This window comes from Acidovorax sp. LjRoot38, from assembly GCF_964252975.1.
Lineage (GTDB): Bacteria > Pseudomonadota > Gammaproteobacteria > Burkholderiales > Burkholderiaceae_C > Acidovorax > Acidovorax facilis.
This window is the reverse complement of the sequence record NZ_CAXUPT020000008.1, coordinates 1-224,320: the sequence shown is the minus strand read 5'-3', so window position 1 is coordinate 224,320 and position 224,320 is coordinate 1. Positions and strand designations below refer to the sequence as shown.

215 protein-coding genes, 6 tRNA genes, 3 pseudogenes and 1 riboswitch (1 of these 225 cut by a window edge) are annotated in these 224,320 nt (G+C 64.6%); of the genes and pseudogenes, 86 read left to right on the top strand and 138 right to left on the bottom strand.

Annotation, left to right across the window (positions count from 1 at the left end):
* The 3 genes from ACSQ22_RS16715 to ACSQ22_RS16705 all read right to left on the bottom strand — a co-directional run.
* Positions 1–247: the 5' portion of a hypothetical protein gene (locus tag ACSQ22_RS16715; RefSeq protein ID WP_436130966.1), read on the bottom strand. Its footprint begins 692 nt before the window's first position; only the first 247 of its 939 coding nucleotides appear in the window; it begins with the start codon at positions 245–247; its stop codon lies off the left edge, out of view.
* On the bottom strand, positions 244–768 hold the full coding sequence (locus ACSQ22_RS16710; protein WP_436130965.1) for a phage regulatory CII family protein: 525 nt from the start codon (positions 766–768) through the stop codon (positions 244–246). The genes ACSQ22_RS16715 and ACSQ22_RS16710 overlap by 4 nt, the downstream gene beginning before the upstream one ends.
* Positions 769–1,064: 296 nt before the next feature.
* Positions 1,065–1,337 carry a transcriptional regulator gene (locus ACSQ22_RS16705; protein ID WP_436130964.1) on the bottom strand — a complete coding sequence of 91 codons (273 nt, stop codon included), beginning with the start codon at positions 1,335–1,337 and terminating at the stop codon, positions 1,065–1,067.
* A 77-nt stretch (positions 1,338–1,414) separates the two neighbouring features.
* Here ACSQ22_RS16705 and ACSQ22_RS16700 point away from each other — a divergent pair, with 77 nt between their 5' ends.
* The 9 genes from ACSQ22_RS16700 (at position 1,415) to ACSQ22_RS16660 (ending at position 7,688) form a co-directional block, all read left to right on the top strand.
* On the top strand, positions 1,415–2,149 hold the full coding sequence (locus ACSQ22_RS16700) for a S24 family peptidase (protein ID WP_436130963.1): 735 nt from the start codon (positions 1,415–1,417) through the stop codon (positions 2,147–2,149).
* A gap of 18 nt (positions 2,150–2,167) precedes the next feature.
* Complete coding sequence (locus ACSQ22_RS16695; protein ID WP_436130962.1) at positions 2,168–2,344, top strand: hypothetical protein; 177 nt, start codon at positions 2,168–2,170, stop codon at positions 2,342–2,344.
* Between the two features lie 73 nt (positions 2,345–2,417).
* Entirely contained in the window at positions 2,418–2,876 is a 459-nt protein-coding gene (locus tag ACSQ22_RS16690) for a hypothetical protein (RefSeq protein WP_436130961.1), read from the top strand.
* The gene (locus ACSQ22_RS16685) at positions 2,873–3,625 is read left to right on the top strand and encodes a DUF1828 domain-containing protein (RefSeq protein ID WP_436130960.1); all 753 of its coding nucleotides are present in this window, start codon (positions 2,873–2,875) and stop codon (positions 3,623–3,625) included. The genes ACSQ22_RS16690 and ACSQ22_RS16685 overlap by 4 nt, the downstream gene beginning before the upstream one ends.
* 227 nt (positions 3,626–3,852) lie before the next feature.
* On the top strand, positions 3,853–4,149 hold the full coding sequence (locus ACSQ22_RS16680) for a hypothetical protein (protein ID WP_436130959.1): 297 nt from the start codon (positions 3,853–3,855) through the stop codon (positions 4,147–4,149).
* A 107-nt stretch (positions 4,150–4,256) separates the two neighbouring features.
* A complete protein-coding gene (locus ACSQ22_RS16675) occupies positions 4,257–4,541 on the top strand; it encodes a hypothetical protein (protein ID WP_436130958.1) in 285 nt (94 codons plus the stop codon).
* A gap of 1,569 nt (positions 4,542–6,110) precedes the next feature.
* Entirely contained in the window at positions 6,111–6,494 is a 384-nt protein-coding gene (locus ACSQ22_RS16670) for a hypothetical protein (RefSeq protein ID WP_436130957.1), read from the top strand.
* A gap of 17 nt (positions 6,495–6,511) precedes the next feature.
* Positions 6,512–7,009 (top strand): hypothetical protein, encoded by a 498-nt coding sequence (locus ACSQ22_RS16665; protein WP_436130956.1) that lies wholly within the window; start codon positions 6,512–6,514, stop codon positions 7,007–7,009.
* 109 nt (positions 7,010–7,118) lie between these two features.
* Positions 7,119–7,688: an LPD29 domain-containing protein gene (locus tag ACSQ22_RS16660; RefSeq protein ID WP_436130955.1), complete on the top strand. Its 570-nt coding sequence runs from the start codon at positions 7,119–7,121 to the stop codon at positions 7,686–7,688.
* A 362-nt stretch (positions 7,689–8,050) separates the two neighbouring features.
* Here ACSQ22_RS16660 and ACSQ22_RS16655 read toward each other — a convergent pair whose 3' ends face one another.
* Complete coding sequence (locus ACSQ22_RS16655; protein WP_436130954.1) at positions 8,051–8,608, bottom strand: hypothetical protein; 558 nt, start codon at positions 8,606–8,608, stop codon at positions 8,051–8,053.
* Positions 8,609–8,711: 103 nt separating this feature from the next.
* On the opposite strand from ACSQ22_RS16655, the gene ACSQ22_RS16650 reads away from it, so the two are divergent.
* The 6 genes and pseudogenes from ACSQ22_RS16650 to ACSQ22_RS16625 form a co-directional block, all read left to right on the top strand.
* The gene (locus ACSQ22_RS16650) at positions 8,712–8,909 is read left to right on the top strand and encodes an Arc family DNA-binding protein (protein ID WP_436130953.1); all 198 of its coding nucleotides are present in this window, start codon (positions 8,712–8,714) and stop codon (positions 8,907–8,909) included.
* A 120-nt stretch (positions 8,910–9,029) separates the two neighbouring features.
* Entirely contained in the window at positions 9,030–9,746 is a 717-nt protein-coding gene (locus tag ACSQ22_RS16645; RefSeq protein ID WP_436130952.1) for an ORF6N domain-containing protein, read from the top strand.
* Between the two features lie 299 nt (positions 9,747–10,045).
* On the top strand, positions 10,046–11,101 hold the full coding sequence (locus ACSQ22_RS16640) for a hypothetical protein (protein WP_436130951.1): 1,056 nt from the start codon (positions 10,046–10,048) through the stop codon (positions 11,099–11,101).
* Positions 11,098–11,598, top strand: coding sequence for a hypothetical protein (locus ACSQ22_RS16635; protein WP_436130950.1), 501 nt, complete (start codon positions 11,098–11,100; stop codon positions 11,596–11,598). Before ACSQ22_RS16640 ends, ACSQ22_RS16635 begins: the two co-directional genes overlap by 4 nt.
* A complete protein-coding gene (locus tag ACSQ22_RS16630; protein ID WP_436130949.1) occupies positions 11,595–11,798 on the top strand; it encodes an excisionase in 204 nt (67 codons plus the stop codon). The genes ACSQ22_RS16635 and ACSQ22_RS16630 overlap by 4 nt, the downstream gene beginning before the upstream one ends.
* Positions 11,774–12,844: pseudogene (locus tag ACSQ22_RS16625) on the top strand (tyrosine-type recombinase/integrase); the annotation flags it as partial. The gene ACSQ22_RS16630 and the pseudogene ACSQ22_RS16625, both read left to right, overlap by 25 nt.
* 137 nt (positions 12,845–12,981) lie before the next feature.
* Here the strand turns inward: ACSQ22_RS16625 and ACSQ22_RS16620 are convergent.
* From ACSQ22_RS16620 to ACSQ22_RS16610, 3 genes are all read right to left on the bottom strand, one after another.
* Positions 12,982–13,058 (bottom strand) — tRNA-Val (locus ACSQ22_RS16620).
* Positions 13,059–13,172: 114 nt separating this feature from the next.
* A complete protein-coding gene (locus ACSQ22_RS16615) occupies positions 13,173–15,389 on the bottom strand; it encodes a RelA/SpoT family protein (RefSeq protein WP_228894684.1) in 2,217 nt (738 codons plus the stop codon).
* Positions 15,386–16,357 carry an alpha/beta fold hydrolase gene (locus tag ACSQ22_RS16610; RefSeq protein WP_436130948.1) on the bottom strand — a complete coding sequence of 324 codons (972 nt, stop codon included), beginning with the start codon at positions 16,355–16,357 and terminating at the stop codon, positions 15,386–15,388. Before ACSQ22_RS16610 ends, ACSQ22_RS16615 begins: the two co-directional genes overlap by 4 nt.
* A 115-nt stretch (positions 16,358–16,472) precedes the next feature.
* On the opposite strand from ACSQ22_RS16610, the gene ACSQ22_RS16605 reads away from it, so the two are divergent.
* A complete protein-coding gene (locus tag ACSQ22_RS16605; protein WP_121506865.1) occupies positions 16,473–17,255 on the top strand; it encodes a 3-hydroxybutyrate dehydrogenase in 783 nt (260 codons plus the stop codon).
* Between the two features lie 119 nt (positions 17,256–17,374).
* Here the strand turns inward: ACSQ22_RS16605 and ACSQ22_RS16600 are convergent, their stop codons facing one another.
* Positions 17,375–18,088, bottom strand: a complete 714-nt coding sequence (locus ACSQ22_RS16600) for an SIMPL domain-containing protein (protein WP_436130947.1) — start codon at positions 18,086–18,088, stop codon at positions 17,375–17,377.
* Positions 18,089–18,305: 217 nt separating this feature from the next.
* Between ACSQ22_RS16600 and ompR the strand changes: the two genes are divergently transcribed.
* Positions 18,306–19,037 carry an osmolarity response regulator transcription factor OmpR gene (gene ompR / locus ACSQ22_RS16595; protein ID WP_010460834.1) on the top strand — a complete coding sequence of 244 codons (732 nt, stop codon included), beginning with the start codon at positions 18,306–18,308 and terminating at the stop codon, positions 19,035–19,037.
* 19 nt (positions 19,038–19,056) lie between these two features.
* Positions 19,057–20,598, top strand: a complete 1,542-nt coding sequence (locus tag ACSQ22_RS16590; protein WP_228894678.1) for an ATP-binding protein — start codon at positions 19,057–19,059, stop codon at positions 20,596–20,598.
* Positions 20,599–20,701: 103 nt separating this feature from the next.
* Here ACSQ22_RS16590 and gudD read toward each other — a convergent pair whose 3' ends face one another.
* Positions 20,702–22,054, bottom strand: a complete 1,353-nt coding sequence (gene gudD / locus ACSQ22_RS16585; RefSeq protein ID WP_436130946.1) for a glucarate dehydratase — start codon at positions 22,052–22,054, stop codon at positions 20,702–20,704.
* A 50-nt stretch (positions 22,055–22,104) separates the two neighbouring features.
* A complete protein-coding gene (locus tag ACSQ22_RS16580; protein ID WP_436130945.1) occupies positions 22,105–23,079 on the bottom strand; it encodes a Bug family tripartite tricarboxylate transporter substrate binding protein in 975 nt (324 codons plus the stop codon).
* Between the two features lie 363 nt (positions 23,080–23,442).
* Here ACSQ22_RS16580 and ACSQ22_RS16575 point away from each other — a divergent pair, with 363 nt between their 5' ends.
* From ACSQ22_RS16575 to ACSQ22_RS16560, 4 genes are all read left to right on the top strand, one after another.
* On the top strand, positions 23,443–23,997 hold the full coding sequence (locus tag ACSQ22_RS16575) for a hypothetical protein (RefSeq protein WP_147433763.1): 555 nt from the start codon (positions 23,443–23,445) through the stop codon (positions 23,995–23,997).
* A gap of 530 nt (positions 23,998–24,527) precedes the next feature.
* A complete protein-coding gene (locus ACSQ22_RS16570; protein WP_055393637.1) occupies positions 24,528–24,779 on the top strand; it encodes a hypothetical protein in 252 nt (83 codons plus the stop codon).
* 107 nt (positions 24,780–24,886) lie between these two features.
* Complete coding sequence (locus ACSQ22_RS16565) at positions 24,887–25,930, top strand: LacI family DNA-binding transcriptional regulator (RefSeq protein WP_436130944.1); 1,044 nt, start codon at positions 24,887–24,889, stop codon at positions 25,928–25,930.
* 86 nt (positions 25,931–26,016) lie between these two features.
* A complete protein-coding gene (locus ACSQ22_RS16560) occupies positions 26,017–27,171 on the top strand; it encodes a GntR family transcriptional regulator (RefSeq protein ID WP_436130943.1) in 1,155 nt (384 codons plus the stop codon).
* Here ACSQ22_RS16560 and ACSQ22_RS16555 read toward each other — a convergent pair whose 3' ends face one another.
* A complete protein-coding gene (locus ACSQ22_RS16555) occupies positions 27,172–28,533 on the bottom strand; it encodes a class-II fumarase/aspartase family protein (protein ID WP_436130942.1) in 1,362 nt (453 codons plus the stop codon).
* 198 nt (positions 28,534–28,731) lie between these two features.
* Between ACSQ22_RS16555 and ACSQ22_RS16550 the strand changes: the two genes are divergently transcribed.
* Together ACSQ22_RS16550 and ACSQ22_RS16545 are read left to right on the top strand one after the other, a co-directional pair.
* On the top strand, positions 28,732–29,772 hold the full coding sequence (locus tag ACSQ22_RS16550) for a porin (protein ID WP_436130941.1): 1,041 nt from the start codon (positions 28,732–28,734) through the stop codon (positions 29,770–29,772).
* A gap of 14 nt (positions 29,773–29,786) precedes the next feature.
* Complete coding sequence (locus tag ACSQ22_RS16545) at positions 29,787–30,782, top strand: Bug family tripartite tricarboxylate transporter substrate binding protein (protein WP_436130940.1); 996 nt, start codon at positions 29,787–29,789, stop codon at positions 30,780–30,782.
* A 213-nt stretch (positions 30,783–30,995) separates the two neighbouring features.
* On the opposite strand, the gene ispF is transcribed toward ACSQ22_RS16545, so the two are convergent.
* Both ispF and ACSQ22_RS16535 read right to left on the bottom strand, forming a co-directional pair.
* Positions 30,996–31,475, bottom strand: coding sequence for a 2-C-methyl-D-erythritol 2,4-cyclodiphosphate synthase (gene ispF, locus ACSQ22_RS16540; protein ID WP_055393645.1), 480 nt, complete (start codon positions 31,473–31,475; stop codon positions 30,996–30,998).
* A 109-nt stretch (positions 31,476–31,584) separates the two neighbouring features.
* Positions 31,585–32,499: an IspD/TarI family cytidylyltransferase gene (locus ACSQ22_RS16535; RefSeq protein WP_436130939.1), complete on the bottom strand. Its 915-nt coding sequence runs from the start codon at positions 32,497–32,499 to the stop codon at positions 31,585–31,587.
* 96 nt (positions 32,500–32,595) lie between these two features.
* Here ACSQ22_RS16535 and mfd point away from each other — a divergent pair, with 96 nt between their 5' ends.
* The 3 genes from mfd to ACSQ22_RS16520 all read left to right on the top strand — a co-directional run bounded on the left by mfd (position 32,596) and on the right by ACSQ22_RS16520 (position 37,076).
* A complete protein-coding gene (gene mfd / locus ACSQ22_RS16530) occupies positions 32,596–36,060 on the top strand; it encodes a transcription-repair coupling factor (RefSeq protein ID WP_436130938.1) in 3,465 nt (1,154 codons plus the stop codon).
* A gap of 73 nt (positions 36,061–36,133) precedes the next feature.
* On the top strand, positions 36,134–36,793 hold the full coding sequence (locus tag ACSQ22_RS16525; protein ID WP_436130937.1) for a hypothetical protein: 660 nt from the start codon (positions 36,134–36,136) through the stop codon (positions 36,791–36,793).
* A gap of 94 nt (positions 36,794–36,887) precedes the next feature.
* Entirely contained in the window at positions 36,888–37,076 is a 189-nt protein-coding gene (locus ACSQ22_RS16520; RefSeq protein WP_055393653.1) for a DUF3149 domain-containing protein, read from the top strand.
* A gap of 475 nt (positions 37,077–37,551) precedes the next feature.
* Here ACSQ22_RS16520 and ACSQ22_RS16515 read toward each other — a convergent pair whose 3' ends face one another.
* Positions 37,552–37,770, bottom strand: a complete 219-nt coding sequence (locus ACSQ22_RS16515) for a hypothetical protein (RefSeq protein WP_055400951.1) — start codon at positions 37,768–37,770, stop codon at positions 37,552–37,554.
* 253 nt (positions 37,771–38,023) lie between these two features.
* Positions 38,024–39,682 carry a serine hydrolase domain-containing protein gene (locus ACSQ22_RS16510; protein ID WP_436130936.1) on the bottom strand — a complete coding sequence of 553 codons (1,659 nt, stop codon included), beginning with the start codon at positions 39,680–39,682 and terminating at the stop codon, positions 38,024–38,026.
* A gap of 230 nt (positions 39,683–39,912) precedes the next feature.
* Between ACSQ22_RS16510 and serB the strand changes: the two genes are divergently transcribed.
* The 5 genes from serB (at position 39,913) to ACSQ22_RS16485 (ending at position 45,022) form a co-directional block, all read left to right on the top strand.
* On the top strand, positions 39,913–40,626 hold the full coding sequence (gene serB / locus ACSQ22_RS16505) for a phosphoserine phosphatase SerB (RefSeq protein ID WP_228894648.1): 714 nt from the start codon (positions 39,913–39,915) through the stop codon (positions 40,624–40,626).
* Between the two features lie 22 nt (positions 40,627–40,648).
* Positions 40,649–41,230, top strand: coding sequence for a redoxin domain-containing protein (locus ACSQ22_RS16500; protein ID WP_121419665.1), 582 nt, complete (start codon positions 40,649–40,651; stop codon positions 41,228–41,230).
* A gap of 157 nt (positions 41,231–41,387) precedes the next feature.
* On the top strand, positions 41,388–41,852 hold the full coding sequence (locus tag ACSQ22_RS16495; RefSeq protein ID WP_436130935.1) for a (2Fe-2S)-binding protein: 465 nt from the start codon (positions 41,388–41,390) through the stop codon (positions 41,850–41,852).
* Positions 41,849–43,957 (top strand): molybdopterin cofactor-binding domain-containing protein, encoded by a 2,109-nt coding sequence (locus ACSQ22_RS16490; RefSeq protein ID WP_436130934.1) that lies wholly within the window; start codon positions 41,849–41,851, stop codon positions 43,955–43,957. The genes ACSQ22_RS16495 and ACSQ22_RS16490 overlap by 4 nt, the downstream gene beginning before the upstream one ends.
* 30 nt (positions 43,958–43,987) lie before the next feature.
* Positions 43,988–45,022 (top strand): helix-turn-helix transcriptional regulator, encoded by a 1,035-nt coding sequence (locus ACSQ22_RS16485; protein ID WP_436130933.1) that lies wholly within the window; start codon positions 43,988–43,990, stop codon positions 45,020–45,022.
* A gap of 40 nt (positions 45,023–45,062) precedes the next feature.
* On the opposite strand, the gene ACSQ22_RS16480 is transcribed toward ACSQ22_RS16485, so the two are convergent.
* Entirely contained in the window at positions 45,063–45,593 is a 531-nt protein-coding gene (locus tag ACSQ22_RS16480) for an RrF2 family transcriptional regulator (protein WP_436130932.1), read from the bottom strand.
* Positions 45,594–45,685: 92 nt separating this feature from the next.
* On the opposite strand from ACSQ22_RS16480, the gene ytfE reads away from it, so the two are divergent.
* Complete coding sequence (ytfE, locus tag ACSQ22_RS16475) at positions 45,686–46,456, top strand: iron-sulfur cluster repair protein YtfE (protein WP_436130931.1); 771 nt, start codon at positions 45,686–45,688, stop codon at positions 46,454–46,456.
* On the top strand, positions 46,453–46,893 hold the full coding sequence (locus ACSQ22_RS16470; protein WP_436130930.1) for a group III truncated hemoglobin: 441 nt from the start codon (positions 46,453–46,455) through the stop codon (positions 46,891–46,893). The genes ytfE and ACSQ22_RS16470 overlap by 4 nt, the downstream gene beginning before the upstream one ends.
* A 33-nt stretch (positions 46,894–46,926) precedes the next feature.
* Here ACSQ22_RS16470 and ACSQ22_RS16465 read toward each other — a convergent pair whose 3' ends face one another.
* The 5 genes from ACSQ22_RS16465 to ACSQ22_RS16445 all read right to left on the bottom strand — a co-directional run bounded on the left by ACSQ22_RS16465 (position 46,927) and on the right by ACSQ22_RS16445 (position 48,820).
* Positions 46,927–47,100, bottom strand: a complete 174-nt coding sequence (locus ACSQ22_RS16465) for a LiaI-LiaF-like domain-containing protein (protein ID WP_171012331.1) — start codon at positions 47,098–47,100, stop codon at positions 46,927–46,929.
* An 89-nt stretch (positions 47,101–47,189) separates the two neighbouring features.
* Positions 47,190–47,585, bottom strand: a complete 396-nt coding sequence (locus ACSQ22_RS16460; protein WP_436130929.1) for a hypothetical protein — start codon at positions 47,583–47,585, stop codon at positions 47,190–47,192.
* Positions 47,586–47,722: 137 nt separating this feature from the next.
* A complete protein-coding gene (locus tag ACSQ22_RS16455) occupies positions 47,723–47,977 on the bottom strand; it encodes a DUF3820 family protein (RefSeq protein WP_228894638.1) in 255 nt (84 codons plus the stop codon).
* 13 nt (positions 47,978–47,990) lie between these two features.
* Positions 47,991–48,353 (bottom strand): translation initiation factor Sui1, encoded by a 363-nt coding sequence (locus tag ACSQ22_RS16450; RefSeq protein WP_218299445.1) that lies wholly within the window; start codon positions 48,351–48,353, stop codon positions 47,991–47,993.
* A complete protein-coding gene (locus tag ACSQ22_RS16445) occupies positions 48,350–48,820 on the bottom strand; it encodes a DUF2721 domain-containing protein (RefSeq protein WP_121506890.1) in 471 nt (156 codons plus the stop codon). The genes ACSQ22_RS16450 and ACSQ22_RS16445 overlap by 4 nt, the downstream gene beginning before the upstream one ends.
* A 213-nt stretch (positions 48,821–49,033) precedes the next feature.
* Here ACSQ22_RS16445 and ACSQ22_RS16440 point away from each other — a divergent pair, with 213 nt between their 5' ends.
* The gene (locus ACSQ22_RS16440) at positions 49,034–50,314 is read left to right on the top strand and encodes a DEAD/DEAH box helicase (RefSeq protein ID WP_436130928.1); all 1,281 of its coding nucleotides are present in this window, start codon (positions 49,034–49,036) and stop codon (positions 50,312–50,314) included.
* 51 nt (positions 50,315–50,365) lie between these two features.
* On the opposite strand, the gene ACSQ22_RS16435 is transcribed toward ACSQ22_RS16440, so the two are convergent.
* Complete coding sequence (locus ACSQ22_RS16435; protein WP_436130927.1) at positions 50,366–50,710, bottom strand: DUF6172 family protein; 345 nt, start codon at positions 50,708–50,710, stop codon at positions 50,366–50,368.
* Between the two features lie 91 nt (positions 50,711–50,801).
* On the opposite strand from ACSQ22_RS16435, the gene ACSQ22_RS16430 reads away from it, so the two are divergent.
* Positions 50,802–52,088: a sensor domain-containing diguanylate cyclase gene (locus tag ACSQ22_RS16430; RefSeq protein ID WP_228894632.1), complete on the top strand. Its 1,287-nt coding sequence runs from the start codon at positions 50,802–50,804 to the stop codon at positions 52,086–52,088.
* An 18-nt stretch (positions 52,089–52,106) separates the two neighbouring features.
* Here ACSQ22_RS16430 and ACSQ22_RS16425 read toward each other — a convergent pair whose 3' ends face one another.
* Both ACSQ22_RS16425 and ACSQ22_RS16420 read right to left on the bottom strand, forming a co-directional pair.
* Positions 52,107–52,310 (bottom strand): hypothetical protein, encoded by a 204-nt coding sequence (locus ACSQ22_RS16425; protein WP_055402288.1) that lies wholly within the window; start codon positions 52,308–52,310, stop codon positions 52,107–52,109.
* Positions 52,311–52,373: 63 nt separating this feature from the next.
* Positions 52,374–54,026 (bottom strand): methyl-accepting chemotaxis protein, encoded by a 1,653-nt coding sequence (locus ACSQ22_RS16420; protein WP_436130926.1) that lies wholly within the window; start codon positions 54,024–54,026, stop codon positions 52,374–52,376.
* Between the two features lie 296 nt (positions 54,027–54,322).
* Between ACSQ22_RS16420 and pstS the strand changes: the two genes are divergently transcribed.
* The 3 genes from pstS to ACSQ22_RS16405 all read left to right on the top strand — a co-directional run bounded on the left by pstS (position 54,323) and on the right by ACSQ22_RS16405 (position 57,766).
* Positions 54,323–55,393, top strand: a complete 1,071-nt coding sequence (gene pstS / locus ACSQ22_RS16415; RefSeq protein WP_436130925.1) for a phosphate ABC transporter substrate-binding protein PstS — start codon at positions 54,323–54,325, stop codon at positions 55,391–55,393.
* Positions 55,394–55,492: 99 nt separating this feature from the next.
* A complete protein-coding gene (locus ACSQ22_RS16410; protein ID WP_436130924.1) occupies positions 55,493–57,028 on the top strand; it encodes a CYTH and CHAD domain-containing protein in 1,536 nt (511 codons plus the stop codon).
* Between the two features lie 81 nt (positions 57,029–57,109).
* On the top strand, positions 57,110–57,766 hold the full coding sequence (locus ACSQ22_RS16405; RefSeq protein WP_436130923.1) for a 3'-5' exonuclease: 657 nt from the start codon (positions 57,110–57,112) through the stop codon (positions 57,764–57,766).
* 96 nt (positions 57,767–57,862) lie between these two features.
* Here the strand turns inward: ACSQ22_RS16405 and ACSQ22_RS16400 are convergent, their stop codons facing one another.
* Positions 57,863–59,917, bottom strand: a complete 2,055-nt coding sequence (locus tag ACSQ22_RS16400) for an FAD-dependent oxidoreductase (protein WP_436130991.1) — start codon at positions 59,915–59,917, stop codon at positions 57,863–57,865.
* Between the two features lie 97 nt (positions 59,918–60,014).
* Between ACSQ22_RS16400 and ACSQ22_RS16395 the strand changes: the two genes are divergently transcribed.
* Positions 60,015–60,647, top strand: a complete 633-nt coding sequence (locus ACSQ22_RS16395; RefSeq protein ID WP_121419647.1) for a TetR/AcrR family transcriptional regulator — start codon at positions 60,015–60,017, stop codon at positions 60,645–60,647.
* A 14-nt stretch (positions 60,648–60,661) separates the two neighbouring features.
* On the opposite strand, the gene ACSQ22_RS16390 is transcribed toward ACSQ22_RS16395, so the two are convergent.
* Both ACSQ22_RS16390 and ACSQ22_RS16385 read right to left on the bottom strand, forming a co-directional pair.
* Positions 60,662–60,889, bottom strand: a complete 228-nt coding sequence (locus ACSQ22_RS16390) for a SlyX family protein (protein WP_015014770.1) — start codon at positions 60,887–60,889, stop codon at positions 60,662–60,664.
* 7 nt (positions 60,890–60,896) lie between these two features.
* Complete coding sequence (locus tag ACSQ22_RS16385) at positions 60,897–62,087, bottom strand: PLP-dependent aminotransferase family protein (RefSeq protein ID WP_436130922.1); 1,191 nt, start codon at positions 62,085–62,087, stop codon at positions 60,897–60,899.
* Positions 62,088–62,207: 120 nt separating this feature from the next.
* Here ACSQ22_RS16385 and ACSQ22_RS16380 point away from each other — a divergent pair, with 120 nt between their 5' ends.
* Positions 62,208–62,684, top strand: coding sequence for an AraC family transcriptional regulator (locus ACSQ22_RS16380; protein WP_436130921.1), 477 nt, complete (start codon positions 62,208–62,210; stop codon positions 62,682–62,684).
* 86 nt (positions 62,685–62,770) lie between these two features.
* A complete protein-coding gene (nth, locus tag ACSQ22_RS16375; RefSeq protein ID WP_055395271.1) occupies positions 62,771–63,409 on the top strand; it encodes an endonuclease III in 639 nt (212 codons plus the stop codon).
* Between the two features lie 89 nt (positions 63,410–63,498).
* Here nth and ACSQ22_RS16370 read toward each other — a convergent pair whose 3' ends face one another.
* From ACSQ22_RS16370 to ACSQ22_RS16335, 8 genes are all read right to left on the bottom strand, one after another.
* Positions 63,499–63,891 (bottom strand): type II toxin-antitoxin system death-on-curing family toxin, encoded by a 393-nt coding sequence (locus ACSQ22_RS16370; protein WP_436130920.1) that lies wholly within the window; start codon positions 63,889–63,891, stop codon positions 63,499–63,501.
* Positions 63,888–64,112 carry an AbrB/MazE/SpoVT family DNA-binding domain-containing protein gene (locus ACSQ22_RS16365; RefSeq protein ID WP_056169497.1) on the bottom strand — a complete coding sequence of 75 codons (225 nt, stop codon included), beginning with the start codon at positions 64,110–64,112 and terminating at the stop codon, positions 63,888–63,890. Before ACSQ22_RS16365 ends, ACSQ22_RS16370 begins: the two co-directional genes overlap by 4 nt.
* Before the next feature lie 53 nt (positions 64,113–64,165).
* Complete coding sequence (locus ACSQ22_RS16360) at positions 64,166–64,912, bottom strand: aspartate/glutamate racemase family protein (protein ID WP_436130919.1); 747 nt, start codon at positions 64,910–64,912, stop codon at positions 64,166–64,168.
* 16 nt (positions 64,913–64,928) lie between these two features.
* Positions 64,929–65,690 carry a GntR family transcriptional regulator gene (locus tag ACSQ22_RS16355; protein ID WP_121506904.1) on the bottom strand — a complete coding sequence of 254 codons (762 nt, stop codon included), beginning with the start codon at positions 65,688–65,690 and terminating at the stop codon, positions 64,929–64,931.
* 13 nt (positions 65,691–65,703) lie between these two features.
* The gene (locus ACSQ22_RS16350; RefSeq protein ID WP_436130918.1) at positions 65,704–66,591 is read right to left on the bottom strand and encodes an ABC transporter permease; all 888 of its coding nucleotides are present in this window, start codon (positions 66,589–66,591) and stop codon (positions 65,704–65,706) included.
* 1 nt (position 66,592) lies between these two features.
* Positions 66,593–67,504: an ABC transporter permease gene (locus tag ACSQ22_RS16345; RefSeq protein ID WP_431152591.1), complete on the bottom strand. Its 912-nt coding sequence runs from the start codon at positions 67,502–67,504 to the stop codon at positions 66,593–66,595.
* A 182-nt stretch (positions 67,505–67,686) separates the two neighbouring features.
* Positions 67,687–68,979 carry an ABC transporter substrate-binding protein gene (locus tag ACSQ22_RS16340; protein ID WP_176885539.1) on the bottom strand — a complete coding sequence of 431 codons (1,293 nt, stop codon included), beginning with the start codon at positions 68,977–68,979 and terminating at the stop codon, positions 67,687–67,689.
* 61 nt (positions 68,980–69,040) lie between these two features.
* The gene (locus ACSQ22_RS16335) at positions 69,041–70,111 is read right to left on the bottom strand and encodes an ABC transporter ATP-binding protein (RefSeq protein WP_436130917.1); all 1,071 of its coding nucleotides are present in this window, start codon (positions 70,109–70,111) and stop codon (positions 69,041–69,043) included.
* 284 nt (positions 70,112–70,395) lie between these two features.
* On the opposite strand from ACSQ22_RS16335, the gene ACSQ22_RS16330 reads away from it, so the two are divergent.
* Positions 70,396–71,505, top strand: coding sequence for a GGDEF domain-containing protein (locus ACSQ22_RS16330; protein ID WP_218299757.1), 1,110 nt, complete (start codon positions 70,396–70,398; stop codon positions 71,503–71,505).
* A gap of 24 nt (positions 71,506–71,529) precedes the next feature.
* Here ACSQ22_RS16330 and cobT read toward each other — a convergent pair whose 3' ends face one another.
* The 16 genes from cobT to ACSQ22_RS16250 all read right to left on the bottom strand — a co-directional run bounded on the left by cobT (position 71,530) and on the right by ACSQ22_RS16250 (position 89,812).
* Complete coding sequence (gene cobT, locus ACSQ22_RS16325; protein ID WP_436130916.1) at positions 71,530–72,600, bottom strand: nicotinate-nucleotide--dimethylbenzimidazole phosphoribosyltransferase; 1,071 nt, start codon at positions 72,598–72,600, stop codon at positions 71,530–71,532.
* A 63-nt stretch (positions 72,601–72,663) separates the two neighbouring features.
* Positions 72,664–74,145: a cobyric acid synthase gene (locus ACSQ22_RS16320; protein WP_436130990.1), complete on the bottom strand. Its 1,482-nt coding sequence runs from the start codon at positions 74,143–74,145 to the stop codon at positions 72,664–72,666.
* A 35-nt stretch (positions 74,146–74,180) separates the two neighbouring features.
* Positions 74,181–74,573, bottom strand: coding sequence for a DUF3037 domain-containing protein (locus tag ACSQ22_RS16315; RefSeq protein WP_436130915.1), 393 nt, complete (start codon positions 74,571–74,573; stop codon positions 74,181–74,183).
* Positions 74,560–75,354, bottom strand: coding sequence for a HipA family kinase (locus tag ACSQ22_RS16310; RefSeq protein WP_121419636.1), 795 nt, complete (start codon positions 75,352–75,354; stop codon positions 74,560–74,562). The genes ACSQ22_RS16315 and ACSQ22_RS16310 overlap by 14 nt, the downstream gene beginning before the upstream one ends.
* Positions 75,351–76,418: an aminotransferase class I/II-fold pyridoxal phosphate-dependent enzyme gene (locus tag ACSQ22_RS16305; protein ID WP_436130914.1), complete on the bottom strand. Its 1,068-nt coding sequence runs from the start codon at positions 76,416–76,418 to the stop codon at positions 75,351–75,353. The genes ACSQ22_RS16310 and ACSQ22_RS16305 overlap by 4 nt, the downstream gene beginning before the upstream one ends.
* On the bottom strand, positions 76,415–77,371 hold the full coding sequence (cbiB, locus tag ACSQ22_RS16300; RefSeq protein WP_436130989.1) for an adenosylcobinamide-phosphate synthase CbiB: 957 nt from the start codon (positions 77,369–77,371) through the stop codon (positions 76,415–76,417). Before cbiB ends, ACSQ22_RS16305 begins: the two co-directional genes overlap by 4 nt.
* Positions 77,372–77,429: 58 nt before the next feature.
* On the bottom strand, positions 77,430–77,999 hold the full coding sequence (gene cobO, locus ACSQ22_RS16295) for a cob(I)yrinic acid a,c-diamide adenosyltransferase (protein ID WP_121508745.1): 570 nt from the start codon (positions 77,997–77,999) through the stop codon (positions 77,430–77,432).
* Positions 78,000–78,028: 29 nt separating this feature from the next.
* Positions 78,029–82,246 (bottom strand): cobaltochelatase subunit CobN, encoded by a 4,218-nt coding sequence (gene cobN / locus ACSQ22_RS16290; RefSeq protein WP_436130913.1) that lies wholly within the window; start codon positions 82,244–82,246, stop codon positions 78,029–78,031.
* Positions 82,243–82,626: a DUF2149 domain-containing protein gene (locus tag ACSQ22_RS16285; RefSeq protein WP_436130912.1), complete on the bottom strand. Its 384-nt coding sequence runs from the start codon at positions 82,624–82,626 to the stop codon at positions 82,243–82,245. The genes cobN and ACSQ22_RS16285 overlap by 4 nt, the downstream gene beginning before the upstream one ends.
* Positions 82,623–83,090, bottom strand: coding sequence for a hypothetical protein (locus tag ACSQ22_RS16280; RefSeq protein WP_108499548.1), 468 nt, complete (start codon positions 83,088–83,090; stop codon positions 82,623–82,625). Before ACSQ22_RS16280 ends, ACSQ22_RS16285 begins: the two co-directional genes overlap by 4 nt.
* A 29-nt stretch (positions 83,091–83,119) precedes the next feature.
* A complete protein-coding gene (locus ACSQ22_RS16275; RefSeq protein ID WP_436130911.1) occupies positions 83,120–83,914 on the bottom strand; it encodes an ABC transporter ATP-binding protein in 795 nt (264 codons plus the stop codon).
* A complete protein-coding gene (locus ACSQ22_RS16270) occupies positions 83,911–84,945 on the bottom strand; it encodes a FecCD family ABC transporter permease (RefSeq protein ID WP_436130910.1) in 1,035 nt (344 codons plus the stop codon). Before ACSQ22_RS16270 ends, ACSQ22_RS16275 begins: the two co-directional genes overlap by 4 nt.
* Positions 84,942–85,844 carry an ABC transporter substrate-binding protein gene (locus ACSQ22_RS16265; RefSeq protein ID WP_436130909.1) on the bottom strand — a complete coding sequence of 301 codons (903 nt, stop codon included), beginning with the start codon at positions 85,842–85,844 and terminating at the stop codon, positions 84,942–84,944. Before ACSQ22_RS16265 ends, ACSQ22_RS16270 begins: the two co-directional genes overlap by 4 nt.
* Entirely contained in the window at positions 85,844–86,431 is a 588-nt protein-coding gene (locus tag ACSQ22_RS16260) for a bifunctional adenosylcobinamide kinase/adenosylcobinamide-phosphate guanylyltransferase (RefSeq protein ID WP_436130908.1), read from the bottom strand. Before ACSQ22_RS16260 ends, ACSQ22_RS16265 begins: the two co-directional genes overlap by 1 nt.
* Positions 86,428–87,786: a cobyrinate a,c-diamide synthase gene (locus ACSQ22_RS16255; protein WP_436130907.1), complete on the bottom strand. Its 1,359-nt coding sequence runs from the start codon at positions 87,784–87,786 to the stop codon at positions 86,428–86,430. Before ACSQ22_RS16255 ends, ACSQ22_RS16260 begins: the two co-directional genes overlap by 4 nt.
* Positions 87,787–87,928: 142 nt before the next feature.
* The gene (locus tag ACSQ22_RS16250) at positions 87,929–89,812 is read right to left on the bottom strand and encodes a TonB-dependent receptor domain-containing protein (protein WP_436130906.1); all 1,884 of its coding nucleotides are present in this window, start codon (positions 89,810–89,812) and stop codon (positions 87,929–87,931) included.
* Between the two features lie 81 nt (positions 89,813–89,893).
* Positions 89,894–90,132, bottom strand: a riboswitch (cobalamin riboswitch).
* A 36-nt stretch (positions 90,133–90,168) separates the two neighbouring features.
* Here ACSQ22_RS16250 and ACSQ22_RS16245 point away from each other — a divergent pair.
* The 3 genes from ACSQ22_RS16245 (at position 90,169) to ACSQ22_RS16235 (ending at position 91,982) form a co-directional block, all read left to right on the top strand.
* The gene (locus tag ACSQ22_RS16245) at positions 90,169–90,399 is read left to right on the top strand and encodes a DUF904 domain-containing protein (protein WP_436130905.1); all 231 of its coding nucleotides are present in this window, start codon (positions 90,169–90,171) and stop codon (positions 90,397–90,399) included.
* The gene (locus tag ACSQ22_RS16240; RefSeq protein WP_121506920.1) at positions 90,396–90,767 is read left to right on the top strand and encodes a cell division protein ZapA; all 372 of its coding nucleotides are present in this window, start codon (positions 90,396–90,398) and stop codon (positions 90,765–90,767) included. The genes ACSQ22_RS16245 and ACSQ22_RS16240 overlap by 4 nt, the downstream gene beginning before the upstream one ends.
* A 399-nt stretch (positions 90,768–91,166) precedes the next feature.
* The gene (locus ACSQ22_RS16235; RefSeq protein WP_436130904.1) at positions 91,167–91,982 is read left to right on the top strand and encodes a sulfite exporter TauE/SafE family protein; all 816 of its coding nucleotides are present in this window, start codon (positions 91,167–91,169) and stop codon (positions 91,980–91,982) included.
* Between the two features lie 52 nt (positions 91,983–92,034).
* Here the strand turns inward: ACSQ22_RS16235 and ACSQ22_RS16230 are convergent, their stop codons facing one another.
* Both ACSQ22_RS16230 and ACSQ22_RS16225 read right to left on the bottom strand, forming a co-directional pair.
* Complete coding sequence (locus ACSQ22_RS16230) at positions 92,035–94,479, bottom strand: EAL domain-containing protein (protein WP_436130903.1); 2,445 nt, start codon at positions 94,477–94,479, stop codon at positions 92,035–92,037.
* A complete protein-coding gene (locus tag ACSQ22_RS16225) occupies positions 94,476–95,774 on the bottom strand; it encodes an HD-GYP domain-containing protein (RefSeq protein WP_436130902.1) in 1,299 nt (432 codons plus the stop codon). Before ACSQ22_RS16225 ends, ACSQ22_RS16230 begins: the two co-directional genes overlap by 4 nt.
* A 10-nt stretch (positions 95,775–95,784) precedes the next feature.
* Between ACSQ22_RS16225 and ACSQ22_RS16220 the strand changes: the two genes are divergently transcribed.
* Entirely contained in the window at positions 95,785–95,916 is a 132-nt protein-coding gene (locus ACSQ22_RS16220; protein WP_255354189.1) for a hypothetical protein, read from the top strand.
* A gap of 78 nt (positions 95,917–95,994) precedes the next feature.
* Here ACSQ22_RS16220 and ACSQ22_RS16215 read toward each other — a convergent pair whose 3' ends face one another.
* Positions 95,995–96,753: a sulfite exporter TauE/SafE family protein gene (locus tag ACSQ22_RS16215; protein WP_436130901.1), complete on the bottom strand. Its 759-nt coding sequence runs from the start codon at positions 96,751–96,753 to the stop codon at positions 95,995–95,997.
* Between the two features lie 5 nt (positions 96,754–96,758).
* Positions 96,759–98,141, bottom strand: coding sequence for an oxygen-independent coproporphyrinogen III oxidase (hemN, locus tag ACSQ22_RS16210; protein WP_055395207.1), 1,383 nt, complete (start codon positions 98,139–98,141; stop codon positions 96,759–96,761).
* A 187-nt stretch (positions 98,142–98,328) separates the two neighbouring features.
* On the opposite strand from hemN, the gene fnr reads away from it, so the two are divergent.
* Positions 98,329–99,051, top strand: coding sequence for a fumarate/nitrate reduction transcriptional regulator Fnr (gene fnr, locus ACSQ22_RS16205; protein ID WP_218299410.1), 723 nt, complete (start codon positions 98,329–98,331; stop codon positions 99,049–99,051).
* Between the two features lie 68 nt (positions 99,052–99,119).
* Here the strand turns inward: fnr and ACSQ22_RS16200 are convergent, their stop codons facing one another.
* From ACSQ22_RS16200 to ACSQ22_RS16160, 9 genes are all read right to left on the bottom strand, one after another.
* Positions 99,120–99,413, bottom strand: a complete 294-nt coding sequence (locus ACSQ22_RS16200) for a hypothetical protein (protein ID WP_055395203.1) — start codon at positions 99,411–99,413, stop codon at positions 99,120–99,122.
* Positions 99,414–99,464: 51 nt separating this feature from the next.
* Positions 99,465–99,746, bottom strand: a complete 282-nt coding sequence (locus ACSQ22_RS16195) for a FixH family protein (protein ID WP_055395201.1) — start codon at positions 99,744–99,746, stop codon at positions 99,465–99,467.
* Between the two features lie 73 nt (positions 99,747–99,819).
* Positions 99,820–101,265, bottom strand: a complete 1,446-nt coding sequence (gene ccoG / locus ACSQ22_RS16190; protein ID WP_436130900.1) for a cytochrome c oxidase accessory protein CcoG — start codon at positions 101,263–101,265, stop codon at positions 99,820–99,822.
* 86 nt (positions 101,266–101,351) lie between these two features.
* Complete coding sequence (gene ccoP, locus ACSQ22_RS16185) at positions 101,352–102,269, bottom strand: cytochrome-c oxidase, cbb3-type subunit III (RefSeq protein WP_436130899.1); 918 nt, start codon at positions 102,267–102,269, stop codon at positions 101,352–101,354.
* A 24-nt stretch (positions 102,270–102,293) separates the two neighbouring features.
* Entirely contained in the window at positions 102,294–102,431 is a 138-nt protein-coding gene (locus tag ACSQ22_RS16180) for a cbb3-type cytochrome oxidase subunit 3 (RefSeq protein ID WP_055395194.1), read from the bottom strand.
* Positions 102,432–102,444: 13 nt separating this feature from the next.
* Positions 102,445–103,077: a cytochrome-c oxidase, cbb3-type subunit II gene (gene ccoO, locus ACSQ22_RS16175; RefSeq protein ID WP_055395192.1), complete on the bottom strand. Its 633-nt coding sequence runs from the start codon at positions 103,075–103,077 to the stop codon at positions 102,445–102,447.
* A gap of 17 nt (positions 103,078–103,094) precedes the next feature.
* The gene (ccoN, locus tag ACSQ22_RS16170; RefSeq protein ID WP_055395190.1) at positions 103,095–104,534 is read right to left on the bottom strand and encodes a cytochrome-c oxidase, cbb3-type subunit I; all 1,440 of its coding nucleotides are present in this window, start codon (positions 104,532–104,534) and stop codon (positions 103,095–103,097) included.
* A gap of 64 nt (positions 104,535–104,598) precedes the next feature.
* Positions 104,599–104,736 carry a cbb3-type cytochrome oxidase assembly protein CcoS gene (gene ccoS, locus ACSQ22_RS16165; protein WP_008906189.1) on the bottom strand — a complete coding sequence of 46 codons (138 nt, stop codon included), beginning with the start codon at positions 104,734–104,736 and terminating at the stop codon, positions 104,599–104,601.
* Positions 104,736–107,177, bottom strand: a complete 2,442-nt coding sequence (locus tag ACSQ22_RS16160) for a heavy metal translocating P-type ATPase (protein ID WP_436130988.1) — start codon at positions 107,175–107,177, stop codon at positions 104,736–104,738. The genes ccoS and ACSQ22_RS16160 overlap by 1 nt, the downstream gene beginning before the upstream one ends.
* A 107-nt stretch (positions 107,178–107,284) precedes the next feature.
* On the opposite strand from ACSQ22_RS16160, the gene ACSQ22_RS16155 reads away from it, so the two are divergent.
* Positions 107,285–107,728: a universal stress protein gene (locus ACSQ22_RS16155; RefSeq protein ID WP_055395188.1), complete on the top strand. Its 444-nt coding sequence runs from the start codon at positions 107,285–107,287 to the stop codon at positions 107,726–107,728.
* A gap of 101 nt (positions 107,729–107,829) precedes the next feature.
* A pseudogene (locus ACSQ22_RS16150) lies at positions 107,830–108,564 on the top strand (LysR substrate-binding domain-containing protein).
* A 227-nt stretch (positions 108,565–108,791) separates the two neighbouring features.
* On the opposite strand, the gene ACSQ22_RS16145 reads toward ACSQ22_RS16150, so the two are convergent.
* The 8 genes from ACSQ22_RS16145 to ACSQ22_RS16110 all read right to left on the bottom strand — a co-directional run bounded on the left by ACSQ22_RS16145 (position 108,792) and on the right by ACSQ22_RS16110 (position 117,685).
* Complete coding sequence (locus ACSQ22_RS16145; protein ID WP_436130898.1) at positions 108,792–109,220, bottom strand: hypothetical protein; 429 nt, start codon at positions 109,218–109,220, stop codon at positions 108,792–108,794.
* A 404-nt stretch (positions 109,221–109,624) separates the two neighbouring features.
* On the bottom strand, positions 109,625–111,178 hold the full coding sequence (locus ACSQ22_RS16140; protein ID WP_436130897.1) for a malonate--CoA ligase: 1,554 nt from the start codon (positions 111,176–111,178) through the stop codon (positions 109,625–109,627).
* Positions 111,179–111,228: 50 nt separating this feature from the next.
* Complete coding sequence (locus ACSQ22_RS16135; protein ID WP_436130896.1) at positions 111,229–112,032, bottom strand: enoyl-CoA hydratase/isomerase family protein; 804 nt, start codon at positions 112,030–112,032, stop codon at positions 111,229–111,231.
* 141 nt (positions 112,033–112,173) lie between these two features.
* Positions 112,174–113,175, bottom strand: a complete 1,002-nt coding sequence (locus ACSQ22_RS16130) for a Bug family tripartite tricarboxylate transporter substrate binding protein (protein ID WP_436130895.1) — start codon at positions 113,173–113,175, stop codon at positions 112,174–112,176.
* 174 nt (positions 113,176–113,349) lie between these two features.
* Entirely contained in the window at positions 113,350–114,873 is a 1,524-nt protein-coding gene (locus ACSQ22_RS16125; RefSeq protein WP_436130894.1) for a malonyl-CoA decarboxylase, read from the bottom strand.
* A complete protein-coding gene (locus tag ACSQ22_RS16120; protein ID WP_121508748.1) occupies positions 114,870–115,538 on the bottom strand; it encodes a GntR family transcriptional regulator in 669 nt (222 codons plus the stop codon). The genes ACSQ22_RS16125 and ACSQ22_RS16120 overlap by 4 nt, the downstream gene beginning before the upstream one ends.
* A gap of 368 nt (positions 115,539–115,906) precedes the next feature.
* On the bottom strand, positions 115,907–116,734 hold the full coding sequence (lgt, locus tag ACSQ22_RS16115) for a prolipoprotein diacylglyceryl transferase (RefSeq protein ID WP_436130893.1): 828 nt from the start codon (positions 116,732–116,734) through the stop codon (positions 115,907–115,909).
* A 24-nt stretch (positions 116,735–116,758) separates the two neighbouring features.
* Positions 116,759–117,685: a LysR family transcriptional regulator gene (locus ACSQ22_RS16110; RefSeq protein WP_121506934.1), complete on the bottom strand. Its 927-nt coding sequence runs from the start codon at positions 117,683–117,685 to the stop codon at positions 116,759–116,761.
* 121 nt (positions 117,686–117,806) lie between these two features.
* Between ACSQ22_RS16110 and ilvD the strand changes: the two genes are divergently transcribed.
* Complete coding sequence (ilvD, locus tag ACSQ22_RS16105) at positions 117,807–119,513, top strand: dihydroxy-acid dehydratase (RefSeq protein ID WP_436130892.1); 1,707 nt, start codon at positions 117,807–117,809, stop codon at positions 119,511–119,513.
* A 103-nt stretch (positions 119,514–119,616) separates the two neighbouring features.
* Here the strand turns inward: ilvD and ACSQ22_RS16100 are convergent, their stop codons facing one another.
* From ACSQ22_RS16100 to ACSQ22_RS16075, 6 genes are read right to left on the bottom strand one after another with little or no spacing between them, the layout of a single operon-like run.
* Positions 119,617–120,828 (bottom strand): YncE family protein, encoded by a 1,212-nt coding sequence (locus tag ACSQ22_RS16100; protein WP_436130891.1) that lies wholly within the window; start codon positions 120,826–120,828, stop codon positions 119,617–119,619.
* Positions 120,825–121,589: an ABC transporter ATP-binding protein gene (locus ACSQ22_RS16095; RefSeq protein ID WP_121506936.1), complete on the bottom strand. Its 765-nt coding sequence runs from the start codon at positions 121,587–121,589 to the stop codon at positions 120,825–120,827. The genes ACSQ22_RS16100 and ACSQ22_RS16095 overlap by 4 nt, the downstream gene beginning before the upstream one ends.
* A 26-nt stretch (positions 121,590–121,615) precedes the next feature.
* Positions 121,616–122,419, bottom strand: a complete 804-nt coding sequence (locus tag ACSQ22_RS16090; RefSeq protein WP_436130890.1) for an ABC transporter permease — start codon at positions 122,417–122,419, stop codon at positions 121,616–121,618.
* 37 nt (positions 122,420–122,456) lie between these two features.
* A complete protein-coding gene (locus tag ACSQ22_RS16085; protein WP_436130889.1) occupies positions 122,457–123,578 on the bottom strand; it encodes a glycosyltransferase family 4 protein in 1,122 nt (373 codons plus the stop codon).
* A 49-nt stretch (positions 123,579–123,627) separates the two neighbouring features.
* A complete protein-coding gene (gene gmd / locus ACSQ22_RS16080; RefSeq protein WP_436130888.1) occupies positions 123,628–124,704 on the bottom strand; it encodes a GDP-mannose 4,6-dehydratase in 1,077 nt (358 codons plus the stop codon).
* A gap of 48 nt (positions 124,705–124,752) precedes the next feature.
* Positions 124,753–124,995 (bottom strand): TIGR04438 family Trp-rich protein, encoded by a 243-nt coding sequence (locus ACSQ22_RS16075; RefSeq protein WP_055400492.1) that lies wholly within the window; start codon positions 124,993–124,995, stop codon positions 124,753–124,755.
* 113 nt (positions 124,996–125,108) lie between these two features.
* On the opposite strand from ACSQ22_RS16075, the gene ACSQ22_RS16070 reads away from it, so the two are divergent.
* Positions 125,109–125,414, top strand: a complete 306-nt coding sequence (locus tag ACSQ22_RS16070) for a c-type cytochrome (RefSeq protein ID WP_055400490.1) — start codon at positions 125,109–125,111, stop codon at positions 125,412–125,414.
* 156 nt (positions 125,415–125,570) lie between these two features.
* On the opposite strand, the gene ACSQ22_RS16065 is transcribed toward ACSQ22_RS16070, so the two are convergent.
* Both ACSQ22_RS16065 and acs read right to left on the bottom strand, forming a co-directional pair.
* Positions 125,571–126,053 carry a hypothetical protein gene (locus ACSQ22_RS16065; RefSeq protein WP_055400488.1) on the bottom strand — a complete coding sequence of 161 codons (483 nt, stop codon included), beginning with the start codon at positions 126,051–126,053 and terminating at the stop codon, positions 125,571–125,573.
* A gap of 399 nt (positions 126,054–126,452) precedes the next feature.
* Entirely contained in the window at positions 126,453–128,447 is a 1,995-nt protein-coding gene (gene acs / locus ACSQ22_RS16060; protein WP_176885483.1) for an acetate--CoA ligase, read from the bottom strand.
* A gap of 223 nt (positions 128,448–128,670) precedes the next feature.
* Here acs and ACSQ22_RS16055 point away from each other — a divergent pair, with 223 nt between their 5' ends.
* The 7 genes from ACSQ22_RS16055 to ACSQ22_RS16025 all read left to right on the top strand — a co-directional run bounded on the left by ACSQ22_RS16055 (position 128,671) and on the right by ACSQ22_RS16025 (position 135,388).
* On the top strand, positions 128,671–129,243 hold the full coding sequence (locus tag ACSQ22_RS16055; RefSeq protein ID WP_218135473.1) for a TIGR00645 family protein: 573 nt from the start codon (positions 128,671–128,673) through the stop codon (positions 129,241–129,243).
* A 202-nt stretch (positions 129,244–129,445) separates the two neighbouring features.
* A complete protein-coding gene (locus ACSQ22_RS16050; RefSeq protein ID WP_436130887.1) occupies positions 129,446–130,312 on the top strand; it encodes an intradiol ring-cleavage dioxygenase in 867 nt (288 codons plus the stop codon).
* Positions 130,313–130,478: 166 nt separating this feature from the next.
* Entirely contained in the window at positions 130,479–130,781 is a 303-nt protein-coding gene (locus tag ACSQ22_RS16045; RefSeq protein ID WP_436130886.1) for a hypothetical protein, read from the top strand.
* A 20-nt stretch (positions 130,782–130,801) separates the two neighbouring features.
* Complete coding sequence (locus tag ACSQ22_RS16040; protein ID WP_436130885.1) at positions 130,802–132,385, top strand: ATP-binding protein; 1,584 nt, start codon at positions 130,802–130,804, stop codon at positions 132,383–132,385.
* On the top strand, positions 132,382–133,080 hold the full coding sequence (locus ACSQ22_RS16035) for a response regulator (RefSeq protein ID WP_121419604.1): 699 nt from the start codon (positions 132,382–132,384) through the stop codon (positions 133,078–133,080). Before ACSQ22_RS16040 ends, ACSQ22_RS16035 begins: the two co-directional genes overlap by 4 nt.
* A 213-nt stretch (positions 133,081–133,293) precedes the next feature.
* Positions 133,294–134,469, top strand: coding sequence for a DNA topoisomerase IB (locus ACSQ22_RS16030; RefSeq protein WP_436130884.1), 1,176 nt, complete (start codon positions 133,294–133,296; stop codon positions 134,467–134,469).
* Between the two features lie 145 nt (positions 134,470–134,614).
* Entirely contained in the window at positions 134,615–135,388 is a 774-nt protein-coding gene (locus ACSQ22_RS16025) for a Crp/Fnr family transcriptional regulator (RefSeq protein ID WP_121508750.1), read from the top strand.
* 113 nt (positions 135,389–135,501) lie between these two features.
* Here ACSQ22_RS16025 and fumC read toward each other — a convergent pair whose 3' ends face one another.
* Entirely contained in the window at positions 135,502–136,887 is a 1,386-nt protein-coding gene (gene fumC / locus ACSQ22_RS16020) for a class II fumarate hydratase (RefSeq protein ID WP_436130883.1), read from the bottom strand.
* Between the two features lie 336 nt (positions 136,888–137,223).
* On the opposite strand from fumC, the gene ACSQ22_RS16015 reads away from it, so the two are divergent.
* The 3 genes from ACSQ22_RS16015 to murI all read left to right on the top strand — a co-directional run bounded on the left by ACSQ22_RS16015 (position 137,224) and on the right by murI (position 140,406).
* On the top strand, positions 137,224–137,586 hold the full coding sequence (locus tag ACSQ22_RS16015; RefSeq protein ID WP_055399533.1) for a hypothetical protein: 363 nt from the start codon (positions 137,224–137,226) through the stop codon (positions 137,584–137,586).
* Positions 137,587–137,781: 195 nt separating this feature from the next.
* Positions 137,782–139,368 carry a fumarate hydratase gene (locus ACSQ22_RS16010; RefSeq protein WP_436130882.1) on the top strand — a complete coding sequence of 529 codons (1,587 nt, stop codon included), beginning with the start codon at positions 137,782–137,784 and terminating at the stop codon, positions 139,366–139,368.
* Positions 139,369–139,536: 168 nt separating this feature from the next.
* The gene (murI, locus tag ACSQ22_RS16005; RefSeq protein ID WP_436130987.1) at positions 139,537–140,406 is read left to right on the top strand and encodes a glutamate racemase; all 870 of its coding nucleotides are present in this window, start codon (positions 139,537–139,539) and stop codon (positions 140,404–140,406) included.
* 84 nt (positions 140,407–140,490) lie between these two features.
* Here the strand turns inward: murI and ACSQ22_RS16000 are convergent, their stop codons facing one another.
* The 13 genes from ACSQ22_RS16000 to ACSQ22_RS15940 all read right to left on the bottom strand — a co-directional run bounded on the left by ACSQ22_RS16000 (position 140,491) and on the right by ACSQ22_RS15940 (position 153,337).
* Entirely contained in the window at positions 140,491–141,027 is a 537-nt protein-coding gene (locus tag ACSQ22_RS16000) for a M48 metallopeptidase family protein (protein ID WP_055399527.1), read from the bottom strand.
* Positions 141,028–141,190: 163 nt separating this feature from the next.
* Positions 141,191–141,829: a DUF6806 family protein gene (locus ACSQ22_RS15995; protein ID WP_426307409.1), complete on the bottom strand. Its 639-nt coding sequence runs from the start codon at positions 141,827–141,829 to the stop codon at positions 141,191–141,193.
* A 13-nt stretch (positions 141,830–141,842) separates the two neighbouring features.
* A tRNA-Leu gene (locus tag ACSQ22_RS15990) sits at positions 141,843–141,935 on the bottom strand.
* A 156-nt stretch (positions 141,936–142,091) separates the two neighbouring features.
* Positions 142,092–142,167 (bottom strand) — tRNA-Gly (locus ACSQ22_RS15985).
* A 182-nt stretch (positions 142,168–142,349) separates the two neighbouring features.
* Positions 142,350–142,423, bottom strand: a tRNA-Cys gene (locus tag ACSQ22_RS15980).
* A 58-nt stretch (positions 142,424–142,481) separates the two neighbouring features.
* Positions 142,482–142,557, bottom strand: a tRNA-Gly gene (locus tag ACSQ22_RS15975).
* 86 nt (positions 142,558–142,643) lie between these two features.
* Positions 142,644–145,076 (bottom strand): endopeptidase La, encoded by a 2,433-nt coding sequence (gene lon / locus ACSQ22_RS15970; RefSeq protein ID WP_055399523.1) that lies wholly within the window; start codon positions 145,074–145,076, stop codon positions 142,644–142,646.
* Positions 145,077–145,264: 188 nt separating this feature from the next.
* Positions 145,265–146,530 carry an ATP-dependent Clp protease ATP-binding subunit ClpX gene (gene clpX, locus ACSQ22_RS15965; RefSeq protein ID WP_010460566.1) on the bottom strand — a complete coding sequence of 422 codons (1,266 nt, stop codon included), beginning with the start codon at positions 146,528–146,530 and terminating at the stop codon, positions 145,265–145,267.
* A 102-nt stretch (positions 146,531–146,632) separates the two neighbouring features.
* Entirely contained in the window at positions 146,633–147,241 is a 609-nt protein-coding gene (gene clpP, locus ACSQ22_RS15960; RefSeq protein ID WP_055399521.1) for an ATP-dependent Clp endopeptidase proteolytic subunit ClpP, read from the bottom strand.
* A 127-nt stretch (positions 147,242–147,368) separates the two neighbouring features.
* Positions 147,369–148,682, bottom strand: coding sequence for a trigger factor (tig, locus tag ACSQ22_RS15955; RefSeq protein WP_436130881.1), 1,314 nt, complete (start codon positions 148,680–148,682; stop codon positions 147,369–147,371).
* A gap of 75 nt (positions 148,683–148,757) precedes the next feature.
* Positions 148,758–148,844 (bottom strand) — tRNA-Leu (locus ACSQ22_RS15950).
* 93 nt (positions 148,845–148,937) lie between these two features.
* Complete coding sequence (locus ACSQ22_RS15945; RefSeq protein WP_436130880.1) at positions 148,938–152,120, bottom strand: efflux RND transporter permease subunit; 3,183 nt, start codon at positions 152,118–152,120, stop codon at positions 148,938–148,940.
* An 8-nt stretch (positions 152,121–152,128) separates the two neighbouring features.
* The gene (locus tag ACSQ22_RS15940; protein WP_436130879.1) at positions 152,129–153,337 is read right to left on the bottom strand and encodes an efflux RND transporter periplasmic adaptor subunit; all 1,209 of its coding nucleotides are present in this window, start codon (positions 153,335–153,337) and stop codon (positions 152,129–152,131) included.
* A gap of 207 nt (positions 153,338–153,544) precedes the next feature.
* Between ACSQ22_RS15940 and hpnC the strand changes: the two genes are divergently transcribed.
* From hpnC to ACSQ22_RS15890, 10 genes are all read left to right on the top strand, one after another.
* Positions 153,545–154,480, top strand: coding sequence for a squalene synthase HpnC (hpnC, locus tag ACSQ22_RS15935; RefSeq protein WP_436130878.1), 936 nt, complete (start codon positions 153,545–153,547; stop codon positions 154,478–154,480).
* Positions 154,481–154,801: 321 nt separating this feature from the next.
* Positions 154,802–155,554: a hypothetical protein gene (locus tag ACSQ22_RS15930; RefSeq protein ID WP_436130877.1), complete on the top strand. Its 753-nt coding sequence runs from the start codon at positions 154,802–154,804 to the stop codon at positions 155,552–155,554.
* Positions 155,555–155,567: 13 nt separating this feature from the next.
* A complete protein-coding gene (locus ACSQ22_RS15925; RefSeq protein ID WP_436130876.1) occupies positions 155,568–156,977 on the top strand; it encodes an L-serine ammonia-lyase in 1,410 nt (469 codons plus the stop codon).
* Positions 156,978–157,094: 117 nt separating this feature from the next.
* Positions 157,095–157,991, top strand: coding sequence for an amino acid ABC transporter substrate-binding protein (locus ACSQ22_RS15920; RefSeq protein ID WP_436130875.1), 897 nt, complete (start codon positions 157,095–157,097; stop codon positions 157,989–157,991).
* A 120-nt stretch (positions 157,992–158,111) separates the two neighbouring features.
* Positions 158,112–158,954 carry a presqualene diphosphate synthase HpnD gene (gene hpnD / locus ACSQ22_RS15915; protein ID WP_218299328.1) on the top strand — a complete coding sequence of 281 codons (843 nt, stop codon included), beginning with the start codon at positions 158,112–158,114 and terminating at the stop codon, positions 158,952–158,954.
* Between the two features lie 16 nt (positions 158,955–158,970).
* Positions 158,971–160,275, top strand: a complete 1,305-nt coding sequence (gene hpnE / locus ACSQ22_RS15910) for a hydroxysqualene dehydroxylase HpnE (RefSeq protein WP_436130874.1) — start codon at positions 158,971–158,973, stop codon at positions 160,273–160,275.
* 120 nt (positions 160,276–160,395) lie between these two features.
* Positions 160,396–161,409, top strand: a complete 1,014-nt coding sequence (locus tag ACSQ22_RS15905; protein ID WP_436130873.1) for a Bug family tripartite tricarboxylate transporter substrate binding protein — start codon at positions 160,396–160,398, stop codon at positions 161,407–161,409.
* Between the two features lie 156 nt (positions 161,410–161,565).
* On the top strand, positions 161,566–162,234 hold the full coding sequence (locus ACSQ22_RS15900; protein WP_436130872.1) for a response regulator: 669 nt from the start codon (positions 161,566–161,568) through the stop codon (positions 162,232–162,234).
* Between the two features lie 3 nt (positions 162,235–162,237).
* Positions 162,238–163,635: a sensor histidine kinase gene (locus ACSQ22_RS15895; RefSeq protein WP_436130871.1), complete on the top strand. Its 1,398-nt coding sequence runs from the start codon at positions 162,238–162,240 to the stop codon at positions 163,633–163,635.
* Positions 163,636–163,682: 47 nt separating this feature from the next.
* Positions 163,683–164,720, top strand: coding sequence for a Bug family tripartite tricarboxylate transporter substrate binding protein (locus ACSQ22_RS15890; RefSeq protein WP_436130870.1), 1,038 nt, complete (start codon positions 163,683–163,685; stop codon positions 164,718–164,720).
* A gap of 50 nt (positions 164,721–164,770) precedes the next feature.
* Here ACSQ22_RS15890 and ACSQ22_RS15885 read toward each other — a convergent pair whose 3' ends face one another.
* From ACSQ22_RS15885 to ACSQ22_RS15875, 3 genes are all read right to left on the bottom strand, one after another.
* Complete coding sequence (locus tag ACSQ22_RS15885) at positions 164,771–164,983, bottom strand: DUF2788 domain-containing protein (protein ID WP_015014900.1); 213 nt, start codon at positions 164,981–164,983, stop codon at positions 164,771–164,773.
* The gene (locus ACSQ22_RS15880; RefSeq protein WP_431152489.1) at positions 164,980–165,834 is read right to left on the bottom strand and encodes a DUF2189 domain-containing protein; all 855 of its coding nucleotides are present in this window, start codon (positions 165,832–165,834) and stop codon (positions 164,980–164,982) included. Before ACSQ22_RS15880 ends, ACSQ22_RS15885 begins: the two co-directional genes overlap by 4 nt.
* A 111-nt stretch (positions 165,835–165,945) precedes the next feature.
* Positions 165,946–166,689 carry an HAD-IA family hydrolase gene (locus tag ACSQ22_RS15875; protein ID WP_121422651.1) on the bottom strand — a complete coding sequence of 248 codons (744 nt, stop codon included), beginning with the start codon at positions 166,687–166,689 and terminating at the stop codon, positions 165,946–165,948.
* Positions 166,690–166,748: 59 nt separating this feature from the next.
* Here ACSQ22_RS15875 and hemH point away from each other — a divergent pair, with 59 nt between their 5' ends.
* On the top strand, positions 166,749–167,864 hold the full coding sequence (gene hemH, locus ACSQ22_RS15870) for a ferrochelatase (RefSeq protein WP_121419588.1): 1,116 nt from the start codon (positions 166,749–166,751) through the stop codon (positions 167,862–167,864).
* Positions 167,865–167,990: 126 nt separating this feature from the next.
* A complete protein-coding gene (locus tag ACSQ22_RS15865; RefSeq protein WP_436130869.1) occupies positions 167,991–170,483 on the top strand; it encodes a Lon protease family protein in 2,493 nt (830 codons plus the stop codon).
* A 448-nt stretch (positions 170,484–170,931) separates the two neighbouring features.
* Here the strand turns inward: ACSQ22_RS15865 and ACSQ22_RS15860 are convergent, their stop codons facing one another.
* The 3 genes from ACSQ22_RS15860 to ACSQ22_RS15850 form a co-directional block, all read right to left on the bottom strand.
* On the bottom strand, positions 170,932–171,855 hold the full coding sequence (locus tag ACSQ22_RS15860) for a hypothetical protein (protein WP_436130868.1): 924 nt from the start codon (positions 171,853–171,855) through the stop codon (positions 170,932–170,934).
* A complete protein-coding gene (locus ACSQ22_RS15855) occupies positions 171,848–172,414 on the bottom strand; it encodes an AAA family ATPase (RefSeq protein ID WP_436130986.1) in 567 nt (188 codons plus the stop codon). Before ACSQ22_RS15855 ends, ACSQ22_RS15860 begins: the two co-directional genes overlap by 8 nt.
* 1,270 nt (positions 172,415–173,684) lie before the next feature.
* Positions 173,685–174,572 carry an alpha/beta fold hydrolase gene (locus ACSQ22_RS15850; protein WP_436130867.1) on the bottom strand — a complete coding sequence of 296 codons (888 nt, stop codon included), beginning with the start codon at positions 174,570–174,572 and terminating at the stop codon, positions 173,685–173,687.
* A 139-nt stretch (positions 174,573–174,711) separates the two neighbouring features.
* Here ACSQ22_RS15850 and ACSQ22_RS15845 point away from each other — a divergent pair, with 139 nt between their 5' ends.
* A complete protein-coding gene (locus ACSQ22_RS15845) occupies positions 174,712–175,134 on the top strand; it encodes a DUF1810 domain-containing protein (RefSeq protein ID WP_176885452.1) in 423 nt (140 codons plus the stop codon).
* A gap of 85 nt (positions 175,135–175,219) precedes the next feature.
* On the opposite strand, the gene ACSQ22_RS15840 is transcribed toward ACSQ22_RS15845, so the two are convergent.
* Complete coding sequence (locus tag ACSQ22_RS15840) at positions 175,220–176,200, bottom strand: AraC family transcriptional regulator (RefSeq protein WP_436130866.1); 981 nt, start codon at positions 176,198–176,200, stop codon at positions 175,220–175,222.
* A gap of 144 nt (positions 176,201–176,344) precedes the next feature.
* Here ACSQ22_RS15840 and ACSQ22_RS15835 point away from each other — a divergent pair, with 144 nt between their 5' ends.
* Complete coding sequence (locus tag ACSQ22_RS15835) at positions 176,345–176,734, top strand: nuclear transport factor 2 family protein (RefSeq protein WP_436130865.1); 390 nt, start codon at positions 176,345–176,347, stop codon at positions 176,732–176,734.
* 131 nt (positions 176,735–176,865) lie between these two features.
* Here ACSQ22_RS15835 and ACSQ22_RS15830 read toward each other — a convergent pair whose 3' ends face one another.
* The 5 genes from ACSQ22_RS15830 to ACSQ22_RS15810 form a co-directional block, all read right to left on the bottom strand.
* Entirely contained in the window at positions 176,866–177,741 is an 876-nt protein-coding gene (locus tag ACSQ22_RS15830) for an alpha/beta fold hydrolase (protein ID WP_436130864.1), read from the bottom strand.
* Positions 177,742–177,835: 94 nt separating this feature from the next.
* On the bottom strand, positions 177,836–179,356 hold the full coding sequence (locus tag ACSQ22_RS15825; RefSeq protein WP_436130985.1) for a carotenoid oxygenase family protein: 1,521 nt from the start codon (positions 179,354–179,356) through the stop codon (positions 177,836–177,838).
* A gap of 24 nt (positions 179,357–179,380) precedes the next feature.
* Positions 179,381–179,797 (bottom strand): DUF2141 domain-containing protein, encoded by a 417-nt coding sequence (locus ACSQ22_RS15820; RefSeq protein WP_436130863.1) that lies wholly within the window; start codon positions 179,795–179,797, stop codon positions 179,381–179,383.
* A gap of 44 nt (positions 179,798–179,841) precedes the next feature.
* Positions 179,842–180,291, bottom strand: coding sequence for a hypothetical protein (locus tag ACSQ22_RS15815; RefSeq protein WP_436130862.1), 450 nt, complete (start codon positions 180,289–180,291; stop codon positions 179,842–179,844).
* A gap of 120 nt (positions 180,292–180,411) precedes the next feature.
* Positions 180,412–181,107 carry a class I SAM-dependent methyltransferase gene (locus ACSQ22_RS15810; RefSeq protein WP_436130861.1) on the bottom strand — a complete coding sequence of 232 codons (696 nt, stop codon included), beginning with the start codon at positions 181,105–181,107 and terminating at the stop codon, positions 180,412–180,414.
* Positions 181,108–181,228: 121 nt separating this feature from the next.
* Here ACSQ22_RS15810 and ACSQ22_RS15805 point away from each other — a divergent pair, with 121 nt between their 5' ends.
* The gene (locus ACSQ22_RS15805; protein ID WP_436130860.1) at positions 181,229–182,110 is read left to right on the top strand and encodes a LysR family transcriptional regulator; all 882 of its coding nucleotides are present in this window, start codon (positions 181,229–181,231) and stop codon (positions 182,108–182,110) included.
* Between the two features lie 28 nt (positions 182,111–182,138).
* Here the strand turns inward: ACSQ22_RS15805 and ACSQ22_RS15800 are convergent, their stop codons facing one another.
* The 9 genes from ACSQ22_RS15800 to ACSQ22_RS15760 all read right to left on the bottom strand — a co-directional run bounded on the left by ACSQ22_RS15800 (position 182,139) and on the right by ACSQ22_RS15760 (position 191,412).
* Positions 182,139–183,230: a branched-chain amino acid ABC transporter permease gene (locus ACSQ22_RS15800; RefSeq protein WP_436130859.1), complete on the bottom strand. Its 1,092-nt coding sequence runs from the start codon at positions 183,228–183,230 to the stop codon at positions 182,139–182,141.
* Positions 183,227–184,126 (bottom strand): branched-chain amino acid ABC transporter permease, encoded by a 900-nt coding sequence (locus tag ACSQ22_RS15795; RefSeq protein WP_010460501.1) that lies wholly within the window; start codon positions 184,124–184,126, stop codon positions 183,227–183,229. The genes ACSQ22_RS15800 and ACSQ22_RS15795 overlap by 4 nt, the downstream gene beginning before the upstream one ends.
* A complete protein-coding gene (locus ACSQ22_RS15790) occupies positions 184,123–184,926 on the bottom strand; it encodes an ABC transporter ATP-binding protein (protein WP_436130858.1) in 804 nt (267 codons plus the stop codon). Before ACSQ22_RS15790 ends, ACSQ22_RS15795 begins: the two co-directional genes overlap by 4 nt.
* Positions 184,923–185,696: an ABC transporter ATP-binding protein gene (locus ACSQ22_RS15785; protein ID WP_436130857.1), complete on the bottom strand. Its 774-nt coding sequence runs from the start codon at positions 185,694–185,696 to the stop codon at positions 184,923–184,925. The genes ACSQ22_RS15790 and ACSQ22_RS15785 overlap by 4 nt, the downstream gene beginning before the upstream one ends.
* Before the next feature lie 5 nt (positions 185,697–185,701).
* On the bottom strand, positions 185,702–187,045 hold the full coding sequence (locus ACSQ22_RS15780; protein WP_436130856.1) for an ABC transporter substrate-binding protein: 1,344 nt from the start codon (positions 187,043–187,045) through the stop codon (positions 185,702–185,704).
* Positions 187,046–187,076: 31 nt separating this feature from the next.
* Positions 187,077–187,997 carry a SphA family protein gene (locus ACSQ22_RS15775; RefSeq protein ID WP_436130855.1) on the bottom strand — a complete coding sequence of 307 codons (921 nt, stop codon included), beginning with the start codon at positions 187,995–187,997 and terminating at the stop codon, positions 187,077–187,079.
* Between the two features lie 155 nt (positions 187,998–188,152).
* Positions 188,153–189,076: an alpha/beta hydrolase gene (locus tag ACSQ22_RS15770; protein WP_436130854.1), complete on the bottom strand. Its 924-nt coding sequence runs from the start codon at positions 189,074–189,076 to the stop codon at positions 188,153–188,155.
* A 15-nt stretch (positions 189,077–189,091) separates the two neighbouring features.
* The gene (locus ACSQ22_RS15765) at positions 189,092–189,859 is read right to left on the bottom strand and encodes a coniferyl-alcohol dehydrogenase (RefSeq protein WP_121506972.1); all 768 of its coding nucleotides are present in this window, start codon (positions 189,857–189,859) and stop codon (positions 189,092–189,094) included.
* A 77-nt stretch (positions 189,860–189,936) separates the two neighbouring features.
* Positions 189,937–191,412 carry a benzaldehyde dehydrogenase gene (locus ACSQ22_RS15760; protein WP_436130853.1) on the bottom strand — a complete coding sequence of 492 codons (1,476 nt, stop codon included), beginning with the start codon at positions 191,410–191,412 and terminating at the stop codon, positions 189,937–189,939.
* 280 nt (positions 191,413–191,692) lie between these two features.
* On the opposite strand from ACSQ22_RS15760, the gene ACSQ22_RS15755 reads away from it, so the two are divergent.
* Both ACSQ22_RS15755 and ACSQ22_RS15750 read left to right on the top strand, forming a co-directional pair.
* A complete protein-coding gene (locus ACSQ22_RS15755; protein ID WP_436130852.1) occupies positions 191,693–193,630 on the top strand; it encodes a sigma 54-interacting transcriptional regulator in 1,938 nt (645 codons plus the stop codon).
* 184 nt (positions 193,631–193,814) lie between these two features.
* The gene (locus ACSQ22_RS15750; RefSeq protein ID WP_218299306.1) at positions 193,815–194,105 is read left to right on the top strand and encodes a DUF7660 family protein; all 291 of its coding nucleotides are present in this window, start codon (positions 193,815–193,817) and stop codon (positions 194,103–194,105) included.
* Positions 194,106–194,297: 192 nt separating this feature from the next.
* Here the strand turns inward: ACSQ22_RS15750 and ACSQ22_RS15745 are convergent.
* Positions 194,298–194,590, bottom strand: a pseudogene (locus ACSQ22_RS15745) (short-chain dehydrogenase); the annotation flags it as partial.
* A gap of 60 nt (positions 194,591–194,650) precedes the next feature.
* On the opposite strand from ACSQ22_RS15745, the gene ACSQ22_RS15740 reads away from it, so the two are divergent.
* Both ACSQ22_RS15740 and map read left to right on the top strand, forming a co-directional pair.
* Entirely contained in the window at positions 194,651–194,926 is a 276-nt protein-coding gene (locus ACSQ22_RS15740) for a ParD-like family protein (protein WP_094287431.1), read from the top strand.
* Positions 194,926–195,726, top strand: coding sequence for a type I methionyl aminopeptidase (map, locus tag ACSQ22_RS15735; RefSeq protein WP_218299305.1), 801 nt, complete (start codon positions 194,926–194,928; stop codon positions 195,724–195,726). The genes ACSQ22_RS15740 and map overlap by 1 nt, the downstream gene beginning before the upstream one ends.
* A 28-nt stretch (positions 195,727–195,754) precedes the next feature.
* On the opposite strand, the gene ACSQ22_RS15730 is transcribed toward map, so the two are convergent.
* The 7 genes from ACSQ22_RS15730 to ACSQ22_RS15700 form a co-directional block, all read right to left on the bottom strand.
* Entirely contained in the window at positions 195,755–196,783 is a 1,029-nt protein-coding gene (locus ACSQ22_RS15730) for a phosphotransferase enzyme family protein (protein ID WP_436130851.1), read from the bottom strand.
* Positions 196,784–196,980: 197 nt separating this feature from the next.
* Positions 196,981–197,718, bottom strand: coding sequence for an SDR family NAD(P)-dependent oxidoreductase (locus ACSQ22_RS15725; RefSeq protein ID WP_436130850.1), 738 nt, complete (start codon positions 197,716–197,718; stop codon positions 196,981–196,983).
* Positions 197,719–197,765: 47 nt separating this feature from the next.
* Positions 197,766–199,337: a cryptochrome/photolyase family protein gene (locus tag ACSQ22_RS15720; RefSeq protein WP_436130849.1), complete on the bottom strand. Its 1,572-nt coding sequence runs from the start codon at positions 199,335–199,337 to the stop codon at positions 197,766–197,768.
* Positions 199,334–200,650, bottom strand: a complete 1,317-nt coding sequence (locus ACSQ22_RS15715; RefSeq protein WP_436130848.1) for a DASH family cryptochrome — start codon at positions 200,648–200,650, stop codon at positions 199,334–199,336. Before ACSQ22_RS15715 ends, ACSQ22_RS15720 begins: the two co-directional genes overlap by 4 nt.
* Positions 200,647–200,829 (bottom strand): DUF2256 domain-containing protein, encoded by a 183-nt coding sequence (locus tag ACSQ22_RS15710; protein WP_436130847.1) that lies wholly within the window; start codon positions 200,827–200,829, stop codon positions 200,647–200,649. The genes ACSQ22_RS15715 and ACSQ22_RS15710 overlap by 4 nt, the downstream gene beginning before the upstream one ends.
* A gap of 18 nt (positions 200,830–200,847) precedes the next feature.
* Positions 200,848–201,861, bottom strand: coding sequence for an NAD(P)/FAD-dependent oxidoreductase (locus ACSQ22_RS15705; protein ID WP_436130846.1), 1,014 nt, complete (start codon positions 201,859–201,861; stop codon positions 200,848–200,850).
* Positions 201,858–202,424: a lipocalin family protein gene (locus ACSQ22_RS15700; RefSeq protein WP_436130845.1), complete on the bottom strand. Its 567-nt coding sequence runs from the start codon at positions 202,422–202,424 to the stop codon at positions 201,858–201,860. The genes ACSQ22_RS15705 and ACSQ22_RS15700 overlap by 4 nt, the downstream gene beginning before the upstream one ends.
* Positions 202,425–202,535: 111 nt before the next feature.
* On the opposite strand from ACSQ22_RS15700, the gene ACSQ22_RS15695 reads away from it, so the two are divergent.
* Positions 202,536–202,778 (top strand): glutaredoxin domain-containing protein, encoded by a 243-nt coding sequence (locus ACSQ22_RS15695; protein WP_055400446.1) that lies wholly within the window; start codon positions 202,536–202,538, stop codon positions 202,776–202,778.
* A 24-nt stretch (positions 202,779–202,802) separates the two neighbouring features.
* Here ACSQ22_RS15695 and ACSQ22_RS15690 read toward each other — a convergent pair whose 3' ends face one another.
* The 15 genes from ACSQ22_RS15690 to ACSQ22_RS15620 all read right to left on the bottom strand — a co-directional run bounded on the left by ACSQ22_RS15690 (position 202,803) and on the right by ACSQ22_RS15620 (position 220,181).
* Positions 202,803–203,270 (bottom strand): DM13 domain-containing protein, encoded by a 468-nt coding sequence (locus ACSQ22_RS15690; protein WP_436130844.1) that lies wholly within the window; start codon positions 203,268–203,270, stop codon positions 202,803–202,805.
* An 80-nt stretch (positions 203,271–203,350) separates the two neighbouring features.
* Positions 203,351–204,217 carry an alpha/beta fold hydrolase gene (locus tag ACSQ22_RS15685; protein WP_121419559.1) on the bottom strand — a complete coding sequence of 289 codons (867 nt, stop codon included), beginning with the start codon at positions 204,215–204,217 and terminating at the stop codon, positions 203,351–203,353.
* A gap of 43 nt (positions 204,218–204,260) precedes the next feature.
* Positions 204,261–205,409, bottom strand: a complete 1,149-nt coding sequence (locus tag ACSQ22_RS15680) for an ABC transporter substrate-binding protein (protein ID WP_436130984.1) — start codon at positions 205,407–205,409, stop codon at positions 204,261–204,263.
* A gap of 121 nt (positions 205,410–205,530) precedes the next feature.
* Entirely contained in the window at positions 205,531–207,687 is a 2,157-nt protein-coding gene (locus ACSQ22_RS15675; RefSeq protein WP_436130843.1) for a D-(-)-3-hydroxybutyrate oligomer hydrolase, read from the bottom strand.
* Between the two features lie 91 nt (positions 207,688–207,778).
* Positions 207,779–208,852 (bottom strand): branched-chain amino acid ABC transporter permease, encoded by a 1,074-nt coding sequence (locus ACSQ22_RS15670; RefSeq protein ID WP_436130842.1) that lies wholly within the window; start codon positions 208,850–208,852, stop codon positions 207,779–207,781.
* 16 nt (positions 208,853–208,868) lie between these two features.
* Positions 208,869–209,858 (bottom strand): branched-chain amino acid ABC transporter permease, encoded by a 990-nt coding sequence (locus ACSQ22_RS15665; RefSeq protein ID WP_055400436.1) that lies wholly within the window; start codon positions 209,856–209,858, stop codon positions 208,869–208,871.
* A 115-nt stretch (positions 209,859–209,973) separates the two neighbouring features.
* On the bottom strand, positions 209,974–210,717 hold the full coding sequence (locus ACSQ22_RS15660; RefSeq protein ID WP_055400434.1) for an ABC transporter ATP-binding protein: 744 nt from the start codon (positions 210,715–210,717) through the stop codon (positions 209,974–209,976).
* Positions 210,714–211,487, bottom strand: coding sequence for an ABC transporter ATP-binding protein (locus ACSQ22_RS15655; protein WP_436130841.1), 774 nt, complete (start codon positions 211,485–211,487; stop codon positions 210,714–210,716). Before ACSQ22_RS15655 ends, ACSQ22_RS15660 begins: the two co-directional genes overlap by 4 nt.
* A 64-nt stretch (positions 211,488–211,551) precedes the next feature.
* A complete protein-coding gene (locus tag ACSQ22_RS15650) occupies positions 211,552–213,027 on the bottom strand; it encodes an extracellular catalytic domain type 2 short-chain-length polyhydroxyalkanoate depolymerase (RefSeq protein ID WP_436130840.1) in 1,476 nt (491 codons plus the stop codon).
* 175 nt (positions 213,028–213,202) lie between these two features.
* Positions 213,203–214,396 carry a substrate-binding domain-containing protein gene (locus tag ACSQ22_RS15645; RefSeq protein WP_121419552.1) on the bottom strand — a complete coding sequence of 398 codons (1,194 nt, stop codon included), beginning with the start codon at positions 214,394–214,396 and terminating at the stop codon, positions 213,203–213,205.
* A 151-nt stretch (positions 214,397–214,547) separates the two neighbouring features.
* A complete protein-coding gene (locus tag ACSQ22_RS15640) occupies positions 214,548–216,056 on the bottom strand; it encodes a sigma-54 interaction domain-containing protein (RefSeq protein WP_436130983.1) in 1,509 nt (502 codons plus the stop codon).
* A 129-nt stretch (positions 216,057–216,185) separates the two neighbouring features.
* The gene (locus tag ACSQ22_RS15635) at positions 216,186–216,866 is read right to left on the bottom strand and encodes a DUF2325 domain-containing protein (protein ID WP_436130839.1); all 681 of its coding nucleotides are present in this window, start codon (positions 216,864–216,866) and stop codon (positions 216,186–216,188) included.
* Positions 216,867–217,092: 226 nt separating this feature from the next.
* Positions 217,093–218,598 carry a tripartite tricarboxylate transporter permease gene (locus ACSQ22_RS15630; protein ID WP_055400425.1) on the bottom strand — a complete coding sequence of 502 codons (1,506 nt, stop codon included), beginning with the start codon at positions 218,596–218,598 and terminating at the stop codon, positions 217,093–217,095.
* A 12-nt stretch (positions 218,599–218,610) separates the two neighbouring features.
* Positions 218,611–219,129, bottom strand: coding sequence for a tripartite tricarboxylate transporter TctB family protein (locus ACSQ22_RS15625; protein WP_055400468.1), 519 nt, complete (start codon positions 219,127–219,129; stop codon positions 218,611–218,613).
* A gap of 92 nt (positions 219,130–219,221) precedes the next feature.
* Positions 219,222–220,181 (bottom strand): Bug family tripartite tricarboxylate transporter substrate binding protein, encoded by a 960-nt coding sequence (locus tag ACSQ22_RS15620; protein ID WP_055400423.1) that lies wholly within the window; start codon positions 220,179–220,181, stop codon positions 219,222–219,224.
* Positions 220,182–220,306: 125 nt separating this feature from the next.
* Between ACSQ22_RS15620 and ACSQ22_RS15615 the strand changes: the two genes are divergently transcribed.
* From ACSQ22_RS15615 to ACSQ22_RS15600, 4 genes are all read left to right on the top strand, one after another.
* The gene (locus ACSQ22_RS15615; RefSeq protein ID WP_055400466.1) at positions 220,307–220,990 is read left to right on the top strand and encodes a response regulator transcription factor; all 684 of its coding nucleotides are present in this window, start codon (positions 220,307–220,309) and stop codon (positions 220,988–220,990) included.
* Entirely contained in the window at positions 220,987–222,453 is a 1,467-nt protein-coding gene (locus ACSQ22_RS15610) for a sensor histidine kinase (RefSeq protein ID WP_436130838.1), read from the top strand. Before ACSQ22_RS15615 ends, ACSQ22_RS15610 begins: the two co-directional genes overlap by 4 nt.
* On the top strand, positions 222,450–222,881 hold the full coding sequence (locus ACSQ22_RS15605; RefSeq protein ID WP_055400419.1) for an RNA-binding S4 domain-containing protein: 432 nt from the start codon (positions 222,450–222,452) through the stop codon (positions 222,879–222,881). Before ACSQ22_RS15610 ends, ACSQ22_RS15605 begins: the two co-directional genes overlap by 4 nt.
* A gap of 813 nt (positions 222,882–223,694) precedes the next feature.
* A partial coding sequence (locus ACSQ22_RS15600; protein ID WP_436130837.1) for a hypothetical protein occupies positions 223,695–224,320 on the top strand: 626 nt, incomplete at its 3' end.

The following is a 224,320-nucleotide window of genomic DNA, read 5'->3' as shown; positions in this document are numbered from 1 at the left end:
GTGCCTTGTTCTGCGCCAGCACGAAAGCGCGGGGATCTACCCACGATTCCAACTCACGCTCCGGGCACTCCATGCCCAGCTCGCAAGCGGCGCAGTACCGATTCCATCCGTCGAGGACCTGCCCCTCGAAGATCGTGATCGGGTTCTGCACTCCCAAGTCTGAAATGCTGTCACGGAGCGCTGTGAATTCGTCGGCGCTCAGCGGCGGGAACGCGGCAGACAGCGGATGCTGTGTGTACTGCGTCATGCGGCCGCCCTATCGAATTCACGCACCCATTGCTGAGTGCTCTGCGTTTGAACCGCACCGGGCTTGTCCTGGGTGTTGCGCGTGATCAACGCGCGCTCCAACTTCTGTAGGGCTTCGCGCGCATCGCCGATCTCCTTCAGCGTGGCCTTGAGATCGTTGTCGGAAATGTTGTTGTCGGCATTGGCCAGCAGCGTCGCGGCGGTCACGTCGGACATCTCGCGCACGGTGTCACTCACCGTCTTGTTGATGCACGCAGGCTCGCGCATCTCCACCACCGGGAGGCGGACAAAGCCCCCGCTGCTGGCCGTCACCACGTTGACGAAGGCTCGGCAGTGCTCAGAGCGTGCCTCAATGCACAGCTCGGAGATCATCATTGCGGTGGACAGCCCCAGCTTGAAGCCCTGAGCCCCGCCCAGCTCCTTCCGAAGCGTTTCGGCTGGCTTGTCGATGCGCAAAGCAACGACTTCCAGGCCGCCAGGGAAGTGCTTGACCATGAGACGCAATGCGTCGAGATCGTTCATATCCGGAACTCCGGTTTTTGGATGTTGAGAACTTGGACCGGCGCTGGAACACTGCAGGGCATGAACACAGCACACCCCTCCTCGACCGCCGTCGTGCACGAATCCACGCGTACGGCTCTATCAGCAAACCGCGACCCAGAAACAGGGCGAACAGCGCGCACGATGACCACCAGCCGACTGCGGTTGACTTGGGAGGCTGGGGAGTTGCGCGTGCGATGCGAGTGCAGCCAGGTGAAGCTCAGCGGCAAGACACCGATGCAGCAGATGCGGGGGGCGCTGTGAGTCGGGACCACAGGTCAAGCCTCCATACCTGCGACAACCTCGCGTACGGGACGCCCTGCAGGATTCGGCCAAGTGGAATCAGGTATGCGCGCCCAGCCACCGGGCGAGATAGCGTCAACCGTGACGCGCCCACCAGTCGCTTTTTCAATCGCAGCGCACTTTCCATCGGGCACAGGGCGCTTGCCGTTAAGCCATTGCTGAAGGGTCGGGGGCTTGACCCCGATGGCCTCAGCGAGGCGAGATTGCCCGTTCAACAGGTGGGCGGCCTCATGAAGTGCAGTGCGCATAAGGCCCAAATATAAGGCATTACCGCATTTAACACAAGGCATTGCCGCATAGGCACCGCCTCATTGATGATCGAACAATGTTTACAGGTGAAAAACTAGGCGCCGCTATCCGACACGCGATTGCCCTCAAAGGCGTGTCGCAGGTGGCTGTGGCTGCCCACTTTGGGGTTAAGCCGCCTTCCGTGCAGGACTGGATGCGTCGCGGAACGATTGGAAAAGACAAGCTGCCAGCGCTATGGGCATACTTTGGCGACGTCGTTGGACCCGAGCACTGGGGGATGAGCCCGTCTGACCTGAGTCAGGGCCCTGGCGCTTCGGTAGCGTCGGAACAGAGATCAAACGTAATACCCTCTGCTCACTCGTCACAACATGAAATCAGTGATGTAGTGATCCGGCAGTTCGAAACTGGCGGATCGATGGGGAGTGGTCTCGTTTTGGCAGAACAACCAGGTGTGATCAAAGAATGGCGCGTATCAGACCGCTGGGCGCAAGAGAACGTACACCGCATCACGTCGGTGAAGAACTTGGCAATCGTGACTGGGTTTGGACCGTCCATGCAGCCGCTTTTCAACCCGGGCGACCCGCTGCTGGTGGATCGTGGGATCAATCGGGCCGATGTGGATGGAATCTATTTCTTCCGCGTGGGCGAAGAAGGGTTTGTGAAGCAGCTGCAGCGCATCCCGACAGCGCAGGGCTTGATCCTTCGGGCCAAGAGCTACAACACCCTATATGACCCGTTCGACATCACGCACGGCATGGACTTTGAGGTCTTCGCACGTGTCGTGAAGGTTTGGAAGGGTGAGGAATTCTGAAATCCAGAAGGAGCGCCCATGGACCTCGGAACAGAAATCGAAGCCCTGCGCATGGTCTTGGAGACTGTGATGGATGGGCACCCAGACCATGAGCTGGCCGTTGCCCAGGTGGATGCGCTCATCGCAGAGATGGCGATCCCTGCAGGAGATCCGCTGCGCGAGGCAGTGGAGAACATCAGGGCTACGCTGGTTTGATCATAGAAGTGCGCAATCTTGGGTGAATGAGTAGTTCTATGAATGAAATTAGAACAATAGACAAGGAGGGAATATGTTAGATATGCCAGCCTCTGAGGCGCGCGCCTTGCTGGCTTTCCCCTTGATATGCGAAGACGCCCCAGAATGGGCTTCACACAAACTCAAACCCGGTTTGGAAACGCTGGAGTGCGGTCTTCTTCAGAACGGTGACAGGTCTGGGCTTCGGGTTTCGTTAGAGTTCGCTGTGTCTCCAAAGACGGGACTCACAACCTACAAATTCACAGTGTTTCTGGTGAAACTTGGCGGCCTGCAGCGGGTCTATCAATTGCAGGTGAATGCTGTTGCGCGCAAGCCTAAGTGCTGGCACGACTTTGTGCATGAACACATGGGGCGAGAGAGAATACAGGGGAAGCAAGAGTGGCTTGACTGGGGTTTTCGTGAGGCGCTTGATTACTTTTGCCTACAGACGAACATCACCTTTGTGCCACCATTAACTGACCCAAGCGTATTCGAGCTTAGGTTTACATCATGATCTGCCATCAATTTTCATCACTGCTGGGATTTGAGTGCCATCCCCTTACAGAGGATGGATCGGTCGCAGCCATCTCTTCGCCATTCACGTTCGAGGACGGTGACTCTTTGCCGCTGTTTGTTGAATCAGTAAACGGCCAAGTGAGGTTTTTTGACGATGGCGCAACCTTGATGCATTTCATAGGCCGGGGCGTGAGAATCGAGAACAAGAGGAACGCCACATTTCTGATCTCTGCGGCGCAGAGACACGGCGGCACGTTCAACGAGGCCGGAGAGATAGAGTTTTGGGCGCCAGAGGCAGCGGCGCCATTGGCCTTTGCTAAGTACCTCGCATCGCTCATGGACATCGTTTCCTGGGAAAAAGACCAACAAGGCGTCAATACAGACATCTCGGTGTTCGTTGAAGAGGTGGGAATTGCTTTGCGGGCATGGAAGCCAGGCGCAGAGATCACCAAATCGCCCCCCTTCATTGGCGTGTCTGGGAAACCGTACGAGTTGGACTATTTGATTGACGGCCAGCCAGTTGTCGCCACCGGGCCGCGGGCCCAATCCGCAACATGGGTTCTCCATAAACTGGTAGACATACAAAGCGTTATCGCGAACGCTGGCATGTCGCCACTGATCGTGATCGATGATCGGTTGGATCCAGAAAGTGCTGACCAAGAATCCAAGGTCCTGCAGAGCGTAGGTACTGCGATCAAGTTCACCGACCTAGAAGCGCGGGCCGCCGCCTCTTTGCACAATCATTGACTTCCTGGGCTCCGGAAGTACCATTCGCTTTCCCGCTCTGCTACTGCATCGGGCTCAAGTCCTTCCTCGGAAGGCCTCTGCGTACAGAAGATTGCAATTCGCTGCAGCGACATATCGGGCCTCACTTCGGTGGGGCCCTTGCTTTTGTGGCCACTCATTTTGCCCACTCGCTCAACTAGGGCGTTACCCCTTGCGGTCTCGATGTACTGTAAATTTCCACAGTACAAATGTCGCCCTTCCACATCTCCAGCCCCATCAAGGCCACGGTCCTGACGCTCTACGTGCGCGGCGGTAGGCATCCGTTTGCCAGCAAGGTGCACGAGCACACCGGGGATCTGACCGTCGTACGCCTGGAGGGCCGATTCGGCACCGTCCCTGCCCTGCACCTGGACTGCTTCACCCCCCAACGCCTGTTTGAGCCCAGGATCGTTGACATGGTGTCCGGCGAGCTGGAGATCCACGGCATGGAGCGGACCAAAGAAGGCGACTGGGTGGCCCAGGCCTGGCGGCTGCGGTTGGGATAGCACAGCCGCCCAAAATTGAGCCAGCCGCTGGAGAGTTTGAAATCGACTGATACCGCCACCATCACTACGATGGCAGTCCCAAAGAAACTGCCACACGGAGGAAACTCATGACTGAACAATCCGGCGATCTCAAGAGACTTGAGGCCGAAATTGCGGAATTGAAACGAGGCTTGCGCCAGCTATCCCTGCAGTTTGCCGTGGACCACCATCTTGTCGTGGCACTCGCGCTGCAATGCAACAGCCCGGAAATCCTGCGGTCCAACTTCAACGAAATTGCCAACAAATCAAAAGATCGCCTGTTGAACTCAACGCTCACGGACGATGATATTGATGCGTTAGATCGCTTCCAGAAATTGGTTGATAAACAGCTTCCTTCAACACCAGCCCCATAGCCCCCACGCCTAGCCGAATGTCTGCATGATGCTGTGGGCCACCACGATCCCGGGATTGATCACCACAGCATTCGCCATTCCAATCCCTCCTCAGCACGCCGTGCACTGACTTTTATTGGACGATTCGCTCGTTGCTCGGTCTTCTTTAATTCCCTCTCCCATCAATACGGAGGTACGAATGAAGAGTTCACGAGGTTGCATGCACAACGAGCGTCTTTCCAGGCAAAGCTTGGCGCTGTCTCTGGTAGGCGCATGAGGAGACCAAACACTTGGAGCGACAGCGAACTCAACCTGCTCCGTGAACGATATTCCGCCACGCCGTGGGACCAGCTGACACCCCTGCTGGGACGCACAAAGCCAGCTATTGATCAGAAGGCGCGTTCTCTCGGTTTGGTGCGCACCTGCTACAACGGCCTGACTTTGAAGGCTTGGACAGTCCGGGAAATCAAAATCCTGCGGGATGTATATCCCACCGAGACCAGCAAGGTGGTGGCCCGTCTAACAGGCCGCGCTGTTACCTCGATTCATAAAAAGGCCCAAGCGCTTGGGATAAAGAAGGTCACCAGAAATAACGGCCCGACTCGTACATCCACGTCGTGGCCATGGGACGCCCAGGACGATGAGGACCTAAAGCGCTCTTACGCGACCAAGGGAGTGGAAGCCCTGGCAGCCGCCCTGGGCCGAAGCAAGACTGCAATCTACGCTCGTGCCCACATCCTAGGCATCACAAACAGCGCTGGCCAAGGCCGTCCAGCGCCGTTGGGCGCTGAGCGGATGAACCGAGGGTACTTGATGCGGAAAGTCGCGAAAACAGGCATTCGCAAGAATGACTGGAAGCGCGTGGATCTGATCGAGTGGGAGGCTATGCACGGCCCCATACCGGAAGGTTACGCACTCTTAGCGCCGCAAAAAAGGCCTAGATTGCTGGAGAGCTTTCGCCTTGTCCACCGCGACGAACTACCCTTGCTCAAAGCTGCGGCGAACGCATCGCCAGAGACCCGGAGACTGAGAGTACTCAAAAGCCAATTTGGATGGCAGCTCAGCCGAATTGAGAAGAGGAACGAGTCACCTGGTCGAGCGAAGCTTCAGCACCGATGCGACTGGTCTGACACGGACATCGCCTACTTGCTGGCGAATCACAACTCAGTCCCCCTTATGACCATTGCCGAACGACTAGGCCGCACGAAGAAAGCACTATTGCGCCAGCTTCAAAAAAGGGGCTTACCCAGGAAGAAACGCGAGGGCAGTTGGAGTCAATACCAGAGCGGCACGCTTGTCGAGCTATACGCGTGCCACAGCGCTTCAGAGATAGCCACTGTCTTGGGGAAATCCCCCGAGGCGATCTACATGAAGGCAGCACGGTTGGGACTCCGAAAAAGGGCGCCTGTATGCAAGAACTAGTCTCCTCCCCCACCCCTGCGGCAGACCCAATCCTGCAACTGAGCAAAGCGCTCGCAGCCCTTCGTTGCGGATCAAACATCCCAGTGGAAAGGGCCCGCGCCATCGTCGCCTGCGCATTTACTGCCATAGACGTATTGCAAATCGAGCACACCAACACAAGGAATCGCCATGACTCCCAGCAAGAACAAGACCAAGAACATTGACCACCTCCGAGACACGCTTTTCAAGCAACTCGATCAACTGGTGGATTTGGACAAGCCCGTTGATCTTGATCGCGCACGACTGGTGTGCGAGACATCGCGGCTGCTCATTGATATGTCCAAAGTCGAAGTTGAATACGCCCGCGTCATCCAGGGCGCAATCACCCTCCCCTTCATCGAGCACCAGGATGGCAGCGCAGAGCGCCCGCATCCCAGTCTGCCTCCAGCTTCAACAAGCAGTGGGCCCTCCGCGTCGGCTGAGGATCGCACCGTCCAGGTTCAGAACTCAGGCCCCGCAGCGGATCATCCATGGCGCGGACTTGGGGTCCGAGTGCACCGCCTCCAGCATTGAATTCCATGCAAAAGCACATGATGCAAAACACCACCGGCAATCAGGCACTGCAAGCCCCCACCCGCAGTGCAGCACTCACCATCAACGGATTTCAGCTGCGCGACGCCTTGAGCTTGATTGCGCCCGACGGCACCGCCGAGCAGCTGAGCGAAACGCTGTGCATTCAGCCCGGCCCCTCACGTCAAACAGCTCAGGGGATAGAAGCTGCGGGCCTGTATTGCTGGCTACGCGACTTTCCCGACGAAGGCAGCGTGCGTCTTGACGAGACGCACAACCTCGCATTGTTGGAAGCCTGTCAGGGTGCAAGGCATGTGGAAGTCACCCGCAAACTGATTGCTGCAGCGCGCTGGGTCCAGCGTTACGCCGACCCCCAGAGGCAACCCGACGCCCGAGCTCTGGCCCACGCCATCCTGCAACTTACCCGGCCGATCATGGACGCGCACATCAACGCACTGATTGGCATGGCCCCCACGCCAGTATCCCAGCCATCCGACAACACCGACAAGAGGCACTGAAGCCAGCTTTGGCCGTTAACGCAAAAAATAAGGCCAAGCCTATTGACACAAAATAAGGCTTGGCCTAATAATTCATTCCAGTAGCCCACCCCGGGCGATGGAGTGAAGAATGTCGAAGCACCTTTCCTGCGCTGATACCGCCAAGCTGATCCGCCAAGCTCTGAAGGAAGCCTTCAAGGGTATCAAGTTCACCGTCCGCTCCAGCACCTACAGCGGCGGTGCTTCCATCAACATCGGCTGGACCGATGGCCCCAACACCGCCCAGGTCGAGGCGGTGACCAAGCGCTTCAGCGGCGCCTACTTCGACGGCCAGCAGGACTACAAGGGCTGCACCTTCGCGATGGTCGACGGTCAGGTCGTGCGCTTCGGTGCCGACTTCGTGTTCTGCAACCGCTCCCACTCCGCCGAGTTGATCGGCAAGGCCTGCGCCAGTGTGGCCCGCCGCTTCGGCATGGCCTTCGTGCCCACGGCCGCCGACTTCAAGGCCGGTCGCCTGCACGAGATCTATCCCGGTGAATCGAGCTGGGGCTGCACCGTGGGCCAGCTGGTGCGCGAGGTCTTGGCCAAGCGCAGCGACCGCCTCAGCGTCAGCCATTCGAAGACCGCCGCCCGGGTGATCTACCTGGGCAACGACGGCCACAGCGAAATCGCGGCCCTCACAGAAGAGGTGTCCGCGTGAAGTCCAGCAGCGTCGCGTGGGCGCTGGGCACGGCAATCACTGCCGCTGTCGCCGTGGGCCTGCTTGTCCTCTACCCCGTCGCTCTAGCGCTGCGCACCTTCTGGAGGTGGGCATGACCTGGCTGCGCCTCTATGGCTTTCGGGCCGGTGCGAAGGCCAACACGATGACCAATGCCTACGCGGGCGGCCAAGTGGCAGCGCTCCGTCATGAAGTGATTTATTAAAGCGCTTTACTTAGTGCGCTTTATTTTTGTCCGAGACACTGAACCCATGAACCACACATGCCCATCCTCAAGTAGGCAACCCAGCTTTTGCTTTATCCGGCTCGTGGCTCGTGACGCTCAAGTGCGCAGTCCCGCTGCTTCAACCCCTCACGTTCCAGTCGATTTGATCAAAACCACCGTTCATCTCGGCGACTTCAGTTCGGTGCCATTGCGGCAGCTTCACAGCCGGGAGCTCGCCAGCCGCTACGGCGAGAAAGATATCCCAGTTCTCTCGCAAGCGATCGAACATCAAATTGTGCTCAGCCAGGTCCCACGACCAGACTTTGGATGGCCCCGAGTAGCGGCCCTTCCAAAGATAGCCGTTCTCACGAATCAGCTTCCAAAGCACCTGCTCGTCATGGGTCAACAGATCTGGGTAGTGCAATCCAAGCTTTGCAAGTCGGTCTGCGACATCCACGTCCCAAAGCTTGGCGGCCTCGTCACCGACCGTTTGTACCCAGTCCTCTCCCTCTTTCAAAGGGAACCGACCGAGGGAGTCTTCGATTGCCCATTCGATAAAGCTACTCAAGGTCCGCCGCTGCTTGCGCGCCGCGAGCTCGGCCAAGTACCGCAATCGCGGATCGAGCCGGATGGTGGTGATTTCAGAGCGGGCAAGTTTGCTCCCGCCCTTCTTGGTTTTGGATTCAAGGTCGGCCATGCCGCAATTTTAGATCGCGTATGCGCATCACCTACAAACAAATCCCGCCAGACTCTTGTAATGCATTAGATTACGATGTAAGCTATTCGCACACGACAGCATCATGAACATACAAAATATCTCATTGAAGTCAGAGCCCCTTCGTGCGGACTCGATCCGGATTCCAGCTGAATTGCGCTCCTACCTGCGCGCAGAGGCTCGGAAGAACACTCGGTCCTACTCCGGGGAAGTCGTACATCGCCTGGAGGCCAGCCGCCAGGCAGACCAGCAACACACCCAGCAGAAAGGACAGCAGCCGTGATCAAAAATCATAGCGCCACATCTTTGATAGAAGCTGATTTCCAGCCACACCCCCAGTAGGGTTCGCAAATAACCAGCGCACTGTTGACAATTTCCGAACCCCAACTTGAAGGAGCACACCGTGAGCAACATCGTCAAGATCAATGACATCGACATGCAGGTGATTGAGCGCCACGACCAGCGTTTTGCAACGCTGGCTCAAATTGACGCTGTGCATGGCCGGCCAGGAGGCACTGCGCGCAAACGCTTCAACGACAACCGCGAGCGCTTCATCGAGGGCGAAGACTTCATCAAGCTCAGCGCGTCCGAAATCCGGACGCGCTTCCCGGGCGTAGTCGGAGAGCGTGCCACCGAAGAAGTTACCCTGATGACGGAACAGGGCTACCTCATGCTGGTGAAGTCCTTCACCGACGATCTGGCGTGGCAGGTTCAGCGTCAATTGGTGAACGGCTACTTCCGCGCCAAGCAAGCTCTGCCTGCGGTCAAGGACCCGCAGATCGCCGCCGTGATCCTGGCTCTGACCCGCGTTGACGCAGTGGAGCAAGAGCAGAAGCGCCAAGCAGACGAACTGGCCCGCATTGCCGAAAACATGGCGGTGATAGAGGCTCGCACTCAACCTGAGAACAAGCACTTCACGGTGATGGGCTACGCGAACTTGATCGGACAGTCAGTGGATGTGCGCACTGCCGCGTCCCTGGGCAAGCGCTGCGCGTCGCTCTCTCGCGAGCGGGGACTGGTGATCGGCGACGTGAGCGACCCGCGCTTCGGCACCGTGCACAGCTACCACGAGTCTGTGCTGCAGGAGGTTCTGCCGAGCGCAGTGAAGGAGCCCGCGTGAGCAGAATGCATATCAAACGCCACCAAAAGACAGAGTTTTCATATGGGGAAACATGCGTTTTTAGAGCGTTTTTCGCCCCCCCTTTTGCCTGGGGCTTCCCGTAAATTCTGGAACAGATAAGCACCCGTGCCAACTTGACGCTCCCGATATTTCGCGCATCTTGAATAGGACCCCATGACAAACACTGCCCCACCAGCAAAGCAAAAGGCCGACATGTAGCCGGCCTTTTCCCGAAGCGTCTGAGCAATCTCACCTGCCTGGCGCCTCTTGATCAAAAACCCATAGCAGGACTCTAGACCATGACGAATGATGCCACGCTCGACGCGGCAGGGGCAACCCTTGCCGAAACCAAGCTCACCAAGGGAGCCTCCAACCGCCGCCCTACCCCACTGACGCGCCGTGTGGAGGACACCTCCGCTGCGCCCGCGCAAAGCGGCAGTCTGATCGTGCTTACTCTTCGCCCGAACGGAGATGCGTTCGCTGGGAATCGAATCACGCTTGCCCAAGAAGCAGGCTTCGACTGGCTGACCAATACCCACGCAATGGGCTGGAAGTCAGCCGACACTGGCCACGAGATCGCTCGATTTGTGGTGCACGGCGGCCTTGAAGCAATAGGCTGCCTCACGGAGATTCAGCTCCACATCGACCCGCAGACCTGCGAATTCCAATGGCGGGCAGGCGAACGGCTGATGGAAAAGCTTGAGACCTACGCCACCTTGATCGATGCGTACCTGGCAGACGGTTTTGGCAGCCCCCTGGATAAAGATGCACTTGCGGCAGTCGCACACCACATTGATACCGTGATGGAGCTTCGGCGAGACGCAGAAGCTGTCGCACGCACCTACACCGAACCCAGCGGGGAAGTGCGCGAATACTCGGAGCTGAGCTTCTACTACGCAGTCACCCGCGAGGCGGGATCGCGTAAGCAAAGCTATCAACGCGTGTTTTTTGATGCGCAGCCCATGGACTACTACTCTGGCCGCGCGCAAGGCATGCGGATGGCCAGCGAAGTGGTGAATTTTTTTCGGGCTCACAAGACAGCCAAGCTCCCGCTTACCGAGATCATTCGCCAAGCCCTCGAACGGTGCGAGACCCCCCACGGGAATATGCGAAAAGCCGAAGTGGCCAACGTGGTCAGCGGATTCATGGAGGTGATTGAAACGCTGATTGCTGTTGGGTCCCGCCAACTGAATCCTGCCTGGCTCACGGCGCAAATCAACCGCAATGAAGAGCTGCAAGTTACCTGGTCTGAGCGCGAAGCAAAGCGGAAGGCCGCCCTTGCCGCCCGACTGCGCGCAGGTCGAGAGGCCGCCAAGGCGCGACGCCTTGCCCAGGGAAAGGCAGGTGCTGCGTGAACGCCGTCCTTGAAAAACCAGCCCCACAGGCAAAGACCAAGGGCCTGAGCAAAGCACCTGCGCCAGTTGCGCCTACCACCGGCAATGTAGACGACTTGTCCGCCCAGCGAGAGGCCATCAACCAGGCAAGCTACCGCATCCAAAGCGCCTTGGACACAGTGGAGCTCGGCATCGATGCCACAGGCGAGGATGAGCTTCGCGGGGTGAGGATCTTGGTCGAGGACATGGTGGAGCAGTTCGGAAGTGCATCTGACCGACCCGACCTTGGGGGTGCAAACGGCGTAGCTATGGATATTTCCAATGCCCTGTCGATAGTGCTCGCCACCGTGCAGCGTATCAATGAACACAACATGGACAACGCCGTGCTCTACGCGGTCACCTACTTGCTGGAATCCGCCAAGCAACTGGTGGACCACGCCTGCGACAACTGGCCAGTAGGTTCGCAAGTGCAGGAGCTGCAGGTCGAGCACAAACCTGCAGGAGGTGCAGGGCCATGACAGAAGCTGTGATGCTGGCCCCCACCAGGTACGTCACGGTCAAGCTGGCCTCCCAGCTGATCGGGCTCACTGTCAGGGCCATCGAGAGCAAGATCGCGCGCGGCACCTGGATCGAGGGCCGCCAGTTCCGCCGCCAGGACGGCAATATTTACGTTGATTTGAGAGGGGTAGAGCAATGGGTCGAGAAGGGAACGGTGTAGAGATGCGGGAGAAGTCCATCCGGGTCACATTCACCCTGAATGGGCAGCGCCAGCGCGTCACTCTCGACATACCGCCGACACCAGCGAACGAGCGCTACGCCGAGAAGCTCGTGGTCAAGGTCCGTCAGGCCATCGCCCGCGGCACCTTTGACTGGGAGACGTTTTTCCCGGGGTCCACACACGCGAAGGCACTCCAGCCCGCGCACAGCTTCGGGGCGTGGTGTGATCTCTGGCTCGACACCAAGGGCCGCTTGGCCAAGAAAACGTTGACGCAGTACCGCAACGCGTTGGAGGTGTGGAAGGAACTGCTCGGGCCCGATACGCCCATGGAGAAATTGCCGCACGCGTTGGTGGCGGCGAAGGTTGGCAAAACGCCGTGGGCCTCTGCGAAGCTGCTGAACAACTACCTGATCTGCCTGCGCGGGGTGTTCGCCCTGGCTGGCCGGAGCATGGACCTGGGCAACCCCATGGAGGGCATCGAGAATAGCAAGCACCAGCCCCCGCAGCCCGACCCCTTGAGCCCCGCGGAAATGGAGCTGGTGCTGGCCACCATGCGCAAGCACCAGGACCTGCGGGCGTGGGCCTATTTCACGTTCGCGTTCATGACCGGCATGCGGCCGGAGGAGCTGATCGAGCTACGGTGGGGCGACGTGGACTGGCACAGCGGGACGATCCGGGTCGAGCGCGCGCGCACGGCTGGGGAGACAAAGCCCCTGAAGACCTACAACGCGCGCGACGTGGACCTGGTTGGCCGCGCCGTCGAAGCACTGGAAACCATGAAGTCCTGGACCATGGTCGGCAGCGACGACAAGACCGACCAGGAGCTGGGCCGCAGGATCTTCGAGAACCCGGTCACTGGCAAGGCCTGGCACGACGAGCGAAGCCAGCGAGACACCTTCTGGCGGCCCGCCCTACGTCGCGCGGGGATCCGCTGGCGCAGGCCGTATCAAACGCGCCATACCTACGCCACCAACGCGCTGGCGGCTGGAGTTAACCCGACCTACATCGCCCGCCAGATGGGTCACAAGAACGCCAAAATGCTCTTCACGGTGTACGCGAAGTGGATCGACGGTGCAGACCGTGGAAGGGAAAAAGCGAAGCTGGAGGAAATGCTCGGGAGGACTGAATGTCCCCCCAATGTCCCCGAAGTTTCCGGAAGCTGGTCTCTTCCGAATGGGAACATTGGTAGGCGCGATTGGACTCGAACCAACGACCCCCACCATGTCAAGGTGGTGCTCTAACCAGCTGAGCTACGCGCCTGTCGTTGTTTAGACCACGATTATAGCCATAAAAATCGGGTGCTTCGATCAAAACAGCGCAGCAAACGGCAAAGGGATGTTCGTGGCTCTTGTTCCATGCCTACCGTCCCGCCACTCAGCGCCTGCGCGCGGAGCGCACACCGGGCACGCCGGCCACGATGCCCAACACCTTGTTCAGCCGGCCCGAATCGGCAACCTCCACCGTGAAGGTCATCCACGCCGTGCCTTTCACCGACTGCGTCTGCACGCCGATCACATTGGTCTTCTCGCGCGCAAAGACTTCGGAGATATCGCGCAGCAGGCCCTGACGGTCGGCGGCTTCCACGGCGACGTCCACGGGGTACACGGCAGCCAGTGCAGCCGATTTGGAGGTGGAGCCCCACTCCACATCGATCACCCGCTCAATGCTGCGTGCGGCCATTTCGCGGAAGTTGCTGCAGTCAGCCCGGTGCACGCTCACGCCCTTGCCCCGCGTGACAAAACCACGGATCAGGTCCGGCGGGGCTGGCTTGCAGCACTTGGCCAGTTGGGTCATCAGCGAGTCAATGCCCACCACCAGCACGCCGCCCTTGGGTGCGGCATCGTTGGTGCGTGTTTTCTTGAGCAACAAATAGTCGTCGGGCTGCAAAACCGGCTCGGGCGGTCGCAGCACCGTTTCGATGTTGCGCAGCGAGAATTCATCCTTGCCCACCACTTCGAACAAGGCATCGGCGGACTTGAAGCCCAGCTGCACCGCCAGATCGTCGAGCTTGATGGCAGTCTTGCCCTCGCGCTGCAGCAGCTTTTCGACCGCCTCACGCCCACGGGCCACGGTTTCGTGCGTGGCCTGGGCGTTGAACCAGGCTCGCACCTTGGCTTTGGCGCGGTTGCTGGTGAGGTAGCCCAGCTCAGCATTGAGCCAGTCGCGTGAGGGGCGGCCTTCCTTGACGGTGGATATCTCCACCGTCTGTCCGTTTTGCAGCGGTGTGTTGAGCGGCACCATCGCACCGTCCACCCGGGCGCCCCGGCAACGGTGCCCGACACTCGTGTGCACTGCATACGCAAAGTCCACCGGTGTGGCGCCCTGGGGCAGCTCCACCACAGCAGCATCTGGGGTCAGCACATAGATGCGGTCTTCAAACAGGCCCCGGTTGGGCAAGGCACCCGACAGATCGCGCTCCCAGGCCAGCAACTGGCGCAGCACCGCAATCTTGGCGTCGTATTCACCGGTGGCCGAAACCCCTGCATAGCCCTTGCTGCCTGCCTCTTTGTAGGCCCAATGCGCCGCCACTCCGTGCTCCGCATGGTCGTGCATGGCCTGGGTACGGATCTGGATCTCGATGGGCTTGCCGTTGTCGTCGCGCACGATGGTGTGCAGCGACTGGTAGCCATTGGGCTTGGGCTTGGCGATGTAGTCGTCAAACTCCTCCACGATGGGCTTGAACTGCTCGTGCACCCAGCTCAGGGCCGCGTAGCAGTCCTTCACCGTGGGCACCACCACGCGCAACGCGCGGATGTCAAACACCTGATCGAAGTTGAGCGACTTGCCGCGCATCTTCTTGACGATGCTGTAGATGTGCTTGGGGCGCCCCTGCACGCTGGCGCTGATGCTGCGCGCGCGCAAATCGGCCTCCAGCCGCCCACGCAGCTGCTCCATGTACACCTCGCGCTCGCCCCGCTTTTCGTCGAGCAGGCGGGCCACTTCCTTGTAGGTGTCAGGCTCCAGGAAGCGAAAGGACAGGTCCTCCAGCTCCCACTTGACCTGCCAGATACCAAGGCGGTTGGCCAGCGGTGCAAACACCTGCAGCGACTCGCGCGCCAGGCTGGGCGACACGGGGCGCTTGCTGGCCGCATGAAAGCGCAGCGTCTGCAGGCGCGAGGCCAGGCGCAGCATCACCACCCGCAGGTCGCGCGAGAAGGCGAGCAGCATCTTGCGCACGTTCTCGGTCTGCACGGCGGGGTCTTCCAGGTGCTCTGCGGTGCGGGCCTGCTGCTGCACGCGCATGAGCTTGGTGGTCTCTACCGCCAGCGCGGCAAAGTTGGCACCAAAGGCCTTGGCGATCACCTCTTCAGGCTTGTTCAGATGAATGCACGCATGCACCAGGTAGCTGGCGGCCTGCATGGCCTCCGAGCCGCCAATGCCCTTGAGGATGGCAGCCACGGCATCGGCGTGGGCCAGCGTGTTTTCGCCGGAATCCAGCGTTTCGCCAGCCATCAAGGGCTCGGCAAACGCGCGCGCACGCGCCAGCGCGTTCACCTGCTCAGGCAGGGTGTGTGCGGTAGCGGCAATGAGCTGGGGGACAGCGTCGGCCTGGGGGGTGTGGGACGCCTGTGCGGGAGGGTAGGTTTTCATCCGGCCACAACACCTTCCGCCGAAAGCAAAAAGCCGGTGACCGCAGCCACCTGATCGCCCGCCACCAGCGTGGGAGCATGCCCCACACCTTCAAATTCGACCACGTGTGCCCGGGGCCCGCGCTGCGCCATGGCCTGCGCGGTTTCGCGAAAGAGCAGGTCAGACTGTGCACCTCGCAACAGCAAGGTGCGGGCCGTGATGTGGTCATACAGTTGCCACAGCATGGCCTCACCAGCCACTGCGGACTCTTGCGTGAGTGTTTTGAACGGCACCGCGATGGCCGGGTCATAGTGCAGCGTGATGCCACCACCGGCAGATTCCGGCAACGCGCGCACCATGGCACGCGACAAGTCCAGCCACTGCTCGGGTGTATGGGGGCCAAAGCTGGTGGAAATCGCCCACATGGCGTCGGCGGCCTGCTGGAGCGACTCGAACCGCGCCTGTTGCCCCAGGTACAAGCCGATGCGCTGCAGGGCCTCCCACTGGATGACGGGGCCCACGTCGTTGAGTACCAGCCTGCGCACAGGCACCGGCAAAGGCAGCCCCGGCTGGCCCGCAATGCCCATGCCAATGAGCCCCCCCATGCTGGTGCCCACCCAGTCGAGGGTGGTGATGGGTGCCTGCTGGTGCACCTGGGCCAGCATGGCCAGCATGTCCGCGGCGTACTGGGGAATCTGATAGCCCATGGGGTCAGCCAGCCAGTCGCTGTGGCCGCGCCCGACCACGTCGGGGCAGATCACGCGGGCATGCTGGCTCAACGCACGGGCCAGGGTGTCGAAGTCGCGCCCCTGGCGCGAGAGGCCATGCACACAGACCACCACATGGGGATGCGCCGGGTTGCCCGTGGCATTCCACTCCCAATACGCCATGCGATGGTGCGTAGCCGCAGATGCGGAGGAGTTACCGGAAGACACCACAGGCGCCCCCGGGCCAGGGCACAGTACGTAGTTCAGCGTAGGTTCAATCATGGGTGCGAAATCCGGGGGCAGCGCTCGATAATGCAGGAGCCGTCGGCACCCATTGTTCGTTCATGCGTGCCGACTTTTTCTTGCGTTGCATCGTAATTCATTCGGAGAGACTCACATGCTGAAAGGCAAAACCGCCCTCGTCACCGGCTCCACCAGTGGCATTGGTCTTGGCATCGCCAAGGCGCTGGCCCGCCAAGGTGCCAACATCGTGCTCAATGGCTTTGGCGATGTGGATGGCCCCCGCGCCGAGGTGCTGGCAGCTGGCGAAGCCGCTGGCGCCAAAGTGGGTTACCACGGTGCAGACATGAGCCGGGTGGCCGACATCGAGGACATGATGAAGTACAGCGCCGCGCAGTTCGGGCGCGTGGACATCCTGGTGAACAACGCAGGCATCCAGCACGTGGCCAATGTGGAAGACTTCCCCGTGGAGCGCTGGGATGCAGTGATCGCCATCAACCTCACAAGCGCCTTTCACACATCGCGCCTGGCGCTGCCGGCCATGAAGAGTGCCAACTGGGGCCGCATCATCAACGTGGCATCGGTGCACGGCCTGGTGGGCTCGGCACAGAAGGCTGCGTACGTGGCGGCCAAACACGGCATCGTGGGTCTGACCAAGGTGACGGCGCTGGAGAACGCCACCAGCGGCGTGACCTGCAACGCCATCTGCCCTGGCTGGGTGCTGACGCCCCTGGTGCAAAAACAGGTGGATGCCAAGGCGGCCGAACACGGCCTGTCGAACGAAGACGCCAAGAAGCTGCTGCTGGGCGAAAAAGAGCCGTCCATGCAGTTCACCACGCCCGAAGAACTGGGCGAACTGGCTGTGTTCTTCTGCTCCCCCGCCGCCAACAATGTGCGTGGCGTGGCATGGAACATGGATGGCGGCTGGGCAGCGCAGTGAGAAAGCACGCGCGGGCGTCTGATCGCTGGTGACATGCCAGCACAGACGCCCGGTAAATTGCAAATTGATAGCCTCCAGCGCTTACCCAATAAGCGCTGGAGGCCCATTTTTCTTGAAAATCAGCGCATCTGCACTGAACCCGACACGTTCACGATGACCTGGGCCTTGCCCGCTTCGACCGGCACGGCGGAATCAGAGAACGAGCCCGCCTTGGCCTCCATGGCCATCATGCGCGGACGTGGCCCGGGCACCATCTCATTGCTGTTTACCGCCACCTCGCGCAGGCTGTAGTTGCTGAAACCAAAACCCTTGGCCAGTTCGGCCGCGCGGGCCTTGAACTGTTCGATGGCCTGGGTCTGGGCCTCGCCCTCCACCTTGGCCCGGGCCTCGCGCGACAGGCCGAAGGCCACGTTGCTGATGGCCAGCGTCTGGATCTTGCCGGCCGTGGCCGTGATGCGCGCGAAGTCGCGGCCTTCCAGCACCAGTTCGGCACGGCCCTGCCAGCCGTTGATCTTCCCGTCCTTGCCATAACGCGGGTACAGCCCGAACGTGCCGGTACGCACATCGAGCTGTCCCGTTTGGGCGTTGCGCTTGGCTTCGGCCAGGGCCGCGTCCAGCGCCTGCTTGAGCTGTGTCTGTACCGTGGCGGCGTCGGCAGCCTCCTTGCTGGTGGCAAGGTTGAGCACCAGCAGGTCCTGCTGCACCTCCACCGTGCCCGTGGCTGACAGTTGCACGACATTGCGCAGCTCGGGGGGTGGAGAATTTTGGGCAAAAGAGGCACCAGCGCATGCAATCAAAGCGCCAGCAGCTATCAATTTAGTAGTAATTTTCATCACAAAGGTGTCCTTGATATCGGTGCACGGCCCGGGGCCGGGCCATGCGGGGCACCACCTTAACCGCACTGCCTATGCGTTGCGATGAAGCCCCTCCACCGCGCGTGCGAAGCTGGGCAAAACTTGTAACAGTTGGTCAAACCCAGCCCCAAAACCCGAACTTCGGCGTTCCAAGTGGTCAGAATCGGCTCTGTTACAAATTGGACTTGGGATCAAGATGGCCACAACAACCAATCGCACCGACAAAGTTCTGGTGGTGGACGACGATGCACGAATCCGTGATCTGCTGCGCCGCTACCTCACGCAGGAAGGCTTTGAAGTCATGGTCGCCGAAGACGGCAAGGCGCTTAACCGCCTTCTGCTGCGCGAAACCGTGGACATCATCGTGCTCGACCTGATGATGCCGGGCGAAGACGGGCTTTCCATCTGCCGCCGCCTGCGTGCCGCCAATGACCGCACCCCCATCATCATGCTCACCGCCAAAGGCGAGGACGTGGACCGCATCGTGGGCCTGGAAGTGGGCGCCGACGACTACCTGGGCAAGCCCTTCAACCCCCGCGAACTGTTGGCCCGCATCCACGCTGTGCTGCGCCGCCGCCCCGCACAGGAAGCGCCTGGCGCCCCCTCGGGCGACAACGAAGTCGTGACCTTTGGTCCCTTTACCTTCGACCTGGGCACCCGAGCACTGCAGCGCAATGGCGAAGAACTGCCCCTGACCACCGGCGAATTTGCCATGCTCAAGGCGCTGGTGCGCCACCCACGCCAGCCCCTTTCGCGCGAAAAGCTGGCCCTGCTGGCCCGTGGCCGCGAGTTTGAGCCGTTTGACCGCAGCCTGGATGTGCAGGTGTCGCGCCTGCGCAAGCTGGTGGAGGTGGATGCCGCCGCCCCGCGCTACATCCAGACCGTGTGGGGGGTAGGCTACGTGTTCGTGCCGGACGGAACCAGCTGACCCCTCTTTCCTTGCCTGTATGCACAATTCCGACGGCAATTCGAGGTCGAGATCTTCATCATCGGTCCGGCAGTCCGTGACCGCTTCCCCCGACGCCACCAGCCCCGCCCCCCTGGAGTCCTTGCGACAGGCCCGGGAGCAGCGGGCGCGTGTGGGCCTCAATCTCTTCTGGCGCACTTTCTTCCTGCTGGCGCTGCTGTTGGTGGGGAGCATTCTGGCGTGGCTGCAGACCTTGCGGGCGCTGGAGTTCGAGCCGCGCACCCTGCACACCGCGCAGCAGATCGCATCGCTGGTGAACCTGAGCCGCGCGGCGCTGGTGCATTCCGACGCCATTGCTCGTGTGTCGCTCATCAAGACCATGGCCGACCAGGAAGGCGTGCGCATCCTGCCGCGCGAGCCGCGCGACAAGTTCGAGCTTCTGGAGGGCACGGCCCTGGGCAACCGCCTGACCGACGAACTCACCCAGCGCCTGGGGCCCGACACCATCGTGGCGCAAAACGTGAATGGGGAAACCGGCCTGTGGGTCGGCTTCAACATCAATGGCGATCCCAACTGGCTGCTGATGGACCGCTCGCGCTTCAGCCCAGCGGGCGGCCGCACCTGGCTGATCTGGCTGATTACGGCAGGGGCGTTGTCCTTGGCCGGTGCGGCGGCCATTGCGCGGCTGATCAACCGGCCTCTCAAGCAGCTCTCTTACGCGGCCAACCGCGTCAAGGACGGCGACTTCGCAGCGAGCCACCTCGACGAGGAAGTGGTGACCAGCGAAATCCGCGAAGTGAACATCGGCTTCAACCGCATGGCGCAAAAATTGGCCAAGCTGGAGCAGGACCGCGCCGTGATGCTGGCGGGCATTTCGCACGACCTGCGCACGCCGCTGGCGCGCCTGCGGCTGGAAACCGAGATGAGCGTGACCGATGAAGTGGCCCGCGAGCACATGGTGGCAGACATCGTGCAGCTCGACGCCACGATCGACAAGTTCCTCGACTACGCTCGGCCGGACCATGTCACGCTGACACCGGTCAACCTGCATGCCGTGGTGTCGTCCTGCGTCTATGCCGTGCAAGACCATCGCGAACTGCAGATCACGATGTCCGTGCCAGAAGACCTCAACGTGCTGGCCGACGAAGTGGAACTGGCCCGCGTGATCTCCAACCTGCTCGAAAACGCGCGGCGCTACGGCAAGGCCGAGGACACCGGCATCACCAACGTGGACATTGCCGCCAAAGGCCGTGAGAACTGGGTGCTGGTCAAACTGCGCGACCATGGCCCCGGCGTGCCACCCGAGCAGTTGTCGAATCTGACCAAGCCCTTCTTTCGCGGTGACTCTGCGCGCACCGCAGCGGCAGGCGCGGGGCTGGGGCTCTCCATCGTGGACAAAACCGTGCAGCGCATGGGCGGCATCTTTGCACTGGCCAACTCCAGCACCGGCGGCCTGGTAGCCCACCTGCAGTTGCAGCGGGCCACTGATCTGCCCGAGGGTGCAGACCCCAAGCAGCGGCTGCAGCGCCCGTCCGTCAAACGCCAGCTACCGCGGCGTCGCGCCGAAGACCGGATGGCGTGATCGCCCCGCACTGCCCCATGTACAAAGCCCTCACCTGGAGGGCTTTGTTTTTGGCGCATCCTCTCGGCATCCGAAGGTGGCGGCGACCAGACCGCAAGAGCCCTCAGCGCACCATGCAGGGCGCCTTGTTGTTGAACTTCCAGCCCGGGATCAGGTACTGCATGGCAATCGCATCGTCGCGTGCGCCCAGGCCATGCTGCAAGTACAGGCGGTGGGCACGCTCGACCTCGTCCATGTCCAGCTCCACGCCCAGGCCGGGCTTCTTGGGCAGTTGGATGAAGCCGTCCTTGATCTGGAACGGGTCCTTCGTCAGCCGCTCACCGTCCTGCCAGATCCAGTGCGTGTCAATCGCCGTCACGCGGCCAGGGGCGGCGGCGCCCACGTGGGTGAACATGGCCAGCGAGACGTCGAAATGGTTGTTCGAATGCGAACCCCAGGTCAGGCCGAAGGCCTGGCACATCTGCGCCACGCGGACCGACCCGGCCATGGTCCAGAAGTGCGGGTCGGCCAGCGGGATGTCCACCGACTGCAGGGCCAGGCTGTGCGCCATTTCGCGCCAGTCGGTGGCGACCATATTGGTGGCGGTGGGCAAGCCCGTGGCGCGGCGAAATTCCGCCATCACCTCGCGGCCCGAAAACACGCCTTCGGCGCCGCAGGGGTCTTCGGCATAGGCCATCACGCCGTGCAGATCACGCGTGAGGCGAATCGCATCTTTCAGCAACCAGCCGCCATTGGGGTCCAGCGTGACGCGCGCTTCGGGAAAGCGCTCATGCAGCGCGCGGATGGCCTCGACCTCTTCCTCGCCGCGCAGCACGCCGCCCTTGAGCTTGAAGTCGGCAAAGCCATAGCGCTCGTACGCCGCCTCGGCCAGGCGCACGATGCCGTCGGCCGACATGGCCTTCTCGTTGCGCAGGCGGAACCAGTCGTTGTCGGCACCGGGCTCGGTGCGGTAGGCCAGGTCGGTCTTTTCGCGGTCACCCACGTAGAACAGGTATCCCAGCATCTGCACCGCCTCGCGCTGCACGCCGTCGCCCAGCAGCGCGGCCACGGGCACATCCAGGTGCTGGCCCAGCAGGTCCAGGAAGGCGGACTCCACGGCCGTGACGGCGTGGATGGTGATGCGCAGATCAAAGGTTTGCAGGCCGCGTCCGCCTGCATCGCGGTCGGCAAACTGCGCGCGCATGGCGTTGAGCACGGCGTTGTGGTGCCCGATGGGGCGGCCCATGATCAGCGATCGCGCATCCTCGATGGTCTGGCGAATCTTCTCGCCGCCGGGCACCTCACCCACCCCGGTGTTGCCCGCGCTGTCGCGCAGGATGATCAGGTTGCGCGTGAAGAAGGGGCCGTGTGCGCCGCTCAGGTTCATGAGCATGCTGTCGTGGCCCGCCACGGGCATCACGCGCAGCTCGGTGACAACGGGGGTGCTGGCGACGGAAGGGATGGAGGAGGTGGTCATGGTGGTCTGGAAACGAAGATGGGGCGGGCTAAAGCGCCCCGTGACAAGGCTCAATCGGCAGTGATTTTTCGGGTTTCGATGACGGTCTTCCAGCGCGCGAATTCGCGCGCCTGGTAGGCGGTGAAGGCTTCGGGCGTGCTGGCCACGATCTCCAGGCCCTGGTCGAGCATGCGCTTCTTCACGGCGGGGTCGTTCATGGTGGCGATGGCTGCGTCCGAAAGCTTCTTCTTCACGGCGGCGGGCAGGCCCTTGGGCGCGGCCATGCCTTGCCACGAGTAGACCTCGGCACCGGCCACGCCAGCCTCGGCCAAGGTGGGCACGTCGGGCAGCACGGGGCTGCGCTTGTCGCCGGTGACGGCAATCGCGTGCAGCTTGCCCGCCCGGATGTGCTGCAGCACGGCGTTCACGTTCTGGAACGAGAACTCCACCTGCCCGCCCAGCAGGTCGTTGATGGCCGGTGCGCCGCCCTTGTAAGGGATGTGCAGGCCTTCGGTGCCGCTCTGCTGCCAAAAAACCTCGGCCGAGAGGTGGTCCGACGAGCCGTTGCCCGAGCTTGCAAAGCTCACCTTGCCAGGATTGGCCTTGAGCTGGGCAATCACCTCTTGCACGGTGCGCGCCTTCTGATTGGGGGCAGCCACCAGCACGTTGGGTGCCTGCACGGGCACGGTGATGTAGTCAAAGTCCTTGAGGGCGTCGTACGGCACGCTTTTGAGCAAGTGCGGCGCCACCACAAACGCACCGAGCGACGACACCAGCAGCGTGTAGCCGTCGGGTGCGGCGCGCTTCACCGCACCAGCCCCCAGCGTGCCCGTGGCACCGGGGCGGTTGTCCACCACGAAGTTCTGGCCCAGCTTGTCGCCCATGTGCTGCGCCATGGCGCGAGCCACCATGTCGGTGGAGCCCCCGGCCGGAAAGGGCACGACGACGGTGACGGGTTTTTCGGGCCAGGGGGTGGCAGCGGTCTGGGCCGATGCAGCCAGAGCGATGGTGCAGGTACTGGCAATCAGCAGCAGCTTCTTGAACATGGGGAGGTCTCCTGAACAGTTGTGGAAGGGCCTTCTGCGGGACCTTGGTTGGGGAAAGTGAACCGGGGTGTGCCCAGGTTGACGACGAGCTGGCACCCACATGAACATCCGCTCACCAAAAGCAAGAGGTCATACAAGTGACTACTCATTCAATCAGCCCGGATTCAAGCCTAAAACACCTATTAACATGCGCATTTTGAATGCCTTGATGGGTAAATGTTAACGTTAACATCCTCATCAAATATCATGGAAAACCCTTAGTCATAGGATCACCAACCCATTGATGGGAAAAGCGCTTGTAAGCCCCGGAGCGTTTGGCCTGCAGTCTGCGTTACGCTAGGCATCCACCCGCCTAACCAGCCCATGAGCATCCAAACACAGTTCTCTCTTCTCCGATTGCAGGGCGAGCCTCTGCCACAGGACCTTGCAGTCCTTCTCCATCACCAGGAAGAGTTGCAACGCCGCACCGGCGTCTGTATGGGCACAGCGGCCGACTGGGCCCCCTGGTTGGACACCAGCGACCTGAGCGAAGCCGAGCGGGCCGACCCCGAGATTGCTGCGAACCTTCGGGCCATCGCCGAGGTCTGCCGCCACATTGCTTTTGTGGTGGCCGATGATGAAGGCAATTACTTTGGCTACTGGCGCGGGCCGTCGTCAACACCCATTGCCGACAGTGTGGTGGTGCAACTGAGCAACGAAGCGCAGTTCTCGGTGTGCGGAACCGCGAACATCGCGGGTGCCATCCTGACCCAGTGTTGCTACGGAGGAACGTTCGACGAGACCCGCCAATGGTTTCTGCGCCTGGGTCTGACCGCCCTGCCCGCCTACCCCTATGACCTCGGCAATCCGCAGGTCACCCCCTCCCCGGCAGCCTTGCACGAGCAGCTTTTCAAGGCATATCTACCTGAGGCTGGGTAACTGCACACCCTACTTCGCTCACCAGCGAAAAGGCGGAACCGGTATCAGCGGACCGCGCTTCTTTGAACCTGTGGCCCTCAGCCAAAGCCATCTGCGCCCACTGTGCAAAAAAAGAGGCTCGCGGCCCATCGCACCCGGGTGGGTGTACACAGCATCGCAGCTTGCCGCCGTCCAGATGGTTGCGCTCGCGCGCGTGGATTTCCAGCCTGCGTAATGGACTGTAATCGCTTACACCCAACCCGCTCGATATTCTGAAGTGGTGCTGTTGAGGATGACCTGCATAACCCTCGCGAGGCGGTGGTCGTGCGGATCGGGATGGGGCACAAGGCGTCTTTTCTTGCCAATAGCCGCGCTATTGACAAGAAAAGCAATGCAGTGGACCGCCCGAGACCGCACCATCACAGACCGCAGGGAGTTGTGCAGGTCATCCTCACGGGCCTCTTTTTCAAAGGCCCTGCAGTACACAAGAGTCAATGCAATTGCATTTGACTGCTGTCTCCGCATTACTTATTCACTTTCAAGGAAGCACCATGCCCAGCACTCTCTCTACCGGCTTTGGCCAGACAGGCATTTTGGCAAACAGCCCCAACAACTACGACACCCTGCAACCTGGCCAGTACCGCCTCACCAACGTGACGCTCGTTCCTGGCATCCCGGTATTCAGCACAGAAGAAATCTACAAGTTGAGCAACGGCGCTGGCACGCCCGATATTTCGGTCAAATTTCAGTCAATGATTGGACATGCTGCCGGGGCTATCGTTATCAACGTGTACGCCATCTAGCAGGACTGGTTCGGCGGGCGCCCCACACGACGGACTGCTGGGCGGTTTCTGACCAACAGCGAGGCGCCCGTCCTGAGGAATCATCGCTTCGTGGATAGACTCGGCGGATGCCGCGCCCTCCCCCAAGTACCCTGCCAGAGACACCGGAACCTATTCGCAACCGACCGGTGGTGACCTTGCGCGAAGTGGCAGAGCAGGCGGGGGTGTCCATGATCACCGTCTCTCGCGCCATCAACACGCCCAGCCAGGTGTCCGAGCCCACACGCACCCGGGTGCAGGCAGCCATCTCCAGCCTGGGCTATGTGCCCAACCTCATTGCGGGGGGCTTGCGCTCGGCACGCAGCCACCTGGTCACGGCCCTCGTGCCCACCACCACGGGGCAACTGTTCGGCGAGATGGTCCAATCGCTCACCGACGCGCTGGAGTTGCGCGGCTACCAGGTGATGCTGGGCCAGGTGGGCTATGCACATTCGCGCGAAGACGAGCTGCTGCGCGCCATCGTGGGCCGCAGGCCCGACGGCATTGTGCTCACTGGCATCATGCATTCGCCCGAAGGGCGGCGGCTGCTGCAGGCCTCTGGCATCCCTGTGGTGGAGACCTGGGACTTCACCCCCAACCCCATCGACATGCTGGTCGGGCTGTCGCACGAACAACTGGGCGCCGCCGTGTGCAAGCACCTGCATGCCAAAGGTAGGCGCCGGCTGGCGCTGCTCAGCGGCGACGATGAGCGCGCCGCGCGGCGGCGAAAAGGCTTTTATGCCGAAGCGGGCCGACTAGGCTTGCGCGAGCCCGCTCTGCAGCTGGAGAAATCCCCCACCTCCCACACCGAAGGGCGTGCGGGTCTGGCGGCCTTGCTGGCCGCCCAGCCAGACATCGATGCCGTGTTCTGCAGCTCCGACATGCTGGCCTTGGGGGTCCTCACCGAGGCGCGGGCGCGCGCCATGGCGGTCCCCGACCAGTTGGCCGTCGTCGGTTTCGGAGACATCGAGTTCGCCCAGACCGTGATCCCCAGCCTCACGACCGTGCGCATCGACGGCACGCGCATGGGCCAGACGGCGGCAGGCTTCATTGCCGACCGCGCGGAGGGAAAGACCGTGGCAGAGCCGGTGGTGGATATCGGCTTTTCGATCATGGAGCGCGAGAGCGCATAGCGGGTAGCCGGGCACCTCCAGAGATCCAGGCCGTATGCATCGGCATGTCTCTACAGGCCAATACCGTTCAATTTGTGGTGTATTGTATGAACACCATGCGCAGCAGCCCCTCGCCAGATCTCGAGCAATTCCTGGAACAACTCGCCCACGAAGCCCGCCCGGGCGACCGACTCCCCACCATCCGCGAATTGATGAAGCGCTTTGGCGCATCGCAAATGCTGGTCCAGCGGGCTTTCCAAGGCCTCAAGGAAAAGGGGCTGATTGATGCCCAGGTGGGTCGGGGCACCTACTTCCTGGGCGCAGGTTCGCAACCTGTGACGACGACTGAAACGAGTCCCTTACCGAGCAAAAGCCCGCATCCCAAAGCCCCTGCGGCAGTCACCGCCACTGTGAAATCGGTGCTGCTGCTGCGCCGCTCCATCAGCATTGCGCGCGGGCGCGTGCTGATCGAAAGTCTGCAGCACCGCCTTGCGGCCGACGGGCACCGGGTGCTGGAGCTGTCGTACAACGACCCGGACCATGCGCTCACGGTGCTCAAGGGCCTGCCGCGCTTCGATGCCTGCGTGGTGCAATCCACCTTCAAGGCCATTCCCATCGCCCTTCTGGCGGCTCTGCGCGACAAGTGCGACGTGCTGGCCGTGGACGGGGCGGCGCTGGTGGGTGCCGACGTCGAGGCCGTGGGCACCGAGTGGGGCGAGCCGCTGGCAGCCGCCATTGCCCTGCTGATGGAGCAAGGCCACCGGCGCATTGCCTACGCATGCACCTCGCACCCCTTTCTGGCCACCCAGCTCGGGCGTCGGCGCTTTAAGTATTTGCAAGCGACGCTGTCCGATGTGGTGCTGCAGGAAATCACGCTGGACATGCTGCCGCACGAGGACTACACCGCCCGACTGGTGGAACAGATCCAAGTCCGCGTGAAGGGCGCCGACAGCGCGAGCGCTTTGCCCTTTACAGCCCTGGTGGCCTGGGGCATCGAGGATGGCGCACTCTTCCAGCGCCTGCTGGCCCACAGCGGGATTTCGGTGCCCGCGCAGCTGAGCGTGGTATTGCTCGGCCGCACGGACCTGGCCAGCGAACATGCGGACTTTTTCGAGGTGATCGGTTGCAGCGTGGCTGACCAAGTCGATGCCCTGCACCGCGCCATCACGGCGCGCTGGGCTGACGCAGGGACACCCTACGGCGTGCACCTGACGCCGGTCACGCACCGTGCGGGCACATCGGTAGCAGCCCCTGCACGGTAGCTATGGCTCCACGCAGCCGGGTGCCACGCGCGCCACGGTGTCCACCACGAGCCGCGCCGATTCGCCGACATAGGCTTGTGCATCCAGCGCCTGCATCAAGTCATCCGGCAAGTCACCGCCATTGAACGGCGGCTGTGCGCGGATCGCGTCGATGAAAGGCACGCCCTCAGACTGCGAGCGCTGCGCCGCCGCGTAGAGCAGGCGATGCGCCTCATGCCGGCCCATAAGGCGGGTGAGCCGCATCATCACAGCCTCAGAGGCGATCAACCCCCGCGTCATTGCGAGGTTGCGGGACATTGCCTGCGGGTTGACCGCCAGGCCTTGCGCCAGCCGCGCCAGCGTCTCGGCCACCGAGGTGGCGATGATGGCGATCTCGGGCAGCAGCGTATCGGCCACGTTGGTGGCCGATGAGTCACCCTCGTCCATGCGCACCATGGTCTCCAGCGCGGCCTGGGTGCGCGTACGCAGCATGCGCGCCAGACTGACCAGCAGCAATGCCATGGAAGGGTTGCGCTTTTGCGCCATGGTGGAACTGCCCACCTTCCCGATGTGAAAGGCTTCCGCCACTTCACCGACCTCGGTGCGCTGCAGGAAGACCACGTCCTGCGCGATCTTCTGTGCCGTGCCCGCCAGGAGGCCCAGTGCGGCCAGATAGTCGCTGGCCCGGTCATAGGACGACCGCAGCGGCATGTCGGCCGGCAGCAGGCCCAGTTGCTGCGCCATCAGCGCCTGCACTGCGGGCCCGAGCGGCCCGGTGGCAGCAAAGGTGCCGATGGCGCCCCCCATGCTGGCTGGAAACGAGGAGGCAAGCCGCTCGGCAAGGCGACGGCGGCCACGGTCCAGTTCATCGACCCAGCCCGCGAGCTTGAAGCCCAGGGTCATCGGTAACGCGTGCTGGCCATGCGTGCGGCCTGCCATGGGCGTGGCCTGGTGCTCCAACGCCAGCGCGGCCAATGCGGCTATGGCGGCATCCATATGCCCTGCCAGCAGCCTGTGGGTTCGCACCATCTGCAGGGCGCTGGCCGTGTCGAAGATGTTCTGCGTGGTCGCGCCCCAGTGGATGAAGCCAGCCGCAGGCTCACCGCACAGCTCCTCGAACCGGTGGAGCACCGGCACCAGCGGGTGTTGTGCGAAAGCGATGGCCTTTGCCAATTGCGGCAGGTCGAACAGTTCTGCCCGAGCCTGGGCAGCGATCACCGGTGCCACTTCGGCGGGTATCACCCCCAGCCCGGCCTGGGCGTGGGCCAAGGCCGCCTCCACGTCCAGCCAGGCCTGCAGAGTGGCCGAATCGCTCCAGATGGCCTTGGCAGGTGCACTGAACCAGTGACCCGTGATGAAAGACTCGAACATACCGATCGCCATGTGTGCTCCATCCATACAACTACGGGTATATCCGTAGATTGTGTTGTATTGCGTTGTCCATCGAGGGCAAGCCGCATTCCAAAAGCTAAGTGCCAGCGAATTTGCGACCACCCACTGATTGCATTGTATTGCATTAATAAAATTCAATACATACAATTCACATGCAACCGCCAAACCACAATCCACGGAGACAAATCCATGACACGGCATTTCCTGGCAAGCACGGCTTGCCCAATCTCTTCAGCGCCCTACACCGCACTTGTGTGCGTCGCCTTGGCCAGCCTCGGGGCCTGCGGCACAGCACAGGCCCAGTCCTCGCTGACCATCTATGGCATCGTCGACCAGGGCCTGGCCCGTGCCAATGGGGGCACAACCCCCGGCGCCCTGCTACCCGGGCGCGGCGTGGCGCCGCGGGTCTGGACCATGAAGGCCGGCAACACGTCGCGCTTGGGGTTCATGGGCCGCGAGGACATGGGCGGCGGTCTCTACTCGCGCTTTCAGATCGAGCACCGCTTTGCCGCTGACACGGGCGCGCCAAGCAATCCCAGCATCTACTGGCTGGGCCGCTCGGTGGTGGCAGTAGGCAGCAAGCAGTGGGGCGAGGTGTATGCGGGGCGCGAATACTCGGCTGCCTACACAGTGGCTCTCAATGCAGACCCCACCTATTGGAGCTACGTGAGCCAGTTGGGCTCTGCCTACACCTATGCCAACTACACGCCAGTGGCGGCTCCCGCAGAAGCATCCAACATCCGTTGGGCAAACGCCGTAGGCTACAAATCGCCCGTGATCTCTGGCGTGAGCATGGAGATTGCAGGCGCTTTTGGCGAAGGAGTGCGCAGCAACGCCACCTCGGGCAACCTGCAGTACAAGAACGGGCCTGTATGGGTGGGCGCTGCGTTCGATCGGCTTGACTCCAGCACCCACCTGGCTCTGGTGGCAGGCGGGTACGACTTCGGCATGGTTCACACCAAGGCCAGCTACAGCCGCGCCAAAGGCGGGGTCAATGGCGATGCCACGGCCTACAGCGTGTCGGCCATGGTGCCGCTGAGTTTTGGTCGTACCTACCTCATGGTTGGGCTCCTGAAACCCGCCACCCAACTCGATTCGCAGATGATCGGCGCTGGTCTTCAGTACGACCTGAGCAAACGCACATTGCTCTACACCAACCTCGGCACAGCCAAGCGCGACGGCCTCACACGCACCACAGCCATCGACTTTGGCGTGAAGCACACGTTCTGAACAGGAGTCACCACATGCAACGCAGACAACTCCTCCGTCAGGCCGCCGCGATGACAGTCCTGAGCACGGGAATCCTTGTCACCCACACCGCGCAGGCGCAGAGCGACAGCGGCAATACCAAACCCATCTCACTGATCGTGGGCTATTCCGCTGGCGGAAGCGCAGATCTTGTCGCGCGCATTGTTGCGACCGAGCTGGGCAAGCGGCTAGGCCGTACCGTCATCATCGAGAACGTGGCGGGCGCCAGCGGCATGCTGGCCGCACAGCGGGTGCTCAACGGACCGGCCGATGGCAGTCTGATCTACATGGGAGGCACCGACACAGTGGTCGTGCCCATGGTCAACCCCAAGGTCAAGCTCGACTGGGAGAATGACTTCATTCCGGTGGGGCGCATGACCACCGTCCCGATGATCTTTGCCGTGCGCAAGGCGTCTCCCTACGCCAACCTGCAAGACCTTGTCGCCGCGCTGCGCAAGGGTGGCAAGGACAGCATCAACTTCGCCACGCCGGGCATCGGGACGATGCAGCACCTGTACGGCGCGCTGATCAACAAGCAGGCGAAGGTGTCCATGCTGCACGTACCCTACCGAGGTGGCACCCACATCACCAACGACCTGGTCGGCGGACAGGTGGACAGCGCCATGTTGGTGCTCTCCACGGCCATGCCATTTCTCAAGGACGGCAAGATCAGGGCGCTGTCGGTCTCCGACACCGCACGGGTGCAGCAGCTGCCTGACGTCAAGCGCATTGGAGAGGAGGAGGGGTTCTCCGGCATGGCACTGCCATTGTGGCAAGGCCTCTTCATGAAGGCGGGCACGCCCGCCGCGACTGTGAACGCCGCCGACAAGGCACTGCAGGAAGCGCTTTCGCAATCCGAGCTGCGGCAGAAGCTGCTGGAAGCAGGCATTACGGTCGCCCCCTTGAACGGTCCTGAATTCAAGACATTCATCAAACCGCAGGCGAAGCTGTACCGCGATATCGTGACGACATCCCAGATCACGATGGAGTGAAGTCGCGCGGCAAGCGCGGCAGAACCATGGGGCGCAGCGCAGCCCCCAACGCTCTTTTTGCTCTGGATACCGGATTGCGAAGTGTGTGGCCCTCTCCTGGTGGTTCAGGCCCCACACTCCTCGCAGCGCGGGCAAGACAGGCATCCCCCCGGACGGGGGATGCCGCGCAGGCTGCGAACAGACAATGCCGCCCGGGCCGGTCAGCGCAAAAATTCAGGACGCATAGATCAGCGCCGCCGCCCGAGCTTCCATCGCCAGCCCCTGCCCCACGGGCCCCAGGCGCTCGGCCGTCTTGGCTTTCACATTGACTTGCCCCTCAGCGATGCCCACGGCCCGTGCAATGGCGGCACGCATGCCGGGAATGTGCGCCGCCAGTCGCGGAGCTTGCGCGATCACGGTGCTGTCGATGTTGCCGATCTCGTAGCCCGCCGCACGCACGCGCCGCGCTGCTTCGGCCAGCAACACGCCGGAGTCGGCACCGCGAAAGGCAGCGTCGGTGTCGGGGAAATGGCTGCCAATGTCGCCCAGGGCAGCTGCGCCCAGCAGCGCATCGGTGATGGCGTGCAGCAGCACATCGGCGTCCGAGTGGCCCAGCAGCCCCGTGGGGTGGGCAATGTCCACGCCACCAATCACCAGCCGACGACCGGGCACCAGGGCGTGCACGTCCCAACCTTCACCAATCCTGAAATTCATCCGCTTGCCTTTGTTGTTGCTTGCCTTGCGGCGTTGTATTGCCTTGCGCCCCCGCCGCACTCATCCACGGCGCCGTGAGGCCGGGGTTAAAGCACTGAAGGAAACGGTTCTAGAACAGATTCTTTTTGCCCGGTGCGGTGGTCACCTGGCCACGGTCACCCCCAAAACGCTCCAGCGTCGTGCCGTGCGCACGCGCAGCCAGTACAGCCGCCGCCAGCGCAAAATCGTCCGGGTAGGTGACCTTGAAGTTCTGCGCCCCACCTGGCACCAGGCGCGGGTGCAGGCCCATGGCCTCCATGGCGCTGGCCTCGTCGGTCACGTTGGAACCCACCTTGTCGATGGCATCCATGAGGGGGCCGATGCGGAACATCTGCGGCGTCTGGGCCAGCCACTTGTCGCTGCGATCCACCGTGGAGGCCACACGCACGCCGCCGGGGCCGTCGATGGAGGTCTTGAGCGTGTCGGCCAGCTTGTGCGCCAGCAGGCCCCCGACACTGTCGCCAGCGCACTGGTCGATGAGGGAGTCGATCTGCTCGGACGTGACCAGGCAACGCGCGGCATCGTGCACCAGCACCCAGTCATCCGGCTGCGCGCCCCGTTCCAGCAGCGCCTTGAGGCCGCCCAGCACCGTATCGGCCCGCGTAGGGCCGCCACACTCCACCACAAAAAAGGTGGGGTGCGCATGCGTGTCCAAAAACCGGTCCCCGGGGGCCACCGCGACCAGGGTGCCCAGCAACCGCCCCACACCGGCAAAGGCCGCGAGCGTGTGCAGCACCATCGGTTGGCCCGCCACCAGGTGGTACTGCTTGGGCAAAGGGGCTGTGGGCGGGGGCGCCGCAACGTCCACAGCCGAAAACGCAGCCACGGTCGAGGTCGATGGCGCAGCATTGCCGGAGGCGGACGCGGGGGCAGCAGCGCCCGCCGCAACAGCCCGCAAGCCCATTCCGGCACAGGGCACCAGCGCCCAGAATCGCCCATGGGCAGACAAAGGGGCGAGCGGGGGTTGGAGCAAGGGAGCAATCATGAAGCGCTCATTCTAAAATCCTCCGTTGCCCTCCGATCCAGCCCGTGCGTGTTTCGCGCCCCTGGGGATGCGGTGGGCCCAGACGACACCGTCCGCATGGAACTGCCCAAACTCTCCCCCGGAAAACGTTTCACCCTGCCCCGCCCCGTGGGCAGCGCCGATTCCCTTCTACTGGCCCGTCTGGCCGAACGTGACAAGGCAGGGGGCCGCACCACCGCCATCGTCACGGCCGACGCCACCTATGCCCAGCGGCTCATCGACGAGATGGCCTTTTTTGCGCCCGGTCTGCGCTGCGCGCTGTTCCCGGACTGGGAGACGCTGCCCTACGACACCTTCTCGCCGCACCAGGACCTGATCAGCGAGCGGCTGGCCACGCTGTGGCGCATCTCCCAGGGTGAGGCCGACGTGGTGCTGGTGCCCGCCACCACAGCGCTGTACCGCCTCGCCCCGCCCTCCTTCCTGGCGGGCTACACCTTCCACTTCAAGGTCAAGCAAAAGCTCGACGAAGCCAAGTTCAAGGCCCAGCTCACGCTGGCAGGCTACAGCCACGTGTCGCAGGTGGTCAGCCCTGGCGAATACGCGGTGCGCGGCGGGCTGATCGACCTGTTCCCCATGGGCTCGCTGGTGCCGTACCGGGTGGACCTGTTCGACGACGAGATCGACAGCATCCGCACCTTCGACCCGGACAGCCAGCGCAGCCTGTACCCCGTGCCCGAGGTGCGCCTGCTGCCCGGCCGCGAGTTCCCCATGGACGACGACGCGCGCGCCAAATTCCGCAGCCGCTGGCGCGAGATGCTCGAAGGCGACCCGACCAAGAGCCGCATCTACAAGGACATGGGCGCGGGCGTGGCCACGGCCGGCATCGAGTACTACCTGCCGCTGTTCTTCGACGAAACGGCCACCGTGTTCGACTACCTGGGCGGCGAGGCCACGGTGGTGCTGCACGGCGACCTGGAGCCCGCGTTCCAGCGCTTCTGGCAGGACACCAAAGACCGCTTTCGCCTGGTGCAGGGCGACCCCGAGCGCCCGGCCCTGCCGCCCGAGGCGCTGTTCCTCTCGGCCGACCAGTTCTACACGCGCGCCAAGGAGCATGCGCAGCTGTCCATCCGCCCCGGTGTAGAGGACATTGCCGACAACCCCCACTTCCAGAAGCTCGGCGACCTCTCGGTGGTGCGCGGGGCAGAGGACCCGCTGGCGCGCCTGCACGCCCACATCCGCAACACCCAGCACCGGGTGCTGCTGCTGGCCGAGAGCGATGGGCGGCGCGAGAGCCTGCTCGACTTTCTGCGCGCCAGCGGCGTGAACCCACCGGCCTTCGACTCGCTGGCCGAGTTCCAGGGCACGGCCGACGAAAAGGTGGGCATTGCCACGGCTGGGCTCACCGTGGGCTTTAGCTGGATCGAAGACGGCATCGACTTCGTCACCGAAACCGAGCTGTTTGCCGCAGGCCCCACTACACGCCGACGCAAGAAGCAGGAGCAGGTGAGCGATGTCGAGGCGCTCATCAAAGACCTGGCCGAGCTGACCCTGGGCGACCCCGTGGTGCACAGCCAGCATGGCATTGGCCGCTACCGGGGCCTCATCAACATGGACGTGGGCAACAAGAACCCCGACGGCACGCCCGCCATGCAGGAGTTCTTGCACCTGGAATACGCCGACAAGGCCGTGCTGTATGTGCCGGTGAGCCAGCTGCAGCTCATCAGCCGCTACACCGGCGTGAGCGCCGACGAGGCGCCGCTGCACAAGCTGGGCAGCGGCCAGTGGGAAAAAGCCAAACGCAAGGCGGCCGAACAGGTGCGCGACAGCGCGGCCGAGCTGCTCAACATCTACGCCCGCCGCGCGCTACGCCAAGGCCATGCCTTCCGCTACAGCCCGCAAGACTACGAGACCTTTGCCAACGACTTCGGCTTTGAAGAAACGGCCGACCAGAACGCCGCCATCCACGCGGTCATCCAGGACATGATCAGCCCCCGCCCCATGGACCGCCTGGTCTGCGGCGATGTGGGCTTCGGCAAGACCGAGGTGGCGCTGCGCGCAGCCTTCGTGGCCGTCACGGGCGGCAAGCAGGTGGCCTTCCTGGCGCCCACCACGCTGCTGGCCGAGCAGCACTACCAGACGCTGGTGGACCGCTTTTCCAAGTGGCCGGTGAAGGTGGCCGAGGTCTCGCGCTTTCGCTCGGGCAAGGAGATCACCGCCGCCATCAAGGGCATCGGCGACGGCACGGTGGACATCGTGGTCGGCACGCACAAGCTATTGAGCGAATCCACCAAGTTCCATAACCTGGGCCTCTTGATCATCGATGAGGAGCACCGCTTTGGCGTGCGCCACAAGGAGCAGATGAAGGCCCTGCGCGCCGAAGTGGATGTGCTGACGCTGACAGCCACGCCCATTCCGCGCACGCTGGGTATGGCGCTGGAAGGCCTGCGCGACCTCAGCGTCATCGCCACCGCGCCGCAGCGGCGCCTGGCGATCAAGACCTTTGTGCGCAACGAGGGAACGGGCGTGATCCGCGAGGCGGTGCTTCGCGAACTCAAGCGCGGCGGGCAGGTGTACTTCCTGCACAACGAGGTGGAGACCATCGAGAACCGCCGCCAGAAGCTCGAAGAGATACTGCCCGAGGCCCGCATCGCCGTGGCCCACGGCCAGATGCCCGAGCGCGAGCTGGAGCGCGTGATGCGCGACTTCGTGGCCCAGCGCTACAACATCCTCCTGTGCTCGACCATCATCGAGACCGGCATCGACGTGCCCACCGCCAACACCATCATCATGAGCCGCGCCGACAAGTTCGGCCTGGCGCAGCTGCACCAGCTGCGCGGGCGCGTGGGACGCAGCCACCACCAAGCGTATGCCTACCTCATGGTGCCCGATGTGGAGGGCCTCACCAAGCAGGCGCAGCAGCGGCTCGAAGCCATTCAGCAGATGGAAGAATTGGGCAGCGGCTTTTACCTGGCTATGCACGACCTGGAGATTCGCGGGGCCGGTGAAGTGCTGGGCGAGAACCAGAGCGGCAACATGCTAGAAGTAGGCTTTCAGCTCTACAACGAGATGCTCAACGAAGCCGTCAAGGCGCTCAAGGCGGGCAAGGAGCCCGACCTTCTGTCGCCCCTGTCGGTCACCACCGACATCAACCTGCACGCCCCCGCCCTGCTGCCCGACGACTACTGCGGTGACGTGCACCTGCGCCTGTCGTTCTACAAGAAGCTGGCCACGGCCAAGAACCCCGACCAGATCGACGGCCTGCTCGAAGAGATCGTGGACCGATTCGGCAAGCTGCCGCCGCAGGCGCAGACCCTCATCGACGTGCACCGCCTACGCGTGCTGAGCCAGCCCTACGGCGTGGTCAAGGTGGATGCGGCCCCTGGCGTCATCAACATCACCTTCAAGCCCCAGCCGCCCATCGACCCGATGCGGATCATCGAGCTGATCCAGAAGAACAAGCACATCAAGCTGGCGGGCAACGAGAAGCTGCGCATTGAGCGCGAGCTGAAGGAGCCTAAGGACCGCGCGCAGATGGTGCGCGACATCTTGCGCAGCCTGGGGCAGCCGCTGGTGGTTGCATGATTTTTAATGAAATTGGCCTCTAGCGCTTATCTGGCAAGCGCTAGCAGCTATTAATAGCATAGTAAACAGAACCATGTGGCTGGAAGCCGCCCTCGTCCTCGTCGCTCTGGTTGCCGCTCTGGCGGCCCGTCCCTGGCGCATGCTGGCCAACCGCAAGCCCCTGGCACACGAGACCCAGGGCGCGCCGTCTGCGCTGTGGACGCCACTGCTCGCCACGCTGGTCTTCCTGCCCTGGCTGTGGGCCCTTCCCACACTGCACGCCATGCCGCTGCAGCTGCAGTGGTCGGGCGCCTGCCTGGTGGTGCTGATGCTGGGCTGGCCGCTGGCGATCCCGGTGCTGATGGGCGTGGGCATCGTGGCCTGCCTGATCTCCCCAGCGATGGCCTGGGCCGATGCGCTGGGTGCCACGGTGTGGCTGGGCGTGGTGCCCGCCACGCTGGGGCTGGGCCTGGGTGCGCTGCTGCGGCGCTACACGGGCACCAAACCGTTTGTCTATGTGCTGGGCCGTGCGTTTCTGGGCACGGTGGTCTGCGTGTTTGCGGCGGGTGTCCTGTCGCAGTGGAGCGGCCATCTGCTGCCCGGCGTGGGCGATGAGCTGTCGCTGGTGGCGCGCTGGCTGATGGCCTGGGGCGATGGGTTTGTCACCGGCATGCTCGCGGCGATTTTTGTGGCCTTCAAGCCCGAGTGGCTGGCCACATGGTCGGACCGGCTGTACTTGCCCCGGCCGGACTGAGCCTCGGCTGCTGCAGCGATGGTTGACACAGCGCAAGGGGTATCCGCCTTTGCAGCGCGATAGTGGACATCACACCAACAAGGAGTGCCCCACCATGAAGCTGCTGAACGATCTTTTCTCTACCGACTACGGGCTGATGAGCATCATTGGCATCGGGTTCATGCTGTGCATGGCCGCGTTTTTCCTGCGCATGTTCCTGGTCAAGATGAACGAACCACCTACGCCCAACCCCGCCACCGCCGGGCGCGCGGGCAACGGCAAGAGCCTGCCGCCTTCGCGCTGATCCGGCCCGCACGGTCTGAGCGCCGTAGCCCGGCACGGGGAAGCCGAGGAGGCGATGCGATTGCGGGCTGTAGCCCCTAAAAAACGGCTCCCACGTTCTGCCATGGTCCACGGCCCGTTGCCGACAAACTCCAGCGCGCAGTGCATGCCGCCCTTTTCGACCCGGACACCCAAGCCAAGCTTGCCGCCAGCGGCACAAGCGTCTTAGAACCTGTTCAAAGTCTTTTCGGGGATCGCATTGGAGTGCAATCGGGATGAGTGGAAGCTTCGGATGCGCCGCATGGGCTGGTGCCCATGCAAGCAGCCGGAGCGTCCAATCGCCCGATTTCACTCCAACCCTTCGGGCAGGTGCCTTGCCGGGCGGTCTGCGGCGTTGCGGACGCTTGCCAATAGCCGGGCTATTGGCTGCACCCCGCGCCTTACATTCCATCCCGGCAAGGTACTCGTGCGACCCTGAAAAGATCTTGAATAGGTTCTTAGCCCAGCGCCAGACTGTCCGCATCGAACGACGGTGGTCGCAAAAGGTCCTCGTCGATGCCCATCACTTTGCTGGCGCGCTCCAGGGCCTGCCACAGGGGCGCAGGCATCTGCAGTATTTCTTCGGGAGAGGCTGACTGCGCAATCCATGCGCTGATGTCAACGTGCTGCTCGGCGGTGAGCAAGTCCAGGTGCAGCATTTCGTCAATGGTCTTCATCGGTGGTCTATCGGTAGCGGGTCTTGCTGGCGAGGGCACCTGCTGGTGCTGGGAAGTGGAAGCCCAAGGCTACCTGACAACCATCAACATGCGGCCGAGAGCGCCAATATCAACCGGGGCACGCCGAGCCCCCGGCGCTCGGGAAACGCGACCATCCAGCCCTGATCATGGAAGAAACTGGCCAGAGCCGGGCTGGTCACCGTGGCGCTGAACCTGGTAGCTTCATTGCCGATGGTCGCGCAAAGCCGAAACGCTACTCCCCGCGCCCCCGCACCTGCGCCCTGAACCCCCAGTTGTTCTCCAGCCCCACATTCACCGCCTTCCCGCCGTCCTCGAATTTCAGCGTGACCACGGTGACCTCGCCATCCGCCACCGAGCGCGAGATGAGCTGAAAGGTCTGCGCATCGAGCCAGTGGCCCTTGATGGCGATGACCGCATGGGGTCCCTGCTGCACGGTGCGGTACTTCCCATCCAGGCCCAGCGGGCCGGCAACCGGCTCGCGCGGCAAATCGGGGCGGCTGCTGTCGAAGGTGACCTCATAGCGCGGGTTGGCAGGCGTGAGATCCAGCACCAGGCGCTGGATGCCCATGCCGTTGCGCTCCAGCAGCCAGGCCTTGCGCGAAACGGTGGCGGCCAGTTCGGGCGTGGTGGTGGGGATGGCGCTGGGCTTTTCCACCCCGGCGTCGCGGATACGGGCGGCCAGATGGTCCTGCCCGGCAGCGTCAGCAGGCAGGGGCTCGCGCGAGCGCACGGCGGCGGTGATGTGGTCGATGAACAGGGGCAGCGGGTAGTGGCGCCGGCCGGTCACGGCGACGACCACGTCGAGGTCGGGCAGCACCACGATGAGCTGGCGGTTGAAGCCGGCCGTGAAGTACGCGCGCTTGGACGGGATGCTCCACCAGCCGTTGGCGTACTTGAAGGCGGGCGCACCGTTGCTGGTGCCAAAGCCCATGTCCACCACGGGATTGAAGACCTGCTCCACCCAGGCGGCGGGCAGCAGCTGGCGGCCGTTCCACTGGCCCTTGCGCAGGTAGAGGTAGCCGATGCGCGCCATGTCGCGCGGGTGCAGGTACAAGCCCCAGCCGCCGACCTCCAGGCCCTGCGGGTCCTTGCGCCAGCGGACGTCGGTGATGCCCAGGGGGCCGAACAGGCGTTTTTGCGCATAGGCCAGGGTGCTGCCGCCGGTCTTGTGCGCCAGGATGGCTGAGAGCAGATGGGTGTTGCCACTGTTGTAGTTGAAGCCCGTGCCGGGCGCCTGGGCCATGGGCCGGTCGAGCACAAAGCCCTGCCAGTCGCGCGTGCGGGTCAGCTGCAGCATGGTCTCGGGCACGGCGTCGCTGAGCGGCTCGATCCAGTTCAGGCCCGAGGTCATGTCCAGCAGGTGGCCCACAGTCATGGCCTTCTTGGAGGCATCGGCGTTGGCGACCTTGCGGTCAGCAAAGAAGTCGAGCACGGGCGCATCGCGCGAGGCGATCAGCCCGTCCTGGATGGCCATGCCGGTGAGCGTGGCGACGACACCCTTGGTGGTGGAGTTGACGGCATGCTTGAGCCCCTCGCGGTACGGGGCATAGAAGGCCTCGGCCACCAGGCTGCCGTGTCGGGTGACGAGCAGGCTGTCCATGCCCTGCGCTGCGCCAAAGTCGACGAGCTTGGCCAGCGCTGCGGAGTCCATGCCCTGCGCCTCGGGCGTGCTTTCTGCCCAGTCGTCAGCAGGCCAGATAGCGGCGAGAGGGGCTTCGGCAGCCGATGCAGCGGGGGATGCGGCAGGTGATGCGGGGGCCGCTGCATCCTGCGCTACCGCTGGGGTAAAAGGCACCGTCGCGCTGGCCAGCAGTGCGGCCGTGGCCTGCCTTCGGTTGATCCATGTCGCGGAGACTTTCTCTCCCGCGTTGCCGTCTCTGTGCATGGCCATCGTCAGTACCCTCAGTGCATGTTGTGCAGAAATCATATGCGCCCATGGGCACTTACTGCACATCGTCCGCATCCCAGGCAAACCCAAGAGCTGGAAGCAACCTCTCTCGGCCGCGAGCCGCAGAATTTATGCCCTGCGGGGCGATACGGTTTGGGGCTGTCGAGGACGCAGGCGCGGGCGATACCATTGCAGGTTGTGCTCCCCCAAAAAAACGACTCCCACGTTCTGCCATGACCCACGCTACCGAATTCGCGCCCGGCCTTGTTGTCCAGGGCATTGAAGCCCCCCTGTCCCTGTCGAGCTACAAGCTCATCGCGTTTGACATGGACTCCACCCTCATCAACATCGAGTGCGTGGACGAAATTGCCGACGCCGCAGGCCGCAAGTCCGAGGTGGCCGCCATCACCGAAGCGGCCATGCAGGGCATCATCACCGACTACAAGGAGAGCCTGCGCCAGCGCGTGGCGCTGCTCAAGGGCGTGACCGTGCAGCACATGGAGCAGGTGTTCACCGAGCGCCTGCGCTTTAACCCAGGCGCCAAGGAGCTGATCACCGCCGCCAAGGCGGCGGGCCTGACCACGCTACTGGTCTCAGGCGGCTTCACCTTCTTTGCCGACCGCGTCAAAGCCGGGCTTGGCATCGACTTTGCCCGCTCCAATGTGCTGGAAGTCGAAAACGGCCTGCTCACCGGCCGCATGGTGGACCAGGCCTGGGGCGACATCTGTGATGGCGCCGAAAAGCGCCGCACGCTGCTGGAAGTGGCTTCGCTCATGGGCATCTCGCCCCAACAGGCGATTGCGGTGGGCGACGGCGCCAATGACCTGCCCATGATGGGCGCGGCGGGCCTGTCGGTGGCCTACCACGCCAAGCCCGCCGTGCGCGCGCAGGCCAAGGTGGCCATCAACCAGGGCGGGCTGGACCGGCTGCTGGAAGTGCTGCGCTGATTCGCGACACCACGGCCCCGCCATGCTGAAGGCCCTTGCCACCCGTGCCGCGCAGTCCCTGCGCAAAAGCTGGAAGCAGCACCTGGCCACCCTCGCGCTCGCCTGGGTCGCCATCGTGGCGGTAGACACCTGGCGCACGCGCGACCTGCCCCAGGGCCCTGCGCCCGATGTGGCGCTGGTGATGGCCCCCAGCGCTGGCGCCACCGCCCCCACCACCCTGGCCCAGTGGCGCGCCCAGCACCCCGGTCAGGCCGTGGCCGTGCACTTCTGGGCCGAATGGTGTTCCATCTGCAAGCTGGAAGAGCCCAGCATCGCCAGCCTGTCCGCCGACTGGCCCGTGCTGGGTGTGGCCATGCAGTCGGGCAACGCCGAAAAGGTGGCCCAGGTGCAGCGCCAGCGCAGCATGGTCTGGCCTACGGCGGTGGACCCGCAGGGCACCCTGTCACGCAGCTGGGGCGTGCGCGCCGTGCCCGCGCTGGTGGTCATCGACGCGCACGGCCAAGTGCGGTTCGCCACCTCGGGCTACACACCCGAATGGGCCATGCGCCTGCGGCTGTGGTGGGCGCAGACCATGCCGCAGTGGAGTGCAATGCTTCCAAAATGATAGCCTCTAGCGCTTGATGGACAAGCGCTGGAGGCCATTTTCATTCAAATCCCCGGCCCGACGCCAAAGTTACCGCTCTGATCTGTTTGGCGCAGATCTTCAAGACCAACCGCCTCCGCCTTTGCACACTGGCCCCGTACCACCCACGGAGGCCCGCATGCACATCACCCTGAACCAACAGCCCCAGCCCGTACCACCCGGCTGGGAGGACGAACCCCTGCTTTGGCTGCTGCGCGAGCCCCTGGGCCTCACGGGCACCCGCTTTGGCTGCGGCATGGGCCAATGTGGCGCCTGCACCGTGCTCATAGACGGCCAGGCGCAACGCGCCTGCCTGCACACCGCACGCGGGCTGCAGGGGCGCGCCGTCACCACCATCGAGGGGCTGGCGGCGCCCGACGGAACGCTGCACCCCGTGCAACAGGCCTGGCTGGACCTGCGCGTGCCCCAGTGCGGCTACTGCCAGAGCGGCCAGATCATGGGCGCCGTGGCCTTGCTGCGCGCCACACCCCGCCCCAGCGATGCGCAGATCGACGCCGCCATGTCGGCCCACCTGTGCCGCTGCGGCACCCAGCACCGCGTGCGCGCAGCCATCCACCAAGCAGCCGGGGGAACCAAACCATGAAGCGCCGCCAGTTTTTGGCAGCGGCAGGCGCCGGGGTACTCACCGTCACGCTGGCGGGCTGCAGCCTGGTGCCAGTGATCCCCAAGCGCCCCACTTCCACCGCCGATGACGCGCTGGGCTGGATACGGCACGAAAACGGCCGCTACACCCTGTGGCTGCCCAGCGCCGAAATGGGCCAGCAGATCAGCGCCGCCATGCAGGGCCTGGCCGCTGCCGAGCTGGGCGTGCCGCCTGCACAAGTACACCTGCAACTGCCCAGCACCCGCCACATCGCCCGCGTGCGCGCCACCGTGGGCAGCGCCAGCGTGCAGGACTTTGCCCTGCCCCTGGCCCGCGCCTGCGCCACGCTGCGCGAGGCCCTGGCGCAAGGCCGGACCACGGGAACGCTGGCCCCGCGCGACATCCCGGCCAGCGCGCTGCGCAGCCTGCAGGCGCGCACGGGGGCCGCCAAAGAAGCTGCGGCGGCGCCGGGCCAGCTGCACGCCCTCGTCACCGGCCGGCCGCTGTTTGCGGGCGACACGCGCCTGCCCGGCCTGCTCTATGGCCGCGTGCTGCGCGCACCGATGTCGGCCGAAATCACCTCACGCCCGCAAGCGTGGGATGAGACGGCCGCCCGCGCCGACCCAGCCTGCGTGGCCGTGGTGCAGCACCCGCGCCTCGCGCGGATGGGCAGCCTGGGCCTGGGCATCGTGGCGCGCACGCCCTCGGCGCTCGACCGCATCGAGGCCGCGCTGGCCGTGCAATGGCAGGTGGAAGATGGCAGCGCATTCGAGCAGGCCGCCATCGACGAGCGCATCGACATCGACACCCACCTGCGCCGGGGCGCGCTGCAGCACCGGCTGCGCAAGGACGACCTGCCCACAGACACAGCATGGACGCTGGACCTGCGCATGGACGTGCCCCTGGCCGCCCACGCGCCCATAGAGCCGCGCAGCGCAACGGCGCACTGGCTGGCCGCCGCAGACCAAGGCATCGCCCTGAAGGTATGGGCGGGCACTCAAGACCTGTTCTACATGCGCGACGTGCTCGCTCGCCAGCTGGGCCTGGATGCCGAACGTATCGAGGTGCAGGCCTGCCGCATCGGCGGCGGCTTTGGCGGCCGCACGCTGTGCACGGTGGAGCTGGAGGCCGCCGTGCTCGCCCAGGCTGCAGGGGCACCCGTCAAGGTGCAATGGAGCCGCGCGCAGGAGTTTGCCCAGGGCTTCCAGCGCCCGCCCTCCAGCCACCGTGTGCGGGCCCGCGTGCAAGGCGGGCGCATCACCCACTGGTGGCATGCGCTGGCCAGCAGCCACATCCTGTTCACACCCGCCGCCATGCCGGTGTGGATGCAAACCCTGGCCGACCTGGCGGGCGACAGCGGCGTGGCGCGCGGCGCACAAATGCCGTACGACGTGCCCCAGCAGCGCATCGAGTTCACCGCCCAGCGCCTGCCCGTGCACACAGGCCCCTGGCGCGGCCTGGGTGCGGGGCCCAACACCCTCGTGGTGGAGAGCACCACGGACGAATGCGCGCGCCACGTTGGGGCCGACCCGCTGGACTGGCGCCTGCAGCACACCACCGATGCACGCCTGGCGCAGGTGCTGCGCAGTGCCGCTGCAGAATCCAGATGGTCAGAGCGCCCCGCCAGCGACGCCACCACCTTGCGCGGGCGCGGCATCGCAGGCGGTATCTATAAGGGCGTGAGCTACGCCGCCGCCGTGGCCGACGTGGAGGTGCAACGCGCCACCGGCCAGGTGCGCGTAACGGCGCTGTGGTGCGCGCACGACTGCGGCCTGGTGCTGCAGCCTGACGGCGTGCGCGCGCAGACCGAGGGCAACCTCGTGTGGTGCGTGGGCATGGTGCTGCACGAGAAGTTGCCCGTGGCCCGCTCGGGCGTGGCCGCCGCCAGCTTTGCCGACTACCCGCTGCCACGCATGGGCGACATTCCGCCGCTGCATGTGCACCTGATCGACAGCAGCGCGCCGCCCACCGGTGCCGGAGAAACCGCCATGGTGGCCGGGGCCGGAGCGATCGCCAACGCGCTGCGCGACGCCACCGGCGTGCGTTTTGCCCGCCTGCCGGTGCGCAGCGCGGATGTGCTGCGGGCCTTGAGCACGCGGAGCTGAATCAGGCAGCACCAACGGCACAATCCGCCCATGCAAGACTTTGCCAGCGCCGCCATGGTCCGCCTGCTGGTGCGCGCCATGGCTGCGCACGGGCTGGTGCCGCCACCGCCCCCACCGGGTGCCGACGGGCTGGCCGCGAGCCACGTGCCCCTGGCCTACAAACGCAGCGTGGTCGAAGCCGTGCTGCACCAGGGCGGCCTGGGCACACTTCTGCAGCTGGCCCAGCGGGTGGACCTGCTGGCGGGCGACCCGGTGCACCGCGCGCTGCTGGGCGCGAACGATGTGCCCGAACTGATGGCGCGCTGGCAGCGGCTGGAGCGGTATGTGCATTCGCGCCACCAGGTCAGCATCACGGCCAGCATCCCCGGCGAACTGGCACTGCGCCACCATGCGCGCCCCGGTGTGCCGGAAGAACCCCACCCCACCGAAAGCCTGGCAGTACTCGGCGTGCTGATGGGCGCCAGCCGGGCCCTGGGCGTGCGCGGGTTGCGGGTGGAGATCGGCGCGCCCGAGGCCGCAGGCCACCGCGTGAACCTGCGGATGGAAGCCCCAGCCACCACCCCGGCAGAACTGCACGCGCAACTGGCACCGCTGGCCGCGCAAAAGTTGCTAGGCCATTGGACCTTGCATTGGGAACATCACGAAAGCAACGCACCCACAACCCCCACCCAGCAGCCCCAGCCCGCCACCCACCTGTGCGACGCCCTGCCCTGGCCGCCGCTGGCGCACCAGCTGGCGCGCCATGTGCTGCAGGACCCGGCAGCACAGCACACGGCGGATGCACTGGCCCAACACACGGGCCTGGCCCGCCGCAGCCTGCAGCGGGCGCTGACCGAACGCGGCCTGAGCTGCCGCCAAATCGTGACCGAGGCACGCGCGCGCGTGGCCGCCCAATGGCTGCTGGAGAGCCCGCATGGCCTGGCTGAAATCGGGTTTGCGTGCGGCTTTGCAGACCAGCCCCACTTCACACGCGAATTTGCGCGGCATGTGGGCCTGACCCCGGCACGCTACCGGCAGGCGTTTGCAGTCGGAGGCATGCAAGGGTCGGATTTGCTATCAATTTGATAGCAAAAACTCGATATCTATCGAGCGCAATGGACCATTTTTATTCAATATTTTCGGCTTTGGAGGGCAACCCGGCCACGGGTGCTCGCTTGCGCATGGCGCCGCCGCCCCGGGGCAGCGCCACCGTGGACAGCAGGGCGCGTGCAGCCGACCCACCCGCAGCGGCCGGTGCCATCAGGTCGGCCAGCGTCACGCTGTCCAGCACCGCCAGGTAGGCCTGCATGGCCTGCCACAGCACGCCCTTGAGGCGACAGTGGTTGCTCAGGCGGCACTGGTTGGTGCCGGGATCAAAACATTCCACCAGGTTGAAGTCGGTCTCGGTGGCACGCACCACGGCGCCGATGTTGATGGCCGACGCCGGCACCATCAGCCGCATGCCACCGCCCCGCCCGCGCGTGGTCTCCAGCAGCCCCTGGGCGGCCAGCTGCTGCACGATCTTCATCAAGTGGCTGCGCGAGATGCCGTAGCCCTCGGCCACCTCGATGATCGTTACAGGTTGCTCGCGGCCTTCGGTGGCTGCGCAGTACATGAGCACGCGCAGCGTGTAGTCGGTCCATTGGGTCAGGCGCATGGTTTTTGCCGCAGGTCAATTGAAAGAGGTATGCAGGACGAATTTTATTGAATAAAATATTCACATCAAATGAATCTTTAAAAGGACCCGCCATGAATGCCCGCGTTGACCACCTGGAAGCTGCCTCCGCCCACCCCGCCCCGCTCAGCGCCGACCAGCAGATCGGCCAGATCGCGGTGCAACTGCCCGGTGCCACGGCGGTTTTTCGGCGTCTCAAGCTCGACTTTTGCTGCGGCGGCCAAGTGAGCCTGTCCAAGGCGGCTGCCGACAAGGGGCTGGACGCGAACGCCGTGCTGGCCGAGCTGGCGGCCCTGCAACGCAGCGACGCCGTGCCCGAAGCCGCATCGCCCAGCGCGCTCATCGATCACATCCTGGCGCGCTACCACGAGGTGCACCGCCAGCAGCTGCCCGAGCTGATCCGCATGGCCCGCCGCGTGGAGGCCGTGCACCGCGACAACCCCCATGTGCCCGCCGGACTGGCCGACCACCTGGAAACCATGCACGAAGAGCTGCTCTCGCACATGCTCAAGGAAGAGCAGGTGCTGTTCCCCATGCTCAAGAGCGGCGGCAACCCCTTTGTGGGCCAGCCCATCGGCATGATGCGCGCCGAACACGTGGACCACGGCGAAGCGTTGGACAAGCTCAACGCCCTGACCAACGACGCCACGCCCCCACAAGGCGCGTGCAACACCTGGCGCGCGCTGTATGCAGGCATTGCCCAGCTGGGCGATGACCTCATCAACCACATCCACCTGGAGAACAACGTGCTGTTCCCGGCGTTCGAAGCCGGCGCAGCGCCCTCGTCGCAAGGTTGCGGTCCGTCAGGCTGCGCGTGCAGCGGCGGGGGCACACTGCAGGCATGAACCTGCAAACCACTTCACCCGAGGGTCTTGGGGCACACGCACCACCCAGCGTGGAAAGCATCACGCAGCTGGTGCATGGCTTTTACGGCGATGTGCGCCAGGACCCGCTGCTGGGGCCCGTGTTTGAAAAGGCCTTGCACGGCCAGTGGGACGCCCACCTGCAGCGGCTCGTGGACTTCTGGAGCACGGTGGCACTGGGCACGCGCAGCTTCAAGGGCGACGTGTTTGGCAAACACATGGCGCTGGAGGGCGTGACTCCCGCCCACTTTGCCGCCTGGGTGGGGCTGTGGCAGCAGCACACCAGCCGCCTGTTTGCCCCCGAGGTGGCGCACGACCTGCAGGTAGCGGCACACGGCATTGCGCGCAATTTGTTCCGGGGTTTCTTTGGCAGCGACCCGGCGTTTGTGACACCGCGCAGCGGGCACGGCGAGCGCTGAGCCCAGGCCTTTGCCTGGGTCTTTGCGCCAGGGCTACTTCTTCTTGTCGCCCGGTGTGAAGAACAGCGCCAGGCCCACCGCGATCAGCGCCACCGGCCACCACACCCGCAGCAGCTCGCGCAGGCTGATGCTGATCAGCCCCAGATTGGTCAGCAGAAAAAACACGCCCAAAACGACCAGGACGATCGCTGCGATATGGCCTTTCATGTGCATTCCCTCGGAGTTGTTGTGACTGGAGTCAGTATCACATGCCCGCCCACGCCTGCTCATGGCAAGAGACCGCTGGGCCGCCGCCATCAGTTGCGCTCGAAGTAAAGCGGGGGAGGCTCGTAGCAGGTGTCGCTGGCAGCAACATATTTGCCCAGGCTGCTAATGGACACGCTGGTCCAGGCCGTGCCAGCCTTTGGATAGCCGTAGACACACATGCCGAACCCCATGCCGAGGGGTGCGCCGGGTGCGGCAGTCAGCGCCAGGGCCGCATCGGTCTCGCGCGCAGGGGCGCGAAGGCGCACTCTCAGCACGTCCTGGTAATAGGGCGACAGGTCTTGCCGCCAGTCGTCGGCAATCCGGACGGGATAGGGCTTGTCGGTATACCGGACCTCCAGCTTCGCGTCACCCTCCAGCGTCTCGGCCATCACAGCCGTGGCTCCGTACTGGGCGGAATCGCTCTGCACCATGGTGCAAGCGATCACGGGCCGATCCGCCGATGCGTATCCCGCCGCAGAAACGTTGCGATAGGGGCCATCGAAGATAGGAAAGGTGCAAAAGGCTGCTTGCGCGGCCCCCACATGCGCCATCACACAAAACGTGACAACAACCGGCGTGGCCTTCAGGGGATTTCCTTTTTCAGTGGCTGGGTCGGCGCGACACCGCCTACCGCGCGCAATGGCGCGAGCAGGTCCGACAGCCCATTGTGGTCAATCTCGTGCATCAGCGCCAGCAATTGCCCAAGCTCGCCTTTGGGGAAGCCCTCGCGCGCAAACCAGTTCAGGTAGTTGCCGGGCAGGTCGGCCAACAGCGTGCCTTTGTATTTGCCGTAGGGCATCTCGGTGGTGACCAGGCGCTGCAATTTTTCCGAGTCCATCGGACAGCCCTCCTCAGCCGCCTGCCCGCTTGACCTTGTGGCCCAGCTTTTGCAGTGCGGCCATCACGCGCTCCACATGGTCGCCCTGCACTTCGATCACGCCGTCTTTCACCGTGCCGCCACTGCCGCAGGCGGCTTTGAGCTGCTTGCCCAGCTGCTCCAGTGCGGCCGCGTCCACCAGCACGCCCTTGACCAGGGTCACAGCCTTGCCGCCCCGGCCTTTGGTTTCACGGGATACGCGCACGATGCCGTCGCCGGTGGGCAAAGGCTTGTTCTGCTTGCAGGTGCACTGCGCCACGGGCTGGCGGCAGTCGGGGCACATGCGGCCCGATTCGGTCGAATAGACCAGGCCGCCCAGGTCAGCCAACGACTTCATGGCTTTTTTCCTTCCACCTCTTGCTGCAGCATGTGAAAGTTGAGCAGCCGGGTTGCCAGCATGGTCTCGGTCAGAAAACACACCAGCGCCAGCAAAAACGACGCCACCCCCGCCAGAAAACCCGCCACGGCCAGCCGGTTGGATTGGAAGTTGGTGGTCTCGCCGAGGAACAGCAGGATGATGGTGATGCCGATCAGGAACGCACAGAACGTGAGCAGCCCGATGCAGCCATTGGCCAGCCTCCCACGCAGCCGCAAGTCGGCCAGTTCGTTGTAGGCGCGGGCCAGAAACTCGGGCTCGGTGTTGGCGCGGGCGCGGTCTTCCACCACGCGGGCCCGGTCGATGATGCGGGCCAACCGGCCCGCCACAGCGCCAATCATGCCGGACACGGCCGTGAGCAAAAACACAGGGGCCACCGCCAGCTGAATGCCGTGGGTGATGGCAGAGGAGTCAAGGGTGAGGGCCATGGTGCTTGTGAAACAAAGGAAAAACCGGCGAACCGCCGGTGGCCCAATTATCAGGGTGATGGCGCGCGCAGCCAGGCCCAGCGCACCACGGCCTTGGCTGCCTGACGCGCGTGCAGGGGCTTGGGCAGCAACTGCGGCGACAATCGCCCCATCCCTTCCCCCCGTTCGCGCTGTTGTGCGTCCCCCTTTCAACGCCGCTCCAGCGCTGCCTCCATGCCCTTTGCCTCCCTCGGTTTGTCCCCTGCCCTTGTCCACGCTGCAGAAAAAGCGGGTTTTGTAGCGCCCACACCCATCCAGGCGGGGGCCATCCCGGCTATCCTGCAGGGGGCTGACCTGCTGGGAGCCGCCCAGACGGGTTCGGGCAAGACAGCTGCTTTCGCCCTGCCCTTGCTGCAGCAGTTGCAGCTGAGCGCCACCGGCGGCCCACGCCGGGTGCGCGCCCTGGTGCTGGTGCCCACGCGCGAGCTGGCCGCCCAGGTGGGCGAGGTGCTGCGCAGCCTGGCACAGCACCTGCAGCAGCCGCTGAAAGTGGCCATTGTGTTCGGCGGCGTCTCGATCAACCCGCAAATGCTGGGCCTGCGTGGCGGCGCCGACATTGTGGTGGCCACGCCGGGCCGCCTGCTGGACCTGGTAGACCACAACGCGCTGCGCCTGTCGGCCGTGGCGCACCTGGTGCTGGACGAGGCCGACCGCCTGCTGGACCTGGGCTTTGCCGAAGAACTGCAGCGCGTGCTGGCGCTGCTGCCTGCGCAGCGGCAGAACCTGTTCTTCTCGGCCACATTCCCTGCCGCCGTGCAAGCGCTGGCCGATGGCCTGCTGAACAACCCGTTGCGCGTGGAGGTGCCCCACACGCCGGGCAACGAACCGGCCATCGAGCAACGGGCCATTGCGGTGGACGCCGTGCGCCGCACCCAGCTGCTGCGCCATCTGGTCAAGGAACACAACTGGTCGCGCGTGCTGGTGTTTGTGGCCACGCAATACGCTGCCGAGCATGTGGCCGAAAAGCTCTACAAAGCGGGGATCTTTGCCACGCCCTTCCACGGCGGCCTGAGCCAGGGCGCGCGCAAACAGGTGCTGCAGGAGTTCAAGGACGAACGCTGGCAGGTGGTTGTGACCACGGACCTGGCCGCGCGCGGCCTCGACATTGCGCAGTTGCCTGCGGTGGTCAATTACGACCTGCCACGCTCGGCCGTGGACTATGTGCACCGCATCGGCCGCACGGGCCGCGCGGGCGAGAGCGGTGTGGCAGTGAGCTTTGTGACGGCCGATGCCGAAGCACATTTCCGCCTCATCGAAAAACGTCAGCACCTCACCATCCCGCGCGAACACATTGCGGGTTTTGAACCCACCGAGGCCCCTGCGCCCGCGTCATCCGCAGATCCCCAGGGCACCGGCGGCATCAAGGGCAAGCGGCCCAGCAAAAAGGACAAGCTGCGCGCAGCAGCAACGGCAGCTCCGGAATCGCCCTCCGCCGCCCATAAAAAAGGCTCCTGAAAGGAGCCTTTGGAAGATCCGTGAAGGGCGGCCGCCCAAGCGGCCTCAGTGTTAGACCTCTTCGTCGCCCTCGTCCATACCATCCGCATCAGCGACTTGCGGCTCGCCCGGCACCCGTGGCGTGCGCTTGGCGGGCTTGGCCAGAATCTCGACATAGAACTGCGCGCCGCCCTCAGCGGCCACACCGTTGATCAGCCCGGTCAAGGCCGACAGGTGCGCCACGGTGGCGTCTTCCTTGGTGCGGCCAAACTGGCAGTCAAAGTCCCAAAAATCAGCGCCTTCGGGCAGGTCGCGGCGTCGTTCGCGCTTGATGTACTTGCGGATTTCGTGCTTGACGGCATCCAGAACGCGGTCCCGGTTCTTGCCTTCAACATGGAGTTGGAAAGTTTTTCTCATGGGTGATGGTACCGCCTGTGACAGATATGGATTCCCAGCCGGGCACCCCAGTGCCACAATGGTGCATTACTTTTGGTTACCGCCAAGCCCGATGTTCCACGACCTCAGTCTGCTGCACACACTGCCAGCGGCCGTGCTCGTCACGCAGGAGGGCGCCATCCGCTTTGCCAACGCTGCCAGCATGGCGCTGCTGGAAGCGCCCAGCACCGATAGCCTGATAGGCCGCCTCTCGGGCGATTTTGTGCATCCCATGGACCAGGTGCGCTCTACCAACCGCATCCAGCAGGTCGCTGTGCCCGAACAGGGCGGCCGGCCCAACAAATCGTCTGAATTTCGCATCCGCACACTGCAGGGCAACCTGCGCATGGTGCTCATCAGCAGCGTGGCTGTGGAGTGGAACGGAGCCCCCGCCGTGCTGATGTGTGGTCTGGACATGACCCACCAGAGCGAGATCGAGGCCCAGCTGCGCGAGAGCGAGCAGAACTTCCGTCGCCTTTTTGAGAACATGCAGGACGTCTACTACCGCACCGATGCCCAGGGCATCGTGCAACATGTGGGCCCTGGCGTGCGCCGGGTGCTGGGCTACGAGCCCCACGAAATCGAGGGCCGCACGGCCGAGTCGTACTACCCGCAAAGCACTGACCGAGACGCGTTCAAGGCCGCCATCATGGAGCATGGCGAGGTGTCGGATTTTCCGGGCCAGATGGTGAGGCGCGACGGCACCGTGATCGACATCTCCATCAGCAGCCACGCCTTGTACGACCATGCTGGCAATTTCGCAGGGGTGGAGGGCATTTACCGCGACGTGACGCAGCGCAAGAACCTGGAGCGCGAGCTGCAGCGCCTGGCCACCACCGACATGCTCACCGGCATGGCCAACCGCCGCGCATTTCTGGAATGTGCGGAGTCGGTGTATGCCCATTCACGCAGCAATGGCGAGCCGCTCACGCTGCTGATGCTGGACCTGGACCATTTCAAATCCATCAACGACCGTTTTGGCCACCTGGAAGGCGACCGCGCCCTGGTGGCGTTTGCGCAGGCCGTCAAAAACCAGCTGCGCGCCAGCGACACCGTGGGCCGACTGGGCGGCGAAGAGTTTGGCGTGCTGCTGCCGCTGACCAGCATGGCCGAGGGCCTGGAAGTGGCGAAACGCATCCTGCATGGCGTTCGCGCCCTGCAGCTGAGCGACGAGGCAGGCCACGCCTACGGCATCACAGCCAGCCTGGGCCTGAGCACCTTCCGCCAGGCAGACCGCAGCCTGCGCGACATGCTCGACCGCGCCGACCAGGCTCTGTACCTGGCCAAAAACCAGGGGCGCGACCAGATCGCTTCGCTGGAACCCTTGGGCGAACAGCCGAATCGCCAAGTAGCCGAATAACCTATCTGCGGCTGCGCCTTACCAACGCATGCGTTCCTGCTGCAGGTTCCACAGGCAGGCGGCAATCCGCAGCAGCATCTCCATCACCTGTTCAGAGCCGCTGCTCGACAGCTCCAGGCCATCAATGATCACGGCAAGCTGCGAGATGGCGTCTTCGGGCGCAGAGGCACCGCCCGTCCGCGCAATCTCGGCAATGGCGATGAGTACGTCTGTGCGGTTCATGGAGCATCTTCCCCATAGCAAAAGAATCTGATGACCTGCACCGCACCGGTCCTGTGCGTCCAGTCAGCGGGGTGCCAGGGACAATTGCTTGGGGGATGAAGCCCTTGCTGGCAGGGCAGGCAGTGGCTGCGTACCTCGGTAGCCTCCTTCGAAGGCATCCCCAGCGCCGTCAGGCGCCAGCCTGAACTGGTGAACGACCTCCAGCAGGCGCCTAACCTGGTTCTTCATGCCGGTGGATGCCGACGAACTGTCGTCCACCAGCGCGGCATTTTTCTGCGTGGCGGCGTCCAGCTGCCGCACGGCTTCGCCGATCTGCGCAATGCCGCGGGCCTGCTCCTGCCCCGCATCCTTGATCTCGCTGATGAGTTCCATCACCTCGTCCACACGCTGCACGGTGCTGGCCACCCGCTCGCCCGCCTGGCCCACCAGGGTGGACCCGCGCTCCACACCACGCACACTGGCAGCAATCAGGCCCCGAATCTCGCGGGCGGCCGTGCTGCTGCGCTGGGACAGTCCACGCACCTCGCCCGCCACCACGGCAAAGCCGCGTCCCTGCTCACCCGCGCGGGCCGCCTCCACCGCCGCATTCAGGGCCAGCAGGTTGGTCTGGAACGCGATGTCATCAATCACTTTGATGATGTCGGTGACCTTTTGCGACTGCACGCTGATCTCCTGCATGGTGGTGATCACGTCGCGCATCACACTGCCGCCCTCGTTGGCCACCTTGGCGGCCTCTTGGGCCAGCTCGGTGGCGCGGTGGGCGTTGTCCGTGTTGTGCTGCACGGTGATGGTGAGCTGCTCCATCGAGGCGGCCGTCTCCTGCAGGTTGGACGCCTGCACCTCGGTACGGCGCGCCAGGTCTTCGGTGCCGCCCGCAATCAGCACGGCCTCCTGCGCCACCGTCTCGGTGCTGGCGCGCACCTCGGTGATCACGCGCACCAGCTGGTGGTTCATCTCCCGCAGGGCGCCCAGCAATTCTGCGGTTTCATCCGTGCCGCGCACATCGATCTGTGCGCTCAGATCGCCACCCGCCACCGTGCGGGCCAGCACCACCGCCTGGCGCAAAGGGCGCGAGATGGAGCGGGTGATGACCCACGCCATCGCAGCCCCCGCCACCAGGGCCAGCCCGGAGGCCGCCAGCATCCACCAGTGAATGGTGTTGCTCATCTCCCGTGCGCCGTCAAACTCTGCCGCCGCCACGTTGATCTGCAGGGCTACCAGTTTCTCGATGGCGTCCTGCACCTTGGCCGCATTGGGGCGGATCTGGTTGATATAAAGCTCGGAACCATCGTCGTACTTGCCTGCCACCAATGCCGAGGCAGCCGGGATGAGACCCTTGTCCAGGTAGGTGGCATTGGCATCGGCAAAGGCCTGCGCCAGACCTTGCTCCTCAGCACCCAGCGCCTTGCCGGAATACGCCGTCCACAGCGCGTGGATGCGCTCCACGTTGGCAGTCAACGCGGCGTGGCTGGCCTGCAGGTTGCTGGTACCCGGGTCCATCAGCATGTCCATCACCAGCACCCGGTTGCGCTGCGTCAGGTGGCTGATCTCTGCCAGCACGCCCAGGGGCACCGTGCGGTCACCATACAGCGCCGCGCTGCGCTCGGTCAGGCGCTTGGCACCGCTGATGCCCCCCGCAGCCAGTGCAGAAATCAGCAGCAAAAGCACTGCAAACGCCAGCGCCAGCCGGGTGCCAATCTTGATTTTTTGAAGCATCTGAATCTCTCATGAAGGTTCACTGGGCGGGCAGCCGGGTTCATTGCCACCGCATCAGCTGGCGCGCACGCCTTGCCAGCAAGGGCCCACGTCTGCCGCGGCTGATACTAATTGTTTCAAGTGACAAAATAATGACGATGGGATAAACATTCCCCATTCATTCCAGTGGTTAAAATCGGCGCCGCATTGACAAGCTGAGACTTCATAAATCACTCCAATGCCCCTGCCGGGCATAGGCCTATGGTCAGAATTTCACAGCCACATCCTTATTAATTAAAACCAATACACAAAAATCCATGAAATATATCTATACCGTATTCATGCTGGCACTTGCACTGCTACAGGCGCACCAGGCCAGTGCACAAGCCGTAACGGGCGCGGGCTCGTCGGCCGCAGCCCCCATCTACCGCAGTTGGGCCAAGGCCTACGCCAGAGCCACCGGTTCCAGGGTGGACTACGACCCGGTGGGCTCCAGCGCAGGCATGAAAAAGATCCAGCAACAGGCCGTGGGCTTCGGCGCCACCGATGTCTACCCACCTGACAAGGACCTCATCGAACACGGCTTGCTGGCACTGCCCGTGGCCATCACCGGCATCAGCCCCATCGTCAACCTGCCCAAAGTCCAAAACGCACAGCTGCGCCTGACGGGCGAGGTGCTCAGCCGCATCTTCCTGGGTGAAATCAGCCGCTGGAATGCCCCCGAGATCACCGCGCTGAACCCCGAGACTCCCCTGCCCGACATGCCCATCAAGGTGGTGGTGCGTGTCGACGGCTCGGGCACCACCTACAACTTCGCCGATTACCTGGGCAAGGTCAGCCCGAAATGGAAGGCTTCCCACGGAGCCAAGACAAGCATCCAATGGCCCGAAGGATTTCTGGCCTTCAAGGGGAGCGATGGGGTGGCCAAGGGTGTGCGCGACACGGCGGGTGCCATCGGTTATGTGGATTTTGGGTATGTGGCCGAATATGGCCTGGCATCGGTGCAGATGAAAAATGCCGAAGGTGTTTTTGTGAAACCCTCCATCGACGCTTTCAAATCCGCACTGGCCAACAGCGAGTGGCCTGCCACCGGGGCCTTCCACAATACGCTGACACAAAAACCCGGCAAAGCCGTGTGGCCCATCACCATGGGCACGTTTGTGGTATTCCCCAAAGTCACTCAAAATCCAGAGCAAACCACCCTGGCCCTCAAATTCATCATCTGGTCGTTTCTCAATGGCGATACCCTCGTCCATGAAAACAATTTTGTTCGATTACCAGACCGGGTTCAGGCATCGGCTTTCAAGGCAATTACCTCCATCCGCGATAAAAATGGCACTCCGCTGGGCATGAGCCTGATTTCATCGTCCGCACCCTTGCAGCAATAATCCGGCACTCATGGTTTTCGCCTTTAAAATCAATCACTGGGATTTCTATTAATCTTTTACCGGCAGGCTCTGCCGCCCCCACCACCAGGCGCCGTCTTCATGGAAATCGAGTTCAAATTCTGCATCCCCCCAGAGCGCCTGGCTGCGGTGCAGGCCGCCGCGCGCAGGGGCACACACGTGCACATCCGTATGGAGGCCCGCTACTTCGATACGCCCGATGCAGCGCTGTCGTCGCGTGGCATTGCTTTTCGGCTGCGCCGCGAGGGCGACCAGTGGGTGCAAACCGTCAAGGCCCTGGGCAACGGACCGCTGGACCGCGAGGAGCACAACGTGGACCGGGGCCAAGCCCACGCCACAGGCCCCGCCCCAGAGCCCCAGCCTGAGTTGCACGCAGGCACCGTGGCGGGCACACGGCTGCTGGGTGCTCTGCAGGCCGCCAGCGGCCCTCTGACCGAAACCTACGGCACCGAGATGGACCGCGTGACACGGGACATCGCCTTCAAGGGCGGTGTGGTGGAGTTGGCTCTGGACATCGGCCGGGTCATCGCCCATCGCGGCACGCCGCAGCAGAAAGAGGCCCGCATCTGCGAGCTGGAGCTGGAACTCAAGGCCGGCCCGCTGGCGGGCCTGGTGGCCATCGCCACCCGGTGGGCCACACGGCATGGGCTGTTTCTGAGCACGGTGTCCAAGGCTGAGCGAGGTGAGCGTCTGCTGGCCCCGCAATGGGCACGGCCCGCCACCAAGGCCACCCCGATGAAGGCCAGTGGCATCCCAAAGCACTTCCTGAACGGGCGCGCGTTGCAGCGCGCGGCAGTGGCCCATTGCCTCCACCAGATCCTGGCCAACGCCAGCGAGATCGTCGAAGGCGGGGGCGATGAAGAGCATGTGCACCAGTTGCGCATCGGCATCCGCCGCTTACGCACCGCCTTGCGCGAGTTGGCGCCGTTGGCACCCGGCGCATTCGACCCCGCCTGGGAGCCGCCGCTGGTGGAGGTGTTCCAGCGCCTGGGCCAACTGCGCGACCAGGGCCAAGCCCTGCAGTCCATCGTTGCCGATCTGCGCGATGCGGGTGCGCCTGCCCTGGATGTGATTGTGGCGGCGGGGCACGCCCCCGCCCCATCCGCCGCAGCCATCGTGCGCATGCCAGCGTTCCAGGCAGCGTTGATCGCCCTCATGGCGTTCACGGCCCAGGGCGAGGACGCCCCGCCGGCGGCCGCAGAAGAAGCCCTGGACGCGAAGGACACCCGCCGCCTGCTGCAGAAGCGATTGCGCCGCCTGCACGCCAAGGTGCGCCACGGCTCCCAAGACTTTGCCGCCCTGCCGGTGGAGGAACAACACCGCCTGCGCAAGCGCTTGAAGCGTTTGCGCTACCTGACGGAATTTGTCGCGCCTGCGCTGGACGCCGAGGGGGAATCGTTCCTCGCCAGCCTGCAGCCTGCGCTGACAGCTCTGGGCCGGCTGGGCGATGAGCGTGTGGCCCGCGTGCTGTACAGCGACATCGCTGCCACGGACCCGCGGGCCTGGTTTGGCGTGGGCTGGCTGGCTGCACGGGAGGCGTTGACGGTGGCTGACTGCGAAAAGGCCTTTGCCTACCTTGCCGACATGCCCCGCCTGCGCAAGGCGGGCAAGCGCTGAGAGCGGTAGCTGCAGTAGACGCGCCGTACCCCCATCGCGGGTCACAGCGGGGTTCCCAAGTTGGCACGGCACAATGGGCCCATGACGGCATCTCCCCCTCCCCAGCGCACCCACCCGCCTTCGCGCACCGCCCACCGCAGCACCCCCGACAAAGACCAGATCGCCCTGCTGGAACCTTTCGAGCGCCTGGGCACGGACCGCATCAGCCTCGTTGCCACCCCAGAACAGGCCGACAAGGCCTGTGATGCTCTGGCAGCGGCCAGCGCCTGGGGGTTCGACACCGAATCCAAACCCACCTTTGTGCAGGGCGAACAGTCCGACGGGCCCCACATCGTGCAGCTGGCCACGCTGGAAACCGCCTGGGTGTTCCAGCTGCACGACCCCGGTTGCCGTGCCCGCGTGGCCGAGCTGCTGGCCCTGCGCGGCGTGACCAAGGCGGGCTTTGGGCTGGGGGATGACACCAAACGCATCCAGCACAAACTGGGCGTACAACCAGCCGATGTGCTGGAGCTCAACACCGTGTTCCGACAGCGTGGTTACCGCAAAGACATGGGCGTGAAAGGCGCCGTGGCCGTGCTGTTCAACAAGCGCTTCATCAAGTCCAAGAAAGCCGCGACATCGAACTGGGCCAACGCCCGGCTGACTGAGGCCCAACTGGTCTACGCAGCCAACGATGCGTGGGCAGCGCTGAGGGTGTTCAACGCGCTGGAGGGCTCTGCCACGCATCAAGGCGCATAGCCAGGCAGCAGCCATTTGCTATCAAAATAATAGCTATTAGCGCTTACCTATCAAGCGCTAGCAGCCAATTTTTCTTAGATTCTGGCCGCACTCCCCTCACAAACGCGCCGCCAGCCTCGCCGCCTGGTCGATAGCGCGCTTGGCATCCAGCTCGCCCGCTTCCAGCGCGCCACCAATTCGGTGCGGCTTGCGGCCGGCAGCCTCCAGTTCCTGCGCCAGGCTGAAGAGGGGCACCTGCCCCGCGCACAGCACCACGGTGTCGCACGCAATCCAGGTGGGGTCTTCGCGCTTGTCGCCGTATGACACCAGCAGCCCTTCGTCGGCAATGCGCTCGTAGTTCACGCCGCTCACCATCTGCACCTGTTTCATCTTGAGCGTGGTGCGGTGGATCCAGCCGGTGGTCTTGCCCAGGCCGCCGCCCAGCTTGCCCTTCTTGCGCTGCAGCAGCGTGACCTGCCGTGCGGGGGGCGTCACGCGCGGGCCGCTGGGCGCCAGACCACCGCGCGCCTCGGCCGGGTCGGTGATGCCCCATTCGGCCTTCCAGGCGGGCAGATCGAGCGTGGTGGAAGGGTGGTCGCCATGTGTCAAGAATTCCGCCACGTCAAAGCCGATGCCGCCCGCGCCGATGATGGCCACGCGCTCGCCCACCGGCTTGCCATGGCGCAGCACGTCGATGTAGCTCAGCACCTTGGGGTGGTCCTGGCCGGGGATCTTCGGGTCGCGTGGCTCCACACCAGTGGCAATCACCACCTCGTCATAGCCCGCCAGGTCGGTGGCCAACATGCGCTGGTTCAGGTGCAATTGCACGCCGGTGTCCTCCACCCGCGTGGCCAGGTAGCGCAGCATTTCGTGGAACTCTTCCTTGCCAGGAATCACCTTGGCCATGTTGAGCTGACCACCGATGGCGGGCGCGGCGTCGAACAGATGCACCTCGTGCCCGCGTTCGGCGGCCACGGTGGCGGCGGTCAGGCCCGCTGGCCCTGCGCCCACCACCGCCACACGCTTGCGCGACGACACCGGGCGGTACACCAGTTCGGTCTCGTGGCAAGCGCGCGGGTTCACCAGACAGCTGCTGGTCTTGTTCTGGAACACGTGGTCCAGGCAGGCTTGGTTGCACGCGATGCAGGTGTTGATGCGGTCTGCCCGACCCTCGGCGGCCTTTTTCACAAACGCCGCATCAGCCAGCAGTGGCCGCGCCATCGACACCATGTCGGCGCAGCCATCGGCCAGCACCTGCTCGGCCACCTCGGGCGTGTTGATGCGGTTGGAGGTGACCAGCGGCGTGGAAATGCCCGCCGCTGCAAACTCGGCTTTCATCTTCTGCGTGACCCAGGCAAACGCTGCGCGCGGCACGCTGGTGGCAATAGTGGGCACCCGCGCCTCGTGCCAGCCGATGCCGGTGTTGACGATGTTGGCCCCGCCCGTAGCGACGGCCTTGCCCAGAGTGACGATCTCGTCCCACGCACTGCCGCCGGGCACCAGGTCGATCATCGACAGGCGGTAGATGATGATGAAGTCCTTGCCAACGGCCTCGCGCATGCGGGCCAGGATCTCCACCGGCAGGCGCATGCGGTGGCTGTAGTCGCCGCCCCAGGCGTCGGTGCGCAGGTTGGTGGTTTGCGACAGGAACTGGTTGATGAAATAGCCCTCCGATCCCATCACCTCCACGCCGTCGTAGCCCGCCTCGCGCGCTTTCACGGCACAGTTCACAAACGCACGAATTTGCCGCTCCACCCCGCGCGCCGACAGCGCGAACGGTGTGAACGGCGAGATGGGCGACTGCAGCCGCGAGGGCGCCACCGCCAGCGGATGGTAGGCGTAGCGCCCCGTGTGCAGGATCTGCAGCGCGATCTTGCCGCCCGCACCGTGCACGGCGTCGGTCACCACGCGGTGGCGTTTGGCGGCGCCCGAGGTCGCCAGCGTGCCCGCAAACGGCTTGGCCCAGCCCGCGATGTTGGGCGCAAAGCCGCCCGTCACGATCAGGCCCACATCGCCCTCGGCCCGCTCACGGAAGTACGCCGCCATGCGCGAGAGGTCGCGCCCGTCCTCCAGCCCGGTGTGCATGGAGCCCATGAGCACGCGATTCTTGAGGGTGGTGAACCCCAGGTCCAGGGGGGCGAGCAGGTGCGGGTACAGGGCGGCGCCGGGCATAGAGGCAGCGGCCGCAGGGGCGGCAATGGAGGAAGAATGCATGGAAGGAGCGTGGGCTAGAAGTATTTTCTAGAACTTTATTCTAGAATCCCGTTCCATGGCAAGCCGCAATTCCCCGCCTCCCACTTCATCCTCTGCAGAAGCCCCCACCGACCGCCGCCAGGACATCCTGAACGCCGCCCTGGCCTGCGCGGCCGAAGGGGGCGTGGACGCGGTGACCATCGACGGCGTGCGTGCGCGCTGCGGGGCCAGCGTGGGCAGCATTTATCACCACTTTGGCAACCGCGACGGCATCGTGGCGGCGCTGTTCTTTGACATCTTTCACGACCAGTCTCGCAGCGTGCAGGCGCAGCTCGATGCCGCCCAGGGCGTAGAGGCGGGCGTGCACGCCCTGGTCACCGGCTATCTGGACTGGGTGGTGGCGCAGCCAGAGCGGGCCCGGTTCATGTTCCAGTCCCGGGGCGCCGTGGCCGCTGGCCCGCGCACGCCCGACCTGGCCGAAGCCGCGCGGCGCCGCAACCAGGCGCTGGTGGCCTGGTTCGAGCCCCACCGCCAATCGGGCGCGCTGCGCAACCTGCCGTGCGAGCTGATGCCGTCGCTGGTGATGGGGCCGGTGCAGAGCTATTGCAGGGCGTGGCTGTCAGGCAATGCAGGCCAGGGCGGCCTGCCCTCGCCCACCACGTACCGCGCAGAGCTGGCGGACGCAGCGTGGCGGTCCGTCAGGGCGTAGACCGAGCGATCCGATCAGTAATGCGGCGGCAGCTCGTCGCGCAGGTTGCGCGGGCCGTTCGAGCCACCCTCGGGCGCCTGCTGGCGTAACTGGATGACCTCGTGCGTCAACCGGTCGATCAGTTGCTGCTGCTGGTAGATGGTCATGTTCAGCTGGTCCAGCAGGTCTTCGGTAAAGCTGGCCTTGATCTCCAGGCTTTCCAGGCGCTGGAGAACGTTGGCGAGATCGTTGGCGTCAGACATCGACGCTTCAGATGGCCTGGCCCAGGCGCGCCACGCCTTCGCGGATCTTGTCCACATCGGCCGTGGCGAACGACAGGCGGAAGGTGGCGTGGTCGGGGTTGGCGCAGAAGAACGGCGTGCCGGGCACAAAGGCCACACCCTTTTCAATCGCGCGCTTGGCCAGCACATTGCCGTCAGCCACCTTGCCGCCAGCACCCGTCAGGCGCGCCCACACAAACAGGCCGCCCTGGGGCTGCACAAACTCGATGGCGTTCCCCAGCTCCTTGCGCAGCGCATCGCCCATGGCCTGTGCGCGCTCGGCGTACACCTTGCGCACATGGGCCAGCGTGCCAGGCATGCGGCCGGCCTTGAGGTACTGCGCGGCCGTGGCCTGGGCAAAGGTGCTGGTGTGCGCGTCGCTGAACTGCTTGCACATAGTGGCTTTGCCCAGCAGCTCGGCCGGGGCAATCATCCAGCCCACACGCAGGCCAGGCGACAGCACCTTGCTCAAGCTGCCGCAGTGCACCAGCAGCTCGCGGCTGCCGGGTACGGTGGCCGACAGGTTAAGCAGGCTGGGCGGCGGGGCTTCGCCGAAGTACAGGTCGCCGTAGGGGTCGTCCTCGACGATCAGCGTGTTGTGCTTGACGGCCATCTCCAGCACGGCCTTGCGGCGCTCCAGGCTCAGCATGGCGCCGCTGGGGTTGCCAAAGGTGGGGATCAGGTAAACGAATTTCGGCTTGTGCTCGGCGATGAGCTTTTCCAGCTCGTCGGTCTTCACGCCGTTGCCATCGATGGGCGCGCTGATGAGTTCGGCGCCGTACAGGCGAAAGCACTGGATGGTGGCGAGGAAGGTCGGGCCTTCCACAATCACCTTGTCGCCGGGGCTGATGAGGGTTTTGCCCAGCAGATCCAGCGCCTGCTGGCTGCCAGTGGTGACGATGAGGTTGTCGGCCGCGACATCCCTGGTGCCCTTGCTGTTCATGAAGGCGGCCAGCTGCTCGCGCAATGGGTTGTAGCCTTCGGTCGCACCGTATTGCAGCGCGGCGCCGGGTTCTTCGGCCAGGGCGGCGTTGCTGGCAGCGCGGATGCCCTCCACGTCGAACATGGCGCTGTCAGGGAAGCCGCCCGCAAAGCTGATGATGCCGGGCTTGCCCAGCAGCTTGAAGAGTTCGCGGATGGCGGAGGTTTCTACGTTGTTCAGGCGGTCGGCGAATTGCATGGCGTGGGCAGGAGTTGGTGGCAAAGGATTCCGCATTGTCGCCAATTGGCGTGCAGGTTTCCTGCGGCTTAGACTGCAGGGGCAAAAACCTGGCCGACCGCACAACCACCGAGACTAACCATGCCCCTCGAAATCCGTCAGTTGCCCCGCATGCGCCTTGCCTATATGCGCCAGACAGGCCCTTATGGCCCTTCGCTCACGCAACTTTGGGAGCGGTTCGGCCGCTGGTGCGAAGCAAATCGTTTGAGCGAGCCACGCCCCAAGTACTACGGCATCAGCCTGGACAACCCCGCATGCACCCCGCCCGCGCAATGCCGCTATGACGCCTGCGTGCAGGTGGGCGTGGGGCTGCGCACCGGCACGGAGGCAATGATCCAGGACTTTGCCGGTGGCGATTACGCCTGCCTGCGTTTCGTCGGTACCGGGCCGGAGATTGGCGCGGCCTGGGCCAGCATGATGGCCCCGGGCCTGATCCCCGCAGGTTGGGAAGCTGCCCCTCGGCCCGCCATCGAGGTCTACGACGAAGACTTTGCCGTCAACCCCGCCACCGGCGCGTTCCCCTGCTGGCTGTGCCTGGCGGTGCAGCGCACCCACTGAGGTAGTTCGTTCTAACCCTCGCGAAAACGATGCAGGCGCGGGCGCAGCCCCGCATGCCGCAGTACATAAACGACACACCCCGCCCCATGAAGACGTCTGACATCGAGCCTTTTTTTGCAACCTTGAAGGCCGCCAACCCCATGCCCAACACGGAGCTCGAATACACGACGCCGTTCGAGCTGCTGGCTGCCGTGCTGCTGTCGGCCCAGGCCACGGACGTGGGCGTGAACAAGGCCACGCGCAAGCTGTTCCCGGTGGCGGGCACGCCGCAGGCCATCCTGGACCTGGGGCTTGAGCGACTGGAGGGCTATGTCAAGACCATCGGCCTGTACCGCACCAAGGCCAAAAACCTGATGGAGACCTGCCGCATCCTGGTGGAGCAGCATGGGGGCCAGGTGCCGCGCACGCGCGAAGCCCTGGAAGCCCTGCCAGGTGTGGGCCGCAAGACGGCCAATGTGGTGCTGAACGTGGCCTTCGGCGAGCCGACCATGGCGGTCGATACGCACATCTTTCGCGTAAGCAACCGCACGGGCCTCGCGCCCGGCAAGAACCCGCTGGCGGTGGAACTGCAGCTGATGAAGCGCGTGCCCGCCGAGTATGCGGTGGATTCGCACCACTGGCTCATCCTGCACGGCCGCTACGTGTGCCAGGCACGCAAGCCGCGCTGCTGGGAGTGTGCGGTGAGCAGGTATTGCGACTACCAGCCGAAGACGTTGGCGCCTTGAGTTGAACGAACCAGGCAAATTGCTTCTTTTTTTATAGCAACTAGCGCTTATTGGTCAAGCGCTAGAACGGAAAATGCCTGGAACCTCCGTTAGCAAGCAACGGCATGTGCCCGCTGCCAGGCGGCGAAGGCCTCTTCGGTGATATCGCCAGCGGCAACACCTAGCATGGTGACCACACACGATGCATCGTCAGCGTTAAGCCTCCAGCCATTGAGCCGCAGAAACAATTCGGCCGCCACATAGCCCGTTCGCTTGTTTCCATCAATAAACGGATGGTTGCGCGAAATTCCATAGCCATACGAGGCTGCCAGCGCGGCTGCATCAGGCGGCGGCTCGCCATAGTTGTTCAGCTGCTGCGGCTTGCCCAGGGCCGAATCCAGCAAACCCGCATCGCGGACGCCTGTCCCGCCCCCATGTTCGGCCAGCTGCACTTCGTGGATGGCAATGATGACGGCGCGGTTCAGCCAGACCCATTCGCTCATTTGGCCAGCTCGTGCAGTACGGCCCGGCGCTCTTTCATGATCTCGCGCGCCACGCGCATCTGCGCTTCAAATTCGGGGTTGTGGGTGGTGATCCGCAAACCGTCAGGCGATTCCGTCACATACAGCTCGTCTCCCTTTTCCAGCTGCAACCGCGCCAGCAGTTCCTTTGGGAAAATCGCGCCGACAGAGTTGCCCACCTGGGTGAGTTTGAGAGTGTGCATGGGAAACCTCTGAGTAATTACAAACGTAATACTAGACTTTCTACCACCCCGCGTCAAACCACCCCGGCCACTCCCAGCGCTGTCAGCTCCCCCGACACCCCCGCCCACGCCACATCGAATCCAGGCACTTTGCGCTCTGGAGGCACGGGGTGCGCACGCAGCGCCCAGGTGGCACCAGCCACCACACTATCGATCACCGGTACCGTCACCTGCGGCTGCACCAGAGCAGCCATGCCGGCCAGCCCCGCCCCGCCCAGGATGACGGCCTGCACACCCATTTGCCGCACCACGTCGCGGCAGGCCTGGGCGAGCAGCGTGCGGGCGGCTTCGGGGTCGACGGCCAGCTGAGCGCCGGTGGGTGCCACGGTGTGGATTCCAGCCAGCGCGTGCGCGTGGCCCAGCGCCTGCGCCAGGCGCTGCAGCATGGGTCCCCAGCGCTCGCCGCCCGTAACGATGGCATAGCGCCCGTGGCGAGCGGCTTCGATGAAAGACGCTTCGGCCAGCCCAGTCACAGGCACGGGGCTGCTTTCGCGCAGCGCCATCAGGCCCGGGTCGCCAAAACAGCCTATCAGCACGGCATCAGGCTGCGGCTGGTGTTGTGACAATTCATTCGCCCAGGCATCCAGCGCGGCGTGGGCCGCCACTGCATAGCTGGCCTCGCAGGCGATGTAGGGGGCGCCGAAACGCGCCGTGGCCGTGCGCACCGCTACATGCAAGCCCGCTGCAGCCTGCACATGCCGCTGAAGCAAGTTGCTGACGCTGGCCGATGTATTGGGGTTGATGACGAGCAGTTGGCGCATAACAAGGTGGCAGGATTCAGGCGCCCAGCAGTTGCGCCAGGTCGGGCGTGTCGGCAGCCGGTGGCGTGAACTCCAGCTGCGTTTCAATGCGCGCCAAATGCTTGAGCATGAGGCGCGCGGCCTCGCGCGCATCGCGCAGGCGGATCGCATCAATCAACGCCCGGTGCTCGCGGCAGCCGCAGGCGGTGGCCTCTTCGCGTTCGCGCGCATGGCTGGGGCTGTAGGTCATGAGGATGAGCGAGGTGCGCGAGACCAGCTCTCGCAGGATGCGGCCTAACGTCTGGTGCCCCGCAGCCTGCGCAATATGCAGGTGAAAGTCGCCCGAGAGACGGATGGCGCGGCGCATGTCACCGCTCGCGCGGGCGGCCTCTTCGTCGTCGATGCAGGTGCGCAGCGCGGCGATGTCGGCATCGGTGGCATTGGCAATGAACAGCTCCACCAGGCGCGGTTCCAGCAGGCGGCGGGCCTCGAACACCTCCAGCGCCTCTTGCGGAGTGGGCTGGGCGATGGATGCGCCCCGGTTGGGTGTGAGCGTGACGACCTGTTCGTTGGCCAGCCGCACCAGCACGGGCCGCACGCGTGTGCGCGACACGCCAAAGGCCGCCGCCAGCTTGTCCTCCACCAGCTTGGTGCCGGGTGGCAGGCGGTGGTCGAGGATGGCCGAGATCATGCGGTCGTACATGTCGTTGTCGCTGAGCTGGCCTGTCGTGTCGGGCTGCACGGGCGGTTCGGTGACCGCAGCGCGCGCGCGCCGGGGCTTGGGGAGGGTGGTCGTCATAAGGGTGCCGTTTTTACCCCGAACGGCCCTTGCGCCTGCGGCCCAAGGACCACACCAGCGCCAGCGTGATACCCATGACAACGAAGGAGACCACGGTGGTCAGCGTTCCCAGTGCGTAGATGGAGGGAGTGGTCACTGTGCTGGTGAGGCCCTGCAGCTCCAGCGGCAGCGTGTTCACGTCGCCAATGGCCTGCGAGGTGCGGGCGATCTCGTCCCAGCTGAGCGTGAAGCCGAACATGCCAATGCCCACGACCGAGGGAGCGATCAGCGGCAGCACCACATGCGCAAAGCCCTGCCAGGGCGTGGCGCCCAGGTCGCGTGCGGCTTCTTCGTACGCAGGGTTGAAGCGGTTGAACACCGCAAACATGATGAGCAGGCCAAACGGCAGCGTCCAGGTCAGGTGCGCGCCCAGGGCCGAGGTGAACAGGCCCAGCGACGTGCCGTAGCCCTCCAGCGCACTCTCCATGCCCAGCCATTCAAGGGACGCCTTGATGCCGTTGTCGATAAGCCGGAACTCCAGCCCGATGCCCAGCGACACGATGATGGACGGCATGATGAGGCTGGCCACCACGATGAAGAACAGCGTGTTGCCCCCCGCCAGCCGCTTGCGAAAGGCCAGGCCCGCCAGCACCGACAGCAGCACCGTGCACAGCATCACCGCAACGCCCAGGCCCAGCGAGCGCCACAGCGCCGCGCCGATGTCCACCACTCCCAGCCCTTCGGCCAGCTTGGAGAACCAGTGCAGCGACACGCCGCGCATGGGGAAGGTCAGCCCGCCCTCGGGGCCCTGGAAGCTCAGGATGAAGATGACGAACATGGGCCCGTACATGAACAGCACGAACAGCGCAAAGAAGATGGCCAGGGGCCAGAAGCTGGCGGGGCGGGAATCGCGCACTTTCATCTCACAGCTCCTTGCGAATGTCGACGAGGCGCGTGAGGCCCCAGATGATCATCAGCACCACGGCCAGCAGGATCACGGCATTGGCCGCCGCCAGCGGGAACTGCAGGTAGGACGTCTGCACCTGGATGATCTTGCCAATCGATGCGATCTGCTGCCCGCCCATCACGCCGATGGTCACGAAATCGCCCATGACGATGGTGATCACAAAGATCGAGCCGATGATGATGCCGGTGCGCGAGAGCGGCACGATCACGTTCCACAGCGTCTGCCAGCCACTCGCGCCACTGTCGCTGGCCGCCTCGATGAGGCTGCGGTCGATGCGCATCATGCTGTTGAAGATGGGCACGATCATGAACATGGTGTACAGGTGCACAAAGGCCAGCACCACCGAGAAGTCTGAGAACAGCAGCCACTCCACGGGCGTCTCGATCAGGTTCATGCCCATCAGCGTCTGGTTGACCAACCCATTGCGCCCCAGTAGCGGCACCCACGAGATCATGCGGATCACGTTCGATGTCCAGAACGGGATGGTGCACAGTACGAACAGCAGGGTCTGCATGCCCGAAGAGCGCACATGGAAGGCCAAAAAATAGGCCACGGTGAAGCCGATCACCAGCGTGATCAGCCACACCAGAAAACTGAACTTGAGTGTGGAGTAATACGTCTTGAGCGTGACACACAGGCCTTCTGACGCATCGCCACAACCCGCAAAGATCGACACGTAGTTCTTGATCGTGAAACCCGGCAACAGCTCGTACTCGTTGAAGTCCCAGAAGCTGACCATCACGATCAGCGCCAGCGGAATCAGGAAAAACAGCGCGAACACCAGCGTGAACGGCGCAGCCTGCCACCAGGCGGCAATGCTGCGGCCGGGGACAGCTGCAGCAGGTAAGGACTGTGTGGTCGTGCTCATGGTGTTTGCAATCAATGAATTCAAAGGTCTACCGTTCGGCGCTTGCTCTTGAGACTGACGCTGCCCAAGACCAGTGCCCCCGTGCAAGGGCCGCCCCGCCGCACCGGGGGCGTCCCCCTCCCGACCCGCGCAGCGGGTCGAGAGAGGGGTGAAGGCGCGCAGCGCCTCAGGGGGTGCACTCCTTATGCAGCGACGAATTCATTCCATTTTTGGACCATGTAGTTGTTCTCGTCCATCAACGCGTTCCAGCAAGCGATGCCGCCCATGCGCGACTCGTAGCTGCCGCCGTCGCGCACCGCGCCAGCCTTGGCCAGCACATCGCCATTGGGGCTCTTGATGTCCTGCGTGGCGGGCTTGCCTTCCATCCAGTAGGCCCACTCGTAGGCTTCCATCTTGGACTTGGCGGTCTCCAGCACGGCGCTGTAGTAGCCCTGGCGGTTCAGGTAGGCACCAGCCCAGCCGTCCAGGAACCAGTTGATGAACTCGTACGCGCCATCGAGCTTGCGGCCGCTCAGCGTGGCCGGCAGGCCAAAGCCGGCGGCCCAGGCGCGATAGCCTTCTTTCAGGGGCTGGAAGTTGCAGGCAATGCCCTTGGTGCGCACGGCCGTCACAGCCGGGCTCCACATCGACTGAATCACCACCTCGCCCGATGCCATGAGGTTCACCGACTCGTTGAAGTCCTTCCACAGCGCGCGGAACTGGCCCTGCTTCTTGGCTTCGATCAGGGTCTTGATCGTGAGATCAATCTCTTTCTTGGTCATGTTGCCCTTGTCGGGGTACTTGTAGATGCCCATGGCCTCGACCACCATGGCGGCGTCCATGATGCCGATCGAAGGAATATTCAGGATCGCGGTCTTGCCCTTGAACTCAGGGTTGAGCAGCTCGGCCCAGGAGTTGATGGGGCGCTTGATCAAATCGGGGCGGATGCCCAGGGTGTCGGCGTTGTACACGGTGGGGATCAGGCTCATGAACTGCGTGGGCGCAGTCGCGAATTTCTTGGACTTCTCACCTTCCAGGTAGATCACTTTCTTGGGCGCGGTGCCCTGGTCGCCCACGGCCTTGCCCGCCACCATGCCGGTGGTGAACAGCGTGGTGATCTTGTCGGCGTTCTTGATCTTTTTGGTATCGATGCCCTTGAGGTTGCCCGTGGGCACGATCTTCTTGAGCGAGAAGTACTCGGTGTCGATCAGGTCAAAGCTGTTGGGCGCGGTGACGGCGCGCTTGGTCACGTCGTCTGTGGTCACGGCCACGTACTGGATCTCGATGCCGGTGTCGGCCTTGAACTTCTCGGCAATCGCCTTGTCCTGGTTCACCGCCGTGCCCAAGTAGCGCAGCACGATCTTCTCTTGCGCATGCACGGCCGGGAACATGCCAGCGGCCAGGATGCCCGCCGTGCCCTTGAGCAGCGAGCGGCGCGCCACACCAGTGGCTTCAGGGACAACAACAGGGGAATCAGCACGGGAAGCATCGGACATGGGAAAACTCCTTGGGTTGCGGAAGGGGACGGGTGAAAAAAGAGGAGGCGTTGCGAGGCGGTCAGGCGGCTACGGCCATTGCGGGAGTGGGCACAGACAGCGGGTGCGCCTGGTCGGGCGTCCAGTGCAGTTGCACGCCCTGCCCCACCTGGTAGGGCTGCGCGGCAAACGCGGCCTCGGACACCATCACCGAGTACGCCGCCGTGGCGTTGGCCGACAAGGCCACGCCCTGCTTTTGCAGGCCCAGCAGCACGTAGGTGCCCTGGTACTCCACGTCGGTCACCACGGCCTGCATGCGATGGGCACCCCAGGGCAGCTCGGCACTGGCGGGGGCAATCTGCAGGTGGTCGGTGCGCACGCCCACCCTGCCTTCGGGCGTGTCGATCACGTTGTGCCCACCCATGAAGCGCGCCACGAATTCGCTGGCGGGCCTGTTGTAGACCTCGTGGGGTGAACCCACTTGCTCGATCACGCCGTGGTTCATCACCACCATGGTGTCGGCCAGAGCCATGGCCTCTTCCTGGCTGTGGGTCACATGGATAAACGTCAGGCCCAGTTCCTTCTGCCAGCGACGCAGCTCGGCACGCATCTGGATGCGCAGGAAGGGGTCGAGCGCGGACAAGGGCTCGTCGAGCAGCAGCACACGCGGCTGCGTGATGAGGGCCCGCGCCAGCGCCACACGCTGCTGCTGCCCGCCAGAGAGTTCGGCGGGCTTTCGCTCGGCCAGGTGGCCCATCGCGACGCGCTCCAGCAGGTCACGCGCCTTGGCCTGGCGCTCGGCCTTGGCCACGCCCTTCATCTTCAAACTGAAGGCCACGTTGTCCAGGGCCGAGAGGTGCGGGAACAGCGCAAAGCTCTGGAACATCATGGCCGTGCCGCGCGCGGCGGCGGGCAGGTCAGTGATGTTGCGGTTCTCCAGCAGGATGTCTCCGCTGGTCACCGACTCATGCCCTGCGATCATGCGCAGCGTGGTGCTCTTGCCGCAGCCCGAGGGGCCCAGCAGGCAGCAGTAGCTCCCGCTGGCAATGCGCAGGTTGATCGCATCCACCGCCGGCTTGCCCTGGGCGTAGCGTTTGGTGAGGGCGACGATCTCGATGGCGGCCGGAGTCGGCTCGGGGGTGAGGCTTTGCATGAACCTGCCGTACGCAAAGCCTGTGCCAACTTTGTACACAATGTTTTATTTGTTTTGCATACAAAATGCACCAGCACTGTGCGCGATCGCACCTGCACCAAAGCGCTTGTGCACCACAGTCGGCCCACACGCAGCTCGTTGTGGTGCACACGGTGCACTGCGGGATTTAGTAAATCACCCTACGTCCGCACGCAGGTGCGTGGCTATACTGGCCTCGGCATCAAGAAACAATTTCTTACGTACAGCCCTTCCGCGCTCGCCGCATGAACCTCGACCCACGCTCGATGATTGCCATGGCGGGCTTCATGTCCGCCATCATGGCCATCGTGCTGCTGTTCATGCGGCGCTACTACCCGCCCTCCATCCGCGGCGTGGGCGCCTGGGCCGCAGCGCCGCTGCTGTGGCTGGTGTCCACCGTGCTGTTCGGCGCACGCGGGCTCATCCCAGACTGGCTCAGCCTGGTGCTCGCCAACCAACTGCTGGTGCTGGGCACCGTCACCTACTACATGGGCACGCGCAGCTTCATGGGGCAGCCAACCGTCTGGCGGCCATGGAACTGGCTGATGGTGGGCACCACCCTGGTGTTCATCGTGCTCACTTACTGGGCGCCCAACTACGCCATGCGGGTCGGCTTCTTCACGGTGGTCATGGAGGTGATCTACATCGCACAGATGCGCTTCATGCTGCGCCACGGTGGGCGCAACTTCCCCGTGCGGCTGGTGGAGGTGGTGCTGGCCCTGCACATGGCGGTGCTGGCCGTGCGGCTGATCTCGATCGTGACAGGGAATGCCGGTGCCGACCTGATGGAGCCTTCGCTGTTCCAGACGCTGTACATCGGGGCCTATGTGATCACTGTGCTCATGCTGTCCATCGGCGCGGTGCTCATGGCCACCGACCGCCTGCGTACCGAGCTGGAACACCTGGCCACCCACGACTCCCTTACCAACACCCTGAACCGCCGAGCGCTGCTGCAGCGCTGCGATGAAGAGCTGGAGCGCGCACAGCGCTACGGCAACGGGCCGTCCATCATGATGGTGGACCTGGACAACTTCAAGGCCGTGAACGACACCCGGGGCCACCAGCATGGCGATGCGGTGCTGGTGCATTTTGCAGAATGCACCCGCCAGGTGCTGCGCCGCGCGGATCGGCTGGGGCGGTACGGCGGCGAGGAGTTTCTGGTGCTGCTACCCGACGCAGACACTGCCGCCGCCCAGGGCGTGGCCCAGCGCATCCACGCCACGCTGTCCGCCGGCCATCCCCTGGACTGCGAGGTCAGCATCGGGCTGACCAGCTGGACCGGCCCCCACGAAACGCTGGATGCCATGCTGTCGCGTGCCGATGCGGCGCTGTACCGCGCCAAGAACGAGGGGCGCAACCGGACCTGCGTCGCTTGATACGACGCAGGGAAGTCCACTGGGTCAGGCCGTCTGCGTGGCCACACCGGCCGATTCAAAGCTCGCCATTTCTGCCAGCACCGCGCAGGCGGACTGCAACAGCGGCCACGCCAACGCAGCGCCCGAACCCTCGCCCAGGCGCAGGCCCAGGTCCAGCAGCGGTTCGGCCTGCATTTGCGCCAGCATGAGGCTGTGGCCGCGCTCGCCCGAGCGGTGCGCAAACACGCAGCGCTGCAGCACCGCAGGCTGCAGACGGCTGGCTACCACCACGGCAGCGCTGGTGATAAAGCCATCCACCACAATCACGCGCCGCTCAAGCGCTGCCTGCAACACAGCGCCCACCAGCGTGGCCACCTCATAGCCGCCCAGCGCGGCCAATGCGGCCAGCGGCGTGGTGGCCTCGGCATTCGCGTCCAGCGCCTGCTGCAGCACGGCGCGTTTGCGCTCGATGCCTGCAGCATTCAAACCCGTGCCCGCGCCCGTGACGTCCGCCAGGGGCAGGCCCGCCAGGCGCGCCAGCAGCAGCGATGCGACCGAGGTGTTGGCAATGCCCATCTCGCCGAGCAGCAGCGCATTGCCGGGCAAGGCGCGCACCACCTCTATACCGTTAGTGATCGCTTGAGCGCATTGCTCCGCAGTCATGGCTGGGCCGACCGATGCGTCGGCCGTGCCGGGCGCCACCTTGCGCAGCAGCAACTGGGGCGCTCCCGGGGCGGTATCGCGCGGCGCGATGGGCTTGGCCACGCCGCAGTCCACCACGGTGAGGGCCAGGCCGTGTTGGCGAGCCAGCACGCTCACGGCAGCGCCACCGGCCAGAAAGTTCTCCACCATCTGCCAAGTCACGTCACTGGGGAAGGCCGACACCCCCTTGGCCGCCAGGCCATGGTCGCCCGCGCACACCAGCATTTGCGGCTGCAACAGCGCGGGGGCCTCGGTGCCCAGCACCTGGCCGATGCGCAGGGCCAGCGACTCCAGCCGACCCAGTGAACCGAGTGGTTTGGTCTTGTTGTCGAGCAGGTGCTGCAGACGGGCGGTCAACGGAGCGTCGGAAATATCGGCGATGGCGGGGACGGTGAACTGGGCCAGGGAGTGCATGGTGTGTGAGACAACAGAATGAAAAAGGAAACAGGAAGGGCTGAAGGCCGTGGGCAACAGCACTCAGGCGGTGGCCGGATCTGGGGCGATCAACGCCCGCAGCGCACCGGGCGCAAAGCTGGCGTCCGCCATGCGGGCCAGCCCTTCAAACACCGCATCGAGCGTGGGCACGGGCGCCGCACCCACGCGGCCAAACAGGGCCTGCAGCGCAGCGGGGTCTTCCAGCAAGCCATGCAGGTACACGCCCAGCACGTTGCCCGCCGGGTTCTGCCAAGCGATGCCGGGGATAACCTCGCGCGCCACATCGCCCTTGGCAGCCATGGCCGGGTGCTGGGCGGTTTGTCCGTGGTGGATTTCGTAGCCTGTGGCGGACACACCCGCCAGCGCGGCCCAGGCACCCCACACCGCGCCAAACTGCGCCTGGGTGCGTTGCACGGTCTTGGCAACCTCGAAGGTGGTGACCAGCGGCAGCAGGCCCAGGCCCGGCGCATTGCCGTCGATACCTGCGGTGTCAATCAGCGCCTCGCCCAGCATCTGCAGGCCGCCACACACGCCCAGCACCGTGCCGCCCTGCTCCGCGTGATGGGCAACAGCCTGGTCCAGCCCTTGCGCGCGCAGCCAGGCTAGGTCGGCGGCGGTGGCCTTGGAGCCGGGCAACACCACCCAATCGGTGGGCTTCAACCCGCCCAGGTCGGCCGGGCTGCGCGCCCACAGCAGGCGCACGCCGGGCACGTTCTTGAGCGGCTGGAACTCGTCGAGGTTGCTGATGCGCGGGTAGGCCACCACGGCCACCGTGGTGTGCACCGCGCCCGCTGACAACGTGCGGTCATCGAACACGCCGTCTTCCTCGGGCAGGCCGTGGCGCCATTGCATGGGGATGGTGGCCACCGTAGGCACACCCGTGAGGTCTTGCAGCATCTGCGGCGCAGGGGCCAGCAGGCTGGCATCACCGCGAAACTTGTTGAGCACAAAGCCATGGATCAGCGCGCGCTCGTCCTCGGGCAGCAGTGCCCAGGTGCCGTACAGGTGGGCGAACGCGCCGCCCCGGTCGATGTCCGTCACCAGCAGGCAGCGCGCATCGGCATGGCGGGCCACGCGCATGTTGACGATGTCGCTGGCATGCAGGTTGATCTCTGCGGGCGAACCTGCGCCCTCGATCACCACCACGTCGTTCTCGGCACGCAGTGCATCCAGCGCAGCCGCGATCTGCGGCCACACCTTTTCGCTGCGGCCGCGCCAGGGCATGGCGGTCAGCTCGGCGCTCACCTGCCCCATCAGCACGACCTGGCTGTGCGTGTCGGCCTCGGGCTTGAGCAGCAACGGGTTCATGCGCACCTCGGGTTCGGTGCGGGCTGCGAGGGCCTGGAAATACTGGGCACTGCCGATTTCGCCCATCACACCCGCAGGGCCGGGCACCACACGCGCGTTGTTGCTCATGTTCTGCGCCTTGAACGGCGCCACCTTGAGGCCCAGGTTGCTGTAATAGCGGCACAGCGCCGTGGTGAGCCAGCTTTTGCCGGCGCCGCTGGTGGTGCCCAGCACCATCACGCAACGGGCCAATTGGGGAGCAGAGTTTTCAGTCAAGGCAGTGGGCGGACCATGCGGTCCATGATGTGTTCAAGTGCTGCGGCCGCATCGGTGCAACGGCCCGTGTGCACGGGAGAGGTCTGGATGATGGCGCTGCGTTTGGCGGTGAGCCAGTGAAAGCGCTGGCGGTACGGCAGGCGCGCAATGGGGCCACAGCCTTCGTCGCCCGCACAGATGGCCACGATGGCGGACAGGTGGCGGCGCACGGTGTCGATGTCGGCGTGCGGATCCATGGCCAGCAGGCGCGCTTCATCGAGCGCGATGGCAGCCTGCAGAAAGCCGGTGCGCTGGCACGACAGGATCACGCCTGCGTTGATGAACTCTTCGCGCTCCACACGCGGTACCACGCGCACGATGGCGTAGTCATACACCTCAGGCACGTGCATCGGCGGCCTCCTTCAGTGCATTCACCCAGGTGGCGCGCCCGGCCAGGCGGGCGCAGAAGTAGTCCACATAGGCCTGGCGGTGGGTAGGGGCAGCGGTCAGCAGGCCTTCTTCGTGATCTGCACCGGCCAGCACCAAAAACTCGTCGGGCACCTCGGCCAGGATGCCCGCCACCACCTCGGGCGTGAGGCGCGCGGCCAGCTCGGCATCCACCTGCGCGAGCAGCGTGGCCCGGGCCAGCAGCACATGGTCGGCAATGGGCGCAAAAGGTTTGGCGGGCAGGGCCACCGTGCCGTTCCAGGCGTGGTGAAAGGTCAGCGCCGCACCGTGGTCGATGAGCCAGGGCTGGCGGTGCCACATCAGCAGATTGGTGTTGCGCGCGGTGCGGTCCACATTGCCCACCAAGGCATCGAACCACACGAGGCGCGAGGCAAAATCATCCGACACGACATCCACCGCCGGGTCGAAATTGAGCGCGCCCGACAGGTAATCCAGCCCCACGTTCAGGCCACCGCTGGCGCGCACCAGGTCCTGGATCTCCGGGTCGGGCTCGGTCTGCGCCAGGGCGGGGTCGAGCAGGGCCAGCACGATGTCGGGCACGGGCAGGCCCAGCGCACGGGCGATGCCACCCGCGATCATTTCAGCCAGCAGGGCGCGCACGCCCTGCCCTGCGCCACGGAACTTGAGCACGTAGGTGCCCAGGTCGTCGCCTTCGACGATGGCGGGCATGGAGCCACCTTCACGCAGCGGCGTGACGTAGCGATTGACGGTGATGGTTCTCACAAGGTCTCCCTCGATCCGATGGAATGCGGGATGGTACGGCCCGGCAGCGCCTGCCATGCGGCCTGCAGCGCATCTTGTGCCGCGGGCGCCAGCACCCCCAGGCGCACGGTGCCGGGGAGGCCGAACGACGTCGCATCCCGCAGCTTGATGCCGCTGGCTCGCAGCGCGGCCAGATCGCTTTGCAACGTGTTGGTGGCGGGCTGCGCGCAGAAATAGTTGGCCAGGCTGCCTGCGTGCAAGGCCCAGCCCAGATCGGTGCACAGCGTCTGCTGGCGCGCCTTCCAATCGCCCAGAGTGCGCAGGCTGTGCACCAGCCATTGCTGCACGGTGGCCTGCGTCCACGCCTGCAGCAGTGCCACGCCGTGGGCGCCCACAGGCCAGGAAGACGCCAGGGCCGTCAGGCCCAGCGCCTGCCCTTCAGAGTCTGGCGGCGCAATCGCATAGGCGGCACGTACACCCGTCAGCCCCAGGGCCTTGTTGGGGGTCCAGAGCTGCCAGCAGGCCGATGGCAGGTACGGCTGCGGTGCGCCGGTCCATGCGCCCTCGGGGTCCAACCTCAGGGGGACATACGCGCAGTCGAGCACACGCCAGGCAGCAGCATCGCCCGGCCGCCAAACGCCCAGCGCGGGATCTTCCAGCCCCAAAGGGCTCGACGGCTCGCACGCCCATTGCAAACCCGCCGCGGCACCGCCGCCCCGCAGCACCTCCAGCCCGCGCACCTGCGCGGCCTGGGCATAGTCGCCATAGCTGTGCGGCGGCACCGCTACTTGCACTGCGCCCTGCTGTGCGGCCAGCGCGGTGATGCGGTGGATGAACTCGCTGGCACTCGCAGCCAGCACGATGCGCCCCGGCACCACGCCATGGAAGGCGCCGAGGGCCTCGCGCAGAGCCGTGTAGGCCGGGTCGGGGTAGCGCGTGGCATCGGCCGCCTTCACGGCGTGCAGCGCCTCCGGGCAAGGCCCGCAGGCGTTGCTGTTGGTCGAAAAATCAAACACCGGGATGCCCGCAGCGTCCGGCCCACCATGCGATTGCACAGGCAAGCAAAAAGGACCTGGGACCGTCATGCATGCACCCAGGCAAAGGCAACCAGGACCAGCAGCTGAAGGGCGGCCGCCACCGGCACCATCGCCAGCACCACCTGCGTGCCCAGGCGCGCGGCACGACGCGTATCGAGCGGCCCAACCCGGCGGCCCTTGCTGTGCAGCGTGTACACACCCGGCTTGGCCAGGCGCACGTTCAACGCCAGTGCCATGGCCGCCATGGGCCAGCCGCTGTTGGGGGATGGCGTCTTGCGCGCCTGGCGGGCCAGAGTGGAAAAAGGCAGGCCCTTGGCGACCACCGCCAACAACAAAGCGGTGATGCGTGCAGGCACCCACGACAGCACGTCGTCCGCCCGCGCCGCCCACTTGCCCGCCCATTGCCAGTAGCGCCCGCCGCGCATGCCCGGGTAGCCCCACATGGCATCGGCCGTATTGGCAAAGCGGTACAGCGCAGCGCCCGGCAGGCCCAGCAGCGCAAACCAGAACAACGGCGCCACCACGGAGTCGTTGAGGTTCTCGGCCAGCGACTCGATGGCCGATTCGCGCACTTGTACGGCGGTGAGCGCGCTTACATCCCGGCTCACCAGCCGGGCCAGCTGCGCACGCCCGGCGGGCAGCGATTGGCCTAGCGCCACCTCCACCGCCAGCACTTCATCGTGCAGCATGCGCCAGGCCAGCAGGGGCTTGAGCAGCAGTGCCAGCAACGCCGCCGCCACAAAACCGTGCAGCATCAGCACCAGCTTCTGCGCCGCCCAACCGACTATAAAAACAATAGCAGCCAGCGCGCACCAGACAAGCGCTGCGCGCCAAAATAGCTTGAAATCTCGGGCCACTGGCATCCGGGGCGCCAGGCGCTCACCCCACCAGTGCAGCGCCCGCCCCATCCCGACCACCGGATGCCAGGCAGCGGGCGGCTCGCCCAGCCACCAGTCCACCGCCAGAGCCAGCAGCGGCACGCCGATCCACACAGCCACCATGGGCCAGCCCCCGGCGGGTGTGAGCAACAAAAGCCACTGGTCAGACACGGCGGCCTCACTAATCTTCAATGCCGCGCTGCGCGGGAATGCCCGCCTTGAACGCGTGCTTGATCAGCTGCATCTCGGTCACGGTGTCGGCCAGCTCAATGATCTCGGGCGGGCAGCGACGGCCGGTGAGGCACACGTGCACGTCCTTGGGGCGATCGCGCAGGGTCTGCAACACGCCGTCGAGCGGCAGCCAGCCGTAGATCAGCGGGTAGGTGATCTCGTCCAGCACCACCAGAAAATGCTCGCCCGACAGGATGGCGGCGCGCGCCTTTTCCCAGCCGTCGCGCGCGAGCTGGGCCGAGTGCTCCAGGTCTTTGCTCTTCCAGCTGAAGCCGTCGCCCAGCCCCTCGATGGGCAGGCCAATCTGCTCGAACATGCGGTGCTCGCCAAAACGCGCGGTGGGCACCTTCATGAACTGGAAGATCTTCACAGCCTTGCCCCGGCCATGGGCGCGCAGCGCCAGGCCAAAGGCGGCCGTGCTTTTGCCCTTGCCGTCGCCGGTGTTGACGATGATGAGGCCCCGGCGTTCGCCCTCGGGTTTTTCGTAGCGTTTTTCGGTCGGCGGGGTTTCGATCTGCATGGTGTCGATTCTTTCAAAGAGGCCAGGCATCAAACGCCGGCCGGTTGCAACGGGGAAGACAGCGAGGACGGACGGCGCGCCTGCCACGCGGCGCCCGCCATCGCCACCAGGGCCATGACCAGCAGGGCCACGATGCCTGCCATGCGCTCAACGGGGCTGGGCTCGGTTGCGCTGTCAGAAGGGGCTGGCTCGGGCTGCCGCTCCAGCAACACGCCCATGGTAGGCACGGCGGGCGCGGAAGGTGGTGCTTCTGCCTGGGCGGGCGGCGCGGGCAGGTCAGCGGCGGGGGGCGCAGGCTGTGGCGCTGCCAGGGCTGGCGACTGCGGCGCGGCAATGGCCATGCCAGCAGGCGGGGTCAGCTCTACGGACTCACCACGCGCCGCTCGCTCCACCCAGCGGCGCACGCTGGGCAGCTCGGCCGCCAGAGGCGCGGCACGCGTCAGCTCCTGGTACAGCTGCGCGAGCTGTTTTTGCGTGTCGGCATCGGCCTGCCAATAGCGCTGGCGCTGCGCCTGCACCAGGCGCTCCAGCGACTGGGCATAGGCCTGTGGATGCTCTTTCAGCCACTCGGGCAGGCCCAGCTGGTGCTTGTCGCGCACCAGCACGTCATAAAAGCTTTGCCAATGATCGCTGCGCACCGTGTCGGGCGCGACGGCCTGCCAACCCCAGGCGAACTGCACGGCCTTGAGCACCTGCAGCGTGCCCGAATAGCCCTCGGCCTTCTGCGCCTGGAGCCAGCCCGGGTGCAGGTAGCGCGACTGCATCTCCAGTGCAATGGCGCGCTGCGCGGTTTCGGTGGTGGGCTCGCCCACATCCTGCAGCTGGGCCACATGCAGCTCCAGCCCCTGCGCTCGCCCGGCCACGCGGGCTGCGGCCGACAGGCCGCCCAGGTACTGAAACGGGTCGTCCGAGCTGACCATGGCATACAGGTGCGAGCTGCGCGACAGGATGGCGGCATCGGTGCGGCGCAGGTGCGCCCCCAGCGCCTTCGCCGCCGTACCACCCGCCACGCTCGTCACGGGTTCGCCGTCCAGGTAGGGCTGGCTCATGCGTTCCAGGAACATCTGGCCCAGGCGCGCATCGTTGGTTTGCAGGCCGTCGCTCTGCACCGCGTCGGACAGGCCAGTGCCGTAGTCGCCCACCGCATTGCCGAACGCGCGCACGCGTGCCAGTTGCTCAGCCTGTGCGCGGGGCACGCCTTGCTTGCGCAGCTCCTGGCCGATCTGCGCGGTATTGCGTGCAATCACATTGCCTGGCTCGGCCGTGGCGGCCTGGGCCACCGCGCGGTCGAGCAGCGCCATCAGCGCGGGAAACTGGTCGCGGTACGAGCCGGTGATGCTCATGAGCACATCAACGCGCGGGCGCTTGAGCTCATCGGCGGGAATGGTCTCGACCCGCGCCGGGCGGCCCGCGTCGTCCCACACCGGGCGCATGCCCAGCGCCACCAGGGCCTGCGCTTCCATGATGCCCTGGTGGCGCAGCGTTTCGCCCGCCCACAGCGACAGCGCCATACGCTCTGGCGCCCGGCCGCCGTGGCGCGCCTGATAGTCCTTGAACCAGTCGTTGAACAGCGTCTGCGCCACGGCATAGGCCTGGCGCGTGGGCAAGCGGCTCGGGTCCAGCCCCGTGAGGTTGCGGCCCGTGGGCAGGCTCTCGGGGTTGCGGATGGGGTCGCCACCGTAGGCTGCGGGCAGGAAGCGGCCCTCCAGCCCCGCGAGCAGGCCGGGCATTTCGCCTTCGGTGGCCAGCAAGCGCTCCAGTTCCTGCGCGCGCTGGGCCAGTTGCAGCAGCGCGGGCGTGTCGATGGGTTGGCGCGCTGCGCGGTTGGGCACATGGTCTTCGGCGCGCACCAAGCCGTCCTGTGCGGGCGGCGCATCGGGCAGCGCGGGGCGCAGGTCGAGGACGCTCGCAGCCTCGGCGTCCTTCAACGCCACTTCCAGCCAGCGCGCGGGGCGCGCGGCCAGCACGGCATCGTGCTTGATCAGGAAGGCTTCGTCGATGTCCTCGCCCAGCGCCCCGATCAGCGGCTTGCGCAGCGCCTGCAGGATGGTCTCGCGCCGCTGCTCGGGCGCGGGCACGCGGCCGAACACGGCCAGGCCCTTGGGCTGCGAGCTTTGCGCGAGCTGGTCCAGGTAGGGGTGCAGGATTTCAAGAAAGCCGTGGAAGTCGGCCGCGATGCGCTCGGCGCTCCAGCCCAGGTCGCGGTGCAGCTGGTGCTCTACAAACTGCGCCACCAGCTGCTTCTCGAGCGCGCGGCGCGTGGGGCCTTCGTCCACGGTTTCCCATTCGTGCATCACCTCGTGCATGTGGGCCATGCGCGCCTCGAAACCTGCCGGGGCGAACACGGGCGTGCGGTGGCTCACCAGCACGGCGCGGCCCCGGCGCTTGGCCGTGAGGGCCTCGCCCAGGTTGTCCACGATGTAGGGGTAGACCACGGGCAGGTCACCAAGCGGCAGCAGCGCGTCGTCGTGCACATCCAGCGCACGCGCCTTGCCACCGGCCCATTCCTGCGTGCCGTGGGTGCCGAAGTGGATCAGCGCGTCGGCCTCCAGCTGCGCCCACAGGTACACGGCCAGGTAATGGTGCGACAGCGGCGCCTTGCTCTTGTGCATGAACGGGTTCTGGCCCAGGCGCAGTGTTTCTTCGCGCGGGGGCTGGGGCAGCACGGCCAGCTGACCCACCTGCAGGCGCGGGACGGCGAACACCTTTTCGCCCTGCCACTCGACCACGTAGCGGCTCTTTTCGGGTGGGCCCCAGTGCGCGTTCATGCGCTCGCGCACGGCCTTGGGCAAGGTGGCCAGGTGCTGCTCGTAGCGCGCCAGCGGCAGCGCGGCGGCCTGGCCGTTTTGCAGCAGCGCGCGCACATCGGCGCCGGGGTAGTAGGCGGCGAGCAGCGGTTTGAGCCCATCAATCCAGCCCTGCTCGGGCACACGCTCAGTACGGTAGCCCGCCTGGGCCAGGCCGCCAGAGACCTGTTCCAGGCTGCGCGGCACGTTGAGGAACGAGGCGCCAAAGTTGGTGCCACCCGGCGGGTAGTTGTAGACCATGGCCACCAGGCGCTTGTCGGCGGCGGGTTTGGTCTGCAGTGCGATCAGCCGCCGCGCCTTGGCCGCCACGGCCTGGGCCTGTCGTTCGATGAGGCGGAAGTCCCGGCCCTCGGCGCCGTGGGCTGCCACCAGGATGGGGTCGATGGCACCGGCCGCTTCGGGCTGCGCCAGGTAGAACGGCACATCGGACAGCGACAGGCCCGTGTCGCTGGCCTCCCACGCGGAGGCATCGCCCGCGCGGTAAGGCTGCGTGCCCAGCAGGGGCACGCCCCAGCGGGCCAGCAAGGGCTGCAGCGCGGCGGCCTGAGGCACGAGCTGGTGCAGCACCAGGGCAGAGGCATGCAGGCGGCCCGGGCCGGCGCCGCTTTCGGGGGGCAGCTCCAGCACCTCGGCCAGGGTCTGCGCCGTGACCTGCTGACCAAAGGCCGCATAAGCGAACAGACCCTGCTGGCGGAAGGTGCGCAGCCAGGCATCGAGCCACTCCGTGCTGCCGTCGATGAAGTGGTGGCGGTGCACCAGCACGGCCACGGCGGGCAGGCTGCGCAGCGCGGGCTGGCCCTGGCGCCAGGCCTCCAGCGCGGCGGCGTTGGGCAGCAGGCGGGGCGCGTCGGGGTGGTAGATGCCCCGGGGGGGCAGGATGTCGGGCGCGGGCAAAGTCGGCATCGCAACACCCGCCACCGTGGCGCGCGCCAGGGCGATGGCGTTCTTGAGATTGCGCGGGCCGCCCGCTTGCAGGTAAGCCACCATGCGGGCAGGAGCCTCCAGCGCAGACAGGTCCACAGCAGGCGTGCCCGCAGGCACCCAGACCACGCGGCCCGGGGCGCGTGCGGCGCGGGCATCGAGCTGCGCGCCGACCATGCGGCGCAAGCGCGCCTCCACGCTGGCATGCGGGGCATCCACCCACACCATGGCGGCGCCTGCCAGTGCGCGCTCCAGCTTCTGGGCCTGGGCCGCGTCCAGTACCGCCGGGCCGGCCAGCGGGTAATCGATGTGCACAAAGCCCAGGCCCGCGTCGGAGGCCAGGCGCTGCACCATGGCCGTGCGCGGGGCGGTGGTGATGTCGGACGCGAGCCAGAGCAGCACCGGCGCTGTTTTATCAGCGCCGCCCGCTGCCAAGGCTTTCTCAGCCTGGACGGCATGCACCAGCGGCGCAGCCAGCAGCAGGCACCACAGTGCCGCACGCAAGATCAGTGTCTTCATGGCTTGGCGGGTGCCGGCGTGGCGGCGCCACCCGCGCCACCGGCCGAAGCGCTGGCAGGAGCAGCGCCTGTTTCAGGGATGTAGACGATGTTGCCGTCTTCCAGCTTGTAGGCCACGCCCGCGCGCACGCCCTGCCCTTGCGCTGCGCTGCCAGCGCCCTTGAAGCGCACTTCCTTGCCCTGCTCGCGCACCACCACTTCCATATCGGGCTGGCCGGGGTTGCGGATGATGGTGACGCTTTCATTGGCACTGGTCTGGGTCTGCACGGCCACGGCCGTCAGCAGCGCCACCACCAGCACCAGGAACACATCCACCAGGTTCACGGCCGACAGCATCGGGTCGTCGTCGTCCTCGGCCAGGACGTTCAAGTGGCGCATCATTCCCCCACCCCACGCTCCTTGCGCACCACCAGCAGCTCGGCCAGCAGCCAGCGGCGGCGCACCGAGTACACCACCAGGCCCACCGACGCGGCGGCCAGCGCCAACACCACGCCCGCAAAGGCGCCGCTGAAAACGGCCAGCGCCTGCTGGCCGTTGCCCGCCGCCACGCTCTGCAGCGCGGGGCCGAGTGGGATCATCGTGGCGATCAGCCCCAGCATGGGCGACAGGCGGCTGAGCAGGCGCACGGGCTCCACCTGGCGCACCAGTTGCAGCTCCAGCTCTTCCATCGACAGGCCCGGCGCCACGCGCAGCGAGCGGTATTGCGGCTGGCGCCAGCGTTGCCACGCCTCCATGAGCGTGGCGCCGCCCGACCACAACGCGTAGACAAACGCCAGCCCCACCAGCACCAGCACCGGCCAGAGCAACGACTGCGCGACCTGCGAAAAACCCGATTCGATGTTCATGCTTCCACTCCCTCAATCCATGTGTTGTTTCATTGGCTGTGCTTGCGCTGCATCGATGGCAGCGCCATCCACATGCCATCCAGATGCCGCACGTGGATGCGGTGGTCAAACACGCTCTCCAGCGCCTCATGCGTGGCGGGTGCATCGCAGGCGCCCTGGTGCAGCACGCGGCCCTGTGCCATCACCACCATGTCGTCGGACTGCAGTGCCAGCGACACCTCGTGCAGCACGCTGACCACCGTGCCCCCCGCATCGACCAATGCACGCATGGTGTGCAGCCAGTCGGTCTGGTGCGGCGGGTCGAGGTTGGCCAGGGGCTCGTCCATCAGCAGCACCTGCGCCTGCACCGCCAGGGCGCGGGCCAGCAGCACGCGCTGGCGCTCGCCACCCGACAGCTGCGACAGCGGACGGTGGCGCCAGTCCCAGGCCTGCGTGGTGCGCAGCGCCTGCTCCACCGCTGCGTGGTCGGCCGCACCCGGCGGTGCCAGCCAGGCCTGGTGCGGCAGGCGGCCGAGCATGGCCACGTCATAACTGGTCAGGTCGTCGGCCGAGCCTTCGTTCTGGCCCAGCCAGGCGAGCTGGCGGGCGCGTTCGCGCGCAGGAATCTGTACCAGCGGGCGGCCCAGCAGCAACACGTCGCCCTGCACCGCCACACGTGGCAGCAGGCCCGCCAGCACCTTGAGCAGGGTGGACTTGCCCGCGCCGTTGGGGCCGACGATGCTGGTCCAGCGCCCGGCGGACAATTGCAGGTCAATGCCCTGCAATATTGAGCGATTCCCGATGCTGGCGCTTATTCCATTTGCACTGATAGCTATTGATTTCATAGTGCACCCCCTTGCGAGGTGCGCCGGTGCATGAGCCACAGCAGATAGGTGCCGCCCAGCGCCGCCGTGAGCACGCCCACGGGTAACTCCTGCGGCGCCAGCAGCCAGCGCGCCAGGATGTCGGCCGCCATGAGCAGCACCGCGCCCATCAGGCTGGAGAGCACGATGTGCCGTTCGTGTGTCACGCGCACGATGGAACGCACCAGGTGCGGAGCCGCCAGCCCCACAAAGGCGATGAGCCCCGTCTGCGCCACCGCCGTGCCCGTGGCCAGCGCCATGGCAGCCACCAGCCCCACACGCATGGGCATGAGTGGCAAGCCCAGGCTGGCGGCCGTGGCCTCGCCCAGCGTGAGGCCGTCCAGCGCACGTGCCAGCATCCAGGCAACCACCGAGCACAGCGCCCAGGCCACGGCCATGAGCAAGCAGGCCGCCCAGCCCACAAAAGCCGTGCTGCCCAGCGTGAAGGCCTGCATGGCCTGCAGGATGTCGGGCGAGGCCAGTTCCACGAGGTCACGCAGCGCGCCCAGCACCACGCCCACAATCACCCCCGCCAGCAACAAGCGCAGCGTGTGCTGCACGCCCTTGGCGAGCAGCAGCGTGAGCACCACCGCCCCCGCCGCGCCCAAAAATGCCATGCCCGTGATGCCGATGCGGGCCATCCACTGCGCCGCCACCGGCGACACCCCGAAGAGCGCCATGGCGACAGCCCCGCCCAACGCTGCGCCCGAGGCGCTGCCCAGCAGGTACGGGTCGGCCAGCGGGTTGCGAAACAACCCCTGCGCCACTGCGCCCGACAAGCCCAGCAGCGCGCCCGCCAGCCAGGCGCCCAGCGTGCGCGGCAGGCGGATGTCCCACACGATCTGCCAGGCCACGGGATCGCCGTGCATGCGCAGCACGCTGTCAAAGCCCGTGCTGCCCACGCTGGCGCCACACAGTGCCAGCAAGACGCTGGCCAGCAGCAACCAGGCAGCGCACCACGCGGCGCGGCGGGTGGCGGAACTGGTGGGCACACCGATGGAAGCGCCGGTCATGGGGCCTTTTCCACCAGGCAGCGTGCCATGATGCGCGCGGCTTCGGCCATGCGCGGCCCAGGGCGCACCACCACATCGGAGTCGCCAGGACCAAACACGCACAGCCGGTTCTCGCGGATTGCGCGCATGGTGGCCCAGCCGGGGTACGGCACCATAGCCTGCATGCTGCGGTTGCCGATCATGATGATGTCGGGGTTGGCGCGCACGACGAACTCGGGGTTCAGGCGCGGAAACGGGCCCAGCGATGCGGGCACCACATTGCGCACCCCCAGCCGGGTGAGGGATTCGCCGATGAAAGACGCTTCGCCCGCCCCGTACGGCCCCCGGCTCACTTCAAAGTACACCCGCGCATTCCGCGCCTTGGGCGGCAGAGATTGCGCTGCCGCCTCCACGCCGGCGTCGATCACGCGCCAGAGGCGGTCGGCCCCCTGCGCACGAGGCACGCCCAGCAGGTCGCTCACGGTGCCCAGCACACGGCGCACGTCGGCATGCGTCTTGGGCTCCAGCTGCACGACGGTGAGGCCCAGTGCCTCCAGCCGGTCGCTGGCACGCGAGCTGACGGACATGAGCACCAGGTCCGGCTTGAGCGCTACGATGGCCTCGATGCTCGGGTCCAGCCCGCCGCCCACCTTGGGCAGCTTGGCAATCACGGCCTCCGGCCAGTTGGAATAGCGGTCTACCCCCACGAGCCGGTGGCATTGCTCCAGCTCGCACACACTTTCGGTCAACGAGGGCAGCAGGCTCACGATGCGCTGCGGCGGACGGGGCAGCGAGACCTCGCGGCCCTTGTCGTCCTTGATGTGCACGGGCTGTGCACGCGCCAGGCCAGCCATGAGCAGGCCCAGCGCAATCACGATTGCGATCACCCAAAGGATGCGGCGCACGGGGGTGGGTTTCATCAGCGAGGTTCTTTCAAGGTAAGCGGCAGGCCAGCCGCCATGAGCGTCACGCGGGGGCACACCTGCGCCACCTGCTGGTTGAGCGTGCCGAGTGCATCCACAAAAGCGCGCACCTCGCGCCCCATCGGGATAACCCCCAGGCCAATTTCGTTGCCCACCAGAACAACGGGGCCAGGGGATTTCCGAATCGCTACCAAAAACATAGCTGCCTGTGCTTGCCAATCAAGCGCTAGACCCTGTTTTTGTTCAAAACTCATGGCTTCCACACCCACGGGCATGGTCCAGCGGGTGAGCCACAGCGTGAGGCAGTCCACCACCAGCAGGGTGTGCGGCGTGCTGAGGCGCGTGAGGGCTGCGGCCACGTCGTGCGGCTCTTCCACCGTCTGCAGGCCGGGCACGCGCTCGGCACGGTCGCGCTGGTGGCGGGCAATGCGCTCACGCATTTCGTCGTCCCAGGCCTGGCCCGTGGCGATCAGCACGGCGCGGTGGTCGCTGGATTGCGCCAGCCAGTCGCGCGCCAGCAGCTCGGCGCGGCGGGACTTGCCGCTTTTCTGGCCGCCCAGAATCAGTTCGGTGGTGATGGTCATACCGATGCGCCCCCCAGCAGGTGGGCCACGGCTTCGGGGCTGGACGGAAACCATGCGTGGAAATAGCTCGCGTGGATGCTGCCCTGCTGGTACAGCGCCTCGCCCGCATCCCGCGCAACCGCCTCGTTCGGGCGCGCCGTGCGGGCCACCACGGGGGCGCTGCTGTCGCTGGTCGAATAGTGGAAGGTGTGGCCGCGCAACGTGTGTCCTGCCACGGTCAGTTGCTGCGGCCCCAGCGCTGCCAGGCGCTTTTGCATGGTGACGTGACCGAGCAGCAGGCCCCACAAAGTGGCCGTGCTGCCATCGGCCAGGGTGATGGATTCAAACAGCGCCATCATGCCGCCGCACTCGGCCCACAGCGGTTTACCTGCGGCCACATGGGCGCGCAGGCTGGCTTGCATCCCGGTGTTGGCCGCGATCTTCGCGGTGTACAGCTCGGGGTAACCGCCGGGCAGCCACACCGCGTCGCAATCGGGCAGCACCGCATCGTGCAAGGGCGAGAAGAACACCACGCTCGCGCCCATCTGCTCCAAGCATTGCACGTTGGCAGCGTAGATGAAGCAGAACGCCGCATCACGCCCCACGGCCACCGTACGGCCTGCGAGCAAAGCAGGCACGGCAACCGTGGATGCAGGCGCCGGAAAGTCCACGGCCCAGCGCTGCAGGTCCTCCAGCGTCATTTGGCCCAGCGGCGTAGCAGCCAGCGCATCGGCCGCTGCGTCCAGCCGCTGCAGGCTGTCGTCCAGCTCGTGCGCGGCCACCAGGCCCAGGTGGCGCTCGGGCAGCAGCGCCGCACCGGCCTTGGCGGCTAAAGGCGCATTGCCTGGCTGCACCCGCATCAGCGCGCCCATCCAGTCGTCGGCATCTTGCAAGCCGTCACGCAACATGTCGGCATGGCGCGCGCTGCCTACGCGGTTGGCCAGCACCCCCGCCCAGGGCAGGCCCGGCCGGTAGTGGCGCAGGCCATAGGCCAGCGCGCCAAACGTGCCCGCCATGGCCGAGGCATCGACCACCGCCAGCACCGGCACACCAAAGTGCCGGGCCAGGTCGGCCGCGCTGGGGCTGCCGTCAAACAGGCCCATCACGCCTTCGATGAGGATCAGGTCCGACTCGACGGCGGCGTCGCGCAGTCGCTGCGCGCAGTCGGCCTCACCGTTCATCCACAAATCGAGCTGGTGCACCGGCGCCCCGCTGGCCAGCAGGTGCCAGTGCGGGTCCAGAAAATCCGGCCCGCACTTGAAAACCCGCACCCGCCGGCCCTGGCGCGCATGCAGGCGCGCCAGGGCGGCAGTGACGGTGGTCTTGCCCTGCCCGGAAGCCGGGGCGGCAATCAGCAACGCGGGGCACCTGGTCATTTCAGCCACCCTGGGGAACACATGCCCAGCATGCCTATGAAACTGGCACGCACGATGCCAGTGCCACCGTGGAACTGGCTCCGCCAGGCCACGGGTGGCGTCCCCCCGCGGGGGGAAGGCGCGCAGCGCCTCAGGGGGGGCTTCACTGCGGCGCCCACTTCACACCGACGTAGACCGTGCGGCCTGCGGTGGCATAGGTGCGGGCCAGCTGGTAGTCCTTGTCGGCCAGGTTGTCGATGCGGGCCAGCAGCGTGTAGTCGCGCGCAATGCGGGTACTGGCGTACAGGTTGACCACCGTGTAGCCACCCAGCACATTGGTGTTGGCCACGGTGTCGAAGCGGCGGCCGGATGCCTGCACTTCGGCGCCCACGGTCCACCCCGCCAGGCGGGTGTCGGCGCCGAAGGTGGCGTGCTGCTTGGCACGGCGCGCCAGCTGCTTGCCGGTGTCCAGGTCACGCGGGCGCTGCAGGTCGATGGAGCCGTGCAGCTGCACATCGCCCAGGCGGTGCGATCCCGCAAACGTCACGCCCTTGTATTCGGCCCGGGCCGTGTTGGCGTAGCAGCCAAAGTCCGACAGGCAGGTGCCGGGGCCAGAGAACGAAATCAGGTTGCTCACACGGTTGCGAAACAGCGTGGCCGAGAACGTGCTGTTGCCCTGGGCGTAGCGCAGCGCCACTTCGGCATTGCGGCTGCTTTCGGGGCGCAGCGTGGCCACGCCGTATTCGCTGAAGCGGTGGTACAGCGTGGGCGCGCGGAAGGCCGTGCCCACCGATGCCGTAGCGCGCCACTGCGGTGTGATGGCGTAGCCGTAGGCCACGCTGCCGGTGCTCTTGCCGCCAAACTCGCTGTCGGAATCGTGGCGCAGGTTGAGCTGCACGGTGTGGCCTGCAGCGTTGTAGCCGTAGCCCAGGGCCAGCGCGTCCTGCGAGCGCTTGGCATCGATGGGGGCGTTTTCGAGACGGTCTTCGCGGCGCTCCAGCGCGGCCGTGACCAAGTGCGCGCCCTGGCGCCATTCGTTCTGGAAGTAGTAGCCACGCAGGCGCGTGTCGCTCAGGTAGGGCGAGGGGCGGGTTTCGTATTCATCGCGCGAGTCGGTGATGGACAAGCGCGTCTTGTAAGCGCTGCTCCACTGGGCAATCCAGTTGAGGCCCAGGGCGTGCATGGTGTGCAAGTTGCGGTCGTCCTTGCCCAGCCCGCTGTCGTAGCCGCTGTTGGAGTCATTGACCATGAGCGTTCCCTCCAGCCGGTGCGCCGCATCGACCTGCAGGCCCACTCGGGCATGGCCTGCCGTGGTGCGGTAGCCGTCGCGGTCAGGGTTCTGGGTGGCCACCGTGCGGGCGTTGAAGCCCTTGCTGTCATCGCGCGCAAAGCCCAGCGCGTAGTCCACGGTGCCGCTGGCCCCGCTGATGCCGGCCTCCACCTTGGTGGTGTTGTGGTTGCCAATGCCCACGCCCACATACGGCGCCGTGCCGTTCTCGCCGCGCTTGGTGAAAATCTGCACCACGCCGCCCATGGCATCCGATCCGTATACGGCGCCTGCGGGGCCGCGCAGCACTTCGATGCGATCGATGAGGCCGAGCGGAATGCTCTCCCACGGCGCCCCCCCGGTGGACTGCGAATCGATGCGCACCCCGTCGATGTACACCGCTGTGAAGCGCGATTCGGCACCGCGCAGGAATACACCCGTGGTGGCACCCGGGCCGCCATTGCGCGAGAACTCCACACCCGGCAGACGGGCCAGCAGGTCGGCCAGGCCAGTGGCGCCGCTGCTTTCGATGGTTTCGCGGTCCACGATGGAGATGTCGGCCACCAGGTCGGACAGCGGCTGCGGCGTGCGCGTGGCGGCCACCACGGTTTCGGCGAGCGAGGGCGCGCGCAGGTTCTGGGCCAGCAGTTCGCCGGTTGCCGGGGCACTCTGGGCCAGCGCACTGCAGGCGCTGCCAACCGCCAGGGTCAACAGGGCCACACGGTGGGCAGGCAGGCGCAGCAGCGCCACAGGGCGCGCACGAAGGGTACGGATTTTCATGGGGATCATCGTCAACAAACAACCCGGGCCGGCCTCCCGCCAGCATGTGGGTGATACAGCCGCGCAGCTCCAAAAAGGGCGCACGCAGCCACCGTGTTGGCCGGTATCCGGGCTGGCGGAACACCCCCCCAATGCCTTCCCATGCGCTTGTTCAAGGCGCTCAGTGGCGTATGGATGGAGAGAGAGTCGAAAGACTCGTCCGCTGACCGTTGCGGGGGCAGCGCAGGCTGGGCGTGTACCGGTGGTACTGCGCCTCCCTGCTTCCCGTTGAACTGCGGCATGTGAACCACACCGCGAGCACCAACCGCGCGATTTTACGGCTGTTTACAGCCTGCAACCCTACAATCGGGGGCTGTATGGCCACACCGTCCCCCACCGACCAGATCGCCGAGCGCGTCGACCGCCTGCTGCTGCGCCAGGCAGAACTGCAACGCACCAACGCGCTGCTGACCGATCAGGTGGCCGCGCTGACGCAAGAACGGGACTCCCTCAAATCCCGCCTCAGTGCCGCCCGCGCCCGCGTGGATGCACTGCTGGAGCGCCTGCCCGCCGCAGCCCCTGCCGCTGTCACCAAGGAAGCCGAATGAAGCAAATCGAGGTGCAGATCCTGCAGCAAAGCTACCTGCTGACCTGCCCCGAGGGCCACGAAAGCCGCCTGCTGGATGCTGTGGAGCGTGTCGATACCGCGATGATCCGCATCCGCGATGCGGGCAAGGTCCGCGCCCGCGAACGCATTGCGGTGCTGGCGGCCTTGAACCTAGCTTTCGAAATCGCCGACCGCGAGGCTGCCGACCTGGCAGCAGGTGCCGCCGCCAAAACGGCCAGCCCCACCATCGCAACCGCTGCCAGCACGGGTACGCAGGAAACCCTCCTACCCGACGAAGACCAGCAGCGCCTTCATGCCCTGGTGCAGCGATTGGATCAGGCATTGGGCGACGACGGCCGCCTTCTTTGACAGCCCCCCAGCACAGCGCCAAGCCTGCCGGATTGCCCCCGATCTGCACCCCTCAAAGCTTACGGGCTTTACATGGCCCCAAACACTCAACCCGTGCAGGCAGCGCCTACAATGGCGGTGTCTGCGAAGCCGCCGGGCTTTATATTTCCTTGAACCAATGCTCAACGAGCTCGGGCTTGGTACATTGCCCGGTGAGCGTGATCATCTCGCGTCAGATGAACCCAACGCTTGGCTGCCCTCGCCCACCTGAACCCCCGGTTCAGGATGAGAGTCCGGTGGCATTCGCAGACACCTTCTTCCCCATGCCCCTGTCCACGCAACCCCACGCTGCAGCATCTCCGACAGGGCATCTCCCCGCCTTCCCTCCCCTCTTTCCACCCCTTTGTCTGACGTCGCGCCATGCTCGATCCCCTGCTGATTGTTGAACTCGGTGTCCTGGGCCTGGCCACAGGTTTTCTGGCGGGCCTACTGGGCATTGGCGGCGGGATGCTGCTGGTCCCGTTCTTGACCTACATCCTGGGCGCGCAAAAGGTCGCACCCGATCTGGCGGTGAAGATGGCGATTGCCACCTCGATGGCCACCATCATGTTCACGTCGATCTCCAGTGTGCGGGCCCACCACCAGCGCGGCGCCGTGCGCTGGGACATCGTCAAGCGGCTGGCGCCTGGCATCGTGCTCGGTGGTTTCATTGCGAGCCTGGGCGTGTTTGCGCTGCTCAAGGGTTCGTTCCTAGCCATCTTCTTCGCGTTGTTCGTGAGTTTTTCGGCCACACAGATGTTTCTGGACAAAAAACCCGCCCCCACGCGCCAGATGCCCGGTGGTGCAGGCCAGGTGGCGGCAGGTGGCGTGATCGGATTCCTGTCGGGCCTGGTGGGTGCTGGTGGCGGGTTCGTGAGCGTGCCATTCATGACCTGGTGCAACGTGCCCATCCACAACGCGGTAGCCACCAGTGCGGCGCTGGGTTTTCCCATCGCACTGGCCAACGTGGTGGGCTATGTGATCGGAGGGCAGAACGTGGAGGGATTGCCAACCGCCTCGCTGGGCTACATCTGGCTCCCCGCCCTGGCCGTGATAGCGACCTGCAGCGTGCTCACCGCGCCACTGGGCGCCAAAGCAGCACACAGCCTGCCAGTCAAGCAGCTCAAGCGTGTATTCGCATCGCTGTTGTTCGGACTGGCGGCGTACATGCTCTGGAAGGGCATCGCGGCGCTTTAAGCGTCTCTGGACCGCCCCCTATGCTACCGGGGGGCCGTAGCACCAGGTTGCCTTAGTTCTGGACCGAACTGCGCCGCCCCCGCGCTTTCAAAGGCAAGGGCCTGGCAAGCATGGCGCGAAACTCCTGGGCAGAAAGCCCTGGCGCGCAGAGAAATCCCTGGTAGTGGTCGCACTGCATCTGCAGCAACACCGCCTGCTGAGTTTCTGTTTCCACCCCCTCTGCCACCACCTCAATGTGCATGGCACGCCCCATGCTGATGATGGCACTCACGATGGCCCGGTCTCCATCATCGTCGGGCAGGCCACGCACAAAGGACTGGTCGATCTTGAGCTTGTGGATCGGCAGCTTCTTCAGGTACGCCAGGCTGGAATACCCGGTGCCGAAATCGTCGATGGCGAGTCCAATGCCAAGCCCGGCGAGCACACGCAGGCGCTGCTCCATTTCCTGTGCATCCTGCAGCAGGATGGTTTCCGTCAGCTCCAGCTCCAGCAGCGTGGGCGGCAACTGGTGCACCGCCAGTAGCCGGGTGATGCGGTCCACGAAATCAGGCTGCCGGAACTCCAGCGCAGACACGTTCACGGAAATCATGATCGGCATGCCACTGTGCATCCACACCGCCGCCTCACGCACGGCCTGCTCCATGACCCACGCGCCCAGCGTCACGATGTAGCCAGACTCCTCCGCCAGGGGGATGAACTGCCCAGGTGATACTGCACCGAACTCCGGGTCGGTCCAGCGTATCAGCGCTTCGGCCCCCGTGATGCGCCCGGTGGCCATGTTGACCTGTGGTTGGTAGTGCACTGCCATGCGGTCAAGCCCCAGCGCCTGGCGCATCGCATGCTCCATCTGCATGCGCGACAGCAGATTGGCATTCATCTGCGGCTGGTAAAAGCCATAGCTACCCCGGCCGCGCTCTTTGACACGGTACATGGCCGTGTCAGCCTGCTTGATGAGATCGTCCAGCGTCGCACCGTCCTGTGGGTACAGCGCCATGCCGATGCTGCACTGGATGGAGAAGCCCATGCTGTCAAGCATGAAGGGCTTGAGCATGTCGTCAAGGATGCGGCGCGCCACGCTCTCAGCCACCACGGCATCACCGCCATGCAGGTAGATGACAAATTCATCGCCACCCAGTCGACACAACATGTCCGTCTGGCGCAGGCAGGCCTGCAGGCGCTCGGCCACCAGTTGCAGCACGCGGTCACCGAAAGGGTGGCCGAGGGAGTCATTGATGATCTTGAAGCGGTCGAGATCCAGAAACAGGATGGCAAAGCCCGTGTCGCTCTGGCGCGCCCCCTGGATGGCAGTGTCCACACGCTGCGACAACAGCAGACGGTTGGGCAGGCCCGTGAGTACGTCGCTGTAGGCCAACTCCTCAATGCGCTTCTGGGCGGCGTGCTGCAGCGTCAGATCCCGCATGAAGCCGATGCTCTGCACCAGACGCTCTTCGTCGTCGCGCAGCGCCACCCATGACAACTGCACTGCGCAATAGGTGCCGTTGTCACGGGGCAGCCACAGCTCGCCTTCCCAGAAACCCTCCTTGGCCCACCCCTGCAGCACCTGCTCCATGAAAGCCGCGTCCGACCCACCACCGAACAACGACGCCGCCAGGCAGCCTTCAAACGATTTGGCAGACGGCCCCACCAGCCGCTCGCAGCCTGGGTTCATGCGCAAGACCCTGTGCTGGCTGTCGGCGATGAAGATGGCGTCCAGGCTGGACTCGAACACCCGTGCGGCCAGTCTCAGGCTGGCCTGTATCTCGGTCTGGCGGGTGATGTCCCGGTACGAATACACCCGCCCCACGGGCCGCCCCTGGCTGAACTGCGGCACGGTGCGCAACTCCAGCACCAAGCCATTTCGCAACACCAGAATGTCGGTGCTCTCCTGCATCGGCTCTCGGGCGATGGCAGCCAAACGCTCCGCATAGGCACGTGCGTCCTCAACCTGGGCCTCCATGTGCGCATAGACAGCCGCATCGTCGCGCCGCACCAGCAAATCGCGCGGAATATTCCACAGTTGCGCAAGCCGCTGATTGAAAGCCCGCACCCGGCCATCGAGGCTGCACACGAGCATGCCGTCAGCGGCAGAATCCAGCGTGGCGCGCAGCTCAGAAAGCAAAGTTTCCAGCTCGCGCTCGGTCGATTCCTGGACACTGCGATCCAGCATGGTCAGCATGAAGACCGTGCCAGAAGCGACCTCTGCAGGAACGCGCGTCACCTGACGATTGACCGGAACCAGGGTGCCGTCAGCGCGCAAAAGGCTGGTGTGGGAATGAATGCCATCTGCAACCACCTGGGCCGACTCCCCCCAGAACGCCATGTCCTGCGGTGTGGAGGCCAGACGCAACACGGGCGTACCCACCATCTCGGCCACAGGCAAGCCCACCAGCCGCTGCGCGGCGGCATTCGCGTGAAGGATGAGCAGGCTGGTCTCATCGACCAGCCAGACGGCCTCCTGTAAACCGTCGAGCCAGCCGTGGGACTGCGAAACGGTCACGACCCTGCCTCTTCGGGACCGGGGCTGACCGCACGCTCGAAAAAGTAACAGATACGCTGCCGCGGAGAGAGGTAGTCCAGCGCATCGCGCGGCAGTTGCGCAGGCTTGAGGCTGCGCCGGATACCCAGCTCGGGCACAGTTTCCAGGTCCAGGATGGGAGCCTCATCCTTGGGCACCCGGGAGTCATGGACGATGACCTTGGGCCGCAGCGGACGCGAAGAGTTGACCGAGGCAACAATCGCATAGCGGTCGTTCACCAACTGGACGATGGAGCCCGGCGGGTACACCCCCATCATGCGGATGAATGCCCCGAGCACCACGGAATCGAAGCGCGCCTTGAGCTGTGCAAAGATGACCGACAAAGCCTCGTGGGGTGTGAGCGCATCCACTCCATTGGCGGGATTGCACATGCGATCGTAGCGATTGACGAGGGCGAGCACCTGGCTCGCGCGCCCCAGATCGGACCCCGACAACCGCAGTGGAAACCCACTGCCATCGGCCATCTCATGGTGCCGAGCAACGGCGGTAATCACAGGTTCGGGCAGCCCCATGCGCGTGGCCAGTGTCACGGACTCAGCCACATGGGTCTCGTAACGCGTACGCTCCATCGGAATCATGGAGGGCGTAGGTTGCCTGAGATTCGGCGGCAGCTTGAGCTTGCCCAGATCATGAATCAGCGCGGCAATGCCAAGGTCGTGCAGCTCGGCACTTTTCATGCCCAACGCACGGCCCAGCAGCAAAGAGATCACCATCACGTTGATCGGGTGCAGGGCATTGCGCTCGCCCACCCCTTCCGACAACAGCCGGATGACAGAATCACCGTTTTCCAGGAGTTCGGCCACGCAACCTGACACCAGCGTTTCGCCTTTGGTACGGGCCTGGTCGGGGTGCTCCGAGACGACACGCTCCAGCGCCTGGTATTGCCGCGTGGCCTCCCCAAACCGCTGATTGCAGGCCGCCAGCGTCCGGTTCTGGGCCTCCAGCAATTCACGCCTGCGCTGCGCCTCTGGGTCCACCGTGGCAGTAGCTGTCGAAGCCTCAGGTGCACTCGAAGACGATGCCTTCATTTCCGGCACGCTCCAGGCTGCAGGCACGAGTTCCCTCAGTTCTGGATCGCTCTTTTTGGGAAAGTACCGCACCTCGGTGAGCCCCAGCTCACGCAAGGTGGCAATCTGCTCCGCCGCCGCCACACGAAAGCTGCTCACCGGGAACGGATGGTGCAACCAACCCACGTCGAGCTGGATGTACATGCCGACACGCAGTTGGCTGATGTCGATGAGGATGGAGGAGTTCACTTCAAGGCGTGTGAAACATGGCGACGTCAATGCCACCAATAGTTACACAGATTATCGCCAGTTCGAGGGACTTGTCGAAGGAGTGCGCCTGCGCCGCAGCGGCACGGCAACACTTGCCTTTCTCACCAAGGGCAAGCGTTGATCACCCTTGTATAGACATGGATTTACGAGGCCTCCCGAACCCCATCGAGCGGCAGCTTGCGGATGGGGGAACTGCTGGCTAGCGGCACCACAACGACGGTTTGTAGATCAGGTCCATCCAGAGTGCCCAGCTGGCCACGGCGCACAGCAAACCTCCTGCGATGCGCGTTCCCCAGTCCGCACGTTTCGCATTGACCCCTGCTTTCAGCCGAATCCACACCAAGGGCCCGCCCACCAGCCACACACCACTGCCCAGGCCAAAAAGCGCCATGCTGAGCGCCCCTTCCAGAGGCCCTCCGCTCAGCGCAGCCACGAGCAGCGCGGAATAGAGCAGGCCACAGGGCATCAAGGCCCAAAGCCCACCAGCAACCAGAACCCCGCCGGGTGCACTGACCAGAGGCCGCACACGCGCCCATACGGTACGGCCCGCCTGCTCTACCCACAGGGGCTGGCGCGCCTGGATCACCATCATCAAACCCCACGCCATCACCGCAACATGCATCAGGGTCCACGCAGGGCGAAGTGCCACGGTTTGCTGGGTCAACCATGCCAGGCTGTCCATGGCCCATGCAGCCAAGCCACCCGCCATAGCGTACCCGGCCAAGCGGCCAGCATGAAAAGCGACGGCGCGCCGAATGACACCGCCACGGGGCACCCACTGCACTGTCTGCACCGTCGGGGGAGTTGCCTGTGGCTGCGCATCGCCACCGGCTGTGGAGGCCATGCCCACACCGCCCTGCCCGATCAATGCCCCACAAGGCGCAGAACACATGGCCAAACAATGGGACCCGCCCACGAGTCCCATCAGCAAGGCGGTTGAGGCGACCGTAGCAATCATGAGAATCAGATGATGCGCGAAAAACGGGCGCGGTTGCGGTCAGCCTGCAGGTAACGGTCAAAGACCATGGCAATGCCGCGCACAAAGAACCAGCCCATGGCAGTGACCTCGACCCCATCGGGCCGCACCACCACAAGCCCCTGCTCGGCCATGGTTTCCAGTTGCGCCAGCTCCGCAGAGAAGTAGTGGCGAAAGTCGATCAACCACGCTTGCTCCATGGGCTCAAACAACAGCTCGCCTTGGCACATCAGGGCCATGATGACCGCGCGGCGCACAAGATCGTCGCGCGTCAGGGCCAACCCACGAACGACGGGCAGGCGCCCCTGGTTCAGAAAATCGTAATACTCATCCAGGGTCTTGGCATTTTGGCTGTAGGTGGCTCCGACACGGCCAATCGCAGACACACCCAGGCCGATCAGGTCGCAATCAGGTTGCGTACTGTAGCCCTGGAAGTTGCGGTGCAGACGCCCCTGGCGCTTGGCGACTGCCAATGCATCCTCAGGCAATGCAAAGTGGTCCATGCCCACATACACGTACCCAGCATCCATGAAGGCGTCCAGCGAACGGGAGAGCATCGACACCTTGCCTGCTGCCGCTGGCAACTCGGCCGAAACAATACGGCGTTGAGGCTTGAAACGTTCTGGCAGATGGGCATACGCGTACAACGCGATACGGTCAGGCCGCAGCTGCGTAACCTGGGCCAGCGTGCGGTCAAACGACTCTGGCGTCTGCCGAGGCAGGCCGTAGATCAAATCCACATTGATGGATTCAAAACCCAGCGAACGTGCGGACTCCACCAGCGAAAACACCTGCTCGGCAGGCTGTATGCGGTGAACGGCCTTTTGAACCTCAGGATCGAAATCCTGCACCCCAAAGCTCAGTCGGTTGAATCCCAGTTCCGCCAGCACTGCAAGGCGGTCCGCATTGACGGTGCGAGGGTCCACCTCAATCGAATACTCCCCGCCCGGCGCCAACGAAAAGCTGCGTTTGAGCATGCCCATCAGCTCCCGCAAGCCCTCGTCCGATAGAAAAGTGGGCGTGCCGCCACCCAGGTGAAGCTGACTCACCACCTGCCCCGTGCCGCAGTGTGCTGTGTGCAAGTCAATCTCGCGGCTCAAATACCGCAAATACACCTCTGCCCGATCATGGTGTTTGGTGATGATTTTGTTGCATGCGCAGTAGTAACACAGGGACTCGCAAAAGGGGATGTGCACGTACAAAGACAGCGGCAAGGCTTTCGTCATGGAGCCCAGCCTGCGCTGCTCCAAGGCAAGTGCGTAGTCGTCCTGCCCAAAGGCCTCGACGAAACGGTCAGCTGTTGGGTAAGAGGTATAACGGGGCCCTGGCACGTCGAAACGGCGCAGCAGCTCGGGCGAAACAGCGGTCATGGGCAAATTCCTTGCGTACACTTCGACTGTGCCGTAAGCTGCACTCCATGTCCTTGACCTGCATCAAGTGATGGACCGGGACGAAGAGCGACAATTTGATGCACATCAGTCGCCCACCCGCACCCAAAGGCCCAGCCTGTTAGGCATATGGGGCGATATGCTCAAACCTTACCCAGCCTCTGTTCCTATGAACCCGCTCACCATCAAAGTCGCCTGCTCCAACTGCAACCTGCGCGAGCTGTGCATGCCGGTGGGGCTGAGCGAGGAACAGCTGCAGCGCATTGACGAGGTCGTTGCCGTTCGCCGCAAGATCAAACGCGGTGGAACCCTTTTCCGCAACGGCGAATCCTTCACCTCGCTCTATGCCATTCGAACCGGCTTCTTCAAAACATGTGTAGCCACCGAAGACGGGCGTGACCAGGTCACGGGTTTTCAGATGGCAGGCGAGATCATCGGCCTTGATGGCATCGTGAATGACCACCACACCTGCGATGCGGTGGCCCTGGAAGACGCGGAAGTCTGCGTCATGCCGTTTGACCGAATCGAAGAACTGTCCCGCGAAGTCACCGCCTTGCAGCACCATGTGCACAAGATCATGAGCCGCGAGATTGTCCGTGAACATGGCGTGATGCTGCTCCTGGGCAGCATGCGCGCTGAGGAGCGCCTGGCCGCGTTCCTGCTCAATCTGGTTCAGCGCCTGCACGCCCGGGGGTTCTCGCAGTCCGAGCTCGTGCTGCGCATGACCCGCGAAGAGATCGGTAGCTACCTGGGCCTCAAGCTCGAAACCGTGAGCCGCACCTTCTCCAAGTTCGTGGAAGAAGGCATTGTCGAGGTCAAGCAGCGCCATGTGCGCATCCTGGAGACCGAGGCCCTCAAGCGCATCGTGAACAACCAGCAAGCCTGCCACTGAACCTGCTGTCGTCTGCCATCCTGGCAGCCCTCACCACATTGACCTTTGCCAATAGGTGGCACTACCGCTCAAGGGCACGATGATGTCTTGCGGCAGTCATCGGGACGCTCGCCTTCGGGAACCGGGCAACGGTTAAGTTCAAACGGTGACATGGCCAGCAGCGTGGTCAACGCGCTGGATGCCATCGTGATCATCCAGAACGCAAAAAAGGCCAGCGTGTACACGCCCTGCCGTGACAATGCCAACGGCTGCCCAAACCAGTGAAGGTCTTGCGGGTCCACCATCGCAAAAACCAGCATTTCCATCACACCGGCCATCAAAAAGGCCGGCCATGCAATCCACATCACGCGTTGCATCCACATTGGTTTGTCTCCTGGTAAGGCCGTGTAGGCAAGCCGCCCGGCCAAGTGGGTTCAGCGCGGCTGGTCCTGGACCGGGGTGGCCGCGTGGTTGCGGCCCTTCATGGCTGGCAACAGGCTTTTTTCTGGGGTGGCCAGTGTCTTGTTGATCTCGATGCCCTGGCGGTAATAATCTTCCGCGACCACAGGGTCGGGGCGCGATATCGCGAGCCACAGGGTCACAAACCCTGCAATGATCACGATCACGGGACCGGCGATGATCAGCCACACATGGCCAAATCTCCACCAGGGTGCAGCGGCAGAAGGGGCAGTGCCGAGGGCGGAACTGGATGGCATGGTGCTTACTCCTCAAAAATTATCTTGCTCAAAGCAAGACCCGCGAAGGTCTTGCACCCGGGCGCGCGCCGCGTTATCGCGGCACCAGAAACACGGATTTCTCGCTCACATGGGCGTCCGCGCCCAAGGCCTGCACATCGAACTGCACGGCATGTGATCCTGAAGGGGCTGATCCATAGGGTATCTGCAGACGGACGGCCACCCACCGGGACTCCGCCGCACCGATGTCCACCTCGGCATCAGAAGCGACTTCCAGCCCTTCAAGGCCACGCACACTGATGCGATAGCGCTGGGGGCCTTCAGTGGCGTTCATGATCTGCAGGCGGTAGATGTTCTCCAGCTTTCCACCCGCCACGATGCGCGACAGCGCCGCCCGATCACGCACCACATCCACCTTCAAGGGCGTGCGTGTGGCAAGGCTGGCCATCATGCCTACGCACAGGGCGACCAGGACCGCGCTGTATATCAGCACACGTGGCCGCAGCACACGGCGCAGGATCTGCGACTGACTCCACCGTTTGGCCACGCCGTTCTGCGTAGAAAACCGGATGAGCCCGCGCGGATACTGCATCTTGTCCATCACGGTATTGCAGGCGTCCACGCACAGGCCGCAGCCGATGCATTCGTACTGCAAGCCCTTGCGAATATCGATGCCCACGGGGCACACCTGCACACACAGCGAGCAGTCAATGCAATCGCCCAACCCCTGGGCCTTGTAGTCGATGTTCTTCTTGCGCGGCCCACGCTGCTCACCGCGTTCTGGGTCGTAGGTAACGATCAGCGTGTCCTTGTCGAACATGGCGCTCTGAAAGCGCGCATAGGGACACATGTATTTGCACACCTGTTCGCGCATATAGCCAGCATTGCCATAGGTGGCAAAGCCATAGAACAGTACCCAGAAAATCTGCCAGCCACCCTGCACCGCCAGCAGCTCTGCCCCGAGTTCGCGGATGGGCACGAAATAGCCCACGAACGTGAACCCCGTCCACAACGCCACGGCAATCCAGATGACCTGCTTGAAAAACTTCTTGCGAACCTTCTCGAAGGTCCAGGGCCCATTGTCCAGCCGAAGCCGTGCACTGCGATCACCTTCGATCTTGTGCTCGATCCACATGAACATTTCGGTGTAGACCGTTTGCGGGCACGCAAATCCACACCAAAGCCGCCCTGCCACCGCCGTAAAGAGGAACAGGGATAACGCCGAGATAATGAGCAGGCCCGTGAGATAGATGAAATCCTGGGGGTACAGAACCAGGCCGAAGATGTAGAACCGCCGAGCCCCCAGGTCAAACAGCACCATCTGGCGCTGCCCCCATTCAAACCAGGGCAGCCCGTAGAAAACGATCTGCGTGAGAAACACCATACCCCAGCGCCAACGCGCGAACAGGCCACTGATGGAACGCGGGTAGATCTTCTTTTGCGCTTCGTACAGGGAAACAATCTCGCCCTGCGATGAGGCATCGGACGCAACCGGCGCTATCGGGATGACCTTGCGAGCAGGCTCGCTGGGTGGGTTCATGATGGTATCGGTCCGTTTGCTTCGTGGTTCTCAGTTTGCGCTGCCCCCAGGAGCAGTGCCTGGGCACTGCTCCAAATGGCCAAGGCTCAGCGTGCAGCGGCCTGGGTGCCGTTCGACAAGCCCCAGACATAGGCCGACAGCACACCGATCTGCGCTTCCGTCAGCTTGTCCGCCTGGGCGGGCATCTGGTTAACCTTGCCGTTGTTGACCATGGCAGTGATGGCCGCCTCGCCCCAGCCATGCAGCCAGATGTCGTCGGTCAGGTTGGGGGCACCCAGTGCCTGATTACCCTTGCCGTCCATTCCGTGGCAGGCTGCACACGCCGTGAACTTGGACTTGCCCAACGAAGCACGCAGCGAGTCATGCGGGCTGCCCGAAAGACTCAGCACATAGTGCGAAAGATTGCGCACATCTTCGGGGGAGCCCACTGCGGTAGCCATGGGAGGCATGTTGCCGATACGGCCCTTCTCGATGGTTTCACGGATCTTCTCGGGTGCACCGCCATGCAACCAATCGCCATCAGCCAGATTGGGGAAACCCTTGCTACCCCGGGCGTCCGAGCCATGGCACTGCGCGCAGTTGTTCATGAACAGGCGCTCGCCAATGGCCTGGGCCTGAGGATCCTTGGCAATGTCTTCCGGCTTCATCGATGCAAAGCGGGCATACAGCGGCTCCAGCTCGGCCTTGGCCTTGGCCATCTCAGCCTCGTATTCACCCTTCTGTGTCCAGTTGAGCTTGCCGGAAAAGCTGCCCAGGCCTGGATAGGCGGCCAGGTAGCCCAGGCCGAAGATGATGGTGATGACAAACAGCCACACCCACCAGCGTGGCAGGGGGTTGTTCATCTCGACCAGGTCTTCGTCCCAGACGTGGCCGGTGGTGTTGTCGGACGTGGCCATCACCTTCTTGCGGCCTGCCATCCAAAGCAGAATGCCGCAGGCGATGATGCCGACCAGGGTCAGCGTGGTCACAAAGACCGACCAGAAATTGCTGGTGAAGTCACTCATGGGGTGTTCTCGTTCTGGTGAAGGTCAATCTTGCTCAAAAGGCAGCTGGGCGGCCTCGTCGAACCGGGCCTTGTTGCGGCCTCGGTAGGCCCAGACCCAGATGCCAATGAAACAGGCCATTGAAGCCAGCGTGGCCACAATGCGCATGGTGGTGATGTCCATGGGGATATCTCCTTTACTTGAGCGCGCGGCCCATGACTTGCAGGTACGCAATCAGCGCTTCCATCTCCGTCTTGCCCTTGACATCAGCGGCAGACGCAGCGATCTGTTCGTCGGTGTACGGCACACCCACAGTGCGCAGGGCCTTCATGCGCGGCGCCACGCTGGCGGGGTCCACGGCGTTCTTCTCCAGCCAGGGATAGGCAGGCATGTTCGATTCGGGCACCACATCACGCGGGTTGTTCAGGTGGATGCGGTGCCATTCGTCGCTGTACTTGCCTCCCACGCGGTGCAGGTCGGGGCCTGTGCGCTTGCTGCCCCACTGGAAGGGGTGGTCGTACACAAACTCACCCGCCACCGAATAGTGCCCATAGCGCAGCGTTTCAGCGCGGAACGGGCGGATCATCTGCGAGTGGCAGTTGTAGCAACCTTCACGGATGTAGACGTCGCGGCCCACCAGTTGCATGGCGTTGTAAGGCTCCACACCCTTGACCGCCTCGGTTGTGGACTTCTGGAAGAACAGTGGCACGATCTCTACCAGGCCGCCGATGGCGATGACCAGCAGGATCAGCACGATCATCAGGAAGTTGTTGGTTTCCACCTTTTCATGGGAGAAGCCGGTCGAATTCGATGGGTTGTTGTTAGACATGAGTTATCTCCTTCGGCTCAGGCGTGGGCCGCATTCACGGCAGGGATCGCCACCTTGACCGAACGGCCCGAGATCGCTGTCATCCACACGTTCCAGGCCATGACCAACATGCCCCCCAGATACAGCAGGCCACCGGCCACGCGGATCACATAGAACGGATAGGTCGCCTTCACGCTTTCCACAAAGGTGTAGGTCAGCGTGCCGTCGGGGTTGATGGCGCGCCACATCAGGCCTTGCATCACACCGGCAATCCACATCGCGGCGATGTACAGCACGATGCCGATGGTGGCCATCCAGAAGTGCAGCTCAATGGCCTTGATGGAGTGCATCTTTTCGCGGCCAAACAGTCGGGGCACCAGGTAGTACAGCGAGCCCATCGAGATCAGACCCACCCAGCCCAACGCGCCAGAGTGCACGTGGCCCACGGTCCAGTCGGTGTAGTGGCTCAGGGCGTTGACGGTCTTGATGGACATCATCGGACCTTCGAACGTGGACATGCCGTAGAACGACAGCGACACGATCAGGAAACGCAGGATGGGGTCGTCACGCAGCTTGTGCCATGCGCCCGACAGGGTCATGATGCCGTTGATCATCCCGCCCCAGCTGGGTGCCAGCAGGATCAGCGAGAACACCATGCCCACCGATTGCGTCCAGTCAGGCAGCGCGGTGTAGTGCAGGTGGTGAGGGCCGGCCCACATGTAGGTGAAGATCAAGGCCCAGAAGTGCACGATCGACAGGCGATACGAATACACGGGTCGTCCCGCCTGCTTGGGGATGAAGTAGTACATCATGCCCAGGAAGCCTGCGGTCAGGAAGAAGCCCACGGCGTTGTGGCCATACCACCACTGCACCATGGCATCCTGCACACCGGCGTAGGCCGAGTAGCTCTTCATGAGGTCAGCCGGGATCGCAGCGCTGTTGACCACGTGCAGCAATGCCACAGCCAGGATGAACGCGCCAAAGAACCAGTTGGCCACATAGATGTGCTTGACCTTGCGCACACCGATGGTGCCAAAGAACACGATGGCATAGGACACCCATACCAGCGTGATCAGGATGTCAATCGGCCATTCGAGTTCAGCGTATTCCTTGCCCTGGGTGTAGCCCATTGGCAGGCTGATGACGGCCCCGGCAATGACCAGCACCCATCCCCAGAAGGTGAAGGCCGCCAGGGGCCCGGCAAACAGGCGAACCTGGCAGGTGCGTTGCACCACGTAGTAACTGGTGGCGAACAGCGCACTGCCACCAAACCCAAAGATCACCGCATTGGTGTGCAAGGGTCGCAAGCGGCCATAACTGAGCCACGGAATGCCAAAGTTGAGTTCAGGCCAGGCAAGCTGGGCGGCGATGATGACGCCCACCAGCATGCCAACCACCCCCACAACCACGGCCAGGATAGAAAACTGCCGCACCACTGTATCGTTGTAGTGCGCAGCATTTGTTTTTGGAGAATCCATCGGGCACCTCTTTGTAATGCAGTAAGAGTTTGTTGCAGTCAGCTTTTTTGGGCATTGACACAAGTCAACCGTCTCGGAGAATCCGCTCTCCCTCTTGCTCGACACTCTCGAACTGGCCGTGGTAGACCGCCCACCACAGGCCCGCCAGAATCATCAGCACCAGCACCACGGACAGTGGAATCAGCAGATAAAGAATGTCCATCAGGCAGCCTCCAGCCAGCTTGTTTTTGAGATATCAATCGGCACAGCGCCCTGTTGTGGCCGCAGGTCTTCGCCTTGCGCAGGCAAAGCCGGCAGGTCGCGCGCAAGGCGCGCGGCGTTGAGCACCACCAGCAGCGAGCTAAGCGCCATGCCCAACCCGGCCAGCCAGGCTGGCATCCAGCCCACCACCGCCAGCGGAACACACAACGCGTTGTAGCCGGCAGCCCACCACAGGTTCTGGCGCACCACACGCAAGGTACGGCGCGCCAGCAGCACGGTCTGGGGCACCAGTGCCAGGCTCTCGCCCAGCACCACAAAATCGGCCTGCGACTGCGCCAGCGGCACCGCACGGCCAAATGCAAACGACACATGGGCCCCTGCCAGCACCGGGCCATCGTTCAGCCCATCGCCCACCATGGCCACCTGGTGGCCACCCGCCTGCAAGGCCTGCAACGCAGCCAGCTTGCCCTGGGGCGTGCACTCGCCCACCGCCTGGGCAATGCCCGCTTGCGCCGCCACACGTTGCACCGCGCCCACGCGGTCGCCCGACAGCAGTTGCACCGCCACGCCGCCCTGCTCCAGCGCAGTCACTACAGCCGGTGCCTCAGCGCGCAGGTCTTCCACCAGATCGAAACGGGCCAGCTCGGACACTGCGCCGCTGACATGCTGCTCCGACAGCACCACCTGCAGCGCCGACCCCGCTTCTTCAGGCGCCACGCCTGCATGGTGCGCAGACCCCAGCCGGACCTGGCGCGCGGGCTGTCCGGCCCCCAATCTGTCGTGCACCCTGGCCACCAGGCCCTGCCCGGCTTCTTCCTGCAGATCGGTCACCGCCCAGCGACCATCATCCAGCGCAGCAGCCGCAGCCACCACGGCTCGCGATGCAGGATGCATCGAGTGGCGCGCCAGAGACGCCGCCATAGCCAACACCTCTTCCGTGCTCCATCCATGGGCGGTGTGTACGGCCTGCAAGGCCATGCCGTCCCGCGTGAGCGTGCCGGTCTTGTCGAACACCACGGTGTCCACATGGGCCAGCGCCTCCAGCCCCTGCAGGTTGCGCACCAGCACACCATGGCGCGCCAGCGTGCCAGCGGCGGTGAGCATCGCCACCGGTGTGGCCAGCGACAGCGCGCAGGGGCAGGTGACGATGAGCACAGCCACCGCCACCATCAAGGCATGCCCCGGGTCGGACGGCCACCAGTACACCGCAGCCAGGCCCGCTGCCACGAGCACCGCCACCAGAAACGGCCGCGCAATGCGATCCGCCAATTGGGCAAGGCGTGGCTTTTGCAGCGACGCGCTTTCCATCAGCGCCACGATCTGGGCGAAGCGGGTCTGCCCGCCCGTGCCTTCCACATGCACCTCCACCGGCGCCTGCAGGTTGTAGCTGCCCGCCGTGACCGTGCTGCCCACGGGGCGCGCCACGGGGGTGGACTCTCCCGTCAGCAGGGATTCATCGGCGTGCGTGCTGCCCAGCGTGATGCGTCCATCGGCCGGAAACGCCTCGCCCGGCAGCACACGGATGGTGTCTCCCGCCACCACACGGCGCGTGGCCACGCGTACAAAGCTGCCATCGGCCGTGCGCCGCTCTACGCTGTCGGGCAGGCGGTTCATCACAGCTTCCAGCGCACCGGCGGTGCGGTCGCGCAGGCGCAGCTCCAGCCAGCGGCCCGTGAGCAGGAAGAAAACAAACATCGTCAGCGAGTCGTAGTACACCTCCTTGCCGAAGATGCCTGCAGGGTCGAAGGTGCCCGCCGTGCTCACCACAAAGGTGATGGCCATGCCCAGCGCCACGGGCAGGTCCATGCTGACGCGGCGCAGGCGAATATCGCGCAGCGCACTGCTGAAGAACGGCCCACACGAGAACACCACCATGGGCAGCGTGATGACCCACGAGGCCCAGCGCAGCAGTTGCTCCATTTCGCCCGTCAGGTCGCCAGGTTGCGCCACGTACGCGGGCCACGCGTACATCATCACCTGCATCATGCAAAAGCCTGCCACCAGCCAGCGCCACAGGGCACGGCGGTTCTCACGCTGGCGCTGCTCGCGCGCAAAGGCATCCATGGCGGGCATGGCGCGGTAGCCTGCCTTGTGCACAGCGTCCATCCACTGCGAGGGCTGCACCTGGGAGGGCTGCCACACCACGCGCGCACGGCGCGTGGCAGCGCTCACATCCGCCTGCAGCACGCCGGGCACGCTGCGCAGGGCATCTTCGATGGTGAGGGCACAGGCCGCGCAGTGCATGCCGTCCAGCACCACCTGGGAGTCCCAGGCACAGCTGGCGGGATCTTCGGCAGCCTGGCCCGTTGGCCCCACAGGCCGACCGAACGCCGACCACTCCTGCGGGTCGTCCAGCAGCACGGCGTGCGCGGCAGGCTCCGCATTGGAAACAGCATCGGGCGGATGTGCCGGGGAGGAGGCCGGCGCACCGGGTCGAAACATTGACATGGTTCAAGCCTATCGTTCGGGCATGACAGGTACATTGACCTGCATCAAGTCCCAGAACATGATTCATCCTAAGCTTGTTCCATCACTTTGAGGAGACCTTTATGTACAAACGCATCCTGATCGCAACGGACGGCTCACCCCTTTCCGACAAGGCCGTGGAACACGGACTGTCGCTGGCCGCGCTCACCGGCGCCTCTGCCGTGGCTCTCAAGGTGGTGCCCCGCTACCCCCGCAGTTACTTCGAGGGCGGCATGCCCGTCGATACCAACGACGTCAAGCGCATCGAAACCCAATGGGGCGATGCGGCACAGGCCATGGTCGATGGCGTGAAGGCCCAGGGCGACGCCCAAGGCGTGGCAGTCAAGGCCGTCATCGCCAAGTCCGACCTCGTGGCCGAAGCCATCATCTCGGCCGCCAAGAAGCACAAGTGCGACCTGATCGTGATGGCATCGCACGGCCGCAAGGGCCTCAAGCGCCTGTTGCTGGGCAGCGAGACGCAGCATGTGCTGACGCACTCGCACATCCCTGTGCTTGTGCTGCGTTAAGCATAAATTCAAGCATCAAAACAGGCTCTAGCGCTTGTCCATAAAGCGCTAAAAGCTATTAAATACATAGCAAAACACCGAGAAGGCTAGACGCCCGCTCGGTGTTTTTTCATTCCCGTCCAAATGTTCGGCGCCTCGTGCTTGCCCAATTTGGGGTGCCGTGGCTGTTTCCGCGCCTGGGCCACTTCAAGCGCACGCTGCCGCAGGTGTCGCTGAACTTTGTGCGCTACCAGCACGCGCACGACTTTGCGACGCCGCACGAGTTCGACGCTGCCATCCAGTACGGCTACGGCAACTGGCCCAGCGCCAATGCGCGCTATCTGATCGGCAAAGAGACCTGCATCGTCTGCAATCCCCAACTGCGCGACGCCCTGCCCTTGCACACCCCGCAAGACCTGATGCGCGCCACGCTGCTGCAGCACATCGAAGTGCCCCTGGCGTGGCAAGACTGGTAGGAAGCACATGGCCTGGACACCAGCGCCAGCCGCTTCGGGCCGGGCTTTAACCTGTATTCACTCATCATCTGCGCAGCGGTTTCAGGCTTTGGCGTAGGCATCGTGCCCACCTGCCTGGTGGAAGACGAATTGCAGGCCGGCACGCTGGTCGAGCCCCTGAAAGACCGCTTTGACAGTCCGCTGGGCTACTACCTGTGTGCGCACACGGCCCGCACCAACTTATCGGTGTACCGGCTGGTGGCCGGGTGGCTGGAGCACTGCTGCAACCATGCGGAAGGGGCTGCTGCGCCTGCGACTACAGAGGCGGGGCCGGAATGCATCTTTTGTGCGCCACAGCAAGGCGTGGTGAAGCCAACACCGTCACTACTGCCGCTGCCGTAGCGGGGTGATGAGGCCTGTGCGTTGGTGAACCTGCGTGTGCTGGCACCGCCGGTTTTTGTGCGAACAGTCTGCTTCGCAAAAACCAGGCTCTAGCGCTTATAGATAAAGCGCAACAAGCTATCAATTAAATAGCAAACACTTCTTACATCGCCAAACTTCAACACGAAGGAATCGGCAGCATCATCACCCGATGCCGGGAAGCCCCCTCACCCAGCCAAGGACAGGCCTCAATCCGCCCGGCACTGAGAAGAGGTGCTTGACACCACGGAGTAGTCGAACTCCGCATCGATGGAGATGCACGCCGACTCGGGGGAAAACGGTGGAAACCAAGCCACAATTTCACCCCCATTTTTGGCAACGTGAAAGAAGCGGTCGACCTTGGACCAATTCGCTTTGAACCCATCGCTTTCTGAGCAAAACATCTTGGTGCTGGTATAGCTCTTGCCGGAAACGACGTAGCTGTATTCCACCACTGGGAACGGGCGAGTGCCTCGATTTACTTTCACCGGGCGGCTATCAATTTTGAGAAACCGCACCGGTGCGCTGAGGTAGGCGCACGGTGAAACTTTCGGAGTCAGAAAAAGAGGGGCGAGTGATGCTCCGATGATCGCGATCAGGGCGATTCCGAAGGGGATGGAGAGGATGCGGCGATTCAACTGTGTGGCCCAAAGGTGACACGAGAGGCGCTTAGAGGCCCAAGGCCACAAAGCGTCATATGAACATCAGGCGTACCGACAAAGGTTGTGGGCTATGGCCATGGACTCTGACGCGGGCTGACAAGATTTAGAGGACAACGCTCGAACCAGTCGAAGCTGACAAGGCATTTCCATATCGAACTTCTCAAGCACTTCCTGAACATCTCAGCGCTTTACGCTCTACAGGAGCGCATGTTTAAACAGAATCACGCCCCAGACATCGCGGATCAAGCGAAAAAAACGGTCTCACATCTGAAGTGCGCCACCCAATACCAGCATGCCAAGACCACAAGAGCCCATAAGAGCGAAACAGGCCCGCACGATGGCGGACATGCAAAGGCGGCCACAAGACCTGCCTCAAGGCATCACACAAACAACCCCTTGTACTGCTCCCGCAGCAGGTTCTTCTGAACCTTGCCCATGGTGTTGCGAGGCAATTCAGCCACCACAAAGCACTTCTTGGGGATCTTGAAGTTCGCGAGCTGGGACTTGAGCTGGGCCACGATGGCGTCAGCGTTCAGGCTGGCTCCGGGCTTGGCAATCACCACGGCCACGCCCACTTCGCCAAAGTCGGGGTGCGGCACGCCGACCAGGGCGCTTTCGGCCACGCCGGGCATGTCGTTGATGTAGCCCTCGATCTCTGCCGGATAGACGTTGTAGCCGCCGCTGATGATGAGGTCTTTGCTGCGGCCTACGATGTGGACGTAGCCGCGCTCATCGACCTTGCCCACGTCGCCGGTCTTGAAGTAGCCGTCTTTGGTGAACTCTTCGGCGGTCTTTTCAGGCATGCGCCAGTAGCCCTTGAACACGTTGGGGCCCTTGACCTGGATGCCGCCGATCTCGCCCACGGGCAGGTCTTTGCCGTCGTCGCCCTGCACGCGCAGGCTCACGCCCGGCAGGGGGAAGCCGACGGTGCCACCACGGCGCTCATCCTCGCCTTTGTATCGCTTGTCGGCGCTGTAGGGGTTGCTGGTGAGCATGATGGTTTCGCTCATGCCGTAACGCTCCAGAATGGTGTGGCCGGTGCGTTGCTGCCATTCCTTGAAGGTTTCGATCAGCAGCGGTGCAGAGCCTGCAATGAACAGGCGCATGTTCTTCACGGCCTCTTTGGTCAGGCCGGGCTCTGCCAGCATGCGCACGTACAGCGTGGGCACGCCCATGAACACGGTGGCGCGGGGCATGGCGCCGATGACGGCCTTGGGGTCGAACTTGGCCATCCAGATCATCTTGCTGCCGTTGATGAGCGCACCGTGGATGGCGACGAACAGGCCGTGGACGTGGAAGATGGGCAGCGCGTGGATGAGCACATCGCCCTTCTTCCAACCCCAGTAATCCTTCAGCATCACGGCGTTGCTGAGCATGTTGCCGTGCGTGAGCATGGCGCCCTTGCTGCGGCCGGTGGTGCCGCTGGTGTAGAGGATGGCGGCCAGGTCGTCGGCACTGCGGGCCACGGCCTGGTGCTCATCGCTGTGGTGGGTGGCGCGCTCGAGCAGGCTGCCGGTGCGGTCGTCGCCCAGGGTGAACACATGCTGCGTGCCCAGCGTGAAGGCAATCTTGCTGACCCAGCCGAAGTTGCCGGGCGAGCACACCACCACCGCTGGCTCGGCGTTGCCGATGAAGTATTCGATCTCGGCGCTTTGGTAGGCGGTGTTGAGTGGCAGGAACACGTAGCCCGCGCGCAGCGTGGCCAGGTACAGGGCCATGGCTTCGACGGACTTTTCCACCTGCACGGCCACGCGGCTGCCTTGGGGCAGCTTGAGCGATGCGAGCAGGTTGGCGATGCGGGCGCTGGCGCCGTCCAGGTCGCGCCAGGTGTAGAACAGCGGGGTGCCGTCTGCCGCCATGGTCTCGACGGCGGTGCTGTCCAGGTCAGACGGGAAGGCTGCGCGCAGGGCGCTGAAGAGGTTGTTTTGGCTCATGGCAGTTGGACGGTTTTAAAGGTTTGGATCAACAAGGCGGGCGGGGCCCGTCAAAACAACGGCGCGCGTTTTTCTAGGAACGCGGTGATGCCTTCGCGGTGCTCGGCGCTGTCCGCGTAGGCATAGGGGTCAGGCGCCCCTTTTACTATATTTTTCATAGCTTCTTGCGCTTTACCATCAAGCGCCAGAGGCATTTTTAATGCCCGAAATATCTGCTTGTTCATGCGGGCGGCCTGCGGCGCCAGTGCGGCGATGCGCAGTGCGCTTCCCTGGGCCTCGGTGGCCACCATGTCGTCGGCCACCACACGGCTCAGAAAGCCGCGTGCCAGCATGTCGGCGGCACTGAAGGTGGCGGCCTCCAGCAGCATCTGCCGTGCGGTCACGTCACCTACAGCACCCGCCACCAGCTGCGCCTCGCGCGGGGCCATCGGGAAACCCAGCTTGGCAATCGGCGCGCCAAAACGCGCACCACTGCCCGCCACGCGGATGTCGCAGCAGCTGGCAATCTCCACCCCGGCACCCATGCAGGCGCCACGGATCTGCGCCACCATGGGCACGTCGCACTGGAGCATGGCGTTGAGCCCACCCCAGACGTCGTTCTCATGAAAGTCGCGCAAGGCAGCGACATCAAACCGAAAGCCAGGGTACTCCGAAATGTCACCGCCCGCACAGAAGGCATCGCCCTCCCCCGCAATGAGCACGCAGCGCACATCGCTGCGCTGCTGGATGTCTTCAAACACCGTACGCAGCTGCCGCCACATGCCACGCGACATGGCGTTCAGCCGCCCGGAGTGGCGCAGGGTGACGTGCGCCACTCCACGCTCACCCGATTCCATCAACACTTCACCCGACATCTCGGCAACCTATCAAGTTATGCACATTACTCAGCCCTGAAAGCCCGCGCTACACCATCGCGAGTGCCACCGTGGAACCGGCTTTGCCGGGCCACGGGTGGCGTCCCCCTTCAGGGGGAAGGCGCAAAGCGCCACAGGGGGTTAATCAAGCTTTGCGCCAGAGGCCTTCACCACCGCCGCCCAGCGCTTGACCTCGCTGCTGACCATGCCCGCAAACTGCTGCTGGGTCATGCCGCCGTATTCGGCGCCGTTGTTGGCCCAGATCGTTTTGAGTTCGTCGGCGCTGCCCAGCTTGCGCACCTCGTCCACGATGCGCGCCTGCACATCGGCGGGAGTGCCCTTGGGTGCCCACAGGCCGTACCAGGTGGTGACGGTGTAGTCGGGCAGGCCAACTTCGGCGGCGCAGGGTACGTCTGGGAACGCGGCATTGCGCTTGGGGCCCGACACCATGAGTGCCTTGATACGGCCACCTTTGATGTGGGACGCCGAGGAACCGAGCCCGTCAAACATCATGTCCACTTGCCCACCAATCAGGTCCTGCAGCGCGGGGCCGGCACCCCGGTAGGGGATGTGGGTGATGAAGGTGCCCGTCTGCTGCTTGAACAGCTCGCCCGCCAGGTGGTGCGACGTGCCAGCGCCCGCAGACCCGTAATTGAGCTTGGCGGGGTTGCGCTTCACATAGTCCATGAACTGCTGGAAGTTGCTGACCGGCACGTTCTTGGGGTTGACCACCACCACCTGGGGCACGTTGGCCAGCAAGAACAGCGGAATGAAGTCCTTCTCCAGGTCGTAGTCGAGCTTGGGGTACATCGACGGGGCAATCGCGTGGTGCACGGCCCCCATGAAGAGCGTGTAGCCGTCTGGTGCAGCCTTGGAGGCAAAGCTGGCCCCCACGGTGCCGCCCGCGCCCCCTCGGTTGTCGATCACCAGCGTCTTGCCGGTGGCCTTGGAGAACTGCGCTGCCAGGGGGCGCGCAAAGGCATCGGTGCCGCCGCCCGCAGGGAACGGCACCACCAGGTTCACCGGCTTGGTGGGCCAGGCCGATGCCTGGGCCCATGCAGGCACCGTGCCCGTGGCCAGCCCCAAACCTGTGGCAGCAGCCCCCAGCAGCACCTCGCGGCGCTGAATTCGCATGTCTTTCATTCCTTGTCTCCTGTCGTCGTTGTAAAAAAGGAAAGCAGGCCTACGGTGCCCCACCGTTCAAAACCGTGCCAGGCACCTGCCACCATCGGCTGGCTCCCCCTCTGAGGGGGTCCATCGGCCATTGTCTGCGCCGATGATGACGATGATGGCATTGCGCGGCACCGGGGCCTGCGGTCAGTCACGGCACAGGCTGTCGATGTCCCCCGACACCGGCACCTTGCCTTGCGCGAGCAAGCTGCGGTGCTTGTCGATGCGCTTGAGGTCGTACAGGTAGTTCACCATCAGCCCGTACGATTGTTTCAGTCCTTTGCTGGACGGGTCTCCCGCCCAGTTCAGGCGTTCCACCCGCGCTCCGTTGCCCAGGTGGAAGCGGGCCACCGGGTCCACTGGCTTTCCGTCCTGCAGCTCACGGGCCAGGTAGCGTGCGGCGCACTCCATCAGCATCTGGCGCACGGGCGATCGGGCATCGAGGTCGGTGGCCTTGTCGAGCGCAGCCAGCAGATGGGTGGCCTGCGGGGGTTCGAAGCCCACGGCCCGGCCCAGCTCGGTGCGGCGCTTGTCATCCAGGCGCTCCAGCATCGCACCGGCATGCTTGCCCAGCCAAGCGCGGAAACCCGGAATCGGCGACAACGTGGCAAAGGTGCGCAACCGGGGAAATTCGGCCGTGAGGGTCTCCACCACATGCTTGATGAGCGAATCGCCAAAGCTCACACCGCGCAGCCCGGTCTGGGTGTTGCTGATCGAATAGAAAATCGCCGTGGTGGCCCGCCCGATGTCAGCGGGTGCCGCCGCTTCGTCGAGCAAAGGCGTGATGCTGGACGAGATTTTGTCCACCAGCGCCACCTCCACAAAGATCAGCGGCTCGTTGGGCAAACGCGGATGAAAGAAGCCGTAGCAGCGGCGGTCGCTGTCGAGCCGGTTTTTCAGATCGGCCCAGCTGCGGATGTCATGCACGGCCTCGTACTTGATGAGCTTTTCGATCAGCGAAGCGGGCGAGTCCCACGACAGGCGGCGTAGCTCCAGAAAGGCCACGTCAAACCAGGTCGAGAACAGGTGCTCCAGCTCGGCATCCAGCGCCAACAGGCGCTTGTCGGACTTGAGCAGGGGCAGCAGCTCGGCACGCATGTCCAGCAAGAACCGCATGCCTTCAGGGAACGCAGAAAAACGCTGCAGCAGCCGCGTGCGCGGCGACACCAGTGCGCGGCGCAGGCTGATCTCGGCCTGGCCTTCTTCGGCCGTGCCAGCCGCCGCTTCGTAGCGTTGGCGGGCCGATTTGAAGCGCGTGGCGTCGGGGGCGAACTGCTCGCACATCAGCAGCCACATGTCGCGGCGCTCTTCGGGCTCGGCCTTGGCATACCACTCGGCCACGGCCTGGGCGCGGCGGCCGCCTTCGATCTCGCTCACCTGCGGGGCCACCACCTCCTGCAGGTCGGCCAGCAGGCGGCGCAGCGCGCGGGGCGACAGAGCCTCCTGCCCGCGCCGCAGCGTGGCCTGCAGCCGCTCGTTGGTGGAACGTGGCACGGCGACCTTGGCCACCACATCGGTCACCGATTTGTCGAGCCCGGCGCGGACCGGTTTGTCGGCCGCCTTCTCGCTTGCCTTCTCGCCGGTCTTGTCAGCGGGCTTGTCTGCGGCGGGCGCTGTCGTGCGCAGGCGCGACACGCTGCGGGTGATCCATTCGGGGGTGCTGTTGATCATGGGGTGAGCCTCGATTGCTGGTTGCGGGCTACGTCGCGCAGCGCATCGCGCTGGCGCAACAGATGGTTGCGCATGGCCTCTTCAGCGGCATCGCAGTCGCGCGCCTTGAGCGCGGCGAACACGGCCAGATGCTCGGCCAGGCTTTGCTGCAGGCGGCCGGGCACATGCAGCGTTTGCGCCCGGGCCAGGCGCAGGATCTTTCGCAGGTCGCCAATCACCTGGGCCAGCCAGCGGTTGTCCGCCAGTGTGATGAAGGCCTCGTGGATGGCGTAGTTGGCTTCGTAGTAGTCGGCGATCAGGCCTTCGGACGCAAATTGCTGCAGCCGCTGGTGCAACACGTCGAGCGCGGCAATGTCTGCCGCCACCGCCTTGCGTGTGGCCTCATGCGCTGCGCGGCCTTCAAGCAGTGCGATCACCGGGAAAAGGTCATCCAGGTCGCGTTCGGTGATCTCGGCCACAAAACATCCCCGGCGTGGCTCGTGGCGCAGCAAGCCCTCAGCCACCAGCACTTTGAGCGCCTCGCGCAGCGGCGTGCGCGAAATAGCGAGCCGCTCACACAAGGCCGCTTCGTCCAGAAAACTCCCGGGGGGCAAGGCGCCCGCGAAGATTTGCTCGCGCAGGCGCGAGGCGGCTTCGTCGTGCAGTGAGTTGGGAACCGGGCGCATGGTGCGGGTGAAACTCCAGGGTGTCAGGGTGCGCAGGCAAAACGCCTGCATCTTTTGCTGCCAACGCGACTTCAAATGCCGTCAAACGTCAACATCACTCTGAATAGCTCGTAATTTCTCATAATTACGCAAAATCACAAGAGGAAAACCCTGAAATGTGCCCATGGGGCGACAAACGGTGCACCCATGGTGCAGAGATGCAACACGAGAGCCGTTTCATTTCGGTAAAAAGCCGCATGGGAAGCGCGGCGGAGGCCGGGTCAACACATCGCCCCGCCTTACCCACCGGCAGAGCACTTACCTTGCAACGGAAAGCGCTACTATTTTCATAGCATCTAGCGCTTATCAGTCAGCGCTAGAGGCCAATTTCACCTGATTTTTTGCGCCACTGCGGGCTGGCGCTGTGCCCACACCCACAGGCCCACGCCCGCGGCGATCATCGGCACGCACAGCCACTGGCCCATGCTCATACCCAAGGACAGGATGCCGAGGAACGCATCGGGCTCGCGGAAGTATTCGGCAATAAAGCGGAAGGTGCCATAACCCACCAGGAATGCGGCGGCCACCTGGCCCTGGCGACGTTCTTTGCGCGCATACAGCCACAGCAGGATGAACAGCAGCAAGCCCTCCAAGAGGAACTGGTAAACCTGCGACGGATGGCGTGGCTGCAGGGAACCGCTGTGTGCAAACACCATGCCCCACGGCAGGTCCGGGCTGGCAAAACGGCCCCACAGTTCGCCGTTGATGAAATTTCCCACCCGCCCTGCGGCCAAACCCGTGGGCACGCAGGGCGCCACAAAGTCGGCCACCTGCAGCCAGGGGCGCTTGCGCGAATGTGCGAACCACAACATGGCCGCTATCACGCCCAACAAGCCACCGTGAAAGGCCATACCCCCTTGCCACACGGCAAAGATTTCCAGGGGGTGACTCAGGTAATACGCAGGTTTGTAGAACAGGCAATACCCCAGGCGCCCCCCCACCACCACACCCGCCACCCCCAGGAACAGGATGTCTTCCACGTCTTTGCGCGACCATGCGCCAGGGCCGGTGATGGAGGCAAACGGCTCGTGCCGCAGACGCCGGATGCCCAGCAGCATGAACAGGCCAAAAGCCGCAAGATAGGTCAGGCCGTACCAGTGGATGGCCAGCGGGCCGATCTGCAGGGCGACAGGGTCGATGTGGGGATAAGTCAGCATGGGGGCGATTGTGCACGCGCAGCACTACCCTTTCAGGGCGCTGGCCTGCACCTCATGGGCCACAAAGTCGATCCACCGGGCCAGTGCGGGCGGCACAGTGGCGCCCCAGACCAGGCTGGTTTCGCATACAGGCGCCAGGGGAGACTTGCCGCCCAGCTGCCGGTAGACAACGCCCGGCCGCTGAAACTGCTGCACGCTGGCAGGCACCCAGGCCAGCCCCAGGTCGGCCGACACCAGGTTGACGATGGTCTGCATCTGGATGGCCTCCTGGGCCACCTGCGGCACCTGCCCCGCTGCGTGGTACAGCGCCACGATCGCGTCGTACAGCGATGGCAGGATCGGGCGGGGGAAAATCACCAGAGGCTCCCGCAGCAGGTCAGAGAACCGGACGGTGGGCGTGCGCGCCAGCGGGTGAAGCTCAGGCAGCGCAAGCACCAACGGCTCTTGCGCCACACACAGGCTTCGCAGGGCAGGTGGCGCCTGGCCGGGCGTGTGCAAAAGCAGCCCGGCATCAATCTCCCCCCGCTCCAGCGCCTGAAGTTGCACGTCGCCCGTCGCCTCGATCAATTCAAGCCGCACCCCGGGCCACTGGGCCCGGAAGGCACGCACCCACTGCGGCAGCATCCCAAAACCCACGGTCGAGACAAACGCCAGACGCAGCCGCCCCACCTCCCCCGCCGCTGCTGCGCGCGCCTGTGCGGGTAGCGCCTGGGCGCGGTCGAGCAAATCCAGCACCTGCGGCAATAGGGCAGCCCCGGCTGGAGTGAGCTGCACGCTGCGTTTGGTGCGGTCGAACAGCTGAAGGCCCAGCGTGCGCTCCAGCCCGGCGATGGCCTGCGTGAGCGGCGGTTGTGTCATGTGCAGGCGCTGCGCCGCGCGGCCAAAGTGCAGTTCTTCAGCCACAGCGGCAAACTGCCGCCACAAACGCATATCAATGAATGGCTCCTTCATATGCCGTACATATTAATCGCCCTGTACAAATGGATTGGATGGCGCCCACCAATCGCCGCATACTCGCGGCTGCGAAAAGTTTCCCCACCCACAAGAATCGCTCCACGAAGGAAAACACACCATGGCAGACAACAAAGTCATCCCGATCCAGCCCATCAACCGCCGCAGCGCCAACATCACCCAGGGCAAGTCGCGCGCACCCAACCGCTCCATGTACTACGCCATGGGCTACGAGGAAGGCGACTTCGTGAAACCCATGGTGGGCGTGGCCAACGGCCACAGCACCATCACGCCCTGCAACAGCGGCCTGCAAAAGCTGGCAGACGCGGCCATCGCAGGTATCGAGGAAGCCGGTGGCAACGCCCAGGTATTCGGCACCCCCACCATCAGCGACGGCATGGCCATGGGCACCGAAGGCATGAAATACAGCCTGGTGAGCCGCGAAGTCATCAGCGACTGCATCGAGACCTGCGTGGGCGGTCAGTGGATGGACGGCGTGCTGGTGGTAGGCGGCTGCGACAAGAACATGCCGGGCGGCCTGATGGGCATGCTGCGCGCCAACGTGCCCGCCATCTATGTCTATGGCGGCACCATCCTGCCCGGCCACTACCAGGGCAAGGACCTGAACATCGTGAGCGTCTTCGAGGCCGTGGGCGAGAACGCCGCCGGCAAGATGAGCGACTTTGACCTGAAGGAGATCGAAAAGCGCGCCATCCCCGGCACCGGCTCGTGCGGCGGCATGTACACCGCCAACACCATGTCCAGCGCGTTCGAGGCCCTGGGCATCAGCCTGCCCTACTCGTCCACCATGGCCAACCCGCACGACGAAAAGATGAACTCGGCCAAGGAATCGGCCAAGGTGCTGATCGAGGCCATCAAGATGGACCTGAAGCCGCGCGACATCGTGACCAAGAAGTCCATCGAGAACGCCGTGGCCGTCATCATGGCCACGGGTGGCTCCACCAACGCGGTGCTGCACTTCCTGGCCATTGCCCACGCGGCAGGCGTGGAATGGACCATTGACGACTTCGAACGCGTGCGCGTGAAGACCCCCGTGCTGTGCGACCTCAAGCCCAGCGGCAAATACCTGGCTGTGGACCTGCACCGCGCAGGCGGCATCCCGCAGGTCATGAAGATCTTGCTGAACGCAGGCCTGCTGCATGGCGACTGCATCACCATCGAAGGCAAGACGATTGCCGAAGTGCTCAAGGATGTGCCGGACGAGCCGCGCGCCGACCAGGACGTGATCCGCCCCATCAGCAACCCGATGTACGCCCAAGGCCACCTGGCCATCCTCAAAGGCAACCTCAGCCCCGAGGGCGCTGTGGCCAAGATCACGGGCCTGAAGAACCCCGTGATCACCGGACCGGCCCGCGTGTTTGACGACGAACAATCGGCACTGGAAGCCATCCTGGCCGGCAAGATCAAGGCGGGGGACGTGATGGTGCTGCGCTATCTGGGCCCCAAGGGCGGCCCCGGCATGCCCGAAATGCTGGCCCCCACTGGCGCGCTGATTGGTGCTGGCCTGGGTGAAAGCGTGGGCCTGATCACCGACGGCCGCTTCTCGGGCGGCACCTGGGGCATGGTGGTCGGCCACGTGGCGCCCGAAGCGGCAGCCGGTGGCACCATCGCTTTCGTGAACGAAGGCGACAGCATCACCATCGACGCACGCCAACTGCTGCTGGAGCTTAACGTGAGCGAAGAAGAGATCGCCAAGCGCCGCGCTGCCTGGACGGCCCCCCCACCGCGTTACACGCGCGGGGTGCAGGCCAAGTTCGCGTTCAATGCATCGAGCGCCAGCAAGGGTGCGGTGCTCGACGCGTATTGAAGTCCAGCGCTTTCAAAAAGCAAAAGCCCGCCGCTCCCGGCTGGCTTTTTTTTGCTGCCAAGACCATGGCATCCGCGTTGTGTGCCCCCGCGTGACTTGCGTCTTAAAACCCGCGCCGCCTCGACCGCCACCGGATCCAGCCGCCCGCCAAAGCTCTCAATGGTGCGGTCACACGCCAGGACCAGCTCGCGCGCATCAATCCCACTTCCTTTCGCACGGCCGCCGTCACGGCAGCCTCACGGGCCGCTACATCCCGCACCAGCCGAAGTACGGTCACCCGTGTACGGTCTGCAGGTGAGGCACTGGGCGAGCCTGGGTTCACCGCATCTTCTGGCGCCGAGGCTTCCACACCAGCCTCGATGTCGAGGATGTCGAAAAAGGCCAGAGGCTGCTCTGCACAGGTGGTCACCATCAGGCCCCAGGGCTCATGCACATCGATGCCCTTGGGGCCACCCTCGCGCGGGTTGTGGTGCCCCCGCTCAAACACAGCGTCCTCCAGCACGCGGAACACGGCATTCGGCTCGGCCAGGCTGCACCACCCGGAAGGAGCCCGGTGAAACACGGCCACATGGGGGGCGCCAGCATCCGCCACCAGCAGAATGCGCCCGCCCGCCAGGAAACACAGCCCATGGGGGTAGCTGACGCCACGCAGTTGTGCCGAAGGCGCGTTGCCAGGCGCAAGAAACTCATCGTTGCAGTAGAGCGCGACAATGTGGCGGTCGTGGTTGCTGACCGCCACCCATTCAGCATTGGGGTCCAGCGCCACACCATCCGGAACCTCCAGCCCGTGCTGCATGAGAAGCTGCGCATCCAGATGGGAAAAACCGGCAGCAGCGTTCAGCAGGTGATGGGTCACGTAATGGGAAAAGCCGTTGCACACCCACAGCTCGTGCAAGCCTGCGCCCAGATCCCGTGCGCACAGGCTTCCTGGGGTACTCAGGAGCTCCGTTTCCTGCTTGCCGATCACGGACAGGGGCTCCAACGTGTGCAACGCGGTCAGGCCATCCGCCGGGGGAATGTCGAACAGCGATACATTGCCCTCCCGGCTGGCGACCGCGATGATGCTGTTGCTGATCCAGCACAGGCCATGGGGGCGCTGGAGGCTGGTGGACGCAACCTCCACGGCATCCGTCAGGTAGAGCACCTTCTGCCCGTTTTCAAACTGGCAGTCCATCCCCACGACCAGCACCCTGTCGAGGGTGATGGCAGCAAGCGCCACACGGCGTCCGTCGGGCGACCAGCTCACATCTTCGGTTCGCCCCATGGACGCAATGGCGTCCAACACCTCTGCGGGGCCGATGCATGCCAGTCTCATGGCGAAACTCCTTGCTGGATGTTGTGAAACGCCAAGGCATCGTCCACACTGCCATCCATCACCACGCATCCATCTTTAAGGACCAACGCTCGATTGCAAAAGCTCTTGAGAATGACCTCGTTATGGGATGCCAGCACCAGAATGGAGACCTGCTCGATCAGCCCGTTGATGCGCTCCTTGGCCTGGCTGAAAAACTTCGCATCACCAGCACCAATCATCTCGTCCATGAGCAGAATATCGGGAACCACGCTCGTGGAAACGGCAAACGCCAAGCGTAGCAGCATGCCCTGTGAGTACGTCCTGACCGGCAACTGAAGATGCTCGCCCAGCTGTGTGAATGCCTCTACCGAGGGTATGAGGCCCATCGCCTGCTTGCGCGTCAGACCCATCACGATGCCCCGCATGATGATGTTGTCGTACCCAGTGGCGTCGACATCCATGCCCAGCATGATGTCTGTGAGCGCTGCAATCCGGCCACTGAAGGACAGCTCGCCTTGCATGGGCTCATAGACGCCCGAGAGCACGCGCAGCAGCGTGGTTTTGCCAGCGCCGTTCGAACCAATCAGGCCGACCCGATCCCCCGGACGCAGCAACAGGCTCACATCACGCAACGCATGCACGCTGACCTGCCGCAAACCGCTGGCCTCCACACGGGCCTTGTCACGCATAGGAAGCCCCAGCACCGTATTGAGCAGGCCCCGTGACCGCGTAGTGAACACGGGAAAATCGATAGATACGTTGGACAACTGGATATGGGCCATCTTGGGATACCGAAGGGTGGCGGCGCCTACAGCCAGTACACAATCCGCCGCCGAATCGCGACGTACTGCCAAAAGAAAATCAAACCCAACAGCAGGACCACCCCCGCTGCGGCACCCCAGGTCTGCAGGCTGGGGACCTCTCCCATCAAGGGGCTGCGCGTCAGGTCCAGAAAAAGCGCCAATGGATTCAGGCGTACCACCCACTGTGCACGTTCGGTCAGCTGGGCAGGCACCCAGAGCACGGGGGTCACAAAAAAACTGACCTGCATCAGGCTGCCCAGGGCCACCGTCACGTCACGAAAGCGGGCCGCAAGGCCCCCCAGAATGGCAACTACAAAACTGGCAGCCAGCAAAGTCAGGGCGGTGGCGCCAAGCAGCGCCCCCCACTGCACAGCCCCCAGCCGTCCCGCCCACCACAAGACGGCCAACACAATGACCGCGCTGTGCAGCATCAGGATGGAGCATCGAAACACAGTGCGGAACACAAACGCCATCTTGGGGTAAGGCGTCTGCTTCAAAAACGCGTCCGAGCCGATATAGGTCAAGCAGCCCTCGTTGATCAGCGCACTGAAATACCCGAACAGCACATGCCCAGCACAAAAATACAGCAGGTACCAATCGGCCGGGTACTTGAACAGTTGGGCGCCGATCAAGCCAAATGCAACGATGAAAATGGCCGTGTGCAGCGTAATCCAGACAGGCCCCAGAAAGGTCCGCCGATACTGCTTGGCGACATCGTTCCAGCCCATAAAACACCAGAAGCGCCACGCCACCATGGCGCTCCAGATGTCAAGCCCCAACAATTGAACTTGCCTCTGACGCGCAGACACGGGGGGATTGGCGGTTGAATGAGCCATCACAGCAATATCAAGCCATCGACTCGTAGACGCGCAGGGTTTTTTCTGCGCACGCTTGCCAGGTGAAAGCGCGCACGCGATCACGCCCGCGCGCAACCAGTTGGCCCGCCAGTTCTGAGTTCTCGGCAACTCGGCGCATCGCGTCCGCGAGTTCGTCGATGCGCAGAGGATCAATCAGCAAGGCCGCATCCCCCGCAACCTCCGGGATGGAGGTCGTGTTGGACGCCACCACCGGCACCCCCGCCGCAAAGGCTTCCAGAACCGGCAGTCCGAATCCCTCGTGGAGCGACGGGAACACCAAGGCCGTCGCACGCTTGATAACCACCTGAAGATCAGCATCCGGCAAGTGCTGCAGCCAGCGGACATGTTTGAGCGCGCCCCCGGTGAATTGGGCGACAACGTCTTCGCACCCCCAGCCCGGTTTGCCGACCACCACCAACGGAAACTCCCGCTGCAGAGGCTCGGGCAGGCTGGCGTGGGCCAAAAGCAGGCGGCTGATGTTCTTGCGCGGCTGCAGGGTACCGACGCTCACAAAATAGCGGTCTGGCAATGCATGCCGATCCCGCACGGCTTTTTCCACGGACTCATCGACCGGAGCAAACCACTGCGGACCTACACCCAGAGGAATGGCAGTGATCCGCTCTTCGGGCAGGCGGAAGTGCGTAGCGATCTCCTGGCGGGAGTAATTGGAAATCGTGATGACCTGCTGCGCCCAGAACGCAGTACGCCGCCACAATTCGTTTTTCAGGCCCTTGAACCGGTATCGGACCCACTCGGGGTGAGAGAGCGGGATCGCATCAAAAATCGTCGCCACCACCGGCGTTCCACGCAAGCGCGGAACCAGATGGTCGGTGGCATGGATGACATCAATCCCCGCGCAGAGCGCGCGGCGCACCCTGCCAAAGTCCACCCCCGGCAGCGTGGCGGCCAGGGCCTGCCGCGCAAAAGGTCCAAAGGACATCGCAGGTGTCGCGCCCTGCCAGAGGCTCGCCGGAGCATCGAACAGATAGGGCTGCAGTTGCGCTGACGGCGGCATGGCAGCCATCAGCTCCCGGGTGTAGGTACCAATGCCATCCACACCACCCTGCTGGACAGAACGTGCCAGCACGCTGACGCCAAAAGCTACCCTCATCGGGCCACCTCACACAGCAGCCAGCAGGGCGCACAGTAGTGGTTCACCATCATCGGGCCCCGGGATAAGTGCGCCGCAAGTCTGCTTCCACCATCATTCGACAGATCTGCTCTACGGAGGTGCGCGCCTCCCAACCCAGTTCGGCCCGGGCCCGGGAGGCGTCGCCCACCAGGATATCCACCTCTGCTGGGCGAAAGAAACTGGGATCCACGCTCGCCACAACGCGCCCCGTCCCCACATCCACGGCCACTTCCGAAGCAGCGGCACCCACAAACTCCAGGGATATGCCAGTAACCGAGAACGCCATACGCACAAAGTCGCGCACGGTCTGCTGGCGGCCGGTTGCCAGCACGTAGGTACCAGGCCTGTCTGCCTGCATCATCTGCCACATGCCTTCGACGTACTCGGCCGCAAAACCCCAGTCGCGACGCGCATCCAGGTTGCCCAATTCGAGCCCCCCCCTTTCGCCATGGGCCATGCGGGCCACCGCATTCGATATCTTGCGTGTCACAAATTCACTTCCCCGAAGGGGGCTTTCATGGTTGAACAGAATGCCGCTGACGGCATACATGCCATAAGCTTCCCGGTAGTTGATGGTCATCCAGTGGGCAAACAGCTTGGACACCGCATAAGGGCTGCGCGGACAAAAGGGGGTGGACTCGCACTGCGGCGTTTGACCCACCCCACCGAACATCTCTGAGGAACTGGCCTGGTAGTAGCGTATGTGGGGGTCCACCAGCCGGACAGCTTCAAGCAGATTCAATGCCCCTTGGCCATTGACCAGCGCCGTAGTGGTCGGAGCGTCAAAACTCGCTCCCACAAAGCTCTGTGCCGCCAGGTTGTACAACTCGTCCGGACGGAATTTTTGCAGAAGTGCAATGGCAGAGCCGGGGTCGGTCAGATCAAAATCAACCAGCAGCAAATGGGGATGGCCCATCACGCCCAGCTCCTGAAGGCGCCAGGTATTCACACTGCTGGTGCGTCGATGGGTGCCTATGACCTGGTAACCCTTGTTCAGCAGAAACGCTGCCAGATAGGCGCCATCCTGCCCGGTGACACCCGTAATGATGGCCGTCTTGCCACGTGCAAAGATGATGGGCTCTTTTCTGTAACACAACCTTGCCATACCCGCCCCAAGATGGGAGCGAAGACCGGCGGCTGCAGAGTCTTGGAGTCAACGAGGCTTGCGCGGGCGCATGCCCAGGGCTTCCTTGTTCTTGTTGATCCGGTCCTGCTTGCGTTGCTCCATCTTTTCCATGGCTTTACGTTTCGTATATCCCGTGGAATCAGCCCAGGCCCACCATAAGGCCGTGGCACCAAAGGGCGCCAGCACCCACCACCAGGACCAGGCGGCCACGGGTCCAACCTCGAAATACTTCAATGCCAGAAGCAACAGTGAAAGACCCAGCAGGTACATCGCGATCTCCAGAAAAGGCCGAAACCGCCCGGTTGACCCCGGACAAATCCCTGTCAACCCAAGCCACTACAATTCCATTAAAGAACTGTAACTCAACCACAGGAATTCCCACCATGAAGCGTACCCTGATCACCCTTGCCATGACGCTGTCGGTTGCGGCACCCGCCATGGCCGATCTGGCCTTGGCAACCTCGAAGAACTGCATGGCTTGCCACGCTGTGGACAAAAAGCTGGTGGGCCCTTCGTACAAGGATGTGGCTGCCAAATACTCCGGTCAGAAAGATGCCGTGGACAAGCTGGCCGCCAAGATCGTCAAGGGCGGCGCGGGAGTGTGGGGTCCAGTTCCGATGCCTGCCAACGCACAGGTCAACGATGCAGAAGCCAAGAAGTTGGCTGCGTGGGTGCTGACGCAGAAGTAAATCGCCTCAAACTCACCCTGGGGGCGGCATAGCCCCTTGGTGAAAGGCCGCGTCACGCACTGTGACGCGGCCTTTATAGTTTCTAGAACCTGTTTTGCTTTTCAGGGCGCGGGCAAATTGCAGGACACAGCAACGAAAAGCTGCGGGCCCCTCTGATCACACCCGAGAAACGACCGGCACCGCCTCCAGCCCGCGCGTTCGCAGCTGGTGCTCCAGCTGCCCCACATACGCTGCGGTGGAGTTGTCGGACTCGGTGGCACGCGCTGCCAGGTGCGCTTCCAGCTCATCCAGCCGCGCCAACACAGTGGCGTGCGCCTGCTGGTGCTGAGCATCCAGAAAAGCCCGCAACTCCGTAAAACGCGAGGCTTCCGCCTTGTCCGCCAGTTCGCGCTGGACCTGCATTTCCTTGGTATGACGGCGCGTCTCCATCAATACCGAACCCTGGAGCGACAAGACATAGACGATAAAAAAGATGCCCAGCAAGCCCGTAAGGCCCAACATGATGAGCCCCAGCGGAGCCTCAAAGACCACAATGCCGAGGGACACCAGGGACGGTGCGGCCAGAGCGGGCCAATTGAGGGCGGCGAGTGCAGCAATGGCTAAAACCGTCACCCAAAGAACGATGGAACGCAGATGCATGAAAACCTCCTGTAGGCAGCGCCCAGGCGAAGATCCGCAAGCGCCATGCGCCGTTGTAACGCATGCACGGGCCGTCACCGACCGCAGGCGGGAGATTTCAGGCGGTGTCCTACAGAGAGGACCAGGGAGGAGCGGAGCCCTAGGGAGCCCCGCAAGCGCGGTGGACCAGCGACTGGATTGTGTGGCCATGTCACATCGCTACGCGATGAGAGTGCCCCTGAATCCGGCAAGCGCTGCGCTGGCGCCTTTCGGCGCCTTCTGGATCAGTTGGTCTGGGCTTTGATCACCCGCAGTGGAGCACCATCCGATTTTGTGGGCACGTCACATCGCTACGCGATATGAGTGCCCCCAAACCCCGCAAGCGCTGCGCGCTGGCGCCGTTACACGGCGCCTTCTGGATCAGTTGGTCTGAGCCAGCTGATCCAGGATTGCGGGGTTTTCCAACGTGCTGGTGTCCTGCGTGATGGCCTCGCCCTTCGCGATGCTGCGCAGCAACCGACGCATGATCTTGCCGCTGCGGGTCTTGGGCAGGTTATCGCCAAAGCGGATGTCCTTGGGCTTGGCGATGGGGCCGATTTCCTTGGCAACCCAGTTGCGCAGTTCGTTGGCAATCTGCTTGGCTTCTTCGCCCGTGGGGCGGGAACGCTTGAGCACAACGAAGGCGCAGATGGCCTCGCCAGTCACATCATCGGGGCGGCCCACCACAGCGGCCTCGGCGACGAGGTCGGTCTTGGAGACCAGGGCCGATTCGATCTCCATCGTGCCCATGCGGTGGCCCGAGACGTTCAGCACGTCATCGATGCGGCCAGTGATGCGGAAGTAGCCCCGATCGGCGCTGCGCACCGCCCCATCCCCCGCCAGATAGTAGCCCTTGAGTTCTTCGGGGAAGTAGCTCTTCTTGAAACGCTCGGGGTCGTTCCAGATGGTGCGGATCATGCTGGGCCAGGGGCGCTTGATGACGAGGATGCCACCCGAGCCGTTGGGCACATCGTTGCCCATTTCGTCCACGATGGCAGCGGTAATGCCGGGCAGGGGCAGCGTGCAGCTGCCGGGCACCAGCGGCGTGGCGCCAGGCAGCGGCGTGATGACATGGCCGCCCGTTTCGGTCTGCCAGAAAGTGTCCACGATGGGGCAACGCTCGCCGCCCACGTTCTTGTGGTACCACATCCAGGCTTCGGGGTTGATGGGCTCGCCCACGCTGCCCAGGATGCGCAGGCTCGACAGGTCCGAGCGTGCAGGGTGTACCGCCTCGTCAGCTTCCGCAGCCTTGATGAGCGAACGGATGGCCGTAGGTGCTGTGTAGAAGATGGTGCACTTGTGGCGCTCGATCATCTGCCAGAAGCGGCCGGCATTCGGGAAGGTGGGAATGCCTTCAAAGATGATCTGCGTGGCGCCTGCTGCCAGCGGGCCATAGGCGACGTAGGTGTGGCCCGTGATCCAGCCGATGTCGGCCGTGCACCAGAACACATCGTCGGCGCGCAGGTCGAACGTCCAGTCCATGGTCATCTTGGCCCACAGCAGGTAGCCGCCGGTGCTGTGCTGCACGCCTTTGGGCTTGCCGGTAGAGCCGCTGGTGTAGAGGATGAACAGCGGATGCTCGGCACCCACAGCCACCGGCGGGCATTCGGTGCTTTGTCCTGCCAGTGCTTCGGCAAAGGTCTTGTCGCGCCCGGCCACCATGTTGCAGGCCGTGGCCGTGCGCTGGTAGACAAACACATTGCGGAGGGTGTCGCAGCCGCCCATGGCCAGGGCTTCGTCGATGATGGCCTTGAGCGGCAGCTCTTTGCCGCCCCGCATCTGGTAGTTGGCGGTGATCACGGCCACGGCGCCCGCGTCAATGATGCGCTCGTGCACCGCCTTGGCGCTGAAGCCGCCAAACACCACGCTGTGCGTGGCGCCAATGCGGGCACAGGCCTGCATCGCCACCACACCTTCGATGGTCATGGGCATGTAGATCAGCACCCGGTCGCCCTTGTTCACGCCATGGGCCTTGAGGGCGTTGGCAAACTGGCTCACACGGGCCAGCAACTCTTTGTAGGTGATCTTGGTGACCGCGCCATCGTCGGCCTCAAAGAGGATGGCGGTCTTGTTCTCGGTGGGCGTGCCGATGTGGCGGTCCAGGCAGTTGGCCGAGGCATTGAGTTCGCCGTCGGCAAACCACTGGTAGAACGGTGCGTTGGATTCATCCAGCGTGCGCGTGAACGGCTTGGACCACTGCACGTTCTCGCGCGCCAGGCGCGCCCAGAAGCCCTCGAAGTCCTTGTCGGCTTCGGCACACAGCGCGTCGTAGCCCGCCATGCCTGACACGCGCGCGGCTTTGACGATCGCATCGGAGGGCGGGAACACGCGGTTCTCAACCAGTACGGACTCGATGGCGGATGTGGGCGCACTCATGGTGTTGTCTCCTGGGTCTGATGGAATTGGAATTGGGCGGTACTGTCGGCCGTGGCACTTACAAGCCACTGACTGGCACGAAGCTTACAGAATAGGCCACCTGCAACCGGGCGGAAGAGCGCTTGCGGATGAGGGGTGTCACGCGGCACCCCTAAAATCGCGCGACCCAAGATCCACCCTTCATTTCATGTCCCTCCCCAAAAAACCCGTCCCCCCCGCGCCCATGCGTCCCCTGCCCTCGCTGATTTTTGCCAGCCGGTGGCTGCAGCTGCCCCTGTACCTGGGCCTGATCCTGGCCCAGGCGGTGTACGTTTTCCACTTCTGGGTGGAGCTGGTGCATCTGATCGAGGCCGCTTTTGGCAACACCACCGCGCTCAAGAGCCTGGTCTCCAGCATTGGCTACAAGAGCGACTTCGAGGTGACCTCGCTCAACGAAACCATCATCATGCTGGTGGTGCTGGCGCTGATCGACGTGGTGATGATCTCCAACCTGCTGATCATGGTGATCGTGGGGGGCTATGAAACCTTCGTCTCGCGCCTGCACCTGGAAGACCACCCCGACCAGCCCGAGTGGCTGAGCCATGTGAACGCCTCGGTGCTCAAGGTCAAGCTGGCCACCGCCATCATCGGCATCAGCTCGATTCACCTGCTCAAGACCTTCATCAACGCCGCCAACTACGACATCAAGGTGCTGATGTGGCAGACCATCATCCATGTGGTGTTCCTGCTCAGCGCGCTGGCCATTGCCCTGACAGACCGCCTGATGGCGCATTCCACACCGCCCGCGCGCCACTGACGGCCGCCCTCCCCCTCCGCACCCGAAAGAGGCCGCCCATTGCGGCCTCTTTGCTTATTCTTGAGTGGAAAATATTGCTATCGCTTAACTGGCATTGATCTATACATACAAAAAATGTAGCAAATTTGATCGATATCTGCTCCCAAATTTCTCCCCAATCGGGCGGCACAGTGCAGGCCATACCCACTTGCAGGAGAAATCCATGGACCGCAGCACCGCCGCCCAAGCCATTGTCGCCCCCCTCGCCACCGCCACGCAGGCACCCACCAACCGCCGTTTTGCCCTGAACGCCCTGGGTTCCCTGGGCGTGGCCACCCTGTTCGGCTGCGGGGGCGGAGACACCGAAACCACGGACACGACCGACACCACCGGCACAGGTACAGGCACCGGAACGGGGACAGGCACGGGTACAGGCACCACAACCACCTGCTCGGTTGTCCCCGAAGAAACCGCAGGCCCCTACCCCGCCGATGGCTCCACGGCCAGCAACAACACCTACAACGTGCTGGCGCTCAGCGGCATCGTGCGCTCGGACATCCGCAGCTCCATCGGCTCGTCCACGCAGGTCAGTGGGGTGCCGCTGACGATCACCATCACGCTGACGAATACCAGCGCCAGCTGCGCAGCGCTATCAGGCTACGCCATCTATCTGTGGCACTGCACGCAGGACGGCAACTACTCGGTCTACAGCTCGAACAACATTGCCGACAACTACCTGCGCGGCGTGCAGGCGACGGATGCCAGCGGCACCGTGACCTTCACCACCATCGTGCCCGGCTGTTATGCGGGCCGCATGCCGCACATGCACCTGGAGATCTACCCCACGCTCGCGTCGGCCAACAATGCGCGCAACAAGGTCAAGACCACGCAACTGGCCTTTCCCACCGAGCTGCTCAGCAGCATCTACAGCGCCAATTCCGGCTACAGCGCCAGCGTGCGCAACCTGGCTTCCATCACCTTTGCCACCGACAACGTCTTCAGCGATGGCACCACGCTGGAGATGACCACGATGCAGGCCAACAGCGGCGGCGGGTACTCGGCCAGCATCACGATCTCGATTGCGGCTTGACTGAAAGCCCCCTTGAGTCGCCTTCGGCGCCATCCTCCGGAGGGGGACGCACCCGGTGGCCCGCCAAAGCCGGTTCTACGGGTGCACTGGCCTGGGCCGCGCCGGTTTCTGGCGGCGAATCCACTCGTTGAACGCTTTTCTCCACAACACTGACGGAAAAATCACCATGACTTTGCACTCTCTTCGCCTCCACGTGCTGGCCCGCATGACCCTCGCGACCGTACTGGCAGCCACATCCGCAGCCCCCGCGCTGGCGCAACCCCAGGGCGGGCAGACCCCGCCCGCGCCGCCGCCCGAGGCCTACGCCGCCTGCAAGGACAAAACCGAAGGCGCCAGCGTGACGCTGACCATGCCTGACGGCAAATCGCTCGCGGGCACATGCCGCACAATGGGTAGCACCCTGGTGGCCATGCCCGCAGGCGGGCCTGGCGGCCCCGGCGGTGCAGGCGGCCCGCCCCCCGCCCGCTAGACCGTCCTGCAGCCCCATCGATGCCCCACCTGACCCTTCACCGCAAAGCCTTCATCGCCCTGGCAGCCCTGCTGGTGGCCTTGTTGCTGATCTTTGCAGGCTTTTCGCGGCTGGGTTTGCAGCGGGGCCTGGGGCCGTATGTGGCAGAGATCGAACTGGCCCGCATGGACTGGCTGGCCGAGCGCCTGCAGGCCCACCACACGCAGACGGGCGGTTGGGACACCCTGCGCAACCAGCCCCGCCTCTGGGGCCAGCTCAGCCACCCTGGCAGCGGCCTGCGCCGATCAAACACCCAAGGCGCAGAAGGCACCCCGCCCACCGACCGAAGCGGTTCGCCCGGCATGCCCCCCGAACTGGCGAACGGCAACCCGGCAGCGGACCGCAGCATGCAGCAGCCCCCACCACCACCCCCCGATGGCGCCCCGCCCCAGGGCGAGCGCGGCGCGGGTGGCCCACAACGTCACCCCGACGACCTGTTCCCCCGCCTGGGTCTGGTGGACGCACAGCAACACCTGGTGGCTGGCACGGCGCCCCAGCCGGGTGGCGCGCGCCTGGCACTGACCGGAGCCGACGGCAAGACCATCGGCCAGCTGGTGCTGGCACCTCCACAGGGTGTGCGCAGCGAAGCCGACCAGGCCTTTCTGGCGCAACACCTGGGCTTTGTGGCATGGACAGGCCTGGCCGGGCTGGCACTGGCACTGCTGCTGTCGGGCTGGCTTGCACGGCGCTGGCTGGCCCCCGTCGAGGCCCTGGCCACCGGCGCGCGCGGCATTGCGCAGGGCCACCTGCACACCCGCGTGCCCGTGCACGGCAACGACGAACTGGCCCAGCTGGCACGCACCTTCAACACCATGGCCGAACAACTGAGCAGCATCGAGGCCAGCCGCCGCCAGTGGCTGGGCGACGTAGCCCACGAGCTGCGCACCCCCCTGGCCGCCATGCGCGCCGAAATCGAGGCCGTGCAGGACGGCATCCGCCCGTTTGACGACAAGACCGCGCTGCGCCTGCACCGGCAGGTGATGCGCCTGATCCAGCTGGTGGGCGACCTGCGCGCCAGCCTGGACGCGGCGGGCACCAGCGCGCCATCGGCCCAGGTGCCCGTGCACCCGCTGTCGCTGCTGAACGAGGCGCTCGCATCCATGCGCCCGCGCTTGGCGCAGGCGGGCATCGACGTGGACACCACCGGCCTGGACGCCCTGACCACGCAGGTTCCGGCGCAGCCTGCACCCCTGGTGCGGGGCGATGCGCAGCAACTGCACCAGGTGTTCTTGAACTTGCTGGAAAACAGCCTGCGTTACACCGACGCGGGCGGCCTGCTGCGCCTCTCGGCACGCCTGTTGCCACCGGCCGATGGAGCCGCCCAACTGCAGGTGCAGCTGGACGACAGCGCGCCCGGCGTGCCCGCGCACGAGCTGCCACGCATCTTTGACCGCCTGTACCGCGCAGAAACCTCGCGCAACCGCGACCATGGCGGCTCCGGCCTGGGCCTGGCGATTTGCCACGCCATCGTGCTCGCGCACGGCGGCACGCTGACGGCCGACACCTCACCCCTGGGCGGCCTGCGCATCACGCTGCAACTGCCACTGCTGGACAACCCCTCATGAGCCACCGCATCCTCGTCATCGAAGACGAACCCGACATCGCCGCCATCGTGGTGGACTACCTGCGCCACGCGGGCTACACCGTGGAACACCAGGCCGAGGGCCGCGCGGCGCTCGCCAGCATGCTGGCCGCGCCGCCGGACCTCACGCTGCTGGACATCATGCTGCCCGGCCTGGATGGGCTTGAAATCCTGCGCCAGGCGCGCCGCCACACCCAGCACCCCATCATCATGCTGACCGCCCGCGTGGAAGAGGTAGACCGCCTCATCGGCCTGGAGCTGGGCGCGGACGACTACATCTGCAAGCCGTTTTCGCCGCGCGAGGTGGTGGCCCGCGTCAAGGCCGTGCTGCGCCGCACCGCCGCCGCGCAGGAGCTACCGGCAGCCACCACTACGGTGGCAGCGCTGATGCTGGACGAATCGCACTGGCAAGCCACGTTGCACGGCACGCCGCTGGGCCTGACGCGGCGCGAGTTCCGCCTGCTGCAAGTGCTGGCACGCCAGCAGGGGCGCATCTTCTCGCGCGCGCAGCTTCTGGACCAGGCCTATGAAGACACCCTCGATGTGAACGAGCGCGCGATCGACAGCCATATCAAGAATCTGCGCAAAAAACTCAAGGCCGCCAGCGCAGACGGCAGCGACTGGATTCGTTCGGTGTACGGCGTGGGTTTTGCGCTGGACCCGACGGCGGCCGAGTGAGCCTGGCCCGATGGGCAGATTGCTACATTTTTAATAGCTATTGACGCTTATCCAATATGCGCAGGGGCCATTTTTAACCACGAGATAGTGGTGTGGCGGGCCGCCTATTCCGCCCCTGTCTCACCCCAACGCACGCAGCGCACCTACACCACCTCCGCCCGGGCACGGGTGTGATCGGGGCCACACCCTGGCCACTTTCACCTGTTCGCCCCGATGCCCGCCCCGCCCCCATCGCCCCGCGCACCTGCGCCACCCCGGCCCACCAGCCGCCCCCAGAAGCTCCCTGGAGGCCTGGTGTACGTCACACCCGACATGCCCGGCCTCACCCGCGTGCGCAGCGGCGCCAAGGCATTCCGCTACCGTTTGCCCGATGGCCAGTGGCTGCAAGACCCGGACGAGGTCGCCCGCATCAAACGCCTGGCTATCCCACCGGCTTATACCGACGTGTGGATTTGCCCCCTGCCCCAAGGGCACCTGCAGGCCACGGGGCTGGACGCGCGCGGACGGCGCCAATACCGTTACCACCCGCAGTGGCGCGCGCAGCGCGACGAGGGCAAGTTCGAACACATGCAGGCGTTTGGCCGCGTGCTCCCGCGCCTGCGCAGCCGCGTGGCGCGCGACCTTGCAGCGCACCGCAACGGCCAGCCTCTGACTCGCACGCTGGTGCTGGCCACGCTGGTGCGCCTGCTGGACACCACCTACCTGCGCGTGGGCAATGAGGAATACGCCGCCACCAACCGCTCGTATGGCCTGACCACGCTGCGCACGCGGCATGTGCAACTCAAAGGCAGTCAGCTCAAGCTGCGATTTCGCGGCAAGAGCGGCGTGTTGCAAGAGGTCGAGCTGGACGACCCGCGCGTGGCCCGCGTAGTGCGACGCTGCCAACAACTGCCGGGGCAGGAACTCTTTCAATACGAGGACGAAGACGGTAGTTTGCGCACCGTAGGCTCGGGCGACGTGAACGACTATCTGCGCGAGATCACGCACGGCGCTGCAGACTCAGAAGGTGATCATTTCACTGCCAAGGACTTTCGCACCTGGCACGGCACCACGCAGGCGCTGGAGCTGACGCGCCTGGCCTGTACGCAACCAGTTGCCCCCACCGCCGCCGATAAAAACGTGCGCTACAACGCCAAGGCCATTCTGGCCGAGGTGGCGCGCCAGCTGGGCAACACGCCCGCCGTGTGCAAGAAGTCGTACGTGCACCCGGCTGTGCTGGAGCTGGGCACACGATTGGCATCTGACGCGGGGCCCGGCCTGCAGGCGGTGTGGAATCACATTGGCGGCACCACATCGCCACGGGGCTTGAGCGCGGCGGAGCGCCGACTGCTGGCGTTTCTGCGCAAGCCGCAAAAGCTGCACAAGGCGCGCCCCACCACCAAAGCGTAAGCATGGTGCTGCTGGGGTGTCGCACAAGTGCCGTTCAGGGCCATCGCGGTGAGCGCTGTCTCGCTAAACTGGCACGCTGCGCCTTCTCACCGTCTTTCAGCCCGGCCCCGCGCACAGGCCGCCCCCCCAACTCCAGCCTGCCGCCATGCCCACCGCCACCATTGCCTTGCCAGAGTCCGCCCATTCCCTGGCCGACCACCACCTGCAACGCCCGTTCCTCAGCCAGACGGAGCGTGAAGCCATCAACCGGGGCCGCTGGTTCGCCGCGCTTACGCCGTCGCTGCGGCATGACATCTTCCGGCTGGGCCGCATCACGCGCTACACACACGGCCAGATGATCGTGGAGCAGGGTGATCTGGCGCAGGACTGGTTTGCCTGTGCCAGTGGTGCCATCCGGTTTCGGCGCACCACGCCGTCTGGCAAGCAGGTGACGCTGGCCTATGTGGAGCCCGGCATCTGGGTGGGCGAGGCCGAGGTGCTGCACCGGGGGCCCAACACCTACGACGCGCACGCCCACGGCCCCACCACGGTGCTGAGCGTGGCCGAGGGCGTGTTCCGCCAGTTGCTGCGCGAACACCCCGAGTTCGGCGAGGCCCTGCTCACGCTGCAGGCACGCCGCATGCGCTACCTGTACTGGATGATGGAAGACATGGCCACCCTGCCCCTGCGCGCGCGGCTGGCCAAGCAGCTGCTGCACGTGCTGCGACGTTTTGGCGAGCGTGCGGCCGTGCCCGGCCAGCGCGGGGCCATCGGGCTGGCACTGGTGCAGGACGAGCTGGCACAACTGCTGGGCGGCTCACGCCAGCGCATCAATGTGGAACTCAAGTGGATGGAGCGTGAGGGCATCATCGGCATCCACCAGCGCAGCATCGTCGTCTACCAGCAAGACCAACTCGAAGCGCTGGCGCAGCAGGAATAGTCCTGCTGCCTTGCGACCGGCCAATAAAAAACAATAGCACCTTGCGCTTATTGGACAAGCGCTGGCGGTCATTTTTTCTTGAACTTTTGACCCACGCCACACCGCGCTGACCCTCAGCGCCCCACCATATTGCCCGGCACCACCCACTGGTCGAACTGCTCGCCCGTCACATGGCCCGAGGCCACGGCCGCTTCGCGCAGGCTGGTGCCTTCCTTGTGGGCCTTCTTGGCGATGAAAGCAGCCTTGTCGTAGCCGATGTGGGTGTTGAGCGCGGTCACCAGCATCAGCGAGCGATCCACCAGTTCGGTGATGCGCTCGCGGTTGGGCTCGATACCCACGGCGCACTGGTCGTTGAAGCTCACCATGCCGTCGGCCAGCAGGCGCACGCTCTGCAGAAAGTTGTGGGCCACCATGGGGCGGAACACATTGAGCTCGAAGTTGCCCGAGGCGCCGCCGAAGTTGATGGCCACGTCGTTGCCGAACACCTGGGCGGCCAGCATGGTCACCGCCTCGCTCTGGGTGGGGTTGACCTTGCCGGGCATGATCGACGAGCCGGGTTCGTTCTCGGGGATGCTGAGTTCACCAATGCCGCTGCGCGGGCCGCTGGCGAGCCAGCGCACGTCGTTGGCGATCTTCATCATGCTGGCGGCGAGGGTCTTGAGCGCGCCGTGGGCATGCACCAGCGCATCCACAGACGCCAGGGCTTCGAACTTGTTCGGCGCGGTGACGAAGGGCAGACCCGTCAGGCGCGCCAGCTCGGCGGCGGCCTGCTCGGCATAGCCCTTGGGCGCGTTCAGCCCCGTACCTACGGCGGTGCCGCCCAGCGCCAGCTCGTACAGGTGGGGCAGCGCCGCGCGCACATGGCGCTCGCCATGGTCGAGCTGGGCCACGTAGCCCGAGAACTCCTGGCCCAGCGTGAGCGGGGTGGCGTCCTGCAGATGGGTGCGGCCGATCTTGACGATGCCGTCGAAGTCCTGCGCCTTCTTCGCCAGCGTGGCGCGCAGCTTGGCAATGGCGGGCAGCAGGCGGTGCGTGAGGGCTTCCACGGCGGCCACGTGCATGGCGGTGGGGAACACGTCGTTGCTCGACTGGCTGCGGTTTACGTCGTCGTTGGGGTGCACCAAGCGGCCTTCGCCGCGCTCGCCACCCAGGAGTTCGCTGGCGCGGTTGGCCAGCACTTCATTGACGTTCATGTTGGTCTGCGTGCCCGAGCCCGTCTGCCAGACCACCAGCGGAAACTCACCGGGATGTTTGCCAGCAATCACCTCGTCAGCAGCGACCACGATGGCCTCAGTCTTCTTCGCGTCCTGCAGGCCCAGCGCCTGGTTGACAACGGCCGAGGCGCGCTTGACCTGGGCCAGCGCCTTGATGATCTCGCGCGGCTGCTGCTCGCCAGAGATGTCGAAGTTCTGCAGCGAGCGCTGCGTCTGCGCGCCCCAGAGTTTGTCGGCCGGGACTTCGATGGGGCCAAAGGTGTCGCGTTCGGTGCGGGTGGTCATGGACAGCGGTTCTCCAAGTGAAACAACAGGTGCGACCTGGCAACGGGGCCGCTCCCGGCAGAATAATGCAAAAAATAACCATTCTCATTTAATACACTGCACTGCTGGTGCGCAAGCATGCGCTCGTCAGTGTGTGGCAAGCCCCGCTGGAGAGCGCAAAAAGCGGTGCCGTCATCACTGCCGGTGGGGGCTTCGCTTCGGCCCGCTGTGAGGTCTTGACAAGGCCCCACACCTTCTCGCGCTCAATCGTCGGCTTGTTCTTACACCGCACGGGCGCCTGCGGGCACACCATGGCAGTGCAGCAACTTTCCTCGCCGCGAATCCACGGAGACCACCATGGCCAAAAGCAGCCTGCTTGGCATCGATGCCGACAACCTTTCTCCCCTTCACAGCGCCAAGGGCAACGACAGCCTGGGCCCCAGCGACGCGTCCGACTCGGGCAGCGACAGCACCGGGCTGTATGGCACCGACCCCGACAACGACACCGACCGCTACGGAACCGGCGAACGCGCGAGCGTGGAGCCCGAACTGCAGCTGGAGTCGCGCGACATCCTGCCCGACCATCTGGAGTCGATGGACACCGACGACGACACCGCTGAAAACGGCGATGTGCGGGCGGGAGCCGACCGGTATCCGGACGATGACCCGGCGGACGACCCGGAGCTGGATCCGGACTCCGGCGACGGCGCCGAAGCGTAAAAAGCACGGCGAGGCCTCCAGCCAGTCTGCCGTTGAGGCTACTGAGCTTTGAGCGGCGGGCCAGACTGCGATAGTCGCGTTGTCCACAGGTAGTCTGCGCCAAGTCCGCGCCAGCGCCGTGTCAGCAGGGGGGTGGGATAATTGCGGGTTGCGTGCCCCGGCATGCGTTCGTTCCCGCCTCACGACAGAACCACGATGACCACCACAATCCAATACGACGACCTCGTCGAGTCCATTGCTGCCGCACTGCAGTACATCAGCTACTACCACCCCACCGACTACATCGCCCACCTGGCCCGCGCCTACGAGCGCGAGAAGAGTCCGGCGGCCAAGGATGCGATCGCCCAGATCCTGACCAACAGCAAGATGAGCGCCACCGGCCAGCGCCCCATCTGCCAGGACACCGGCATCGTCAACGTCTTCCTGAAAGTGGGCATGGACGTGCGCTGGGATGGCTTCGATGCTGGCGTCGATGGCAAGGCCCGCAGCCTGGACGACGCCATCAACGAAGGCGTGCGCCGGGGCTACAACCACCCCGACAACACGCTGCGCGCCTCGGTCGTGGCCGACCCGCAGTTCGCCCGCAAGAACACCAAGGACAACACCCCTGCCGTGATCTTCACCGAGATCGTGCCCGGCAACACCGTGGACATCACCGTGGCAGCCAAGGGCGGCGGCTCGGAGAACAAGTCCAAGATGTACATGCTCAACCCCGGCGACAACGTGGTGGACTGGGTGCTCAAGACCGTACCCACCATGGGCGCTGGCTGGTGCCCGCCTGGCATGCTGGGCATCGGCATTGGCGGTACGGCCGAAAAGGCCGTGCTCATGGCCAAGGAAAGCCTGATGGACGACCTGGACATGTATGAACTGCAGGCCAAGGCCGAAGCCGCCAAGACCGGCGGCCCCGCGCTCGACAAGGTCGAGGAGCTGCGCCTGGAGCTGTTTGAAAAGGTCAACGCGCTGGGCATTGGCGCACAAGGCCTGGGCGGCCTGACCACGGTGCTGGACGTCAAGATCAAGATGTACCCCACGCACGCGGCCAGCAAGCCGATTGCGATGATCCCCAACTGCGCCGCCACACGCCACGCGCACTTCGTGATGGACGGCTCGGGCCCCGTGTACCTCACGCCCCCCAGCCTGGACCTGTGGCCCAACGTGAACTGGGAGCCCGACTACAACAAGAGCAAGAAGGTCAACCTCGATACGCTGACCAAGGAAGAAGTCGCCAGCTGGAAACCCGGCGACACGCTGCTGCTCAACGGCAAGATGCTGACCGGCCGCGATGCCGCGCACAAGCGCATCCAGGACATGCTGGCCAAGGGCGAGAAGCTGCCTGTGGACTTCTCCAACCGCGTCATCTACTACGTGGGCCCGGTGGACCCCGTGAAGGGCGAGGCCGTGGGCCCGGCAGGCCCTACCACCGCCACACGCATGGACGGCTTCACCGAGATGATGCTGGCCCAGACCGGCCTGATCGCCATGGTGGGAAAGGCCGAGCGCGGCCCGGTCGCCATCGAGGCCATCAAGAAGCACCAAAGCGCCTACCTGATGGCCGTGGGCGGCGCCGCCTACCTGGTCTCCAAGGCCATCAAGGCCGCCAAGGTCGTGGGTTTTGAAGACCTGGGCATGGAAGCCATCTACGAATTTGACGTGGTGGACATGCCCGTGACCGTGGCCGTGGATGCCGGCGGCACCAGCGCCCACATCACCGGCCCGGCCGAATGGCAAAAGCGCATTGCCTCGGGCGAATTCAAGGGCATCGGGGTCGCCGCGGCCTGAGGCCCCACTCGGCGTCGCCCTGGCGGCAGACTCGACGCTGGTACCAGGGCAACCGCTCTCCCAACCGCCTTCGGGCGGTTTTTTCTTGGGGCTCGCCCAATCCGGCACGAAGGCTGCGTCTTTCCTACAATCCACGCTTTCCTCCAAATGCCAGAGCTTGGTTCCTCGATGCCGCAGGCCTCTTCTCCCATCGGTGTATTTGACAGTGGCGTCGGTGGGCTGAGCGTGCTGCGCGCCCTGCTGGCCGCCATGCCCCACGAACGTTTCGTGTATCTGGCAGACAGCGCCAACGCCCCCTATGGCGAGCGCGGCGATGCCTTTGTGGCCGCCCGCACCCACGCCATCACCGAGTACCTGCGCGAGCAGCACCACATCAAGGCGCTGGTGGTAGCCTGCAATACCGCCACGGCAGCGGCTATCCACGAAGTGCGCAGCAGCCACCCGGAATTACCCCTTGTGGGCCTGGAGCCCGCCATAAAGCCCGCCCTCGCGGTGACAAAGACAGGCCACGTGGGTGTGATCGGCACCCGGGGCACGCTGACCAGTGCGAAGTTCGGCAAGCTCATGGCCTCGCTGGCTGACCAGGCGCATTTTGTGGTGCAACCCTGTGACGGCCTGGCCCATGCCATCGAGCGCAGCGTGGCGCTGCCAGTGGCCGACCAAGGCAGCCCCGTCCATGCCACGGAGACCGGGGCGCTGTGCGCGCGTTATGTCCAAGCCATGGGCAGCTTTGGCACCGCCCCGGGGCAGATGGACACGCTGGTACTGGGCTGCACGCACTACATCTTTGTGGCGCACGAGCTGCGCGCACTGATCGGGCCGGGCGTGCAGTTCATCGAGACCGGTGAGCCCGTCGCCCGCCAGACGCGGCGCTTGCTGGAGACTGCGGGGCTAAAGGCCGCGCCCGATGGTGCCGTGGCCACGGATGCACCACGCACCCGCCTGTTGACCACCGGGCCGGTGGCCATGCTTCAGGCGGCTGCAGAGCGCTGGCTGGGTTTGCCGGCAGACTGCTGTGAAACGGTGTCTGTGCCTTGACCAACCGCTGTGTTAGGGCCTGGCGCTTTGCCAGCAAGCGCAAATTGCAAAGTGCCATCAACAAAGTGGCGTTCAACTTTTCTTCTACCCAGAACTAGTTTCAGCAGCAGCGCTCCACAGCCGTTCACCCGCATGCTCCACATGGGTGAGGTACAGGCGCAGGTCGAACTCGTATTGGTGGTACTGCGGCTCCATGTGGGTACACAGTTGGTAAAAAGCCTTGCCGTGGTCCTTCTCACGCAGATGGGCCAGCTCGTGGACCACAATCATGCGCAGAAACTCGTCGGGTGCCTGTTTGAACATCGACGCAATGCGGATCTCATGCTTGGCCGCCAGCCGGTTGCCCTGCACGCGCGAGACCGCCGTGTGCAACCCCAAGGCATGGCGCACCACGTGGATCTTGTTGTCAAAAAGGACCTTGTTGACCGTGCCCGCATTGCGCAGGTAACGCGCCTTGAGTTCCTGCGCGTAGTCATACAGCGCCTTGTCGCTGCGCACCGCATGGGCCTGGGGATACTTGCGCTGCAACATGCCCCCCAGCCGCCCCTGCGCAAGCAGATCACGCGCCTGGTCCTGCAAAGACACCGGATAGGAACGCAGATACGGTAGATCAGAGGTCATGGAAAGCACGACAGTTCGAAGAGATCACAGAACTGCGCAGGACCGCATTGAATACAACGCACACGGGCACAAGTCATTGCCACAGCCTGCCGATCAACTTTTGCCACCTGCACATGCAAGGCAACCCCACACGGGGACACCAGTGTGAGGTTGAATGAAAGAATCAGTGCAGGTGGCGCGGACGGCGACCACCACCGCCACCATGACCACTGCCGGAGCCGCCCCCACCAGGGCCACGCGGCGGTTTTCCGATCTCCAGCGAGTTCACCAGTGCATCAAAGCGCTGGCTGAACAGTTTGTCGATCTCGGCCACCACGCCGCCCAGTTCGGCACCATCAAAGTGGCGCTCCATCATGTTGACAACGTCCTGCACCAGCAAATCACGCTGCACCTGCATGATGGCGGCGGGAGTGGGGCCGACAAACAGCATGACGAAATCGTCGCGCGACTCCGCACCCTGCTCTTCCTCGTCCTCGTCGAAATCTGCGTCGTAGAACGTGACTTCGATGGCAGCACCTTGCTCGGCAAGCTCATTGAGGCTCATGCACATTTCGTCCAGAACTTGGCGAAAGTCTTCATCCCCCCGCACCGTCCAGCACATCTGCAGCAAGTGTTCCTGCGCGTCGTATTTGATGCCGGGCTCTTCTTCGTAGGCGCTGGCTGCGCCATCAGCCAGCGAGCGGGCTCCGGCGTACTTCCACAGGGGTTTGAGCGCCTCCTGGAGTTGGTCAAAGCTCGCATCAGCGCGAAGCTGGACTTGTCCGTGGACGTGGATTTCGAAGGGAGCGTTGTAACTTGACATGATTGAATCGTAGTGGTGCCCCGAGCCGGGGTCGAACCGGCACGCCCCTTTTCAGGAAAGCGGCGGATTTTAAGTCCGCAGTGTCTACCAATTTCACCATCGGGGCGCCGGCTGCCCAACGCACTCCTGCGCCGCAGCGTAACCCGGGCAGCGCATGCGCGCAATGCCCTGTCGTATCTCTGGTCACAGGGCCGACGCCCCGCCGAGCCGCCCGCCTTGCACCACCAAGAAAAAAGGGAAGCCGAAGCTTCCCTTACAAATATGGAGCGGGAAAAGAGTCTCGAACTCTCGACCTCAACCTTGGCAAGGTTGCGCTCTACCAACTGAGCTATTCCCGCATTCGCCTACTGCACCCGACGTTTCCATCAGAGCTAATCAGCAAGCCTCAAATTATATCGCTATTTTTTGGCTCTATTCGATTGCAAACCAAAAAATCAACCAATCACCATCCATCCTTCAACAGTCATCTTGATTACGACGATCACAGAAGATCTTCAGACGTCAAGACACAGACCGTATCTGGAGGCGCGGTCCGGAGTCGAACCGGACTAACCGGATTTGCAATCCGGGGCATAACCGCTTTGCTACCGCGCCAGAAATTCGCATTTCTCTGACAAAAAAGGGAAGCATTTGCTTCCCTTTTTGTGGAAATTGGAGCGGGAAAAGAGTCTCGAACTCTCGACCTCAACCTTGGCAAGGTTGCGCTCTACCAACTGAGCTATTCCCGCATTTTACCGAAGCCTCACATTGTACAACGTTTGCTGCGATGGAATGAATTGTAGCGCATTTTTTGGGGTTCTCAAAAAAATTTGCGTCAATGTTTCAGACCATCTGTCGCGGACGACGCTGCAACGGCCTTGTCCGTCGAGGGCGCAGCCACGACCGCCACTTCCTCATCCGTCAAGGGCACAGGCTTGGTTTCCAAGGCCACTTCCAGCACCTTGTCGATCCAGCGCACAGGCACGATCTCAAGTCCACTCTTCACGTTGTCCGGAATCTCGGCCAGGTCTTTGACGTTCTCTTCGGGGATCAGCACCGTCTTGATGCCGCCGCGCAGAGCCGCCAGCAGCTTTTCCTTGAGGCCACCAATGGCGGTAACTTCACCGCGCAACGTGATCTCACCGGTCATGGCAACATCGCCGCGCACGGGAATACCCGTGAGGGCCGAAACAAACGCCGTCGTCATCGCAGCGCCCGCACTCGGACCATCCTTAGGGGTTGCCCCGTCTGGCACATGGATGTGGATGTCGCGCTTCTCAAACGCTTCGTCCTTGATGCCCAGAATGCGCGAGCGGCTGCGCACCACCGTGCGGGCAGCCTCCACCGACTCCTTCATCACATCACCCAAAGAACCGGTGCGCGTGATCACACCCTTTCCGGGCATGGCGGCGGCTTCAATGGTCAGCAGATCGCCGCCCACCTCGGTCCAGGCCAGACCGACCACCTGGCCCACTTGGTTCTGCGCCTCGGCACGGCCGTAGGTGTACTTGCGCACGCCCAGGAAGTCAGGCAGGTTGTCGGCGGTGACAACGACCTGGGGTTCGAGCTTCTTGAGCTGCAGACCCTTGACCACCTTGCGGCAGATCTTGGACAACTCGCGCTCCAGCGAACGCACGCCGGCTTCCCGCGTGTAGTAGCGCACCATGTCTCGCACGGCGGGCTCGGTGATCAGCAGTTCTTCGTCCTTCACGCCATTGTTCTTGAGCTGCTTGGGCAGCAAGTACTTCATGGCGATGCTGGTCTTCTCATCCTCGGTGTAACCCGACAGGCGGATCACTTCCATGCGGTCGAGCAGGGCCGGCGGAATGTTCATCGAGTTCGACGTGGCGACGAACATCACGTCGCTCAGGTCGAAGTCCACTTCGACGTAGTGGTCGCCAAAGGTGTGGTTCTGCTCGGGGTCCAGCACCTCCAGCAGCGCACTCGACGGGTCGCCTCGGAAGTCCGTGCCCAGCTTGTCGATCTCGTCCAGCAGGAACAGCGGATTGCGCGTGCCCACCTTGGACAGGCTCTGCAGCACCTTGCCCGGCAGTGCGCCGATGTACGTGCGGCGGTGCCCACGGATCTCGGCTTCGTCGCGCATGCCACCCAGAGCCATGCGCACGTACTTGCGGCCCGTGGCCTTGGCAATGGACTGCCCCAACGAGGTCTTACCCACGCCCGGTGGCCCCACCAAGCACAGGATGGGAGCCTTCACCTTGTCCACGCGCTGCTGCACCGCAAGATATTCAAGGATGCGGTCCTTTACCTTGTCCAGGCCAAAGTGGTCTTCGTTGAGCACGCCTTCGGCATTGACCAGGTCGTGCTTGATTTTGGTCTTCTTGCTCCACGGCAGCGCCGTGAGCACGTCAATGTAGTTACGCACCACTGTGGCCTCGGCCGACATGGGCGACATCAGTTTGAGCTTCTTGAGTTCTGCATCAGCCTTCTTGCGCGCCTCGGCGGGCATCTTGGCGAGCTTGATCTTTTTCTCGATCTCCTCGATGTCCGCGCCTTCGTCGCCTTCGCCCAGCTCCTTCTGGATCGCCTTGACCTGCTCGTTCAAGTAGAAGTCGCGCTGGTTCTTCTCCATCTGGCGCTTCACACGCCCACGAATCTTCTTGTCCACATTGAGGATGTCCACCTCGCGGTCAAGCTGCTCGAACAAGTTTTCAAGGCGCGCCTTCACATCCGACAGGTCCAGCACCACCTGCTTGTTCTCGAGCTTGAGCGGCAGGTGCGCGGCGATGGTGTCGGCCAGACGGCCGGGATCGTCGATGCTGGAGATCGATGTGAGGATCTCCGGGGGAATCTTTTTGTTGAGTTTGACGTACTGGTCAAACTGCTGCATCACAGCACGGCGCAGCGCTTCAATCTCGCTGGGCTTGTTGGCCTCGGGTGTAGCTTCTACCGGCGTGACGGTGGCCGTGAAATGGGTCTCAGCGTCCTCGATGGACGTCACCAGAGCGCGCTGCTGGCCTTCGACCAACACCTTCACGGTGCCGTCAGGCAACTTGAGCATCTGCAGGATGGTGGAGACGCAGCCGACATCGAACATGTCCGACACCGAGGGCTCATCCTTGGCGGCGGCCTTCTGGGCCACCAGCATGATGCGACGGTCGGCCTCCATGGCCAACTCAAGCGCCTTGATGCTCTTGGGACGCCCCACAAAAAGCGGGATGACCATGTGGGGAAACACCACCACGTCACGCAAAGGCAACAGCGGTAGATCGATAGGGGTGGCTGGCAGGGGGGTATGTCCGGACATGGAAATCCTCAAAGTGCTCTGTGGAAATGGGTCCACATGTGGGGATTTTCAACCCTTACGCGCAAGCCGCGCTGGCACAAGGGTTGATGGTTCAATGGGCGACACCAAGGCGCCCGCTCCGGTCATCTCAGACGGTGTGAAGGATTCCGGCGTGTCCATGCGGGCATCGCAGACTCCTTCACGCCTTCTCAGGCCTTCTTGGCCGCTTCGCGATAAACGAGCAGCGGCGGCTTGTTTTCTTCGATGGTGGACTCGTCCACCACCACTTTTTCAACGTTGCTTGTATTGGGCAAGTCGAACATCGTGCCAATCAGCGATTGCTCCAGGATTGAGCGCAGGCCGCGGGCTCCGGTCTTGCGGGCCAAGGCCTTGCGAGCAATGGCCTTAAGCGCGGCAGGACGGATTTCGAGGTCCACACCTTCCATGGCCAGGAGCTTGCTGTATTGCTTGACCAGCGCGTTCTTGGGCTCCGTCAGGATCTGCACCAGCGCATCCTCGCTGAGTTCAGCCAGAGCCGTCACCACGGGCATGCGCCCCACGAGCTCAGGAATCAGGCCGAACTTGATCAGATCTTCGGGTTCGATCTCGGTGAACACCTCTGTCAGCGAACGCTGCTTCTTGCTCTTGACCGATGCGCCAAACCCGATGCCCGACGCTTCGGTGCGGTTCTCGATGACCTTCTCCAGTCCCGCAAACGCACCGCCACAGATAAACAGAATGTTGGTCGTGTCGATCTGCAGGAAGTCCTGATTCGGGTGCTTGCGTCCGCCCTGCGGCGGCACGCTGGCCATCGTGCCTTCGATGAGCTTGAGCAGCGCCTGCTGGACGCCCTCGCCCGAAACGTCACGCGTGATGCTGGGGTTGTCCGACTTGCGCGAGATCTTGTCGATCTCGTCGATGTAGACGATGCCGCGCTGCGCGCGCTCCACCTCATAGTTGCAGCTTTGCAGCAGCTTCTGGACGATGTTCTCCACATCTTCGCCCACATAACCGGCTTCCGTCAGCGTGGTGGCGTCGGCCATCACAAAGGGAACGTCCAGCATGCGCGCCAGGGTCTGCGCCAGCAGCGTCTTGCCCGAACCCGTGGGCCCAATCAGCAAAATGTTGCTCTTGGACAGCTCCACATCGTCTTTGTGGGCCTTGTCCTTGTGGCGCAGGCGCTTGTAGTGGTTGTACACCGCCACCGCCAGCGTGCGCTTGGCCACGTCCTGACCAATCACATAGTTGTCGAGGTTGGTCTTGATCTCTACGGGGGTGGGCAGGTCACTGCGGCCTTCGCGCGCCAGGTCGCCAGCCGGGAGCTCATCGCGAATGATCTCGTTGCACAGGTCAATGCACTCGTCGCAGATAAAGACCGACGGACCGGCGATCAGCTTCTTCACTTCATGCTGGCTTTTGCCGCAGAAAGAGCAGTAAAGGGTTTTTTCGCTGGAAGAGCCTTTTTTCTCGGCCATGGGGGCAATGCCTTGCTTGTTACGGAAAGTTGTCGGGATGATAACCAAATAAAAAACGGCGTCTTCCCCAAAGGAAAACGCCGCTGTTTGACCCTCTGGCTATCAGGAGCGCTTGCTGATCACCTGATCGACCAAACCGTATTCCTTGGACTCATCAGCCGACAGGAAATAGTCACGCTCGGTGTCGCGCTGGATCTTTTCCAGCGGCTGGCCCGTGCGCTCGGCAAGGATCTTGTTGAGCTGCTCGCGGGTCTTGAGGATTTCGCGGGCATGGATCTCAATCTCGGTGGCCTGGCCCTGCATACCGCCCAGAGGCTGGTGGATCATGACCTTGGAGTTGGGTAGCGCAAAACGCTTGCCCTTGGCTCCTGCGGCCAGCAGGAAGGCGCCCATGCTGGCGGCCATGCCGGTGCACAGGGTCGAGACATCAGGCTTGATGAAGTTCATGGTGTCAAAGATCGCCATGCCGGCGCTTACCGAGCCACCTGGGGAGTTGATGTAGAACGAAATGTCTTTGTCGGGGTTTTCACTCTCCAGGAACAGCAGCTGAGCCACCACCAGGTTGGCGGTCTGGTCGTTGACCGGACCCACCAGAAAAATCACGCGCTCCTTGAGCAGGCGCGAGTAGATGTCGTAGGACCGTTCGCCACGGCCCGACTGCTCGATGACCATGGGAACCATGCCCAGGCCTTGTGTTTCCAATGCGCTCATGTTTTTCTCCAGACAAGCAGGTACTGTACCCAGAAATGAATTGGGGCTTGTGCACGAAAGCACAAGCCCCTGTATGTAACGGCAACAACCGGGCAGTTCGATAACAAGCCGCCTGGCCTGCAGCCTATCAGCCTTGCTGGGCCATCAGTTCGTCAAACGACACGGCCTTCTCGACCACCTTGGCCTTGGACAGCACAAACTCGGTCACGTTGTTTTCGATCACAACGGCTTCGACTTCCGCCAGGCGCTGGCGGTCGCCGAAGTACCAGCGCACCACGTCTTCGGGCTTCTCGTAGCTGGCAGCCAGCTCATCGATGTGGGCCTTGAGCTGTTCGGGCTTGGCCTGCAGCTCATTGGCACGCACCAGCTCGGCCAGCACCAGCCCCAGGCGCACGCGGCGCTCAGCCTGGGGGCGGAACACGTCTTCAGGGATCTCGGCCTTGTCGGCGTCCTTGATGCCGCGTTGCTTGAGTTCAGCGCGGGCACCTTCCAGCAGGCGGGCGATTTCAGCTTGCACGCTGGAGTTGGGCAGGTCCAGCTCAGCCTTGGCCACCAGGGCGTCCATCACGGCTTGCTTGTTGCGGGCCAGCAGACGGAACTTGACTTCACGCTCCAGGTTCTTCTTGATGTCGGCGCGCAGGCCTTCCACGGAGCCATCGGCAATACCGAGCGACTTGGCCAGGGCATCATTCACATCGGGCAGGTGGGCAGCTTCGATCTTATTGATGGTCACCAGGAAGTCAGCGGTCTTGCCAGCCACATCCTTGCCGTGGTACTCCGCAGGGAATGCCAGGGGGAAGGTCTTGCTTTCGCCAGACTTCATGCCACGCACGGCGTCTTCGAACTCCTTGAGCATCTGGCCTTCGCCCACCAGGAACTGGAAGTCTTCGGCCTTGCCGCCTTCAAACGGCTCGCCGTCGATCTTGCCTTCGAAATCGACCGTCACGCGGTCACCGTCTTGCGCAGCAGCATCCATGGCGCGCTGGGCGAAGCTGCGGCGCTGCTTGCGCAGGATGTCGATGGTCTTGTCGATGGCGGCGTCCGTCACTTCAGCCGACAGCTTTTCGACTTCGGCATCAGACAGATCGGCAATCTTGACTTCTGGGAACACTTCGAAAATGGCATCGAAAGTGACCTGGCCTTCAGGAGCGCCTTCCTTTTCAGTGATGCGGGGCTGGCCAGCAACACGCAGGTTGGCTTCGTTGGCTGCCACGGCAAAGGCTTCACCCACCTTGTCGTTCAGCACTTCGTACTGCACCGAGTAGCCGTAACGCTGGGCCACCACGTTCATGGGCACCTTGCCGGGACGGAAACCGTCCATCTTGACCGTGCGGGCCAGGCGCTTGAGGCGCGTGTCGACTTCGGACTGGATCAGGGTGACGGGCACGCTCAACGTAATCTTGCGCTCGAGCTTCTCAAGGGTTTCAACAGTAACGGCCATGGCTATTCCTCTTATGAATGTGGATCGTGCTGGCTGCAGCGCAGCAGCGCCGTGTTCCGCAAAGTCTCACATGGGTGGTGCGCGGGGGGGGACTCGAACCCCCACACCATTGCTGGCGTCAGGACCTAAACCTGGTGCGTCTACCAATTTCGCCACCCGCGCGGTTCTACAACAAACAAACAGGCGGCAACCTCAGCTGCCGCCTGTGTGAAATCGGTCAACCTTCTATTTTACCTGATGCGGACATGCCGCCTGTCAAACGCCCCCAAGAACTTCGGGCTCAGGCCGTTTGACGCGGAACCAGGCGGCATACATCGCAGGCAGCGCCAGCAGGGTCAGCACGGTGGCCACGACCAGCCCGCCCATGATGGCCACGGCCATGGGGCCCCAGAACACGCTGCGTGACAACGGGATCATCGCCAGCACCGCAGCCGCAGCCGTCAGCACGATGGGACGCAGGCGGCGCACGGCAGATTCGACAATCGCATCCCACGCAGGCACGCCCCGTGCGCGGTCCTGTTCGATCTGGTCGATCAGGATCACCGAGTTGCGCTGGATCATGCCCATGAGTGCAATCACGCCCAGCAGCGCCACAAAGCCAAAGGGGCGGTTGAGCAGGATCAGCGCACCCGAGACACCAGCGATCCCGAGGAAGCCCGTGATGTAAACGAGGAACGCGCGACTAAAGCTCTGCAACTGCAGCATGAGCAGGGTGAACACGAGGAACAGCATGATAGGAACACCCGCAACGATGGATTTGGTCCCCTTGGAGCTTTCCTCCACGGCCCCCGCCGCCTCGATGCGGTACCCGCCCATCCCTGCCTCGCGCCACTTTGCTTCGATGGCGCGCAAGCCCGGCAGCAGCTGCGCGGTGACGGTAGCGCCCTGCAAGCCCTCGGTCACATCCCCCTGCACGGTGATGGCGTAGTCGCGGTTCTCGCGCCACATCACACCGGGCTCCCAGGTGAAGACCGGCTTTGCGATCTGCGTGAGCGGGATCGACTTGCCCGAGGCCGTGGGCAGGTAGGCGTTGGCGATGTCGGTGATGGCGTTGCGCTCGTCCAGCGGCTGGCGCAGCAGAATGTCGATGAGCTTGTCACCCTCGCGGTACTGGCCCACCTGCGTACCCGACAGGATAGTCTTGGACGCCTGGGCAATCGACTGGCTGGTGACACCCAGAGCGCGCGCCTTGGCCTGGTCCACTTCCAGACGCAGCACCTTCACAGACTCGTTCCAGTTGTCATTCACACCGCGCATGTCCGGGTTCTTGCGCAGCTGGGCTTTCACTTCATCGGCGCGCTCACGCAGCACCAGCGGATCAGGCCCCACCACGCGGAACTGCACGGGGTAAGGCACCGGCGGTCCATTGGGCAGCAGCTTGACGCGACCACGCACCTCCGGGAACTCCTCAGCCAGCAGCGCAGGCAACTTCACGCGCAGGGACTCACGCACCTTCAGATCCTGGGGCAGAACGATGAACTGCGACACGTTGCTCTGGGGAAACACCTGATCCAGCGGCAAATAGAAACGCGGCACGCCGGAACCGACCCAGGTGCTGACAGAACTGACGCCAGGCTCAGAGAGCAAGCGCTGCTCCACACGTTTGGTCACTTCTTCATTGCCTGCAAATGAGGTGCCCTCGGGGAACCAGATGTCCACCAGAATTTCAGGCCGGCTCGAATCGGGGAAGAACTGCTGCTGCACCTTGCCCATGCCCACAATGCCCAGCGCAAAGGTCAGTACCGTGGCGCCGATGGTGATCCAGCGGTGCAACACACACCAGTCCACCAGGCGGCGGAAGGTGCGGTAGAACGGGCTGTCAAACACTTCGTGTGGATCGTCGGTGATGCCCTTGTTGGCCTGGGCAGCCAGCACATGCGGCGGCACCTTGAGCAGCAGCGTGCCCAGGTACGGCACAAAGTACACCGACACGAACCAGCTGAGCACCAGCGCGATCACGGTGACCGCAAAAATGGCGAAGGTGTATTCGCCCGTAGTGGACTTGGCCAGGCCGATGGGCAAAAAGCCCGCCGCCGTGATCAGCGTGCCCGTCAGCATCGGCATGGCCGTAATCTCGTAGGCAAAGGTAGCGGCACGCACCTTGTCGTAGCCCTCTTCAAGCTTGAGCACCATCATTTCGACCGCAATGATCGCGTCATCCACCAGCAGGCCCAGTGCGATGATGAGCGAGCCCAGCGATATCTTGTGCAGGCCGATGCCCCAGTACCACATGGCCAGGAAGGTCACGGCAAGCACCAGCGGAATGGTGATGCCCACCACCAGCCCTGGGCGCGGATCGATGTACCAGCGCTTCCACAGCGGGTTCTTGCCGGGGCGCTTGTGCAGGCCCAGCGCGATGAAGCTCACCGCGAGCACGATGACCACGGCCTCGATCAGCACCTTGACGAATTCATTCACTGAGGTGGACACCGCCTTGGGCTGGTCTTGCACGTTGACGAGCTTCACCCCCGCTGGCAGCGTGCCGCCAATGCGGTCGGTGGCAGCATGCAGCGCCTTGCCCAGCGCAATGATGTCGCCGCCCTTGGCCATGGAGACGCCCAGCGCAATCACTTCCTGCCCTTGGTGGCGCACCTTCACGGTGGCCGGGTCCACATAGCCGCGCTTGACCTCGGCGATATCGCCCAGGCGCAGTTGTGCACCCGACGGGCCACGGATCGGCATGGCGCGCAAGTCTTCAATGGCGTTGAACTGCCCCTGCACCCGCACTTGCACCTGGTCTTGCGGGGTCTGAATGGCTCCGGCGCTCTCCACGGCGTTTTGCTGGCCCAGCTGGGCCAGCACCTGGTTCATGTCCAGGCCCAGTTGCGACAGGCGTTTTTGCGAGATTTCGATGAACAGCTTTTCGTCTTGCACGCCAAACAGCTCAACCTTGGCGACATCGGGCACACGCAGCAGCTGCTGGCGTGCGTCATCGGCAAACTGCTTGAGTTCGGCGTAGCTGAAGCCCTCGGACTCCAGCGCGTAGATCACGCCATACACATCGCCAAAGTCGTCGTTGAAGAACGGGCCCTGGATGCCCTGCGGCAAGGTGTAGCGCATGTCGCCCACCTTCTTGCGCACGCTGTACCAGACGTTGGCCACCTCGCTGGCCTTGGACGAATCCTTGATCTGAAAGATGATCTGCGACTCGCCGGGCTTCGAATAACTGCGGATCTTGTCGGCGTAGGGCACCTCTTGCAGCGTGCGCTCGATCTTGTCAGTGACCTGCTCGGCCACCTGCTGCGCCGTGGCGCCCGGCCAGTAGGTACGCACCACCATGGCACGGAAGGTGAACGGCGGGTCCTCGTCCTGCCCCAGCTGGAAATAGGCGGCAAACCCCAGCAGCATCAGCACCACCATCAGGTAGCGCGTGAGGGCGGGATGGTCGAGCGCCCACTTGGAGAGGTTGAACCCCTCTTTGGGTTGTACTTGCGTCATGGCCGGCCTCAGTTGGCTGTGGAAGCTGCGGGTGCCGCTGCTGTGGCAGCAGGCGCGGCAGGCATTGCTACTGGATTGGTAGCTGTCTGCGCTTTACTGGCGGGCGCTGAGGCCATTTTTGGCTGATAAATCAGCACCTTCTGGCCGGGTGAAAGCACATGCACACCCGTGGCCACCACCTGCATGCCGGGGGCTAGACCCGCAGCCACCACGGCCTCGTTGCCATCGGCCGTGGCAATCTGCACCACCTGCGACTTCACCGTGCTGCTGGCCGCGTCATACACCCACACCGCCGTGGACTGCCCCTCCTGGCGCAGCGCACTGGTGGGCAGCTTGATAGCCGGAATGCCCGCATGGCTGAGCGCCTTGGGCGTGACATACACGGTGGAGCCCAGGGCAGGCGCATCGGCACCGTCGATGGCCACCTTGACTTGGTAAGTGCGCGTGGCGGCGTCGGCACTGGCGGCCACTTCGCGCACGCGGCCCGTCAGGTTGGCGCCACCGGACCAGCCGCGCACCGCCACTTCTGAGCCTGGGGTGATCTGCCCCACCTTGTCCTCCGGCACCGCAAACACCACATCGCGGGGGCCATCCTGCGCAATGCGCACCACAGGCGTCCCGGCCGACACCACCTGGCCAGGCTCGGCGTCAATGCCAGTGACAACGCCCGCCACGTCGGCCACCAGCGTGGTGTAGGCCGCCTGGTTGCCTTGCGATGACAGCTGCGCGCGGGCCTGGTCCAGCGTGGCCTGGGCGGCTTTCAGCGTGGCGTCGCGGCGCTCCAGCTCGGCGCCGCTGATGAAATTCTGGTCCTTCAGGGCTTGGTAGCGCTTGTAGTCGGCAGCGGCCAGATCACGCTGCGTGGTGGCCGATGCCAACTGTGCGCGCGCGGCGTCGGTGGCCAGTTGGTAATCCTTGGGGTCCAGCTGGGCCAGCACCTGTCCGGCCCGCACACGCTGGCCCAGTTCGGCCTGGCGCTGCACGATCTTGCCCGCCACGCGGAACCCCAAGCGTGACTCCACGCGCGCCCGCACCTCGCCCGAATACTCCAGGCTGGACTGCAGCGCACCCACCCCCACCGTCAGCAACTTGACGGAGCGCACCGGCTCTTCGGGCGGCGCGGGGCGGGAACAGGCGGCCAGCAAAGCAGCGGCGGCCACCATCAGCAAGGTCCGGCAGTGCCGTTGAAAAGGCCGCGAGGCGGAGGATGTGCGCATGGGAAATCCGGTGAATAGAGAAGGGCTACAAGGAGTTGCAGGGGCTGCACGCAAAACGCAGGCACGAATGCCTGCGCTGAAAACGGAACTGAAGTAACAGTTACCGGCCAGCCTCCTTGTCCCTGACTGAATTGGTTTTTTGATTACTGACTGACCGGTTAGTAATCTATGAGAAGCCCTTGGCATTGTCAAGCGACAATCCAGGGTGTGAACGACCGATCCCCCCCTCCCCAGCCTGAAGTGGCGTCCGCTGCAACTTCCGCGCCACAGCCGCTCCAGACTGCTCCACACCATGCGTCTGCCGCCCTGGCCGCTCCTGTCACGCACTACGAGAACTTCCCGGTCGCATCGGTGCTGTGCCCACCGCACCTGCGCCAGCCCATTGCCGCCATCTACGGCTTTGCGCGCACCGCCGACGACATTGCGGATGAGGGCGACGCCCTGGCTGAAGACCGCCTAGCCGACCTGGCCGCCTACCATGCTGACCTGATGGCCGTCGCCCAGGGCCAGCCGCCCTCGCCCCGCTGGGCCAGCGTGTTCTTGCCGCTGCAAGCGGTGCTGCATAGCCACCAGCTGCCCGTACCACTGCTGGAAGACCTGCTCAGCGCCTTTGCCCAGGATGTTGAAAAAACCCGTGATGCCGAGGGCTATGCCGACCGCGCCGAGTTGCTGGACTACTGCCGCCGCTCGGCCAACCCCGTGGGGCGCCTGCTGCTGCACCTGTATGGCGTGGGCGACGCGCAGGCGCTGCGACAAAGCGACGCGATCTGCACCGCGTTGCAGCTCATCAACTTCTGGCAGGACCTGTCGGTGGACATCCCCCGCCACCGCCACTACCTGCCACGCGCCGACTGCGCCGTTCATGGCGCCTGCCAGGCCGAGTTGCTGGCCCTGCAAAGCACGCGCGAAAACGCGCGCCTCATCGCCGACTGCGCCGACTGGGCCCGCACCACCATGTACAGCGGCGCCCCCCTGGTGCACGGCCTGCCTGGCCGTGCGGGCTGGGAGCTGCGCCTGGTGGTGCAGGGCGGCCTGCGCATCCTCGACAAGGTCGAGGCCCTCAAGGGCGGCAGCCTGCACACCCGCCCGCGCCTGCATGCCTGGGACTGGGTGGTGATGCTGGGCCGCGCGCTGGTGATGTAAGAAGAAAGATTCATGGGCCACAAGGCGCGCTGACATCGGTGCGTGCTCTGTCCATGAATCTGAGGCAAAAATGGCCTTCACCGCTTATCCATATTGACTTATTAGCTATTAATTTATGAGCAACCAGCCACCTGCACCGGGGGTACGGTGGCGGGCGGACCTTGGGCGGGGCAGGGATAGCGCGCATGGCGCCGCCTTTACAGCGCGCTAGTCTTGCGCCCACTGCGGCCAGCCGCCCGGGAGTTACCCGTTCCGGAACACAACAACAAAGACAACAATGTCCGCAAGCCACTACCCGTGGCTTGCCAGGAGGGCCCACCGTTGACCGCCAGACATCTCTTCAAGACCCTGCAGTGGGGGCTCATCCTTTTTTGCCTGGTGTTTTCCATTGTCGGGGGCGTGGCGGCAGAGCGGGTGCTGGATGTGCTGCACTGCCAACCCCACACCAACCCCACGCTGGGCACCTGCACATGGCTGGCCAATGCCATCGGGCTGCGGCTGATGCCTTTTCTGTCGGCAGGCAGCATCGTGGACTACCCCTTTGTGCTGCTTCGCAACTTCTGGGCGCTGTTGCTGGCGTGGGGGCTGGCGCTGTATGCCGCACGCTGGGCTGACCGCCACCCGGCCGCCGCAGCGGACCTGCTGCAGCGCTGGCTGCCGCGCCGCAGCAACGCAACCCCAGCAGACGTGCTGCGCTGGGGTGTGGTCGGCCTGTTCTGGCTGTTGCTGGCGGGCTTCATCGTGTTCATTTTTGCGCTGGGCCTGCCCATCGTGGGCAACCAGACCGCGCGCACCATCCTCGAAAGCCTGGGCTGCTCGCCCGGCACCTTCGACCCCTTCTCATCCCCCTGCATGAGAGCCCCCGGCTTCTGGACGCCCCGCCTCTCCCTGTACGTCCTTCCCCTCGCAGGCCCCTTGCTGGCGCCCGTGTGGCTGGTCATGGGGTTCTGGGATGTCCTTCTGGGCTGGCTGTCACTGATCGTGGCCACCTATGCCCTGAAATCGCACCTGTCGCAGCCTACCCGGCCGCCAGTCCGCCCCCACCCATCGGCCAAACCACTGCGCCGCTCCTGAGAACCTTTTCACCATGTCCGTCAGCGTTTTCGACCTCTTCAAAATCGGCATCGGCCCGTCCAGCTCCCACACCGTGGGGCCCATGATCGCGGCGCGGCAATTTGCCTGCCATGTGCAGGCCACCCTGGGCCTGGCCGCCGTGCACCACGTGACCGTGGAGCTGTTCGGGTCGCTATCAGCCACCGGCGTGGGCCACGGCACCGACAAGGCCGTGCTGCTGGGCCTTGCCGGGCACGAGCCCGACCACATCGACCCGGACCAGATCCAGCCTGCCATTGCCGACATCCGCATCCGGCAAACGCTGGAGCTGCTGGGCGAGCATATGGTGCCGTTTGTCGAAAAAGAGCACCTGCTGTTTCGCCGCAAAAGCCTGCCGCTGCACCCCAACGGCATGGCGTTTCACGCGTTCGACGCGCAGGGCAACGAGATTGCGGCGCGTGAGTACTACTCGGTGGGTGGCGGTTTTGTGATCGACGCGGCGGGCGAGCGTGTACTCAACAGCGCCGCCACCGCTGGGCCCGATGCCGCCGGCCATGCCCAAGGCCTGCCCCACCCTTTCCGCACGGGGGCCGAGCTGCTGGCCCAGTGCCAGGCCACCGGCCTCACCCCCGCCCAGCTCATGGCGGCCAATGAGCAACACTGGCGCAGCGCCTCCGAGGTGCGCCGCCAGCTCATGGCCATCTGGAAGACCATGGCCGGTGCCGTACAGCGCGGCTGCGCCAGCACCGGTACGTTGCCTGGCCCCATGCACGTGCGCCGCCGCGCGGCCGAGCTGCACCACAAGCTCAGCACGCAGCCCGAGGCCGCGCTGCGCGACCCACTCTCGATGCTCGACTGGGTGAACCTCTATGCCATGGCCGTCAACGAAGAAAACGCCGCCGGCGGCCGCGTGGTGACGGCGCCCACCAATGGGGCTGCAGGCGTGATCCCCGCCGTACTGCATTACTACGTCAACTTCCTGCAAGGCCCCATCCCGGCCAACGACGACGGCATCGCCACCTTTTTGCTCACGGCAGGCGCCATCGGCATCATCTACAAGGAAAACGCATCGCTCTCGGGCGCCGAGGTGGGCTGCCAGGGCGAGGTGGGCGTGGCCTGCTCCATGGCGGCAGGCGCGCTGGCTGCGGTGATGGGCGGCACCCCCGAGCAAATCGAGAACGCCGCCGAGATCGGCATGGAACACAACCTGGGCATGACCTGCGACCCCGTGGGCGGGCTGGTGCAGATCCCCTGCATCGAACGCAACGCGATGGGCGCCATCAAGGCCATCAATGCCGCCCGCATGGCGCTGCGTGGCGACGGCCAGCATGTGGTCTCGCTCGACAAGGTCATCAAGACCATGATGCAGACCGGTGCGGACATGAAGGTCAAATACAAGGAGACATCGCGTGGCGGGCTGGCGGTGAATGTTGTGGAATGCTGACAAACCTGTCGCCAATGTGACACAACAGCAGGTGCCGCAGCACAATGCGCGGCGTGCAGCCTCGCGCGCTTCCTGCGACGCCTGGCATGCATGGCCCCGTCACCTTTTCCGTTTCCTATGCACCTCTTCTCTGCGCTGCGAGCCCTGCTACTGATCCTTCCCCTGTCCTGGATGTCCCCTGGCGCCTGGGCGCAAGACACCCTGACCCACATTGCCAAGACCGGCGAATTGCGACTGGGGCACCGCGAGGCATCCCACCCCTTCTCCTACAAAGACCCAGCCACTGGACAGGTGCGTGGCTACAGCGTTGATATCTGCACCAAGATTTACGAGGAGCTCAAGAAGGAACTCAAGCGCCCCGACCTGCGCCTGACCTATGTACTGGTAGACGGCAAGAACCGCCTTGCGGACCTGAAAAACAACGTAGTGGACCTGGAATGCGGCACGACCACCAACACCCTGGAGCGCCAGAAGGAAGTCGCCTTCAGCCACCACATCTTCATCGCCACCACTGCGTTCCTCGTGCGCAAGGACTCGGGCATCAAGACGGTGGACGATCTGAACGGCAAACGCATTGCCGTCGAACGGAAAACCACCAATGACGGCCTGCTGGCCACCAACGAACGCACCTACCACCGCAAATTCATCTACGTGCCGGTAGACAGCACTGCACAGGGGCTGGATGCACTCACGCGCAGGGAGGCAGATGCGGTTTTTGCAGACGATGCAGGCCTGTGGAGCCCCATGACCCGCCTGGGCAAGGCCATGGGGGACTACCAGTTTCTGGAAAAGCGTCTTTCGGTAGAGCCCTACAGCATTGGCCTGCGCAGGCAAGACCCTCGCTTCAAGGAGCTGGTAGACCAAGTCACCCGCCGCCTGATCCAGACCGGGGAGATGGCGGCTCTCTACAAAAAGTGGTTCCACACGGACCAAGGCACGCTCCCCATGAGCGTCTTCATGCGCGATGCGCTCAAGCGGCCCAGCGACGTGGGCGTGGAACAGATCGCCTTTTGATGCCCTTCGGCCTGCCGCAGAACTGCTGCAGAACAGGCAGGCCAAACTGGGGAACTGCGGCCTCCACCAGCTGCCGGGTTGCATTCGCGGGCCATGTCCGCCATGGGACAATCGCGCCCCATGACCCCACAGCAATACGTACAGCAAAAAGCCGTGGCCTCGGGCAGCAGCTTCTACTACGCCTTCCTGTTCCTGCCGGCCCCGCGCCGCGCCGCGATCACGGCGTTTTATGCCTTCTGCCGCGAAGTGGACGATGTGGTGGACGAAGTCTCCGACCCTGGCGTGGCGCGCACCAAGCTGGCCTGGTGGCAGGCCGAGGTGGCCAAGGCCTATGCAGGCCAGCCCACCCACCCCGTGATGCTGGCACTGATGCCGCTGGCCGCCGACTATGGCATTGAACAACGCCACCTGCAGGCCGTGATCGACGGCTGCCAGATGGACCTGGAGCAGACCCGCTACCTCGACTTTGCGGGCCTCAAGGGCTACTGCCACCTGGTGGCGGGCATCGTGGGCGAAGTCGCCGCACGCATCTTCGGCCAGACCGACCCGCGCACCACCGACTACGCCCACACGCTGGGCTTGGCCTTTCAGCTCACCAACATCATCCGTGACGTGGGCGAAGATGCCATGCTGGGCCGCATCTACCTGCCGGTGAGCGAGCTGCAGCAATTTGACGTGAAGGCCCACGAGATCCTGAAGCGCCAGTATTCCGACCGCTTCACCGCGCTGATGCGTTTTCAGGCCGAGCGCGCGCACCGCCTGTACGACGAGGCCTTCGCCCTGCTGCCCGATGCCGACCGCCGCGCCCAGAAGCCCGGCCTGATGATGGCCAACATCTACCGCACCCTGCTGCGCGAGATCGAGCACGAAAACTTCCAGGTGCTGCACCAGCGCATCCGCCTCACGCCCTTGCGCAAGTTCTGGCTGGCGTGGAAGGTGCAGGCGCTCGGCCGGATGTCGTAGCCGTGGGCCCACGTCCATGAAGGTCGCCGTCATCGGCGCAGGCTGGGCGGGCATGGCCGCCGCCATTGCCCATGTGCAGGCAGGGCGCCAGGTCACCGTGTTCGAGGCCGCGCGCACCGTGGGCGGTCGGGCGCGCGCCGTGCCGGGCGCGCTGCCCGATGGCACACCCGCCACGCTCGACAACGGCCAGCACATCCTGATCGGCGCCTACGCCGAAAGCCTGCGCCTGATGCGGCTGGTGGGCGTGGACATCGATACCGCCCTGCTGCGCCTGCCACTCACACTTCAATTCCCTGATGGCCAGGGCCTGCAACTGCCCGACCTGCCCCCACCCCTCGATGCGCTGCTGGGCATTGCCCGCGCCAAGGGCTGGGGCTGGCGCGACAAGCTGGCACTGCTGCGCACAGCCACGGCCTGGCAGCTGCGCGGCTTTCGCTGCGCGCCCGCCACTTCGGTGGCCGCGCTGTGCGCGCCGCTCACGCCCCGGCTCATGACCGAGTTCATCGACCCGCTGTGTGTGTCGGCCCTCAACACCCCTGCCAACCAGGCCAGCGGCCAGGTGTTTCTGCGCGTGCTGCAGGACAGCCTGTTCAGCGGGCGCGGCGGCTCCAACCTATTGCTGCCACGTGCGGACTTAGGCGCCCTCTTTCCCGAAGCCGCTGCCCGCTGGCTGCAGCAGCAAGGCGGCCAGGTCCTCACCGGCCAGCGCATTCTGCGCCTGCAGCCGTTGCCCGGCGGGCGTTGGCAGCCGGTAGTGGCGGCCAACGGCACCGAAGAACCCGAAGCGTTCGACCACGTCACCCTGGCCTGCCCGTCCTGGGAGGCCAGCCGCCTGGTCGAAGGCCTGGCAGGCACGGCGGGCCTGGCCAGTGCAGCCCGCTGGAGCGCCACCACCAGCGCACTGCGGTTTGAGGCCATCACCACCGTCTATGCCCACGCCCCAGGTGCCCACCTGCCCTTGCCCATGCTGGCGCTGCGCAACACCGCTGCCCACCCGGCGCAGTTTGTGTTCGACCGGGGCCAGCTCGACGGCCAGCACGGGCTGCTGGCCTTTGTGGTGAGCGCCAGTGATGGGGACCGCGCCTTGATCGAGCAGCAGGTGCTGCAGCAGGCCGCCACCCAGTTGGGCCTGCCCGGCCTGCAGCCCGTGCAGACTGTGGTGGAAAAACGCGCCACCTTTGCCTGCACCCCTGGCCTGCAGCGGCCCGGCATGCAGGTGCTGCCGGGGCTGACGGCCTGCGGCGACTATGTGGACGGCCCCTACCCCGCCACGCTGGAAGGGGCCGTGCTCAGCGGCACGGCAGTAGCTGCACTGGCGTAATCCTCGCTCTGTCGATGCGGGGTGCCTCGGGTAAACCCCAGGCCGACTGACAGCATTCCGAAAGCACGCTGCGCACACCATAGGCCGGGCAACGCCGCAATGGCTTTTACGGAGACACCCATGCTGTTCGACAACGACATTCCCCCCGCCTTCCACCCCACCCGCCGCCACCTGCTGGGCGCAGGCAGCGCCCTGGCCCTGGGTGGCCTGCTGCCCACCGCCGCGTCGGCCCAGGCCGCGTGGCCCGCCAAGTCCATCCGCTTCGTCGTGCCCTTTGCACCGGGCGGCAGCTCCGAAATCGTGGCGCGCTCCACAGCGGCCGAGCTGAGCAAGACCCTGGGCCAGAGCGTGTTTGTGGACAACAAACCCGGCGCCGCAGGCAACATCGCCATGCAGGAAGTCGCCCGCGCCGAAGACCAGCACACCCTCATCCTGGGCCACATCGGCACGCTGGCCGTCAACCCCTACATCTTCGACAAACTGCCCTACGACGCGAACAAGGACTTCAAACCCGTGAGCCTGCTGGCCAAGGTGCCCAGCCTGTACGTGGTGCACCCCGACGTGCCCGCCAAGAACCTCAAGGAGTTCATCGCCTACGCCAAGAAGAACCCGGGCAAGCTCAGCTATGGCTCGGCAGGCAACGGCAGCGCGGGCCACCTGGCGTTTGAATACCTCAAGATGACCGCCGAGATCTTCATGCTGCACGTGCCCTACCGGGGCACCGGCCCCATGATGACCGACCTGCTCTCGGGCCGCCTTGACGCCGCCTCGGTGGGCGCTGCGGCCCTGCTGTCGTTCATCAAGTCCGGCAAGGTGCGCTGCATCGCCACCGGCTCCACCCAGCGCCTGCCCCAGCTGCCCGATGTGGCCACCGTGGCCGAACAGGGCTTCCCCGGCTTCGAGATGACGCAGTGGTACGGCATGCTGGCCCCCGCGAGCCTGCCCAAGGAACACCTGGACAAGCTGGCCGCCGAAACCATGAAGGCCGTGAAGGCACCCGAAGCCCTCAAGCGCCTGAACGGCGACGCCGCCGAAGCCATCGGCGGCACGCCCGCGCAGTTTGCACAGTTCATTGCGGCGGAGCAGGCGCGCTGGCAGAAAGTCATCAAGCGCGCGCAGATCAAGCCTGACTAGGAAGCCCCCCTGAGCCGCTTCGCGTCTTCCCCCGAGGGGGACGCCACCGGTGGCCGGGCAAAGCCCGCTCCACGGTGGCACTGGCTTTGGGGGCGCGCCAGTTTCAACAGCCTGCTGGCGGGCCGGGCCACGGCACAACGGCATTAGCATCCCCCCATGCGCATCCTCCTGGCCGAAGACGACCACAACCTGGGCACCTGGCTCAGCCGCGCGCTGGAGCATGCGGGCATCCAGGTGGAATGGGTGAACGACGGGCGCCTGGCCGACCGTGCGCTGCAGCAGCACGACAACTACGATGCGCTGGTGCTGGACCTGGGCCTGCCCGGACTGGATGGCCAGGCCGTGCTGCAGCGCCTGCGCGACCGCGACCAGCGGCTGCCCGCGCTGATCCTCACGGCCCGCGATTCGCTCGATGAACGCGTGCGCTCGCTCAACGCCGGGGCTGACGACTTTCTGGCCAAGCCGTTCGAGCTGGCCGAGCTGGAGGCCCGCCTGCATGCCCTGGTGCGCCGCGCACGCGGCAACGAGCACCCGCGTCTGGCCTGTGGCGCGCTGGTATACGACAACCCGCGCAAGCAGTTCACGCTGCATGGCGAGCCCCTGGCCCTGTCGCCGCGCGAGCACGCCGTGCTGCGCGTGCTGGTGCAGCGCAGCGGCGAGCCGTTTTCCAAGCAGCAGATCCTGGACCGCGTGTTCTCTGACGACGAGGACGTGCACCCCGAAGCCGTGGAGGTGTTTGTGCACCGCCTGCGCAAGCGGCTCGATGGCAGCGGTGTGCGCATCACCACCCTGCGCGGCCTGGGCTACGCGCTCGAGTCCGACTGAACCATGAGACTGATCGCGCGCCTGCGCCGCGCCAGCCTGTGGCGGCTATTGGCCCTGCTGCTGCTGCCGCTGCTGGCCGTGGTGACGGGGGTGGAGCTGTGGATGACGCGGCACGACGCGCTGGAGGCGGCCAACGCGGCCTACGACCGCTCGCTGCTCGGGGCGCTCAAATCCATTGACGCCAACATCTCCACCGCCTCGGGTGGCCTGTCGGCCGAGCTGCCGTACAGCATGCTCGAATTTTTTGAACTCACGGCCAGCGGCAATGTGTACTTCCGCGTGGCATCGTCCGACGGGCTGGTGGAGCTGGGCAACGCCGACCTGCCCCTTCCGCCCGGCCCGCTCACGCCCGGCGTGCCCCGCTTCTACGACGCCACTTACTTCGGCGAATCCGTGCGGCTGGCCGCCTACCGCCGCGCGGTGGAAGGCGCCGCGCCCGGAACCGATGCCAGCAGCGTGCTGGTGCAGGTGGCCGAAAGCACCCGCTCGCGGCAGGAGTTCACCCGCCGCTTTGTGCGCCGGGCCGCGCTGCGCGACACGCTGGTGCTGGCGCTCATGGTGCTGGGCACAGCCGCCACACTGGCCGTGGCGCTGCGGCCGCTGGCGCGCCTGGCGCGCGAGGTGCAGGCGCGCAGCCCCGACGACATGACCCCCATGGCCGACACCGACCTGCCCGCCGACATCCGCCCTCTGGTGGCTGCCGCCAACCAGCAGATGGCGCGCACGCAAGACCTGGTGGCCCAGCAGCGGCAGTTTCTGGACGATGCCTCGCACCAGCTGCGCACCCACCTCACCACGCTGCAGATGCAGATCGACTACGCCCGGCGTGAGGCCGACGCCGCCCAGGTGCAGCACACCCTGGAAGCCATCGGCGGCGAAGTCGCACGCGCCACGCGCAGCACCCAGCAGCTGCTGGCCCTGGGCCGCAGCGACACGGCCGCAGTAGAGCTGGCCCCGTTCGATCTGGCCGCGCTGCTGCGCGCCGTGGCGCTGGAGCTTCTGCCCCGCGCCCGCGCCCGGCAGATCGACTTTGGCATCCACACGCCCACGCCCGAGTTCATGGCCGTGGGCGACAGTGGCCTGCTGCGCGAGGCGCTCACCAACCTGGCCGCCAACGCCATTGCCTACACGCCCGAACACGGCACGGTCACCGTGTCCGCCGCAGGCGATGACCTGGGCTGGAGCCTCAGCGTGGAAGACAACGGCCCCGGCCTGCCCGCCAACGAACGCGATGCACTGGGCCAGCGCTACCGGCGTGGCTCGCAGGCGGCGGCAGGTGGCTCAGGCCTGGGGCTGGCAATCGCGCGCTCCATCGCCGAACGGCACCGGGGCGGCCTGCGGCTCGAAGAACGCGCGGGTGGGCCCGGCCTGCTGGCCATCCTGTGGTGGCCCCGGGGCTGAAAACCCCCATCCCGCAGCCCCCCAGATTCCGCCAGAATTCGCCCCGCATGCCGTCCGCACCACTCCCCCTCCCCACCCTGCCCCGCCGCCGCACCCTGCAGTGGCTGGCAGCACTGGCGGGCACTTCAGGCGCTGCGCACGGGCCTGCTGCGTGGGCGGCCGACGCATCGCTGGAGCCCGCCGAGTGCATCGCCCCCTCCCGCCCCGGCGGCGGGTTCGACCTGACCTGTGGCCTGGCCACCCAGGCGGTGCAGGTGGTGCGCCCCGCACGCCCACCGCTGCACACACGCTACCTGCCCGGCGGCATCGGCGCCGTTGCGTTTGACCAGGTCGCCACCGGACGGCTGGGCGGGCCGGGAACGCTGGTGGCGTTCTCCAGCGGCTCGCTGCTCAACATCGCGCAGGGCCGCTTCGGCCCCCATCCGGTGAGCGCCGTGCGCTGGATCGCCACGCTGGGCACCGACTATGGTGTGGTGGCCGTGCACCGCGATTCGCCGCACCAGCGCCTGCAAGACGTGGTGGCCGCGCTGCGCAAAGACCCGGCCCGCGTGGTGTTTGGCGCGGGCGGCACCCTGGGCAGCCAGGACTGGATGAAAGCCGCCCTGCTGACCCGCGCTGCCGGGCAGGACCCCAAGCGCATGCGCTTTGTGTCATTCGAAGGCGGCGGCGAGGCCCTGAAGGCCCTGCGCGGCGGCCACATCGACGTCTTTACCGGCGATGCCGCCGAGGCCCGGCAGGCCCTGGAAAAAGGCGCACCCCTGCGCTTTCTGGCCGTGCTGGCCCAGGCCCGCCTGCCCGGCGCACTGGCCGATCTGCCCACGGCGCGCGAGCAGGGCGTGGACCTGGTCTGGCCCACGGTGCGCGGCCTGTACATGGCCGCCACCGCCCCCGACGCCGCCGTGCGCGCCTGGGTGGCCGCGTTTGCCGATGCACTGGCCGCCCCCGGTTATGCAGCGCTGTGCAGCCAGTACGGCCTGTACCCGTTTGCGCGCACTGGCGCGGCGCTGGAGGCGTTTGTGCAACGCAGCCTGGCTGACTACCGGCAACTGGCGCAGGAGCTGGGCCTGCGGTCCTGGCCGCGCTGAGGCGGCTGCTGCAGAGCCCGTGCGGTGGTCTCAGAGGATCTCTGGCCCGCTCACTTCTCCAGCCACCACTGGATCACCACCTTGGCCAGGAACCCCAGAAACCCCACGCCCAGGCCAAGGAAGAGCACGAAGGTGCCAAATCGCCCGGCCTTCGATTCCCACGCCAGCTGGCCGATGATGAACAACATGTACGCGATGAACGCCCCCACGCCATAGGTGAGGAAGAAGCCCGAGATCTGCGCCTCGGTGAAGCCAAAAATCACGATGCCCCTCCAGGCGTACGCGCCGGTGCAGCGGGTGCAGCCAGGTCGCGCTCGGGCAGGCTGGATGCATCCACCAGGTCGCGGTAGGCGTGCCAGCTGGCGTGGCCCAGCATGGGCATTACGGCGATCAGGCCCAGCAACAGCGAGCCCAGGCCCAGCAAGGTAAAGCCCAGGATGATCGCCGCCCAGAACGCCATGGGCAGCGGGTTGACCACCACGGCCTGCCAGCTGGTGAGCACCGCCTGCAGCAGCGTGGCGCGGCGGTCCAGCAGCAGCGGCATGGCCACCACGCTGGACGCAAAAATCGGCGCGGCCATCAGGCTGCCCAGGGCCAGCCAGATTTCAAACAGCCAGCCATCGCGCGCCATGACCACGTGGCGCAGAAAGTCGAGCGGTGTCTCGATCGGCACCGGCGCCAGCAGCGTGATGAGCGCCGCCGAAGTCATGACCCAGCCCGAGGCCGCCAGCGCCAGCAGGGCGCCAAACTGCACCATGCACCAGTAGTCGTTGCCCCATTTGTTCACGTGGCTGTTCTGCCAGTTGAACCAGGTCTTCAGCACCACGCCCAGGTTGGCGGGCTCGCCACGCTCCAGCGCGCGGCTCAGCGCATACAGGCTGGTGGCCAGCACTGGCGCCACCACCAGAAAGCCCGACAGCGCCCCCGCCAGCAGCCAGAAGCGGTGGTGCGCTACGGCAAAGATGGCAGCCCCGAACAGCGTGAGCGCCAGCCCATGGGCAAAGCTGATCCAGCCCGCCCGCGCCATGTCGCGCCAGGCCAGCACCAGCCAGGCCATGGGTTGCATGAGGCCGATGGTGCGGATGGTGGGCAACGGGGGGGGAGTACGGGGCATGGTGGGAAGGGTCGCCGAGCGACGATGGAGTGTGACCTTATCGGGCAACGGCTTCAACCACCGCACGCCCAAACCTTGACCTGAGGCAAGAAACCGGGCCAGCGCAGCCGGTCAGGCGAGCAGCCTGCACAGCGCAGTGAGGCTGTCCACCGTGGCATGGGGCGGTGTGTCGTCGTGCGGCCAGGGGTGGTTGGCGCTGTTGATCCACACGGCCTGCATGCCCGCGTTCAGCGCGCCCTGCGCATCCAGCGTGGCATCGTCGCCCACGTGCAGCACCTCGTGGGGCAGCACATCGACGGCCGTGGCGGCAGCGTGAAAAATGCGCGCATCGGGCTTGGCCACGCCAAACTCCGATGCGCTGATGCTGTGGCGAAAGTAGTGGCCGATGCCGATGCGGTGCACGTCGGCATTGCCATTGGAGACGGCCACCACCGGGTAGCGTGCCGACAAGAAGGCCAGCGTGTCGTGTGCGTCGTCAAACAGCTCCACGCGCATGCGCTCGGCAAAGAACAGGTCAAACGCCGGTTCGGCCAGCGCGGGCTCGTCGCCCGCCTGGGTCAGCGCCAGGCGGATGGACTCGCGCCGCAGCGCGCTCAGGTCGTGCAGCAGGTCGGGTCGCAGCGCCACCATCTGGTTGCGGATGGCGCGCAGCGATTCGGTGCTGGAGAACAAGGTTGCCGTGGCGGGCGCATGGTGCGTGAGCCAGTCCAGCAGCACGCGTTCAGCCCGCGTGATGGTGGGCCAGATGGGCCAGAGCGTGTCATCCAGGTCGATGGAGATGGCGCGGATGCGGGAGGTGTCCAGCTGCAGCGCGGTGGGCTGGGCAGCGGGCAGTTCAGCGGGGGAATCGGGCATGGTCTGCAGAGAATACTCCACGGTCACCGAAGGGCCGGTCCGTTTGCCACAATCGGGGCATGCGCTCACCCTTCCACACCGAACCCCCTTACACCCACGGCCAGGCCGAACGCACTGGAGTGCTGCTGTGCAACCTCGGCACGCCCGACGAACCCACGGCCCCCGCCGTGCGCCGCTATCTGGCGCAGTTCCTGGGTGACCACCGCGTGGTGGAGATCCCCAAACTCGTGTGGCTACCCATCCTGCACGGCATCATCCTGCGCACGCGCCCGGCCAAGTCGGCTGCCAAGTACGCGAGCATCTGGACGCCCGAGGGCTCGCCCCTGGCGCACTGGACGGCCAAGCAGGCCACGCTGCTGCGCGGCTGGCTGGGCGAGGCGGGCCACGCGGTGCTGGTGCGCCATGCCATGCGCTATGGCAACCCGTCCATCGCCAGCCAGCTCGATGCGCTCAAGGCCGAGGGCGCCACGCGCATCCTCATCCTGCCGCTGTATCCGCAGTACTCGGCCACCACCACGGCCAGCGTGTTCGACGCCGTGTACACCTGGGCTGCCGCCACCCGCAACGTGCCCGAGCTGCGGTTTGTGAACCGGTACCACGACGCCCCCGGCTACATCGACGCGCTGGCCCGCACCATCGAATCGCACTGGAAGACCCACGGCCAACCCGACCAGCTGGTGATGAGCTTTCACGGCGTGCCCGAACGTACGCTGCACCTGGGCGACCCCTACCACTGCGAATCGCGCAAGACGGGCCGTCTGCTGGCCGAGCGCCTTGGCCTGCGCGAAGACCGCTACCGCATCACCTTCCAGTCGCGCTTTGGCAAGGCCAAGTGGCTGGAGCCCTACACCCAGCCCACCATCGAGGCGCTGGGCAAGGCGGGCACCCGCCGGGTGGATGTGGTGTGCCCCGGCTTCACCAGCGACTGCCTGGAGACGCTGGAAGAAATCAACATGGAAGTGCGCGAGGCGTTCCTGCACGCGGGCGGCCAGGAGTTTCACTACATACCCTGCCTGAACGACAACAGCCACTGGATCACGGCGCTGAGCCGCGTGGCGCAACAGCACCTGGCGGGCTGGCCCACCGAGGTGCCCACCGCTGCGGCGCTGGCCGATGCGCGCAGCCATGCGTTGGCCGGTGGGGCACCCAAAGGCGTGTGCCCCGTGGCGCACTGACTGCTGGTTACTACTATTTTTATAGCTGCTTGCGCTTATCCATCAAGCGCTAGCGGCCAATTTGACCCATATTCCGAAATGGCAGACACACTTTGGTGACCTGCCCCTCCCCCAACACCTGTACTGATGCCCGCTTCTGCCCTCGCCCCCCACCAGCTGCGGCTGACGATTGACCCCGCCACGCTGGGCTTTGCCAGCACGGCCGAGCTGCAAGACCTGCCCCTGCCCTGGATCGGCCAGGAGCGCGCGCAGGCCGCCGCGCAGTTTGGCCTGGGGCTGCACCAGCCCGACTACCACCTGTTCGTGCTGGGCGAAGTGGGCAGCGGGCGCGCATCGCTGCTGCGCCAGGCCATGCAGACTGCTGCGGCAGAACGCGCCGTGCCGCCCGACCTGTGCTACCTGCACAACTTCGACACGCCCGACCGCCCCCGCGCCCTGCGCCTGCCGGCGGGCCAGGGCCGCCAGCTGCGCCAAGGCATGGCCGACATGGCCAAGAACCTGCAGGCCGACATCCCCAAACGCCTGGCCGCCGCCGACTTCAAGGCCGAGGCGGAGCGCATCGAGAAAACTTGGCAGGCGCAAGAAGGCGAGGCCTTTGCCGTGCTGGACGCGTTTGCCGAGGCGCGCCAGTTCCGCCTGACCCGCGAGGGCGGGCAAATGGTGTTCACCCTCACCGGCCCCAAGGGCCAGGCGCTGACCGAAGCCGAAGCCCGCGCACTGCCGCGCGAGCGTCGCGCAGAGATCGACGCCGCTGAACACGAACTGCGCACCGAGATCGCCCGCTTTCTGGAAGCCGTCCGCCCGCTGGAGCGCACCCGCGACGAGGCCTTGGCCGCCCTGCGCCGCCAGACCATCAAGCCCCTGGTGGAACACGCCCTGCACGACATCCGCCAGGGCCTGCGCAAGCAGATCAAGGACACCGTCAAGCTCACCCACTGGCTCGACCAGGTGGAGCAGGCTGTGCTGGGCGACATCGACCTGTTCGAGCCCCTGGACGCCGAACGCGGTAGCGACCAAGGCACCGACGCCGAAGACGACCGCAAGGACGCACTCGACGACCTGCTGGCCCGCTGCCAGGTGAACCTGGTGGTAGACAACCACGGCCGCACCGCCGCGCCCGTGGTGGTGGAAGACAACCCCACCCAGCGCACGCTGTTTGGCAGCATCGAACATGGCTCGGACGCCGACACCGTGCAGGCCGACCACACCGGCATCCACGCGGGCAGCCTGCTCAAGGCGCACGGCGGCTTCATCCTGCTGCACCTGCACGACCTGGCCGCCGAAGAAGGCCTGTGGCAGCGCCTGCGCCGCTTTTTGCGCTGCGGCCGCCTGCAGATCGAGGATGCCAGCGGCGGCCCCGGCCACGCGCCGGGCGGCGCAGCGGCGCTGCAGCCCGAGCCGGTGGATGTGGACGTGAAGATCGTGCTGATCGGATCGGTGGACGAGTACTACGCACTGCAAGACGCCGACCCCGACGCCGCGCGCCGCTTCCGCGTGAAGGTGGACTTTTCAGACCACTTTGCCGCCACGCCCGCCACCCACCACGCCACCGCCATCCTGGTGGCGCAAGTCTGCAAAAAGCGCGGCCTGCCCCACTTCGGCCCCGACGCCGTGGCCCTGCTGCTGGAGCAAACCCACCGCGAGGCCGACGACCAGCGCCGCCAAAGCGCCCGCTTTGCGCACACCGAAGCGCTGGCCATTGAAAGCGCCTCGCTGTGCAAGGCGCGCGGCGGCCCCCTGGTGCAAGCCGCCGACGTGCAGGCCGCCCTGGCTGCCCGCACCCAGCGCCACAACCAGCCCGAAGAAGAGCTGCACGACTCCATCACCGAAGGCGAGCGCTTGATCTCGCTGGCAGGCTCCATCACCGGCCAGATCAACGCCATGACGCAGATCGACCTGGGCGACTACCGCTTCGGCTTTCCGGTGCGCATTACCGCGCGCACCTTTGCCGGGCAAGAGGGCCTGCTCAACATCGAGCGCGAGGTCGATATGTCCGGCCCCATCCACGACAAGGGCGTGCTCATCCTGCACAGCTACCTCACCGCGCTGTTCAGCCACGTGGCACCGCTGGCGCTCAATGCGTCCATCGTGTTCGAGCAGGAATACAGCGGCGTGGAAGGCGACTCGGCCTCGTGCGCCGAGCTGTACGCGCTGCTGTCCAGCCTGTCAGGCCTGCCCCTGCGCCAGGGCATTGCCGTGACCGGCGCCCTCAACCAACACGGCGAAGTGCTGCCCGTGGGCGGCATCAACGAAAAGATCGAAGGCTGGTTCCGCGCCTGCCAGACTGCGGGACTGGACGGCACACACGGCGTGCTGATCCCCGCACGCAACCAGCGCCACCTGATGCTGAACCGCAGCGTGCTGGACGCGGTGGAGCGCGGGCTGTTCCACGTCTACACCATGGGGCATGTGAGCGAAGGGATTGCGCTGCTGACGGGGGAGGCATCGGGGATGAGCCCGGCGGAGTTGCTGCAGGCGCAGGCGGATGAGCTGGCCGGTGGAGCGACCACAGTGGAGGACACGGTGATGCAGCGGGCGGAGTTGACGCTGCGGGCGTATCGGAGGGCTTGTCAGAGCGCGGGGGCTGCGCGGAGGGGGCGAGGGGTGCGGGGACGCTAGTTGGAACTGTGGCGCCCAAAATTGAATGCGTTGGGTTCCGGCGGCTTGGCTGCCTAACAGCGACTGCAGTTGGTCAGAGCGCTTACTAACTAAGTCGCCTTTACAAGAGTGCGGCCAGTCAACATCTTCGACGGTTGTACTTTTGCCCTGTGTATCGACAAGTGCGTGTTATCAGTAGTCAGCTACGAAGCAAGCAATCAACGCATTGAGGATGGGCGTGCGCCGGGATGAGGATTTGGTGCCTTACCTAAAAACTCGGAATACCCAAAAATTATATGGATCAAGCCATATTTAATAACCGTGTCAAATTCGAGATCGGCTCCATACAAAAATCCGCCCAACTTCAAGATAATCGACCAAAAAGTAGTGACCTGCCCCTGCAGACGTACCAACTAAAGATGGACTTCAGGCTCAATCTGCAGGACATGGCGGCAGGGCTATTGGCAACCTAACGAATGAGCCTGCCTTTAGGCATCTTTCTGTTTACAGGTTTTTTTTGCGGACACCTCGACATCTCGATCAAAAAATCTAATTTTGCCGCACTATTAATTACCGAGGAGTAAAAAATATACTCAATACTGTTAGCACTTTTGCATTCCATGTACACCCTACGCAATTCATCTTTTAAAAACCTCTCTATAGCTTCTCTATCATCCCTTAGCTCAGACTTTTCCTGTATCCTAGAAATCAATGAAGACCAATATGCTCGCACGGTAGCCGCGGCAGCATTCTGAACATTCATTTGATTTATATGAAAGCTAACTAGCCTTCTGACCTGCTTATCACGTACGATTGGAAATATTTCAATCTCCAATAACATCTCAGCCGGAAAAAATTCGATCTGCAGCACTTGCTCCGATAGGAAGCTATCAAAGTACGGGTGCAGTAATCTCTCCAACGATCCGCGCTTGGGTCGCCGTTTAGGTCGTTCCCCTTTCTTTTTTGAAGCACCAGGGAACCATTCTCCTTTTGCCCCGTTCATTTGGCAGTCAGTGCATGCAGGAACCAGATTTAAGCTGAACACAGCATATTGCGGAAAATGCTGTTTAGGCAAATAATGATCAGTGGTTATATTCTTTTGAAGACCACAGTACGGGCACGCGGTCAACCCCTGAAGTGTATTCAAACGATATTTAATGAATCTCGGCAGCTCATCTCCGGATTTGTATCTATCTCTCAATTTTTTTGCAGTGGCCTCTCCCAAGGTTTGCGCAAAAGCCCATTCATCAAACGGGTCTCTGCAAGCATTCCAATATTTCTTATACCCGAGCCTAAACGCTGGATGATGAACTGCGAGGCTTGAATCTTTTTTGCAAAACTCTCGCAACCTGCTGTAATCTCCCCAGCGGGGAATCCCGAGATAATTAGGCACCTTTGCCCTCCGCCAAAATTTCTGGAACTTCGTTTAGGCCTTCGGACCCCACGAGCCCCGCGAGCTCACCAATAAGTGAATCTGGAACACCGACTGACTCGCGCATTAGGTATGCCTGTAGCCGTGCACGGGTAAGCGAGGCCTCTCTCGAGTGCTCGAAGACGTATTCTGAAATGGCTGAGATACTTGCCCCCCGAGTCTGCAAGGTGGGGCGGGCGAAGGCGACGATTTCGGCATCACTGGGAATCAAGACTGTTACACAATCCCTGTTAAGTTCACGGATGACATATGGGGAATGTGTAGCCAGGACAGCAACAGACCGCGTCGCTATCAAGGCATCGTAAAGCGTCATCATCACCAATGAAATGAATTGTGGATGAAGATGCACTTCCGGCTCGTCGAATAGATAAACTGCATTATCACGAGCTTCATGAAACAGTTGAGCGAGAAAGCTCAATATCACTTTTTGGCCTGAACTGAGTTCGAATTTTCTCTGATTTTCGTCAAAGAAAGCTATTGGCCGAGATGCATCAAAATCGGTGGCTAGCTTTGCCCCCATCATTCCAAATGTGTCTTTTATCTGCGACCATGGAAAGTACTTGCCATCGGTCGTCGAAAAATGAAGCTGCTCGATCGGCACGTGCCCTCGGATTATTCCGACAAGTGCTGCCCAACTGAAGTCAGATTTATTTGCATTTCCGGTCCGCGCAAGATCAAAAAGTTTTTGCCCAACGGCAATCCATGCGGGGCCATAAACACCCAATGGCCGAATTTCCACGTTTTTCACTTTTTGAGCTTCCCATCGATCTAAGTCATGAGTAAATACCACCACGCGGGGACAGCCTTGCTTTTTAAGGATCTCATCAATCCATCTTGCATTGTCCGGATCCATCCCCTCTGGTCTCTCGCCTGAAAGGGTTGCCACCAAGTTCTTAAGTAATCTTGTCTTTCCAAGACCATTCCGGCCGATGATTCCGTGAATAGGATTTGGGCCAAGCAGATCTGGATTTAGCGGCAGCGTTAATAGCGAGCTTTCAGCGGAGATATTTTCAAAAAAATTCAATTCAAAAAGAGCTTCTGGCCTTTTCCGTCCAGACTCCTCTTCTACCAATATTTTCTCTAAGCCTATGAACGTTAAATAGGCCTCACTAGTGCGCAGGAAAGAAGTTTGCACCGCCTCAGACTTTATGATCGCCTCATAATCGCGTTCTCCGTGCCTCCACGTTCGCAGCGCCGAGATCTCAAACATCTTCAGCAGAATTTCGCGGAACTCGTCCAAGTGAGAAATGGTGAGAATTTCCTTGTAGTTCGCCTCCGATCCTAGGAACGTGGCAAAAGCAAAAGGGGCGTCCGGCGCGCTTAGCTCACGTTGGGAGGATAGCCCCAATAGATAAGCGCTACTATTTTTTTCGTTGCCAAAGAACGCTTTCACTCCCCTCCGTAGATGTACCTTTTTGTCGCCTTTTGTAATGACTAATTCGACCATTAAGCTGTAGCCAAAGTCGTTCCATGTATTTGGAGATGGCAGGATGTAGATATTTATATCAGTATCACTCGGAGCCTTTTGCGGCTGCTTAGCCGCAATGAATATTTTTATGTTCATAGATTTTCAATTTTCGTCGCACTCACGAAGGTCGAGTGGCAGCCAGTTAGAAACGGATGAGACCTGGGATTCCTATTGACAACTGCGGCTTATCGATATCGGGTGGGCGCGCGCTCTTCTGGGACACGAATTCGACGGATCGAATTCACGCTGCGGGTCGAATCAGTCATTCACCGAGCCCTCGCCCAAGGTCCGCAATCAGCCCACAACAGGCATCGAGCACCGACTACGCCACATCCACAAGCGCCCGCAGCCACCCCACCACATCCCCCATCACCTCATCCCGATTGGTCTCATTCAAGATCTCATGCCGCGCCGCCGGGTACAGCTTGACCGTCACATCGGCCACACCGGCATCCCGGTACCGCTGCCCCAGTTGCTCCAACAAGACACCACCTGCAGCCAGCGGGTCAGCGTCGCCGGATGCGATGAGGATGGGCAGGTCGCTGCGGATGCGCGCGAGTTGTGCGGGGTCGGCCAGCCGGGGCGCTGGCGCGAAAAGCGAGGGGATCACGTCGTCCGGCATGTCCCAGCCGCACCACGGGTCGGCCACGTAGGCATCCACCTCGGCAGCGTCGCGCGACAGCCATTCGTAGCCGGTGCGGTGCTCAAAGCCAGCGTTGAATGCCGCGAGCCCTGCGGGCGCATCGGAGGGGGCGTTGGCCATGCCAGCGGCGAAAAGATCGAGGGCGGTGGAGCCTGACAGAATGACGCCGGACCAGGTGGACGAGTGGTCCAGCATGGCTGCTTGCGCTGCGAACGAGCCCATGGAGTGGCCGAACAAAAAGAGTGGGAGCTGCTGCGGCCTATACTGCGCGCGCAGCAGTGCGCCGAACTGCGCCACGTCGGCAATGAGGCCGCCGAAACCAGCGCTGCCAAAGTCACCCAGCTTGCCACCGGCGGTGCGCCCGTGTCCGCGATGGTCCACGGCGTGGACGATGAAGCCTGCGGCGTTCAAGGCCCGCGCAAAGCGGTCGTAGCGCTCGCCATGCTCGGCAAGGCCGTGGGAGATTTGAACGACGCCCACAGGTTGACCCGGGGTTTGGGCCCAGGTGTAGGTGGTGACCTGGGTGCCGTCTGCGTTGGATTGGAAGGAGGAGGTGGTGGTGCTCATCGGTTCATTCTGGCATGGGGTCTGACTGCGTGTCACGCGCACGCGCCCCCTCCCCTGCACTGCCATCACCATTCAATTCTTGCCCTGCCACGGGTTCGCAGTCACCATCCACTGCAACCAGCCCACCACCCAATCCAGCATGCCGCTCCCCCCAGTTCTCGACCGTTTCCTCCAAGCCCAGGAGCCCGTTTGGCCCCGTGTGATCGCTGAGCTACGGGCGGGCAAAAAACGCACGCATTGGATGTGGTTTGTGTTTCCGCAGATACAGGGGCTGGGGCACAGCGACATGGCCCAGCGCTATGCCATTCAATCGATGGCCGAGGCGCAGGCTTACCTGGCGCACCCGGTGCTCGCAGGCCGTTTGCGTGAGTGCTGCCAGATCCTGCTGGACCTGGAGACGTCTTCTGCGCTGGATGTGTTGGGCTCGCCAGACGACCTCAAGCTGCGCTCCAGCATGACGCTGTTTGGCGAAGCTTCTGCGCCGGGCAGCGTGTTCGAGGCGGTGCTGCAAAAGTATTTCGGCGGGGCAAAAGACCCGCGCACGGTCCAACTGCTAGGGTAGCTTGCTGCTTGCTGCTTGCTGGCTGCGCAGCTGCGGTCACCGTGTGTCTCGGGCAGGGCATGCCCCGGCACGGCGGCCGGGCCGTTCAGGCTGTGGGCCGTGGGGGAATCGGGTGCGAAGCCGTTGCCTGCAGGCGCCCCGCCATCCCCTGCTGATGGGCCGTCTGCCTGCAGCGAAATTCGGTCGGGGTGCACCCGGCCTCGCGCTTGAAGAACTTGGCGAAGTTCGCAAGGTCGCTGTAGCCCAGGTTTTCGGCAACGCGCGCCACCGGCCAGGTGGTGTGGGCCAGCAAGCGCTTGGCCTCCAGAACGATGCGGGCGGAAATGAAGGCCTTGGGCGTGACCCCGGCTGCTTCCAGCGACGCGCGCACCAGGCTTTTCTCGGAGCAACCCAGCTGCTGCGCGTACCGGGGCAGCTGGTGCCAGGCGGCAAAGTGCTTCTCCACCAGCAACTCGAATGCCTTGAATCTCTGCAGCGCGCGCCCCGGCGGTGCGGGCTGCGCGGACTGCTGCTCATGCGCCATGCGCAGCCGCGTCAGCAAGGCATAGAGCTGGTAGCGCAACAGGGCATGGGCATGCAGCGATGCGGCGTGGGTCTGCGTGTCTTGGTGCATCTGCGCAATGGCGTGGGCAATCACCGGCGCGCTGTCGCTGCCCAGCGCCCACGCGGCGGGCAGGCCGTCCAGCCCGTCGAGAGGGGTCTGCGCCTGCGCGGCGGGGGCCGCTGCCCACAGAAACTCGGGGCGGAACAGCACCATCCAGCCATCCCAGTCCTGGGTGTCTCCAAAACTGTGGGCTTTGCCAGGCCGCAGGACCAGCACCGAGCCCGGGCCGCAGCGCACGTGCTCGAAGTCCACCAGGTGGAGGCAGGTTCCCTGCGTCACAAAGATCAGGGTCGGAAAGGCGTAGCGGTAGGTGGACGCCAGCGCCTCGCCGCCCACCCGTTGCCGCAGGTCCGACACCCGGAATATCTCCAGGTCGAGCGGGTACAGCCCCTCGGGCTGGTAGCTCAGGTGCTGGATGTCGGGGTGGCGGGCTGCGGCGGGTTTGTGGTGGCGTGGGGTCATGGGTCAGCAACGGCGGGGTGCAGAGGTTTGTCCTGAAGTGACAGTGAACCGCGCCATTTTCACCGCCTGCGGGGGCTTTGATTGTCCAACAATAACCTCACAGCGCCACAAGGGGCGTTGCCCCAAAACCACCAAGGAATCCCCATGCACGCCATTGAAATCGCCAAAACCTACATCCAAGCCGCACAAACCGGCGACCAGGCCACCCTCGGCCGCGTCATCTCGCCCGACGTGGTTTGGCACCAGCCGGGCCACAACCAGTTCTCAGGCACGCACCGTGGCATGGCCGCCGTGGGCCAGATGCTCGGCCAGATGATGGCCGTGTCGAAAGGAACGTTTGCGATCACCCGGGCCGACCACTACATGGCCAACGGAGATTGGGTGGCCGTGAGCATCGAGTTTGCTGGCGAGCGCGACGGCCTCACGCTCCAGCAGGCGGGTGTGGATCTGCTGCACATCGTGGATGGAAAGATCGTCGAGGTTCGCCTGTTCTCCAGCGACTCGGCACAGGAAGACGCGTTCTGGGGCCAGTGACGGCCCACGGCCTGCCCTTGCCTGTGCGCCCTAGCCACCGGCTTGGGGCAAGCAACGCGGGTTTTTTGAGTCAAAAAGGGGCTTACCGCCCGTCTGTATTCATTGTTAGCTATCCAATTTATAGCGATCAATTACCCACCAGATTGCACGCCCTGTGTGCACGCACCCGGCAACCCGCCTGCCGCAGGCGCGCATCCCGGCGCAGTAACGCGGGGCGCGCGGGCGGCCTGCACCGCATCGCGAATCGCCTGCACCACCGCCTCGGGCTTCTCCAGGGGGATGCCGTGCCCGCTGTCCACCCACACCTGGGTGGAGCCTGGATAGAGATGCGCGATGTCAGCGCGTTTTCGGTGCACATCGTCGGCCAGTGCAGGGGAAGCCCCCGGGGTGCGCAGCGCGCTGAGCACAAACACGGGCACAGCGGGGTCCACCGGCAGGCTGGCAACGAGTTGCCCGGTGGCATCCAGCGCTGCCAGCTCCTGCTTGACCACGTCAGAGGTGCTCAGGCGGAAGGCCACTTTCAGCCATGTCGGCCACAGGTCTGGGTTGCCAGCCCCTCGCATCTGGTCGGGGTGGGTGGAGTCCACCAGCACCAGCGCCGCCACCTCGCCGGGGTATTGGCGCGCAAAGAGCTGCATGTACAAGCCGCCCAGCGAATGGCCCACCAGCACGTAGGGTGGCGGCAGCTTGCGTGCCTGGAGCAGCGCCCGCAGTTCCTCCACCACATGGGCGCCGTCGCGGGGGCCTGGCGATGCCTCGCTGTGGCCGTAGCCTGCGCGGTTATAAGCCAGCGCGGCGGTCTCCTGCACGGTGTCTGGCCAGACCTTGGCCCACCAATCGAGGCTTGCCCCCAGCCCGTTCTCGAACACCACCACCGGTGCGCCCTGCCCGGCCAGGGCATGTTCCACCGTGCGGCCGCCCGCCGTGTCGGTGACCACGCCCGGCACGGTGGCACAGCCCGCCAGACACACGGACAACCACAAGCCCACCCACCGCCATCTTTTCATTTCGCCTTGACCATTTTGTTGAGTGAAGCCACCGCGCTTGCGGGTGCAAACCAGGGCCTTTGAAAACCTGCCGGGGGCGCGCCAAGGCTGCGCATCAGGCCGCCACAAACACGCCGTGCAGCCCCAGCGGCAGCGCATACGGCAGCGTGGCCTGCGCCACGGGGCCGTCGGCCAGCGCGTCGGCGGCAAAACACGACAGCAGGGTTTGCTTGCGGGCGTAGTCCAGCGCGGTGCCCACCACCCAGCCGGGGCCGCGCGCGTCGGGCACCCAGACATGTTCTTCCACGATGGTGTGGGGGCCGTAGCGGTAGCGCTGCGACACGCCGGTCTCTACGTTGGTGGAGGCAATGGCGCCCCACAGCGGCAGGCCGCCCTGGGTGCCGGTGGCATGGACGACCTGGCGGTGCCGCTGCCCCACCCGCCGGGGGTCGATGCGCGGAAACTCCGCCTCCACGCCCAGGCTGGCCTGGGTGGCTTTGCCGGTGCGCAAGTCCAGGCGGGCCACCGTCAGCACCGGGCCTGCCGAGCCCGCCAGCCGGGCGCGCATTACCTCGCGCGTGTCGGTGAGGACGCCGGATGCGTCGGCGGCGCGCGCGTAGTCGAGATGAATCACCGTGCCGCTGGCGGTGTGCTCCTCCCAGGCGTTGCCCAGGTGGAACAGGAAGCCCGCAGGCAGGTGGAACATCTGCTGCCGCTTCCAGTCCTGCTTGTTGACCACCAGCACACGCATGCCCAGCTCGGGGCGCCATTGGTGCGCGTCCAGCATGCTCGCCCCGGCCAGGCGGCGCTGCGCGTCGTACACCAGCGGAGGCAGCAGAAAGACGAGGTGCCCGGCCGTGACCGCAAAGTCATGCACCATGGGCATGTGGCTGAGCGGGAACGCATCGGCGCGGCGCAGCGCCCCTGCAGGCGTGACTTCGTACAGCAGCAACAGGCCGTGGTGGGAGTCCACGCCAAAGTTCCAGATCGTTCCATCGGGCTCCACCCGAGGGTGGGCCGAGAAGGGCACGCCTGCCAGGTCTGCGCGCCAGGTCTTGAGGCCCCGGGTCTCCAGCGTGCGGGGGTCCAGGCGCGTGGCCGAGCCGCCCTCCCATAGCGCCAGCACATCGTCGCCCACAGGCAGCATGCTGATGTTGGCGGTGTTCATGCTGTCGGGCGAGCTGGGTGGCTCGCGGCCCGGGAACACGGTGCCAAAGCCTTCGGTCAGCCTGCGGCCCGCCTGGACTTCGGCCAGCCGCTTGGCGGTGGCCACATAGCGGCCCTGGTGGTGCACCGTGTTGCCGCCGATCACAAAACGGTGGGCCATCCCGTCGCCGTCAAACCAGTGCTGATAACGCTCTCCGCCCAGGTCGTGGCCCGCCGGGCCCACGCGGTACAACGTGCCTGCCACGGCATCCGGGAAGCGCCCGCGCACCGAGGCTGCTGTCAGAGGAATGTCTGCCGCCGCAGTGGCAAACGCCGGCTTCCACGGCGCCTGGGACGCCTCGAACTGGGTGTGCCAGTTGGCGGAAGACGCATGCGCGTGCGCCGCGCGGGGCACCTGGGATGCCAGGGACGCAAGCAAGGGGCCGCCGCCAGCGGCCATGAGCCGCAGCACCAGATCACGGCGATGGATGGACATGAGGACGCCTCCAGGGGGTCAGCGCAGGCGGATGGTGATGCTGTGGTCGGCATCCAGCGGCACGGCCGCCGCGTCGAAACCGGGCGGGCCCATGCGGCCCCGGGCGTCATTGGAGAAGCCATACCGCTCTGTGGGCAGACCCAGCAGGTTGGTGTCCAGCTTGGCGTTGCCGTTTTCGTCGGCAAACGACTTGACCACGTAGCGCCCGGCGGGCAAGCCACTGAACACCAGTTGCGCGGCACCGTCGCGCAGTTCGATCTTTTGCGAGACCACCGCCTGGTTGCTGGCAAATGCATCGGCCGAGTCAAACACGGCGAGGTAGAGCGTTGCTGGCGCAGCGGGGCCGTCGGTCACAGAGACCCGCAGGTCTGCCGCGCTGGCCGCCAGGGGCAGCCAGGCCGCAACCATCAACAGGGTGGTGTGGATCCCCTTCATGGCGTTCTGCGTGCGGAGCTGCGTGGAAGGTGGGAGCGCAAACATCAGCACCGCCCGGCCGCTTTCAGCAAGGCGTTGCACTCGGGGCTGGCATTGCGGCCACGGGCGGCAGGCGCCGGGGCTGCTGCCGGCGCTGCGGCTGCAGGGCTGCTGCTACCGCTTTTGCTGCCCACCATGGCTGTGCAGATGGCGTCGGAATGGGGTGTTTGCCCAAAGCTCATGGCCTTCTGAAAGCCTGTGGCGCCGTACACGTAACACCGGTAGGTGGCGCCGTCGCGGGTGTTGACGGTGTAGTTGACCCGGCCACCGGTTTCCTCCTGGCGATCGGTGATGGTGAACTGGTCGGCAGTCCGCCCGATGGCTTGCGCCGTACGCTGCTCCAGGCCCGACTGGTCGAGGGTGGAAGCGCAACCGGCGAAGAGCGCCAGGGTCAGCGCCCCCGCAGACCAGCGAACAAAGCGGGTGCGGTGCGATGAATGGGAAGAAACAGACATGACAGGCTCCTTGGGATCAATGGGGAATGAACAAAACGGCTCGGCAAAAACCAGCAGGCAAAACAACTCCCTGCGCCCCCAAAAGGGCCGCATGCGTTGCGGTGAAAGGAGGAGGAAAGATCAGCCCGGTTTGCGGGCCACGACAAAGGCGCGGATGTCCTTGCCCCGCGTGCCATGCCGCTCGGCGCAGACGATCTGCAGGCCCTGCTGCACCATGGCCGACTGCAGCCGCTGTTCGCCAAAACACAGCACGGGCGGGGCCTTGCCAATGGCGCGCATCAGCGGCACGGCCAGGTAGGGAATCAGCGGGTTCATCTCGGCAAGGCAAGCCGTCTTGGAGATCAGCAACCCACCCGGCCGCAGCACCTGCACCACCTGCTTCAGCGCACTGTCGAGATCGCTCGCTAGGTGCAGCACGTTGAAGGCCAGCACCGCGTCATACGCCCCGTGCCCAAAGGCCTCTGCCTCGGCGTCGGCCACGGCAAAACGCAGCTGTGGCGAGGGCTGCGCGGCCAGCCGCTGCTGGGCAATGGCAATCATCTGGGGCGAGACATCGGTGGCCAGCAAGCTGCGGGTGAAAGGTGCCAGGCGCAGCGCCGTGCTGCCCGTGCCGCAGCCAATCTCCAGCACGTCCTGCTGGGTGGACAGCAGGCCCTGCACACGCTGCAGTGTGGCCTCATACCCCGCCAGGTCGGCAATGGGGTCGGCTGCGTACTTGGGCGCGATGCGGTCCCAAAACCGCGCTTGGGATGCCGCAGCCGAACGGACCGCAGAGGGAGAAGCGCTGGAGGCGGGAGCAATGGCGGGCAAAGACATGGATACGGTTCGGGGGAAGTGCTGACGCGGTGGAATGCAGGAAGGAGCAACACCCGGATGCTATCCATGCATTGAAGCGCAGGAAACTGCGGTAAATTGCAGTGAACATATACGTTTACGCATGGATAACCTCGACTGGAATCAGCTAAAAGCCTTTCTGCAAACGGCCCAGACCGGCTCACTGTCTGCCGCCGCGCGCAAGCTGGGCCTGACCCAGCCCACCCTGAGCCGGCAGGTGGCCGCCATTGAGCAGCAGATGGGGGTGACCCTGTTCGAGCGCGTGGGCAAGGCCATGGTGCTCACGCCCACCGGGCTGGACCTGCTGGAACACGCCCGCGCCATGGGCGCTGCCGCCGAGGCCCTGGGCCTGGCTGCCAGCGGACGGTCGCAAGCGGTAGGGGGCGTGGTGTCGGTGTCGGCCACCGACGCCGTGGCCGCCTACCTGCTGCCGCCCATCGTGCAGCGCCTGCGCGCGCAGGAGCCAGGCATTGCCGTCGAGGTGATCTCGTCCAACGCGCTGAGCGACCTGCTGCGCCGGGAGGCCGACATTGCCATCCGCCACGTCAAGCCCGAGCAGCCCGACCTGATCGCTCGCCTGATCCGTGAGGCACAGGCCTACTTCTACGCCTCAGAGGACTGGGTCCAGGCCCACGGCCATCCACGCAACGCACAGGAGGCCGCACGCTTGCCCTTTGTGGGCTCAGACCGCAATGGCCAATACCTGGCGTACCTGCGCCTGCACGGGCTGAACCTGAGCGAGGACAACTTCAGCTGCTATTCCGATCACACCGTGGCCCACTGGGCGCTGGTGTGCCAGGGCATGGGAATCGGCGCCATGATGACCGAGATCGCGCGCAAGACGCCGGGCATGGTCCGGGTGCTGGACGACCTGCCGCCAGTGCGCTTTCCCATCTGGCTGGTGTCCCACCGCGAGCTGCGCACCTCGCGGCGGATTCGGGTGGTGTTTGAGGCGCTGGCGGCGGGGTTGCTGGATGAGAACTGAGCGCGACACCGGCCAAGGCCGGTAGCGCCTATGGGTGTCCCTCACTCGCGCCCGCCCCTGCTGCGGCCTGCCCTGCATCGCCCCTGTGCGGCGCCCGCGAGCGCACCCGGTACCCCGCAGACAGCAGGTGCACATCCCAGCGCTGCTGCACCGTCCCCCATATGCCCTTGGGCAAAAACAGCGCAAACAGCATGGCAATGGCGCCCAGGCCGATGAGGTAGAGCACGCCCTGCCCGCCCCACGCAGTCTCCACCGCAAAGAAAAGCAGCGCGCCGAGGATGGGGCCTTCCATGGTGCCTATCCCCCCCACCAGCACCATGAAGATCATGTAGGCCGTCCACTGCACGCTGAAATAGGTCTTGGGCTGAAAGCTGATGGACGTGGCGAGCCACAGGCCGCCCGCCAGGGCGCAGCCAAACGCCGACAGCACAAACACCAGCCGCTTGATGGCGACCACGCGCACGCCGAGCGAGATGGCTGCCACCTCGTTGTCACGAATCGCCTGCGCGGCCGTGCCCACCTTGCTGCGTAAAAGCAGAAAGACCACCCAGCACAGCCCCGCCATGGCAGCCAGCGCGGCCCAGTAGGTATACGCGCGCCGGTCGTCGGCCGCGTATTGCTGCAGCGCGATCATCGAGGTGCCCGTCTCTCCCTGCACCAGGCTGTCCAGGTTCACACACAGGTGCGCAAGCGCCGCTACCACCCACATGCCGATCGCAAATTCGCCGCCCTGCAGGCGCAGCATGAAAGCCGCCAGCGGCACCGCCACCAAGGCCACCAGCACAGCGCCCACCAGCAGCGCCGGGTACGGGCCCAGGCCCGCATCGGCCAGCCGCACCATGGCGTAGGCCCCGAGGCCAAAGAACGCCTGGTGACCAATCGACACCAGTCCGGCGTAGCCCGCCAAAGCGTTCCACATCACGGCCAGGATCACGTAGATGAACAACGTAGTGAGCCGGTCCACCGTGCCCGCCTGCAGCCACAGCGGCCCCAGGCAAAGCACGGCCAGCAGCAGCACGGTGGCGCTGGCGAAGGCGATGGACGCGCGCGTCCAGCGCTGGATGACCCATGGGGATGGACCCGTGGGTGCGGAGGGAACAGAGATCGTTGGAACAGTCATGGCACGGCCCTGCGGCGGGAAGAGAAGAACCTGCGCAGCGCACCGCTCGCGTAGAGCCGGGCCAGCAGGATGACAAGAAAGGTGGCGTGCCCTGCGATCAGAAAACCCTGGGGATGCACCTGCGCCCCCAGGTTCTGCGCCACGCCCAGCACCACGCCGCCCAGCAAGGTGCCCCACAGCGATCCCGCGCCGCCGATGATGACGGCCTCAAACGCAAAGATCAGCTGCTGCGGGCCCGAGAACGGATCGAACGTGGCGCGCAGGGCCAGCGACGCCCCGGCCAGCGTGACGGTGACCATGGTGATGGCCGAGGCCGCCGCAAACACCGTGCCGGTGCGCACGCCCACCAGGCGCGCGGTGTCGGCGTCTTCCGACGCTGCGCGGATCTGCCGCCCCAGCGCCGTGTGCGCCAGCATGGCGTGCAACCCGCCCAGCAGCAGCACCGCCAGCACCAGCACCAGCGTGGGCAGCTGCCCCACATACAGGCCGCCGGGCAGCTCCCAGCTGTCGTAGGCCAACGTGCCGATGGAGGTAGCCAGCGAACGCGTGTCGGCACCAAAGTGCTGGAACAGCACGTTGTCGATCACGCTGGCCAGGCCAAACGTGGCCAGCAGGGGCACCAGCGCGCCCAGGCGCGCGCTGCGCTCCAGCACCAGCTTGTGCAGCAGCCAGCCCAGCAGTGCCATGGCAGGCACCACCGCCAGCAGGGCCAGCAGCGGATGCCAGCCCATCGGTTCGGCCAGCACCCACAGCAGGTAGGCCGCCACCACCGTCAGGCTGCCGTGGGCCAGGTTGATGATGCGCATCACCCCGAACATGAACGACAGGCCGCAGGCGAGCAAGGCGTAGTAGCCGCCGAGCAATAGGCCCTGGACGATCTGATTGAGAAGGTTCATGCGGCCTCCTTGTGGGCGGGGTGGACGTGGCTCGCGTGGTTGGCAGCTTCGCCGTCGGCACTGCCCGTGGTGTGGCTGACGGGCGCAGGTTCGGGCCGCTGCGCGCCAAAGTAAAACGCGGTGATCTGCGCACGGGTGAGCTGGTCGGCGGGCGCATCGGCTACCACGCTGCCTTCGAGCATGCAGACAATGCGACTGGCGACGGCCTGCACGCGCTGCAAATCCTGCTCGACCAGCAGAAGCGTAGTGCCCTGCCCCACCACGCCACGCAGCGCGTCGTACACGCCCTGCACGGCCAGGGGCGACAGGCCCAGCGAGACCTCGTCGAGCAGCAACACGCGCGGGTTGGTCATGAGCGCGCGGCCAATGGCCACGGCCTGCTGCTGCCCGCCCGAGAGCTCGCCCGCGCGGGCGTTCAGCTTCGGCGCAAGCTGCGGGAAAGCGTCCAGCACGGTGTCAAAACTCCACTGCCCGCGTCGCCCCGCCGCGCGGGCCACCAGCAGGTTTTCGCGCACCGTCATGCCGGCAAACAGGCGTCGCCCCTCGGGCACCAGGGCCAGGCCTTCGGCCACACGCTCCTGGGCAGGCATGCGGGTGATCTCCACCCCGTCCCACCGCACGGTGCCGCTGCTGGCGCGGTGTGCACCGGCCAACGTGCGCAGCAGCGTGGTCTTGCCCGCACCATTGGCGCCCACCAGGGCCAGGATGTCGCCCTGGCGCACCTGCAGCGACACATTGCGCACGGCAGGCAGCTGCCCGTGGTGGGCGTTCAGTGTCTCAATGCTCAACAACACGCTCATGCCGCCACCCCGCCCAGATAGGCCTCGACCACGGTCGCATCGTTCAACACGGCCTGCGGATCACCGTTCGCAATGATCCGTCCGCCGTCCATGCACACCAGGCGCGTGGCGACCTGCAGCAGCACGTGCACCAGGTGCTCGATCCAGACGATGGCAATGCCGCGGGCCTGTATGGTGCGCACCATGGCTACCAGCTCGCTGGCCTCGGCATCGGTCAGCCCGCCGCCGATCTCGTCGAGCAGCAGCACCTTGGGGCCGGTGGCCAGCGCGCGCACCAGCTCCAGCCGCTTGCGGCCGAGCAGGCCCAGCGTCTCTGCACGGCGATTGGCCAGCGCCTCCATGCCACACAGGCGCAGGCACTCCATGGCCCGGTCACCCGCGTCGCTGGCATGCAGGCCCGCGCCATGCGTGGCGCCGGTGAGCACGTTTTCAAACACCGTCATGCCCAGGAACGGTCGAGGCACCTGATGGGTGCGCGCAATGCCCGCGCGGCAGCGATCTGCCGCACTGCGGGCGCTCACATCCACCCCCTGGAACCAGACGGTGCCCTGGCTCGGCGCAAACGCCCCGGACAACACGTTCAGCAGCGTGGTCTTGCCCGCACCGTTGGGCCCGACGATGCCGACGGCCTCGTCGGTGCCTACCGAAAAATCGAGCTGGTCCAGCACTTTGAGCGCACCAAATCGCATGTCGATGCCCTGCGCCTGCAGCAGCAACGGCTGCTGCGGCCCGCCCGCTGACGGGATCCAAAGGGGTTGTGGATGTCGCATGGAGATCAGCTGTAGGACTTGAGCGCCGCCGCCACGGGGATGTTGCGGTCGGTGGCGTTCTCGGTGACCACGATGTCGAGCTTGAACTTGCTGCCCGCTGCGGGTTTGACCCACTGCGCGCCCACCACCGGTGTCACCGACACATTGGGCACAGGCCCCTTGGCAAAGTCCACCGGGCCTTGCATGGTGGTGGCCTTGAGGGTGCTGATGGCCTTGGCCAGCGCCGCCTTGTCGCGCGGGTTGGTGCTGGCTTTGAGCGCCTCGGTGCCTGCATCGAACAGCGACATGGTGGAGCCCAGCATCTGTGTCCACTGCTTGCCGGTGCTGGCCTCATACGCATCGGCCAGCTGCACGCCCGTCAGGCCGGTCAGCGCTGACGCGTAGGGAAAGCTCTTGTGCCAGAAGCACCCTGCGCCCAGGTTCAGCGCCAGCGGGCCCAGGGCCTCCACCTGCGAGGGCACGAGGCCCGTCTTGGCGATCTGCGCGATCTTGACCATGCGCGTGTAGCCCTGCTGCGCCGCCTGCCGCCAGAAGGTGGCGAAGTCTGGCGGAATGGGGAAGGTGTTGAAGATCTCGCAGCGCTCGGCCTTGAACTTGGCGATCTGTGCAGAGTAGTCGGTGGTGCCGTTCTCATACGGCCCTGCGTCCACCACGGTGAAGCCCGCTTTGGCCAGCTCAGGCGCCAGCGTGGCGCGAATCGCGTTGCCATCGGCATCGTTGGGGTACAGCACGCCGATCTTCTTGTTGGTCGGCAACGCCGCGAACTGCGACGTGTACGACGTGGTGAAGCTGCCGCCGCCAAACGAGAAGTGGTACGTCCATTTGAAGGGCGAAGGCGCACCGGGCTTGGCACCCCGGCCGAAGTACCAGGCCTCCCACGGCATCACCGTAGACAGGCAGGGCACGCCCGCCGCCTCGCACGCATCCGACACCGGGTTCACCGTTTCGGGTGTGGTGGTGGTGAGCATCAGGTCGATCTTGTCGCTGTTGATCAAGGCCTTGGCCAGCTGGCTCGCGCGGGCCGGGTCGGACTGCGTGTCGCGGTCCAGGATCTCCACCGCGTACTTCACGCCGCCAATGGTCAGGCCCGCCGCCAGCGTCTTGCGCACCTGGGCCAGGATGAAGGTGTCGGTCTCGCCCAGCGCGCCCAGCGGGCCGGTGCGGGGGCTGATGAAGCCGACCTTGAGCACGGGCGCGGCGCCTGCGGCCTGGGCCCACAGCGGGCTTGCACCCAGCGCCAGGCCACCAGCGCCTGCAGCGGTGATCAGCCCACGGCGCGAGATGGTGGGGGATGCGGCCTGCGCAGCGTCTGCGGCGGGCACCGTGGATTCAGGGGTGTTGGTTGTCATGGTGAAGTTCTCCAGCGATCGGTTGCGGGGTTCAGAAAGGGATGGTGGTCTTGAGCCAGAACTGCGAGCCCTGGGCGCGGTTGCGCACGCCGAACTCCTTCTCCACCTTGGCGGTGATGAGCCAGCCCTTGCCATTGGCGTAGCGCACCGAGGGGCCGATGGACTGGCTGCGGCCACGCGATCCCGCCAGCGCCACACCGCCCACCTTGTCGTCGCTCCACTGCCGGTAGACATAGCCGCCCACACCCACTACCCAGCCATTGCCCAGGCCCCAGCCTGCGGCGTAGTCCACGATGAGTTCACGGCCCGAGCGGTAGTTGGTGTCGCTGTTGGTGCGGTTGAAGTTGAGGGTGGCCTTCACGTCGCCGTTGAAGCCGCCGGGGTCCATCCAGGTCAGCACGCCCAGGGGCTGCAGCGACAGGTAGTTGCGCCCAATGTTGGCCTGGCGCGTGCGGTCATACGCCCCGGTGGGCAGCACGGCATCGAGCCCCAGCACGCTGTGAAGCTGCGGGGAGTGGTGCCAGGCCACCGAGCCCCCCACCGTCACATCGCCCAGTCCGGTGCGCGAATCGCTCGCGCCCCCGGCGCGCACCGACAGATCCACCAGCGGGAAGATGGCGTGGGCCGCCACATGGCCGCCCAGCGCCTGCTGGGGGGTGATCCAGATCAGGCGCGTGGCAGCGGCGGCGGCCCGCACCTTGAAACCGGGGATGGGCACGGCGTTTCCCTGGCCATCGTTCACGCGGCTGGTGGTGTAGTAGTTGACGTACTCCAGCACATACAGCCCGGGCGGCGGCGCAGCGCCTGCCACGAAGTTCTCAGTGCCCAGCGGGTAGGTGGAGCCCCCGCCCTCGGTGGCGAAGGCCGCTGCACCCAGCGTGCTGGCCAGGGCCAGCGCGGCGAGGCGGCTTGTCTTGGGGGGCGATGCTTTCAGTCTCTGCAGTGTTTTCATGTCGTTTGTCTCCTCGTTGTTATGTCGATCGGTTTTCTGTGGCTCCGCGCAGGGCATGGCTTGGAGGCGCGCAGGCTCGCGCCCCGGCCTGTGCCGGTGGGGCGCGGCCGATGCGTCGGCCCTTGGGGTGGTTGGGGTTGGAGGACGCCGCTGCGCTATGCAGCAGCCGCCACCGCCGTGCGCTGGTGCGCGGCAATGAACCGGCCCGCCTGCTCCAGCGAGGCCAGCGCTTCATCCAACGCGGGCGCAAACAGCTGCCAGCAATGCACCATGCCGTCCCACACGGTGCAGTCCGCTTGCACGCCCGCCGCCTTCAAGCGGGCGGCCATGGTCACGGCGTCGTCGCGCAGGCGTTCCCAGCCGCCCACTTGCAGTTGCACAGGGGGCAACCCTTGCAGATCGGCGCTGTAGAACGGCGTGACTGTGGGTGAACGCACATCGCCACCGGGCACGTACATGGCGTTGAAAAAGCCCATCAGCTCGCGCGTGATGAACGGGTCGCCCACCGTGTGGTGGGACGCACCTTCGGACGCCAGGTCCAGCGCGGGCGACAAGGCCACGATGGCCGCAGGCAGGGGCAAGCCCTGGTTGCGGGCACGCACCGCCGTGGACAAGGCCAGGTTACCGCCCGCCGAGTCACCCATCAGTGCGATGGCCGAAGCGGCATAGCCGTTGGCCAGCGCCCACTGGTAGGCCGCCAGCGCATCGTCGTGTGCTGCGGGGGCCGGGTGCTCTGGTGCCAGGCGGTAGTCCACGTTCAGCACCTGTGCGCCGCTGAACTGCGCGAGGTACGAGCACAGCGCCCGGTGTGATGTGAGCGAGCCGAACACAAAGCCCCCCGCGTGGTAGTAGATGACCAGCCTGCGCGGGTCCGCCTGCGGCGTGCTCAGCAGCTCCGCCGCCATGGTGCCGCCCGCCCCGTTGGGGATGCGCAGCGTCTGGATGGGAAGCCCCTGGGCCAGGGGCATTCGCGAGTTGCTGGCGTCAAACCACGCGCGCAGCTGCGCAGGAGTGGGCTGGGCTGGCGGTGGGTTTTGCGCGGCCATCTGCAAGATAGCCTCAAGCTGTTGTGCGGACATGTGTGGCCCCTTCGCTCAGAGGTAAGTGGAGGCGAGCCCGCCATCCACCGGCAGGTTGATGCCGCTCACCCAGCGTGCCGCGTCGCTGCACAGGAAGGCGATCACCGGCGCCACTTCGTCACTGAAAGCCGGGCGCTTCATGCGGTGCGCGTCTTTCTCCACCCGTTCCTGGCCCAGCATCTGCACAAAGTCACCCAGGATGGGCGTGAACACCGGGCCTGGGGCCACGCAGTTCATGCGCACACCGCGCTCCATGAAGATCTTTTGCGACTGGGTGTACGTCCACACGATCAGCGCTTCCTTGAAATATTGGTAGCAGGTCTCCTGCGGCACGGGATGCGCAGCCAGCCACTTGGCGCCTGCTTCAAAGCTGGTAGTGGCGCCCAGTGCGCGGTGCAGCTCCAGGCGCTGGGGCCACTCGGCCCCCAGGATGGAAGAGATATTGACGATGGAGCCGCCCTCGCCCATGCGTTCCAGCACGCGGTGTGTGAAGTGGCGCAGGCCCAGGTAGTTGACGCGGCCGACCAGCTCGGCGGGCGATGTGCCCGGCACGCCCGCAATGTTGGCCAGCGCATCCACCTTGGCAGGCAGTTGCGCCACGGCATCGTTGATGGCGGCCGGGTCGCCCAAATCCACCTGCACAAAGCCGTCGAGCGTGAGCGTGGGCGCATTGCGGTCCACACCGATCACGCGAGCGCCCTGCTGGCGGGCAAGCTTGGCAAAGTCTGCGCCGATGCCGGAGCAGCAGCCGGTGACGACGATGGTTTTGTTGTGAAGGGTCATGAAATTTGTCTCCTGATTTTTTGTATTGGGGGGTACAAGCCCCCGGCGCGGCCAGGCCGCACCGGGGGCGTGCGACTTCAGAACGGGAATGCGGGGGGGGCGTCTTTGACCGTGATCCACTGCCACTGCGTGTATTCATCAATGTCCGCCGGACCACCCACGCTGCCCCCGTTGCCACCCACACCGGGGCCGCCAAAGGGGTTGGTGCATTCATCGTTCACCGTCTGGTCGTTGATGTGGACCATGCCCGCGCGCAGGCGCTGGCCGATGGCCATGGCGCGGCCCACGCTAGGGCTGATAACAGCCGCAGCCAGTCCGCCCTGGCTGGTGTTGGCCAGTTGCACGGCCTCTTCATCGGTGCGGAAGGTGACGAGGTTGGCCACGGGGCCAAAAGGCTCTTCGTCAAACGAACGGATGCCGGGCTTGACGCCCGAGAGCACCGTGGGCTTGTAGCCAAGGCCTTCGTAGGTGCCGCCTGCTTCGAGCTTGGCGCCCTGGGCCACGCTGTCCTTGATGAGCTTGTCGAAGCTTTGCAGCTGTTTGGCGTCGATCATCGGCCCCAGGGCCACTTGGCCGCTGGCGCCATCGCCCACGGGCAGGTGCGTGGCCTTGCCCACCATGCGTTGCAGGATGCCTTCGGCAATCGACTCGTGCACCAGGATGCGGTTGGAGGCCATGCAGATCTGCCCCTGGTGGAACCACGCGCCAAACGCTGCGGCGCTGGCGGCGGCGTCCAGGTCGGCGTCTTCCAGAATGATGAGGTTGTTGGCGCCGCCCAGCTCCAGCGACACCTTCTTGAGATGCTGCCCGGCCAACGCGCCAATGCGGCGGCCCACCGTGGGCGAGCCGGTGAAGGCGATCATGGGCACGCGCTCGTCCACCACCAGCGCCTCGCCCGCCTCGGCATCGCCGGGCACCACCTGCAGCAGGCCCTTCGGCAGGCCCCCTTCTTCAAACACGCGGGCCATGATGAAGCCACCGCTCACTGGCGTGCGCGTGTCGGGCTTGAGCACCACCGCATTGCCCAGCGCCAGCGCCGGGGCCACCGAGCGCAGGCCCAGGATGAGCGGGAAGTTGAATGGCGAGATCACCCCCACCACCCCGTGCGGCACGCGCCGCGCAATCGACAGGCGCCCCGGCGTGCTGGGCAGCACCTGGCCCTGGGCCTGCATGGGCAAGGCTGCGGCCAGGTGGCACAGCGTGATGGCCTCGCGCACCTCGTGCTGGCCCTTGGGCACGATGCCGCCGGTTTCGCGGGCGACTGTCATGGCCAGCTCGTCAAAGTGCTGCTCAAAAATGCTGGCCGCGCGGTGGAAAACCGCCGCACGCTCGCGCGGCCCCGTGGCCGCCCATGCGGCCTGCGCCTGCTGCGCACGGCCAATGGCGGCCTGCATGTCTGCCGCACTGGCAATGCCCACGCGGCTGAACACCTGGCCCGTGGCGGGCTCGAGCGCATCACGCGCCGTGCTCAGCACGGTAGACCACGCACCATCAAAGGCCTTGCCCGCCCACAGGCGGTTGTCCAGCAGGCCTGGTTTTTCTGAAACACCCATTGCATTGCTCCTTGGTTGAAATCAAAACCCACCGCATGGCTGCGGCGGTGTGACCTCGAATTGCAACGGGCGTACCAGCCCCGCCTGCCACCAAGCCCCAAAACGCCTGAAAAACGAGCTTTGTGAGAGGGAGCGCTACGGACTTTCCCTAGGCCAAAACATGGCTGGCACGGGCGACTTTTTGACACCAAATAGTTACCATTTATAAACAAATGGCACTGCAAAGATTGATCAAATGATCACTTTTTGATCACTTTCTGATCCACAACCGGAGGCCCCCATGCCGAAGCGCCGCGTCTCTCTGGCCGACCTGCACCGCACTGCCTTGGGCCAAGGCCAGGCCTTGCTGGGCACCGTGCCTGCCGAAGCCCCCCGCGCCCTGGGCGGGTTTGACACCCATGGCATCAGCCAGCACACCCACCCCACGGTGGCCGACATCAGCGAATGCCTGTTCTTCTCCCCCGGCGACGGGCGTATCTGGCTGCAAGACCAGCGCATGATCCTGCTGCACTCCGAAGCGCTGGGCTCGCTGCGGCGCGAGCTGATCGACAGCATTGGCCTGGACAAGGCACGCGGCCTGCTGACCCGCGCGGGCTATGTGAGCGGCGCGCGCGACGCCCGCCTGGTGCGCCAGCAGTGGCCCGATGCCGAGCCCACCGCAGCCGCCATGGCGGGCACCCGCCTGCACGCGCTGGAGGGCGTGGTGCAGGTGGAGGTGGTGCACGCCCGCTACAACGCCGAGCTGGGCGAATACGACGGCGAGTTCATCTGGCACAACTCCAGCGAAGACGACGAGCACATCGCCGCCTATGGCGTGGGCGGCTCGCCCGCGTGCTGGATGCAGGTGGGCTACGCCACAGGCTACGTCAGCACCTTGTTTGGCCGCATGATCGTCTTCCGCGAGGTGGAGTGCCGGTCCTCCGGCGCAGCGCACTGCCGCGTGGTGGGCAAATCGGCCGAACTGTGGGATGACCCCGAGCAAGACCTGTTCTACCTGAACGCCCAGGACTTTGTGGGGACCCCGCCCGCTTCGCTGCCCACATCCATGCCAGAAGGCGCGCGGGCCAAGGCCCGCACCACCTACCTGGGCGTGCCACCGGGCAAGGCAGCAATCGGCAACGCAGGCTCCGCTGCCGACCCCACGGCAAGCGCCACCATGGTCGGCGCTTCGTCCGCCTTCAACGCCGCCTGCCACATGCTGCAGCGCGTGGCCCCCACCGCCGCCACCGTGTTGTTTACCGGGGAATCGGGTGTGGGCAAGGAGATGTTTGCCAGCATGCTCCACCGCATCAGCCCCCGCAGCAGCCAGCACTTTGTAGCCATCAACTGCGCGGCCATCCCCGAGACGCTGGTGGAGAGCGAACTCTTCGGCGTGGAGCGCGGCGCTTACACCGGCGCGGGCACATCGCGCCCCGGCCGGTTCGAGCGCGCACACGGCGGCACCCTCTTCCTCGACGAAATCGGCACGCTCAGCCTGGTGGCCCAGGGCAAGCTGCTGCGCGCCCTGCAGGAAGGCGAGGTAGAGCGCGTGGGCGGCACCCGCACCGTGCGCGTGGACGTGCGCCTGGTGGCCGCCACCAACGTGGACCTGCGCCAGGCCGTGCGCGAAGGCACGTTCCGCGAAGACCTGTTCTACCGCCTGAACGTCTTCCCCATCCACCTGCCCCCACTGCGCGACCGGCGCGACGACATCCCCCTGCTGATGAGCCACTTCTTGGCCCACTACCAGCGCAAGCACCAGCGGCAGGTGCCCGGCTTTAGCCAGGCTGCCGTGAAGGCGATGTTTCACTACCCCTTCCCCGGCAACATCCGCGAGTTGCAGAACCTGATTGAACGGGCGGTGATCCTAGCGACGGATGGGGAGCCGATCGAACCGCACCACCTGTTTGCGGGGGGTGAGCAGAGTGGCGGCGGGGTGATGTCGCTGCACCTGCAGGGAAACAGCGGGGGAACGCTGCATGCGCAGGGGGTGGCGGGTGTGGGGGCTACTCCGATGCAAGTTCCGCAAGCAGCTGCGGCAGCAAGTGCACGGGCTGGTGCGGGGCAAACGCCAGCCGCTGCGCCGGTGGTGGCACCTCTGCATCAGGCGGAGGAGCAGATGCTGCGGCAGGCACTGCAAAGCGCGGGGGGGAATGTGGCGCTGGCGGGGCGGTTGTTGGGGATTAGCCGGGCGACGATGGCTTATCGGGTGAGGAAGTTTGGGATTTCGGCCAAGTAAACGATAAAACGATATGGCGGCGTACGCTCAGAAACCTCCTAAGAAGAACCTTTAAACAAGAACCTGCAAAAATCCAACGCCGCTTGTGAGTTTTGCTCCAACGGCGACTGGAGCATTCCCTGATCAAGTACAAGCCGCATCGCGACTGGGCCATTTCGACAATACGCCACACCTGTGTACCAAGATGAATCTTCAAGCTCAACTTGATCGCGTTGTAGATCAAGACTCATTCTTAGCCTTTGCTCATGCACTTGCGAAGGACCGCATTGCCTCGGTTGAAGCTCGCGTGAATGAGACCGCCGAGCCACATGGACGCGATGCCGGGGGATGGGAAAACACATCCATCGAGTCCTTTCTGGAGGGAGCAATTGCGTGGGCTGAGGACAGCAACTTTGGTGCCCATCAAGGACTGGCAACCAGCAGCCCGTGGAAGCAGTTCGCAGTTTTTCTCTACTGCGGAAAAATATATGAGTGAGTTGCGATTCAACCTACCTCTACGCAGGGCTCAATGACTGCAGTCGCAGGTCGAAACGCTGGGGTCTCTTTCGTTCTGCCTTCAGCACCCGTTCTCTTCAAAAACCCTTGAGGCCAAATTGGCCGATAGCGTCTGATAGACGGGCACATGCAGTATCAAAACGATAGCAATGCACTTTTCACGCCAGCGCGACTACCAAGGCAACTTGTCCCCGCTGCACGCATAAAACCGCCCGTTTCTTCCACTGGCAACCCATTCAGCACCCGCAGCATGTCGCCCGCCGCATCGGCCGCCGGGCGGCCAATTTCTGCACCGTTGAACGGGGCCGACAAGGCCGAGTTGACGGTGCCGGGGTGCAGCGCCACCAGCACGGCCTGCGGTTGGGTGCGCGCCACTTCGATAGACGCCGTTTTGACCAGCATGTTGAGCGCAGCCTTGCTGGCGCGGTAGCTATACCAGCCGCCCAGGCGGTTGTCTCCAATGCTGTGCCGAAAATATGCAAAACATATACAATTCAATTACGTTTCGCATAAAGGCAGCACCCCATGGGCATAGTCAAAATTTCCGACCAGATGCACGAAAACCTGCGTCTGGCTAGCACTGCGCTGAGCCGTTCCATCAACTCCCAGGCCGAGCACTGGATGCGCGTGGGCATGCTGGCCGAGATGTACCCCGACCTGGACCACCGCGAGATTTGCCAGATGCTGGTGCGGGCCGAGCTGGCGGGTGGGCTGGATGTGGCGCTGGCGGCGCGGGGTGAGCTGGACAGCAAGCCTGCTGCAGACGCTCCCACCGCACGCGCCAGAAAGCAGCCGCACTGATGGCGCGCGCTGACCGTGGGGTGCCGATCCGCTCGGCCGAAGAACTGGTGATGGCGCGGCGGGCCGCACAACTGGCGGCCGAGGTGCTAGCGATGATCGAGCCGCATGTGGTGCCTGGCGTAACCACCGACGCACTGGACCGCATGTGCCACGACCACATCGTGAACGTGCAGGGCGCGCGGCCTGCCAATGTGGGCTACCTGGGGTACCCCAAAACGGTGCTGACCTCGGTGAACCACGTGGTGTGCCACGGCATCCCCTCGCCCCAGCAGGTGCTGAAGAAGGGCGACATCGTGAACATTGATGTGGCGGTGGAAAAAGACGGCTGGTATGGCGACACGAGCCGCATGTTCTGCGTGGGCACGCCCAGCGTGCTGGCCCAGCGGCTGGTGCGCACCACGTACGAGGCGCTGTGCGCAGGCATCCGCACGGTGAAGCCGGGGGCCACGCTGGGCGATGTGGGCCACGCCATTGCCACCGTGGCGCAGCGCGAGAACTTCAGCGTGGTGCGCGAGTATTGCGGCCACGGCATTGGTACCGTGTACCACGATGAGCCGCAAGTGCTGCACTACGGGCGGCGCGGCCAGGGGCTGCGGCTGGAGGCGGGCATGGTCTTCACCATCGAGCCCATGCTGAACGCAGGCCAGCGAGAAACCAAGGAGCTGGCCGATGGCTGGACGGTGGTGACCAAGGACCGGTCGCTCTCGGCCCAGTGGGAGCACATGGTGGCGGTGACGGACAGCGGCTATGAGGTGCTGACGGCGTGGCCGGGGGGCACGGGCAGCTACCCTGCGATTTAGGGATGGCCTGCACGAGGAGATTGCCGCATCAGCCGGGTGGCAGTTCCAGACGAGCCCAAACGGCCATCACATCAAGCTGCTTCTTGATCCAGTCGGCAGACATCACGTTGGCGCCCCAGTGGTGGTTGCGCGCCACGCCCTCCCCCATGTTCCACAGGTGCCGCAACTGCACGAAGAGCGGCAAGACGGCGATGTCGGCATCGGTGATATGGCCGCCGCCTGCGCGGTAGCCGGCCAGGTACTGCTGCCAGCGCTTGAGCAAGGCTTCGTCGGGCTCCATGGGGGCCTTGCGGGGCAGGTTCGACCACAAGAAAACACAGAGGTCATAGGTCAGGAATCCTGGCCCGGCGTCGTCAAAGTCAAAGAACGCGGCGCGCTGCACACCATCGGCATCGGTGGTCACATGGTTGTTGAAGCCATGCGTGTCGCCGTGGCACATCACGCGGGTCAAGGTGCCCTCAACACTCGCCAACTCGCTCAGAAGGCGCTCAATCAGTTGCCGGTAGGCATCCAGCACGGCAGGGTCCAGCTCGGGATGGGCGGCAAGGTAGTCCAGCGTGCGGCCTGCAAGGTGGTGGCCGTCCAGCACATAGCGGCTTGCGGGGCCTGTGAAGCTTTGCGCGGCGCTGTGAATCTGGGCCAGCGTGGCGCCGGTCAGATGCAGTTCCTCGGGCGTATCGGGCACGGCGCCATCACAGTGGCGAAACAGCACCAGCGCACGCGGGCCCTCAGGGAACGGCAGGGTAACGCTGGCAGCTCCATTCGCAGCCAGCACCGGCGTGGCCACGCCCACGCCCTTTGCGTGCAGGTGGGCCAGCAGCGCGACTTCAAAATCCACATTGAACGCGCCACGCGGCCGGATGGCACAAAGCCGCGCCACATAGCGGCTGCCATCCGTGGCCCGCACGGCGTAGTTGTCGTTGAGGTTGCGGCGGATCAGGTAGCACTGCTGCACTGGCAGGCCGTAGTGCCGCGCCACCCAATCACTCACGGAAGAGGCAGCGGCTGTAGTGTGGGAGACGACCAGGTTGAGGTCATGAGAAGGGGAGGAAAGCATGCGGCATTCTCCATGGATGCAGCATGAAACACCCGTGCGGCATGGTTCGATGCGGTTGCGCCAAGACTTTTTTGCTGAACCACCCAGGCTGGTGCAAGCGGGAAAACAGCCACGTCACAAAAAAATGCCTAAAAGGGCTGTTACCGCACGCTGGTATTGCACCATCGGTATCAAAACCATAGCAATCCACATCGCCATCACCACGGCAGCTTGTCGCCGCTGTAGGCGTGCAAGCTCCCCGTTTCCTCCACCGGCAACCCATCCAGCACGCGCAGCATGTCGCCCGCCGCATCTGCAGCCGGGCGGCCAATTTCTGCACCGTTGAACGGGGCCGACAGCGCCGAGTTGACAGTGCCCGGGTGCAATGCCACCAGCACGGCCTGGGGGTGGGTGCGGGCCACTTCGATGGACGCCGTTTTGACCAGCATGTTGAGCGAGGCCTTGCTGGCGCGGTAGCTGTACCAGCCGCCCAGGCGGTTGTCGCCAATGCTGCCCACCTTGGCCGAGAGCACGGCCAGCAGGCCACGCCCCTGTTTGGGCAACAGGGGTGCAAAGTGGGCCAGCACCAGCGCGGGGCCGAAAGTGTTGGTGCGAAAAGTGGCCTCCATCTGCGCGTAGTTCAACTGGCCCAAACGCTTTTCAGGCATGCCGTGGGGGCCGTGCAGCAGGCCTGCGGCGTGGATGATGCAGTGCCACGGCCCCTGGGCCTTGAGCTGTTGGGCGGCGGCAGCAATGGTGGCTTCGTCATCCAGATCGACCGCCGGACTGGTGTGGCGACCCAGGCCCACGGCCAGTGCGCAGCGCGGATCGGCCTGCAGGTGGGCGAGGAAGGCGCTGCCGATGGCGCCGGTGGAGCCGATGACGATGGCGCGATAGCCCTCGGGCAATGACTGCAAAGAAGTGAACGGGCTTGCGGCGGGTTGTGCTTGAGACATGGCTTGGCTCTGCGGTGAAGGTGTCGTTGGGTAGTTCGGCAAGCGGGCTACAGCGCATCCAGCCGCGTGCGCAAGCTGGCCGCATGCTCACACAACGCATCGAGCTGCGGGCCCTGCATCTTCTGCAACTGGCGGTACACCATGCCGAGGCGGAAGTTGTTGCCCAGCGTTCCCTCATTGCGCGCAAAAAAGTCCCAGTACAGCGCGTTGTACGGGCAGGCGCGCTCACCCACTTTGAGCTTTTTGTCGTAGTGGCAGCCGCTGCAGTAGTCGCTCATGCGGTCGATGTAGGCGGCGCTGCTCACGTAGGGTTTGGTGGCCAGCAGGCCGCCGTCGGCAAACTGGCTCATGCCCACGGTGTTGGGCACTTCCACCCATTCAAAGGCGTCGATGTACACGCCCAGGTACCAGCGGTGCACGGCGGCGGGGTCGAGTCCCGCCAGCAGCGCGAAGTTGCCGATGACCATGAGGCGCTGGATGTGGTGGGCATACGCATGCTCCAGCGACTGGCCCACGGCGTGCTGCATGCAGCGCATCTGGGTCTTGCCCGTCCAGAACCACGCTGGCAGTGGCGTGCTGTGGCCCAGGGCGTTGCGCTCGTCGTAGCCAGGCATGTGGGCCCAGTAGATGCCGCGCACATATTCGCGCCAGCCCAGGATCTGGCGGACAAAGCCCTCCACCGCAGGCAGGGGCGCAGCGCCTGCGTGGTACGCGGACTGGGCGCGTTGCACCACCTCGTGCGGGCGCAGCATTTTGGTGTTGAGCGCGAAGGACAGCAGGGAGTGAAACAGCCGCGCACTCTGCGTGCTCATGGCGTCTTCATACGCGCCAAAGTGCGGCAGTGTGGTGGTGACGAATTGATCCAGCGACGCCAGAGCCTCGGCCCGGTTCAGCGGCCAGCGCAGTGCATGGGCCTGCGGGTTGCCAAAGCTCTGCACGCCTGCGGCCTGGATGGTGGCCCACAGGGCGCTGTGGTCGTGCGTGGGGCGGGCGTCGGGCGGCAATGCGGGCGCGTCCTTGGTATCTGGCCAGGGCTTGCGGTTGTCGTGGTCGTAGTTCCACTGGCCACCTTCGGGCTCGCCAGCCTCGTCGATCAGCACGCCGTGGCGCAGGCGCATGCGGCGGTAGAAATGCTCCATCAGCCACTGCTTGCGGCCTTGGAACACCTCGGCCATTTCGGTGCGGGTGGTGTAGAAGTGCTCGCTGCTGACGGCCTGCACGGCAAAGCTTTGCTGTGTACCCCAGGTGCGCAGTTGCTCGTCCAGCCGCCATTCGTCGGGGTACTGGTATTGCAGCGTGTGCGCACCGTAGTGGGCCATGAGGGCGGCCAGGTTGTCGGGCATCGACTGACGGTTGCTCGCATCGTCAATCGCCACGTAGCGCACGCGGTGCCCCGCCTCGCGCAGATGCCGGGCCAGATCGCGCATGGAGGCAAAGATGGCGAGGATTTTTTGCGCGTGGTGCAGCACATAGTCGGTCTCTTGCCGCACTTCCATCAGCACATAGACCACGCCTTGGTTCTGCGTGGCAAACCATGAATGCTCGGGGCTGAGCTGGTCACCCAGCAGCAAGCGCAACGTGTGGGCACGCTGTGGGGTAGAGGGTTGCTGCGTGGTCATGCTGTGCCCCACATACGGCGGTAGCTGCCGTCGGCGTCGTGGTCTTGCGCCTGCTTGGTGGGGTTGAAGCGGCGGCCCCCGCGCGGGTCGGTGCCGCGCCCGGCGATGTAGAGCCAGTTGGCCTGGTTGCTGTACACGTCGTAGTCCACCAGTTGCGATTCAAACCACGCGGCGCCTCCGCGCCAGTCGCTGTGCAGGTCGTAGATGAGGTAACTGGCCACCACCTGGCGCAGGCGGTTGCTCAGATACCCGGTGGCAGCCAGCTCGCGCATGGCGGCATCGACCAGCGGCTCGCCCGTCTCGCCCCGGCACCAGCGTTCAAAGCGGCGCGGGTTATGTGGGGCGGGTGGCAGTTCTGACAGCCCCCGCGCCCGGTACAGCGCTGCGCCGTATTGCAGGTGCAGCAGCCGAAAGTAGTCGCGCCACAGCAGTTCAAACCACAGCCAGTAGGTGCCATCGTTGTCGCCGTGGTCGCGCTCAAAGGTTTTTAGATCGGCATAGATCTGGCGCGGCGAGAGTGCCCCCGTGGCCAGCCAGGGCGAGAACTTGCTGGAGTAGTCCAGCCCCGTGAGCCCGTTGCGCGTGGCCTTGTAGCTGTGGGGCAGCTTGCGGGCCAGGTACTGCGCCAGATGGGCCAGCGCGGCAGCCTCGCTGCCATCACATGCAGGCGTTCCGTAGGGGAAGGACGAGCGCGCATCGCTGCCCTGGGGCGGTGCGGGTGGCTGGATGCTGGCAGCGCCCTGCTCTGCGCCCACGGCTTGCAGCACGGGCGCAGGCACTTGGGGCGGCGGCAGCAGTTTGGTGGGTGCGGGCAGTGGTGCAGCGGGGGTGATGCCTGCGCGCTCGACCTTCTGTCGGAAGCTGGTGAACACACCGGGCAGGTCAGAGGCAGGCCAGGGCATGTCGGCCGGGTGCAGCAGGCTGCTGTGCCATACGGTACGCACCTGCAGGCCTGCTGCGCGCAGGGCTGCGACCTCGGCCTGTTCGTAAGGGGCGGCAATGTCTTCGCACACCACGGTGGTGGCCCCCACAGCCTGGGCCAGTTGCGGCAAGGCGGTGGCAGGCGGGGCTTGGCAGATGAGCAGCGGGTTGCCCAATGCACTCGTCTGTTGATGAAGCCAGCGCAGCGCAGCGGCGGTGAAGGCGCGGCGGTGGGAGCCTACGCGGGCAAAGCCCCAGGGCGTGCGTTCATCGGGCGCGGGCAGGCACACCACGGGCAACAGGTGTGTGGCCCCGCTGGTGAGCGCTGCGCGCAGCGCGGGCTGGTCGTGCAGGCGCAGGTCGTTGCGAAACAAGAAGAGCACGGTGCTCATGCGGTGCCCTCCCCTGCCACGCCTTGCGAAGTGCTGCTGCGCTTGCGTTCACTGCGGCAGCGGTCGGAGCAGTACTTCACCTCGTCCCACACCTTCTCCCACTTCTTGCGCCAAGCGAAGGGCAGGCCGCAGTGTTGGCAAGTCTTCTGTGGAAGGTCTGATTTTTTGCGCATGCGCATGGCGGGCCTGTGGGTGGGTTACGCGGGCTTCAACACCTGCTGGGCCAGCGCACGCCCGCTGAGCCACGCACCTTCGACCTTGCCGCCATGGAGCCAGTCGCCACACAGGCCCAGGCGCATTTGCGCATCCCACCAGCTGCCCTGCGTGAGCGCGGGTTCGGTGTCGGCATAGCGCCAGCGGTGGGCGGTGGCGGCCAAAGGTGTGGGGCCACCCAGTGCGGCAAAGGCGGCGAGCAGTGCGGTGGTGACCGCCTCGGCGCTGTCTTCGATATGGGCTTCGCTCCATTCAGGGCTGGCGTGCAGCAGCCAGGTTTCTTGCCCCGTGCGGCCGGGTTTGCTGCTGTCGCGCGCCACCCAGCGCAGGGGGCCGGTGTTGATGAACGCACCTTCCCACGGCAGGGCCGCGGGGCTGGCGTAGCGCAGCATCACCGCCCAGCTGCCACGCATGCGTGCGCTGGCGGCCAAGGCGGCGCCTGCGGGGGACACTGGGGTCAGCAAGGGCACGGCCTGCGGGGCGGGCACGGCCAGCAGCACTGCGCTGTAACGCGGGCTGTGCGGGCCATGTTCTGCCGAGGTGATGGTCCACCCGCCCTCGCTATGGTCCAGCCGCTGCACGGTGGTTTGCCACTGCGCCAGCGCAGGCGCGCCCAAGTGCTGCACCAGCCAGGCTGCGGGCGTCGTCATGCGCGGGGTGCCCACAAACCGCTCCAGCGGTGTCGCTGGGTTGGACCAGGCGGTACCGTCAAAGCTGGCCAGCCGGGCATCCCACAAAGCCGCAACACCGGCCTGCTGCCAGCGGGCCACCTCGGCGCGAAAGGCCGGGTCGCGGGCGGTGAAATATTGGGCGCCGTGGTCGCACTGCCAGGGGCCGTTGTCATCCTCGGCGCGGCGGGTGCTCATGCGGCCCGAGGGGCCACGGGCTTTGTCAAATACATGCACCGTGTGGCCCGCCTGCAGCAGCGCCTGCGCGCACGACAAGCCTGCCAGGCCTGCGCCAACAACGGCGATGGTTTGTGGCGTAGCAAGGCTCATGGTTGTGGGTCGGTTCGTTCGTGGGTCACCCAGATCAGCGCCTGGGTGTCGATACCCAAGGTCTTTGCACGGGCGATGAGTTGTTCGCGCACGCCAGGGGGCAGCTGCTTGGTGCGCGACAGGATCCAGCAGTAGCTGCGGTCCGGCCCCACCACCAGCGCCCACTGGTAGTTGGCATCCAGCGCGGCCACGTGGTAGCCGCCGTAGAACGGGCCGAAGAACGACACCTTGAGTGAGGCGGTGTTGGCATCGCCCGTGAACAGGGCCTTGCCCTCGGCCTGGCGCCAGTCGTTTTTGCCGGTGTCAAAACCCCGGTTGAGCACGCGCACGCTGCCGTCCGCCTGGCGCTGGTAGGTGGCGCTCACGTCCGTCATGCCGCGTTCAAACGAATGGTCCAGCCGGGCCACTTCGTACCAGCGGCCCTCGTAGCGGGCCAGGTCAAACGGGGTGACGGGCGTGATGCCGTCGGGCGGGCGGGTGGACGAGCAGCCACTCAAGGCGAGCAAAAACACGGCCAGCCCTAACCAGGCGCAGCGGCGGAAGCAGGATAGGAAGAAGAGCATAAATTACCAATTGGTCACAAAACAAACCAATTGGTATTCTGCCACCACCAGCGCTGCTGCGGCGAAAGCCCGGCGCGAGCGCCTGCCATGGGCCACACGTAAACTCTGCCCATGACTTTTCAAATCACCGTTTACTCCAAATCCGCCTGCCCCCAATGCGATTCGGCCAAGAAGCTGCTGCAGTCGCGTTCGCTGCCTTTTGAGGAAATCAAGATCGACGACGAGGCCGAGCGCCTGGCGTTCTATGCGAAGTGCGGGCCTTCGGTGCGGCAGATGCCACAGATCTTTATCAACAACCAGCGCGTGGGCGGACTGGCGGGGCTGCAGGCTGCGCTGGCGCAGATCGGCCAGTGACACCTGCTTTCGTCCCTCCCCTGGTTATTGGTACTTCGCAGCGGTGATGAACTCGCTGAAGGTTTCGCACCACACGATCACGGTGTTGAACTTGGCCGGGTCCACGCCCTGCGGCAACGGGACGATGAAGTTGTTGAACGTCTTCACATCACCCACACGCGACATCTGGGGCTTGAGGCGTTTGAAGTCGGCCTCGGTCTCGACAAACTCGGGCGACAGGTAGAGCTTGTAGTCCGGCCCCGGGGCGAGCTTGCCCACCAGGCTGATGGCCTGCGGGCCGATGGACACGGCGCCTTCGCCCCAGTGCAGGGCGTCGCTGTCTTTCAGGTCACGGCGGAAGGCGGCAGTCCATTGCGCAGCGGGCTGGCTTGACTGGATTTGCTGCAGCGTGGGGGCGTCGGGCGCGATCAGGATCGGCAGCACATACACACCCAGCGCAAACCCGATGACCAGGGTGAGCAGGTGCGAGGCGATGAGCAGCAGAGGTTTCATGGCAACGGGTTCAGTGGACTGAGCCCAATGTACTGCGCCGCGCCCTCCCGTTCAACGCTGCGCAGCTCCCCGCTGTCCGCTCAGGATGCGCGGGCCAGAAAGCCATCCACCAGTGCGTAGTGCTCCGGCACATTGAGCGCGGGCGCGTGGCCGCAGCCGGGCACCTCCACCACCTGCGCCAGGCCACGTGCGCCGGGGCCCCGGGTCAGCATCTCGGCGGTGGTGTCGCGCAGCACCAGGTCCGACTCTTCGCCACGCAGGCACAACACGGGGATGTCGAGCGCGTCGTAGTGGTCCCAGATCAGGTAGTCGTTGGTGTGGTGGGTGAACTGCTGCACCATGGCCGGGTCGTAATGCGGCGTCACGCGGCCGTCGGGCAGGCGGCGGGTGCTGCTCTCGGTCAGCAGGCGCCACTGCGCATCGCTGAGCCAGCCGTAGGGCGTGTAGACCTGTCGGAAGAACGCCTCCAGCTCCCGCACGGTGTCGAACGCGGGCGGGTGGCCTGCGTAGGCCTTGATGCGCTCCAGCGCGGCGTCGGCCAGGCGCGGGGCGTTGTCATTGAGCAGCAGGCTCTGGATGCGGCCCTTGAGCTGCGGCTCGAACAAACCCGAGGCGCACACGGTGCCGATGGCCCCGCCCATCGACGTGCCCACCCAGTGCGCTTTCTCGACACCCAATTGGTCGAACAAATCGGCCGCAATGCGCGCGTAGAACGAGAGGCGGTATTCGTCCTGCGGTGCACGCGCCCACTGGCTCAGGCCCCGACCCAGGGTGTCGGGGCAGATCACGCGGTAGCGTGACGCCAGGTGGGCGGCCAGGGGGTCCATGTCGCGCCCGGTGCGCGCCAGGCCGTGCCAGGCAATCACCACCGGCGCGTCGGGCGCACCCCACTCCGTGGTGTGGATTTCATAGCCAGCGCAGGTGAGGTAGCGCGAGGTGGGGGACATGATGGCGACCTTGTGGAACAGAGAATAAAAAAGGATCGGCGGCTCACTTCATGAGGCGGCCATTGCTGCCAATGACAGTGACCTCGACATACCGTGAGCCGATGCGGTTGGTGGGGGAGTAGCCCAGCGTGATGCCGCCGAGGTCAAAGCTCTGCAGCGACTCCAGCGCCTTGACGACCTTGGCGCGTGTGGGCGCTGGGCCCGCGCGACGCAGGGCCTCGACCAGCACCTTGGCGCCCAGGAACTGCTCGAAGCTGGTGTAGTTGACCTCGGCTTCGGACGCATATTTCTTGAGCAGCGACTGGTATTCGCGCACCACTGGCAACTGGGGCCGGTAGGGGTACGGCACCACCTGGCTGATGCCCAGGCCATGCGCGTTTTTCAGGCCCGCCAGCTTGACCAGCTCGGTCGGGTCCACCACCGAGATGTTGTACAGCTGAGCGCCGCCGCCCTGCTCGCGGTAGCGCTGGATGAAGGCCGCCGCAGGCTTGTTCACCGCAATCATGATGACGGCATGCACATCGGTGGCCTTGATGGCCTTGACGGCCTCATCCACCTTGTCGGTATTGCGTTCGTAGCCTGCTGCTACCACGAGCTTGAGGTTGCGCTTGGCCAAGGCAGCCTCCACCCCCGCCAGGCCCGCCTTGCCAAAACCGTCGTCCTGGTACATCACGGCGACGCGGTTCATGCCCAGCGTGGTGAGCTGCTGCACCATGTGCTCGGTCTCATCGACATAGCCTGCGCGCACATGAAAGATCCAGGGGTTGAACGGGTTGCGCAGCGATTCGCCCCCCGTGTAAGGCGCCACCAGCGCCGCACCGCCCTCTTGCAACACGCCGTCTGCCAGCAGCTGGGTGATGTTGGCCGTTCCCGCAAAGCCATACAGCGCCACCACCTCGGGCTTGGCCAGCATCTCGCGGGTGAGCTTCACGGTGTCGGCCACCTTGTAAGCGTCGTCGGCCACCTCCTGGCGGATGGTCGCGCCGTGCACGCCGCCCTGGGCGTTCACCCAGTCAAAGTAGATCTTGCCGCCCAGCACCATCTGTGCGCCAGTGCTGGCCAGCACGCCGGTGAGCGGTGCCACCTGCCCCACCACAATCTCGGCGGCGTGCAGCGAGGGCGCCGTGGCCCCGCCCCACAGCACCGCCAGTGCTGCCGCCGCACGGCGGCTCCATGTCTTGACCTTGTCCATTCGGTTCATCCCCTGTTTGTGTTGCTTGCAGCCGCGCCCACGGGCGGCGCAAGGGCCGATGGCCCCCACGCGTGCCCGGTGGGCGGCGGTGACGGTGTGTCGTCTGGCAAAGCTCCTTGGGTCAGTCGGGGATGGCAATGGCGCCCGCCGTGATGGCGATGGCGTTGGCGGCAGCAGGCGTGGTAGCCAGCGGCGGCACGTTGGCGGCGGTGATGGCCGGGGCGCTGCCCGGTGTGCCGCCGCGCGGCACGGTGCGCACCACCTGGCTGGCGGGCAGCGCCTTGCCGCTGGCGAGGTGGTCGTACACGGCGTCGAGCGCGTGGTTCAGGTACACATGCAGCGGCACGTAGCGGCTGTCATAGCCCGGCAGCACCGTGGGCAGGCCTATGAAGCTGTCGAAGTGCTGGGCGTTGGCCACTTCCACATAGCTGAGCTTGCTGGCGGCGCCTTCGACCTTCTTGTTCAGCGCGGCATAGGGGCGCGAGGTGTGGCTCACCGGCAGCAGTGCGTCGGCGCGGCCGTGCACGATGACGGTGGGCTTGCCACGCAGGTTGCCGTTGCGGCGGGTTTCCTGAACACCGGCCTGCAGCTTCTTGGCGGCGGCGTCATTGCCCGTGACGAGGTTGCGCAGGCACAGCGCGCCGCTCAGGTTCCAGTCGGCTACACCGGCGTCCGAGAACGACAGAAAGTCTCGCGCGGGCCCGAACTTGCCAAGGTTGTTGACCAGGTTGATGCCGCCCGAGGGAGGCACGCCGTTGCCGGTGGCAAACATGCCTGGCAATGCAGCGGCGGCCAGCGGGGTGACCCCGCCAGTGGCCGCGGTGGCGGCGTAGCTGAAGCCGCAGAGGTTGTCTTGCACGCTGGCGCGCGAGAGGCCGTTGGCAAAGGTCACGGCCACGGCGGGGGACACTTCAAACGCGGCCATGGAGGCATGCAGGTCGTTGGACTCGGGTTCCCAGCCATAGGCCCGCAGCTTTTGCAAAGCCTCTTCGGCCTGCGCGGCCGTGGTGCTGGCTGTGAGCAAACCTGCCGCCTTGAGCGACGCGCAGCGGTTGGGCGCGATGGGCAACGCAGCGCTGGCAAACCCGGCCGCAAACGCCGCCGCAAAAGGGCTGGTGCTGACCGAGGGCGCGAGCGACGCGCAGGCCTGGTAGAGGTTGGCGTAGGTGGTGAAGTCCACCAGCGTCTTGCCGGTGACAGCCACATCGGCGCTGCCACGGCGCACCGTGACGCCGTGATTGGCCGGCATCTCGATGGCAGGCTCGGACACGGCCACGCCGCTGATCAGGCCCTGCGTGTCCAACTCGGCCGCCGCAATGGCCGCGCCACCGCCGTTGGAGATGCTCGATGCGATGACGATGGTGTTGGCCGGGGTCAGCGTCTTGAGGCGCTGGCCCGCTGCGTCGGTGGCGCCGTAGCGCTGGTTGAGCACGTAGTAGCCAAACTCCACGGCCTGCAGCGTGCTCGTGCCCCAGTCCTTCTCAGAGTTCTGGCCCGAGTGGGCGTGCTTGAAGGCAAAGCGGTTGGGCGTGGCGGTGTTGAAGGCGGCCAGCTCGGTGGCCGTGAGGCCCGCGTTGAAGGCTGCGGCCTTGCCTGCCGCAGCGGCCGTGGTGCGTGTGCCGTCGATCAGCGGCACGGTGTCGTTCATGAGGTCGTGCGGCGCGCCGCCAGTGCCCTTGTCCGAGTACGCCACGGCGCAGCCCTTCTTGAGGCCCCACTCGCCGGTGGAAATGCCGCCATACACACCGCGCGAGCCGGAGGTGGTGGCGGTGATCATGCAGGGCTTCTTGGGGTCGAAGCTGGCGGGCACCTGCACCATGAGGGTGACGTTCTTGCGGCCTGTGCCGTCGTCGGCAAACGCGATGTATTCGGTGCCGGGCACCTTGCCCTCACCGGTGGTGACCTTGCCTTGCGCATCCACATTGGGGCCGTAGAGCGTGCCGTAGCCGCCGGCCGCCGTCATGTCGAGCATGGCGCGGTAGTTGGTGTGGATGGCGGTGCGGCGCAGCTCAGCCGCCGTGGGCTTGAGGGGGTCGGCAAACGCGGGGGGCACGGCAGCGGCCAGGCCCGTGGCGCCCAGGCCCGCCGTGAGCAGGTCGTTGCTGCTGCCGTCGTAGGTGGTCTCGCTGATGGCGCCCAGGTAGCCGGGCTTGGTGTTGGGGGCGGCGCTGTCGCCGCTGCTGCCGCCGCAGGCAGCCAGCACCGCAGCGGCCAGCGCTGCGGGCAGGAACGGGCGAGAAAGGGGACGAAAACGGGGGGTCTTGATGTTCATCTTCATGTGCTTGTCTCCTGGAGTTTTTCTTTGCTTCTTGTTGCACAGCTCATCCACACACCCTGGCCACGCCGATCACCCGGCGCGGCCGGGGCATTCACCCCGCCTTGCGCGCAGCTGCCGCGCGCAGGCGCCCCACCACACCGGTGGGGAAGTAATAGACCGAAAGGACGAAGAGCACGCCCAGCCACAGCAACCAGCGGTCGGGCGAGAGCAGTGCCGACAGCCAGGGCAGGCCCGCCGTGGCCTCATGGCCCAGGCGCAGCAGATCCTGCAGGTAGCTTTGCGCCACCAGGAACAGCACGGCGCCGATGGCCGAACCGTAGATCGTGCCCATGCCGCCGATCACCACGATGAGCAGGCAGTCCATCATGATTTCGAAGCTCAGGGACGTGTCTGGCCCGTTGTAGCGCAGCCAGAGCGCGAGCATGGCGCCTGCCATGGTGGCAAACAGCGCCGACAGCACGCTGGACGTAGTGCGGTACACCACCACGCGGTAGCCAATGGCTTCGGCGCGGAACTCGTTCTCGCGGATGGCCTGCAGAACGCGGCCGAACGGTGAATTGACGATGCGCAGCAGGGCCAGCACCAGCGCCACCGCGGTGACGAACAGAAGGTAGTAGCAGATCAGGCGCCCATCGATGGTCACGCCCAGAAAGGGCTCTTCGAAGGGCTCGAAACTGGGCGACAGGAATTCGGGCACCTTGAAGGTCAGACCGTCTTCACCGCCGGTGATGTCGGACAGCTGCGAGGCCAGCGTCTGGAACGCAGCGGCCACCGCCAGCGTGATCATGGCAAAGAAGATGGCGCGCACGCGCAGCGAGAACAGCCCCACCGCCAGCGACAGCAGCAGGGACAGCAGCAGCGCGCCACCAATGCCCACGCCCAGCGCCGTCCAGGTGGGGCCCAGGCGCGTGGTGGCCACTGCGATGCCATAGGCCCCGATGCCAAAGAACATGGTGTGCGCAAAGCTCACGATGCCGGTGTAGCCCAGCAGCAGGTCAAAACTGGCGACCAGCACCACAAAGATCAGCACCTTGGCCGCCACCGACAGCGCCTTGACGCCCGGGAACAGGAACGGGGCAAACGCCAGCCCGATGAGGATAGCCACCAGGATCACCGCCAGCACCTTGCTGCGCGGGTAGTCGCCAGAGAGAAGTCGGTTCAACATTTCTAGAAACTCCTCATCAGCGGTTGGCAACTGGATAGACACCCTGGGGACGCCAGAGCAAGATGGCCACCATCAACGCGATGTTGGAGAACAGCGCCACCTTGGGCACCAGAAAGCCGGTGTAGTTCGCCATCAGCCCCACCAGCAGCGCGCCGATGAGCGCGCCACCCGTGCTGCCGAGGCCTCCGATGATGATCACGATGAAGATCAGCACATTGACCTGTGCGCCCATCTGCGGGATCACGTTCTGCTGGTAAAGCCCCCACATCACGCCGCCCAGGCCCGCCAGGGCCGAGCCCACCACGAACACGCCCACGAACAGGCGGCGGATGCGGTAGCCCAGGCTCTCCACCATCTCGCGGTCTTGCACGCCAGCGCGGATGAGCAGGCCGACCTTGGTGCGCGACAGCGTCCAGGCCAGTACGCCGAAGACCACCAGGCCCACCGCCACGGCGATCAGGCGGTATTTTTCGATGGCGGCGTCGCCCACCAGCAGCGAACCGCGCATGGCTTCGGGCAGCGGCAGCGGGATCTGCGCGGGGCCCCAGATGACCTTGATGAGTTCTTCACCAATGATCATGCCGCCCATGGTGATGAGGATCTGCTTCAAATGCTGGCCGTACACGGGCCGCACGATGAAGCGCTCGAACGCCAGGCCCACCGCCCCGGCGACGGCCATGGCCACGAGCATGGCGGGCAGCACGGCCATCAGGTTGCGCCACAGGTCAGCGCTTTGGGTGTAGTCGCCCATGGCGCCCAGCACGCTGGTGGCCACGAAGGCGCCCAAGGCGATGAACACGCCGTGGCCGAAGTTGAGCACGTCCATCAGGCCGAACACCAGCGTGAGGCCCGAGGCGATGATGAAGATGATCATGCCCATCGCCAGGCCCGCCACGGTGAGCGTGAGCCAGGTGCTGGGTGAGCCGATGAAGGGCAGCACCAGCAGCGCGAGCGCGGGTACCAGGGCCAGGGGCTTCCAGTCGAAGTCACGGGTGATGGCGCTCATACGCGGCCTCCTTGCATGGCAGGCGGCATCTGCGCATTTGCTACATTTTTAATAGCTGCTATCGCTTTACCATCAAGCGCTAGCAGCCCAAAAGGCTTGAAATCTGGTGCAAAACTCATAGTGCCAACCCCAGCAGCGAGCGCTGCAGTGCTTCGTCTTCGGCCAGCGCAGCCATGCTGCCTGCATGCACCACCTGGCCGTTGTCCATCACGGCCACGGTGTCGCCGAGCCGCTTGGCAAAGTTGATGTTCTGCTCGACCAGCAGGATGGTCACGCCGCTCTTTTTGAGCTGGTCGAACGCCTCGATCATGTTGTTGATGATGGCGGGCGCCAGGCCTTTGCTGGGCTCATCCACGATGAGCAGGTCGCGCGGCTCGACGATGGCGCGGCTCACGGCCACCATCTGCTTTTGCCCGCCGCTGAGCTTGCCGGCCGGGTGGTTCCAGAACTTCTCCACGGCGGGGAAGAGCTTGAAGATCCACTGCAGCCGCGCCTCGTCCATCTGCGCGGCATTGCGCGCGCTGCGGGCGGCAAGCAGCATGTTTTCCTTCACCGTGAGGTCGGCGAAGATGCCCATGTTCTCGGGCACGTAGGCGATGTTCATGCCCGCGATCTGCGGGGTGTTCAGCGCCGTGATGTCTTTGCCTGCAAAGTGGACCGAGCCTTTGGACGCATGCCACAGGCCCATGATGGTGCGCAGCGTGGTCGTCTTGCCCGCGCCGTTGCGGCCCAGCAGCATGGTGAGCTGGCCCTTGGGCACGGCCAGATCCACGCCGTGCAGGATGTGGTACGCGCCGATGTGCGTGTGCACGCCCTGGAGTTCGAGCAGATTGCCCGTGTTGTTGGTGGTGGTGGTCATGCGGCGGCCTCCTTGGTTACACCGAGGTAGGCTTCCTGCACCACGGGCGATGCGATCACCTCGGCCGGTGGGCCGTCGGCCACCAGCGTGCCGTTGGTCAGCACGATGATGCGGTCGGCCAGCTCGCGCACCACGTCCATCTTGTGCTCCACCAGCAGGATGATCTTGGTCTTGTCCTTCTTCAGATCACGGATCAGGTTCAGGATCACGGGCGCTTCGTCGTGGCTCATGCCGGCCGTGGGTTCGTCGAACATGTAGACCTGCGGCTCCAGCGCCATGAGCAGCGCCACTTCGAGCTTGCGCTGGTCGCCATGCGGCAGGCTGGCCACGGGCGTGTCGCGACGCTCGTACATGGCCACCGTCTGCAGGATGGATTCAGCCCGCTCGGTCAGCGCATGGTGGTCGCTCCAGATGCTCCACAGGTTCAGGCCCCGGCGGTGCTTGCCCTCATGCGTGGCCTGCACGGCCAGGCGCACGTTCTCGAGCACGCTGAGGTTGGGGAACAGGTTGGTGAGCTGGAACGCCCGGCCCAGGCCCGCATGCGTGCGCGCCGAGACGGACTGGCCGGTCAGGTCCTGCCCGCCCAGCGTGACGCTGCCGCTGGTGGCCTTGAGTTGCCCCGAGATGAGGTTGAAGTACGTGGTCTTGCCCGCGCCATTGGGGCCCACGATGGCGGTCAGCGTGCCGGGCTCGAAAGAGCAGGTCACGGCATTGACCGCCACGTGGCCGCCAAAGCGGATGGTCAAGTCCTTGGTGGCCAAGGTGCTCATGGGTGGTGGGTCACTTTCACGGTAGTCATCGTTGGTCGAAGGGGCGGCCGCCCCCTTTTTCACGTCAAGGGCAAGTTCCGATGACGTAGTAGTTGGGGCTGGTTTGTTTCAGCGTGTTGTTCACAAAGATGTTCCACAGCCCCATGCTCTGGTTGGAACCCAGCGCGAAGGTGTAGCCGCCATACACGTAGGCACGGCCCGCCATGGTGTGGGCGTAGTTGCTGGCCGTGGTGCAGGTGCCCGTGCCGCCGCCCGATGCGGCCAGCGTGGTGCCGGATGCAGCGGCGGACACGGCGCCCTCGGCGCCGTTGCCATCAGCGGCACGCACCGTCCAGCTGTAGGTGGTGGATGCGGCCAGGCCGGTGTCGGTGAAGTTCGTGGCAGTCACGGGCAGCGCATTGGTCTTGTTGCCATTGCGGTACACGTTGTAGCTGGCCGCTCCGCTCACGGCGTTCCAGCCAATCGCCATGCTGCTGGCCGTGGCGCCCGAGGTGCTCACGCCCGTGGGGGCTGGCAGGTCCACCGGCGGGTTGGTGGTTCCGCCGCTTCCCACGCGGTCCACCATGGCCTTGATGGCAGCCATCTGCGGGCCGGACTTCTTGGAATAGTTGGCGCTGTCATAGCCCCACCAGTCCCAGCAGCTGTTGGTGGCGGCCAGGCTGGTCTGCGGGTACAGCATCACGATGTTGTTACTGTCGGCCCAGCGGTTGTAGCCCGTGTTGCGCACGTACTGCTGCTGCACGTCGTTTACGTTCTGCTTGCAGCCATGCAGCACCACATGCAGCTTGCAGGTGGCCGTGCCACCCGCCTGGCAGGCCTGGGGCACATAGGCCCAGCCCGTGGTGGCCATGCCGTGGTTGGAGATGAATTCGCTCTGGTTGAACTCAATGAAATTGCCGCTGGGCAGCGTGGCGTTGTTGCGTGCGTTCAGCGTGCCGTACAGGTGCTGCAGCATGGCGCTTGCCAGGTCGAAGTTGCAGTCGCTGATGTAGGGAGTACCCTTGGTGGAGCAGCCGTTGCCATAGTCGTCCGTCACCATCGCGTGCTCTGATGCGATGTCCTTCTTGTAGACCACGTTGGCCGCTGGCACGAAGCTGTTGTAGTAGGTGCGCAGCGCATCCATCACCCCCGTCTTGACCACGCTGTCGAGCGTGCCCGAGAACAGGTAGACCTTGGAGTTCTGCAGGTTGGCCACGGGGTCGATCACGCCCTGGCCGGCCCAGGTGTTGGTGGTGTTCACCAGCGTGCTGGTGGGAATACCCGTGGGGCTGGCCATGCAGCGCCCCGTGGCATTGACGACTGAGGCCTCAGCGCAATAGAACGGGCCGCCCGCCACCACCCCCACGCCTTTGGCAAACGTGGCCGAGTACGCCACATGCAGCTGCACGGCCATGAAGCCGCCCGAGGACAGGCCGGAAACGGTGGTCTGCGTCTTGTCGATCTTGAGGGCGGGGAGGTTGACGGCAGCGTGAACACTGGCCACGCCACAGAGTGCAATCGCAGCCCCTGCTGCTGCCGCCCGGATGAAATTGAAAGCCATGTTGTCTTGTCTCCAAATAATTTTGAGAAAGTCTGACCCAGCCCCCGTGTCAACCCGGGAGTTCATGCATCAATTCACTGGAAAAAGAGGGGCGGCCGCCCCTGCGGGATGAACCCCGACGAAGCAGGATGGTTGTCCTACCCGTCGGGCCTCGCTAACGCATCGAAAAGACGGCCTATCGCTTGTTGCGAATCGGCACGTTCATTTCTTCAGGCTTGATCTCGCGCACCAGTTCGGGCACGCCCCAGGCAAAGGCCGGGTCCACCTTGATCTTGAAGTGGTACATGCTCTGCATGGCCTGGTGGTCTTCCTTGCGGAAAGTCATCTTGCCCTTGGGGGTGTCAAAGCTCATGCCCTCCATGGTCTTGATGAGCTTGTTGGTGTTGGTGTCGCCACCCGTGGCCTTGAGCGCCGTGACCAGCGCCATGGCCGAGCTGAAACCACCGGCGGTGAAGAAGTCTGGCGGAGTCTTGAACTCCTTGTAGTGCGCAGCCACCAGGGCTTCGTTCACGGGGTTCTTGGGGATGCCGAAGTAGTAGTACGTGGCGCCTTCCATGCCGGGGAAGTTCTTGTACGCGGCCATGGCGGGCAGGATGTTGCCGCCCGTGGAGATCTCGATGCCATAGCGCTTCAAGTCCATGTCGGCGATCTTGAAGGGGTTGCCTGCGCCGGCCCAGACCACCCAGATGATCTTGCGGCCGGGCTGGTCCTTGAGCTTGTCGATCAGGCGCTGGGCACCGGCGGTGAAGTCGGTGGTGGCAGCGGGCAGGTATTCCTCATGGGCGAGCTTGGCCTTCTTGACCGAGTCCTTGAAGGCTTTCACGCCATCGCGGCCAAACGCGTTGTCTTGCGCGAGGGTGGCAATGGTCACGCCTTCCTTGTCCACCGCCACGGCGTTGGAGATGGCATCCTGGCTGCTGTTGCGGCCCGTGCGGAAGATGTACTTGTTCCACTTGTCGCCGGTGATCGAGTCGGCCACGGCGGGCTCGACCAGCAGGATCTTTTTGTATTCCTCGGCCACCGGCAGCATGGCCAGGGCCACGCCCGATGCGGTGGGGCCGACGGCGATGTCAGCCTTGTCGTCAGAGTACGCGGTGGCCAGCAGGCTCTTGCCCAGGTCGGGCTTGCCCTGGTCGTCTTTCTCGATCACCACCAGCTTCTTGCCATTGACCGTCATGCTGCCGCCGGTGGCGTAGTTCAGCCCCATCATCAGGCCAGTCTGGGTCTGCTTGCCGTAGGCCTCCAGAGGGCCGGTCTTGCTGTACACGTGGGCAATGCGGATTTCGCCGGTCTGTGCGAATGCGGGGGCGGAAAGTGTGGCGGCGGTAACGGCTGCGGAAGCGAGGGCGACCAGAGTGCGACGGTGCATGGCGATGTCTCCTGTTGTGATGCTTCTTTATTGCACAGTCTGTGCCAGCAGCCAAGTGCTTGATTTCAAAGAAACTTTTCCTCACACACTGGAGGCGATGCCTGAATTCAATACACAATAAATGTCTAAATTTCAGACAATTGCCTGAAATTTATTCAGGGTTTTCCAGACGTCCATAGAGCGTGGCGCGTGAGATACCGAGCTGCCGCGCCGTGGCCAGCTTGTTGCCGCCATGGGCCTTCATGGCGGCATGGATGGCCCGCTGCTCCAGCTCGGCCACCTGTTCGGCCAGGGGCCGCAGGTAGCGCGACTCGTCCTCGACCTCGACCACCACGGCGGTGGTGTCCTGCACCGGCGCGGCGGGCTCCACGCCCGCTTCGCGCAGGATGCGTTCGAGCTGCGCCGCGTCGATGGACTGGCCCTCGCTGCGCATCACGGCCTGCTCCAGCACGTTGCGCAGCTCGCGGATGTTGCCGCGCCAGGGCTGGCCAGCGAGCAGGGCCATGGCTTCGGGCAGCAGCTCAGGTGGCGGCGTGCCGTTGCGCAGCGCCAGGTCATCGCCCAGGGCCTCCACCAGCGCGGGGATATCACTACGCCGCGCGCGCAGCGGCGGCACGCGCACCGGCAGCACGTGCAGGCGGTAAAACAAGTCTTCGCGGAACTTGCCTTCACGCACCAGGCCAGCCAGATCGCGCGAGGTGGCGGCCAGGATGCGTACGTTGAAGGGCACGAGCTTGTTGCTGCCCAGCGGCTCAATCTCCCCTTCCTGCAGCGCGCGCAGCAGCTTGGCCTGCAGGCTTTGGGGCATATCGCCGATTTCGTCGAGGAACAGCGTGCCGCCATCGGCCAGCTTGAACTTGCCATCGCGCCCCTTGGCCGACGCGCCGGTGTAGGCGCCGGGCGCCACGCCAAAGAACTCTGCCTCCAGCAGCGTGTCGGGCACGGCAGCGATGTTGACGCTGACAAACGGGCCGCTTGCACGGCTGGATGCAGCGTGGATGGCGTGGGCCAGCAGCTCTTTGCCGGTGCCTGTCTCGCCCAGCAGCAGCACCGGGCTGGTGGACTGCGCTGCACGGCGTGCCTGGCGCTTGACCTCAGCCGCAGCGGGACTCGACCCGATGAAGCTGGCAAAGGTGTATTTGGACCGCCGCTCGCCGTCACCCGCCACCGTCAGGCTGCGCCGCCGCTGGCTGGCCAACTCGCGCCGTGCATCGTCCAGATCGCGCTGCAGCAGGGCAAACTTGCTGATCAGCGGCTGCAGCGTGGTCTCGGGGTGGTCGAACAGCACGATGCCGATGGCGCCGATCACGCGGTCCGCATCGTCGCGCAGCGGGATGCGGCTGACCACGAAGGTGCCAGCCTTGTTGGTGAGCAGGTCGATCAGCACGGGCTGGCCGGTCTCCAGCACGCGGCGCATCTGGGTGTTGGGGATGACCTCCTCCACCGTGCGGCCGACAAACTGGTCCACCGAAGAGAACCCAAGGTCGGGCAGAAAACGCTGGTAGCCCTCATTCACCCACACGATGCGGCCACTGCGGTCCACCAGGAACATGCCCTGGCTGACGCTGGAAAACAGCTGAAACATGGAGCGCGCCGCCAGTTCCAGGATGCCCTGGGCATCCAGCGGCAGTGCGGGGGCGTCATCGGTGAGCAAAGGCATCTGCGGATGGTAGCGCGGCGGGGTGGGCCGAAGAACAGTCACGCCGCTGTCACCGCGCAGCTGCCGCGCATTTACCTGCAAATCCAGATGCTACTATTTTTATAGCTATGAGCACAATATCATCAAGCGCTAGAGGCTATTTTTATCCAGAACCACATACCCGTCGGTCGCCTGTGCATTGCCCACCGGGCGCTGCGCGCGCGTCATGCGCAGAACCACCATGGGCTGAACGGCGGCCAGCGCCTCGGCCTCGCGCACGGCCAGGGGTTGGTCCACCAGGATGCAGGGCTTGCCCGTGCGGCGGCAGTGGTCCTGCACGCGCCAGTACTCGTCATGGCTGATGCAGCCCGTCTGGCAGATCACCAGGTCGGCAGCGGCCAGATTGGCGTCCAGGGTGCCGTCCGGCGCGGCATCGGGCTCGGCGCAGCCTTTGCCCTTGGCCGCAGAAGGATGGCCTGCCACGCCCAGACTACCTTCGGGCTGCACGGGCTGGGCGGGCGCCTCGGCCGCCAGCCGCCAGCGCAGGCATTCGCGCGACAGACTGGCAATGCGCTCGGCCAGCATGCTGATGTGGCGGGCCATCGCCTTGCGGCGCGGCAGGCTGGGGTGGGCCGCTTTCCACTGCACCAGCGCATCCTGCGCCATGGCCAGGCGCGTGTCCCGCACGATCACCTCGGCACGCAGCCGCAGCACCTGGGCCTGGAGGGCCTCGATCTGCGCCGCCTGGGCTGCCACCGTGGCACTGCAGCGCTTTTGCACATCGCCCAAGTGGCGGCAAAGTGCCAGAAACTCCTGCGGAAGTGAATGCATGCGCCACCTTTGCAAATAAGAACTATTCGCATTTTATGATACGATCCACGGCTTGTGAGCACGCAAGTCACCTTGGTGGGGAGGGCACCGGGGGCGTCCAGCCCCCGGTGTCTGGCTTGCGCAGATGCTGAAAAAACATTCGTGCCAACGGGTGCCCCAAGAAACAAAAAACCGCGCCATTGCAGCGCGGTTTTTTTTTGGGTGAAGGGCGCGCGCTGCGCGCCGGTCAGGTCTGCACCAATGCCAGCTTGCGCGCCGCCCAGCGCCGCAGCAGGCGCGGCACGATCAGCACGGCCAGCACGATGACGATCAGGGTCAGCGAGCCTGGACGCTCCACGAAGATGCTCCACTTGCCTTCGCCAATGGCCACGGCATTGCGCATCTGGGCTTCCGCCAAGGGGCCCAGGATCATGCCCACCACCACCGGCGCAGCCGGGAAGTCAAAGCGGCGCATCACCACGCCCAGTAGGCCAATCGCATACAGCAGCACCAGGTCGAACGCGCTTTGGCGCATGCCATACACACCGAGCGTGGAGAACACCAGAATGCCCGCGTACAGGTACGACTTGGGAATGTTCAGCAGCTTGACCCACAGGCCCACCAAAGGCAGGTTCAGGATGAGCAGCATCACGTTGCCGATGTACATCGACGCGATCAGCGCCCACACCAGCGCACCGTTGGTGTCAAACAACTGGGGGCCGGGCTGGATGCCGTAGTTCTGGAACGCGCCAAGCAGGATGGCCGTGGTATTCGATGTGGGAATGCCCAGCGTGAGCAGCGGGATCAGCGTGGCTGTGATGGCCGCGTTGTTGGCGGCTTCGGGGCCGGCCACACCTTCGATGGCACCGGTGGTGCCGAACTCTTCGGGGTTCTTGCTCAGCTTCTTTTCAGCGGCATAGCTCAGGAAGGTCGGAATCTCGCTACCGCCGGCGGGCACGGTGCCAAACGGAAAACCGATGAACGTGGCGCGAATCCACGCAGGCCAGGAGCGCTTCCACTCCTCCTTGGTCATGTGCGTGCTGGTCAGGCGGTTCTGCGTTTCGTCGGTGCGGCCTTCGTACATCACGTTGTACAGGGCTTCGCCCACGGCAAACAGGCCCACGGCGATCAGCACGACCTCGATGCCGTCCATCAGCTCTGGCACACCGCCGGTGTAGCGGGCTTGCCCGGTGAGCTGGTCGATACCAATGAGGCCCATGGCCAGGCCAACGAACAGCGCGACCATGCCACGCAGCGTGCTCTTGCCCAGCACCGCGCTCACGGTGGTGAAGGCCAGCACCATCAGCATGAAGTATTCGGGCGGACCAAGGCGCACAGCGTATTCCGCGACCAGGGGCGCAAAGAACGTGACCAGGATGGTGGCAATGGTGCCCGCCACAAACGAGCCAATGGCAGCGGTGGCCAGCGCCGCACCGGCGCGGCCGCTTTTGGCCATCTTGTTGCCCTCCATGGCCGTGACCATGGACCCGGCCTCACCGGGCGTATTGAGCAAAATGGACGTGGTGGAGCCACCGTACATGGCGCCGTAGTAGATGCCCGCAAAGAAGATCATGGAGGCCGTGGCCTCGACCTTGACGGTGATGGGCAGCAGCATGGCCACCGCCACGGCCGGGCCAATGCCGGGCAACACGCCCACAGCGGTGCCGATGATGCAGCCCACAAAGGCCCACATCAGGTTGATGGGTGTTGCAGCGGTCGCAAAACCCTGCATCAAAAGGTTTAAGGTATCCATAACATGCAGGCTTTACAGCCACCCCGTATTGGTCAGGCCGGGCAGGTTGATGGCCAGCAATTGCGTAAACATCCAGAACACAGGCGCAGACACGGCCACACCGATGGCGGAGTCTTTGATCCAGGCCTGCAGGCGCAGGTCCAACTCGCCTTCCGAACTCCTGAAGCCCCGCACCGACAGCACAAAGCACAGTGCGCAACTCAGGATGAAGCCCAGCGTGGTGATGAGCAAGGCATTGAGCAGCAGCCCGGCCGACACCCAGATGAAGCCCTTCCAGTGGGCGTGCGTGTCGCCGGAACCTTCTTCCAGGTCGCGAAACCCGCCTGTCAGCGCGTGCACCACGCAAAGCACACCACAAATCAGGATGGCAATGCTGACCACCCAGGGAAAGAAATTGGGGCCTACACCGCCATAGCCAGCCTCAGAGCTGACCGAACTGGCCCCCCAGGCCAGGCACAGCGCCAGCACCACCAGCCCCGCACCGATCAGGGTCTGCAAAGGCTTGGAGCGCGATGAATGTTGTTGTGTCATGTTTTTCTTTCGCACCGAGCGGTCGGCGGCATGGCCGCACACCCCTGTCAGGGGCGCGCAGCCAGCGCCTTGACCTGCTTGCTTGTCTCAGATCAGATCATTCCAGACTTGGCCATCGTGGCGCGCATGCTGGCGAACTCGGCGTCCACAAAGTTGGCAAACTCGTCACCCGCCATCCATGCAGGGGTCCAGCCGTTCTTCTCCATGGCATCCTGCCAGGCCTTGTGCTTGAAGGTCTTGGACAGGGCGTCGATCAGTGCCTTGCGCTGCTCGGCCGTGATGCCGGGCGCGCCATACACGCCACGCCAGTTGCCGATTTCCACGTTGATGCCCTGCTCCTTGAGCGTGGCCACGTTCACGCCCTTAAGGCGCGAGCCCGAGGTGACACCCACCGCACGCATCTTGCCCGCAGAGATGTACTCGGCAAACTCGCTGTAGCCGCTGCCGCCCACGGTGACGTTGCCGCCCAGGATGGCGGCGGTGGCCTCACCACCCCCACGGAACGCCACGTAGTTGATCTTGGCGGGGTCCACGCCCACTTCGCGCGCAATCATGGCTGCCGCAATGTGCTCGGTAGAGCCGCGCGAACCACCGCCCCACTTCACGCTGCCGGGGTCCTTCTTGAGTTGGTCCACCACATCCTTCATGGTCTTGAAAGGCGAGTTGGCGGGCAGCACGAACACGTTGTATTCGCTGGTCAGGCGCGCCAGGGGCGTGACCTTGTCCAGGCCGACCGGCGGCTTGCCGGTGATGATGCCGCCCAGCATCACGGCGCCCATCACCATCATCGCGTTGGGATCGCCCTTGCTGGCATTGACGAACTGGGCCAGACCGATCGCACCGGCGGCGCCACCCTTGTTGTCATAGGACACCGACGCCGCTGCGCCCGCATCCTGCATGGCCTTGCCCAGGGCACGGCCGGTGGAATCCCAGCCACCGCCGGGGTTGGCGGGAATCATCATCTTGAGGGCCGGAGCGCTCTGGGCCGACACAGGCAACACGCCTGCGGCGGCCATGGCAGCCAGTGATTTGAGGAAGGTATCGCGACGCATGGTGTCTCCTTGTAAGGTTTGCGAACCGCTCGATGATGCGCGCCCTGCCTGTCAAACGGCTGTCCATGAACTCAGGGAAAACACTCATGCGACCGGCCCGATGAGACGGTGCTATGGTGCCGCGCATGCAATTGCTTCTTGTTGAAGACGACCCCACCATGCAAGCCACGCTGCACCGCGCCCTGACACGCCGTGGCATGGAAGTCACCGCCGTGGGCGACGGCCGCGCGGCGCTCAGCCAGTGGGCCGCACGGCAGCCCGACGCGGTGATCCTGGACCTGACCCTGCCCGGGCTCGACGGCCTGCAGGTGCTGCAGCAGGCGCGCTCGCGCGGGCTGCGCACCCCCGTGCTCATCCTCACTGCGCGCGGCACTGTGGGCGACCGCGTTATGGGCCTGAACGCGGGTGCCGATGACTACCTGCCCAAACCCTTTGACCTGGACGAGCTGGAGGCGCGCCTGCGCGCCCTGGTGCGGCGCAGCGCAGATCCCACCGTGGCGCCGCTGGCGCCCAGCACCGTGCAGATCGGCGCCATCCGTTACGACAAGGACAGCGGCGCGCTCTACCTAAATGGCGAAGTGATGGAGCTGACACCGCGCGAACTGGCGCTGATGCATGCTCTGCTTGCCCAGCCCGGCCATGCCGTAACGAAGGAGCGGCTGTACGAACTGGTGTTCCCCGGCCAGCTGGATGTGCAGTACGAGGCCATTGAGGTCGTGGTGTACCGCCTGCGCAAGAAGCTGGCAGGCACAGGCCTCACGCTGATGACCCTGCGCGGGCTGGGCTACCTGCTGCGGGCCGACACATGAGCGCTGCAACGGACCCGGGCCGCCACCCTTCGTTGCGCAGGCGCCTGCTGCTGGGCATTCTGCTGCCCGTGGTGCTGTTCATCGGGTTCAACACCTACAGCCTCTACCAGCAGACACTGGCCTCGCTCAATACGGCCTATGACCGCACCCTGCTGGCATCGGCCAAAAGCATCAGCGAGCAACTCGATGTGCGGGGCTACGACGAAGCGGCAGAGTTGCGCGCCACGGTGCCCTACTCCGCGCTGGAAGCCTTTGAGGCGGACAACCAGAGCCAGATGTTCTACCGCGTGTCCACCCTGCAAGGCGACCTGGTTTCTGGATTTGCCGAACTGCCGGTATGGCGCGGCCAGATACCGGCCCGCCCGCCGTATGCGGCATTGGTGGATTTCTATGACGACCGCTTTCGGGAGCGCGATGTGCGCGTGGCCGTGCTGCTGCAGCCCGTGGCCAGCTCGGAAGGCCGCACCATGGCCGTGATCCAGGTGGCCGAAACGCTGGAGGTGCGCGAAACCCTGGCCTTGCAGATTCTGCGCAACACCCTGCTGCGCCAGGCCCTGCTCGTCGCCGTGATCGCGTTGACCGTGGTGCTGGTGGTGCAGCGGGCCATCCATCCTGTGCGGCAGCTGAGCCAACAGCTGCAAGGGCGCAGGGAGGGCGATCTGAGCCCCATCGCGGCCCCCTCCACCCCGCGCGAGCTGCAGCCGCTGATCGATGCCACCAACGAGGTCATGCAGCGGCTGCGGCACCTGCTGCGTCACCAGAAGCGCTTTGTGCGGGATGCCTCGCACCAACTGCGCACGCCGCTGGCAGTGCTCAAGACCCAGGTGCAATCCGCGCTGCGGGGCGATGTGGAGCCTCAGCAGGCCCTGCATGAAATCAGCGATACCGTGGACCGTGCAACGCAGCTGGCCAACCAGATGCTGGCACTGGCCAAGGTGGAGCAACTGCGCCAGCAAAGCACCCCACCAACCACACGGCTGGACGAAATGCTGCGTACCGTGGCGCTAGAAATCTCGCCCCTGATCGCCCAGCGCGACCTGGATTTCGGCATACACACCGAGCCCGCCCGGGTGCAGGCTCATGAGTGGATGCTGCGCGAGCTGAGCCGCAACCTGTTGCACAACGCCGTGCGCCACGCCCCACAGGGCAGTGAACTCACGGTGGATCTGCGCACCGACAGCCACCATGTGGCGCTGACCATCAGCGACCACGGCCCCGGCATCGACGACGAACTGGCGACACGCCTCTTTCAGCCCTTTTCGGCCGGCGACGTGCGCGCGGGCAGCGGCCTGGGCCTGGCGATCTGCCATGAGATCGTGCAAGCCCTCGGTGGCAGCATCGCCTTAACCAACCGCATGGTGGGCAGCAGACTGACAGGGCTGGACGCCGTGGTGCGCCTGCCACTGGCCGCGCCGTCGGCTGACATGGGCAACCCCACACACGCGGCACAATCCCCGGCATGAACACCCTGGAGACAATGCGGCTGGACAAGTGGCTCTGGTGCGCGCGCTTTTACAAAACCCGCAGCCTGGCCACCGAAGAAATCGGCAAAGGCCGCGTCACCGTCAATGGCCAACTGGCCAAACCCGCGCGGGACCTGCGCTGCGGCGATACCGTCGCGCTGCGCCAGGGGCCGGTTGCCCGTACGGTGCTGGTGATGGGCCTGAGCGGAGCGCGCGGCCCAGCACCTGTCGCCCAACAGCTGTACCAGGAAACGCCCGATAGCATCGCCACCCGCGAAAAGGCTGCGGAGTTGCGCCGCCTGGCACCAGAACCCGCCGCCACGCTGCACGAAGGCCGCCCTACCAAACGGGATCGGCGCGAGATCGACAAGGTGAGCAACAAGGGGGGCGATTGGGGCAGCCGCTGGAGCGCGTCCATCGACGAATGAGCGCAGCGTGGGCCTTGCGGATTCGCCGGGCGCGGCAGACAAGGCGCCAAGACGGATGCATCACAAGAAAAAAGCCCAAGTGAATGAATCACTTGGGCTTTATCTTGGCGGAAACGGAGAGACCCGAAGAACAAGAGGTGACTATGCCTAAAACCCAACTCCTTGTTCTTGTAGGCCATACCGTAGGCCAAAAATTACTTCCCCCGAAATCGAAACAAATGTATGTTGGATGTAAGTAGCAGTTGCTCTACTTAGCAATTTACATCGGAGATGATCATGGCCTGGTACAAGGATGGGAGTTTTTTGATCAAGTCGACAACCACTGGAGATCACTGGACGACGGAATATGGACCAGGCGATGAAGTCCCGGTATCTGGTATCTATAAATGCCTCGGGTGCAGAAAAGAAATCACATCAAACAAACCGGACCAGTTCCCCCCCCAGAACAGGCATCAACACACCGCCGCCCAGGGAGAAGTGAGTTGGAAGCTGATCGTGAGAACAGATACGGAAGGCAAAAACTAGCTCGACTTCCGCAATCAATTTTCGTTAAAACCCGACACTTCGGAGCTACACCATCCGTAGCACCAAGCCGCACCGGAATTGGATTTGGCATACCGCGGCACCTTCGACAAAATCGGCACGTTAAGCGGGCAGGCGCGGCGGGGTCTCGACGGCGCGCCGCAGGTCACCAAGAGGCTGCATAGCTACCCCGAGCTCATGGCTGCACTAGACGACGTCAGTGTGCTTGGACGTCAACCCGCCTCGGCGGATACATTCGCCCCGTCACGTCGCAACTGAAAAGGATGCCCTGTGTATGTATTTGAAGTAACAATCCCAGGCACGTGGCTTGACTATGAAGACAAGGACTGGGCATGGAGGGTTGAAGCTCTGCTCCAACACCTGCAATCGCACTTCCACGAAGCCAACGCTGCGCTGAATCTCTTCGAAACTATGCAGAGGCGGGCGTCGCCCACCTTTTCACGCGAGCAATGGAAGGTGGATGCGGATCGACATTCAGAAATTCGCAGGGCGGTAGAAGCCGAACTCGGGGAGCATGATTCATTCGATTCCTGGGATCGAATCTCTCATGAGTCCGAAGTAAGGTTCAAAAGGGAAAAATGGAGCAACGGTTCCGTCCCCCAGGAATTGGAAGCGAAGACCGAACTCATTGCGGGAAAGGCATTCATCTATGCGTTAGATGGATTTGACAAATTTCTGCGCGTGTTGGCGGCTGAGCCTGGCAGCCCCGTGGAGTTGAAAGAGTTAGCCGGCAGAGTTGACACAATGTTCCCGGACCTTCGCGGAGTCCGAAATACAACTCAGCACCTTGAAGACCGCTCACGCGGCCTAGGGGCCGGTCAAAAGCCTAAGCAAATGAAGCTGGAGCCAATCGAAAGTGATGCTATTAGCGCCCCGGAGGGTGGGACGCTCGTGCT

Coding starts and splice junctions, on each gene's coding strand:
- ACSQ22_RS15940 (WP_436130879.1), bottom strand. CDS start 153,337: ATGCGCACATCCTCCGCCTCGCGGCCTTTTCAACGGCACTGCCGGACC.
- ACSQ22_RS16255 (WP_436130907.1), bottom strand. CDS start 87,786: ATGACCAGGTGCCCCGCGTTGCTGATTGCCGCCCCGGCTTCCGGGCAG.
- ACSQ22_RS15810 (WP_436130861.1), bottom strand. CDS start 181,107: ATGTCTTTGCCCGCCATTGCTCCCGCCTCCAGCGCTTCTCCCTCTGCG.
- ACSQ22_RS16660 (WP_436130955.1), top strand. CDS start 7,119: ATGTCGAAGCACCTTTCCTGCGCTGATACCGCCAAGCTGATCCGCCAA.
- ACSQ22_RS16470 (WP_436130930.1), top strand. CDS start 46,453: ATGAACCTGCAAACCACTTCACCCGAGGGTCTTGGGGCACACGCACCA.
- ACSQ22_RS16335 (WP_436130917.1), bottom strand. CDS start 70,111: ATGCAAAGCCTCACCCCCGAGCCGACTCCGGCCGCCATCGAGATCGTC.
- ACSQ22_RS15750 (WP_218299306.1), top strand. CDS start 193,815: ATGAATCTTCAAGCTCAACTTGATCGCGTTGTAGATCAAGACTCATTC.
- ACSQ22_RS15640 (WP_436130983.1), bottom strand. CDS start 216,056: ATGCCTTTGCTCACCGATGACGCCCCCGCACTGCCGCTGGATGCCCAG.
- ACSQ22_RS16365 (WP_056169497.1), bottom strand. CDS start 64,112: ATGCACACTCTCAAACTCACCCAGGTGGGCAACTCTGTCGGCGCGATT.
- ACSQ22_RS15795 (WP_010460501.1), bottom strand. CDS start 184,126: ATGAACCTTCTCAATCAGATCGTCCAGGGCCTATTGCTCGGCGGCTAC.
- map (WP_218299305.1), top strand. CDS start 194,926: ATGGCGCGCGCTGACCGTGGGGTGCCGATCCGCTCGGCCGAAGAACTG.
- ACSQ22_RS15660 (WP_055400434.1), bottom strand. CDS start 210,717: ATGACCACCACCACCAACAACACGGGCAATCTGCTCGAACTCCAGGGC.
- hemH (WP_121419588.1), top strand. CDS start 166,749: ATGCGCTCACCCTTCCACACCGAACCCCCTTACACCCACGGCCAGGCC.
- ACSQ22_RS16160 (WP_436130988.1), bottom strand. CDS start 107,177: ATGTTTCGACCCGGTGCGCCGGCCTCCTCCCCGGCACATCCGCCCGAT.
- ACSQ22_RS16070 (WP_055400490.1), top strand. CDS start 125,109: ATGAAGCGTACCCTGATCACCCTTGCCATGACGCTGTCGGTTGCGGCA.
- ACSQ22_RS15695 (WP_055400446.1), top strand. CDS start 202,536: ATGACTTTTCAAATCACCGTTTACTCCAAATCCGCCTGCCCCCAATGC.
- ACSQ22_RS15830 (WP_436130864.1), bottom strand. CDS start 177,741: ATGAAAAGATGGCGGTGGGTGGGCTTGTGGTTGTCCGTGTGTCTGGCG.
- ACSQ22_RS16010 (WP_436130882.1), top strand. CDS start 137,782: ATGACCACCACAATCCAATACGACGACCTCGTCGAGTCCATTGCTGCC.
- ACSQ22_RS16405 (WP_436130923.1), top strand. CDS start 57,110: ATGACGGCATCTCCCCCTCCCCAGCGCACCCACCCGCCTTCGCGCACC.
- hpnE (WP_436130874.1), top strand. CDS start 158,971: ATGAAGGTCGCCGTCATCGGCGCAGGCTGGGCGGGCATGGCCGCCGCC.
- ACSQ22_RS15615 (WP_055400466.1), top strand. CDS start 220,307: ATGCAATTGCTTCTTGTTGAAGACGACCCCACCATGCAAGCCACGCTG.
- ccoP (WP_436130899.1), bottom strand. CDS start 102,269: ATGAGTGACTTCACCAGCAATTTCTGGTCGGTCTTTGTGACCACGCTG.
- ACSQ22_RS16485 (WP_436130933.1), top strand. CDS start 43,988: ATGCAAGACTTTGCCAGCGCCGCCATGGTCCGCCTGCTGGTGCGCGCC.
- ACSQ22_RS16120 (WP_121508748.1), bottom strand. CDS start 115,538: ATGCGCCCGGTTCCCAACTCACTGCACGACGAAGCCGCCTCGCGCCTG.
- ACSQ22_RS16135 (WP_436130896.1), bottom strand. CDS start 112,032: ATGTCGGGTGAAGTGTTGATGGAATCGGGTGAGCGTGGAGTGGCGCAC.
- ACSQ22_RS16425 (WP_055402288.1), bottom strand. CDS start 52,310: ATGAACCGCACAGACGTACTCATCGCCATTGCCGAGATTGCGCGGACG.
- ACSQ22_RS16695 (WP_436130962.1), top strand. CDS start 2,168: ATGGACCTCGGAACAGAAATCGAAGCCCTGCGCATGGTCTTGGAGACT.
- ilvD (WP_436130892.1), top strand. CDS start 117,807: ATGGCAGACAACAAAGTCATCCCGATCCAGCCCATCAACCGCCGCAGC.
- ACSQ22_RS16545 (WP_436130940.1), top strand. CDS start 29,787: ATGCAACGCAGACAACTCCTCCGTCAGGCCGCCGCGATGACAGTCCTG.
- ACSQ22_RS15875 (WP_121422651.1), bottom strand. CDS start 166,689: ATGCCCGATTCCCCCGCTGAACTGCCCGCTGCCCAGCCCACCGCGCTG.
- ACSQ22_RS15705 (WP_436130846.1), bottom strand. CDS start 201,861: ATGAGCCTTGCTACGCCACAAACCATCGCCGTTGTTGGCGCAGGCCTG.
- ACSQ22_RS16390 (WP_015014770.1), bottom strand. CDS start 60,889: ATGTCTGACGCCAACGATCTCGCCAACGTTCTCCAGCGCCTGGAAAGC.
- cbiB (WP_436130989.1), bottom strand. CDS start 77,371: ATGGTGGCTGTGTGGATCGGCGTGCCGCTGCTGGCTCTGGCGGTGGAC.
- ACSQ22_RS16385 (WP_436130922.1), bottom strand. CDS start 62,087: ATGCAATTCGCCGACCGCCTGAACAACGTAGAAACCTCCGCCATCCGC.
- ACSQ22_RS15890 (WP_436130870.1), top strand. CDS start 163,683: ATGCCGTCCGCACCACTCCCCCTCCCCACCCTGCCCCGCCGCCGCACC.
- ACSQ22_RS15610 (WP_436130838.1), top strand. CDS start 220,987: ATGAGCGCTGCAACGGACCCGGGCCGCCACCCTTCGTTGCGCAGGCGC.
- nth (WP_055395271.1), top strand. CDS start 62,771: ATGAAGACGTCTGACATCGAGCCTTTTTTTGCAACCTTGAAGGCCGCC.
- ACSQ22_RS16055 (WP_218135473.1), top strand. CDS start 128,671: ATGCGTCCCCTGCCCTCGCTGATTTTTGCCAGCCGGTGGCTGCAGCTG.
- gmd (WP_436130888.1), bottom strand. CDS start 124,704: ATGGCAAGGTTGTGTTACAGAAAAGAGCCCATCATCTTTGCACGTGGC.
- ccoN (WP_055395190.1), bottom strand. CDS start 104,534: ATGGATTCTCCAAAAACAAATGCTGCGCACTACAACGATACAGTGGTG.
- ACSQ22_RS16650 (WP_436130953.1), top strand. CDS start 8,712: ATGAACATACAAAATATCTCATTGAAGTCAGAGCCCCTTCGTGCGGAC.
- ACSQ22_RS16410 (WP_436130924.1), top strand. CDS start 55,493: ATGGAAATCGAGTTCAAATTCTGCATCCCCCCAGAGCGCCTGGCTGCG.
- cobN (WP_436130913.1), bottom strand. CDS start 82,246: ATGAAGACACTGATCTTGCGTGCGGCACTGTGGTGCCTGCTGCTGGCT.
- ACSQ22_RS15855 (WP_436130986.1), bottom strand. CDS start 172,414: ATGGGGGCAAAGCTAGCCACCGATTTTGATGCATCTCGGCCAATAGCT.
- ACSQ22_RS16420 (WP_436130926.1), bottom strand. CDS start 54,026: ATGCTTCAAAAAATCAAGATTGGCACCCGGCTGGCGCTGGCGTTTGCA.
- ACSQ22_RS15760 (WP_436130853.1), bottom strand. CDS start 191,412: ATGGGTGTTTCAGAAAAACCAGGCCTGCTGGACAACCGCCTGTGGGCG.
- lon (WP_055399523.1), bottom strand. CDS start 145,076: ATGTCCGGACATACCCCCCTGCCAGCCACCCCTATCGATCTACCGCTG.
- ACSQ22_RS16350 (WP_436130918.1), bottom strand. CDS start 66,591: ATGAAAGTGCGCGATTCCCGCCCCGCCAGCTTCTGGCCCCTGGCCATC.
- cobT (WP_436130916.1), bottom strand. CDS start 72,600: ATGCACTCCCTGGCCCAGTTCACCGTCCCCGCCATCGCCGATATTTCC.
- gudD (WP_436130946.1), bottom strand. CDS start 22,054: ATGACCACCTCCTCCATCCCTTCCGTCGCCAGCACCCCCGTTGTCACC.
- ACSQ22_RS15755 (WP_436130852.1), top strand. CDS start 191,693: ATGCCGAAGCGCCGCGTCTCTCTGGCCGACCTGCACCGCACTGCCTTG.
- ACSQ22_RS16110 (WP_121506934.1), bottom strand. CDS start 117,685: ATGAAGGAGCCATTCATTGATATGCGTTTGTGGCGGCAGTTTGCCGCT.
- ACSQ22_RS16360 (WP_436130919.1), bottom strand. CDS start 64,912: ATGCGCCAACTGCTCGTCATCAACCCCAATACATCGGCCAGCGTCAGC.
- ACSQ22_RS15625 (WP_055400468.1), bottom strand. CDS start 219,129: ATGACACAACAACATTCATCGCGCTCCAAGCCTTTGCAGACCCTGATC.
- ACSQ22_RS16075 (WP_055400492.1), bottom strand. CDS start 124,995: ATGTACCTGCTGGGTCTTTCACTGTTGCTTCTGGCATTGAAGTATTTC.
- cobO (WP_121508745.1), bottom strand. CDS start 77,999: ATGCAGATCGAAACCCCGCCGACCGAAAAACGCTACGAAAAACCCGAG.
- ACSQ22_RS15770 (WP_436130854.1), bottom strand. CDS start 189,076: ATGTCCGCACAACAGCTTGAGGCTATCTTGCAGATGGCCGCGCAAAAC.
- clpP (WP_055399521.1), bottom strand. CDS start 147,241: ATGAGCGCATTGGAAACACAAGGCCTGGGCATGGTTCCCATGGTCATC.
- ACSQ22_RS16580 (WP_436130945.1), bottom strand. CDS start 23,079: ATGTTCAAGAAGCTGCTGCTGATTGCCAGTACCTGCACCATCGCTCTG.
- ACSQ22_RS16345 (WP_431152591.1), bottom strand. CDS start 67,504: ATGAGCACGACCACACAGTCCTTACCTGCTGCAGCTGTCCCCGGCCGC.
- hpnD (WP_218299328.1), top strand. CDS start 158,112: ATGACCCCACAGCAATACGTACAGCAAAAAGCCGTGGCCTCGGGCAGC.
- ACSQ22_RS15765 (WP_121506972.1), bottom strand. CDS start 189,859: ATGACCCTTCACAACAAAACCATCGTCGTCACCGGCTGCTGCTCCGGC.
- ACSQ22_RS16465 (WP_171012331.1), bottom strand. CDS start 47,100: ATGAAAGGCCATATCGCAGCGATCGTCCTGGTCGTTTTGGGCGTGTTT.
- ACSQ22_RS15805 (WP_436130860.1), top strand. CDS start 181,229: ATGGATAACCTCGACTGGAATCAGCTAAAAGCCTTTCTGCAAACGGCC.
- ACSQ22_RS16320 (WP_436130990.1), bottom strand. CDS start 74,145: ATGGTGCTGGGCACCACCAGCGGCGCCGGCAAAAGCTGGCTCACCACG.
- ACSQ22_RS16480 (WP_436130932.1), bottom strand. CDS start 45,593: ATGCGCCTGACCCAATGGACCGACTACACGCTGCGCGTGCTCATGTAC.
- ACSQ22_RS15845 (WP_176885452.1), top strand. CDS start 174,712: ATGCCGCTCCCCCCAGTTCTCGACCGTTTCCTCCAAGCCCAGGAGCCC.
- ACSQ22_RS15880 (WP_431152489.1), bottom strand. CDS start 165,834: ATGCCCCGTACTCCCCCCCCGTTGCCCACCATCCGCACCATCGGCCTC.
- ACSQ22_RS16570 (WP_055393637.1), top strand. CDS start 24,528: ATGCCCAGCACTCTCTCTACCGGCTTTGGCCAGACAGGCATTTTGGCA.
- ACSQ22_RS16555 (WP_436130942.1), bottom strand. CDS start 28,533: ATGGCGATCGGTATGTTCGAGTCTTTCATCACGGGTCACTGGTTCAGT.
- ACSQ22_RS16045 (WP_436130886.1), top strand. CDS start 130,479: ATGACTTTGCACTCTCTTCGCCTCCACGTGCTGGCCCGCATGACCCTC.
- ACSQ22_RS15835 (WP_436130865.1), top strand. CDS start 176,345: ATGCACGCCATTGAAATCGCCAAAACCTACATCCAAGCCGCACAAACC.
- ACSQ22_RS16685 (WP_436130960.1), top strand. CDS start 2,873: ATGATCTGCCATCAATTTTCATCACTGCTGGGATTTGAGTGCCATCCC.
- pstS (WP_436130925.1), top strand. CDS start 54,323: ATGAAATATATCTATACCGTATTCATGCTGGCACTTGCACTGCTACAG.
- ACSQ22_RS16000 (WP_055399527.1), bottom strand. CDS start 141,027: ATGACCTCTGATCTACCGTATCTGCGTTCCTATCCGGTGTCTTTGCAG.
- ACSQ22_RS16370 (WP_436130920.1), bottom strand. CDS start 63,891: ATGAGCGAATGGGTCTGGCTGAACCGCGCCGTCATCATTGCCATCCAC.
- ACSQ22_RS16435 (WP_436130927.1), bottom strand. CDS start 50,710: ATGAGAAAAACTTTCCAACTCCATGTTGAAGGCAAGAACCGGGACCGC.
- ACSQ22_RS15670 (WP_436130842.1), bottom strand. CDS start 208,852: ATGTTGAACCGACTTCTCTCTGGCGACTACCCGCGCAGCAAGGTGCTG.
- ACSQ22_RS15650 (WP_436130840.1), bottom strand. CDS start 213,027: ATGGCTTTCAATTTCATCCGGGCGGCAGCAGCAGGGGCTGCGATTGCA.
- ACSQ22_RS16705 (WP_436130964.1), bottom strand. CDS start 1,337: ATGCGCACTGCACTTCATGAGGCCGCCCACCTGTTGAACGGGCAATCT.
- ACSQ22_RS16215 (WP_436130901.1), bottom strand. CDS start 96,753: ATGATTGCTACGGTCGCCTCAACCGCCTTGCTGATGGGACTCGTGGGC.
- ACSQ22_RS16600 (WP_436130947.1), bottom strand. CDS start 18,088: ATGAAAATTACTACTAAATTGATAGCTGCTGGCGCTTTGATTGCATGC.
- ACSQ22_RS16025 (WP_121508750.1), top strand. CDS start 134,615: ATGCCCACCGCCACCATTGCCTTGCCAGAGTCCGCCCATTCCCTGGCC.
- ACSQ22_RS16515 (WP_055400951.1), bottom strand. CDS start 37,770: ATGAAGACCATTGACGAAATGCTGCACCTGGACTTGCTCACCGCCGAG.
- acs (WP_176885483.1), bottom strand. CDS start 128,447: ATGAGTGCGCCCACATCCGCCATCGAGTCCGTACTGGTTGAGAACCGC.
- ACSQ22_RS15850 (WP_436130867.1), bottom strand. CDS start 174,572: ATGAGCACCACCACCTCCTCCTTCCAATCCAACGCAGACGGCACCCAG.
- ACSQ22_RS16640 (WP_436130951.1), top strand. CDS start 10,046: ATGACGAATGATGCCACGCTCGACGCGGCAGGGGCAACCCTTGCCGAA.
- ACSQ22_RS16130 (WP_436130895.1), bottom strand. CDS start 113,175: ATGAAAGACATGCGAATTCAGCGCCGCGAGGTGCTGCTGGGGGCTGCT.
- ACSQ22_RS16280 (WP_108499548.1), bottom strand. CDS start 83,090: ATGAACATCGAATCGGGTTTTTCGCAGGTCGCGCAGTCGTTGCTCTGG.
- ACSQ22_RS16700 (WP_436130963.1), top strand. CDS start 1,415: ATGTTTACAGGTGAAAAACTAGGCGCCGCTATCCGACACGCGATTGCC.
- ACSQ22_RS16655 (WP_436130954.1), bottom strand. CDS start 8,608: ATGGCCGACCTTGAATCCAAAACCAAGAAGGGCGGGAGCAAACTTGCC.
- ACSQ22_RS16575 (WP_147433763.1), top strand. CDS start 23,443: ATGAGCATCCAAACACAGTTCTCTCTTCTCCGATTGCAGGGCGAGCCT.
- ACSQ22_RS15780 (WP_436130856.1), bottom strand. CDS start 187,045: ATGACAACCAACACCCCTGAATCCACGGTGCCCGCCGCAGACGCTGCG.
- tig (WP_436130881.1), bottom strand. CDS start 148,682: ATGGCCGTTACTGTTGAAACCCTTGAGAAGCTCGAGCGCAAGATTACG.
- ACSQ22_RS16285 (WP_436130912.1), bottom strand. CDS start 82,626: ATGATGCGCCACTTGAACGTCCTGGCCGAGGACGACGACGACCCGATG.
- ACSQ22_RS15800 (WP_436130859.1), bottom strand. CDS start 183,230: ATGACTGTTCCAACGATCTCTGTTCCCTCCGCACCCACGGGTCCATCC.
- ACSQ22_RS16615 (WP_228894684.1), bottom strand. CDS start 15,389: ATGAAAACCTACCCTCCCGCACAGGCGTCCCACACCCCCCAGGCCGAC.
- ACSQ22_RS15620 (WP_055400423.1), bottom strand. CDS start 220,181: ATGCGTCGCGATACCTTCCTCAAATCACTGGCTGCCATGGCCGCCGCA.
- ACSQ22_RS15920 (WP_436130875.1), top strand. CDS start 157,095: ATGCACCTCTTCTCTGCGCTGCGAGCCCTGCTACTGATCCTTCCCCTG.
- ACSQ22_RS16430 (WP_228894632.1), top strand. CDS start 50,802: ATGTTCCACGACCTCAGTCTGCTGCACACACTGCCAGCGGCCGTGCTC.
- ACSQ22_RS16095 (WP_121506936.1), bottom strand. CDS start 121,589: ATGGCCCATATCCAGTTGTCCAACGTATCTATCGATTTTCCCGTGTTC.
- ACSQ22_RS16035 (WP_121419604.1), top strand. CDS start 132,382: ATGAGCCACCGCATCCTCGTCATCGAAGACGAACCCGACATCGCCGCC.
- ACSQ22_RS16180 (WP_055395194.1), bottom strand. CDS start 102,431: ATGGACATCACCACCATGCGCATTGTGGCCACGCTGGCTTCAATGGCC.
- ACSQ22_RS16100 (WP_436130891.1), bottom strand. CDS start 120,828: ATGAGACTGGCATGCATCGGCCCCGCAGAGGTGTTGGACGCCATTGCG.
- ACSQ22_RS16440 (WP_436130928.1), top strand. CDS start 49,034: ATGCCCTTTGCCTCCCTCGGTTTGTCCCCTGCCCTTGTCCACGCTGCA.
- ACSQ22_RS15700 (WP_436130845.1), bottom strand. CDS start 202,424: ATGCTCTTCTTCCTATCCTGCTTCCGCCGCTGCGCCTGGTTAGGGCTG.
- ACSQ22_RS16050 (WP_436130887.1), top strand. CDS start 129,446: ATGGACCGCAGCACCGCCGCCCAAGCCATTGTCGCCCCCCTCGCCACC.
- ACSQ22_RS16710 (WP_436130965.1), bottom strand. CDS start 768: ATGAACGATCTCGACGCATTGCGTCTCATGGTCAAGCACTTCCCTGGC.
- ACSQ22_RS15905 (WP_436130873.1), top strand. CDS start 160,396: ATGCTGTTCGACAACGACATTCCCCCCGCCTTCCACCCCACCCGCCGC.
- ACSQ22_RS16500 (WP_121419665.1), top strand. CDS start 40,649: ATGCTGAAGGCCCTTGCCACCCGTGCCGCGCAGTCCCTGCGCAAAAGC.
- ACSQ22_RS15865 (WP_436130869.1), top strand. CDS start 167,991: ATGCCCGCTTCTGCCCTCGCCCCCCACCAGCTGCGGCTGACGATTGAC.
- ACSQ22_RS16125 (WP_436130894.1), bottom strand. CDS start 114,873: ATGATCAACAGCACCCCCGAATGGATCACCCGCAGCGTGTCGCGCCTG.
- ACSQ22_RS15690 (WP_436130844.1), bottom strand. CDS start 203,270: ATGAAACCTCTGCTGCTCATCGCCTCGCACCTGCTCACCCTGGTCATC.
- ccoO (WP_055395192.1), bottom strand. CDS start 103,077: ATGTCTAACAACAACCCATCGAATTCGACCGGCTTCTCCCATGAAAAG.
- ACSQ22_RS16355 (WP_121506904.1), bottom strand. CDS start 65,690: ATGACGACCACCCTCCCCAAGCCCCGGCGCGCGCGCGCTGCGGTCACC.
- ACSQ22_RS16680 (WP_436130959.1), top strand. CDS start 3,853: ATGTCGCCCTTCCACATCTCCAGCCCCATCAAGGCCACGGTCCTGACG.
- ACSQ22_RS15665 (WP_055400436.1), bottom strand. CDS start 209,858: ATGAGCGCCATCACCCGTGACTTCGACTGGAAGCCCCTGGCCCTGGTA.
- serB (WP_228894648.1), top strand. CDS start 39,913: ATGACCCACGCTACCGAATTCGCGCCCGGCCTTGTTGTCCAGGGCATT.
- ACSQ22_RS15630 (WP_055400425.1), bottom strand. CDS start 218,598: ATGGATACCTTAAACCTTTTGATGCAGGGTTTTGCGACCGCTGCAACA.
- ACSQ22_RS16235 (WP_436130904.1), top strand. CDS start 91,167: ATGCTCGATCCCCTGCTGATTGTTGAACTCGGTGTCCTGGGCCTGGCC.
- ACSQ22_RS15655 (WP_436130841.1), bottom strand. CDS start 211,487: ATGAGCACCTTGGCCACCAAGGACTTGACCATCCGCTTTGGCGGCCAC.
- ACSQ22_RS15685 (WP_121419559.1), bottom strand. CDS start 204,217: ATGTCCCCCACCTCGCGCTACCTCACCTGCGCTGGCTATGAAATCCAC.
- ACSQ22_RS16340 (WP_176885539.1), bottom strand. CDS start 68,979: ATGTCCGATGCTTCCCGTGCTGATTCCCCTGTTGTTGTCCCTGAAGCC.
- ACSQ22_RS16605 (WP_121506865.1), top strand. CDS start 16,473: ATGCTGAAAGGCAAAACCGCCCTCGTCACCGGCTCCACCAGTGGCATT.
- lgt (WP_436130893.1), bottom strand. CDS start 116,734: ATGCTGACTTATCCCCACATCGACCCTGTCGCCCTGCAGATCGGCCCG.
- clpX (WP_010460566.1), bottom strand. CDS start 146,530: ATGGCCGAGAAAAAAGGCTCTTCCAGCGAAAAAACCCTTTACTGCTCT.
- ACSQ22_RS16495 (WP_436130935.1), top strand. CDS start 41,388: ATGCACATCACCCTGAACCAACAGCCCCAGCCCGTACCACCCGGCTGG.
- ACSQ22_RS15645 (WP_121419552.1), bottom strand. CDS start 214,396: ATGCACCGTCGCACTCTGGTCGCCCTCGCTTCCGCAGCCGTTACCGCC.
- ACSQ22_RS15675 (WP_436130843.1), bottom strand. CDS start 207,687: ATGAAGATGAACATCAAGACCCCCCGTTTTCGTCCCCTTTCTCGCCCG.
- ACSQ22_RS15815 (WP_436130862.1), bottom strand. CDS start 180,291: ATGTCTGTTTCTTCCCATTCATCGCACCGCACCCGCTTTGTTCGCTGG.
- ACSQ22_RS15785 (WP_436130857.1), bottom strand. CDS start 185,696: ATGCGACATCCACAACCCCTTTGGATCCCGTCAGCGGGCGGGCCGCAG.
- ccoG (WP_436130900.1), bottom strand. CDS start 101,265: ATGAACCCACCCAGCGAGCCTGCTCGCAAGGTCATCCCGATAGCGCCG.
- murI (WP_436130987.1), top strand. CDS start 139,537: ATGCCGCAGGCCTCTTCTCCCATCGGTGTATTTGACAGTGGCGTCGGT.
- ACSQ22_RS16520 (WP_055393653.1), top strand. CDS start 36,888: ATGAAGCTGCTGAACGATCTTTTCTCTACCGACTACGGGCTGATGAGC.
- ACSQ22_RS16400 (WP_436130991.1), bottom strand. CDS start 59,917: ATGCCCGGCGCCGCCCTGTACCCGCACCTGCTCGCCCCCCTGGACCTG.
- ACSQ22_RS16445 (WP_121506890.1), bottom strand. CDS start 48,820: ATGGCCCTCACCCTTGACTCCTCTGCCATCACCCACGGCATTCAGCTG.
- ACSQ22_RS15945 (WP_436130880.1), bottom strand. CDS start 152,120: ATGACGCAAGTACAACCCAAAGAGGGGTTCAACCTCTCCAAGTGGGCG.
- ACSQ22_RS16245 (WP_436130905.1), top strand. CDS start 90,169: ATGGCCACACCGTCCCCCACCGACCAGATCGCCGAGCGCGTCGACCGC.
- ACSQ22_RS16380 (WP_436130921.1), top strand. CDS start 62,208: ATGCCCCTCGAAATCCGTCAGTTGCCCCGCATGCGCCTTGCCTATATG.
- ACSQ22_RS16200 (WP_055395203.1), bottom strand. CDS start 99,413: ATGTGGATGCAACGCGTGATGTGGATTGCATGGCCGGCCTTTTTGATG.
- ACSQ22_RS15775 (WP_436130855.1), bottom strand. CDS start 187,997: ATGAAAACACTGCAGAGACTGAAAGCATCGCCCCCCAAGACAAGCCGC.
- ccoS (WP_008906189.1), bottom strand. CDS start 104,736: ATGGACATTCTTTATCTGCTGATTCCACTGTCCGTGGTGCTGGTGCTG.
- ACSQ22_RS15925 (WP_436130876.1), top strand. CDS start 155,568: ATGTCCGTCAGCGTTTTCGACCTCTTCAAAATCGGCATCGGCCCGTCC.
- ACSQ22_RS16275 (WP_436130911.1), bottom strand. CDS start 83,914: ATGAAATCAATAGCTATCAGTGCAAATGGAATAAGCGCCAGCATCGGG.
- ACSQ22_RS16560 (WP_436130943.1), top strand. CDS start 26,017: ATGAACACCATGCGCAGCAGCCCCTCGCCAGATCTCGAGCAATTCCTG.
- fumC (WP_436130883.1), bottom strand. CDS start 136,887: ATGACCACCCGCACCGAACGCGACACCTTTGGCCCCATCGAAGTCCCG.
- ompR (WP_010460834.1), top strand. CDS start 18,306: ATGGCCACAACAACCAATCGCACCGACAAAGTTCTGGTGGTGGACGAC.
- ACSQ22_RS16610 (WP_436130948.1), bottom strand. CDS start 16,357: ATGATTGAACCTACGCTGAACTACGTACTGTGCCCTGGCCCGGGGGCG.
- ACSQ22_RS15820 (WP_436130863.1), bottom strand. CDS start 179,797: ATGAAGGGGATCCACACCACCCTGTTGATGGTTGCGGCCTGGCTGCCC.
- ACSQ22_RS16675 (WP_436130958.1), top strand. CDS start 4,257: ATGACTGAACAATCCGGCGATCTCAAGAGACTTGAGGCCGAAATTGCG.
- ACSQ22_RS15900 (WP_436130872.1), top strand. CDS start 161,566: ATGCGCATCCTCCTGGCCGAAGACGACCACAACCTGGGCACCTGGCTC.
- ACSQ22_RS15740 (WP_094287431.1), top strand. CDS start 194,651: ATGGGCATAGTCAAAATTTCCGACCAGATGCACGAAAACCTGCGTCTG.
- ACSQ22_RS16040 (WP_436130885.1), top strand. CDS start 130,802: ATGCCCCACCTGACCCTTCACCGCAAAGCCTTCATCGCCCTGGCAGCC.
- ACSQ22_RS15725 (WP_436130850.1), bottom strand. CDS start 197,718: ATGTCTCAAGCACAACCCGCCGCAAGCCCGTTCACTTCTTTGCAGTCA.
- ACSQ22_RS16085 (WP_436130889.1), bottom strand. CDS start 123,578: ATGAGGGTAGCTTTTGGCGTCAGCGTGCTGGCACGTTCTGTCCAGCAG.
- ACSQ22_RS15715 (WP_436130848.1), bottom strand. CDS start 200,650: ATGAGCACCGTGCTCTTCTTGTTTCGCAACGACCTGCGCCTGCACGAC.
- ACSQ22_RS16395 (WP_121419647.1), top strand. CDS start 60,015: ATGGCAAGCCGCAATTCCCCGCCTCCCACTTCATCCTCTGCAGAAGCC.
- ytfE (WP_436130931.1), top strand. CDS start 45,686: ATGAATGCCCGCGTTGACCACCTGGAAGCTGCCTCCGCCCACCCCGCC.
- ACSQ22_RS16630 (WP_436130949.1), top strand. CDS start 11,595: ATGACAGAAGCTGTGATGCTGGCCCCCACCAGGTACGTCACGGTCAAG.
- ACSQ22_RS16510 (WP_436130936.1), bottom strand. CDS start 39,682: ATGGCCATGCACAGAGACGGCAACGCGGGAGAGAAAGTCTCCGCGACA.
- ACSQ22_RS15895 (WP_436130871.1), top strand. CDS start 162,238: ATGAGACTGATCGCGCGCCTGCGCCGCGCCAGCCTGTGGCGGCTATTG.
- ACSQ22_RS16265 (WP_436130909.1), bottom strand. CDS start 85,844: ATGAAACCCACCCCCGTGCGCCGCATCCTTTGGGTGATCGCAATCGTG.
- ACSQ22_RS16015 (WP_055399533.1), top strand. CDS start 137,224: ATGGCCAAAAGCAGCCTGCTTGGCATCGATGCCGACAACCTTTCTCCC.
- ACSQ22_RS16195 (WP_055395201.1), bottom strand. CDS start 99,746: ATGCCATCCAGTTCCGCCCTCGGCACTGCCCCTTCTGCCGCTGCACCC.
- ACSQ22_RS16065 (WP_055400488.1), bottom strand. CDS start 126,053: ATGCATCTGCGTTCCATCGTTCTTTGGGTGACGGTTTTAGCCATTGCT.
- ACSQ22_RS16030 (WP_436130884.1), top strand. CDS start 133,294: ATGCCCGCCCCGCCCCCATCGCCCCGCGCACCTGCGCCACCCCGGCCC.
- ACSQ22_RS15840 (WP_436130866.1), bottom strand. CDS start 176,200: ATGACCCCACGCCACCACAAACCCGCCGCAGCCCGCCACCCCGACATC.
- ACSQ22_RS16330 (WP_218299757.1), top strand. CDS start 70,396: ATGATTGCCATGGCGGGCTTCATGTCCGCCATCATGGCCATCGTGCTG.
- mfd (WP_436130938.1), top strand. CDS start 32,596: ATGGAACTGCCCAAACTCTCCCCCGGAAAACGTTTCACCCTGCCCCGC.
- fnr (WP_218299410.1), top strand. CDS start 98,329: ATGAACCCGCTCACCATCAAAGTCGCCTGCTCCAACTGCAACCTGCGC.
- hemN (WP_055395207.1), bottom strand. CDS start 98,141: ATGACCGCTGTTTCGCCCGAGCTGCTGCGCCGTTTCGACGTGCCAGGG.
- ACSQ22_RS16490 (WP_436130934.1), top strand. CDS start 41,849: ATGAAGCGCCGCCAGTTTTTGGCAGCGGCAGGCGCCGGGGTACTCACC.
- ACSQ22_RS16155 (WP_055395188.1), top strand. CDS start 107,285: ATGTACAAACGCATCCTGATCGCAACGGACGGCTCACCCCTTTCCGAC.
- ispF (WP_055393645.1), bottom strand. CDS start 31,475: ATGAATTTCAGGATTGGTGAAGGTTGGGACGTGCACGCCCTGGTGCCC.
- ACSQ22_RS16670 (WP_436130957.1), top strand. CDS start 6,111: ATGACTCCCAGCAAGAACAAGACCAAGAACATTGACCACCTCCGAGAC.
- ACSQ22_RS15605 (WP_055400419.1), top strand. CDS start 222,450: ATGAACACCCTGGAGACAATGCGGCTGGACAAGTGGCTCTGGTGCGCG.
- ACSQ22_RS16525 (WP_436130937.1), top strand. CDS start 36,134: ATGTGGCTGGAAGCCGCCCTCGTCCTCGTCGCTCTGGTTGCCGCTCTG.
- ACSQ22_RS16590 (WP_228894678.1), top strand. CDS start 19,057: ATGCACAATTCCGACGGCAATTCGAGGTCGAGATCTTCATCATCGGTC.
- ACSQ22_RS15635 (WP_436130839.1), bottom strand. CDS start 216,866: ATGCATTCACTTCCGCAGGAGTTTCTGGCACTTTGCCGCCACTTGGGC.
- ACSQ22_RS16565 (WP_436130944.1), top strand. CDS start 24,887: ATGCCGCGCCCTCCCCCAAGTACCCTGCCAGAGACACCGGAACCTATT.
- ACSQ22_RS16535 (WP_436130939.1), bottom strand. CDS start 32,499: ATGATTGCTCCCTTGCTCCAACCCCCGCTCGCCCCTTTGTCTGCCCAT.
- ACSQ22_RS16240 (WP_121506920.1), top strand. CDS start 90,396: ATGAAGCAAATCGAGGTGCAGATCCTGCAGCAAAGCTACCTGCTGACC.
- ACSQ22_RS16140 (WP_436130897.1), bottom strand. CDS start 111,178: ATGAGCCAAAACAACCTCTTCAGCGCCCTGCGCGCAGCCTTCCCGTCT.
- ACSQ22_RS15710 (WP_436130847.1), bottom strand. CDS start 200,829: ATGCGCATGCGCAAAAAATCAGACCTTCCACAGAAGACTTGCCAACAC.
- ACSQ22_RS16260 (WP_436130908.1), bottom strand. CDS start 86,431: ATGACCATCACCACCGAACTGATTCTGGGCGGCCAGAAAAGCGGCAAG.
- ACSQ22_RS15790 (WP_436130858.1), bottom strand. CDS start 184,926: ATGAGCGTGTTGTTGAGCATTGAGACACTGAACGCCCACCACGGGCAG.
- ACSQ22_RS15730 (WP_436130851.1), bottom strand. CDS start 196,783: ATGCTTTCCTCCCCTTCTCATGACCTCAACCTGGTCGTCTCCCACACT.
- ACSQ22_RS16305 (WP_436130914.1), bottom strand. CDS start 76,418: ATGACGGTCCCAGGTCCTTTTTGCTTGCCTGTGCAATCGCATGGTGGG.
- ACSQ22_RS16450 (WP_218299445.1), bottom strand. CDS start 48,353: ATGAAGTCGTTGGCTGACCTGGGCGGCCTGGTCTATTCGACCGAATCG.
- ACSQ22_RS15720 (WP_436130849.1), bottom strand. CDS start 199,337: ATGACCACGCAGCAACCCTCTACCCCACAGCGTGCCCACACGTTGCGC.
- ACSQ22_RS16455 (WP_228894638.1), bottom strand. CDS start 47,977: ATGGACTCGGAAAAATTGCAGCGCCTGGTCACCACCGAGATGCCCTAC.
- ACSQ22_RS16690 (WP_436130961.1), top strand. CDS start 2,418: ATGTTAGATATGCCAGCCTCTGAGGCGCGCGCCTTGCTGGCTTTCCCC.
- ACSQ22_RS16250 (WP_436130906.1), bottom strand. CDS start 89,812: ATGAAAATCCGTACCCTTCGTGCGCGCCCTGTGGCGCTGCTGCGCCTG.
- ACSQ22_RS16270 (WP_436130910.1), bottom strand. CDS start 84,945: ATGACCGGCGCTTCCATCGGTGTGCCCACCAGTTCCGCCACCCGCCGC.
- ACSQ22_RS16550 (WP_436130941.1), top strand. CDS start 28,732: ATGACACGGCATTTCCTGGCAAGCACGGCTTGCCCAATCTCTTCAGCG.
- ACSQ22_RS16315 (WP_436130915.1), bottom strand. CDS start 74,573: ATGCACGTGCCTGAGGTGTATGACTACGCCATCGTGCGCGTGGTACCG.
- ACSQ22_RS15995 (WP_426307409.1), bottom strand. CDS start 141,829: ATGTCAAGTTACAACGCTCCCTTCGAAATCCACGTCCACGGACAAGTC.
- ACSQ22_RS15680 (WP_436130984.1), bottom strand. CDS start 205,409: ATGGACAAGGTCAAGACATGGAGCCGCCGTGCGGCGGCAGCACTGGCG.
- ACSQ22_RS16665 (WP_436130956.1), top strand. CDS start 6,512: ATGATGCAAAACACCACCGGCAATCAGGCACTGCAAGCCCCCACCCGC.